Genomic DNA, 230,686 nt, shown 5'->3' with positions numbered 1-230,686 from the left:
GAATCCGTCCGCTGCTGCAGCTCGATATGCGCCTCGGTGAAGGCACCGGTGGTGTGATGGCATTGCATATGATTGATGCAGTCAGTCATCTGATGAACGAGATGGCTACTTTTGCCAGTGCAGGGGTATCCGACAGTTCCGGGACCGTGTCCGGATGAGCGGATACCTTTCCGGTAAAACGCTGGTGACCGGTGGAGCACGAAGCGGGAAAAGCACTTTTGCCGAACGTCTCTGCGCCGCCGAACATAGCGAAGCCTGGTATGTGGCAACAGCACAGGCTGGTGATGATGAGATGCGGGAGCGGATCGAGCGCCATCAGCAGCAGCGGCGGGAGAGCGGTTATGACTGGCAGGTATGCGAGGAGCCGCTCAATCTGGCCGGGCTGCTGCACCAACGGACCGAAAAGGATGGTACAGCACCTGCCCTGTTGATCGATTGTCTGACACTGTGGCTCTCCAATCTATTGTTCAAATACGAGCATGAGGCAGATGTGCAGGCCAGAGTGCTGCAGGCCGTCGAAGAGCTGGCTGCTGCCATTGAAGATTATCCGGGAGCTGTGATTGTAGTGACCAATGAAGTGGGTGATGGGATCGTGCCGTCTTACCCGCTTGGCCGGCTGTACCGCGATCTGGCGGGGATTGCCAACCGCCGAATGGCCAATCTGTGCTCGCGTGTATTTCTGGTGACGGCAGGCATACCGATTGAATTGAAAAGCAGGGAATACCATTTATGAAGAGGGAAATGGAAGCGGCAGCGGCGGCTTTTCAGTTTCTCTCGCGTATCCCTGTGCGGCTGCAGCTGGATTTTGGCAATGAGCTGCTGTGCCGCAGTGTAAAGTATTATCCGCTGGTCGGACTTGTAATCGGAATGTGCACCGCTGCCGGAGCGGTGCTTTTTCAGTGGCTGCTGCCAGCAGGTCCTGCATCGGTGCTCGTCCTCTGCCTGTGGATTGGGCTAACCGGAGCTCTGCATCTGGATGGCTGGATGGACAGCGCAGATGGTCTGCTCAGTCACCGTTCCAGAGAACAGATGCTGGATATTATGAAAGACAGCCGGGTAGGCGCGATGGGAGTTATCGCCTGTGTGCTGCTGCTGGGGCTGAAAGGGTCGCTTCTCTATACGCTGATATCAGCGATGCCTCATTCTACATATGCAATCTGTGCCGTTATGGTACTGCCGATGATCTGGAGCCGCTGGTATATCGTTAAGGCAATGACAGGCTGGCCTCCAGCCAGACAGCAGGAAGGACTGGCTGCCCTGTTCTCGGGTACGGGCCGGCAAGAACTGAAGGGCGCGTCATATACAGCGCTCTGCTCTACAGGACTGATCGTGCTTGTCCTGTGGCTGCTGATCCCGCATGCCGCTGGATGGACCGGAGCCATACCGCTGACTACCTATGATGATCATCTGCGCCGCGCAGCTCTGGCTTCATTGCTCTGCTGCCTGCTCAGTCCATTATGTGCCTGGCTGACAGGCGGCTGGATGGCCGGGCGTGCAGCCAGACGGATCGGTGGATTGACCGGTGATATTTACGGTGCCCTGAATGAAGGGATTGAAATGCTGATTCTGCTGATGATCACCGTCATCTGGCATCAGTTCGGGCTGCTGGGACAATAAGAAACCAAAAGGAGACAGCTGCATGAGAAGGTCGATCATTATGCTGCAGGGAACAGCATCGGATGTGGGAAAAAGTGTGATTACTACAGCGCTCTGCCGTATCTTTACCCAGGACGGATGGGACACGGCGCCTTTCAAATCCCAGAATATGGCCAATAACTCCTATGTAACTGTAAACGGAAGGGAAATCGGTCGGGCCCAGGGCGTGCAGGCCGAAGCTTGCGGCAAACTCGCTACGACCGATATGAACCCAATTCTGATCAAGCCTGTCCGGGATATGCATTCACAGATTGTAGTACATGGACAGCCCTATGCACAGATGAGCGCATGGGATTACCGGCAAGATTTTCTGCCGCAGGCCCGTACGCTGGTGATGGAGGCGCTGAATCGGCTGCGCGATCAGCATGAGATGGTGGTGATGGAGGGGGCAGGCAGTCCGGCAGAGATCAATCTCAAGGACCGGGATATCGTCAATATGAATCTGGCCGGCTGGGCGGATGCGCCGGTGCTGCTGGTCGCGGATATTGACCGGGGCGGTGTATTCGCTGCGATCGTCGGCACGCTGGAGCTGCTGGAACCCCATGAACGCAGCCGGGTCAAAGGCTTCATTATCAACAAATTCCGCGGTGATCTCGCCCTGCTGCAGCCCGGACTCGACTGGCTGGAGCGGCGTACCGGCATTCCGGTCATCGGCGTGCTGCCGTACGAGGAGAATCTGTATCTGGAAGCGGAAGATTCTGTTGTCCTGCAGCGCAAACCGAGCCGTCCGCTGCTCGGCCGTGAATTGGATATTGTTGTTATTCATTATCCGCGCATCTCCAACTTCACAGATATGGACCTTCTGGAAGCCGAGCCGGATGTATCGGTGCGTTATGTAGATCATGAAGACCAGCTCGGCGATCTGGAATTTCTGCAGGAAAGGGGATTGACCCGCACGATCAGCGAACTGCACGCCCGGCGAGCCGTACAGCTGGTCGGCATCTGCGGCGGCTATCAGATGCTGGGACAGACGCTGCACGACCCGGCCGGCTATGATTCGCCGGTTCCAAGAACCGCCAAAGGACTCGGCTTGCTGCCGATATCGACCGTATTTGCTGCATCCAAAACGACCGTGCATGCAGAAGGTCATCTGACCGTTGCAGGTCGGCTGCTCCTGCAAAAGACAGATGAAGAGCAGCTGACTATTCCCGTAAAAGGATACGAGATCCATATGGGCACCACAACCGTAGAATCTGGAGCCAATGTACAGTCCTTGTTCCACCTGCACCGCATAACCGATCACCACCCGACTGCTATTAAAGACGGTTGCATCTTGCCTGATGGGTCGGTCTGGGGAACGTATCTGCATGGCGTATTCAATAATGACCGACTGCGTCGCAGCTGGCTCAATTCCCTGCGACAGGTCAAAGGACTGGAGCCGCTGAACGAGAGCATTCACGGACAAACCCGACGCGAGGAAGCCTTTGACCGCCTGGCCGACACGGTACGCAAGCATCTGGATATGGAGCGTATCTATCATATTGCAGCCGGTCGCTAAGGCCTGTATAATCGCAATTCTATAGTTTACCTGTTTATTTGCTGCGTTAATCTCCAGGCTTAACCGAAGGGCATGCCCTTATTCCTTTCTGAAGCGGATGAAGCGACCCGACCAAATGCAGGCACAACCCAAAAAGCGACCTTCCATTCTGCGAAGGCCGCTTTTTGATATTACATATATGATCCAATCATAAATCGAACTCTACATACAACTAACTCTTTACAGCATGATACATGCTATCTGCACAATGAGACCACCATGCTTATGCTCTAGAGCAATCAGCCCACTTTGAACTTGCTGACCGCTGCCTGCAGGGAGACCGCCTGTTCGTTCAATTCCTGCATCACTGCGGCATAAGCAAACATTTCCGAAGACTGGCGTTCGGTATTTTTAGCGATACCTTTGATATTACTGAGTGCCTTCTGGGTGATTTCGGCTGTCTCATCGACTGAAGCGCTGACCTGCTCGGAGCTGGCGGACATCTCCTGGGTAGCAGCCGAGGTGGATTGTACGGTCATATTCACCTGCTGCATCAGCTCGACCAGCTGGTTAAAGGCTTCGCCGGCCTTGTGCACCAGCTGGCTGCCGGATTGTACTTCCTGGCTGACCCGGTTCATCGACTCGGTGGATTTCAGTGATTCCTCGCGAATCGATTGCAGTGCAGACTCGATCTGGTGGGCAGCGCCACGGGACTGATCAGCGAGATTGCGTACCTCGGCGGCGACGACGGCGAATCCGCGTCCATGCTCACCGGCACGTGCTGCTTCGATCGAAGCATTGAGCGATAGCATCTGAATCTGCTTGGTGATCTCGCCGATCGAGAGCAGGATCTGGCTGATCGCTTCGGAGCTGTCAATCAGCGTCTGCACAGACTGGCGTGTATCGGTAACGACCTGTTCAACAGAACTCATCTGCTGAATTGCGTTCTGGGCCATATCATTACCGGCGACTGCACTATCTGAAGCCTGTCCGATCTGATCCGAAATGTCGGCTGTAGACGATGCGATATGTTGGATACCATTCGTAATTTCTTCCATTGCACGTGCATTTTCGGTGGAGGAGGTGGCAATCATGGTACTTCCGCCTTCAATCGTGCTGATGGACTCGACAGAGCTGTCGACCATTTTATGCATTTTGTTGATTCGTGAAGTCAGTGCTTCGGTACCCATGGATACTTTTTCCGAGCTATTCAGTACATGATTGACCATAGCGCGCAGATTCTCGGTCATCAGGCGGAAGCCGCGTGCCAGCTGGGCGATCTCGTCACTGCCGGTCATTTTAATATCCTGCTGCAGATTGCCTTCGGCGACGAGCCGGGTATGACGCACAAGCCGTGCCAGCGGCAGAGTGATTTTACGGCTGAACTTGTAAGCAATCCAGAGGCAGACGGCTACCGACACGATCGCCATTACGAGCGTCATGAGCACCAGATTACGGGTAATGCTGTCGACAAAGCTGGCGTCCATACTGGCAGCGACGAGGATCGAGCTGCCTGGCACACGATAATAATAAGTAACATGCGAGCCGGCATCGGTGGTATACAGATCAGTCAGCAGTTTGCCATCCTTCATCGCCTGCTGAATATTGTTACTCAGCTCGACCGACTGTTCTTTTTTGAAATTTTTGGAGGCATTGGATAGGGCGGTCACGACTGCTTTGTCCTCGTCGACCCGCAGTATGTACAGATTGTCCAGCTCATACGCTTTGAGCTGGGTATCCAGATAGGTCTCCAGCTTCATCGTTTCTCCGTTGTTGCCCTGGGCAGACTGCATGATCTGCGTATTGTCGAGACCTTTGAGAATACCATCCATCGCAATATTCAGCACCTGACGGAACTGGGGAACCACATTGTTGTTGACCACTCCCCGGGTCATAACATAAAAGAAAATACTCATGACCAGACACACTGCGATAATCAGCAGGGCAAAAGTCACCATAATTTTACGGCTGATCGATTGATTAATTCGAAACATGCTGAATCCCCTCTCTCTACCTAACAAGTCTGCAATTCTCTGCTGAAATTCATAATCCAATGACTTTCGCGACTGAGTTTGTCCCCCGACGTAACAATAACTGACGTGGCTTTTACGATACATACTCTTAAGAAGTATAAAGACAGGCTGTAATACATATGTATGTACTATGAGTACCAGATCCCGGTTTTGCTTGACTCCTTTCGACAATATATTAGGCTTATAAACTTGTTCATTTCCGAAAAAATATGAAAATGAGTATTTATAAGCTGAATGAACCATGATAAAAGGCATAAATAATTTCTTATTCTATATCAATTGACCATTGTTTGAATAGGTATTTTTACTTATGAAGCGATAAAAAATAAAAAAAAGTTAAAATAAACAAAATAAAGACGTAAAATCGGATTTACATATCACACTATTAACACTACTTGTTTACTCGGGATTGTGGTAGAATAATAAACGGAATTATACAGATAACTCACAGATTTGAGGGGGAGAAGTAATGAATGTATTTCTCGTTATACTGAATGTACTGATACTGGCTGTACTGATCGGCGTATTGGTCTGGATGCAGAAGAAGCATATTTCCTTTACGAAACGTGTATTCACCGGTCTGCTGCTCGGTATTCTGTTCGGTGCGGCGCTTCAGTTGATTTATACACCGGATTCCGACGTAGTCTCGGATTCGATGGAGTGGTTCAGCCTGGTCGGTAACGGCTATGTGGGTTTGCTGCAGATGGTCGTTATTCCACTGATTATGGTCTCGATTATTATGGCTATTCTCAAATTGAGCGGCCGTCAGAATCTGGGTAAAATCAGCGGTTCCATTCTAGCTGTACTGCTGCTGACGACAGCGATCGCTTCCGCAGTAGGGATCGCTTCCGCACTCAGCTTCAATCTGACCGCCGAAGGCATGCCGATCGGACAGGTCGAGCAGGAGCGTGGAGCGGCGCTGCAGGAACGTCTTGGCGAGGTGGAAGACAAATCGCTTCCGGCCCAGCTGCTGGAATTTATTCCGACCAATCCGTTTGAAGATATGACCGGAGCGCGTCAATCGTCCACACTGGCTGTTGTTATTTTCTCGGCCTTTGTCGGTGTAGCGGCTCTTGGCTTTATGCGTAAAAACCCTGCCCAGGGAGAAGTATTCCGCAATCTGATGGAATCGATCTATGGAGTCGTTATGCGCATGGTCACATTGATTCTGCGTCTGACGCCATACGGTATCCTGGCGCTGATCACCAAAATGGTCGCCACCACGAGCGGACAGGATATTCTGAATCTGTTCAAATTCGTAGTCGCTTCCTATGTGGCGTTGATCGCGATGTTCGTGATCCATATGATTATTCTGGCTATCGGCGGACTCAATCCGGTACAGTATGTGAAGAAGATTATTCCTACTTTGACGTTTGCCTTTACTTCCCGTTCCAGTGCGGCGACAATTCCACTTAACGTGGAGACACAGACTCGCAAACTGGGCGTTTCCGAAGGAATTGCCAATCTATCCGCCAGCTTTGGCGCGACGATCGGGCAAAATGGCTGCGCAGGGATCTACCCATCCATGCTGGCGATCATGATCGCACCGACCGTGGGTATCAATCCGCTGGATTGGCAGTTTATTCTGACTCTGATCGCTGTCGTAACAATCAGTTCACTTGGTGTTGCAGGTGTCGGCGGTGGTGCTACCTTTGCCGCACTGATCGTTCTGTCGACCATGAATATGCCGGTCGCACTGGCAGGTCTGCTCATTTCCGTCGAACCGCTGATCGATATGGGTCGCACCGCACTCAATGTGAGCGGATCGATGACAGCCGGCCTGGTCAGCAGCCGTGTACTCAAGGAACATGACAAAGATATATACAATAACGAAGACCGGGATCTGGATACAGCCGAAGCTTCCTGATTACGAAGCTGATCCTGCAGTCATCTCTAAAGGAAAAAGGAATACAAAGTGAACAAGCATGCCATACGCATCTGATGATGCAGCAGGCATGCCTGTTTTTTTATGGATATCTGGTCTTTTTTTCCCGGGAACAACTGGAAAAAGGGTGGGTGCGCCGTACGTATAGACTGAGCCTGTTTTCCACAATATGTTGGCAATGCAGTATTCCTGTGATAAAGTAGAACAGGTTTTCAATAATATTCCGCGGTTCGTAACCATCCCGCGTCATCAAAACTAGGGGGAAGAGTAGTGTTTAATATAGAATGGGGTATTTTTTTCGTGATCGTGAATTATGCATTATTTACGATCTGCTACAGAATTTTTGGTATCAAGGGGATGTATGGCTGGATCGCGATCGCTGCTATTCTGGCGAATATTCAGGTGATTAAGACCATTGAGCTGTTCGGTATTACGACAACGCTTGGTAATACGATGTATGTGAGTATGTATCTGGCGAGTGATCTGCTGAATGAACGCTTTGGTTCGCGTGTTGCCCGCAGGGCGGTATGGTTCGGATTTTTCACTTTGGTCGTAACGACGATTGTGATGCAGATGGCTATTCGTTTCCAGGTAGCACCAGGCGGAGGCATTGCCGAGGATGCTCAGAATGCGCTGGAGACCATTTTCGGTCCGCTGTCGATTCTGCTGATCGCCAGCCTGTCCGCCTATCTGGTCAGTCAGTTCCTTGATGTTCGATTGTATAAATGGCTGCGCGGTCTTTTTCCGGCTCCGCATCAGCTGTGGATTCGCAATAATGGCAGTACAATGATCAGTTCGTTTGTGGATACGCTCGTTTTTTGCAGCATCGCCTTTCTCGGCATGTACGAATGGTCGGTCTGGCTGGAGATTTTCCTGACGACCTATATTCTCAAATTTGTGCTTACTGCTGCAGGCACGCCTTTCCTGTATCTGGCACGCAGTTTCAAAGTACATGAGGAAGACCGTCCGCTGCTGATCCAGCCGCAGGCAGCGGTTGGGGAAGAGCCGTCAGCCAAGCCGCTGTCCTGACCATAGCGATTGGTAACTGATGTAACAATCATAAGGTGCAGACACCGCCGGGCAGGATAATGAATTTATAAAACCTGACTCTCCTGCTTGATCCAATGAGTCTGCAACAGCAAAAAGACACGCCTCCTGCGTATATTCCATGCGCAGGAAGCGTGTCTTTATTTGCTTCTGGCCGATAGGGAGATATTAGCCAATAACCGTCAGTTCTTTTGGGAAAGAAGACAGTACATCCACACCATCCGCCGTTACGATTACATCATCCTCGATCCGTACGCCGCAGTGGCCCGGTACATAGATACCCGGTTCAACGGTGAATAGTACGCCTTCTTCCAGTACGTTCTCATTGCCGCCGTGTACGGAAGGATATTCATGCGTATCCATGCCCAGACCATGTCCGAGACGGTGGATGAAGCGAGGACCGTAGCCGGCTTCGGTAATTACATCGCGCGCAGCCTTGTCGATCGAGGCAAAAGTAACGCCCGGACGAGTCGCCCGGATCGCCGCTTCATTGGCTGCCAGCACCGTGTTGTAGATGCGCTTCGCCTCCTCATCGACCTCACCTATAGCAAACGTACGTGTGATATCCGACGCATAACCATTGTAAAACAGTCCAAGGTCGAACATGACCAGCTCACCGGATGCCAGCTTGCGTGATCCCGGTACACCGTGAGGCAAGGCCGTATTCGGACCCGACAATACCATCGTGTCAAAAGCGGGTTTCTCGGCACCGAGCTTTTTCATCTGGTATTCCAGTTCGGCGACCAGTTCGATTTCGGTAATGCCGATCTTCACGCTGGACAGCCCACGGCGCAGCACCTCTTCGATTTTGAGGATGGATTCACGCATCCGCTCCACTTCTTCCGGCGATTTGCGTGAACGCATGCTGTTCAGTATACTGCCTACATCGATATAGGAAGCTGCATTCAGCTCCGCAGACAGCTGTTCAAAGCGGGCAACCGACAGGTGTTCCTTTTCCAGACCCAGATTGCCGACATTGCCGCTGATGCAGTGCTTGAGCCGGATGTACGGGTTGTCTGTATCCGTATGGGTCTCGATTCGTTCCACACTGGATACGCTGCGCGCCTTGTCTTCGTCCAGCGCAGGCACCAGCATAAAAGCTTCTTCTCCATCGGGAATAAACAATCCCAGAAAACGTTCATGCGGATCGCTCGCAAATCCGGTCAGATAGTAGACATGCTTGGGATCGGTGATCAGCAGGCTGTCCATACCAGCCTCTCTCATTAATCCACGCAGGGTGGCAATTCTGTCATCCATAGGTGCAGCTCCTTGTCATTGTAAGATGAATAATGCGGATTCTGTAATACCCTTACCCTTGGCGGGCAATATCACTCTTTCTATTGTAGCGGTTAATCCCGTTCAGGAAAAGCCGCAGGTATAATCGAACGGTTAGGTCAGCAGGGCAGGAGGTGGTATAATCGTTCATGATGATAACCGCCTTTGGCATCGGTAAGGAACGGACAATCCGCGAGACCAGCGGCAAAAGGTATCCAAGTAAACGGACTGCAGCCGACAGCCCGGCACAGACCAGGAATGGAGAAAAGTCATGATCAGTCTAATTCCCGAACAAGTCGATTTTCGCATAACGTCTACCGATCTTGAAGTGACCTATACGGAGTCCGGCGGGGTCAGCGTCCGGATCGATATCCAGCAAAGGGGGGATGTAGAGAAGAACCATTACCGCGAGATGCTCTTGCAATTCCGTACGGTAGCAGAGCTGCGATGTGTAACGATGAACTTTTTCGAAATGAATCACGGCCATATCGAAATGCCGTCAGCTCCTGATAATGTATTGTCCTTCTGGAGCAGACACGGCTATCATCCGGAGCCCGGATTGTACCGCGTCGACAATTCCGCCCTCCTCCGCGATAAAGAAAACCTTTTCGATCCCCATCATCGGCTTGGTCTGCAGCATTATCTGATTATAGGCTACGACAGCCATATCGAGGTTATTTCTTCCGGTTATGAATATCGGATGATCGAATCAACGCTGCACATCTAAATGGCTGATTGCTGCCGGTATCCGAAGGCAAGATGCATATATAGTGAGTGCTGCAAGTCATAGCGGCATTTATGAAAATACAGGCATCTGAAATCCCAAATAGCCCGCTCACCCGTCCACCTCACAAGATACAGGAGGCGAACAGGTAACCGGGCAGCTGTCTCTTTTCTTTGAATACTGAGCGCTGCTGCAGGCCGCTTGGAATGCGCAGCACCTGCAAGCGACCAAAGTCGGTCCGGAGTTATCCGGTACTGCCAAGCGCAGCTTGGATTTCCTTCATCTGCTCCAGATGGCGCTGCTCATGAAGCCCGACAAATTCATGCCATTCTTCCAGGGTCAGTGGACCAAATATCGGATGGTTCATCGTTTTGCCGCGCAGATCTTCGCTGCTGGCTGCGGCGATCGTCTCTTCCAGACGACTGCGGGAACGATCCAATCGGGTGCGCAGTTCAGTCAGTGTCAGATGTTTGTCCGCCGGAACGAGTTCGGGAGGGGCAGGCGTATGACGGGAACGGTCCAGTGTCAGATGAAAAGATGGAGTGGATGTAGCCCCGGAAATGGGAGCCGGTGTAGGCTCATTCTGCTGCAGGGTCTGTATCAGCCGATCGGTGATCGCTGTCTCCATCAGGTACAAATGCTCCATGACCTGGGCAATCGTCCACTGGTCGGGACGGGCATGTTCATTCAGTATCGATTCATCCAGCGAATCAGCAAAATCCCAAATCTGTTCGCGGACTTTAATTGTGTTAGGATGCAGCATAAGTATAACCTCCTTCAATAAATAATGTGATATCAAATCAATTGCCGTGCCTCTATCGCACAGCAGAAATAGAATGGGAAAAAATGTAACTCTTTGTAATGAAGAGGATTATATAACATCTGAAGCGAAAATAATAATTGTTCCTGACTTTACATACTTGTACATGCTGATTTTCCCTGAAACAGGGAAGCTCTACAATGACATAAATCGCGCTCATGCCATTTTTGGGTACAATAATTCAGAACAGCTATCATGCGGGTAATAATAGGCTAGCCATCATAGACAGGCAGATGACAAGAGTGAAAGGGGTAAAATAATGACACCGATCAATTCAAATCAACCAGACCCACAGGAGGAACAACAGCGGCTTGAACAGGATTATGGCTATGCGGCCATCTATGCCGCGAAGCTGCTATATAGGCAAAAACCGGTCATCGACCGTGAAGCGCTGTATGCCAAAGTACAGGAATATACCGGCCCGCTGAATACGGCAGACGATCTCGGAGAACAGAAGGAGACACTGGCCGTCTGGGAAGCCAACACTTCTGCAGATGAGAATGGAGAACCATTGGAGGATCATTACCATTTCTTTCATTTAAATCATAAACTGGAATATCAGGAAGGGCCTATGCCTGTTCAGACAGTGCTGATGCCTTCCAAAAATGCGGTACAGCCCGAAGAATACGAGACGGCGATCCAGCAATCCTGGCACTGGCCGGAAGTTGCCGATACGCTCACAGGCTGTACTTACGAGATGATGCTTACCGACATGATGGCCCGGGGAATGCCCCATCAGCGCAGGCTGCCGCTGTTTAATCATGTACTGCGTGCAATTCTGGAAGTCGCTCCCTGCGATGCGGTCTACTACAAGGAGAGCGACAAGCTGGTCGATCCGCAGGCACTCCTGCAGGCATTCAGCCAGAACAATGAATTGTATGGGGCACTGAATATCCGGCTGTATAATATCCAGTCGGACAATGAACGCCGGGAGATGGTCATGGACAGCCGCGGACTGGCTGCGCTGGGGGTGCCGGATGTGCAGTGTCATTTTTACGATATCGAGCCGGCGGAAGTGGCCCAGTTTCTCATGAATACGGCGGAATACCTGTATCACCAGGGGGATATTATAGCGGACGGAGAGACGATCGGCATGCATGAGGATCAGCGCTGGAGAGTGGAACATCAGTATGCGCTGGTTGGGCCGCGCCGGGTGGTACTCGATGTGGATCCGGGAGAAGCCTACTATGCGGGGATGCAGGAGTCGAATCGTTCTTCCCGCAGTCAGGGATAGGCAGCGTCATGGAATATTACAGATTGCGCTTTGAGGAAAGTGACGAGAATTATTATTTTGAAATTGACGATGATCGTACGGTACTGCGTCAGGTCATTGAAGATGAAGATCGCTGGGTCGTATCCAGTCGACCGGATGAAGAGCTTCATTTCTGTCTGTATGATCAGGAGTTTGACCAGAGCATGGACGGTGCGGAAGGCGAAGACATTTCAAAGGAAGAGTTCGAACAGGTATGGGCAATGGCAATGAAGCCTTATCGGAAAGGATGGGAACGGGTCAAATCTCATTACAAAACCGGCGACAAGGTTACCGGTGTGATCGAGGTCATATACCCGCAGGGAATTATTCTGAGTCTGCCAAACGATGCATTTGGCATCGTGGCTGATGATGAATGCGCCCAGTTCGTTCCGACAGAGCATCGCTATCCCGGACATATGCTCAAAACGGTCGTTATCGGTTTTGACGACGTGAATGACTGGGTGAAGTTGTCTTGCCGACCTGCCTGAGCCATCAAGGGGGATATTTATGGAAGCAACAACTATACAGCAATTGCAATTCAAACTGGCCAACAATTCACTGCTGTCACCGGATATGTGGGAGCAGTTCGATGTCGAACGGTATCTGGAATACCGGGATAGTGCGGATTTTGATACGGCCTGGAGTCAGGCGTATCAGCAACTGCGCCGCGAAGGATTGACTCCGGCAGAGGAGGAGCAGGTACAGGAATGGTGTCGCCAGGCCTTTGACCAGGTGCTCCGGGCATCCGGCAGCAGCGAGCTGGCTGCCTATGTGAGCGATGATATGGATCTGATCTTCTGTGCTCATCTGCTTGGCCTGGATCATGCATTTATTCAGGAGCTTGCCGGGCATTATGAACAGGGAGAGCTGCCGGTCTGATGATCCATCAATGGAGCGGATCAAGCATTCTATCATCTGCAGAACAATGCAGTCCCCTGTATAAATCATTTTAAGTCTAAACGATACACATACGCACATACGCGAGTCCCATAAACCAATGCAGGCCAAATACGCCGTGCAGCCCCTTAGCGGGCGGCACGGCGTATCATTTGGTTAAACACTTCGGATAATACGAGTCCAAGCGCAATGGAGCCGGACAGCATAGCCGCCTGCGCAGCCAGCTGGGTCGCTGCGGCATAGTTATTTTCCACAAAGGAACGCATCGCATTATAAGCGAGTCCACCGGGAACGAGCGGGATTACACCGGCTACACTAAAAATAATGACCGGTGTCTTGTAAATGCGTGCAAACACCTGACTGATCCCCCCTACAATAAATGTAGCGACAAGGGTGGCACCGACAGGATCGATATGCTTGTACAGCATAATATAGACGATCCAGCCAAGCATACCGGCTACGCCGCACTGCAGCAAGGAACGTCGTGGTGCATTGAATATAATGCCGAAGCCGGCGGTAGCGATAAAGCTGGTAATTAACTGAGCCAGCATGGTAGGCATAACTTCCTTTCCCGATCTATCGGTTCATTGTGATTAGACGAATGTCAGAATAATAGCGACGCCTGCACCGATGGCAAAGGCGGTAAGCAGTGCATCTGCACCTTTAGAGATGCCGGATACGAGATGGCCGGCCATCAAGTCACGTATCGCATTGGTAATCAGCAGCCCGGGAACGAGCGGCATGACAGACCCGATAATAATTTTGTCGAGTTCATTACCCCAGCCATAACCGATAAACAGCGAGGCCAGCAGACCGATAATAAAGGCAGCGCACAGCTCTGCGAAAAATTTGACCTGAACCCATTTATGCAAATAGAGCATCGTCGTATAACCGGCAAAGCCTGCAACCATAGACGGGATAAAATCACCCCAGCTGCCCTGGAACATAATCGTAAAGCAGCCGCTGGAAATGGCTGCGGCAATCATCTTCATCCAGGGCGCATACTCTGCAGGACCGGCTTCGATCACCTTGAGCAGTAGAAAAGCTTCGGTCGGTGCCAGCTGGTCGCTGCTGATCTGCCGCGAGATCGCATTAACCTGGGCAATTTTGTGCAGATCGGTTGTACGCTCCTGAATACGCGCAAGCCGTGCACTTTCCGCACCGGTAATCGAAAACATGATCGCGGTGGGAGTCACATAGCTGTGCGCGCCCGGCAGTCCGTAGGAGTTCGCAATACGGGTCATTGTATCTTCCACACGGTACGTTTCTGCACCGCTCTGCAGCATAATCTGACCGGCCAGCATGCAGGTATCCATGATCTCATTGATCGCCCTGCTGAAGGTTGTCGATTCTTCCAAACTCGTTCTCCATCCTCTCTCGTGATGACTCATCTATCACATTATGCGCGATACCGGAAAATCATTCAATAACTGTTATATCCACATCAGGCAAAATCACATTTCAAATCCCTTTGTCGGAAAAAGAAGATTTAACGCAGAAACAAAACATAAAGCATCAGTGGCTGTCAATTTCCAAAAACGGATTGGATATTTTTGTGAATATGTCATAAAAACATGTTCCTTCTACCGTTGAGAAGGGTATAATGATACTTAATCTACTATAAAGCGACTGGCGTCATCCTCAATCATCCATAAGTGCACGACGTTATCATACGCGATAGTTGGCGAGGCATATTATCTTAACTGCTGAGGGAGGAAAGAAAGATGGACAAGGTCATACATGAGAGTAAGGTACTGGAAGAAGTGTTCGGGGAAGGTGTTCGCCTGGAACAGGTCAAATTCTGGAGAGGCCAGAGACGTAATCTTGCTTTTTATACCAAGTCTATCGGGGAGCTCCGTGTGACCACAGGTAAAATTGTGGCCGATGATCCGTACAGCCTCATTGAGTCAACCCCATTTGTGCAAGTATTCCCTAAAGGATCTTTCCCTGTCGAGTTGTCAATTGCCCGCATTACCGATCCGGCCGTGTTCAAGGAAGGCCGGGAAGATCTGGTGGATGAGCGTATTGCTTTTGTACGCGTCATGTTCGGCGACGCTCCGGTAGCCCGCTGGGCAGGAGCCGAGCGGGAATTCAGCCCGGATGCTGATCCGAATAATCTGTATGAACAGGCTCGCTGGGGATATGCGGTCGATTCCGGAACCGGAAGTCTGCTGGATGCCAAGGCATACAAGTGGCTGTCCGAGCAGCAGGAACTGGACAACCCCGAGGTGGCCCAGGAACTGATGGATGCATGGGAATCCGCAGCGATTGAATCATTCCGTCCTTCGCGCAGCTGGCTGGTTACCGAATTGGAGACCGGAGACAATATCGCCTTGTTCTCCAGCGGCTTTGGTAATGGTGTATATCACAGCTATATCGGCTATGCTGAGGATGGCAGCCCGGTGCAGCTTGTAACGGACTTTAACGTATATCCGGACTGAGTGTTCAAAAAGGAATAAGAGGAAAACGAAAAGCTTCATGGCAGTCATGCGATGAAGCTTTTCGTTCTTCGCAGAAGAAACCGGCAGTACCTATTGTCCTGGCTTGAACAGGATATGATCCAGTCAACTGTATACACACGATTAGCCGGATGAGCTGATTCATCCGGCTAATCGTGTGTAATAATTAACATGCAGAGCTTTTCGTCTATTTTAAATCAAAGGATGTGAGTATGAATGAGCAATCTGGAAAGAGCCATTATTCTTGCGACCCGCGCACATTCCGGGCAGAACGACCGTTCAGGTCAGCCGTATATTTTGCACCCGCTGCGCGTCATGCTCAAAATGAGTTCGGAAGAAGCGCGTATTGTTGCTGTCCTGCATGATGTGCTGGAGGATACGGATGTAACCACCCATGATCTGTTAGCCGAAGGCTTCTCCGAAGAAATCGTTGAAGCGATTCAGGCGATGAGCCGCCGGGAAGATGAGTCCTACGAGGACTTCGTTCTCCGGGCCAAGCAGAACTCCCTGGCGCGTACCGTCAAAATGGCAGACATTGAGGATAACATGGATCCTTCGCGTAATGTAGAGCCTTCTGAAAAAGACATGGAGCGCCTCAGCAAGTATGGAAGAGCACTGGATGAACTGATGACCGAAAAGGAAAACGTACACTGACAGAGTCATACTGTTGAAAAAACGCACTGCTAACGCATTTGAATAACTGGACGTTTTTTGTACCATGTGGTTGGATGAGCAACCATTCTATACATTAAAATCAAAAAAAGGAAGGCTACCCTTTGAGGTGTAGTCTTCCTTTTGCATGCTGCGGAGAGAATAAAATATTCCAACCGGTTATTCATTTATGGTCAGCCGGATAGATCAATCCCAGCTGCTTGCGGGCTTCTTCCATAATCTCTGCTGTAATCAGGGAATGCTCCCAAGAGTTGATACTCGATTCCTGACGACCCTCGGCGATCACATCGAGGAATTCACGAATCTCGTAATACATTGGTGGTTCGTACTGGGTCACATGCAGCTCTTCCGTATAACCGCCACGATAGGTCATCACAATCTGGTTCGGCTCGCTGATCTTGTCGATCCGGATGCTGCCCAGTTCGCCCTGGATTTCGGAAGGAAGGGAAGAGTCGGTGATTTTGGAATACATCACAACCGCATCCATATCATCATAGGAGACGACAATGCTGCCTTCACCGTCCACGCCGGATTCCAGCATAACACCGGTTGCTTTTACCGTGTTGGGGCGACCAAACAGAGCCACCAGCGGATAAATGCAATAGACACCCAGATCCATCATCGCACCGTTGGAGAACTCGGGCTTGAAGGCGTTCTGGATATTGCCTTCCTTATAGGCATCATAACGGGAAGAGTACTGACAATAGTTGGCGAAATAGCGACGTACCTGCCCAAGCTTGGGCAGACTGTTGCGCAATGCGGTAAAGTTCGGCATCATCGTCGACTTCATCGCTTCCATCAGCACCACATTGTTCCGTCTGGCTGCATCAATCATGGATTGTGTCTCTGCTACATTCGAAGCCAGCGGCTTCTCGCACAGCACATGCTTGCCATAATTCATACAGAGAACAGCTTGCTCCGCGTGCAGGGAATTGGGACTGGCGATATAGACGGCATCAACCTGTCCGCTGCTCAGCATCTCCTCCAGATCCGTGAACAGATGATTGATTTCATGCTTGCGGCCGAACTGCTGGGCGCGTTCCGGCGTGCGCGAATACAGTGCAGTCAGTTCAAAATCATCATTACGTTTGGCGGCTTCAATGAATCGTTCCGTAATAAAATTAGTACCAATAATACCAAAGCGGACCATACCATCGTCCTTTCTGTAAGTGTGATAAAGACATACGGCTTCCAAATAAGTTCCAGCCATTATCGCGTACCGTCTAATTATACCCGACTTGCAGGGAACCTGACAAAGTGTTCTTGAAGATTGCGTCTGTTTTGCAGATCCGATAGTTCCGGTTGGCTGTCAAAGGGAATGGCTCTCCTTTGGAAATGTGGTCTAAATAAGGAATAAGGCTGGTTTTTTGACAATTTTCCCATTATTATTGGATGTAATCTATACATTAATAACTTAGATGATTTTGGAATAATAGATTGAGTCAAACTATAGGGAGAGAGGCATTTTTGAAACAGAATCATACAGAACTACTTATGCAACTGATTTCAGAAAGTGTTTTACAGGATTCATTATTTACTCAGTCGCCGGATGGTATGCTGATTCTTGATTACTCAGGAATACTGGTCTGTGCGAACCCTGCCATTCAGCATATGACAGGATATGATTTTGAAGAACTGTATCTTCTAATGGAGAGGCCTGCGCAGACCTGTAGTACGATAGAGCCTCTGCAGTCTTCGATTAGCCAGGCATTGGAGGGCGAGGCTTCAACCATGGAACTGGAAGCCTTGCATAAGAACCATTCCAAAATCTGGCTGCAGATTACATTTACCCCCATCTATCACACCGGAGAGATTATAGGAATTTATGGTATCTGTCGGGATATCACCTCGCAAAAAGTGATGGCCAATCAGGTTCGGCAAAGCGAAAAGGAATTCAGGCTTATTTCTGAGCACTCTCTTGATTTTATTTCCAGACATATGGCGGATGAAAAGGCTGTTTATTTGTATGCGTCACCTGCCTGCAAAACCATACTCGGATATAATCCCGAAGAATTGATAGGGAAAAGTGCATACGATTTTTTTCATCCGGATGATGTTGAAGCGGTAACCCGTTATTTGGAAAGGATTCTAAGTATAGAAGGTTCGTACACGGTATCCTACCGTATTCGCGCCAAAGACGGACATTATGTTTGGATCGAAAGTACTGGACGATATAGCTACAATGAAGAGACAGGCGAAATTGAGGAGATCATTGCGGTATCACGTGATATCACTGATCGTAAAAAAGCAGAACGTCAATTGCAGGAAAGTGAGCAGCGTTACAAGTCACTGTTTGAATACAATCCTGCAAGTGTCTACTCTTTTGATCTGGAAGGGAATTATACCTCCAGCAATGCAAATCTGTCACAGCTGCTCGGTTATTCGATGGAAGAGATCAGTCGTATGTCGTTCCGGGATATTATTGTGCCCGATAAAATAGAAGAGACAAATTTCTATTTTGAGGCAGCACGCAATGGAGCTCCCCAGAACTATGAAACAACCATTATTCATAGCAGTGGTAAATTTATTGATATCAGTGTTATTAATGTCCCCATTATAGTGGACTCCGAGATCGTAGGTGTATATGGAATCGCTAATGATGTTACAGAGCGTAAGGAATATATACGTCAGTTGGAGAAGCTGGGATATGAACATGCAATGATCCTCAGTTCCGTATCCGAAGGCATATTCAGATTGAACAAAGATGGAGAAACCCTATTTGCTAATCCGGCAGCACTTCGCATGCTGGAATTCAATCAGGAGGAATTTATTGGTCATCAAGGCCACCATATTATTAATCCGTCTGCACCGGGAGGTGTGCCCTATTCCGTTGAGGAATGCCCGATCTGTTTAACAATTCGTGATGGTATTCCACGCTCCATCAAGGAAGGAATCTTCTGGAAAAAAAGCGGCTCCAGCTGTCTGGTAGAATATAATATAAATCCGGTTATCGACAAAGATGAAATTCAGGGAGCAGTTATTGTATTCCGGGATATCACCAATGAGCGGGAAGTGCTTCGACAAAAAGAACTGGCTGAGCAGGCGGCTTCAGCCAAATCCGATTTTTTGGCGATGATGAGCCATGAGATTCGCACGCCCATGAATGGTGTATTGGGGATGACCAATCTTTTGCTGGACACGGATCTTTCGGAGACCCAGCGGGATTACGCGGAGATTATACGGAACAGCGGAACTTCCCTAATGCGCATTCTGAACGATGTGCTGGATTTCAGTAAAATTGAAGCAGGGAAGTTCTCACTGGAGCCGGAAGAGTTTGAATTACGGGCGCTGGTCGAGAATATTGCAGAATTGTTTGCTCCTGGCGCCATAGAAAAGAAACTGGATCTATCCTGGTATGTATCGCCCGATATCCCATCTAAGGTCATCGCCGATCCTGACCGTTTGAGACAGATTCTGAGCAATCTGGTCGGCAATGCTATTAAGTTTACGGACAAAGGAACGGTAGGTATCATCGTTAATAAGTTATACAAAGATATTGAAAGAAAACGACTGATGCTGGAATTTTTGGTCGAAGATACTGGTGTGGGAGTTGCGGAAGATAAAAAAAGTCTATTGTTCCAGTCGTTCTCTCAATTGCATCCGGCATTGAATCGCAAATATGGAGGCACGGGATTGGGGCTGTCCATCTGCAAAAAACTGATTGAGTTGATGGGCGGGACGATTCAGGTAGAGAGCCGTGAGAATGTGGGTTCCATTTTCCGCTTTATCCTGCCTTGCGGCTGGATAGATACAGAGCGACATGAGGCAGAGTCAGAACAAGCAGCTGATGTCGATTTTGAATCGATCAGTCAAGATCATGTGGATGTATCCGATTTGTCTATTCTGATTGCAGAAGATCATCCCATTAATCAGCAACTGCTGGAAGATATCATACGGAAATTCGGCTGTCACGTTGATACAGTCAGCAATGGAGTGGAAGCCTATGCTGCCATTGTGCGGCATCATTATGATCTGGTGTTCATGGATATTCAGATGCCCATGATGGATGGTATCGCGGTCTCCAATCTGATCCAGCAACTGCTGCCACCTGAATCGCGGCCATCAATTGTGGCAGTTACAGCCAATGTAAGTAGTGATATTCAGGCTGAATGTCTGCAAAGCGGAATGCTGGATTTTATTTCCAAGCCTATTCATCCTGCCGAAATCCGGAGAGTACTGGTTGAGCAGAAAAGTAGGTAGAAAGCTGCATTAAACGATCATCCGCACCAATAAAGCGATCCTCTGCATCAAAGATTGCCTGGTGCTCATAATTATGCCTCTACCACTGGTTTTTGAAAGGTAGATTTTCTATTCCGATAAAACGGGTAAGTAACATACAGAAAGACCAGGCTTTGATTATGGGAGGGATCGGAATGAATACAGTATCATGGGATGAGCCTCTACGCAGAATTATGGAACAGCTTGCCAGATCGGAGCCTACGCCCGGAGGTGGAAGTGTATCCTCGATTGTCGCAGCACTAGGTGCAGCGATGACGTCAATGACAGCTAACTTTTCCCAGGGAGAAGAATATGAGCAGATTGAACAGCATGTAGCCCAGGCGCTGCAGGATATGGAGTATATATCTTCGGCTTGTGAGTGGTTGATGGCCAAGGATATCGAAGCTTTCGGGCAGTATATCGAAGCGTTGCGGATGCCTCACCGAACTCCTGAACAGCAGGAAGAACGCCAGGAGACCGTATATGACATGAAAATCCAGGCGATCGATACACCATTGAAACTGATGGAGTGCTGTCTGTACGGGTTATATAGTGCGGCTCCGTTGATTGATATATGCAATCATACCGTATTGTCCGATATCGGTATCGGCATCATTCTGTTCGAAGCAGCCGCACGGTCCTCGATGCTGACAGTTCAGATTAACCTCGTCACTCTGCAAAATGCAGAGCAGCGGGCAGCCTATGAACGCCAATGTACGGAATTGATGGAAAAGGTCAGTGAGCGGCGCAGCGTACTGCTGGAGCAAGTTCAGGCTCGTATTCTGGCACGTATGGTCTAAGCTATTGGCAAATAAACATTTTGTAGGCTATACTATAGACAATAAAATTAATGATTCGGAACTGGAAGCACCAGACTCCTCACTATGGAGTCTGGTGCTTTTTTGTTGTGAAAGGAGTCGTCTACCATGTATTACCGCTATCCTGTACTTGCGCCTGTGCTGTTATTTGTAGGTGCCGTATTTCTGATTGGTGCTATGCTGCTGTATATGTATTCGGCTGTAATGCAGCCAGAAGATCGTTCTCCAACAGCGGCAGTAGTCTCTGTTCTGGCGGATGGACGTCAGTATAGTGTCCGGACGTACGGCAGTACAGTCAGCGATGTGCTTCGTCAGCAGCATATCGAGCTGGCACCTGATGATCTGCTGCAGCCAGAGGCCGCTGCGCCGCTTCATAACCGGATGACCATCCGCATTACCCGGGTAACCCGTCAGCAGATAGTCACAGTAGAACCTATTCCGTATGAGACGGTCTATTATAATGATCCACAGCTGAAACAGGGAAAGCAGCGGATTATCCAGACCGGTCAGACCGGCCTTGTGAAAATGACCCTGCTGGCTGGAATGAAGGATGGAATAGCCGTATCCGACCAGATCATTTCCAGAGAAACGGTGCAGCCTTACCATCCGCAGGTGGTTGCTGTGGGTACACAAGAACCTGAACCCATCCGGCCGGGTGTATCTGTTCCCGCATCCGCTGGTATGGAGATAGATCATGATCATTCCGGCAGCAGTTCTGATCCATTCGTTCCTTCCCGGCAGCCAGCCGATTCACAGATCATAGCCGATGCGGCGTCATTGCCTGTGAAAGCTTACCGCTATACACTTCAGACTGAGCTGACTGCCTATACGGCGGGGCTGGAGAGTACCGGCAAGCAGCCGGGAGATGCCGGTTATGGAGTGACCGCCTCCGGAGCGATCGTAGCCGAAGGACAGACTGTCTCCGTAGATCCCCGGGTGATCCCTATAGGTTGGTGGATGTATATCGAAGGCGTTGGCTACCGCAAAGCGGAAGATACCGGTAGTGCGATCAAAGGCAATAAAATAGATGTATACATGAACAACCTGGATGCAGCCCGGTCATTTGGACGGAAATCAGGCGTCAGGGTGTACGTCATCGGACCCGACCAACCGGATACGTAACGCAATTGCGGGAGATGAGGTCCTTGTAAGACACCGTCCACACTATACATGGAATCGCCGGCTGCCAGAGTCTTGCTCTCTTTTAAGTAAAGGCTGATATGACCGGGGGATGTCCGGGTGTGAAGATGATCTGGATTCCGCCGCAAAAGGGAAGTACCTCGTCACCAGGCAATGTTTTGTCCACTCTTTCTCTGGGAGAATGATTCACTTGATTCATTATGTCTTGACGTATGTCTCGGCCTCATTCATCGCTGTCCGGATCACGGGGGTGCCCATGTCAATCAGCACAGTATGATCCCCGTCCCAGACAAGCGTGGGATTCAGCTCCTGAGGACCGGCGAAAGATTCAATCTGAAGTTCAAGCATGGTTACTCCATTGGCAATTTTCATGGTTTGTTCTCCTTTTCGGATAGTATAGTTTAGCCAGCAATTAAGAAAACGAATAAGTATAAACAATAGATACGGACTTATCCAAAGTTATGGGATATATGGAGGGCTACGGGACATATTCATGCTGTAAAAGCATAACAAAAAAGACACCGATTGAAGTCGGTGCCTGTCCGAGGGAAGTATTTTCGGATCTTCTAGAGATCGTCATATGTATTCCCAAATACATAATTAAGTGTATAGTCCGCATAATAGGATTCAGGCTGCCATTCCCGCAGCATTTCACGGCTGCCGACATACAGAATCTGCTCATCTCGGATCAGCTATTCCAGCCCGTACTTAGTTTCCCAGTTACAGTCCAGCTCTACATGAATCATCGGTCTGTCTGTACAGTCTCTTCAGCAGAGATTGATGGAATTGATAGAGCGAGCGGCTGGATCAGCGGCAAAATGTCTTCTGGCCGATTGATCTCCAGCGGAGTCTCTGTGTCCATCAGGTGCACAGAGACATTTCGCTGAAATAGGAGAGAGAAAAATTGTGCTTCACGATAACCTTCATGATGCTGCACATCAGTCAGTAGTTCGTGACTCATTCCTACTCGTCCTTATCGTCCATATTTTTGGCGTAATAGATTTCATCCATTTCGCGGGTCAGTCTTTTGGTGATCTGTGCCTGTTCTTCCTCGGAGAGAGACTCCTTGGTATAGCCGAATAGATAGTTGTCCAGATCGAATTTTTTCAGTTTGCATTTGGTGTGGAAAATATTTTCCTGATATACGTTCACATCGATCATATGGTACATATCCTGAACCTCGTCCGGGATAAAGTTCTGAATGGAACTGATATCATGATCGATAAACAGCTTGTGGCCTTCGATATCACGCGTAAAGCCGCGAACCCGGTAATCCATCGTCATAATATCCGTATCAAAGGAATGGATCATAAAGTTCAGCGCCTTGAGCGGGGAGATCTCGCCGCAGGTGGACACGTCAATATCCGCGCGGAACGTACTGATTCCTTCGTCAGGGTGATATTCCGGATACGTATGCACCGTGATATGGCTTTTGTCCAGATGCATCAGTACATGCTCGGGCAGCGGACCTGGTGATTCTTCAAATGAAGCATTCGGCGCCGTCTCTACCGGTCCTTCGGAGATCAGCATCGTTACACTGGCACCCTGTGGTACATAATCCTGCTTGGCCACGTTCAGTACGTGAGCCCCGATAATGTCTGATACATTGGTCAGAATTTTGCTCAGGCGGTCGGCATTGTATTGCTCATCAATATATTCCAGATATGCTTCCCGTTCTTCTTTGGTCCGGGTGTAGCAGATATCATACATATTGAAGCTGAGTGATTTGGTCAGGTTGTTAAAATTGTGCAGCTGGATACGTTCTTGCTTGGTTAACCCCATATTGGTTACCCCCCTGTTATCAATGAGTGTGGGTGTATGGATGTTGTTGATGTCATAGATGAGATACAAGGATTGGATGGACAGCCATCAACTTAGCCAGTCAGCATAATCGCATATGCGCCCCGGTTGAAACACTGTTAATTTACCCAATCTACTCATTCAAAAACAGAAGCCGATCTTGCCGGATCTGATCCGGGATGCTGCTGAATCTGCTCGGGAATCTGTTGATCACATACGCACCCATGATAACAGATGATGTACAGGATATCCAGAGCAGCTTGTTTATCTTGTATGTATACGGCGGATGATGGCAGATGAGTAGACCCGCCGGGAAATCAGTCTTGTCCCTGGAGGAAGGTTTATCCGGGGGCGAATCATTAAATAGCTTCTGCGGTATGGCCATCCTTTTCCAGTCCGGAAGCAGGCAGACGACGCAGCTCAGCCTGCAGCTGGTTACACAACCATCTGCCTGCAGGTCTGGAAGGATGTCATGAAATGACGAGTCACAAATAGCAGGGGAAAGGGACCAGGGATTCAGACACTGCTTAGACTGGTGTTTTCAGACTATGGCTGCCGAATTGGGATTTGTTCATAACAGAGATATACTTGTCGTTCAGTATGAGATACGTATCCGGCGACGTCTGAATGACGATCCGCTTCCGTGTGCCATACGGGCACTTGAGCAGAGCCGGATGGTCATCAGAACTGAATACATCTTGATCAACAGCGACATGGACGGCCTCACCGAGAGGGATTTCAATCTTGGATCGCTGCCAGTCAATGACCAGCTGCTCTTCATCGCGGGCAACTCTGATACCAGACATCGTAATTCCTCCTTTTCCACGTGATCGGGATGTTGGATCTGCATAGAGGCTGTCTAATCAATGGATAGCACACAGCGTCTCAGCAATGATTATACAGCCTCTATACCATTAGATTACCCAATCAGACCATGGTGTCAAGCACCTTTATGAGGATATGGCATGATTGGATCAGGTGAAGATGGGACAGGATGAGTCCGATAGTGAATCAGGGTAAAGCGGGCGCCTCCGATCGGTGACGTGCCGCAGAATAGTTCAGCGTGCAGCCGGGAAGCGATCTGATTGCTGATTGCAAGTCCCAATCCGGTCACTCCATTGATCCCGGCATAATAACGCTGGAAAATATGCTCTTGCTCTTCGGGGGCAATACCTGGTCCATCGTCATCCACATGGATAATCCAGTCAATCTGAGAGTGCTCCGGCTGTTCCAGGGAGAGAATCACCTGCTCTTTCGTATGGCGCACCGCATTTTGCAGCAGATTCAGCAGTACCTGAAACAGTTGTTCCGCCGCTACCTCGACAGACTGTGATTCACCCTGTACACTCAGCTGAATTCCCTGCTGCTGCGCATTGGGGAGCAGCAGATACACCGCTTCTTCAAGCATACTACGCAGATCAACCTGGGTGATCGGCCATTCCTCATCCACGCTCTCGAGGCGGGACAGCTGCAGCAGCTTGCCCACCATATCGATCAGACGCTGTGACTGAGTCGAGATAATATGCAGTCCCTGTTCCGTTGGCAGCACCTGATCCTGTATCGCATATACATATCCCTGAATGGACATCAAGGGTGTCTTGAGTTCATGGGAGACATTTTGCAGAAATTCCAGCTGGTGCCGATGATGAAGCTGCAGCCGGTTGGCCATCAGCTGAAAGGTGCTGATCAGCTCGCCGATCTCGGTGTGATCCGCCTGCAAAAATGGCTCCTTGCTCATACGATGGGGTTCATAGGCGCTGACCGCTTCCTTTAACCGGTTAAGCGGCTGAACCATGCGCCATACGGCAAACAGACCAATCAGCAAAATCACGATAAAGCTGGCCGTAATCGACAGCAGGGTTGTCCGCAGCAGCGGGATATAGAGCGCCCGCAGCGAGGAGAGCGGCGAATACAATATGACCCGGAACGGCTGATGCGTCAGCCTGGCTTCACTGTACAGTACCTTGGTATCATGCAGCTGCATAATGCCTTCCCGATTAGCCGGGAAGCCGTTCATCTGTGTGCCGACTTCAGCGGAATTGCTGGAGGCGACCACTTTATTTTGCATATCCAGCACAAAATAATCTGCATAAAACAGTGTGTCTTTGATAAAAAAGCGGAAGCTGTCGCTGTCCAGACTGTCCATATCATCGGTATTCAGAATATGCACCGCCTTGATCGTCTGCTCATTGAGCTGATGTTTGACCTGATTCAGCAGCAGATCATCGATCAGCCGGATAAACAGCAGTACGGTAATGGCGACCGTCACCAGCATGCCTGCGCATAGCGCCAGCAGCATTTTGCTGCGGATCGTTTTCATGATTCATGGACAGCCGCTTTGTAGCCGAAGCCCCAGACGGTATCAATCGTTAATGTAGAGTGGTATTGCACGAGCTTTTTGCGGATTCGTTTGACCAGATCATCCACGACACGCACTTCACCGAAAAAGTCGTAATTCCAGACCTGCTGGATCAGCTGTTCCCGGCTGAACGGACGCTGCAGATGATTGGCGAGAAACAGCAGCAGTTCGAATTCACGTGCAGTCAGGGACAATTCATGTCCCTGTACCATCACCTGACGGAACTCTTCGGAGATCTGCAGATTGCCGGCGCTGATATAGTCAGCGTTCAGTGGACATGGCGTTTCATCCGTCAGATGCCCGGCTGCATTCACAGCGTCCGCAGATTCCGATGCCGATAGAACGGCGGCTTCAGCGGCCAGTTTGCTGCTGTGGATTAACCGGAGCATACTTTTGACCCTGGCGACCAGCTCGCGTGGATTAAACGGCTTGCTCAGAAAATCGTTACAGCCTAGCTCCAGCCCATTCAGCCGATCGACTTCTTCTCCGCGTGCAGAGATCATAATGATGGGAATCTCGGTAAAGGTCCGCAGCTCGGTCAGCAGCGTCAGCCCATTGATGCCCGGCATCATAATATCGAGAATCAGACAGTCCGGCTGCAGGGCACGTACATGCTCCAGCAGCTCTCGTCCGTGTGCGAACGAAGACACTTCATATTGTTCCTTGATCAAATAGCTGCTGATCAGTTGGAGGATGTAGGGATCGTCATCCACGACAAATATACGGGTCATGCCAAGCCCACCTTTACAGGGAAATAAATAGCACATGTACGATAGCAGACGCTTATGTAAATGTTAATATAACAGATGAATAGAGAACTTTTCAAAGTTGGAAAAGTCTTCCGGATAATCTGAATGATTGCAATCACAACCAGAGCTGGATGATGCCAAAAAGACGGAAACTCTTCAGAAGAGCATTCCGCCTTTTTGCAGCAAGTTTTAGTAACCGTTCAACCTTTTCAATCGGGAATCATACCTGAATGATAAAGCGTTAGCGTGTGAGCATAACGCAGTGTATTTACAATATTCCTCTTGTGTAAGGCAGTGTGTTTACAGTATCACTTTTATTTGTGTGTGGACGGTTGGGTTGTTGTTTGGTGTGCAGTACGTGCTTTATGGGCGGTATGTTTGGCTTTGTGAGCGGCTTTTTTGTGTACTCTTACTTTGTGAGTGGCGGATTTGCCTGCTTTGGTTTTGTGTGTTTTGGCTTTATGAGTCACTTTTTGGGCTGTGGAATGAGCGGCTTTTTTGGCAGCGGGTGTTTTCTTGGTAACCGGCGCTTTTTTGCTCATGGTGCTGGACGTTTTGGAAGTGACAGGTGCTTTGGCGGATTCCACTTTTTGGGCTAGTTGTGCCGGAGTGGTAGTAGGGGTAGCCGCGAATACGCTGCTTGCTCCTCCGAGTACAGTTACGGCTGTTAACAATGCTGCTGCGTTTTTAGACCATTTTTTCATCAGGGTCACCTCATTAGTAGGATATAAGCAATCAGTCAGCCGGAGTGAGGGGCAAAGATACTGTCCGGGTGGGGACGATCTGTATCTGTCCTGTATCCGTCGGTGTCAGGCACTCGCTCTCGAATGACTGACTGCTGATTTAAGTTCATCTTACCAGTCGATTATGTGAGAACCGTGGGAGAGATGTGTGAAAAGTATATGAAAAAGGTCTTCAAAAAATATGCGCTGTTCCACGTTTAGCACGCAGCCACAGAATCAGCAGGAAAACAGCCGCTATTCCAACCGGATACACAATAGCCCAGCCGGAAAAAGGAAAAATCACTGCTGTTGAAGCAAACGAAATCCAGCTGATGACCACGCCTGTCCGGTATCCGCGCAGCAGTCGTATACCGGCTGCACAGCCTGCCAGATAGGTCAGAATAAAAGCGGCATTGGGCAACTTAATCAGCACGGACAGCGAGAGAACATGACTGCCGTACAGCAGCAGTACAATGGCAAAGCATCCGGTCAGAAAAGCCAGACCACCTGCCGGTGTCCTATATCGCTGAGACAGTCTGCTCATCCAGCGCGGTGCAAAGCCCTGCCGGGACAGTGCATAGGCGACCCGGGAAGCGGCGCCGACATAGGCAATAATAGTAGCTGTACAGATGAACAGGCCGGTGAGTCCGGCGAGTACGGCGCCCCACGGACCGAGCGTGAGGCTGATCATCCATACGAGCGATGTATCCGGGCCGCCATGCAGATAGCTCTGTGTACCAACTGCCGCGAGGGCAGTCAGAAAATACAGAATGCCCACTATCACGGCAGCAATCATAATTCCCCGCACTGCTGCCTGCTGCGGATTACGGAATTCTTCGGACATATGGGACACCGCTTCCCAGCCGATAAAGCACCAGAACAGCATCGCGGCAGACTGTCCGACCGGTAGCCATCCATGCGGCAGAAACGGGGTAAAGTGAACCATCTGCATATGCGGCATGGCCGCCACAATGGCAAAGGTCAGTACGGCAATAATGGAGAGCACAACAGCGATCTGAATGCGGCCTGCCAGCTGCATTCCGATCCAGTTGGCGACCAGCCCGGCAGCGAGAATCAGCGCAGCCAGCAGAATGCGAACGGAGTCGCTCCATCCCATCGCTGCTGTCATATAACCGGCACCGGTCAATGCAGCGACCGGTGCACCGATCGGTACAGACATAAGGAAAAACCAGCCTGCCAGTGCTCCGGCACGCGGACCAAAGGCGAGCGTCACAAAATGCGATACACCGCCCGCATTCGGAAAGCGGGCAGAGAGCAGACCCATGGACAGCGCCATCGGCAGAATCAGCAGCGTCATAAAGCCCCAGGCAATCAGTGAAGAAGGGCCGGACATTTCTGCAGCCAGACCGGGAGCGATCAGTATGCCGGAGCCGAGTACAGCACCGATATACAGCGCGACCGCCTGCGACATACCGATCGAATGCCGCAGCTCCGGCTGCTGTGCGGCTGTATGGCCAGTGTAGGGAGGAGTGTGATCAGGTAGAGATGACATATGCTTTCCTGCTTTCTTGTAATTTTCTACAGGTTAGCAGATAATAGTCCCATCGGAAAAACGGAAGTTATGAATGACATCCATCGCTTATGCCGATGGATCATTATAAAACGGATCAGATGAAGGAGTGAAACGGGAATGGAATCGAGACATTTGTTTACTTTTCTAACGGTAGTAGAGACCGGCAGCTTCACCCGGGCAGCGCACAAGCTCGATTATGCACAGTCCAGTATTACCGCGCAGATTCAGGCACTGGAGCAGGAGCTGAATACGCCGCTATTTGACCGGATCAACAAGAAAATACTGTTGACCGATGCCGGACGCCGCTTGCTGCCGTATGCCCAGGAGATTGCCCGGATGCATGATATGGCGCGGGATGTAGTGCGTTCGTCGGATGAGCCGGGAGGAACGCTGAATATTGGTGCGCCGGAATCGCTCGCCGCCTCGCGTCTGCCGGACATTATTCGGGAATTCCGCCATCGCTATCCGAATGTACGCATGATTCTCAGACCGGGCAATTGCACAGAGCTCAAGGAGCAGGTGCGCCGGGGCGAGCTGGATATTGTGTTCACCCTGCTGCCGGAAGAGGGCGATCGGGATCTGCATATGGAGACACTGGTCGAGGAGCGCATGACGCTGATCGCACCGATGGATCATCCGCTCGTGCTACAGCCGCAGGTGCTGCCGGAACATCTGCGGCTGGAGACCATTTTGCATACGGAGACAGGCTGTCTGTACCGCAACCTGTTCGAGCAGCATTTGAACCGGCATGGTATCTTTACAGATCCCAGTCTGGAGTTCTGGAGTATCGAAGCGATCAAGCAGTGTGTGATGTCGGGTCTGGGTCTGAGCTTCCTGCCGATGATGACGGTCCGCAGAGAGCTGGAAGAAGGCAAGCTGGCTGCGCTGGCGTGGAATGACGACAATCAGCGCGTCTGCACCCAGATGGTCTACCATCTCAAAAAATGGCAGTCGCCGTCATTCAATGCCTTTGTGGAGCTGGCTCGCACGCATGCCGTTCGCTGGCGGGATGAAATTGGAGTCGGTATATAGAAAAGTAAAGGTGCCAAATAGCGAAGCTTGTGTGAGATCAGCGGATAAATCCACCTTCCGAATGAATAATCTGACCGGTAATCCACTGCGCCTCTTGACTGGCAAGAAAGGCGATCATTCGAGCTGCATCCTCGGGTGTACCGATACGACCCATTGGCAATTGGGGCAAAAGATATTCTTGTATCTCATCATTCATCCACGTTGAATCGGTCGGTCCGGGATTGACCGCATTTACCGTAATCCCCAGCAGAGCCAGTTCACGGGACAGGGACTTGGTAAATGCCGAAATCGCCCCCTTGGTCGCCGCATACGCCAGCTCTCCCGGCATCCGCATTCCAGTAGGTGAAAAAGATATCCACGCCCTGTGAAGCCAGCTTGCGGCAGATCGCAGTCCCCATATCCTGCGGACTACTTGCCTCTGTAACCAGTGTGATACGTCTATCGGTATGACTCATGCTCATCGTCTAACCCTCCCGGATCATGGGAAGCAGATGGAAGACCAACTAATATTCAGCGATCCAGCATAGGCAATTCTTCCTTTATATTGGGCAGCATTTCCCTATTCTATGATTGTAAGCGTTTACAAAAGTTCGTAGAATAAGCATGTATTCCACCAAAGCTGTCTATACTATCCAAGCAGGAGGATGAGTGTATGAAAAAGATCACCCGTTTATTCCCGTGCAAGCTGCTGCTCACCAGTCTGGGTCTGCTGCTCATACTGACCGGCTGGGGAGCCGGAAGCCAGCATGCTGAAGCAGCCAGTACGACGATCACCAACGGAACAGACTGGAAAGACACCGCAGGAAATCCGATTCAGGCGAACAGCGGCAATATTCTCAAAGTCGGTTCTACATATTACTGGTATGGAGAGCACGCCGTCAGCGGCAAATTCGACAAGGTCAACGTGTACACCTCCACCGATCTGAGAAACTGGACATTCGGCCGCAGCATCCTGACCAAAAGTTCCGCCGCCGAGCTCGCCTCCAGCAAAATTGAACGCCCCAAAGTCATTTATAACAAAGCCACCGGCAAATATGTAATGTGGGCCCACTACGAGAATGGCAGTGACTATTCACTCGCCCGCGTTGCCGTGGCTACCAGTGATAGACCGGATGGAGACTTTACCTATCTGGGCAGCTTCCGCCCGCTCAATTACGAATCCCGGGATATGACGGTATTCGTGGATACGGACAATCAGGCGTATTTGATCACTGCTTCCCGCCAGAATAACGGCGGTGCCAACAATTCCATGGCGATCTTCAAGCTGAACAGTGAGTATACGAATGTGTCTTCCTTTGTCGGCTGGGTATTCGAGGGCGCCTACCGGGAAGCGCCGGCAGTAGTGAAGAAAGGAAGTACCTACTATCTGTTCACTTCCCAGGCATCCGGCTGGTATCCCAATCAGGGCAGCTACGCAACATCTTCGTCGATGACAGGCAGCTGGTCCGCGCTGTCACCATTCGGAGATCCATCCGCCTATGCGACACAGATTCACTCGATTGCGACCATATCGGGCAGCTCGGGCACCAGCTATATTTATATGGGCGACCGCTGGAATCCGCTTAATCTGAGCGATCACAAATTTATCTGGCTGCCCCTGACGCTCAATGACAGCGCCCGTACCGCTTCCCTGAATTGGTACAGCAGCTGGAATATCGATGCCGCTTCCGGACAGGTTACACTTCCGGCACTGACCAATCATGCACAGGGTAAACCGGCGACAGCGATCTCGGCAGCAGGTTCGTCTCCTGCTTCCAATGCCAATGATGGCAATGCCCAGTCTGCCTGGGCGGCAAGCTCCGCTGCATGGCCCGCCTGGTGGCAGGTCGATCTCGGTACATCCCAAAAGATCAGCGAGATCAACATTTCCTGGTTCCTGTACAAGGGATCGGAAGCCTATTACAAATACAAAATTGAATACAGCAATGATGGTGTCAATTACACGACGATTGATCGCACGGGCAATACAGCCTACGGATTCACTTCGGATGCCGTATCATTTACTGCCCGTTATGTACGGATCAATATGGTTAATGCCGTGCTGCACAATAATCCGAACAACTGGTACACACCGACCCTGCATGAAGTGCGGTTGATGGGGAACTGACAGGAGGGATGCATATCTGCATAAGGTAAGCCTTTTATAACAATGGATAAGTAAAAATAAAGCAGCCAGCAAGCCAGGCAATCGGTCGGCGGATTAAATGCGCCGAGTGATTTGTCCGGCTTGACGGCTGCTTTTTATATGGAACCCAATCGGCAATGATTAAAAATGGAAACACAAGAGCATAAACATAGAAGCACAAAAACACGTAAAATAAACAATAAAAAAAGCTTGCAATTGATCAATAGAGGCGTTATATTATAAATATCTTAAGATTAAGATTTATTAAATAGAGATTACGGAGGAAGTACAGATGATTATACTTCAAAAATTTCTGTAGAACAGGGTGAGCGATGATCTACGGAATCATCAATAAAGAAATCGATATCAAGGCACATCAAAGTGCACATTTTTTTTGGAATAATATCTTAATATAAAGATATTAGGAAATAGCCATATATGAAGGAATTAATGCACATTGCCCTTTTATGCAGAACAGACAAACAACAATCTGCTTATCAGTCATCAGCCTGCAATCAAAGGCATCTGCAGATTATTATTCAAAAATAAACTTAAAATCCGGGAGGAAAAGAAAATGTGGAGTACGGGATTATTGTTAATACGTGTTGTGATTGGTGTCATTTTTGCAGCGCATGGGGCGCAGAAGCTGTTTGGATGGTTTGGTGGATTTGGTCCCAAAGGAACCGGCGGCTGGATGGAATCGCTCGGGATCAAGCCTGGTGTAACAGCTGCAGTAGCAGCCGGACTGGTGGAATTGCTGGGTGGTCTGGCATTTGCTGCAGGACTGTTCACTCCAATTGTCGCTGTGCTGCTCTCGCTGACCATGGTGATGGCGATCGTCAAAGTGCATGCTCCCAACGGATTCTGGAACACAGCAGGCGGTTACGAGTTCAACCTGATCCTGATCGTCGTACTGATCGGTGTCGCTCTGACCGGTGCAGGTGCCTACTCGCTGGATGCCCTGATCTAATTTTGTACAATTCAGACTGTAATCTATCTACCCCACCCGATAAATGAGAGGAACGATATCGCATGAGTGAACTGGTATCCATTATCAAACAGAGAAGATCCGCCAATAAATTTCTACCTCAGGTCGATATTTCATCCTATGAGCTGGAGGAGATCTTTGAACTGGTCAAGTATGCACCATCTGCCTTTAATCTGCAGCATGCACACTATGTGGTCGTTCAGGATGAGCAGCGCAAGCAGCAGATGTATGAAGCTTCCGGCAAACAGTATAAAGTCCAGACTGCTTCGGCCGTTGTGATCGTACTCGGTCATATGGATGCCCATCATAATGCCCCGCAGATCAATGAAGGACTGCTTCATCTCGGCATTCTCAATCAGCAGGAATATGATATTCAGGTAGCATCGGTGCAGCAGTTTTATGACGAACGGGGCGAAGTATTCAAAAGGGACGAGGCGATTCGTAATGCGAGCCTGTCTGCGATGACATTCATGCTGGCCGCCAAGGACAAAGGCTGGGATACCTGTCCAATGATCGGTTTTGATCCTGCCGCTGTTCAGCAGATACTGGATATTCCGGAACGGTATGTACCTGCGATGATGATCACCATCGGCAGGGAAGATACGGACAGCCAGCGCATTAGAGGCTATCGCAAGCCTGTAGGCGAATTTGTCAGTTATGATCATTTTTGAGCGACTGCCTGCTGCCATTACAGGATGAAGGATCAGTGCATTTAAAATAAAACAGTATATCGAATAGACCGGACAGCCAGCGATCATGCGGGCTGTCTTTTGTACATATGGTTTACAAATGAACAGGAATCATCTAAAATACGTTCACAATAAGCTGACATATCTGGCAGGATGGACAGACTGCACTTTTTCCGCTGATGGCGGGTCCGGTACAGTTATTTTCTGTCAGGAGGAACTTTTAACAGCATCAACTTTATTGCATGAAAGGGGTAAAGCATGAATCCGATTCAGTCTATATTAGAACAATACCCGGTCATGATCCTGGACGGCGCAATGGCTACCGAACTGGAGCGCAGTGGTGCGGATCTCAATGACAGTCTCTGGTCGGCACGGCTGCTGCTGGATAACCCGGAGGCGATCCGGCAGGTGCATCACCGGTATTTTGAAGCAGGAGCGGACTGTGCGATTACGGCGAGTTATCAGGCTACAATTCCGGGCTTTGTGCAGCGCGGATGGAGTGAGCAGGAGGCGAGAGAACTGATCCGCAGATCGGTACAGATTGCAGTGGAAGCGCGGGATTCGTTCTGGTCCGGCTATCAAGGCTTGAGCAATAGGGACAATTACTCTGCAGCAGATCAGTCCGTCATCAATCAACCGGATATCGAAACCGCTGCAGCCCCACATCGTCCACGTCCGCTTGTCGCCGCCTCTGTCGGTCCGTATGGTGCCTATCTGGCGGATGGCTCCGAATATCGCGGAGACTATGAACTAAATGAACAGCAGCTCGTCCAATTTCACGAGCCGCGTATCCGGGAACTCGTCGCTGCCGGTGTAGATGTGCTGGCCTGCGAGACCATTCCCTGTCTAATCGAAGCAAAAGCCATCATCACCGTGCTGCAGCAGTTCCCCGGTGTGTATGCCTGGTTCAGCTTCAGTGCGAGAGACGAAGAGCATATCAGCAGCGGAGAACGTGCCGCAGATTGCGCAACCTGGCTGGATACGCAGGAGCAGGCAGCAGCTGTAGGCATTAACTGTACTGCTCTCGACTATATTCCATCGCTGATCCGTACCATGCGGTCACAGACGAGCAAGCCGATTCTGGTCTATCCAAACTCCGGTGAACAGTATGATCCCGTGACCAAGACGTGGCATGGATCTGCATGCACACAGGATTATGGACAGCAGGCACGCGATTGGTATGAGCAGGGAGCCCGGCTGATCGGCGGCTGCTGTCGTACGACACCCGCAGATATCAGCAGCGTGCGTGCAGCGCTCAGAGGTGAAGCATAGCGCAGCAAATTGAATAAGCTTCAATAAGGAAAGGTAGGAATGTGATGTCAGCAGAACAGGAACCGGCGGCTAAGGAAGCCGAAGCCGGACAATTTCAACGCAAAATGAAAAGCCGTCATCTGGTCATGCTCTCTCTCGGGGGTGTGATCGGAACCGGCCTCTTTCTCAGTTCGGGCTATACGATTAATCAGGCAGGTCCGCTCGGTACGATTCTGGCCTATCTGGTCGGTGCGGTTATCGTCTATCTGGTGATGCTTTGTCTGGGCGAACTGTCTGTACATATGCCGGTAACGGGTGCCTTTCACGCGTATGCCGCGAAGTTTATTGGTCCGGGTACCGGGTACATGATTGCCTGGATGTACTGGCTCACCTGGGCTGTTGCGCTGGGTTCGGAATTTACGGCAGCCGGTCTATTAATGCAGCGCTGGTTCCCGGATACATCGGTCTGGATGTGGAGCGGCATATTCGCGATACTGGTCTTTTTGTTAAATGCGTTCTCGGTGCGTTCTTTTGCCGAAGCCGAATTCTGGTTTTCCGGTATCAAGGTAGCGGTTATTCTGCTGTTTATCGTATTGGGCGGAGCTGCGGTGTTTGGACTGCTGCCGATGAACGATACGAATGCTGCACCGCTGCTCAGTAATTTTACGAGTGACGGCGGGCTGTTCCCAAATGGCATCTTTCCGATCTTTATGGCGATGCTGTCCGTGAACTTTGCTTTCTCGGGTACCGAGCTGATCGGTATTGCCGCCAGGGAGAGTGTGGAACCGGAGAAGACGATTCCGCGTGCGATCAAGGCGACTGTAGGCCGCCTTATTATTTTCTTTGTCGGTACGATTTTCGTGCTGTCGGCCCTGATCCCCTGGCGGCAGGCGGGTGTGATCGAGAGTCCGTTTGTAGTGGTGTTTGATCGGATCGGTATTCCGTATGCGGCGGATCTGATGAACTTTGTTATCATTACCGCGCTGCTGTCGGCGGCGAACTCCGGTCTCTACGCGTGTTCGCGGATGCTGTGGTCGCTTTCTTCCGAGCGTCTGCTGCCGCCGCTGTTTGCCAGACTGACCCGTGCGGGCATTCCGCTGAATGCGATGATCGTCAGCATGCTCGGCGGGGGACTGGCGCTGCTGTCGAGTGTGCTGGCACCGGATACGGTATATATTTTCCTGGTGTCGGTATCAGGCTTTGCCGTTGTCGTGGTCTGGATGGGCATTACCGCTTCCCAGTTCATGTTCCGCAGACAGTATATTCGTGAAGGCCATGATGTGCGCGATCTGAAATATCGCACGCCGCTGTATCCGTTTGTACCAATTGCCGCTTTTGTGCTCTGTCTGGCGTCGTGTATCGGTATAGCCTTTGATCCGAATCAGAGTCTGGCTTTTTACTGCGGAATTGCTTTTATGGTGCTGTGTTATGTGGTGTATTATATTCAGCGACGTCTGCGCAAAACCTAATATAGCCGATCTATGCTATGGCATCCAGCCATAGAATGATTGCATAAATACAAAACAACGCGGTATCTTTCAGAGGAAAGATACCGCGTTGTTTTGTATTTTATCTGATCCCATAAGAAAAGGACCGATTGTAAAGACTAATTCCTAGTAGAATGAAATTCATCAGAAGTTCTATTTTACCGGCTGCTGTATGCAAAATGATACAGCGTATTGATATCGGCTTGCACAGTATTTGTTCCACTTGCAAAGGCAATATCGATAATATCAAAGTAATGGGTAGATGCCGGGGCAGAGTAGGAATACTGACCTATAGCCGGTCCAATATTCATTGGAATAGCAAAGTATCCCATGCTGTCTGTAGTGCCAACTTCTGTGATGATTTTATTATTCAGCTTTACTTTCACGCCTACGCTTACGAGTCCATTGGCAATTGGATTGCCAGTAGCATCAAAAGCACGGCCTTTAACGGTAATGTTGTAGCCTACCCGCCACTTTTGGCCGTAACCATAGTTTACCATTCCTTGCACGCCACGGTCGGAAACTACCTCACTGATGGCAACACGTGTAATTGCCGCATTCTGGTAATTAACACTGAGTGTATATGGGGTAGTGAGGTCAAAGTTGGATGGTGCCATTACTTGAACATAATAGCTTCCAGCAGGAAGTACAATTTGTCCATCTGTATTTTGGTTTAGTGTACCCAGGCTTTTCAGGTTCGCATCCCAGATTTGCAGAATATAAGTACCATTAGCAGAGGTGTTATTCAAACGAAGATTCACTTTGCTCTGTGCATTCAGTGTGATTTTGCTCCAGTCTTCGTCGAGAGCATTATCGATGTTTTGTTGACTGGTGAAAGGTGCAGTACCACGGTCCTTGGCAAACCAGGGGTTGTCATCCGGCTCACTTTGATCATAACTGTCTGACTGCGTAGTGAACAGAGTAAATGGATTGGTTGTATCAGCGCCCTGATAAGAAGTTACACTGATATAGTAGGTTCCGGGAGTTCCAATATAGCTCAGCAGTTCATATAGTCCGGCACCTTTAGAAGAGAGGGAGACTTGTTCCAGTGTAGACGTAGTCGTGTTCAGGCGATATAGCGCCAGGTCATAATCGGTGTTGGTAGTGCCTGCAGCCATATAAGCAGTTAGCTTCAAATTGGCTTGCATGGATGTTTTATACCAGCGGCTCTCTCCCTGCTGAGTAATGTAGCCATTGATGATAGTATTGCTGTCAATAGGAATAGCTTGATCTGGTGAAGTATTGGCGCCGTATGTATCTTCAGCTGCCGTCAGGCTGCGCAGGTTTTGGTTTTGCAAGCTGATACTTTTAGTAGATATTTTCTTTTGATCAGCGGATTTGGTTACGGATGGTGCAGACTCAATTAGCGGTTTGAAATTTTGAGGTTTGGGAAAGGAAGCTGTAGCAGAACCGGATTGTGCATAAGCAGACGTGCTACTCATACTAATCCCAATCGATAGAGCAAGCGCAGCGACACTCAACATTTTCAATGTTAATTTCAAATTACTATCCCCTTTAAATGTATTAAATTACCATTTTATTATATATTCTAACAATAGATTGTCAACCATAAATATACTTTAGGTCCTAAATAAGCCAATTTTTAAATAGTACTTATTACTTAGTAATGATAAAAAAGCAGTACTAACTTGCTACTAGACCCTATCAGTCGAGAAAATAGGATGATTATACAGTAGTCAGCAGATGCGAATACACTGGGAAAAGAGCGGGGATTACGTTATAATTGAAAGCAGGAAGCAGACCAGGCAGGCTACGTATCCTTACGGGTCTGCTTTTTGCCGTCTGCCGTAAATAGCATACATTCACAGGTCTACTCTGGTAAAATAGAAGAAGAGCATACTGTGTTGTGATCGAGTCAATTGTCACCTGCCGCTGGGCAGATCATACGATAAGCCAATCAATACTACGAGATGTAAAGATACATTTTATGAGATAGGAGTTTTGTACATGAGCGTGCAGGCGCCTGCCATGCAGCAGGCACAGGAGCTGCTGCAGAAATATTTTGGATATGAGGATTTTCGGGAAGGACAGCGCAAGATCGTGTCTAGTCTGCTGGAACGACGTGATACGCTGGGCATTATGCCAACCGGCGGTGGTAAGTCGATCTGTTACCAGATTCCGGCGCTTGTCAACGATGGGGTGACGCTGGTGATTTCACCGCTGATCTCCCTAATGAAGGATCAGGTGGATGCACTGACGGCAGCCGGAGTACCTGCTGCGTATATTAACAGCACATTGTCGGGCAAAGAAGTGAATGATCGTATTCGTGCCGCCCGGCGCGGAGAACTGAAGCTGCTGTATGTTGCACCCGAGCGGCTGGAACTGGACTGGTTCCGTGAAGAGATGAACGGCATGCAGATTACCTGTATCGCTGTCGATGAAGCACACTGTGTCTCCCAGTGGGGACATGATTTCCGGACGAGTTATCTGGAGATTGCCCCATTCGTGGAGCAGATGCCGGAGCGCCCGATGGTGGCAGCTTTTACCGCTACGGCTACACCGGAAGTCCGCAGTGATATTTTGCGGCTGCTGCGTCTGGATCAACCGGAAGTGTTTATTACCGGACTGGGCCGGGACAATCTGTCCATGTCCGTATTGCGGGGGACCCAGCGCAAGGAGTTTGTTATTGATTATGCCCGTTCCCATGAAAATGAGTCGGGAATTGTGTATGCTGCCACGCGCAAGGATGTGGATGATCTATACAGCCGTCTGCTCAGCAGCGGTGTAAGTGCCGGCCGTTATCACGCCGGGATGAGTGATGATGAGCGTGATCAGAGCCAGGAAGCATTCCTGTACGATGATGTGCGTGTGATCGTCGCGACCAATGCATTCGGTATGGGGATCGACAAATCCAACGTGCGTTATGTTATTCATTATAATATGCCCAAAAATATGGAAGCCTATATTCAGGAAGCCGGCCGTGCCGGTCGTGACGGCGATCCGAGTGAATGTATTCTGCTGTTCAGTCCGCAGGATATCATGACCCAGAAGTTTCTGCTGGAACAGAATATGAACGAAGGCGACCGCAAGCATAACGATTATCGCAAAATGCAGCAGATGATCGACTACTGCTATACGACCAAATGTCTACGCAACGCCATGCTGGACTACTTTGGCGAAGAACATTCCGGTGAGTCGTGCGGACAGTGCAGTTCCTGCAGGGACAGCCGCGAACTGGTCGATACGACTATTGAAGCGCAAAAAATCTTCTCCTGCATCTACCGGCTGCGCGAGCGGTTCGGCGTATCCGTCGTTGCCCAGGTGCTCAAGGGATCACGCAACAAAAAAATCATACAATACAAGTTTGACGAGCTGCCTACGCATGGTCTGCTGTCCCATCTGACGGAAAAGGAAATCTCCGAGCGTATCAATGTACTGGCTGCCGAGGGATATCTGCTGCTGACCGAAGGACAATATCCGGTGGTGAAGCTGCAGCCCCTGGCTGGCGAAGTGTTAAAAGGCCAGCATAAAGTGATGCAAAGAGCACCGCTGCCTGCCGCTGCTGCAGCCGGACGGGCAGCGTCTTCACACAGTCGTTCCGGCAGCCGTGGTGAAGAGCTGTCTGCCGTGAACGAGACGATCTTCGAACAGCTGCGCCTGATCCGGCGTGAGCTGGCTTCACGCGAAGGCGTGCCTTCCTATATCATTTTCAACGATGCTACACTGCGTGAGATGAGTGTAGTAGAGCCACAGAGCGAAGGCGAGATGCTGACAATCAAAGGGGTCGGCGAAGTCAAATACCGCAAATACGGCGAGCCATTCCTTGCCTTTTTTCAGAAGAAGACGATGGAAGAGGATAGCGTCTATGGTGATGAGCTGTAGGAAGAGGATAGGTTGAATGATCAATATGTTGAAGCAATACAAAGAGGCGTGGTACCTGTGAAGGTGCCACGCTTTTTTAGTCCGCTGCTGCGCCTCCCGTCAAGTACGGCTTGCTCTGCGACCAATCAGCAGATGATCCAGCGACCAGCGTGTGGGGCCGGCAACAACCAGATAGAGAGCGATAACGATATAGGTCAGATCCAGCTCATAACCAGCCATCTGTCCATTGCCAAGCAGGCCCAAAGACAGCTTGGCTGTAAAGATAGCGCCCAGCAGTACTACAATCAGTACCACCGACACATAGCGGGTCAATAGTCCGACAATCAGCAGAATACCGCCAATAAGTTCAATCGACGCTACGATAGGAGCCATGAACCCGGGAATGCCGATACTCTGGAAATAGCCGGCTACGCCATCCAATCCCATCTGAAATTTACTGATCCCGTGAGCCAGAAACAGAATACCGAGTACCACTCGCATAATCGTTGTCACAACTGCAATCTTCATAACAAAAACTCCCTTTTGGTAAAATAATAAATAACTAACTAAAAGTAATTTATAATATTTTTATCAGCAGGTCAATATAAATATTTTGCCACCTACCTCAATCATGAAGAATATCAGGATGAGCGTCGCCATCATGCGGATCGCGGTGTATACTGAACTAGACTGGAAGTTTGACCCATTCCAAGATGTATTTTTCCAATTATCAATGGTATCCTTTTCAATAAATAACGAAGTGAAGGAAGGTTGATATGCCTTTATTTCAGAAATATATAGGTATAGATTATTCCGGTGCAGAGCGTCCGGATTCGCGTATACGCGGCCTTGCAGTAGCCGAGGCTGATGAGGCAGGCAGTTACCGTCTGCTGTACCCGCCTCCCGACAGGACAAGCCGCAGTATCAATATCCTTCCTGCCAAAGCCGGTTGGTGGTCAAGGCGAAGCCTCTATATCTGGCTGCGTGATCAGCTGCTGAACAGCAGTGAACGAATGATCATTGGAATCGATGCAGGTCTATCCTATCCAATCACACAGCTTGATCGGCTGCAGCTGGCAGACTGGGATCAGTTCCTGCAGTGGAGTAATCGTACGTGGAAAACCACCCGGCTCACCATGAAAGACAGCAAGCAGCAGGCCGATTATATAAATTCGACAGACAAGCGGCTGGTGGAGCGTGAATTCATCCCCAGTACCAAGAGTGTCACCGATCTGGACCGGGTATCCGGTATGCAGGGCGCCGTCTCCTATTCGACCCACACCATATTGCCGTGGATTGGCAGACTGCGCAGATATCAGAAGCACGGAATGAAAGTGCATTTCTGGCCGTATGACGGGCTGGATATTTCGGCAGATCACCATGTGATTGTGGAGGGATATCCGTCACTGTACCGACGGCGGATAGAGGAAGATGGCTGGAGTGCCGCGATAAGTGAACACGAGCGGGATGCCTGCTGTATCGCCCGCTGGATGCAGCAGCGCGATCAGTCCCACACTTTGGAGCCGTATCTGAAGTTGGCTACGCTGAGTGCGGATGAACACCGGCTGATCCGACGCGAAGGCTGGGTACTCGGCTGTCTGTAAAGGAACGTATTATCTCAAGCCGCTATATGAAAAGCAAACAAAGCCTCACCCTGTATTTAATTTCACTGAAGAGAGGAACGATATTTTATGTCATACAGCCATTCAAATGCACGCAAAATCAGATTGTTCGCCTTAGCCTATGCCGGCGGCAGCAGTAATATATTTAACAACTGGAAAAAGCAGTTGCATCCCGATGTCGAATTGATTCCGATAGAGCTGCCTGGTCATGGAAGCCGGATGAGCGAATCGCTGCTGGAGCAGATGGACGCGGTGATTGAGAGTGCTTGGCAGGAGATGAGAGATCATCTGCAGGACGACCGGGAGTTTGCTTTTGTGGGACACAGCATGGGCAGCATGCTGGCTTTTGAGATGATACATAAAGTGCACCGGGAGACCGGTCGCTATCCGATCTGCAGCTTTTTCGCAGGCCGGGTGCCGCCGCATATTAGCCGGGATCACCAATGGGGTTCCCTGCCGGATGATCAGTTTATGGAAAAAGTCCGCACACTCGGCGGACTGCCGGACGCCGTACTGGAGCATGAGGAGCTGCTGCAGCTGTTCCTGCCGATCCTGCGGGCCGATTTCCGTCTGGTGGAAGACTACCGCTACAACGGCCAGTATCCACCACTTCCGCTGCCCATCTTCGTCATGACCGGAGAACAGGATAATATGACCACCGAAGACATCCATAGCTGGAGCGCATACTCTGCAGTTTCCTGCCACTACTTCACCTACCCGGACGGCCACTTCTTCATCAACACCTGCGCCGACCAGGTCATCCAGGACGTCAACAACACATTCACTACCATAATCAACAACCGCAACAGCAGCGTATATTAATGTTCTATACCGGCTCGGACGGTATTACACTCCTTACGTCTGCTGCATCGACAGGCACACGCATGGAGCGGAGAAAAGAGAATTCTGCCATCGCCTATGCACACTGAAAGGAGCGATCCCATGAAAGTCGTACTGTCCACCCTGAATGCCAAATACATTCATACGTCCCTGGCGATCCGCTGTCTCAAAGCCTACAGCGAAAAAGACTTTGACATCGACCTAGCCGAATACACGATCAAGGACCCGGTGATGAACATCGTGTCCGATCTGTACCAGCGTCGTCCGGATGTGATCGGATTTTCCTGTTACATCTGGAATATTGAAGAGACGATCAAGGTCATCGATGTGCTCAAAAAAGTGCTGCCGGAAGTTCGTATCGTTCTCGGCGGACCGGAAGTGTCCTATGATACCGAATACTGGATGAACCGGTTGCATAATGTGGATTTTATCGTGATCGGGGAAGGGGAGGAGACGTTCCATCATCTTCTCCAGGAGATCGAAGGAGCAGGCAAGTACCACTTTATTTATGGAGTCGCCTACCGCAAAGGTGAAGAAGTTATCGTCATGCCGGGTCGTCCGAAGCAAGATCTAAACGCGCTGCCGAGTCCGCACCGGTTTGTGGAGGATATCCCGGATTTGTCAAAGCGGGTCGTGTATTTTGAGACGAGCCGGGGTTGTCCATTCAGCTGTCAGTTCTGTCTGTCGAGTGTTGAGGTGGGAGTACGGTATTTTGATATTGAACGAACCAAGAGCGATATTCTGTACCTGATCGCAAATGGCGCCAAGCTGATCAAATTCGTGGATCGTACTTTTAATATCAAGCGTGACTATGCACTGGAAATGTTCCGGTTTCTGATTGACAATCATAACGGCTGTACGTTCCAGTTTGAGATTACCGCAGATATTATGCGTCCGGAAGTGCTGGATTATCTGGCCGAGCATGCGCCGCCGGGCGTGTTCCGCTTCGAGATTGGCGTGCAGTCGACCAACGATCCGACCAATGAACTGGTCAAGCGCCGGCAGAATTTTACCAAACTGAGCCGTACCGTTACCAAGATTAGAGAGTCCGGCAAAATCGACCAGCATCTCGATCTGATCGCCGGGCTGCCGATGGAAGACTACAATACATTCCGTAAAACGTTCAACGATGTATTTGCGCTTGGACCGGAGGAGCTGCAGCTGGGCTTCCTCAAAATGCTGCGCGGCACCGGTCTGCGAATCGATGCGGACAAGTATGAATATACGTATATGGATCAGGCGCCGTATGAGATTTTGAGCAGTCATATGCTGTCTTTTGACGATATTGTCCGGCTCAAACGGCTGGAAGATGTATTGGAAAAGTACTGGAATGCCCATCGGATGGATTATACGCTGCATTATCTGATGAAAGATGAATTCAGCTCACCGTTCGACTTTTTCCAGGAGTTCGGCAATTACTGGGAAGCGCAGGGCTGGCAAAAGATCGGGCATCAGCTGGAAGATTTGTTTATCCGGCTGCAATCGTTCCTGACAGATCGCGGGACAGCGCGGATGGATGTAATCCTCGGACTGATGAAGCTGGACTACTTTCTCAATCATAAATACAAGCCGCGCAAAATCTGGTGGGAACCGACCGTCGACAAGACCCGGCTTAACCATCATATCCAGCGTGCGGTCAAGCAGCCGGAGACGATCTCGCCGGAATTTGCGGAGCTGGGACTCAGCGACAAGGAAATGCACAAGCATATGGTGATGGAAGAACTGCCGTTTCGCCTCGATCAGCTGCTGGCTGGCGTGCCGATTACCGGCGCGGAAGGACGCAGCCTGTTAATGGTCGCCTATCAGCAAAATGAGCAGCAAAAGCCGGTATTCTTCGTCGCTCCCCTTGCACCGGAAAGTGCCGCAATGTAAGAAGTGTGCATTATTGTCGATGCAGACCGTGGCAGGTATGTCGCGGTCTGTTTACTTTTCTGAAAATGCAGCTATCATGATACTAAACCGCATACGAATAAGCACACCGAGCAGAGCGAAGTGCAGGATTGCGGTTACCGTGTGGTGCGTACGTCGGATAAGGTTAATAATAAAGGAATTCGTTACAGTGATTTTCGCAGATTAGACAAAAAAGGAGGCAGCAGCGATGAGTTACAGCTGGGTAGGCAGCAGGTATATGTTTCTGGATGAGATTTCTGTCTCCGAACAAAAAGGCATACATATTGGACGTTATGGTGGACATACGCTGAGTGGTGCGAACAAGAACGAAGACGGGCTAATGATCATTCAAAGCGAGACCGGGCACTGGAAGCTGGCAGTACTGATGGATGCCCACCAGTCGGCCGACAGTGCGACGCTAATCATTGATTATTTGCTCAGTCAGCAGGAAGAATTGGATCGGGTGCTGAACAGCAGCGATACGTTCCAGCGGCTGGACCATTATTTCAGCGGCCTTTTTACAGGCAGGGACTTTCGGGAGGCTTGCCAGCATGTTGAAGGAGAAACAGCCTGTCTGATCCTGTATCAGCGGGATCAGTATCTGTGGTGGTTCTCGGTAGGGGATTGTGCGGCTTACCTCTTGCATCCACAGCTGGCAGAATGGGATCAGTATATGCTCAATCAGCGGCAGTTTTATGAGTGGATCGGCAGGGTCAATACATTTGATCAGCCAGTGCCGTGCTACAGCTCCGGCCGCAGGGAATTGAGAAGCGGGCGTAATGTGATCGTCATGCTGACCGACGGTGTACTGGATGGTGCCGAAGGATATTACAACTCTCCGGCTCATCTGTATGAAGCGTTGTACAATGACAACAGCATGAGCCATAATCTGCATCATATCCTGAGCAGGCTGCATACCCATCAGGCATATGACAGTGCGACGCTGATCTGCTGGGAAGTCGATAATCCTCACGGAGCAGCGATTCCTTCGGACATGAAATAAATTCGCAGAATGTGGATAGGAAGAATAGCGGTCAGAGAATCTACCGCTGGTGCCGCCAGGAGGGGTAGGCGAACGGAGATTGTGATATGATTTGGCAGACTACTCCTGCTGCAAAAGCAGACACACTCCCCCAAAATACAACAGTAGAAAAGAGGGACTAACGATGAACCAACCGACAGAGCCTGTCAATGACCAGACAGAATCCATTCCTGCACAGGAACCGCTTACGGACAGCCCATTCAAAATTTCTCCGGGAAAACAGCAGATGTTGGATGAGACGGAATCCTTTGTCCGCAGGGAAATGAGCGGGGAGACGAGCGGGCATGACTGGTGGCATATTCATCGGGTCGTCCAGATGACCCGGCGTCTGGCTGCGGCCGAGCAGGCGGATCTGTTCGTCACGACGATGGCTGCGCTGCTGCATGATATTCCCGATGAGAAATTAAACCCGTCCAAGGAAGCGGGCATGCAGCGGCTGAACAACTGGCTGGATAGCCAGCCGCTGGACCAGGGAGATCGCGATCATATTCTCGATATTATTACCAATATGTCCTACAACGGAGGCAGCAATCCGCCGATGCGCACGATCGAAGGAGAGGTGGTACAGGACGCGGATCGTCTGGATGCGATTGGAGCGATTGCGATTGCACGTTGCTTTGTATATGCCGGACATGTGGGAGATCTGATGTATGACCCGGAAGTACCTGTACGGGAGCAGATGACGGCTGAGGAATATCGCAATGGTCAGAGTACCGCGATCAATCATTTTCATGAGAAGCTGCTCAAGCTCAAGGACCGAATCAACACGCCGGCCGCCCGTGAGATCGCCGAGGAGCGTCATCAATATATGCAGGAGTATGTGGACCGTTTTTACCGGGAATGGAATGGCATGTAAAAAAACCAAGCAGCAGGGTGTTCCTTCCCCTGCTGCTTGGTTTGCTGCTGCCCAATGTGACGGCAAGCTATAACCAGCAAATTATAACCAATGCTTGTATACCCGGAGCGTTACGGTGCAGCTGCGATATAGCTGTCATACAGCCGAATATCTCCGCCCCGTGTGTAGATGGAGATACGCTCACAGGCTTTGTCCGGGAAAATGAGGCTGGTAATCGAATACAGTCCATCATTGACGAACACTTCAACCGACGAAGTATCCAGAATAATTCGCAGTCCGAAATGACTGCTCGCCGGGATATGAATCTGTTGCGGACGGTTGAACATAGGCGCATATTCCGTTTCCTCGCTCAGCTGGCGCTTAACGCTCAGCAGCTCGCTGCTGGAATTATAGGACACACTGGTCTGCTGGTCTGGCGTATGATGGATAATGATGCCGAACTCTTCAATACCATCATGCTGCAGATGCAGATTGATATCTGCGATGCTCGCCGGCAGATCCACTTCATACGTCTGGCCGCTCGTGATGGACAGGCTTCGTAGTTTGGTTTTGGAAGTAAAGCTGCTGTCCAGCTCGGCTACCGGACGCTGGCACAGTACCATTTTGTCCTTGATCGAGCGCAGCGAGAGCACACGCGGCAGCGTCATGGACCCACGCCAGCTGCCCGTTGGCAGCTGATGGGCATACCGCCAGTTGTTCATCCAGGCCATATAGATCCGGCGGCCATCCGACTGGGGAATATCCGAGAAGCTGACTCCGGCATAATTATCCCGCCCATAATCGAGCCACTGGATCTTCGAGTGATCCGGCATAAACTGCCGTCCGTCAAAGGAACCGGTAAAATACTGTGTACGGGAGCCGTGATACAGATCCGGGCTGTCCCCGATGCTCACGAGCAGCACCCATTTGCTCGCTTCGGTGCCTTCCACCGGCAGACGGAACAGATCCGGACATTCCCATACGCCTTCGTGACAGCCCATTCCGGCACCAAATTCACTGACCAATTTCCAGTCCAGCAGATTGGACGAAGTATAAAAAGAGATGCTCTGCCCTGTCGCCAGCGCCATTACCCAGTAGCCTTTGGGCCGATACCAGAACACTTTCGGATCGCGAAAGTCCGTTTTGTCGGTACTGCGCAGCACCGGGTTATGCTCGTACTTGGTCCATGTGCGGCCGCGGTCATGGCTGTAGGCGATACACTGGGACTGTACATAGGGAGCATCCACATCCGGGGAATCGGCCGTATCCAGATGACTGGTGTAGATGGCTACCATGCCTGGTTCATCCGGGAACAGACCGGATGTATTATTCCAGTCAATGACAACGCTGCCCGAGAAGATTGTGCCGTGTTCATCCGGATAGAGCGCAATGTCCAGCTCTTCCCAGTGAATCAGATCTGTACTGACAGCATGACCCCAGTGCATCGGACCCCAGATGGTAGAATGCGGATGATGCTGAAAGAACAGATGATATTCACCTTCGAAATAAACAAGTCCATTCGGATCATTAATCCAGTTTTGCTGTGGTGCGAAGTGCAGATGCGGTCTGTAGCTTTTGAGAAATGAGGATTCCATCGAATGACCACCTTTGCAGTAATTTGGCTGGTTCGGATTACTACTTCATTATGATAACGTTTTCAACATCGAGCAGTGAAGGAGGATGACTGCTTCTATTTCCTATTTTATACAATTCAAGCGAGATGTTCTATCCCTTCATATCGTTAAAGGTAGAAAAATTGCAAAAAATGGCCGATCAGTATCACAATATCTTGTGATGCCGAGCGGCGGGCGCTGTGCAGGTAATCGATCAATCGGCCAATAGTTGACCGGTTGGATAATGGTTCCGTACTGCTGATATGAAAATGAGTACAGCAGATACGGCGCAGGAAGGTATGATGCTGCCTGTTATGACTTAGATAATATCGGATACCTTGCGCGCCTGGTTATCCAGCTGTTGGGCAGAGGAAGCGATGGTGGAGAACTCATCCAGAGCAACCTGGATCTGCTGCTGGCTCTGTTCTACATTGCTCTGCACACCTGCAGTTCCATCGGAGATTTTATTGATTTCCACAGTAATGGAATCGACGCTGTTTTTGACTTCGATAATGGACTTTTCGACCATACCGGATAATTTGCGTACTTCTTTGGCGACGACATCGAATCCTCGCCCGAATTCACCGGCATGGGCAGCTTCGATGGCTGCATTCAGCGCCAGCAGATGCGTCTGTGAAGAAATATCACGAATCGTCTGTACGACTCCCTGGATGGAATGCGCCTGCTGATGCAGATTATGGAGGGTAGAGGTATTTTCCAGTGCCACATTGGCAATTTTGTTAATGCTGGATAGCAGGTCATGATTGCGCTGGATGCCGGTTTCAGCGCGCTGGCTCAGTTCATCGGCCATTTTTAGCATATCCTGTACGACATTTGTAATGTTCAGTTGGCGTTTGGTAATGTTGGTTGCAATTTTGGTGACGCTGATCACTTTGTTTCCCGCTTCATTAAATACAGGCATATACGTGGCTTCGAGCCAGATTGCATTGCTGTTCGCGTCCATGCGTTTGATTTTATCCTGGTAGCTTTTCCCTGAAATCAGACTGCTCCACATTATCTCGTAATCGGGACTGTTCACGAATTCCGGAAAACAGAACTGTTTATGATACATACCGATCATGGCAGATGGTGAATAACCCATTACAGCTGCAAAAATGTCATTTACATAAGCCACCTGCCGATTGGTGTCAAAACGGATAATGGCCAGGTTATTCTCAAGGGCCTTGATTACAAGTGCATCAGTTACAGTAAGATCTTGATTGTTGGTTATCATCGTACTTTTGCCTCCACGTCCAAATTCATTCTCAGTAGGTTTCTTCGTCTAAAGTTTATCTAGTTAGTAAGTAATTGAATTACCGGGATACTACATATTATCGTATGTCTCGACTTAATTTATTAGGCAAAAAGTAGTATATGGCCAAAAAGTTTACCCAATTTATATTGACCACAAATTAATTTCACCAACATTAATCATATTCAATCACAAACCGTTATAATTCTTCAAATAACGGAAAATTGATGACAGATAGTGAACGAATTTTGATGAAAAAAAGTATTGATTTTATTATCGTATTCCTCGGTTTATATGCTTTCTTTATTTGAATTCTGATTGGACGCTGATCCTATAGTCATGTTGTTCCCGGCGAAATAGATCGGTATACTTATAAGTAACATATTCTGTAATCAGACAGAAATGAAGGAGAGAGCAGCGATACAAGATGTGAGAGTAACCAAACATATATTTGATACCATTGTTCAGCTAACAATTGGTATAAATTAATGGTACCAGATTGCCCAATAGTGAAACGTTTCAATAATTCTGTCGGAAGGCCTTACTTTATCTGGAAGAAGTAGAATGAATCTGATAAAAAGGAGGGATGCTATGAGCAGGTACGAGGATCGCATGGCAGATTACAACAGAAGAACCCGTCCAGATGCGCTTACATTCCGTCATCTGGCCGAACTGGTCGTGCGAAATGGACAGCTGCACAATGAATGGCTCTATACGAATGTGGGGCGCTGGGATGAAGATCCATTGAATACACCGATATATTATTTTAGCGAAGAATGGTTGTGGGATCAGGAAGAACAGGGACTGGCTGTCCATAACGACCGTGAAGATCTGATCCCTGCCGAGCTCGCAGATGAAGGCATACAGACATGGTATGAACTGGCAACCTTGGAGGATGTTATCGACGTGCTCAAACAGGCGGGTCAACCGGTATCGCTGACGATAATTGTCATGGCACTGAAATATTACCACGCATATGATGCGTTTCTCGATTATGATCAGGCGGTCAGCCGGATCGCAGCCGTACATGCACTCCACCAGGTTGCAGAACAAAAGCAGTCCGAAGACACATAACCCATCACATGCTCCGCATCCGAAAAACATGATATCCCAATTTCAGGTGAGAATGGAGAGTACTTATGAGCAATCCAAACAATTACCGCTTTCAGGTGAATCTGAGCGGCATGATCAATATTTTATCCAATCATTTATACAGCAACCCGCGTGTATTTCTACGTGAAGTGATGCAAAATGCCGTTGACGCAATTACAGCGCGCGGTCAGCTGGAGGCCGGATATGAAGGGAAGGTGCATATCGAGCTGGCTGGCAGCGGGGCAGGTTCAACGCTGATCATTGAGGACAATGGGGTCGGTTTGACCGAAGATGATATTCATGAGTTTCTGGCACAGATCGGTCAGTCTTCCAAGCGCGGTGAGGCTGCCTTTACAGGAGAGACGACATTTATTGGACGCTTTGGTATTGGTCTCTTGTCCTGCTTTATGGTCAGCGATGAGATTGTCATGGTGACCCGTTCGGCCAAAGGCGGACCAACACTGGAGTGGCGGGGACAGCCGGATGGCACCTACAGCATCCGTACCCTGGAGTCGGATCTGTCGGCAGGGACCAAAGTCTACCTGCGCTGCAAGCCGGGCAGTGAAATATATTATGAACCGCAGGAACTCGAGAAGGGGCTGTACTACTATGGAGCACTGCTGCCGTATCCAATTACATTCAATGATGGAACATCGACCCGGCAGATCAATGACTATCGTCCGGTCTGGATTCAGGATCCTGAGCTTGCCCGCAGCAGCCGGGAAGAAGTGCTGCAGTACGGCGAGCGGCTGATGGGCGAGCAGTTCAAGGACTTTATCCCGCTGCGCACCGCTTCCGGGCGTACAGCCGGTATTGCCTATGTGCTGCCGCATGCGGTGAATCTGAATGCCAAGCGTTCCCATCAGGTGTATCTCAAGTACATGCTCGTCTCTGACAAAGCAGAAAATATTTTGCCGGACTGGGCATTCTTTGTAAAATGTCTGATCTGGACCGATGAGCTGCAGCCGACCGCATCGCGGGAACATTTTTATGAAAATGAACGACTGGAAGAAGTGCGTGATGAACTGGGTGAAGCGATCCGCAGTGAATTGATGCGTATGGCAGATTACGATCCGGACCGATTGCAGCATATTATCCAGCTGCATGCTCTGTCGATGAAGGCGCTGGCGACAGAGGATGCCGAGTTCTACCGGATTATCCACCGCTGGCTGCCGTTTGAGACGACCTACGGACGACGCACACTGGGCGAGATGCTCAAGGAGCACGATCATATTTACTATACGCTGACATTGGATGAGTATCGACAGATCACCCATGTAGCCTCGGCCCAATCGCTGCTCGTCGTCAATGGCGGCTATATCTATGATGCCGAGCTGATGGTCCTGCTGCCGGAAGTGAATGCACATGTCGTTACGGAGCGCCTGCTGCCGGAGGATGTATCCCTGTCCTTTGTCGATCTGACCCCGCAGGAGCGCAAGGATTATTACGAAAAGACCCGTCTGGCGGATATGGCTCTGCAGCGATTTCGCTGCCAAATTCAGCTGAAGCGGTTCAAACCGTCAGAGCTGCCGGCCCTGTTCACTCTGTCCAAGGAATCGTCCGACCTGCGTTCCCTGGAAGCGGCCAAGGAAGTAAGTACGGATACATTATCCTCGATCCTCGGTTCACTCGGCTCCTCGATGCAGCAGTCGGCTTATTCGACCTTGTATCTGAATCTGGACAATCCGGTAGTCGAACGTATTTTCCAGCCTGGCAGTGAAGAGATGATGCAGGTGGCTGTCGAGATGCTGTATGTCAATGCGCTGATGATGGGTCACTATCCGATGAACAAGCAGGAGATGGCGGTATTGAACCAGGGCATTCTGCGCTTTATCGAATGGGGATTGTCTGCAGCCGATCTGTTCCGGTGATTGAGCCGGGAGACCGAAGTGCATTATTATATCCGGCTGCCGCAGGAATAGGGTTATACCGGGGAGATTGACGATATGAACGCGCTGGCTGATTATATACTCGGACAGGCAAGGGGATAGCGGCCGGTTTCGGCAAGAGGAACGGAAACGAATAGTATACGAACAGGATTCATTAATATATCGAAGAAGCGGAGGCGGCAACATGAGTATGAATACAGAACAGGATTATGAAGAATTGCTGGAAGAGGCCTATGATCTGCCCAATGGACGTGCCAAGCTCGAACTGCTGGAGGAAGCAGCCCGTATCGCCGACAGTCTGGGTGAAGTGGAGGCTGGTTACGAGATCCGTGGAGAGATTGTTGAGACCGCGACATTCAGCGGTTATCCGCGCAAAGCGCTGGTAGCTTTCTCCTGGCAGCTCGGCCAATTTGATAAAAATCCGCAGGAGTACGATGAATACACTCTGCTCTGGTCATATAAATGGATCGTGGATAATCTGCTGTGCTTCCCGGAGATTGAGCGTGCACAGATCGATAATCTGCTGGAAGATATGCGGCGCCGGTATCAGGAGTACGGCTATAATGATCGTACATACTGGTACTACCGATTTACCCTGGCCCTGCAATCCGGTGAGCTGGAGGAAGCCGGACGTTTCCTGCATCAGCTGACTCCGATGGAGCGGGATGGCATGAGCGACTGTCAGGCCTGTGAGCAGAATGAGTTTGTCGAGTATTATATGCGTCTTGGTGATGATGAGCAGCTGTTGCATACCGCGCAGCCTATTCTGACCGGCAAAATGACCTGTGCGGAGATTCCGCATCTGACCCTGTCCAAGGTACTGCTGCCGCTTTACCGACAGGGACGACAGCAGGAAGCGGAGAAATGCCAGAAACAAGGCTACCGCCTGATCAAGGACAATCATGATTTCCTACGCAGTGTAGGCGAACATATCGGTTATCTGACTGTAACCGATCCGTTCAAGGCGCTGGAACTTTTTGAAAAGCATATCGCATGGACCGCCGAGCATGAAGATCCGCTCGACAATATGCTGTTCCACAGCTATGCAGCAGCCATGTTCCGTCGTCTGGCAGAAGAGCAGGTGAACTTTAATGTGAAGCTACCCTCTTTTTATCCGTATCCGGAGCATGCGACCGATGTGAACAAGCTGGCTGCCCAGTACAGCGAAATGGCACTGGAAACTGCCCGCAAGCTGGATCAACGCAATCATAACCAGTATTATATGGACTATATCCAGGCGTCTTGTGACAAATTGTAGAGGTCTGCAGCGCAGGTATTACCTGCAAGCAAGCTGAATAATCATAATATGAGGACTGAATATTTGTCGTCACAACATAATCAGGTATAATAGTAAAAGTTACTATTTAATTGTAACTAAACAAGATGGAATCGGCAGAGAAGGATGCTTGTTCCGGACATCCGTCCACAATCCGTTTCTACACAGCCAGAGGAGGCGTTATTTATCATGAGTAATTTATTTGAACAGCGTAAAACAGTTCGCAAGTATACATCACAGCCTGTCCCTCACGAGGTATTGCGAAGTGTGCTGGAAGATGCACAGAAGGCACCTTCCTGGGCCAATTCACAGCCGTGGGAAGTATATGTAGCAACAGGTGAGGCGTTGGAGCGGCTGCGTGCAGCCAATTTGAAGGCGTACGATGAGAAGGTTCCGGCCGATGATTCCGATATGCCGAGACCTGCCGTATGGCCGGAGTATCTTCAGGAGCGCATGAATGCAGCCTATGCCAAAGTGTTTGAGCAAAGCGGTATTGCGCGTGACGATCAGCAGGCACGTGAAGACAACTGGCGCAATAACTTTTACTTTTTTAATGCACCGGTGGCGGCATTCATTTGTCTGGATCGGAATCTGACGGAATGGTCCACACTGGATGCAGGCATTTATGCCGGCAATCTGATGCTGGCTGCGGCGCAGCATGGATTGGGCTCCACACCGGCAGCCAGCTCGGTATCCTATCCGCATATTTTACGTGAGGTTCTTGGTATTTCCGAACATCAGCGGGTTGTAGTCGGCATTATGCTGGGCTATGAGGACAAGGAACATCCGTACAACAGACCGACCAGCTCGCGGGTACCGCTTGAAGAAAATATTCATTTCAGCCATTAATTCCGGTGAGCTGCCAATCGTTATAACCGGCAGCAGATGACTCTATCGCTTTCTGTAAAAAGAAGCTGTCCGTGCAGATAGCGGACAGCTTTTTGTTGTGTGCTATAATTTGGTAAAATTAAATTCAGAAGATAAATCCTGTTCACAAATCCCAAACAAGGAGTGCTGCATATGAATTCACTCAGCCACAGATTACAGGAACTGGTTATCCACTTTCAGGGAAAGTTAAATGATGTTCCACCGGACCAATTCAGCGCCAAGCCGCATGCCGGTCAATGGTCGCAAAAGGAGACACTCGGACATCTCTGCGATTCGGCTTCACACAACTATATCCGGTTTGTCAGTGTAGCATTGTCAGAAGAACCGGTTCGGCTGACTGATTATGATCAGGATCGCTGGGTGGAGCTGAATGATTATCAGAACAGCTATGACCAGCAGGATCTGGTCCTGCTCTGGATGACACGCAATCTGCAGATCGCGACACTGCTCAATCAGATTCCGGCTGAGGATTTTGAGAAGACATGCATTACCCGCAGCGGACAGGAGATGACGCTGAAATGGCTGGCGATGGATTATATCGCCCATATGATCCACCATTTCCGGCAGATGCTGGGCAGCGAACAGATGCAGGAGATTTTGCCGGAATAAAAGGCAGATATCCTGCTCTGCTATCAGCAGGATATCTGCCCTATCGGTCGGTATTCGCTATGTGTTCGGCGTTTGCCAGAGATACTGGGATCACGGCGCTAAGGTCAGGACTGGGATTCCTTGTCCTGGTCACGCTGCTCTCCGGCTACCCGCCAGCGGGAAGCATACTTTTCCAGCCGGGGATGAAGATGGGATGGTCGCCTTGTCAGCACGAGACTGACTTTGACAATCCATTCTTCAAAGGTGGAAAAGGAAGCGAACAGATTGGCCATTTCCGGTGTCATCAGGAGAAAGTAGGGAGAGGCATAATGATCGGTCAGCGTGCGCAGGGCAGCTTCGATCGGTGTGTATTTTTTGCGTTTGCCTTCCCAGTTCTCAATAATGATATCTTTGCGCCCCGTGTCGCGTCTCCATTCATGCAGTCGATCTTCACGCTTGTAAAAAGGTGAGACCGGCGCTTTGGACATGCGCTTGACGGTCTGTTCGTGCAGTGGATAGAGCACCAGCCGGTCAAAATGCATCCGGTCGGCAATCGCTGCAGCTTCTGCCAGCTCCTCATCCGTCGTGTTCTCGAACGAGTCGTAGAAGATCAGCGTACCTCTGAATTTCTCGACCGGTGGTTCATATCCATAAGAGACATGCTGTGTATCATGCGGCATCGTAGATTCCTCCTGAACAATGGGTTATGCATCCTATCACCCCATTTTACCGTAATCGTGCGTGCCGTCCTATCCCGCTTAGTTCTGCATCTGAACATTGCTCATAATGAACCGGCTCTCCGGAATTGCTGGCATCCGGGACAGGTCAATCGTCAGATCCTGCTCAGGCACATCATAGCGGATACGGGTGGTCAAGAATTCCAGGCTGACCCGCATCACATCAATCGTCAGCCATTCTCCGGCACAGCGATGATTCCGGTAATGATCGCCGCCGCCCTGCGGAATCAAATCGAACGGACTGCCGCTCCAGTGTTCAAACCGCTCCGGCCGGAACGTATCCGGCTGCTGCCACAACTGCTCGTCATGAGTCGTGCCATACACATCCAGAATCACCATGGTTCCTTCTTCAAACGGATAGTCTTTCCAGGTGAAATCCTTGCGTACCTGGGCGCCGAGAATCGGAGTGAACGGATAGAATCGGCGTACTTCCTGGACAAACCACTGGCTGTAGGTGTGATCACCGGCCTGCAGCGACTGTACCAGTTTCTCCCGGGCTTCCGGATAATGGTGCAGCGCGACAGCACTGAATACAACATAACGACCAATCGCCACAATCGGACGGATGATATTGATCAGTTCGACAGCTGCGACCTTGAGATCCAGCAGATTGCCCTCCAGATCGCGGTGCCAGGACATCGCATGGGCAGCCGTCTGTTCCGGAGCTTCCAGCTTGCCTTGGCGGATCTGCTGTATCAGATTGCCAATCCACTGTTCGGTCCGGCGGCGTGCCTGTCTGCCCCGGCGATGACGCATGCCGACCGCTCCAAATGATTCGACCATATCGCCCAGATCATCTGCGACCCGCTTGACATCACTTTCCTGCAGAGGCACTCCGGCCCACTTACAGGCGGCTCGGCACAAGACCTGCTGGGCTTCATCGAAGAGTACCAACTGCTCGGTACTCTGCCATTTGAGCGCGGCGGCTTCCCATTGTTGCTTCACCAATTCTTGAATTTCATTCAGCCGCTCCGAGGACATGAGCGACATGAACAGCTTTTTGCGATGCATATGAGCCTGACCATCAAGCGTCTGAACCCCTTTTTCACCGAACAGCGATTTCTGGATACGCTTGGGGATGGCACCTCCGCGCTGCAGCAGCTCTTCATTGTAAAATAGTTCTGCGCCTTCTTTGCCGCCGATACAGATCGCTTTTTGCCCCAGCATCCGGGTCTGGAAAATATTCGACTTGAACTCCTGACGGCGGTGCATGGCAAATTCATATCCTTCCGATAGCAGTCCGATACTGCCTTCGATTGTGTGGTCGTGTGGAATAGCTTTGTCTTTGTTATTGGTCATGGTAGGTCGACTCCTTTGTAAAAAAGTGATAGGAACAATCTGCAATCCATTTCGGCAGAACAGCTTGTCTGCGGATGACTCTATTCTTGAAGTTATTACCTCTGATCTACCCACAACTAACAACGGTATGATAAAATTTAGTGACAACTGCCGAATTGGTGAATTATGCATTCTGCAGAATCGATAGGGAAAGAGGGAGAATAATGACAGAGACAGCTGTAGGAGATGTAAGTTTGTGGACTATACTGCCTGTATTATGGCTTATTGTGTGTACGATTTTATTCGTAGTTGTCATCTACATTTTATTTCTGCTAATCAAGGTGCTGCGCCGTGCGATCCGGGCATTGGATATTTACCTGGATGAGAAAAAGAACAGGCTCTAAATATACAGTTACTTAGAAAAAAACTTACATATTAAAGAGGCCAAGGAGGAGAATATGATCACATTTGTGAAGACATCATCCGAGCTGTTGGAAGTCGAGCTGTCGATCATTAATTCCAATCCGTTTTACAATCGTATTATCAAAGGCAGGGAACAGCTCACTGCAGAGGAGATCCGGCAGGAGGTTACAGAGACAGTGGAACTGGGAGCAGAGCGGTATGTGATCTGCAGGAATGATCAGCCGATCGGAATCGTGGAGTACCTGTCGCTGAATCCGAATGAGGGTTATCCGTGGCTTGGTCTGTTCATGATCGGCAGGCAGTATCAGGGACAACGATGGGGACAGCAGGCTTTTCAGGCGTTTGAACAGCGTCTGATCGGTCAGGGAGTGGAGGCATTTCGCCTGGCCGTCAATCTGGAAAATGAGCTTGCCCACGCGTTCTGGAAACGCCAGAATTTCCAATATATCAAGCATTCGATTACTAGGGATAATATGGAAGTTATTATATACGAGAAAGAGCTTAATTAATAATTGGAAGTTATTATTTTCAGCGGTTTTCGCTGTACAGGTTTGTGCTTGCGAGCCCTTATGGAGCAAGCGATTACGGCATCCGGATTACTACGTTTACACACAGTTAATATAACGATAGTTGTCCTAACATATTTTTACAAAAATAGTGATTGACACAAACGGAACCCCCCCGTACAATGTGCTTAAACCGTTAAGGTTTTATTGAATTTACGGGAGGGACTCTCATGCTGCAAACCATTCAAAAGGTATTGGAATGGCTGTTCGTTAGCCGAAGCGGAATCTATCAGTTCGGTGACGTGTATTGTGAAGACAGCGGTTTTGTCGTCTACATCCCCCGAGAAGAAGATTGATAGCTACAGACATATAATAAATGCCGAATCAGCTGCAGATCCGCAGGCTATGCCTGGATTTGCGGCTTTTGTTTGTTCTATAGTATGTTACAATGGCACCACCAGACACATCACACTTACATAACGGATTTTTTCGAACTCTATATGCCAAAGGAGAAGTCTTGGAAATGAACAGATTACGTACAGGAAAGAAGCAGCGGCGGGAACAAAAGCTGCACATCCTGCTGCTGGTCATTGTGGCAGGTGTGCTGATCTGGTCAGCGGTATATCCGCATGACTGGTTCACCTGGATACTGGAAGTGTTCCCGGCGGTTATGGGCGGCGCTGTTCTGCTGATTACCTACCGCCAATTCCAACTGACCGGCCTCGTCTACAGTCTAATCGCACTGCATATGATCATTCTGTTGATCGGTGGGCATTATACCTATGCGGAGATGCCCTTATTTAACTGGCTGCGGGATGCTCTGCATCTGGAGCGCAACTATTATGATCGGCTGGGGCATTTTATCCAGGGATTTGTTCCGGCGATAATTGTCAGGGAGCTGCTGCTGCGCACGTCGCCGCTGCGACCGGGGAAATGGCTCGTTACGATCGTGATCTCCGTCTGCATGGCGATCAGTGCAGCGTATGAATTGATCGAGTTTGCAGTCGCAGGCCTTACCGGCACGGCTGCCGAAGCTTTTCTCGGTACACAGGGTGATGTATGGGATACCCAGTGGGATATGACATTTGCGCTGGGCGGCGCCGTCATCGCCCTGCTGCTGCTCAGCCGCTATCATAATGCAGAGCTGCGCCGACTGGAACATTCGCAGCCGACTCCAAAATGAGACGGGCAATTTCCTGACAACACGTTATAATAGAGAAGATGACAGAGAGCCAGCCTCAATATGCTGCATATGCAGTCCCGTCTGTCCAGAAAAGTTGGAGCAGACAATCCGGCTCAAGGCAGTTATCGCTTGAAGACTACCCAATTTACAGCTGAAAGGATAAATCAATATGGCAGAATTGCAAAAAGCAACATTCGCTGGCGGATGCTTCTGGTGCATGGTTACTCCATTTGAGGAATTGCCCGGCATTCATGGTATCGTATCCGGTTACACCGGCGGACACGTCAAGAACCCAACCTATGAGCAGGTTAAGACCGGCAATACCGGTCATTATGAAGTGGTCGAGATTACATTTGACTCGGAACTGTTTCCTTATGAACGTCTGTTGGAACTGTACTGGCCGCAGATTGATCCGACAGACGATGGCGGACAATTCCACGATCGTGGATCACAATACCGTACAGCGATTTTCTATCATAATGATGAGCAGCAGGAACTGGCACAAAAGACCAAAGCGGAAGTAGGAGCAAGCGGCCGTTTTGGCGACAAGCCGGTCGTGACCGAGATTCTGCCTGCCGATGTCTTTTATCCGGCCGAAGAATATCATCAGGATTACCATAAAAAGAACACCAAGCATTACAAGGAAGACCGCGAGAAGTCCGGCCGCGATGAATTCATCCATGAGCATTGGGAGAATCAGGTCTAACGTATAAGCTCCGTTATTCGATGCAAAAGGTTGCCGAGCATGTACGAGGTAGTCTCTGCAGCATAGGGGAAGCAAGTTGATAAGCAAGTATGGATGACAGCCAAATAACGGTATAAGGATCATTCTGTATGCTCCGGTGGAAGCCGGACAGGGACAGAACCTTGTACCGTTATTTTTTTTCTGTATCCGTTCTGGAAATAATACATATCTATACTGGAGGCAGCAGGCAATACGAGACAACGTTCCGTATTTATCGCTGGCCGGAGATTCTTATGAGACCTTGCTGAATATGTACACCTAGGATGATCGGCAGCTGCTGCAGCTGATTCGTCAGGCTGGTTTGTTATAGCATCATCAGAGCCGGTTAGCAGGAGTTATTCAATTTTCAGACAGAAATGCCGTTAATAATAAAGGATGTAATTTATTCATAATCGAAGAAAAGAGATGATGGTATGGCTTTGAAAAATCCGGTATTTAACAGCAGGACATTCTCGGAAGCGGGAGATTATGATCACAGGGAGTCCATGACGATTGCAGGCGCCGCAGGCAAAGCACTCGTATTGACCGTTCTGCTGATTCTGTCCGCTGCGTACACATGGTACTTATTTAACAAGGGCGAAGACGTCCGTACTTACATGATCGTCGGTATGATCGGCAGCCTCGTGATTGCACTGCCAACCGTATTCTTTCCCAAAATCGCTCCAGTCACTGCGCCGCTGTATGTAATCGTAAATGGTCTTGCACTGGGCGGACTGTCAGCCATGGTCGAGATGGTATATCCCGGTATTGCACTCAATGCGGTACTGATTACAGTAGGTATTCTGTTCTTCATGCTGCTGTTGTATGCGACGCGTATTGTGCGCGTAACGCCAGGATTGGCGATGGGGATTATGCTCTGTACGCTGGCGATTGCTTTTGTGTATCTGATTAATTTCGTACTGAGTTTCTTTGGCATGAGTGTACCTTATATTCATGATACCGGCTGGATCGGTATCGGAATCAGCGTATTTGTCGTCATCGTGGCAGCTGCCAATCTGCTGCTCGATTTCCGGACAATTGAGGATTCCGCTCAGGCCGGTGCGCCCAAGTATATGGAATGGTACGGTGCATTCGGATTGATGGTAACCGTCATCTGGATGTATGTGGAGATTCTAAGACTACTCAGCAAACTGGCCAGCCGGGATTAATTACTGCTCCGGCAGTATACAATGATATAGAGCTAAAGTAATAAAGCGATAAAAACCTGTACTTCCTGTAGAGTGCCTTTCGAAATAAAGGCATGGCTGCCGGGAATACAGGTTTTTTTGTGACCAAATCAATTATGGATAAATGGGACCAAAAATACGGACAACAATCAGGGATTGACGATGTACCTTTTATTCGTCAATATATGATACAAGCATAATCGCCTGGTTGCTGTTATGACAGCGATAGCAGCATTTCTAGGCCAGTTCACTATTTGGATGAAGGGGGTTACACGATGATTCTGGAAGTTGCCATACTGAACGTCAAGTCTGGACATACCGACGCCTTTGAAGCCAGCTTTGGTGAAGCCAGCGCCATCATTGCCGGCATGAAAGGATACCTGTCGCATGAACTGCAGCGCTGTCTGGAGATCGACAATCAATACATACTGCTCGTCCGCTGGGAGACACTGGAAGACCATACCGAAGGATTCCGGGGCTCGGAGCCCTATCAGGAATGGAAAAAGCTGCTCCATCACTACTACGATCCGTTCCCGGTTGTTCATCATTACGAATTGGCTTGATAAGGATAAGAGTTATCACAGAGGAGGAGTATTCATGATTACCATTTCACCCGTAAAATCAGATCATGCGGATCTGCATATACTGGTCGAGGAACTGGATACCTAGCTGTTGGAATGTTATCCATCGGATTTGGTTTCGTGCTTCATACGTGGTATTCTATTTCATTATCAGATGACAATTCCGGAAAGGGTGAAGAAAAATGCCATTTATCACTGTCAAAGTACTCGAAGGCAAGACGACCGAGCAGAAGCGTGAACTGGTACAAAAAATGTCAGAGCTGGTATCCGATGTGTTCGAAGTGGAAAAGGAGAAGATCTTTATCTTTTTTGAAGATCTGGCGCCGCATAATTACGGCAAGCATGGCGAACTGCTGCCTTATCTGAATGCTTCTGCTGAAGAGGAACCGGACGAACAGAAATAGACCGTATCGAATGGACATAGACAGTATTACAATGGATAGGGAGGAAATCGAAAGATGTGGGGCATTGAACATTACTGGTTGTTTGTGTTGTCGAGTATTCTGCTGAATATTACACCGGGCAGCGATACGATCTATATTTTGAGCCGCAGCATGTTCCAGGGCAAACAGGCGGGACTGATGTCCGTCTACGGTATTATTAGCGGCTCACTGGTACATACGCTGCTGGCCGGTCTGGGGTTGTCCCTAATCCTGATGCAGTCGGCACTTGCCTTTAATCTGGTCAAATGGATCGGTGCAGGTTATCTGATCTGGATGGGTATTCGTTCGCTGATGGCACGGCAGGAAGAGGGAACGATGCTCAAGCAGGTGGAGCAGCGTCCGCTTCGCAAAATCTATCTGCAGGGTATGCTGACCAATGTGCTGAATCCCAAGGTGGCGCTGTTCTATCTGGCCTTTATCCCTCAGTTTGTCAGTCCATCACAGGGAATGGGACCCATTCCGTTTCTGCTGCTTGGCCTCACATTCAGCACGACCGGATTGTTATGGTGCATTCTGCTCGTACTGTTCTCCAGCAAAATGTCGAACCGGCTGCAATCGAGTCGGGTATCCCGTTATTTGAACAAAATCACCGGCGGCATTTTCGTTCTGCTCGGATTGAATCTGCTGCGCACCTCACGGCACGTATCTTCCTGATTTCATTTCACAGACAGAGAAATAGTACACATTCAAATAGCCAGCAGACCGGAGTCGAGACGGTCTGCTGGCTATTTGGCTGCCGGATTATGGCGGCTGAGCCAGTCCAGAATATCAGCGGTTACTTCCTCACGGTTTGTATCGTTGAGCGTCTCATGCCGTGCATCCGGATACAGCTTCATTTCCACATCGCGAATCTGCAGATGCTGATACTGCTCATATAATTTGCGCACACCCTTGCCATAGCCACCTACCGGATCACGGTCGCCGCTGAACAGATAGACAGGTTTGTCCTTTGGGATCCGCTGCATATGGGCAGGCTGATGAATTTCGATCAGCAGCTGGAAGAAATGAACATAAAAACGCACGCTGGCGAGCTGTGCACAGTAAGGGTCATTGATGAACAGTGCGACTTCCTCGGGATCACGGGAAAGCCAGTCAAACCGGGTTTTACGTGGACGAGGCAGTCCACGGTTAAATGGACCGAATACGAGTGCATTCAGGAGCATACTGCGATGCATCGGTCCATACAGCCGACTCTGCAGCAGGGCTAGCCTTGCACCAGCCTGCAGCAGACCACGCGGGCCATTGGTGCCGGACAAGATGAATCCGTCATACAATTCGGGATGCTCATACATCAATTGCTGGACGATAAAAGACCCCATGCTGTGCCCAAGAATATACAGCGGCAGTGCAGTGTAGCGCTCATGAATCCAGCGTGACAGCATAGCCAGATCCTCTCCCATCCAGTAAAATCCATCTTCACCGGGATCACCAATATCTTCCGGTGTCGCTGCTGTCAGACCATGCCCGCGGTGATCATTGGCATAGACAGCATATCCGTGAGCGGTGAGAGACTGGGCCAGCCGCTGATAACGTCTTGCCGTCTCCGCCATACCGTGCGAGATTTGTACAATGCCCTGCACCGGCTGCTGCTGCTCATCAGGCAGCCATTCATAAATGTTCACATGAATACCTTCCTCATCTGTCATACGAAAAGTACGTTCCTGCATGATCTTCAGCTCCTTTCCATCCATAAATATAACCTGTACCAGAGCGATTATCACACTAGTACAGGTTAATGAAATTAAAATATAAGTTCAGCGCAATCCATCAGATAGCGATGATTAAGGCAGGTAGGAACGAATGACTGTGCAGCTGCCATCCAGCGTATATTCACCGAGGTTGGCAGGAAGCAGGAAGCATTGTCCGCCTTTGAGCGGTACATTGCCGTCGCTCCATGTGATGGAACCTTCGCCATTGGCTACGACGAGAATGGTGAAGCTCTCCGGTGTGGTGGACAGGTTCCAGGCACCGTCGACAATTCCTTTTTCTACAATAAAGTAAGGAGAGGTTGCCAGCGTGAGCCATTGTCCCGCAGACAGTCCATCGGTCTTCATCGTGGTGGCACCGGCACCTTCGTAAGCAATCACGTTAAGGGAATCCTCAATATGCAGCTCACGCGGCTTGCCATCCAGTCCCGGACGATCGTAGTCATACAGACGGTACGTCGTATCGGAGTTCTGCTGAATCTCTGCGACCAGCACACCGGCGCACAGTGCATGTACCGTACCTGCCGGAATATAGAAGGTGTCGCCGGCTTCCACCGGAACTTCCTGCAGTTCATCCATAATCTGATTGTTACGGATCGCTTCCGCCAGGGATTCACGGGTTACGCCTTCTTTGAGTCCATAGATAATTTTGGCGCCCGGTTTGGCATCCAGTACATACCACATTTCCGTTTTGCCCAGTTCGCCGGCTGGCAGTCCTTCATAATCATCGGTCGGATGAACCTGCACGGACAGATCATCATTGCAGTCGAGCAGTTTGATCAGCAGGGGAAAGCGTCCATTGGTCTCGGATACACCGCGTGTACCGAACCAGTCACGGCCCAGCGTCTCACGCAGCTGATCCAGGCTCTTGCCGTTCAGCTCGCCGCCGATTACCGATGTGGTACCATTCGGATGATCCGCGATCATCCAGCCTTCGCCAATCGCTCCTTCGGGAATCTCCCAGCCAAACTGTTCCAGCGCTCTACCGCCCCATACGCGTTCCTTGAATTCGGGTTGAAATTGCAGTGGGTATGGCTTCGTCATTAATCTCTCTCCTCCACATGGTCATATAGTTAACGTTCACCCCGTATGTATCGTTGTCCTATCCACAGACAATATTAGATGTAAAGCCCGGGGCTCTATCCATCTTAACGTGCAGACTGGAAAAATTCCAGACGCTCCCCATCCGGGCCGCTGAAAAAGAAGTACCGGCTTCCATTTGGCAGGGTCGTAATCTGCTGATCCAGATTGGAGAGATTCAGTCCATGGATGCGTGCATATTCTTCTTCGATATTGTCCACGGTAAAAGCGATATGGTGAACCCGTCCTTCTTCGGTCAATGTACCGGTATAGCCCTGCACCAGTTCCACTTCCGTCTCGCTGTGACCGGGAAAGGCAAGAAATGCCAGTCGGATCGCATCATCCACATGACCATTCGTTTCCAGATGCTGAAGCCCGATGACCTCTTCATAAAAGGTGATCGACTGCTCGATCGAACTCACCATAATACCTACATGCTCCAATTTGCGTACTGCCATAATGGATTCATCTCCTTCAAATAGAATAGTCTGCCTATCATTATATTATCGTGTTATCCTTTTGATTTCTTCTCGATCGCAATCAGATAGGGTGCATCACTGCGCTGCAGCTGGCGGTAGATGATGCACTGTGCCGCAGTGGTAGGCAGGGAAGAGGCCCACTGCTGCACAGCCTCGGCTTCTTCCGCGCCGCCAGCATGGCCGGGATACAATACAATGGTCAGCACACCACGTACATCCAGCAGCTCCAGCGCAGCTGTCAGTGCCGGCAGTGTCGATTCCGGACGGGTGATAACCGAAGTATCGCCTGCCGGCAGATAGCCCAGATTGAACATAACGGCCTGCAGCCGCCCGTGCAGCTCGGCAGGGATATGTTCCTTCATCCGATCATGACTGTCCAGGACCAGTTCGATCCGGGCTAATCTGTCCGGATATTCATACTTGCCGAGCCGCTCCGAGGTGCGGTCCAGCGCCTGCTGCTGAATATCAAAGCTGTACACCTGCCCGCCAGCGCCTGCCGCCTGTGCCAGCATCAGCGTATCTGCACCTGTACCGGCTGTAGCATCGACAGCTATTGCTTGTGGACCACCCTGGCTGCCCAGCCGTTCGGCAGCCAGCTTATGGGCATAACTAAGAACAGACAGAAATCCCATCTTAGCGTCCCCTCCAGTACTTGCCCTGCCACGTATCACGCTGCCGCAGCTCTTTGTCGATCGAGTTCAGCACTTCCCATTTGTTAAGACTCCACATCGGACCGATCAATAGATCGCGCGGTGCATCACCGGTCAGCCGGTGAACGATCATATCCGGCGGCAGGAACTCCAGCGTATCCACAATCAGTTTAATGTATTCGTCCTGATCGAGAAAGCGCAGCAATCCCGCTTCATACTGTTTGACCATTGGCGTCTTGCGCATCAGATGCAGCAGGTGAATTTTGATTCCCTGTACATCCATATTGGCTACAGCCCGCCCGGTGTCCAGCATCATCTCATGCGATTCCTGCGGCAGCCCGTAGATAATATGGGCACACACGCGAATGCCGCGTGCCCGCAGCTTGGCGACCGCCTCTTCATAGCAGGCCGTATCGTGAGCCCGGTTGATGAGCATGGAAGTGGACTCATGGATCGTCTGCAGTCCCATTTCCACCCATAGATAAGTCCGTTCATTCAGTTCAGCCAGATAATCGACCACATCGTCCGGCAGACAGTCGGGACGTGTAGCGATCGCGAGACCGACCACGCCGGGCTGTTCGAGAATGACTTCGTAATATTCGCGCAGCTCTTCTACCGGTGCATACGTATTCGTATATGCCTGGAAATAGCCGATATATTGGGCATTCGGCCATTTCTGGTGCTGCCGGTCACGAATGGTGTTGAACTGGGTGACCAGATCATCCCGGCGTCTGCCGGCAAAGTCACCCGATCCGCGCGCACTGCAAAACGTACAGCCGCCCTTGGCAATCGTGCCATCCCGGTTGGGACAGGTGAATCCTGCATCCAGCATTACTTTGAATACTTTTGTTCCAAATTGCTCGCGCATCTCGGTGTTCCATGTATGGAATCGTTTATCTCCCCAGAGAATCGGTGAGTCGGTCTGTTCTATAATAACCATACTACAAGCTCCTTTATGGTATATCCATATTCTGATTATTCCGTCAATCAACAATCCCTATTGTAACAAAAATAAATGAACAGAGGGGAAGGAATGCGGTCATTCTACTGTAGCTTAGCTTTGGGAGAGGTGCAGTGATTCTGCCCATAGCCAGCCTGTTATATTTCCAGGTTTTTCGATAGGAAATAAAGCTGCTGAAAAAAACAAATAACAGGCGTGTCATAGCGCTTTAAAGTGGTTAATAATAGGTGCACTTAGCTTAATTTTTTAATTGCATCATGGCTGCCGGGGAAATGGATTTGATTTTCCGACAGAAAATGGGTAGACTATGAATGCTTAAATTTGTTGGACCCCAATTCCAAATATAGAAAGAAGGATTTCCACGTGCTGCTTGCAGGATGAGGAAATCCTTCTTTCCTTTTATATACCTTTTAGCAGATAACTCTTTACATTTCCCGTTTTCTTCGTCAAAATAATTCCGTACGAAATAATGATGAGAATTATTCAAATCGGAGGACAAAGATGCGTTTAAGAGGTAGAAAAGGGATTCGTGAGGATCTGGAGCAGCAGCAGGACCTTGTCGTATTGAACCCTGAAGCTTATAAAGGAAAGTGGCGGGAGCGTTTTAACAATGATTATCCGATCCATGTGGAATTCGGAATGGGTAAAGGACGCTTTATCAGCCAGATGAGTGTCAAAAATCAGCAGGTCAATTATATCGGTTTTGATATGTATGATGAACTGGTACGCCGTGCCGCAGAGAAAACGCGTATTGCCTGGAACGAAGCGGAGTTGGGCGATCCAACGACGATTCAGTTGGCACTGGCCAATATCGAGAATATTGAAGATATATTCGCGCCGGGCGAGATCGAACGTGTCTATCTGAATTTCAGCGATCCATGGCCAAAGAAAAAGCACGGACGTCGTCGTCTGACGCATCCGCGTTTTCTGGAGAAATACTGCCGTCTGTTGAACACGCAGGGACAGATTCATTTCAAGACCGATTCGGAGACATTGTTCGAGTTCTCGATCAATTCCTTTGCCGATTACGGACTGCAGATGACCAATATCAGTCTGAATCTGCATCGCGATGGCATTAATGAAGAACATGTCATGACCGAATATGAATCCAAATTTATGGGTAAAGGGATGCGTATCCACCGCTGTGAAGTACTGGTAGGGCAGGAGGCCCTGCAGGAATACCAGAAGTCCCGTCTGGACAAATACTGATCCGGTACCCTGTTCAATAGGAACAAACACAAATAAGGTCTTAACCTGAGTTCAGGTTAAGACCTTATTATGTTCAACCATATCCATGATGCTGCGTGCGCATTCGGTAGGATTATAACGGTCGATCTGCTCCAGCTTGAGCTGGCGCTGCATCACGACAGCCTCATAATCATTGATGAGCAGTTCCATCCACTGGGTGACCACATGGATCGAGGTGATCGGTTCACCCCAGCCCTGTTCAGTAAAGTAACGGGAATTCTGTTCTTCCTGACCAGGCAGCGGATTGTAAAACAGCATCGGAATCGCTTTGGCCAATCCTTCCGTGCATGTCATCCCGCCCGGCTTGGTAATGAGCAGGTCCGACACTTCCATCAGTTTATCAATCTCTTTGGTGTAGCGGATCAGATGGATATTTTCATGACCAAAGTTCAGGTCCCGCTGCGCCCGCTGATAGGCTTTATCGTTGCTGCCGAAGCAGAAAATAAATTGTACTCGGTCTGCGAAGCTGGTCAGATAAGCATTGACAGCATCATCGCTCATCATTCCCCAGCCGCCGCTCATAATCATCACGGTAGGCATATCCTTTAAGCCGAAGCGCATCCGGATATCTGCCTTGCTGGGATGTTCCCAAAAGTTCGGATGTACGGGAATGCCGGTGACTTTGATTTTAGAGAATGGTATTCCGCGCATCATCAGCTTGGAGCGTACTCCATCCGTGGAGACCAGATAGCGATCCACCTCGGGGATAATCCATGTTCCATGAGCATCGTAGTCCGTAATTACCATACATAGTGGGATCGGCATACCGAGACGTTTCAGCCGGGAAATAACCGCACCAGGGATCGGATGGGTACATACGATAATATCAGGTCGCAGCTGCCGGATCACATTCTGGGTATGAGTATAAAAAATACGATGAAGCGCCAGTGTTGCCAAACGGTTGATCGATTTTTTATATTGGCTGCGATACATCATGCGTACAAGCTTTGGCTGCGAGACAACCGTTTTTTTATAGGCGGTGATAATGAGCGGCGCTACTTTGGGATTGAGGAAACTGCCGAGCTCCAGTACTCTGGTTTGTATATTCGGTGAGATTTTACGCAGGCTGCTGGATAGGGCGTAAGCAGCTTGTGTATGTCCTGAACCAAAACCTTCCGACAAGAGCAGCACTCTGTATTTTGACACGTTCATTTCACCTTTTCTGCAAGGTATTCTCAATTAAGTAAATAAGGCCTTCCAGACCGTGTTTGAGCCAGTCTGTAATATAACTGTAACAATGTTACCGTACTGTTACAATAACCCCTTTAGGGCCACAATGCAACTGTACCAAAAGCAACCGACGATCCAATCAGCGCACCTACCAGCACATCAGACGGATAATGAAGTCCCAGATACATACGGGACACCGCTACAATTAATGCCAGCGGCAGAAGGAACGGAATTGTGTGGGCATCAGCCAGCATGAACGGAACTGTTACCGAGAACACAGCTGTCGTATGTCCGGACGGAAAAGAGTGGTCCGTGAGCGGATTACGAAAAGTGATCGTCTCGGGTATAGCGAGATACGGGCGTATACGCGGATACAGTTTTTTGGCGATAGCGACAGGAATATGACTGATTGCCAGTGCAACAGCAGCATGCAGGCCAGCCTGATCCCAGGGAGCTGGCGCCAACAGCCAAATGGCCAATGTAGCAATAATCGTAAAAGTGGCTCCACCCAGATTCGTCAAGTAGTAAAAAAAGATGTTGAGGAACCGGTTATGAAGCCTTGTGTTAAACCATCTGAAAATATACTGCTCCATGGTTTGTAGACGTATAAGGAACTGACGCATGAGAGACCCCCGTATATATTGCCTTTATAGGCTTAGATTAATCATATTTTTATTCTTTAACCATTTCAAGCATTATAACGTTAACCTAGAGTTAAATCATACACAATCTCCCTTATTTACTCTTACCCTCTAATTGGTTTACTCATTCATTCCTGCTGCAGACAGATCACACCGGTCATTTACGCTTATGATTCAAGCGAAATTAATCGGTTTATAGAATGTCAGGCAACCTATTGTCTGGTTCCATTTTCCAAATTAATATGTAAAATTAAGGCTAAAGACGTGAAAAGTGAGAAAAACCAAGATATTATACCATAAAACGCTGATAGACCTCGCCTTGGAACCTTTTCGCTGTGTTTGTCGTCCTAATTATAGAGTTTTTCACAGCATACTGCATTTGATACCTTTGACAAATGGACAAAAAGTGTGCAGAATCTTTATGTCTACATGTAAAAGTTTCATGAGGCTTACATCAGTTACTTGGAATTATGAAATTTGAGTCATTTATAAAACAGATATTCAAAAAATGAAGTGTTAGACAAAAGAGAAAACAGTCGTCAGGGTTTGAAGGGGTTTCATATGAAGGGGGTCATACATTCTCATGGGTAATATCTTGGATACAACATTTATAGTGCTGCAGATTCTGCTGGCACTGATCGCGGTCTATCAGTTCGGGTTCTCCCTGTTCGGGATTATCAAACGCAAAAGAAGACCGGAGCATGCTCCGCAAAAATCTTTTGCAATTCTGGTAGCTGCGCATAACGAGGAAAAAGTTATTGGCGCATTGATGGAAAACCTGAAAGAAATGGATTATCCGGAAGAATTGTACGATGTGTTCGTTATCTGTGATAACTGTACAGATGGCACAGCCGATATTGTACGCAGCCACGGCATGAACGCATGTGTACGCACAAATCCCAATCAGCGTGGTAAAGGGTATGCGATTGAGTGGATGCTGAATGAACTGTGGAGTATGCCTCGCCAGTACGACGGTATCGTGATGTTTGACGCAGACAATCTGGCTGCTTCGAACTTCCTCAAAGAAATGAACAATGACATGTGTGAAGGCGCACGTGTTATCCAGGGTTATATCGACACCAAGAACCCGGAAGATTCATGGATCACTGCAGCTTACGGTGTATCGTACTGGTACATCAACCGTCTGTGGCAGCTGTCCCGTCATAATCTGAATATGGCGAATTTCCTCGGTGGTACCGGTATGTGTTTTGAAAATGAACTGCTCAAGGAAATCGGCTGGGGTGCAACCAGTCTGGTAGAAGATCTGGAGTTCACCATGCGCTGTGCCGAGAAAGGCATCTATCCAAAATTCAGCTATGACGCCAAAGTATTTGACGAGAAGCCGCTGACATTCAAAGCTTCCTCCCGTCAGCGTCTGCGCTGGATGCAGGGTCACTTTACAGTGGCGCGCCGTTATTTCTTCCCGCTGCTGTGGAAAAGTATCAAGGAAGTCAACATTATCAAGTTTGACCTGGCGCTCTACAGCGTCAACGTTTATATTGTACTGATCACTTTCCTGATGACAGCTGCAGTATGGGTGGATACAGCGATTCTGGGCGGACCTCATATCGCATCGGTGTATAACTACATGCCGATGTGGGTAGCAGTTGTAGCAATCTTTGCCAACGTGGTTACTTTCATTCTGGCGATGATTCTGGAGAAGGTCAAATCGTGGAAAGTGTACATGTATCTGCTGCTGTTCCCTATCTACGGATTGTCCTGGTGGCCGATTACGTTCTACGCATTCTTCACACAGAACAACAAACAGTGGAGCCATACCGAACATACACGTGTGGTAAGACTGGAAGAAGTACAGGGTAAACAAAGCACTCTGTAAGCGAGAGTACTTTATGTATAGAGTTCTCAACAGTCTGCATAATTTATTTGTGCAGACTGTTGACTTGTCCGGAATCACATGCTATAATATTCAAGTGTGTTAACGAGAACGTTAATGAAAAGCAGAAGCTTGCCTTCTCACCTGCCCGATCTATTATCGGCTGGTTCATTGATCTGTAATTTATCGACAATGATTTGTCATGAATGTATACTGATCAAGGGATGCGGGTGATGAGACCTGCATCCCTTTTTGTTTTGTAATAGTAGTATCTATTATATCTTGGAGGTGGAAGGTTATTAGTAAAGAACATATGATCAATGACGAAATCCGGACAAAAGAAGTACGTCTGGTAGGTGCTGACGGTGAACAAATCGGAATTAAGCCGACTCGCGAAGCATTGCAAATGGCGATCGATCTGAATCTGGATCTGGTCAACGTTGCTCCGCAAGCGAAGCCTCCGGTATGTCGGATCATGGACTACGGTAAGTTCCGCTACGAACAGCAGAAGAAAGAAAAAGAAGCGCGCAAAAATCAGAAGATTGTTGAACTGAAAGAAGTGCGTTTCCATGCGAATACGGAGGAGCATGATTACCAAACCAAACTCCGTAACGTGAACAAATTCTTGAATAATGGCGACAAGGTGAAATGCTCGGTCCGCTTCCGCGGTCGCGAGATTGCACATGCAAATATTGGACAAAGAGTCTTGGAACGCGTAAGAGATGAAGTTGCAGATATCTGTACTGTAGAGCGCCAGCCCAAACTGGAAGGCCGCAGCATGATTATGATCTTGGCGCCGAAAAATAACTAAGGGGGATATTCAAATGCCTAAAATGAAAACTCATAGCAGTTTAAAAGGACGCTTCAAAGTTACAGGAACTGGTAAAGTGAAACGTCACAAAGCTTTCAAAAACCACTTGCTTTCTCACAAATCCAAACGTCAAAAGCGCGTACTGGGAACTAGCCCACTGATGGCTGCTGGGGACGTTAAACGCTTGAAACAAGGCTTGGCAAATCTTAAATAATTTAATTTTCCGGGAGGGTTATCAATATGGCACGAGTTAAAGGCGGATTCGTCACACGTCGTAAACACAAGAAATATCTGAAACTGGCAAAAGGTTACTTCGGTTCCAAACACCGTATTTTCAAAACAGCAAAAGAACAGGTTAACAAATCCCTGCTCTATGCTTACCGTGACCGTCGTCAAACAAAACGTAACTTCCGCAGACTGTGGATCGTACGTATCAATGCAGCAGCTCGTCTGAACGGACTGTCTTACAACAAAATGATGCACGGCCTGAAACTGGCTGGCGTTAACATCAACCGTAAGATGCTGGCAGAACTGGCAGTTAACGATGTAAATGCGTTCAACTCCCTGGCTACTGTAGCAAAAGAAAAAATCAACGCGTAATTTAATTTATGTCTTAACAAAAGGCTATCTATTTATCTATTCATTGGATAATGGATGGCCTTTTATTATGTACTAAATGATAAACGAAAGGATACAAAGCAAATAATCACTACCTATATACATAGAGAGGACCATTATAATGAAGCGAAAGCGCAATATGCTCATTCTATCTTCAGCCGTAGCCCTGCTGTTCATCACAGTCGCGAGCCTGAACAGTATGAAGCATCCTCTTACACAGCCTGCGCTCCCTGCAGCTGCCCTTTCAGCACAGTCTATTGATCAATCAGAGCATCACGAAAGCAGTAAAACGTCATTACATACAGAACAAATTTTGAACGAGATTAAAGTTATATTCAATGGACAAGTACAGCAGGTGTTCACTGTAAATGCAAAGTCGAGCACAGGAACACAAACCCTCCAAATTCATATGAAGAATACAGGCACAAAATCATTTACATATTATCTGGATGATCCGACAGGAGAGCGATGTGCTGAAGTAACCATCGCTCCAGGCAAAAAGGTTACGACTCAATATACATGGATTGCACAGCAGGCGGGAGACTGGATGATTCGTATTTCCAATGCAGACGGCTCTCAGGGGGCAGCTGCTTATTCTATCGAAAATCAATTCTGACCAGCTGCTTGCCGGAAAGGGGCTTATCAAAAACAGGGATTTGTCCGAAATAACAAGTGAAGGTGATACCGCGAATTTCCTTTTTATTTACAGTATTCCAGAGAGTGGGTTTTGAAACGAAGCAGCAGCAGAAATGTGTTGCTGTCCGCAGGCAAATCACGTAAACTGTCTGAAGGGCATTACGCAGGTACAGGCTTTTGGGTCTTTCCATCTATGTTGTTCATGGATAATCACAGCTGGATAAGAAGGCTGTTATGCACTTAATTAGGTGATTGTTTATTTTGGTTTTGCTGCTGAAAAGGTGATTTCTTATATAAGGAAGCAAACCGTCCATGATGAAATAAAGATGTTAGGAATAATCGTCAATTTTATTCTTTTTACCATGATAAAACGGATTTGTTGTAAAGTGTGTGAAAGTTATATAACGCACATCTGACATCAATTAGTAAAAAATTACAATATAAACCGCTTACATAGTTTAGAGGATAAATTAATTGACCGTTTGTTATTAAAATAGTAGATTTTCCTATCACATGATTGTATAATCGGTTCAGTGACTATTAAATCTGCTCCGAAAGCGAACAAAATAATGTTATTTTCAGAAAATGTTCGTGTTTTTATGAGAGAGACAGAAACATAGTTGATACTTTTAAGGGGGAAAAAGATACATGAAGAAGGTCTATTCACTTTCGCTGATTATGGTACTGGCACTGTCGGTATTTCTGGCAGCATGCGGTAACAAGAGCGACAATGCAAGTGGCGGCAGCACATCTGAAGGCAAAGGTTCCAGCGACGTCAAAGTCGGTATGGTAACTGATGTAGGCGGCGTAAACGATAAATCCTTTAACCAATCTGCCTGGGAAGCTCTTGAAAAAGTACAATCCGCTGGCGGAGCAAGTGTAAAATACCTGCAAAGTAAATCGGACCAGGATTACATTCCTAACCTTAACCAGTTCGTCAAAGACGGCTACAGCCTGACTTGGGGTATTGGATTCAACCTTGCAGATGCAATCAAAACTGTTGCAGGACAAAACCCTGATGCCAAACTGGCAATCATTGATAGTGTAGTAGACGCTCCAAACGTTAAATCTGTAACGTTCTCCGAAAATGAAGGTTCCTTCCTCGTAGGTGTGGTTGCCGGTAAAATGACAAAAACGAATAAAATCGGTTTTGTAGGCGGCGAGAAAAGCCCTCTGATCCAACGCTTCGAAGCTGGCTTCCAGGCTGGTATCAAAGCGGTTAACCCTGATGCTGAATTTATTGCCAACTATGCCGGTGCATTTGACAAGCCGGATGTAGGTAAAGCAGCTGCAGCAACGATGTACAATGAAGGTGTGGACATTATCTTCCACGCAGCCGGTGCAACAGGCACAGGCGTATTTAATGAAGCGGCATCCCGCAAAAAATCCGGACAGCAAGTATGGGTGATCGGTGTAGATAAAGACCAATCCCTGGAGTTCGGTGATGAAGTAACTTTGACTTCCATGATCAAGCGTGTTGATACTGCAGTAGAGAAAGTATCTCAGGAAGTAATCGATGGTACTTTCAAAGGCGGAACAGAAACACTGGGTCTGAAAGATGACGGCGTAGGTATTGCGGATACATCCAGCAAAAACGTACCTGCTGACGTACTGACACTGGTTGATGAATACAAAGCAAAAATCATCGCTGGCGAAGTTAAAGTACCTGATACAGTGAAATAATTGTTTCTGATCATATAGTATGAAAAACAAGGCTGGTTAATAACTAGCCTTGTTGTTACGTCTACAGGTAATTTTGAGGAAAACAGTAAGTGCCGGGTAACACATGAACTATTAATTTGCTTATGAGGGTGATCTAATGGATACAGCAACCCCTGTTGTAGAGTTAAAACAAATAACAAAGCGTTTTCCGGGTATCGTAGCCAATGACTCGATCAGTCTCAAGCTGCATAAAGGCGAGATTCATGCTCTCCTCGGTGAGAATGGTGCCGGTAAATCAACGCTTATGAATATCGTTTTCGGGTTGTATCAGCCGGATGAAGGCAGCATTGAAGTGAATGGCAAGCCGGTTATCATTGATGGCCCCAACAAAGCAATTGAGCTGGGCATCGGCATGGTCCACCAGCATTTTAAGCTCGTTCAGCCATTTACCGTTACGGAGAACATTATTCTGGGTTCCGAACCGAGAAAAGGTGCCCAAATCAATTATAGAAAAGCAACAGAGGAGATCCGCAAGCTGTCTGAACAGTACGGTCTGCGTGTAGATCCGAATGCCAAGATTCATGATATTTCGGTCGGTATGCAGCAGCGTGTAGAGATCCTGAAAACACTGTACCGCGGCGCTGACATTCTGATCTTTGACGAGCCGACAGCTGTACTGACACCACAGGAAATCTCCGAGCTGATGGAGATTATGCAGCGTCTGATTCAGGAAGGCAAATCCATTATCCTGATTACTCATAAACTCAAAGAGATTATGCATATTGCGGATACGGTAACGATCATTCGTCGTGGTAAAGTCATCGATACAGTCAAAAAGACAGAGACCACTCCACAGGAACTGGCCGAGAAAATGGTTGGCCGCAATGTCAGCTTTAAAGTCGACAAAAAACCTGCCGAGCCTGGTGAAGTCGTTATGCAAATGCAAAATATCCTTTCCAAAAACAAGGATGGTATGGCTGTATTAAACGAACTGAATCTGCAGGTGAGAGCCGGAGAGATTCTGGGTATCGCTGGCGTAGACGGCAACGGACAGACTGAGCTGATCGAGGCGCTGACCGGTCTTAGACATGTAGAGGGGGGCAAAGTGACCTTGCATGGCAAAGACATCACCAACCTGACTCCGCGTAAAGTCACCGAATCCGGCGTAGCTCATATTCCGGAAGACCGTCACAAGCATGGTCTCGTACTGGACTTCTCGGTCAGTGAGAATATGGTACTGGAAACGTACTACAAAGCACCGTATAACAAAAACGGATTTTTACAATATGATGAAGTCGACAAAAAGGCTACCCGTCTGGTCGAAGCTTTTGACGTGCGTACGCCGAGCATCCATACAATGGCGCGTTCACTCTCCGGTGGTAACCAGCAGAAGGCGATTATCGCCCGTGAGATCGACAAGAATCCGGAACTGCTCGTAGCGGCACAGCCGACACGCGGTCTGGATGTGGGTGCGATTGAGTTTGTACAGAAGCAGCTGATTGCCCAGCGCGATCAAGGCAAAGCGGTTCTGCTGATTTCCTTTGAACTGGATGAAATTATGAATGTATCTGACCGGATTGCGGTTATCTATGAAGGACAAATTGTGGGTGAAGTGCTGCCGGAACAAACCAATGATCAGGAATTGGGCTTAATGATGGCAGGAAGCACCGTAAAGAGAGGTGCAGCGCATGAGTAAACTAATGAAGATATTTACCGGAGATTCGTTCATTCTGTCTCTGGTGGCCATTATTATGGGTCTTATTCTCGGTGCACTCGTTATGCTGATCGGCGGTTATGATCCGTTTGAAGCATACAGTGCACTCATTACCCGTGTATACGGAGACTCGTATAACTTTGGTGAAGCGATCCGTGAGATGACACCACTCATTATGACAGGTTTGGCATTTGCTTTTGCGGCACGTACCGGTTTGTTCAATATCGGTGGTGAAGGACAGTTCTTGATCGGGATGACGGCAGCTTCCATCGTCGGTATCCATGTGCAAGGCCTGCCTGTATACATCCATGCTCCACTGGCTGTTATTGCGGGTGCGGTATTCGGCGGATTGTGGGCAGCGATTGCCGGCTATCTCAAAGCTGCACGAGGCGTGAACGAGGTTATTTCCTGTATTATGCTGAACTGGATCGGTCTGTACCTGTCCAATATGATTATTAACAACTTTGCACTGCTGGAAGGCGAGAACCGTTCGGTGAATATTCAGCCAACAGCTTCTATCGCGATCGGCTGGTTGTCCGAGATGATGGGCAACGCGCGTGTGCACTGGGGAACCGTGATTGCGCTGCTTGCTGCGGTATTCTTCTATATCTTTATGTGGAAAACCAAGCAGGGTTATGAGCTGCGTGCGGTAGGCTTTAACCAGGATGCTTCCAAATATGCTGGTATGAACGTTAATCGCAATGTGGTCAAAGCAATGTTCATCAGTGGTGCGTTTGCCGGTCTGGGCGGTGCCTTTACAGTACTCGGGGTATTCGGTTACCAGTCGGTTATGGCGAGTTCACCGGGAACCGGGTTTGACGGTATCGCGGTAGCCCTGATTGGAATGAATAATCCGTTTGGTATTATTCTTGGTTCCATTCTGTTCGGTACGCTGACCTACGGTTCGGCAGGTATGAGCTTCAGCGCGGATGTACCGCCTGAGATTGTACGTATCGTTATCGGTGCCATTATATTCTTTATCGCTGCGCAGGGTATTGTGCGCTGGGTGCTGAAGCCGTTCTATGCCAAGCGTAAGAAAGAGAAGGTGTTGTAAATGGACGTATTAACAATTATCGGGCAGCTTATTAATACGACGCTTGTATTTGCTACAGCTCTGATATTCACTTCCCTTGGCGGCATTTTCTCGGAAAAATCCGGTGTGACGAACCTGGGACTGGAAGGTCTGATGGTCTTTGGCGCTTTTGCAGCCGGTGTTGTAGGTCACTATGCACAAGATGCGGGCATGGATGCATTCTCGGCGGCAACGATGGGCCTGCTGGCTGCGATTGTGCTGGGAACGATTGTATCGCTGATTCACGCGCTGGCTTCGATTACATTCAAAGCCGATCAGGTCATCAGCGGTATCGTAATTAACTTCCTGGCAGCAGGAAGTACACTCTATATGGTTAAACTGCTGTTTGAGGGTGCGGGTGAGACGGAACTGATCGCCGGTTACAGCCGTATCGCTATTCCTTATCTGAGCGAGATTCCGCTGCTGGGTGATGCGATCTTTAATGCATATCCAACCACGTATCTGGCGATTATCCTTGTTTTTGTATCTTTCTATGTGTTGTACAAAACGCCGTTTGGTCTGCGCCTGCGTTCCGTCGGGGAACATCCGAGTGCAGCCGATACGGTAGGTATCAAAGTAAACCGGATGCGTTATATCGGCGTTATGCTGAGTGGTGCACTGGCAGGGATTGGCGGCGCGACCATTACGCTGACCACTACCGGTACCTTCTCGCATAATACGATCTCCGGCCAGGGTTATATCGCGATCGCAGCGATGATTTTTGGTAAATGGAATCCGATTGGTGCTTTTGGTGCGGCCGTGTTCTTCGGTCTGGCACAAGCCGTGCGTAACTATGTACAGCTGTTTGCCTGGACACAGAGCATTCCGCCTGAAGTCATCTACATGCTTCCTTATGTACTGACCATTATCGTACTGGTTGCAGCTGTAGGACGCTCCAGCGCACCTTCAGCATTGGGGCAGCCGTATGATCCAAGCAAGCGATAGACAGATAGTGAATTGTACGATCCTGTCTGTCTAAAAGAGCCGGGTATGCCGCCTGTCAGACAGTGCATGCTGCATACTGACTCTTATATACAAAAAGAGCCGGAATTCGATGTATCGGATTCCGGCTTTTTTGTATATAAAATTTGCAGGGCGAAGCAGCAGGAATTTTCCTGAGTAAACATAAAAACAGGTAGTGAGGAATCGTCTGCAAAGCAGTATTCTTTTGTAAAAAGGATTATAAAATGTTAATTTTAAAATTAATGCATGTGTGAATTATATACAAAATGCCATACAGAATCATGGCGAATGATTGTGCACCGAGCACAAATGGAAAAATGGTTATGTAAACGATGGATTAAAATAACACAGTGTAATCCCTTGATATAAAAGGTTTTTTCGACCATTGGATAAATATAGCAGTTTGAGAATGTCAAAATGATTGTTCAAAAAGACAAAAAAATTAGTGTTGACTCTATCTGGAATGAGTCATATAATATTCCTAAATTAGCGGCCGACACAACAACCTAGTTGTTACGGTCCGGATGAGAATACCAATTATCGGCTATGAAGAGGACGAAGTTTTAGGGGCTATTTTGTCCAGAGAGTGAAGCATTCGCTGCAAGCTTCATCAAAACCCTTAGATACGAGCTCACCTCGGAGCCATTTTCCTGAAAGGCATCGATTCTGATGATTATTAGGGAAAATCGTACAGTCTACGTTACAGACTACAGGTAAGATGCACAAGCACATTACCTGGCGAGGTGTACATTGCCGTGAGGCTGTACACGAATATGGGTGGTACCACGGAAGCGATAGCCTTTCGTCCCTCTACAGAACACTTTTCTGTGTGAGGCGACGAAAGGCTTTTTTTCATACTTTGTTCGTCTCAGCTGCCAGCCTGATATGTAATCAGGATGCATCCGGATTAGGATGCAGCGGCTTTGTATATGCTGTTTGTGTGAGATTGATGTAAATTTTGGGAGGAGGAATACTGATGAGCGCGCAAATACCCAATGTGCAATCGACAGATGAATTACGAGAGAAATGGATGAAACCTGAAGTCATTACAGGTTCGGAAATGCTGCTGCGCAGTCTGCTGCTGGAAGGTGTGGAATGTGTATTCGGATATCCGGGTGGAGCGGTGTTGTACATTTACGATGCCATGCACGGATTCGATGATTTCAAGCATTTGTTAACAAGGCACGAGCAGGGAGCGATTCACGCAGCTGACGGTTATGCCCGTGCCAGCGGCAAAGTCGGCGTCTGTATCGCAACATCCGGTCCGGGGGCAACCAACCTGGTCACCGGCATCGCGACAGCTTATATGGATTCTGTACCCCTCGTTGTAATTACAGGTAATGTGGCGACAACGCTGATCGGAACCGATGCTTTCCAGGAAGCGGACATTACCGGGATTACAATGCCAATCACCAAACACAGTTACCTCGTTCGTGATGTGGAAGATCTGCCGAGAATTATTCATGAGGCGTTCCACATTGCCAATACAGGACGCAAAGGCCCGGTGCTGATCGATATTCCCAAGGATGTATCGGCAGCCAAATCGTTGTTCAAACCACATACCGAACCGGTGATGATGCGCGGGTACAACCCGAGAGTGATGCCGAACAAGCTGCAGCTGGACAAATTGCATCAGGCGATTGCCGAAGCCAAGCGTCCGCTGATTCTGGCAGGCGGCGGTGTAGTCTACTCCGGTGGACATGAAGAACTGCTGAAGTTCGTCGAGACGACAGGTATTCCGATTACGACGACACTGCTCGGACTGGGCGGTTTCCCAAGCGGGCACGATCTGTGGATCGGGATGCCGGGAATGCACGGTACCTATGCAGCCAACAATGCGATTCAGCAGTCCGATCTGCTGATCAGCATCGGAGCACGGTTCGATGACCGGGTAACCGGCAAGCTGGACGGATTTGCCCCGCATGCTCGGATCGCCCATATCGATATCGACCCGGCCGAGATCGGCAAAAACGTCAAGACAGACATTCCGATCGTCGGCGATGTGAAGACCGTACTGGAGATGCTCAATATCGAAGCCGGTCATTCCAGCTATGCCGATGAATGGCGTACCCTGATTGCCGGCTGGAAAAAGGAGAAGCCTTTCCGTTATGACGATTCCGACGAAGTACTCAAACCGCAATGGGTGGTGGAAATGCTCAATGATACAACTCGCGGAGAAGCGATTGTAACGACAGACGTGGGGCAGCATCAGATGTGGGCAGCGCAGTATTACCGGTTCAACAAGCCGCGCTCCTGGGTGACCTCAGGTGGGCTTGGTACGATGGGCTTTGGATTCCCATCGGCAATTGGTGCCCAGATGGCCAACCCTGACCGACTCGTTATTTCCATCAACGGAGATGGCGGTATGCAGATGTGTGCACAGGAACTGGCGATCTGCGCTATCAACAACATCCCGGTTAAAGTTGTCGTTATGAACAATCAGGTGCTTGGCATGGTCAGACAGTGGCAGGAACTGATCTATGACAACCGTTACAGTCATATCGATCTCTCCGGCAGCCCGGACTTTGTCAAACTGGCTGAAGCTTATGGAGTCAAGGGACTGCGGGCGACGAACAAGGAAGAAGCGGCCGCCGTATGGCAGGAAGCGATGGATACACCGGGTCCTGTCTTGGTGGAATTCGTAGTCAACAAGCATGAAAATGTGTATCCGATGGTTCCGCAGGGAGCTACCATTGATCAAATGTTAATGGGGGATAAAGAATGATAACGACAACGCTGAAACATACCATCGCCGTATTAGTGAATGACCAGCCCGGCGTGCTGCAAAGAGTCTCCGGACTCTTTGGCCGCCGCGGATTCAATATCGAGAGCATTACCGTCGGTCAATCGGAAGAAGCAGGATTGTCCCGGATGGTCATTGTAACAACCGGGGACGAGAACACGCTGGAGCAGGTCGAAAAGCAGCTTTACAAAATCATCGACGTCATCAAGGTAATTGACCTTAGTTCCCGTCCGATGGTTGCACGTGAACTGGCGCTGATCAAAGTCAAGGCAGAGCCGGCAGAGCGTCCTGAAATTATGGGGGTTATCGAGACATTCCGCGCTGCGGTTGTCGATATTGGACCCAGCAGTCTCATCGTACAGGTCGTTGGCGATACCGAGAAAATTGATGCCATGGTGGAACTGCTCAAGCCTTACGGCATCCGCGAACTTTCCCGCACAGGCGCGACAGCGATGATACGCGGTAACGTATAAAAACATTGTCACGCCCGCTGACAAGAGCGGGGATTTGAGAAGAACATGGAGGACGGAAAAGTTGGCAAGGCTGCAGCAGCAGGCATGACCGACAAAATATCCTCACAAGGCTGTATGGATGAATAGGGCAATGCCGGACCAACAAACGAAGTCTAATCGTTCTTTTGAAATACCCGCTCTTCTCAGAGGGTTGAAATAACCATCGGCAGTGCCGGTACTACGCTTCATACATTAAAGGAGGAAGAAAAAATGGCAGTAACTACTTATTACGAAAACGATGCAGATTTGAACGTATTGAAAGGTAAAACAATTGCAGTAATCGGTTATGGAAGCCAGGGGCATGCACATGCACAAAACCTGCGTGACAGCGGTTTGTCTGTTGTGATCGGTCTGCGTGAAGGCAAATCGTTCGACAAAGCCAAAAACGACGGTTTTGAAGTGTTGTCTGTAGCTGAAGCTACCAAAAAAGCGGATATCGTACAAATCCTGATGCCGGATGAGACACAGGCCAGCGTATACAACAGCGAAATCGCGCCAAACCTCAAAGAAACCGCTGCATTGATGTTCGCTCATGGTTTCAACGTTCATTTCGGTCAAATCGTTGCTCCTAAAAATGATGTACTGCTCGTTGCTCCGAAATCTCCTGGTCACATGGTGCGTCGTACATATGAAGAAGGATTTGGCGTACCCGGCCTGATCGCGATTCATCAGGATGCTACCGGCAATGCCAAAGAGATCGGACTGGCGTATGCCAAAGGGATCGGTTGTACACGTGCCGGGGTTATCGAGACTTCCTTCCGTGAAGAGACCGAAACGGATCTGTTCGGTGAGCAGGCTGTACTTTGCGGTGGTGTAAGTGCGCTGGTTAAAGCAGGCTTTGAGACACTGACCGAAGCTGGTTACGCGCCGGAGATGGCTTACTTTGAATGTCTGCATGAGCTGAAGCTGATCGTTGATCTGATGTATGAAGGTGGTCTGGCGACGATGCGTGATTCTATCAGTAACACTGCGGAGTATGGTGACTATGTAACTGGCCCTCGTATTGTTACCGAAGAGACCAAAAAAGCAATGAAAGAAGTACTGACCGATATCCAGCAGGGCAAATTCGCACGTGACTTTATCCTGGAAAATCAATCGGGTCGTGCCTTCCTGACGGCAACGCGCCGCAACGAAGCTGAGCATCCACTGGAAGTGGTGGGTTCACAGCTGCGTGATATGATGCATTGGATTAAAAAATAAGATTTGAAAGTTTGAATTGGGGGAGGTCGGGTTGAGATACGGGCGCTCCGGGAAAAGATTGTTCGGTCGATCGCTGTTAAGATCTGATTTTTTGAACGACTGCTTCAGCAGTCAAAATCAGATCTTAAAGGCGAACGCTTCGCTTCTTTCGAACAATTCTTTTCCCTCCGCAGGCACGTATCCAACCTGCCTGCCGCAAATCAATTTAAAATCTTGCTTTTAAGGTTAGGGTAAGGAAGTGGAGCGGAAGAAAGTTAGGAGGTAATGTGAGGTATATTCATTACTTGGGGAATATGGAATTATTTTTTTACCTATAAAAACAAGGAGGTGCGATAATGCGTAAAATTTATATTTTTGATACTACGCTGAGAGATGGGGAACAATCGCCAGGGGTTAATTTGAATACCCGTGAGAAAGTGGAGATTGCTCATCAGCTTGAGCGTTTGGGTGTCGATCGTATTGAAGCCGGTTTTCCTGCGGCATCGCCTGGAGACTTGGCAGCGGTTAATGCTGTGGCACGTGCAGTGAAGAATGCGAGTGTTATTGGACTGTCGCGTTCCAGAGAGCAAGATATCGATGCGGTACGCGAGGCGCTGAAGGGGGCGCAAGATCCGTGCCTACATCTGTTCCTGGCGACTTCACCGATTCACCGCCAGTACAAATTACGCATGGAAAAAGAGCAGGTCAAGGATACGGCACGTTCGGCGATCCGTTATGCGCGCAAATATTTTGATAAAGTGGAATTTTCGCTCGAAGATGCGGGTCGCACCGAGCTGGAGTTTGTCGCCGAGATGACGAAGATGGCGATTGAAGAAGGCGCTTACGTGGTCAATCTGCCGGATACGGTCGGTTACCTGTCTCCTTATGAATACGGCAATATTTTCAAATATGTCAAAGAGAATGTACCCGGTGTGGAAAAGGTACAGTTGAGCGCACACTGTCATGATGACCTGGGGATGGCGACAGCCAATGCGCTGGCCGCGATCTTGAACGGGGCGGATCAGATTGAAGGTACGATCAACGGGATCGGCGAACGCGCCGGTAATACAGCGCTGGAAGAAGTGGCTCTGGCTCTGGAAACGAGACAGGACTTTTACCAGGCGAAGACGTCCTTTACCCTGTCCGAGATTGCCCGTACGAGCCGTCTCGTCAGCAAGCTGACCGGTATGGTTGTGCCGGGCAACAAAGCGATTGTCGGTGCAAATGCGTTTGCGCACGAATCCGGCATTCACCAGGATGGTATGCTCAAGGAAAAATCCACGTATGAAATCATGACGCCGGAGACGATCGGGTTCAAAGAGAGCAAGCTGGTCATGGGCAAGCATTCCGGCCGCCATGCGTTCCGGGAGCATCTGATCGAACTGGGCTTCGAACTGGATGAAGATGCGATCAATACCGCTTTTGCCAAGTTCAAAATACTGGCGGACAAAAAGAAAGAAATTACCGAGGATGATCTGTTTGCACTGCTGGAAGAGCGTCTGGCCGATGCGCCGGAATTCTTCCAGCTGGATTCCCTGTTTGTGTCCTTTGACAGTGAATCGGTGCCGGTTGCCAAAGTACGCCTGACGACAGCCGACGGCGAAGTGCGTTACGAAGAGTCCAGCGGCAATGGTGCAGTGGATTCGATCTACAACGCGATCGACAAGGCCTCTCAGGAAGATGTAACACTGGCGGACTACTCGATCAAAGCAGTTACCCAGGGCAAGGATGCACTTGGTGAAGTGCATGTCGCATTAACCCAGGAAGGCATCACTGCCCAGGGACGCGGCGTTAGCACGGATATTCTGGAAGCGAGTGCCCGCGCCTATGTGGATTCGCTGAACCGTCTGGTTGAGAAGCGTAAAACCTATGGCAGACGTGATAATATCAGCATGATCTGATCATGAATCTGTAATATTTGGAATGAAAATATAAAGTGAAGTATGTATACGATCCCCTCAGGTTGGAACAACGGCAAATGATTCTGTTTATGGAATCAGCTGCTGGTTCTCTGAGGGGATTTTTGCGATACTTGGTTGAGGTTGAGGTTGAGGTTGAGGTTGAGGTTGAGGTTGAGGTTGAGGTTGAGGTTGAGGTTGAGGTTGAGGTTGAGGTTGAGGTTGAGGTTGAAGCAGAAGCACAAGCACAAGCTAATTATTTATATGAACTAAATGGAAATCGAAGTTGTGAAAATGCCTGATTTTTTACCTTTATAGATGAACCCTTAAAAAAGCTGGCTGTTTAATCAGGTACCCAGTCAGTCTTTTGAGGGCCACATTGATAAGGGAGGAATTACTAATGAGAGACAGTGGACGTGATTTGACGATTGAAGCAGTGGATACAACAGGTGTAGCGCAGTATGATATCGCTTCGGCGACCCGGGGTGGTACACGCCGACTAATGGTTAGCGACAACCCGGAGACACTGAGCGAGACGACTTTTCCGGTGCGTCAGGGAACACTGTGGCATGATGTGGTGCGCAGCAGCAGTGGCACCATTACCCATCGAGTGTTCGGATGGCATTATAATGTGCTGACAACGCCGGTCAAAGTAGGGATTACCGTGGAGAACCGGGCCAATCATGGCGCGCTTCGTATCGAAGATGTCACTCGCGAGTATCGTATCGGTGGTGACGAAGTCAATTGGATTACGGATATCGGAGGCAGCATTTCCCGGGCGATTCTGGCAGATACGACAGATGACCATACGCCCAACGCCGCACTGATCAAGCAGCAGCAGTCCGGATTGATTGAGGAATTTATTATTCCGCCAGGCAAGCTGCTCGGCTTTACGTATGACTTTACCGTGAAAAGTACAGACAGTGGAGAGATTCTGTATACCGTACGGACAGCCGCTTCCCGTGATACCGCTTATGACCTTACTTTGATCAAAGACGCTCCGCTGCCGCCGGCTCCGCAGGCACATCCGCGTGGCAACTGGACGTTCTCGGAGACCAATGCGGTAACCCCAACCTATACGGTTGGCAGCAGCCGTGTCATCTATCCCACAGCTGCCAAGGTGAAAAAAGACGGCTCGCTGCCAGCGGATCAGCTGTTCACGGCTGCAGCCAGTGAGCTGCCGGAACTGTCGCTGGATAACCGGGCACAGTTCGGCGCCATCTACAATGTCACCGTACCGGTATCCAACCCGGGCACCGAGAAACGAACCGTTCAGATCTCGCTCAATCCGCGCGGCGGAAGCTATGGTGGTGCGGTGCGTATCAATGATACTGTGTATGGAGTACCTCTCATGCGTACCAACAAGCAAAAAGCGCCGGTCTATGTAGCGAGCGTCCCGCCCGGCAACAGCAAATACACGTTCAGCCTGATGATCGCCGGTGCGTCTTCGACGCCGCTTGGTATTCTGGTAGAGACACTGTAATCGGCTTGCCACGCATCATCCGCTGGTGATAAAGAGAAAGCATAAATATAAATTCAAAGCAAAAGCCCCTGTGGATGTGATACATCCGCAGGGGCTTTGCTGATCATATATTCGGATCGGTATCGTGCATTTACCAGGCGTAAGCCTTTGGAGCGGCGCCGCCAGGACCGGGGAAAATCTCATCCAAACGCTTCATGGTGGATTCATCCAGCTTCACATCCAGTATACGCAGTGAACTCTCAAACTGCTCGGATGTACGAGGCCCGATAATCGGTGCAGTTACTGAAGGATTTGCCAGTACCCAGGCCAGAGCGACCACATCCTGAGGCTCACCCAGCTCTTCACAAAGAGAAGCGAACTGTTCCAGCTGCTGTGTATGCTTTTCTACGCGCTCGGCATTGCCGCCGCTGCGGGAACCTTCGATTTTCTTGAGGGCATTGCGTCCGAGCAGTCCGCCATCCAGCGGGCTCCATGGAATGACGCCCAGTCCGAGTTCTTTGGAAGCAGGCAGCACTTCCAGTTCCGGCTCACGGCAGAGCAGGCTGTATTTGTGCTGTTCCGAGACGAGACCGAGGAAATGGCGCTTCTCTGCTTCCTTCTGGGCAATCGCGATATGCCAGGCGGCAAAGTTGCTGGAGCCGACATAGCCGATCTTGCCCTGCTGAACCGCTACTTCAAAAGCACCCCACAGTTCATCCCAGCTGATTCGTGAATCTTCATGGTGCATCTGGTACAATTCCACATGATCCGTCTGCAGGCGCTTGAGCGAGCCTTCCAGATGACGGCGGATTTTATAGGCGGACAGTCCACCTTCATCGTTGGGACCATCGGTTTCATCGTGCATTTTTCCGTATACTTTGGTTGCCAGTACAACTTTCTCCCGGCGGCCTCCACCCTGTTTGAACCAGCGTCCGATAATTTCTTCGGTAGCGCCAACTCCTACTTTGAATCCGTATACATTTGCAGTATCAAAAAAGTTGACACCTGCATCCAGAGCAGCGTCCATAATGCGGAAAGATTCTTTTTCGTCGGTAACCGGTCCGAAGTTCATTGTGCCCAAACAGATCCGGCTGACTTTCAAGCCTGACTTGCCAAGATATGAATATTCCATTATCGTCCACTCCTTTGATTGGTTGGATACGATGATCCAACAAGGTTTCGGTAATATTCTATTCCTCTTGGACAGCAAGTTCAAATCTGGTTAACCAATATATGGTATTAATGACTATAACTATATCGGGCATAACAATAACGAACTTTAAAAGATGTATAACGATACATCTATCTCCACAACGATCACCCGCAGTATATGGATTACGACAATAGTTTGATTCCTGTAATGATCCATATGAAACGGATCACTCTGCGTTTATTCAGGAGTACCATTCACCCTGTGCCAGTTCTTAATCAATCATTCTAAGCATTCCCTGCTCTATAGGTTATGCCTATCAGCGTCATAGTTTGTATATCTTGGCGCATACCTGACATGTGTGTTAAAACTGAATATAAGCAATTCGTGAAGAAGAGAGATTCGTTTTCCAACTATTATGCTGATGCGGATTAACCGCTGAACAAAGGAGAGTTATATACATGGCAGACGTCAAAAAAATCGCAGTCATCGCCGGTGATGGAATCGGACCGGAAGTTGTAGCCGAAGCGGAAAAAGTACTGAGAAAAACCGAAGAGGTATTCGGCTATTCCTTTGAGACCGAGCATGGCCTGTTCGGCGGAATCGCTATTGATGAAAAGGGTACACCACTGCCTGAAGATACACTGCGCATTTGCAAAAGCGCGGATGCCGTACTGCTGGGGGCTGTAGGCGGACCAAAATGGGATAACAATCCCAAAGAGCTGCGTCCCGAGACCGGACTGCTTGGTATTCGCAAGGAACTGGGACTGTTCTCCAATCTTCGCCCGGCAGTTGTATTCGACTGCCTCAAGGAAGCTTCCACGCTCAAGCCGGAAGTGCTGGAAGGCACAGACCTGATGGTGGTACGAGAGCTGACCGGAGGCATTTACTTCGGGGAGAAGCTGAGAAGACAGGGAGCCCATGGAGAAGAAGCGGTAGATACCTGTGTGTATAATGTAACCGAGATCGAACGTATTGCCAGACAGGCATTCGAGATTGCCCAGGGACGCCGTAAAAAACTGGCCTCTGTCGACAAAGCCAACGTACTGGAGACTTCACGTCTGTGGCGTGAGACGGTTAACCGCATTGCACCGGAGTATCCGGATGTGGAGCTGGAGCATGTGCTTGTAGACAACTGCGCGATGCAGCTGCTGCGCCGCCCTTCCAGCTTTGACGTGATCGTCACCGAAAATATGTTTGGGGACATTCTGAGTGACGAAGCGGCAATGCTGACCGGTTCGATCGGCATGCTGGCTTCGGCTTCACTTGGTGAAGGAAGCTTTGGATTGTATGAGCCGGTTCACGGTTCGGCGCCGGATATTGCAGGACGGGGTCTGGCGAATCCGATTGCTACCATTCTGTCGCTGGCGCTGATGTTCCGTACTACTTTTGGATACAGTGAAGCGGCAGATGCGATCGAAGCAGCGGTAGCGGGAGTGCTGGACGAAGGTCATCGTACAGCGGATATCGCTGTCGACAAGAGTAAGGCACTGTCCACCACGCAAATGGGCGACCTGATCGTGGCAGCCATCCGCAAAGCCTGATTGTTGCGCTGCCAGAGCCCTTCGTAGAATGCGAACATTGCAGCCGGACAGCCGGTGCCAGTCAATAATCTGCCAGCACCGGAATACGGTTAACAAGCTAATTTGTACCTGTTTTCACCTGCGTAAATTAACCCCTTTATCTCCGTATTTTACGAATAAAGGGGTTTTGTCTTACCCGGAAAAGGTGTAAAATGGAGATAGGCTGGTTAATAATCTTTCACAAACATGGATTTAACATTGATGCGAAGTCGCTTTTTACGATTATAGAATCATGTCTGGAGGGAGAACTACGATGAGCTTTTGCTGTGGCGGCAGTATGATTGGAACGAAAGGGACCCTCAAACATTTTCGAACCCAGGTTCACAATGTTCCTCTGCTGGTGTGCCCGGTGTGTGAGCGTATCGAAGTGCATTATAAAGTCGAGAATGAGTACGAGATTCTCGCGGAATATGCACATGATGACGGTACACCGGAGATCGATTTTCAGGATTATGTGATGGAAGACGATGACACCATGTTCGAGAACTGCGTGAATGTGGAAGAGGATGACCCTGTAGATATGGTACAACGGCAGATCGACATGAGCCTGGACCTGCTGGCAGTAGCCAAGGAAATTAAGGATGAAAAGTGGGAACGTGATTTGAAAAGACGTCTTGCCGTAATGAGTATGCGTCGTTCGCGTCTTCAGCATAAATAATAGAAGAGAGCCCAATGTACGGCGATATCCACGCTGTGCGTACAACTCTCTACCGAAAAGAGCAGCCGGTCAAAGGCTGCTCTTTTTCATTTGCACCGGTATCGTTGTATGATAGGGAAGTGTGTGATTTACATAAGAAGGGATGAAGCCTCATGATACCGATCAACCAGGTACAACGTATCGCTGAACGTCTGCAGGAAGAGATAGGCAGGAAAATCGTAGGCAAGCAGCATGAAATTCAACTTCTGCTGACCGCCCTGTTCGCATCGGGTCATGTGCTGATGGAGGACGTGCCGGGGACCGGCAAGACGATGCTCGCCAAGACACTGGCTGCATCGATGAACTGCCGCTTTCAACGTGTCCAGTTTACACCCGATCTGCTGCCGTCGGATCTGACCGGCGGGAACTTTTATAATCAAAAAGAATCCGAATTCATGTTCCGTCCGGGGCCTTTATTTGCCCATATCGTACTGGCGGATGAGATTAATCGGGCTACACCCCGTACCCAGTCCAGTCTGTTGGAATGTATGGAAGAGAAGCAGATCAGCATCGACGGTATCAGTATGAAGCTCGAAGATCCATTTATGGTGATCGCTACCCAGAATCCGGTGGATAACCAGGGCACCTTCCCGCTGCCGGAAGCGCAGATGGACCGTTTCATGCTGAAGCTGTCGCTCGGTTATCCATCCTCTGGTGAAGGCGTAGAGATTCTGAGACGGTCGCTGGATAGGGCAGACGCCAAACTGGAATTTGCCCATACTGCCGATCCCAATGTTCAAATCAATACATCCAGCAGTACAGATGCACAGGTAACGAGGGAGCAGATTATCGAGACCCGAAATATATGCCGTCAGGTCAGAGTACATGAAGATCTGCTGGATTACATGGTCCGAATCGCTGAAGCTACGCGTGAACATCCCGAGACGGCTCTCGGTGCCAGCCCGCGCGCCACCCAGGCACTGCTGCACGCAGCGCAGGCTTTTGCAGCCATTCAAGGGCGAGACTACGTGCTGCCGGATGATATCCGTACGCTGGCACCACCAGTGCTCGCTCACCGGCTGGTCTTCCGCAGCAGACATCATAATGGACCAGAGCAGGCCCGGCAGCTCATTCAGTCGATTTTGGAGACGGAGCCGGTGCCGACAGAGAATGGTATAGAAAGCAGTGTGAAATAAATGGAACTGTTCTGGCTCATGTTGGTCGCTGCCGTCATGATTGTGATTCAGGCGCTGTTATTTGGCAGACGTTCCCTCACACCTATTCATTATGAACGCAAGCTTTCCCGTAACCGCTGTCATGTTGGTGAACCGGTTGAGATGATTGAGATACTGGAAAATGGACGCGTGCTGCCGCTGCCCTGGCTGCGTCTGGAAGCGATGCTGCCGATGGCATTTCAATTTGCCGGGACGACCGATACGGTCATCAGCGAAGGGACGGTATATCAGAACCACAACAGCCTGTTCAGTCTGGGACGGCGTACCCGTATTGTGCGTAGCCATCATATGGTCTGCAGGCAGCGCGGCAGCTTCCGCATGGAGAGTGCACTCATGACGACCGGAGATTTGTTTGGACTGGCCCGGGTCAGTCGTCCGGTACAGGTGCGGATGCAGATGATGGTATATCCTGCTTATGTGCCGCTGAATCATATGCCGGAAGCTTACCGGAGCTGGCAGGGAGAAATCGAGACACGGCGCTGGATTAACGAAGATCCTTTCCTGATTACTGGGGTGCGTGAATACCGCAGTGGTGATCCGATGAATCAGGTGCACTGGCGGGCGACTGCACGTACAGGTCAGCTGCAGGTGTTCCAGCATGGTTACAGCGCCGATCCGGAAGTGATGATTCTGCTGAATATTGAGTTGAGCGAGCAGATGTGGAGTATTGTGACCGAGCCGATCGTAGCCGAGTATGCGATCAGCTGTGCCGCAACCGCCGCCGCCGACCTGATCGGCAGAGGGATGAAAGCCGGTTTTGGACATAACGCGATCATGCCTTCCGAAGATGAAGCCGATGCGCGGCTGTGGCCTGCCTATGGCAGCGAGCAGCTCACTGTCATTTTGCAATCAATGGCCGAGCTGCAGCTGCGATTACGCCAGCCATTTCCCCAGTTTCTGCGTACACTGCTGCCCGAAGACAACGAGCAAAGGCTGGATATTCTGATTATCACTCCGCATTATTCGGAAGCGATGCGTACCGAAGTGGAAAGGATCGAACAGGCGGGTTCCAAAGTCAGCATTCTGCCGATTCCCGGTGTGGAGGAATTGAAAAATGCGGCAAGGTAAGCTGCAATTATGCAGGGAGGTGAAGCGATGACGGCACATCCACGAACCACATTGCCGGTAAGGCACCGACTGGTGTGGCATGCCATACATATTATAGCGGGCATGGCAGCAGTCTATCCGCTCATTCTGCTGCTGGATGTATACGGGCTGCGCACCCAGCAGCCTGCCGGCTGGCTATTGATTCTGCTGTCGATGGCAGGGCTCGGAACGCTGCTGCGTACTGCCGGACAAGCAAGAGCATCCGGCTGGAAATGGATCATCAGCCTGGTGATCTATATGATGCTGACTGCAGCAGCCCTAGTGTGGCTCTATAGCGAGTCGGGCGGCATGCCGCTGCTTATCACCGCTGTGGTGCTGGGTGCAGCAGCAATGCTCTATGGTATTGTGCTGGCGGAGGGGCAATGGGATCGGGTATTTCCACTAAAATGGCAAATGATCCTGCTCGGGGTGACCTGGATTGCCTATGTGGCAGCAGGACATGCCGGCGGACTGGATGAGGTGCGCGGATCGATCTATGCCGCAGGTGCCATCAGCATCTTTTCCATTTTGTTCCGTCTCGGTTCCCAGCAGATTGGCAGTATTGCTTTTGAAGAAGGGTTTTCCCTGGCAGCGCTGCGTGCCGTAATCCGTCGCAGCCGCAGTTGGACCTGGCTTGTGGTGATCCTGATTGCGATTATCGGCGGCAGCAGCCAGCTGTCTGCTGCACTGCGATGGCTCTGGCACAGATTGGTACAGCTGCTGTCATCAGATGTAAAGCCTCAGCTGTCACAGCCTACCGAACCGGTGAATCCGCCCATGCTGCCGCCGATGGACCTGCCAGAATCAGACAGCAGCTCACTGAACCCGTTAATTCTGGAGAGAATTGCCCAGATTGTCATGCTGCTGGCGCTGGCTGCTTTTGCCGGCTGGCTGGGTTGGATGCTGTACCGTCTGATTCGCAAATATGCTCCCCGGCTGTCCCGCTGGCTCGCCAGTCTGTGGGGAGGTGTACTCGCAGAAGATGCAGCCGAACCGAAAGGCTACACCGATCATACGGAAAAAATACAAAAGCCGCTGTCCCCGCGCCGGCGCTGGAACCGACGCAGTGAACCAATACCATCCGATCCATCCGGCCGGGTACGTTATCATTACAGACAGTTGCTGAACAATGCCCGCAAAAAAGGCATAACTGTAAATGTCGCAGATACACCAACGGATATTGCCCGCAGGTTGTCCCCATCAGTGGAAAGTTCAGTTTCGGATCAGCATCGCCTGCAGGGCATTCAAACTGAACAGATCCGTACGTCCAATATCCAGACACAGCAGATCCGACTGTCCAGCGTGCAGCGTCTGATCGACTGGTATAATGATGTGCGCTATGGCAATCATTCTGTCAGCGAAGAAGAACTGCAGCAGTGGGAACAGCAGCAGAAACATCCGAAATAGTTGATTTATTCAATTGATGCGTTAAAGCATGTGAGAATTTTCTTTACTTTTCAATTCCGTGTACAGTATTATGGAGAGAATGAAACGGCTGAAAGGAGATTAACAATGAAACTCAACCACTGCAAAATTGTTGACTGCACGATTCGCGATGGAGGTCTGGTGAATAACTGGGATTTCAGCGTTGAATTTGTACAAGATTTGTATAATAACCTGAATGAAGCAGGCATCGATTACATGGAGATCGGCTACAAAAACTCTCCAAAACTGCTTAAAGGTGCAGAATCTGCAGGTCCATGGCGTTTCCTGGATGATGAGTTCCTGCGTACCGTTATTCCTCATAAAGGGCACACCAAGCTGTCTGCACTCGTCGATATCGGTCGTGTGGATGAAGATGATATTTTGCCGCGTGAAGAGAGTATGCTGGATCTGATCCGTGTAGCCTGCTACATCAAGGATGTCGACAAGGCCCTTCAGCTCGTTCAGACGTTTCATGACCGTGGTTACGAGACAACCATCAACATTATGGCATTGTCCAATGTAATGGAAAATGAACTGCTTGAAGCATTTGAACTGATCAAGGAAAGCGTAGTGGACGTGGTCTATATCGTAGACAGTTACGGCAGCCTGGACTACAAGGACTTCATTTACCTGGTAGACAAGTTCAAGACGAATCTGCCAAACAAACGTCTGGGTGTACACACCCATAACAATATGCAGCTGGCATTTTCCAACACGCTGATTGCTGCGGATAACGGTGTCGAACTGCTGGATGCCTCCGTATACGGCATGGGCCGTGCAGCAGGTAACTGTCCGACCGAACTGCTCGTTACCCATCTCAAGAACACCAAGTACACACTTCGTCCGGTTCTGGAAGTTATCGATAAGCATATGATTCCATTGCGTGAAAAAGAAGAGTGGGGCTACCTGATTCCTTACATGATCACCGGCACACTCGATGAGCATCCACGTTCGGCGATGGCGCTTCGCGCTTCCGAAGACAAAGATAACTCCGTTGATTTCTACGACAAGCTGACTACACCGGAAGTAAGCTTCGAGAAGTCTCCCAAAGGCTGATTTCAGCATTGAAGCATAACTTTATCCCGGTAGAGCAAAGAAATGTTTGATACACTGCAGCCGGTCTTTCCTGAAAAGGGCAGGCCGGTTTTTTGCTATGGAAATCAGGAAAGTGAACGGTATATTTATCAATCCGGATCATTTTTCAGGTATGCTCGATGTAAAATCTGCTTGCCAAATAAATGTGAATATGGTATATTAGATCCTGTCGTTAAGAAATAATATTCCTTAACTACTGACTTCGGGATGTAGCTCAGCTTGGTAGAGCACCTGGTTTGGGACCAGGGGGTCGCATGTTCAAATCGTGTCATCCCGATACTGATATTTATGCGGGTGTAGTTCAATGGTAGAACTTCAGCCTTCCAAGCTGATAGCGTGGGTTCGATTCCCATCACCCGCTTCAAAGCAAAGGTCCTTGCTCTGCAAGGGCTTTTTTTTATATCTATACAGTGTTGCAAGTCTTTTATGCAGATTAAATGATTTTGAGTGACGGAGTTGTTTAACATCTCTATGCTGTCGTCCATCCCATATGCTATTGGTACGTTGTTTTAATATAATCTCCTTAGAAATTCAAAGAAAAAAGGTGGACCATGATCCAAAAATTGTTTTTTGATGATGTTGTGGATGCGGCCAGACATATTACAGATATGCTCAGCAGCATGTTGAATGTAAACACGATATTTGTAGCCCATAATGATGGCAAAACCAATCATATATTAAAAGCGTTTAACAGAGATCAGATTCTGGTGGAAGAAGGGCTTGACCTTCCTCTAAAGGATACCTACTGCGGCCTGGTGTCTCGTAAAGCAGTTTATATTTCGCATACACTGACCCATCCTTATACTTGCAAATTGCCGGTAACAGCAAATACAGGCGATCATTCGTTTATAGGATTTCCGGTACTTTTACAAAATGGAGAATCGTTCGGTACAGTATGTGCGCTGCATACGCCAGGTTATGTATTTTCCAAGTCAGAAGTCAAAACAATGCATTCGATGGCGATCTTTCTATCGTACGTTGTGGAACTGGAGAGCCGGCTGGAGCAGCAAATCGAAATCAATGATGATCTGATTCAGGATCATCAGCAAATCACGGTCAAGCTGGACGATTTCAAGCAGCAAAAGGAAGAAGCCGATCTGCGGCTGCAGTACAAATCGGATACGATGGCAATCTTAAGTCACGAGATCCGCAATCCGCTCAATGGTGTGATCAGTATGGTGGAACTACTGGAGCCGACTCCGCTGAACCTGGAGCAGCGTTCCCATCTGGATATTATCCGCAAAAGCAGTCACACACTGATGGAACTGCTCGACAATGTGCTGGACTTCAGTAAAATGGAGGCGGGGGAAATGCAGGTCGATATGGAGCTGTTTGATCTGCCTGCGCTGGTAGAAGAATCGACCTATCTGTTTGCCGCCAAAGCAATGGAGCAAAATATTGAGCTAATTATGGAGATTGAGGAGAATATCCCGATTCTATACGGTGATACACGCAAGATCCGCCAGATACTGATCAATTTGATCAGTAATGCGGTCAAATTCACCCATAAAGGCGATGTGCATATTCAGGCGCAAGTGCTGCCTGAATCCAATAGCGATGAAGTATCTGTGAAGTTCACAGTCACAGATACAGGGATCGGAATTGATGATCAGCAGCTGGATCAACTTTTTGGTCGATATGCACAGCTGCATAATAATCAGGGGCAGTACGGGGGAACCGGGCTTGGACTGCTCATCTGCAGACAGCTTGTGGAACTGATGAACGGCCAGATTATCGTCTCCAGTATCAAAGGACAGGGATCAACGTTTGCATTTATTCTGACCCTGCCGCGTCATGAGTTTTCTGTACCTGCCTTCCGCCAGCCGATTTTGCAGGGCAAGCGGATGTTGGTTGTAGACGATAACAATAAGGCATTACAATGGATGTCACACCTCGCCGGAGACTGGGATATTCAGCTGTCGCAAACGGACAGGATCGAAGAGATGCTGCAGCAGCTGAAGGAAGGACAGATATTTGACATGATTGTGCTGGATCATGATCTGGTAGCGATGGAGAAACGGGCTGCAAAACGCCAGCAGATCGAACAGCTGCAGAAAACATATGGCATCCCGGTCATTCTGCTCACTTCTGTAGGTATGACGATGGACCCTACCCTGCGAATATGGTCCAAAAGTGTAGTCTCCAAGCCGGTACGCAGGTCATATTTGATGAATGCGCTGATCTTTGCATTGACGGATACAAAAAGCAATACCACTTCTTCTTCCTGAATGTGCTGTCCTTAGAGGAAGATCCAGGGCGGAAGAGTCAAGCATAAAGTTGTTCCAGAGCGAATGAGAATATAGAAAAGCCTGTCTATGGGAATAGACAGGCTTTTTTCTGCAATATTATACTACGGTCGAAATACTACATTACTTATCTTGCTGTAGCAGCGCAATGGTGGATCGTACGATAAACTTGAACCAACTATAATGCGGTATGGATATGGATCCTGCCAGAACCTACTCAACCAGCCCCAAAATAATCAGAGAGCTGGTATCTTGACCGGCTTTGTGCAGATTTGCAAATCAAAGATCAGGAAATGCGTGCGGGTGAAGTCATCAACTGCTGGATAGGCACAGCGCCCGTCAAGGCAAGCACCAGAATAAGCGGCCATGGTCCATGACCGGAAACGGTATTGATATGTCCCATATCGGGAAGCATCAGTACCGGAACACCAAGCTGCTGATAGAATAGAGCCTGCGCCGGCGAGCAGTATTCATCATTGGACGACTGGATAATCAGAGCATCCTCTGCAGCCAATGTGATCTGCTCTGATGGAGGCAGCGGAAAAAAGCTGCCGATTTCTTCCAGAGTGGTATCCGCAGCAGGCGGACAGACGAGCACCACCTGGTGAACACGGCGAACCGGTGCATTGGCCGCATAATGAAGCCACAGCAGGCAGCCAAGGCTATGGGTCAGCACGATCAATTCCTCTTCCTGCGGAATTGAGGCCATCAGTTCATTCAATTCGCCAAGCCATACTTCCTTGGATGGCAGATCATGATCGGGAAAGCGCGGATAATACACTCTATGACCGCGTTCGATCAGCTGCTGGCACAGCCAGGTCTGCCAGTGCTCCGGTCCGCTGCCTCCCAGACCATGCAGTAAAAGATAACTTGTACTCAAATCAGTCCACTCCATTTCATCACCAAAATTATCGGTACAGTATAATTGCAATATGGCTCATTATATTCAATTGGAATGCCTCAAGTCTAATTTAGGCAATCGGGTAATTGGCATTGGTTGCTGTATTTGGTAGAATGGTCTTGTCAGCTTCCAAAGATTAACAGCTGAACAACTCCGCAGAAATGAGAGGTAACCAATTGTCTGATGAAGTAATAATACGAACGTCCCTATTAACTGCAGATGGCAAGCGCAGGCAGACAGCTAATGCGGCTGATGCAACGGGGTTCGTATGTCTTTCTTCATATAGCTATAATGACAATTGGATGGCTCCATACGGAGTATATGTGATCGATACCTGTTATCTTTACAGGTATCGGTGGAATGCCGGGTTAACCGGGCATGAGCCGGAAATGGATCATTATAGATATGAATAACAGTACATCTTCTCCTGCATATCAACCGCGAGGCTTCTGCCGTCGCGGTTTTTTATTTGGTTCCGGATGGTTTTCCGGCATATGGAGAGGATGATGACGAATGACGACAATAGCACGCGTACGTAATCTGGCGAAGGATTGGAATGGCAAGATGATTTTTGAACAGGTGAATCTGCAGGTGGAGAGCGAGGAACGTCTCGCTCTGATCGGTCTTAACGGCAGCGGCAAGACGACACTAATTCGCATTCTGATGGGTGAAGAACATCCGACAGAGGGAACGGTGGAACGCATGCTGCCTCTGGAACACTGGGACTGGATGCGTCAGCAGGAAGATGAGGAAGACATGCAGCAGGAGCGGACCGTCTTGGAAGTGGCCCGGCAGGGCAAGCGGGAGCTGTGGTCGCTGCGTACGGTGCTGGATCACTACGAGCAGCAGCTGAATGATCCGGATATTCTGCAATTTCCCGACCGGTATAATGAAGTACTGGAGCAGTACGGCATGCGGATGGAGCAGTATGAACAGCTGCAGGGATTCCAGTGGGAAGTGGAGGTTGAGAAGCAGCTGACACAGATCGGTATCGGTAAGGAACTGTGGTTTATGCCGTACAGCAGCCTGAGCGACGGGCAGAAAACAAGGGTGCGTCTGGCGGCAGTACTGACGCGGGATACCCGGCTGCTGATCCTCGATGAGCCGACCAATCATCTGGATATCGAGACGATGGAATGGCTGGAGCAGCGTCTTCGTGAATATACCGGCGCCTTGCTGTTCGTTTCCCATGACAGGGAGTTTGTCGATCGTCTGGCAACTTCGATCTGTGAACTGACATCTGCCGGGATGACCACTTACAGAGGTGGATACCGTGAATACCGTGCACACAAGGAACAGGAGCTGCGTACCCAGGAAGCCATGTACAAAAAACAGGAACAGCAGCGCAAGGCACTCGAACAATCGATCCGCCGGTACCGTGACTGGTTCAACAAAGCCCATGATGCCGCTGGCGAACAAAGCGAGGCGAAGATTACGGCGAGCTATTACAAAGCCAAAGCCAAGAAAAACATTTCCCGTTATCATGCCAAGGAAAAGGAACTGGAACGGCTGGAAGCGGAGCGGGTGGACAAGCCTCGTGAAGGCGACCGGCTGCATTTTGAACTGGAGGCTGGTGAGTTCAAGGGTCATACATTACTGGAGTTCCATGATGTTCATTTCCGTTATTCTTTATCTGGAGAGACGGGTGGCTCTCCATCCATTTCTACTGGAGAACCTGAATTATTCGAAGAAACCAAAGCCACACAAGCCAATCCGGCAAAGGATGATCTGCCGCTGAATGTGAATTGTCATCAGGCAGCACAGCTATTTGCAGGAATTAGCTTCAGCGTGGAACGCGGTGATCGGCTCGCTGTCACCGGAGCCAATGGCACGGGCAAGACCACGCTGCTGCGGCTGATGCTGGGACAGTTGGAACCGCAGCAGGGAGAGATTCGCCGTCATCCGGCCCTGCAGATCGGCTACTTTTCGCAGGAACTGGAAGATCTGCCGCTAGAGCTGACGCTGCTGGATAGTCTGCTGCTTCTGCCCGGCATGACGCGAACAGAGGCACAGACCATTCTGGGCTGCTTTCTGTTTCGCCGGGAAGATGTACACAAGGTCATCGGCACACTGAGCATGGGCGAACAATGTCGTACCGCTTTGATCCGGCTGTATTTTGGAGGAGCTAATCTGCTGATTCTGGATGAGCCGACCAACTATCTGGATATTGCTGCCCAGGAAGTGATCGAGTCGGTACTTCAGAGCTACAGCGGTACGATTGTACTGGTCTCTCATGACCGTATGCTCGTTCGCAAGTTGGCGAGCCGCCTGCTCCTATTGGATGGAAAAGGGCAAGGCACTCTTTTTCAGGGCAATATGGAGGAGTATGAACAGTCGATCCTGAGCAGACAGCAGGAGCATCATTCCGGCAGCAAGGAGGCCAATGATGAGCGTCTGCTGCTGGAGTTCAAGCTGGCGCAGTTAATCGCTTCGGCAGAACAGGATCATCCGGCGTCAGCGTCTGCGGACAGAGTCTCTACTATACAGTCTGGACCGGAATTGGACATCGTCGCAGCAGATCCATCTGCTGCAGCGCCACAGCGTTCTTCCTCCCCGGAAACAATCACGCCGCTGGAGCAGGAAATCAAGCAGCTTCGCCGTGAACTGGAACGCTTTAACCGTTGACGGGAGAGAGTGAAGTTTGTACAATAATGAGTATCTATTAGCATCTGTACATGTACATGCATGCAACAATGACATCTGCAACGATGGAGACCAGTAGACAGTACTGCCCTACAGGGAGAAAATGCCATGGATTGAGAGCATTTTCCGGGAACAAGGCTGTTGAAATTCACTCCGGAGCAGCTTCCTGAACCGTCTGCCGGTGAACACGATCTCTTTGTCGACTGACAGAGCATATCTCGTGATCATAAGCACAAGGCATAGTAGGGACAGCCGGCCTAACGATCCGTTATCATCGTTTTGAGCGAGAAATGGTAATGATGCCACAGGGGCACAGGAGCAAGCTGACGGTTATTGATGTTCAGCTGTATTCCCGTCTGCTGGCTGCATTATGTATTTCTAACAAGGGTGGTACCACGGTCTTTTCGTCCCTTACGGGAGAGAAGGCCTTTTTTTGTTGGTTACAGAGCAAAAGATGGATACAACGAAAGGGGAAAATGGCAATGAGCGAAACGGTTCAAATGAAAGAGCATTTGCTTGCTTTGCAGAAGGAAGCGCTGGAGGTGCTGGAGCAGGTATCCACACCCAAGGAGCTGGACGAGCTGCGCGTCAAATATTCCGGTAAAAAGGGAGCACTGACCGAGATTTTGCGCGGTATGGGTAAACTGAGTGCGGAAGAGCGTCCGGTTGTCGGACAAATCGCCAACGAAGTACGCGAATCCATTGAGGAAGTGATCAGCCGCAAACAGGCGGAATTTGTCAGAGCAGAGACCAATCAGCGCCTGCAGGCAGAAAAGGTGGACGTTACCCTGCCGGGTCGTCCAATGACACAGGGAAGCATCCATCCGCTGAACAAGGTCATTGAAGAGCTGGAAGATATCTTTATCGGCATGGGCTATCGTGTAGCCGAAGGTCCGCAGGTCGAGACGGATTATTATAACTTTGAAGCATTGAACCTGCCGCAGAACCATCCGGCACGTGATATGCAGGATTCCTTTTATCTGACGGAAGATCTGCTGATGCGTACACAAACTTCACCGATCCAGATCCGCGCCATGGAAGCCGCCAAAGGCCAGGCGCCGCTGAAAGTGATCTGCCCGGGTGCCGTATATCGCCGCGATGATGACGATGCTACGCATTCCTTCCAGTTCCACCAGATCGAAGGACTGGTGATTGATAAAGGTATTCGTATGAGTGACCTCAAGGGAACACTGCTGCAATTCGCCCGCGAGATGTTCGGCGAGCAGACTGAGATTCGCCTGCGTCCAAGCTTCTTCCCATTCACGGAGCCGAGCGTCGAGGTCGATGTAACCTTTACCAAAAAGAATGGCGAACGTATCTGGATTGAGATTCTGGGCTGCGGTATGGTCCATCCGAAAGTACTGGAAATGGGCGGATTTGACCCGGAAGTATACAGTGGATTTGCTTTTGGTATGGGCGTAGAGCGTATCGCTATCCTGAAATACGGTATCGATGATATCCGTCATTTCTACAGCAATGATATGCGTTTCCTGAGCCAGTTCTCCCATCTGTAAGCCTGAAGGTTGAAAGTGCCTGAACAGCAGAGCAGCCGAGTATAATTGCATCGGAGCGCACAATGATTCCATGGATCATGGAAAATTCATGGATGCTGCAAAAAACAGCATGGCGTCGCTAAAAGAATATCAAGCAGCAAACGAATACACATGAAACAAAGCATATAATGTTAAAGGAGTGGACGGACTGTGAAAGTATCAACACAATGGCTGTCTCAGTATGTGTCTCTGGAAGGAGTACACGCAGAGGACCTCGCTGAGCAAATTACCCGTGCCGGGATCGAGATCGACAGTGTGGAACAGCGTAATCAGGGAATTACCGGCGTCGTAGTCGGTTATGTGAAAAGCAAGGAAAAACACCCGGATGCGGATAAACTGAATGTATGTATCGTGGATGCCGGACAGGAAGAAGATCTGCAAATCGTCTGCGGCGCCAAAAACGTCGATGCCGGACAAAAAGTACCTGTAGCGCTGATCGGCGCGAAGCTGCCGGGCGATTTTCATATCAAAAAAGCCAAGCTGCGCGGCGTGCTCTCCCAGGGCATGATCTGTTCTGCTAAAGAACTGGGCATTAACGACAAGCTGCTGCCCAAGGAACAGCAGGAGGGCATTCTCGTACTGCCGGAACAGGCCGAAATCGGTACTCCGGTGGTCGAACTGCTCGGACTGAATGATGAAGTATTGGACTTTGACCTGACACCGAACCGTTCGGACTGTCTGAGCATGATCGGTGCCGCTTATGAAGTGGGAGCAATTCTCGGACGCGAAGTGAAATTGCCCGAAGTCAATAATGTTGAAGGCGGCGACGCAGCTAGTGGTCATATCTCCGTAAGTATCGAAGCCCAGCAGGGATGCAGTCATTTCTCGGCGCGTTATATTAGCGGTATTCAGGTAGCTCCATCTCCGCTGTGGATGCAAAATCGCCTGATCGCTGCCGGTGTTCGCCCGATTAATAACGTGGTCGATATTACCAACTTTGTCATGCTGGAATACGGTCAGCCGCTGCATGCCTACGATGCGGATACATTGAGCGGCGGCGCGATTGAAGTGCGCATGGGTCGTGAAGGCGAAGTGCTCAAGACGCTGGACGACCAGGAGCGTAAGCTGGATGAGCGCATGCTCGTTATCGCAAGCGGCGGCAAAGCGGTAGGCCTGGCTGGCGTAATGGGTGGAGCGGATACCGAAGTTACACCGGGTACTGTGAATATCCTGCTGGAATCGGCCCGCTTCGATGGTGGTACGGTGCGCAAGACTTCCCGTCGTCTGGGACTGCGTTCTGAAGCAAGTCTTCGTTTTGAGAAAGAAGTGGACCCTGCTGCGGTCGTTCCTGCATTGAACCGTGCAGCTGAATTGATCGCCCGTTATGCGCATGGCATGATCCACGAAGGTGTGGTAGAGCAGGTCGTGAAGCAGCCGGAAGAAAAAACGCTGATTCTGTCCCTGAGTAAGGTCAACCGTTACCTCGGTACCGAGCTGTCCATGCTGGAAGTGAAAACGATCTTTGGCCGTCTGCATTTCGCTTGTGGCGATTATGCCCAGGATCAGCTGGAAATCCGTATTCCGACACGCCGCGGCGATATTGAGCGCGATGTGGATCTGATTGAGGAAGTGGCTCGTCTGTACGGCTATGACAATATCCCGACGACAGCGATCGAAGGTGCCACTACACCGGGGGCATTGACCCATCCGCAGCGTCTGCGCCGTACGATTCGCCGTCTGCTCGTGCATGGTGGCTATAATGAAGTGATCAGCTATTCCTTTACCCATCCGGACAAAAATAAGTTGTTCCCTCAGCTGCGTGGCAGCAACCACGATGTAGCGCTGGCGATGCCGATGAGCGAGGAACGCAGCGTACTTCGTACCGGACTCGTATCCAATATGCTGGAGATTGCTTCGTATAACCGCAACCGCAAGCAGGAGAATCTGGCACTGTTCGAACTCGGAATGGCCTTCTTCAGTGATGAAGAGAAGCTGACCCGCCAGCCGCAGGAAGTTCCGCTGCTCGGACTGCTGCTGACCGGACGCCGCCAGCAGGCACAATGGAATACGGCCAATGACCGCGTCGATTTCTTTGATATCAAAGGGGCACTGGATGGACTGTTTGGCTATCTCGGTCTGCAGGCATCCGTCTCCTATCGCGCCGACCAGCCGGAAGGTTATCATCCGGGACGCTCTGCATCCGTCTATCTGCATACCGGCACACAGGAGCTGCGCATCGGAACGATCGGTCAGATTCATCCGGATATCCAGCGTGAAGCGGATCTGGAAGATACCTATGTGGCTGAGATCGAACTGGCAACGCTGTATGACCAGGTGAGTGAGCAGATTACGTACAGTGAACTGCCTCGTTACCCTTCCGTACAGCGTGATATCGCTGTCGTCGTGAACGATGAAGTTCCAGCCGGTGATCTGCTGAATACGATTCGCGAGACAGCCGGCGAACTGCTGGAATCGGTACAGGTATTCGATGTCTTTAAAGGCGAGCGTCTTGGTGAAGGCAAGAAGAGTGTCGCGATTGCACTGGTCTATCGTCACCAGGAGCACACACTGACCGATGAGGAAGTCACCGGTGTTCATGAGCAGGTAATTGCCCGTCTGGCTGAAAAGTTCGAAGCGGAACTTCGCAAATAAGCGGATTCTTCAATAATTGATTTGTAAAATAAAGAATCATTCTTATTGTAGGGCAGCAGGAATAATGGAAAGCCACATCGAATTACAGTCGATGTGGCTTTTTTGTCCATACACCTCTAGAATATACACAGGAGCATTTTGCAAATTCATAGATACTGCTTGTACTCACCGTGCTGCACAGCTAAAATGGATGTGCGCAGTTCATGACAGGCAATGGCTGAATCTGTTCTGCCGCACCGTCCCATTCCCGGCAGGAGGACGCAGGCTGAGTATACAGCTGCAAAATGTTGACGAGAATGCTCCAGTATCGTCAGCCTTTTTGTGCTTATACCGAATATGATGATGAATACATGCAATATATTTTGGTGATAAAATTGGCGTAAATACGTTAAAATAAACGATAATCAACGTGGACGATGAACCGTCCGGCAAGCAAAGGAGGGCACGACTGTGACAACAAACGACCGAATCCGAGTCACCGTTAACATTTATGGGACTTCATATAAATTAGTTGGCAGCAGTGCCGACTACATGAAATCAGTGGCTCAGTATGTGGATGAGCACATGCACAGCATATCCAAGGCGCACAGCCATCTCGATACGACCAAACTGGCGATCCTGTCAGCCGTACATATGGCAGAGGAAGCGATCCAGTCCACAACCGACCGTGCCAAACTGGATACGGCGATTGCGGAGCAGCAGCGTCTGGCCCATGAGGTGGAGCGTCTGCAGGCTGTCCAGCAGCAGCAGGAGGAGATGATCCGCCAGCTGCAGGAAGAAGCCAGCCAGCAGCAGACCGAGCGTGAGCAGCTGACTACCAGTCTAACGACAGCCGAAAAGGAATTATCGAAGGTCCGTGAGCAGCTAAGCGGCATGCAGCAGCAGAACAAGCAGCTGGATGAACAGAATAAGAAGTATCAGCAATCCGGCCAGGAGCTGCGTCAGCAGCTGGAACAGGCGCAAAAAGCTGCGCAGACCGCCGAAGATCAGTACCGTATGATAGAGAAAACCATGCAGGACAAAGTGGAAGAATTGCAAATCGAGATCATGCAGCTGGCCGAAAACGAAGAACAGCTTCGGCTGCGCAGTGGAGAGCTTGAAGAGCAGCTGTTCACGCTGCAGCAGGAACATGATCAGGCGCAGCAGCACAAAATTGCACTGGAGGAAGATAACGACTTTTTACATGCCCAGCTGGAGGAAGTACGCTCCAAACACAGCCAAATGGAAAAAGGAATAGTCGAAGTCCGCGAAGAATCCGAGACCTGGCGTGAACTGTCCCAGCAGCAGGAGGGCGAGCTGAACCTGGTTCGCAGCGAATATGAAGCGCTCCAGCAGCAGCAGGAGGAAGCGGCAAGGCAGCTGACCGAGCTAAACGGACAGCTGGATACCGCACGGGCAGAAGCCGGACAGGTGAAGTCCGAGATCTACTCCTGGCAGCAGCGCTATCAGGAGCTGGAACAGAGCGCCGAACAGATTCGTACCGAATTATCCGGCCAGTACGAGGATCAGCTGGGCGAGCTGCGTATGCAGCTTACCGAAGCCGAGCAGCGCCGTCAGGAACTGGACGATCAGCTAGCAGCTTATATGCAGCAGTTGGAAGAAGCACGCGCTTCACTGACAGAGGCACAGGAAGAAGTATCCACCTGGGAGCAGATGTCCGGTCAGCATGAGCAGGAGATGCAGCAGCTCCAGATAGAGCTGTCTTCTCTTCGCCAGCAGTATGAGGAGCTTCAGGATCAGTTAAATGCACGTGAGCAGCAGCTTCAGCAGCTGAACCTGACCACGGCGGAAGTGCGGGAAGAAGCAGCAGTATGGCAGCGCCTGTCCGAGCAGCATGAGGATCAGTTGACCCAGCTGAAATTGGAACTGGAACTGGCACAGCAGCAGCGGGATGAACAGATCAGCCAGCTGGAGGACCAGCTGGAACAGCTGACATTGCAGCGGGATGACCTTGCCGGACAGATCGAACTGCTGCATCTGCAGGTCGAAGAATTGACCACGTCTGCGACCCAATCGCATGAAGAAGCGGATCAATGGCAGCAGAGCTCGGTGCAGCTGGAAGCGCAGGTCAACCAACTGACCGAACAGGAACAGCAGCTTCAGCAGCAGTTCACCGCTGCAGGAGAGCAGATTCGCGCGTTGGAGGACCAACTGTCCGGATTACAAGCCGAATCGGCACAGTATCAGGAAGAGATGAATACATGGCGCGAACTGTCCACCCGGCAGGAAGAGGAAGTTCGCCATTATCAACGTGAGCTGTCCATGCAGCAGCAGCGGCATACGACATTGTCCGGTCAAATGGCCGAGCAGGAACAGCAGTTGGATCAGCTGCGTCAGGAAACTGCAGATCAGCTGGCGGCCGCACGCCAGGAGAATGAACAGTACAAGCAGGAGCTGGAGACCTGGCGCGAACTGTCCGGACAGCAGGAGCAGCAGACCAAGCAGGTACAATCCGAGCTGGAACAAAGCCGTCAGCAGTCCGAAGAGCATATTGCGGTACTGAATGAACGAATTGCCCGGCTGCAGCAGGACTATCAGCAGCAGGCAGCCCTGCTGGATGAGACCCAGCAGGATGTGGATAGCTGGAACCAGCGATATGCACGTCTGGAAGAAGATTACCGTGCAGCTGTGTTAAATGAGCAGGGCTATATGGAAGAAATCGGACGTCTGGAGCAGCAGAGCCAGCAGCTGCGCATCCAACTGCAGGAATGGCAGTCACGCATGGAGCAGATGGCCGAGCAGCAGCGTCAGCAGGAACAGCAGCTGCATGAATTGGAAGCCAGTGAACAGAGATGGCGCGTCGAGTATGAACAGCTGCAGACCTCCCAGGAGCAGAAGAGTCAGGAGACGCAGGAAATGATGGATCAGTATGAAATAATGACCCATCAGCTGCGGTTGATTCATGTGGAGCGGGATGCCCAGCTGGAAGAGAAGGAGCGGATTCGGCGCGAACTGGATGCCCTGCGCGAGCAGCATCTGCAGCTTCAAGTTGAACATAATGAATGGCTGGAACTGATCGAACAGGATCATAACTAGGATCAGAACGAGCAGCAAAATAAAACCCCTTACCTGATTACCGGTCACAATTGGAATTGTGCTGGGTCAGACAAGGGGTTTTGGTGTATTCTCATCGTATGCGTAGTATCAGAACAATCACTGGCTTTCAATCAGGCTTCGTCCACAATCAGCTTGGCTACCATGCTGCTGTGACCGGAACCGCACATGATGGAGCAGGCCATATCAAATGTGCCGGCTTCCTGTGGAGTTACCGTAATAGAAGAGTCACGGGCATTAAGGTTCACATTCAGTGCAGGAATCATCAGACCGTGATTTCCCTGTACATTATCAAATACGATCGTAACCGGTTCACCTTTTTTGACATGGTATTCCGGCTGGTCAAACTGATAGTTGGTCGCTTTGACGACCAGCTGTGTGCCCTGGGCAGAACCGGATGTATTATCGGATGTAGCAACTCCTGTATCAGTAACACCGCTTTGCTGGTGGTTCGCATGTTCGGATGTCTCGCTTTGGCTGCCGCAGGCAGAGGTTAGCAGCATCATCGCGATGGTCATACTGGCAACGATGTATTTTTTCATAAATAATCCCTCCTCATCCTTTCTATCATAGCGCATTCTTCCATGATTTGTCATGCGATGATTTTGTGAAAATTCAGTCGCGGTGTATAATAGAATGGAAGCGGATTTTTCAGCAGAGGGCTGAAAATAGCGCTTTGAGGAAGAAGATCGATAGACCGATTATGTTTGTTATAGAGGAGTGTCACCACGTTGAATAATAAAATATTCCATACGATGCAGTATGGTCAAGTTTTAGATATGCTGGCCGGTTATGCGGCTACTTCCATCGGCAAGCAGACCGCTCTGTCGCTGGAGCCGGATACCGACCTGGAGTACGTCAAAAAGCTGCTTCAGGCTACCGATGAAGCGGCCACCGTTGATCGGCTCAAAGGAACACCGCCTTTTGGCGGAATTGTAGATATACGTCCGGCAGTCAGCCGTGCCCGGATCGCGGGAACATTAAGCCCGTCCGAGCTGCTCGGCATTGCCAATACGATCATGGGCGGGCGCCGCGCTGCCCGTCATGTGGAAAGTGTCCATGAAGAGAACCCGGTGCCATGGCTGGCAGATCTGATTGAACTGTTATCCGATCAGCGCCCGCTGGAAAAAGCCATTCGTGCCTGTATCGACGACTCGGCTCATGTTATGGATTCAGCGAGTAGCGAGTTGGCGGCGATCCGTCGTGAACTTCGTTCCGGCGAAGTCCGTATCCGGGAGAAACTCGATGGCATGATCCGCTCCCAGACGGTAGCCAAGATGCTGCAGGATCAGCTCGTGACGATCCGTGGCGACCGATTCGTGATTCCCGTCAAAGCCGAGTATCGTTCTTACTTTGGCGGTATCGTACATGACCAATCCGGTTCAGGAGCGACCCTGTTTATTGAGCCCGAAGCAATCGTGGCGATGAACAACAAGCTGCGTGAAGCCCGTCTGCGGGAAGAGCGCGAGATTGAAGTCATTTTGCAGAAGCTTACCGCGCAGGTCGCAGATCAGGCCGAGCTGCTGGGCTATGATGTCGAGACGCTCGCCCAGCTGGATTTTGTTTTTGCCAAAGCAAGACTGGCTCATGCCATGAAATCCAGCCGTCCGATCATGAACGATCGCGGCTTCCTCAAACTGAAAAAGGCGCGCCATCCGCTCATTCCGATCGAGTATGTGGTACCGACTGATCTCGAGCTGGGCAACACCTATTCGAGCATCATCGTTACCGGTCCCAATACCGGCGGTAAGACAGTTACCCTCAAAACGGTAGGCCTGCTCAGCCTGATGGCCATGTCCGGTCTGTTCATCCCTGCGGATGAAGGCAGCCAGCTCTGCGTATTCGATGCGATCTATGCGGACATTGGAGACGAGCAGAGTATTGAGCAGAACCTCAGTACTTTTTCCAGCCATATGACGAATATTATCTCCATCCTGAAGCAAATGACACCGAAAAGTCTGGTGCTGTTCGATGAGCTGGGGGCAGGTACAGACCCGGCAGAGGGGTCTGCACTGGCTATCGCTATTCTGGAGCGTATTCATGCCCAGGGCTGCCGGATGATAGCGACTACGCATTACAGCGAACTCAAGGCCTATGCCTATGATCGCAAAGGTGTCATCAATGCGAGCATGGAATTTGACGTGAATACACTGAGTCCGACTTACCGGCTGCTGATTGGTGTACCGGGACGCAGTAATGCGTTTGCGATTGCCGAGCGTCTGGGACTGCCGGGAGCGATACTCGAGCGTGCCCGCGGTGAAGTCGGAGAAGAAGACCAGCGTGTCGAGCAGATGATCGCTTCCCTCGAAACGAATCGTTTGAGCGCGGAAGCGGACCGCAACGAAGCCGCCAAGCTGCGTCAGCAGATGGAGGAGCTGCGCACACGTTATGAACGCGATCTTGCCCGTCTGGAAGAACAGCGTGACAAGCGTCTCGACAAGGCCGAAGAAGAAGCCCGCCAGATTCTGGCCAAAGCGCGTGCCGAAGCGGATGAAGTGATCAGCTCGCTGCGCAAAATGGCGCAGGAAGAAGGCGCGTCGGTCAAGGAACACCGCCTGATTGCTGCGCGCAGACAGCTCGATGAAGCTGCCCCTGCCCAGCGGATCAAGAAGAAGAGCGCCGCCAAGCCTGATAAGAAAAACAAACCGATCGGTCCGGGTGATGAAGTCATGGTACACAGCTTCAATCAGCGTGGACATGTGGTGGAGCTGTCCGGTTCCAAGGAAGCAACCGTGCAGATGGGCATTATGAAAATGAAGGTGGCGCTGAGCGATCTGGAACTGATCGAATCTGCCAAGCCTGCCGCTCCTCAGCGCAAACAGGTAACTACGGTACAGCGCTCGCGGGATGACAATACACGTTCCGAACTGGATCTGCGCGGTGCCAATGTGGAAGAGGCACTGATCGATGTGGACCGCTTCCTGGATGAAGCATTTCTCGCCAATCTGGGTCAGGTATACATTATTCACGGAAAAGGAACAGGTGTGCTGCGCACTGGGATTCAGGATTACCTGCGTCGTCACAAGCATGTCAAAAGCTTCCGTACCGGTAACTATGGCGAAGGTGGCACTGGTGTCACTGTCGCTGAATTGAAATGATCCGGTCTGAAACCATTATAGATCTCGCACGTATTGACTACGATGATTTGTGGATGATTTCATAACCGGAAGGAGTTACGAAGTGACGTGAAGGATTATATTGATCCCCTGCTGGCACATCCGGTCGGAATGATGATAGGTTATTTTTCTGTCGCCGTGCTGCAGCTAATTGTATTTTTGTGGTGCTTTGAATTAGTGACCCGATATAAATGCTGGGATGAGATCAAGCGCGGCAACATGGCCGCAGCGATGGCAACCGGTGGTAAAATATTCGGTATTTGCAATATTATGCGATTCTCGATAGAAGCGCACAGTACGGTGTACGAAAGCCTGGGATGGTCATTGATCGGTTTCATGCTGCTGCTGGCAGCGTACTTCTTGTTCGAGTTTTTGACACCGGTATTTAATATTGACCGGGAAATTGCCTCTGATAACCGGGCTATTGGTTTTATTTCCATGGTCATCTCGATTTCGTTATCGTATGTTATTGGAGCGGCAATTTTATAATGAATATGGAAATGAACAGGACAGCAGGTACATCCTCTGTTCGAAATGATAACCAAATGCATAGATGAGGGGAATAAAATAATGGATACAACAGTATGCCCATGGTGTCACAGCGAGATCGTATGGGACCCGGAATTCGGACCGGAAGAGTCCTGCCCCCATTGCGGTAATGAATTGAACGGTTACCGCACGCTGAATATTGACCTGGACGAAGGCGAAGAAGAGGAACAACAATACGAAGCAGCTGTTCGTGCAGCCCAGCAAGAGCAGAAGCCCGAGCGCGAAAGTTCTATCGCTTCCCGGGCGACTACCCTGCTGGATGAAGCGGAGCTGTTCCACCAGCCGAATCTCTCTTCCCTGAAAACGATTGAAAAGTACGGAGACGAGAACTTCAACATGGTCGATTACGAAGAAAATGTCGAGCGGCTGCTGGACAAGCAGGAAGAGATTCCGCAATGTCCGCATTGTCAGGAATACATGCTGCTAGCAGGTACGCAGGAGCACGGAGCGAGCGGATTTGTACCCAATCAGTCAGCCGGCAAGGAACTGGCTTTCCTGCAGGCTCCATTCAAGGTAAATATGTACGTATGCCCGAGCTGCTTCCACGTGCATCAGAGTCTGGGCGAAGAAGAGCGTCTGCGCATGATTGACCATCTGACTCGTCACCAGGACAACAAGTAATCATTTATATTGGCAAAAGTATGAATTAGCCAAAAGGTGCCTGCGGCAGCTGATCAGAAGAGATCGGTTGGCCGCAGGCGCCTTTTTATTATAGGTGCAAACAGACCCGTATATCGGTTGATGAAAAGGGTGAAGATCTGGAAGTATGGGTCAGGCTGAAAAGCCCCGGCTCTGGCTGGTGAATACCGACAAGCTCACCAGCTAGCAGCATCGCAGCAATCGTGCTATAGATGGTAGAGCCTCCACAAGTAACAAGGAAGCATCTGGACTCTTTTTACAACATGTAGCTGGCAATATACAGAAACGGCAGCCGGGCTAGGGGGTTGCAGAAGTATACGTTTCGTGTAATATTTAATATTAATCTTTCGCACTTGGAGGCCATACATTTATGAAGGAACTGAGCGAGCTTAAGCTGCAGGTACTTGATCTGTTAAAAGAAGATGCACGGCGCACACCACAGCTGATTTCGACGCTGCTGGGTGTAGAGGAAACCGAGATTAAAAAGGCAATTCAAGAATTGGAAGATGACCATGTTATCGTCAAGTATGCCACTGTCGTCAACTGGAGCAAAGTCGATGAAGAGACCGTTACCGCACTGATCGAAGTACAGATCACACCGGAGCGCGGCCGCGGATTCGAAGGAATTGCAGAGCGTATCTATCTGTATCCGCAGGTAAAATCCGTCTACCTGATGTCCGGTGCCTATGACCTGCTGGTCGAAGTGGAAGGCCAGAACCTCAAAGAGGTTGCCAGCTTTGTATCCGAACGTCTGTCTCCCATTGAGTCCGTACTGTCAACAAAAACCCATTTTATTCTTAAAAAATACAAACAGGATGGCATTATTTTCGAAGAGAATGAAGATGACCAGCGCCTGATTATTTCCCCGTAAAGGAAGAGGACTACTATGATTGTCAACCGTGAACAGCCAGCCGGAGAGCCCAGGTCGATGGATTCGTATCTGTCACCGCTTGTACGTGAAATAAAGCCTTCCGGTATCCGTAAGTTTTTTGATCTGGTAAGTGCCAGCAAGGATATTATCACTCTTGGCGTCGGGGAGCCGGATTTTACCACACCATGGCATGTACGCGAAGCCTGTGTCTATTCACTGGAGCGTGGATATACACGCTATACGTCCAATGCGGGTATGCCGGAGCTGCGTGAAGCGATTGCCGGTTATCTGGAAAATGAATTCAAAACCTCCTACGATCCGAAGGACGAGGTACTTGTCACCGTCGGCGGCAGTGAAGCGATTGATCTGGCTTTACGTGCTCTGATCGCACCGGGAGATGAGATTCTGATTCCGGAACCGTGTTACATCTCCTATTCACCGATCACAGCGATCGGGGGCGGTGTGCCGGTAGGTATCGAGACCTTTGCCAGTGACAACTTCAAGCTGACTGCCGAAGCATTGGAGAAAAGTATCACACCGCGTTCCAAAATTCTGATTCTCTGTTACCCGAGCAATCCGACAGGCGCGATCATGACGTATGAAGACTGGCTGCCGATTGCCAAAGTGGTGGAAAAGCATGATCTGATTGTCATTTCTGATGAGATCTATGCGGAACTGACCTATGGTACCAAGCATGTTAGCTTTGCTTCTATTCCGGGGATGAAAGACCGCACCATTCTGGTGAGCGGCTTCTCCAAAGCGTTTGCCATGACCGGATGGCGCATGGGATATGCCTGCGGACATCAGGATCTGATCTCGGCCATGCTCAAAATTCATCAGTATACCGTCATGTGTGCACCGGTGATGGGTCAGGTCGCTGCACTCGAAGCGCTGACGAACGGACTCGGTGAAAAGGATAAAATGGTGGAATCGTATAACCGGCGCAGACGCCTGATTGTTGAGGGATTTCGTCAGATCGGTCTGGAATGCCATGAGCCGCAGGGAGCCTTTTACGCATTCCCGAGTATTCAATCCACCGGACTTACTTCAGAGGAGTTTGCCCAGCAGCTTCTGGTGGAAGGCCGCGTAGCAGCCGTACCCGGCACTGTATTCGGGCTTGGCGGCGAAGGTTTTATTCGCTGCTCTTATGCGACCTCTGTTGCCCAGCTGAGTGAGGCACTGGAGCGGATCGGTTCCTTTGTTGCCAAGATTAAATAATTTCCATTAATGTAAAATGTCACAAAAAAATATTATTATATCCTTTAGAACAAATTTCTGCTTTCATTTCAGATCACCTATGCTATAATAGGTCTTCGGAAGCAGGAATTTTTTTTAAAAGGAGGTAATTATTTGTATTGTACGGAATATCCGGGTCCGATCTACCGCGGGCTGATGCTCTCGGAAAATCAAGCATCCTGGCCGCAACAGCCGGAGTCAATCAGAGCCAGACAATTACTTTCCCTGGAAAATGAGATTCGTGTACTCCGCAGCCGGATGGAGCAATTATTCATCGAACAGCAGTCTTTCATCGCAGATGATGTACTGGAAGTCAGTATGATGCTGGATCTCAAAATCAACGAATATATGCGACTTACCAATAAGAAACCCCCATTATAGAATCATGTAGAAAGCATAGAAATGGTATAGACCTGGTCATTGCTGATACATACGCAATTATATTCGAACATATGCCGAAGATCCTGATGCAGGGTCTTCTTTTTTTACGCCGGAAAGCTATGGTATGATGAATTGTAGCTAAGTTGAAGGGGGAACACCCGTGAAGGCATGGACAAAAGGAATCACACTGGCAATCTGTCTGCTTATAGTCGGTCTGCTGACTGGCTGTGGAGGCAATCAGCAAAAAGATCCGAATCAGGTTAAAGTGTTCATTATGGGAACAGAAGGATTTCCCCAGGAAATGGCCCAACAGATTCAGCAGAAAATCCAGGAGAAGCTGGGCAGCAGCCTGACGGTAACGGTGAGCACGACGCCGGTCTATTCACCGGAGAAGCTGGTACTGGAATATGTGGACCATATGGATGATATTATTATCCTGCCGGAAAACGATATGAAATCATACGCGGTGAGTGGAGGGCATTTGATACTGGATCAGGATTTTGATGCCAAAACCTATGCCAAGGGAGTCACCAAAGGGGCTGCCAATGAAGAAGACACCGATCCAGCCAAGCAAAAAGAGCATCTGTTTGCCATTCCGGTGAATCAGATGGCGGTATTCAAGGAGATCGGTTATACCAAAGATGATCTGTATGCGACAATACCGCTTTTTGCCAATCATGACAATGCAGTCAAAGTACTGAAGGCAATGATTGAATAAGAATAATGATGATACCCTGACGCTGGGATCGTATCGGTTATCATGGACTTTACCTGGAGAATAAATTTCCCGGGAGGAGTATGTTAAATAATGGAACAGGGAGGAACGCTGATGGGGATCTATACGCGAACAGGTGATAAAGGGCAGACTTCCGTTATTGGCGGAAGAGTGAGCAAGGATGATATCCGTGTCGAGGCCTATGGTACGATCGACGAATTAAACAGCTTTGTCGGACAGGCGGCTGCGCTGGCAGAGGGCGAGATATTCGCGGATCTGCGCGAGGATTTGCTGCTGATTCAGCAGGAACTGTTTGATTGCGGATCGGATCTGGCTTTTGTCAAACTGAGTGAGAACAAATATAAAGTCCATGAAGAGATAGCGGTACGTCTGGAAAAATGGATCGACCGGTACGAAGCGGAGAATCCGCAGCTGGAGCGCTTTATTTTGCCGGGTGGTCATGCGCTGGCTGCAGCGCTGCATGTATGTCGTACCGTCTGCCGACGTGCGGAACGGCGTACCGTTACGCTTGGTGCAGCCGAGGAGATTAATCCGGCTGTTCGCCAGTACCTGAACAGGCTGTCCGATTATTTCTTTGTCGTAGCCCGTACAGCCAATGTGCGTACCGGTGTAGCCGATATCGAATATGTACGCAGTCAAAAAGTATTTCGCCGCAGCTGAGAGGAACGTGTCACAGGAATGAACAGTGAACAGGAAATACAGAAAATTTATTATGATCCGATCATCTACCGGGTTGAACCGCAGGATGAAGGCATGCTGCTGAAGACTATACTGAATCGGCGCATGGGCGTCTCCCGCAAGTTGACGTCCCGGATTAAGCTGACCGAGCATGGCGTCAAGCTGAATGGAGAGCGTGTCTATGTCGATCATAAGGTCATGGCCGGTGATACGGTCGAGGTACGCATGGAGCGGGAATCCTCGGATGATATCCTGCCTCAGCCGATGGATTTTGACATTATTTATGAAGATGAGCATCTGCTGATCGTAAATAAAAAGGCGGGTACTATCGTTCATCCGACACATGGTCATTATACGGATACACTCGCCAATGGAGTCGTCCATTACTGGCAGCAAAAGGGCGAGCAGTTCCGCTTCCGTCCGGTGCATCGCCTTGATCAGGATACGTCGGGTGTGCTGGCAATCGCCAAAAATCCGTACGTACACCAGCATATCTCCGAGCAGATGATCAATGATCAGGTTTTCAAATCGTATCTGGCCTATGTGCATCATCTGCCGCAGCCTGCCGAAGGCCGGATTGAAGGGGCAATTGATCGCGATCCGGATCAGCCGCATGTGCGGATTGTGACGCCGGATGGCTATTACGCGGCTACCCGTTACCGCGTAGTGGAAGCATTCGCGGGGCATGATGCCGCACTTGTCTCTCTGCAGCTGGAGACCGGCCGCACCCATCAGATCCGTGTGCATATGAAGTATATCGGCTGTCCGCTGATTGGCGACCGGATGTACGGGTATGCACCGCCTTTGCCTGCTGCCGAATCAACGACAGCCGCAAATAATGAACAATCGATTCCGCTGGAAATAGCAGTCGATGCCTCTGCCAATATGGAAGCCGAGCAGGTCGTACCCTCTCAAGCTATACGCAAGCTGGATCAGCTCGCAGGTCGTCAGGCACTGCACGCGTATGAGCTGGGCTTTATTCACCCGGCAAATGGGGAGTATATGACTTTTCAGGCACCACTGCCAGAGGATCTGGCTCTGCTGGATGCCGCTCTGCGCCAATTGGGCTAACCATTTATGAATAGGGTGACCATTTCGTAAAATAAAGATCAGTCCTGCAGATATCAAGTTTACGATCAAAGGAGAATTCGTTGTTATGAGTAAATTAACCGTATATCAATACCCACAGTGCAGCACCTGCCGTAATGCCATCAAATGGCTGCGTGAACAGGGGCATGAACTGAATCTGGTGCATATCGTGAAATCCCCGCCGAGTGCAGAGCATCTGCGCGAACTGGTCGAGCATAGTGAACTGGAACTGAAAAAGTTCTTCAATACCAGCGGTGAAGTGTACAAATCGATGAACCTCAAGGACAAATTGCCTGACATGAGTCCCGAGGAACAGCTGGAACTGCTGTCCCAGAACGGCAAGCTGATCAAGCGTCCGATCGTTACGGATGGCGACCGGGTTACTGTCGGCTTCAAAACAGACATGTATGAATCCGCCTGGAAGGCGTAATTTGAATAAATATAGGGGAAGTCTCATACCAGTGATCTGTAAAAAGATTGCGCATGAGATTTTTCATTTACATGGTTTTCCCAATCAAAAGCTCCTTTCTTTTCTGGAAAGGAGCTTTTGGCTATGTTCGTATTTTAATCATGAAAACAGCTAATTGACTGTCCATACCAGCCGAGTGTCCATCAGACATGAGAATCCGGAAATTGGTCCGATCAATTGGTTGCTGTGAACAGTTGTACAGTCAGCTGGTTATTCGGTATGATATAGTCAAACTGGTTTCATATGTATAGGAGAGAAGACACAATTGACAGAACTTAAAGAACGTAAAATGATGTTAGTCGACGGTATGGCTCTGCTGTTCCGCGCGTATTATGCTACTGCCCAGACGGGATATATCCGCCGCACCAAATCCGGCATTCCGACCAATGCGGTCTATGGATTTGTACGTTATCTGTGGGATGCGGTTCGTCTGTATGAACCGACCCATATCGCCTGCTGCTGGGATCTGGGTACGCAGACTTTTCGCCGTGAGGAATTCGCTGCTTACAAGGGCAACCGGACAGCTGCGCCGGATGATCTGATTCCCCAGTTTGACCTGATTCTGGAAGTGACCGAGAGCATGGGCATTCCGAATCTGAGTGCCCCGGGGTATGAAGCGGATGATTGCATCGGCACCATTTCCCGCGAGTTGGAACAGGATATGGAAGTGCTCATCCTGACCGGAGATCATGATATGCTGCAGCTGGTTGATCACCGTACCAGCGTTATTATTATGAAAAAAGGCTATGGCAACTACAAAGTCTACACCCCCGAATCACTGCTGGAAGAAAAGGAACTCACGCCCGCACAGATTATCGATATGAAAGCCTTGATGGGCGATGCGAGCGATAACTATCCAGGTGTCAAAGGCATCGGGGAGAAAACGGCCGTGAAGCTCGTCAAGGAATATGGAACAATTGAGGGCATTCTGGAGAATCTGGAGCACCTGACCCCTTCGGTTCGCAAAAAGATCGAAGCGGATCTGGACATGCTGCATCTTTCCCGCCGACTCGCCACGATTCATCGTCATGTCCCGGTCGTTTGTACGCTGGACGAGTGTCTGCTGCTGCTGGATGATGCTGCGATTACGACCAAATTCGAAGAGCTGGAGATCAAGAGCCTCTGTTCGATGCTGGGAGTGGGTGTATTTTAAATGAAAAAGACGCCCGTACTTCTTCCATTCACTCGCAGTACTGTGATGCTGCTCTGTATGGCGCTCATCCTGTCGGTACTGCCATCCTTCTCAACGACTGCCGTCGCTGCCGGATCGTCAACATTTAAAACAGCCGTGCAAAAAGTAACGGCAGCCGGCCGTACATTTACCGTGCAGACTGTACGTATTCCCAAAGGCACGGCTACAGCCGTCGGACTGGCGGACCGGCAGGTTGGTCATACCGCTTCGCTGGCTTCAATAGCCCGCTCCTATGGAGCCGGTGCTGCGATCAACGGTGCCTTTTTCGAAGCGTACGGAGGTCCGCCGGACCCTTATGGCACGCTGATCTCCGGCGGCCGTCTGATCCATCTGGGCCGCTACGGAACAACGATCGGATTTACCAAAGACGGTACTGCGATGATGGACAGTCTGCGCCTCTCGGTCACCGGTACGGTCACTCCGGCACAGGGCAGAGGCTCCAGCTGGTATGCGACCTGGTTTAACCGTACGCCGGGAGCTTCGGCCAGTACGTCGATCGTCTATACGCCGGATCGCGGAGCAACAACCGGATTTAGCGGAGGGGTAGCCGTTACTGTCGTGCAGGGGAAAGTCACCCGTAAAGCGAATAATAAAAATACAGCTATTCCCACAAATGGATATGTCATCGTCTATACCGGCAGTGAGAAGTCCACAGCAGACCGCTTTCAACCGGGAGCCCGTGTAGAGATGAATATCGAATATCAGAATATGCAGGGCAAGAATATTCCATGGCAGGATGTAGTAACTGCTGTAGGCGCAGGTCCTCGTCTCGTGGATAACGGCAAGATTGCGCTTAATGCTGCAGCTGAAGGATTTCAGGACCCCAAAATTCTAAATGCCTCCGGTGCACGCAGCGGGATCGCCATTATGGCAGACGGTTCCGTAATGATCGCTACGGTGCCGGGAGCAACGATGAAGCAGTGGGCTGCTGTCATGCAGAAGCTCGGTGCCCGGGATGCGATGAATCTTGATGGCGGCGCTTCCTCCGGCATGTATGCCAATGGTCGCACGATCACTGCTACCGGACGACTGCTCAGCAATACGCTTGTATTTGGCGGCAGCCGCTCGTAACCCATACGGTCCATTATTGGAATAGTTATTCATGGAAATAGTTATCGATCCAGTCGTGGAACCTACATTCATGACAAGGCTGCCTATCAACCCTGAATATGTAACCTCCAAAAGGTAAAGAAGTAAAGCTCTGCACCGTCTCTGGTTCATACAGTTCCACATGGGTCTGACATCTGTCCGACACAAAAAAGGCGTATGATCAGAGACACGCAGGCTCATCACAGATAATCCCAAGGGATAAGCAAAGGAGACGCATGAATTTATGAGAAAACTCGGAGCAATCGAAGCAGGCGGTACCAAATTTGTATGCGGTATTGGAACAGAGGATGGACAGATTCTCGAACGTGCCAGCTTTCCTACAGAGACACCGGAAATCACCATGAAAAATGTGGTTTCGTTTTTTGAAGGCAAAGGTATTGAAGCACTGGGTATTGGATCATTCGGTCCGATCGACCCGATTCCGGGCAGCCCGACTTACGGATACATAACAACCACTCCCAAGCCGCACTGGGGACAATTTGATATTGTGGGACATATGAAGCAGCATTTCCCGGTTCCGATGAGCTTTGATACCGATGTGAATGGTGCAGCGCTCGGGGAATACACCTGGGGAGCAGCCAGAGGACTGAACAGCTGCATGTACATTACCGTCGGTACAGGTATCGGCGCAGGCGCAGTAGTGGACGGTAACATGCTGCACGGACTGTCTCATCCGGAAATGGGTCATATTCTCGTCCGCCGTCATCCGGAAGATACATTTGAAGGCTTCTGTCCGTACCATGGCGATTGCCTGGAAGGCATGGCTGCAGGCCCGGCAATTGAGAAACGCTGGCAAGTCAAAGGTTCCGAATTGACACCTGATCATCCGGCATGGGAAATGGAAGCCGATTATCTGGCACAGGCGCTGATGAGCTATGTACTAATCCTGTCCCCGCAGAAAATCATTATGGGCGGCGGTGTGATGAAGCAGGAGCAGCTGTTCCCGCTGATCCGCCAGAAGCTACAGAAGCTGCTGAACGGTTATGTACAGCATCCAAGTCTGCAGGAGAATCTGGATCAATATATCGTCTCTCCAGGGCTTGGAGATAATGCCGGACTGTGCGGTGCGATAGCGCTGGCGAAGCTGGCTCTTGCAGGAGAGGAAGGTGCAGCCATTGTCTAACTCCAAACCTGGCAAGAAAAAGATGAATCCGGAAATCAAGCGCCAGAAAAATCAGGAGCGTCTGGAAAAAGAACGTGTACGGCAGCGGAAAACGATGCGGAATCTGATTATCGGTACAGTCGCCGTAATCGCGGTTGTGGTGCTGCTGATCGTTCTGATTCCCAATAACAAAGACACTGCCGGTACGAATGGCAAAGCTCCGACGACATTTGATTATGCCCAGCTTCCGGTCAAAGGCAAAGCCGATGCTCCGGTCAAAATTGTGGAATTTGGCGATTTCAAATGCCCGATCTGCAAGCAGTATAACGAGCAGATTATTCCCCAGATCGAAAAAGATTACATTAATACCGGTACAGCAGCACTGTACTTCTCGAACTTCCCGTTTCTGGGCGAAGATTCCAAGACAGCGGCTCTGGCGGTAGAATCGGTCCATCAGCAGAAAAACGAAGCATTCTGGCCTTACCTGGATGCAGTCTATGCGAATCAAAAAGACGAGAATACCGAATGGGCAACGACCGATTATCTGGTCGAACTGGCGGAAAAGGCGAATCTTGGTATCGATACGGCCAAGCTGCGTGAAGATATCGAGAAAGAGACTTATGCCAAGCAGGTTCAGGCCCAGTATGACAAGGGAGAGGCGCTGCAGATTCCCGGTACGCCATCGATCTTTATCAATGGGGTGCAGTACACCGGCGATCTGGGCGACTACAATGCACTCAAGCAGGCGATTGAGCAGGCGAAGACCGCTGCCGGATCGGAGGGATAATTCTGATGCAGACAAGTGGCTTTAAGCCATTTCTGGCAAAGTATTATCTCTTTCTCGCCTGGATTATAGCAATTATGGCGACCGGTGGCAGTCTCTATCTGAGCGATGTACTGAAGTTTGAACCGTGCAAATTATGCTGGTTCCAGCGGATTTTCATGTATCCACAGGTTATTCTGCTGGGGATTGCCGCTTATCGCAGTGATCGCCGCATTGTAAGCTATGCCATGCCGCTGAGTATTATAGGTGGCCTGATTGCGCTGTATCATTATGCAGAGGAGCATATTCCGTCGTTGGCCCGCGTAACACCGTGTACGACAGGAGTTCCGTGCAACCAGTCCTATTTTGAACTGCTCGGCTTTATCACAATTCCATTTATGGCGCTGGTCGGCTTTGTACTGATCACGCTGCTGCTTTGGCGCGGTGGCCGTGCTTATGATGAAGTGACTAATGAGGAGCTGGACTACGAGGAAGAATAATCACAGGGCTGTATAATTCTGTGGATTCCGATCATTGGATGCAACAGCTTTGAGATCAAATATGTTATTTTCACGCAAGTTGTAAACAGGCAGGTCCCTTTCGATAATCAATAAGTAGAAAGGGACTTTTTTATATGTGCAAAAGTGTATGACGGGATAGCGGGGGATTGCAGTATAGCGGGCTGACAGAATTTTATTTTAGTTTAAATTCTTTGTAAGAGCTTTCATGGTTGAAATATGGTTAATGATTTCAAAGGGTATGTTTATGCAATTTGATTCTGCATGAATATGGGAAGTTATGGCATCATCATCAGAAGCAGCACAATCTGAAGCAGCAGTTCAAATCAGAAAGGAGCCAACGGAATGAGAGAAGGAACAACGATCTACGAAGTAGAACCCTGGACGATTCGCGAGACTTCATATAATCCGCAGTATAACCGCAGAAGCGAAACGGTTTTCACCGTGGCTAACGGATATATCGGCATGAGAGGCCATTTTGAGGAAGGTATGGATGTACCGGAAGTGGATGCACTGAATGGTACATATCTGAATGGATTTTACGATTCGGCGGATATTACTTATGGTGAGGAAGCTTATGGTTACGCACGAAAACGGCAGACGATGCTGAATGTAACCGACAGCAAGATTATCGAGCTGTGGATCGAAGGAGAGCGCTTCAATCTGCTGGCAGGTCGTCTGATCGATTATGAGCGCACTCTGGATATGCAGACCGGCATACTGACTCGACAGATTACATGGGAGAGCGGGACCGGTAAATGTATTTCCATCCGGATTGAGCGTTTGGTATCCTTTGCCAACAAGCATGTGGCGATGATTCGTTACACCGTCAAACCGCTGAATTTCTCCGGGGAGATCACACTGGTATCCGCTCTGAATGGAGAAGTGCATAATGAAATCTCTGAAGGCGATCCGCGTGCCGGAGCAGCCTTTACCGGCCAGGTGCTCCAAACGATTGGCAAGCATGAAGAAGGTACCCATATGGCGCTGGAGCAGCGTACATCGGAGACCGAATTCCGTCTCTGGTGTGCAGCCGATCACCGGGCCAATCGCAAATACAAGCTTAAAAGTCAAGAGCAGGAACAACGTCTGGAGAAACATTTCACCTTTACCCTGAAGCAGGATACGGAAGCGGTGCTGGAGAAAGGCATTGTCTATTACACCTCCAAGGATTATGAGGTGGAATATCTGCCAATCCTGGCAGAGTCTACGCTCAAGGATCTGATGAAAGACGGATTCAAGGCGTTGGCCGAGCTGCAGCGTCAGCGTCTGGATGAATTTTGGGAGACGGCGGACATTCAGGTAGAAGGCGATGAGAAGCTGCAGCAGGGACTGCGATTCAATGCTTTTCATCTGTTCCAGTCTGTCGGTCGTGATGGACATACGAATATCGGTGCCAAAGGGATTACAGGCGAAGGATATGAAGGTCACTATTTCTGGGATACTGAGACGTATATTATGCCATTCTTCCTGTATACCCAGCCGGATCTGGCGCATCAGCTGCTGGAATTCCGCTATCACACCCTGCCCAAGGCGAGAGAGCGGGCCACCGAAATGGCTGGCTCGGGTGCACTCTATCCGTGGCGTACGATCGGTGGGGAAGAAGTGTCTGCTTATTATCCGGGTGGAACCGCACAATATCATATCAATGCGGATGTAGCCCATGCAGTCATTCAGTACACTGAAGCGCTGGACGATCAGGAATTCCTGCGTACCAAAGGGTTGGAGATACTCGTGGAGACCTGTCGGTTCTTTATGTCTGCCGGTGATTGGATTCCAGGAAAAGGATTCTGCATTAACGGAGTAACCGGTCCCGATGAGTACACAGCGATGGTGAACAACAATACCTATACGAACATCATGGTCAAGGACCAGCTGGAGTTTACAGCTCGGGAATTGAAGAAATGGTGTGACACTGATCCTGATACCTATGAAGCGATGATCTGCAGTCCGATGGGTCTGACCAATGAAGAGATCGATGTATGGGAACGTGCGGCAGAGTCCATGTACATTCACCGTCAGAGTGGTCTGATTGGACAGGACGATTCTTTCCTGGACAAGGGGATATGGGACTTTGAAAATACGCCGCCAGAGAAATATCCATTGCTGCTGCATTTCCATCCGCTGGTTATTTACCGCCATCAGGTGCTCAAGCAGGCTGACCTGATTCTGGCGATGTATCTGCTGGGACACCGGTTTACCAAAATGGAAAAGGTACGCAACTACGCCTATTATGAGCCGCTGACTACGCATGATTCCTCGCTGTCTGCTGCGATCCATGCGATCATGGCTGCAGAGATGGGCACGATGGACCCGGCGTATGACTTCTTTATCCAGTCTGCACGGATGGATCTGGATGATTTCCATAACAATGTCAAAGACGGGATTCACGCCGCTTCCATGGCAGGCAGCTGGCTGACGATTGTCGGCGGTTTTGCCGGGATGCGCCAGTATGCCGGACGGCTTCATTTTGAACCAAAACTGCCGCCGGGCTGGACACGCTACAGCTTCCGCGTACAGTTCCAGAAACGCCTGCTGGAGATTACCATAGAAGGTAATCTGACGACCTATCGGTTGATTCGCGGCGAGCCGCTCATTATTGAGCATTACGGACATGAGCGGCTCGTGGCCCTGACCCAGCCCCTTGTGATCAAAAACCGTGCCCTTCAGGCAGTTATTTTCGGTTTGGAAGGTGTGCTGATGCCGATGCCGGAGAAGCAGGATATTTATTTTGGCGGTACACCTGCCAATTCCCTGGAATATATACCAGAACCGCTGCCGACGGTAGAACACGAGGAGAATGGGGTGCTGGGCAGTGCCGGTAGTCCATCTTCAGAAGGTAACGGCAAACCGGAGTCCGAGGCAGTAGAGGGGGACTCCCAGTCGACATCCGACAACGAAGCGGACACCAGTACGGGTACGGAAGCCGCGGGTACTTCTGCTGCGACTTCAGAGGAACAGGCATCCGTCAATATGGATGCCGAACCATCAGACAAGCAGGACAAACAGCCTGCTGTGCAGAACGAATCTGCGCACAAACCATCTGCCGAAACGGCAGATATACAAGGTGATGATGGTGAGGACAGCGCCATGGATGCCAAGCCGCAGGCAGAATGGGATCCAAGCGTGCTGAGCAACCCGCTGTCGCATGAATATATTTATCGTGAATACCTGATGCCTGGGGTGGTGGAACTGCTGCAGCAGCTCAAGGAACAGAATGTGACGATCCTGCTTGCAACGGATCGTCCGGATGCGCGGGAGATTATGGAGCGTCTTGGTATTGATGGTTTCTTTGCTTCCATCATTCAGGCACAGGATATCGAACATCCAAAGCCTGATCCGGAAGTATTCGTACTCGCTGCCGAGTCCGTCAATATCCATCCATATCATTGCATGGTAATCGAGGATTCGGCTGACTGTCTGCGCTCGGTTCGGGAAGTGGGCATGAAGACGATTGGTGTCAGTATCCAGCACGTCATTGACCATGCGCATTTCACCGTCGCCAGCCTGACTCACCTGAATGCCGAGACGATGGAGAGATGGATGGAGATTCCATAATCGGTCATGCCGCATTCGTTTTTGCGAATGCATCGTGCGACGCTGGCTATAGCTGCAATGTAATCATAATGTAACGACAAAAAAGCTGTCCTGCTTTCCGTTAACCGACGGAGCAGGACAGCTTTATTCATTTCAGATCCAGTCTTTTTTGCGGAAAGTGAAGAACATGGTCAGACCGAGAATGATCATGATGCCGATCACCATCGGATAACCGAAGTGCCATTTCAGCTCCGGCATGTATTCAAAGTTCATTCCGTATATACCGGTAATCACCGTCAGCGGCATGAATATGGTCGTAATCGCTGTAAACACACGCATAATTTCATTCGCCCGATTGGCGATACTGGACTGATAGGCTTCTCGCAAGTTGCCCATCAGATCGCGGAAGGTGTCAAACATCTCGGATACTTTGACCGCATTCTCGTAGACGTCACTGAAGTATTTTTGCAGCTGATCGTCGATCAGACGCAGGTCTTTTTTGTTAAGCGTGTTAATGACCTCACGCTGTGGACCCAATACACGCTTAAGCCAGAGAATCTCGCCGCGCAGACCGATAATTTCATTCAGATGCGATTTTTTGGTGTTCATCAGGATATGTTCTTCCAGACGATCGATCTGATCCTCGATCCGGTCACCGACGGTAAAGTAGTTATCCACCACCAGATCGACCAGCAGATACATAAACTTATCCGGACGGCTGACTTCCTCTTCCCACAAAATCGGTTTGAGTGTCCGCAGTTCACTGATTTTCTGCCGGGTCACCGTAATAATAAAATGACGTCCCAGGAAGATGTTCAAAGCGCGCAGGAAAATCTCTTCATCATCGAAACGGATGCTGTTAACCACGATAAAGTAATGACTCTCGTAGATTTCAATTTTTGGACGCTGCTCTTCATCGCCCATCATGTCCTCGACCGCCAGATCATGCAGCATAAACAGCGGTTGAAGCAGGATTAGGTCATCAAGACCGGCGTCAATCCAGTAAAATCCTTCGTCAGGAGCCACCAGCGCTTCGTTAATATCTTCAATGAGTGTAAAGTTACCAGCATTCACGTGCCGAATTTTCATATTCCTCTACTCCTTTTTTGGTTAAAGTGAGCAGGAAAATACACGGCAATCATACATACTTATTTAAAGCTTCGCTGTATATGAAAAAATGCATTTTCAAAAATGGCGCGCTCCTCCGGTATCGTATTGTCGTTCATTTCCTGCAGTTGTGACTTCCTGTACTGCCAGCTCGGCCTCGGGTCGCCTTCCATCTTGAAATTCACCTCTTTGGATTCAAATACTTTTATGAAAAACATGAAAATACGTCAAATACTTGTTAAGTATACCGTGGGGACAGCAGGCTTTCAAGCTTTAAAAACAATCGAGCCTGATAACTTATTTATCGGACCAATTCACCCTTGACGATAGATACAAAATTAGTATAAATTATGATATAAGTAATTCGGCTTAACACAATTGAATAAAGCGAATCTTATCAAGAGCAGGTGGAGGGACTAGCCCTATGAAGCCCGGCAACCGGCGGTCATATACCGTACGGTGCTAATTCTAGCAGAGATACAGGTACATCCTACGATGAAGTATCTGGTATCTGCTGACAGATGAGAGAGGCGCTTATAGACGTGAACTCTACGGATATGACCTTTCTCAGTGTGCAAGACAGAGAAAGGTCTTTTTGCGTATATGGCGCTGATTTCTCAATCCTGCACCTACCCCCATACTACTTACACTGATCCCAAGGAGTGAATCAACATGCCGATCAAAATCCCTGACAGCCTGCCCGCCAAGGAAGTACTGGCTGGAGAAAATATTTTTGTGATGGATGAATCCCATGCGTACCATCAGGATATTCGTCCGCTTAAAATAGCGCTGCTCAATCTGATGCCGACCAAGGAGACGACCGAGACCCAGCTGCTGCGTCTGCTCGGGAACAGTCCGCTGCAGGTAGACATCTATCTGCTGCATACCGAATCCCATACTTCCAAAAATACATCTGCCGAGTACCTGAACACCTTTTACAAAACGTTCCAGGAAGTGAAGCATCTGCGCTTTGACGGATTGATCGTTACCGGTGCACCGGTAGAGACACTGGACTTTGAAGATGTGAATTACTGGGAAGAGATTCAGGAGATCTTCGATTGGAGCAAGACCAACGTCACTTCGACGATGCATATCTGTTGGGCCTCGCAGGCAGGATTGTATCACCATTTCGGTATTCCCAAAGTGGATTTGCCGGAGAAATGTTTTGGCGTATTCCCGCATACGCTCAACAAGACTAATGTCAAACTGCTGCGCGGATTCGACGAGTTATACTATGCGCCGCATTCCCGTCATACCGAAGTGCGGCATGAAGATATCGCCAAAGTCGAAGAGCTGGAGATTCTGTCCGAATCCGAAGAGGCCGGTGTATACATCGTAGCGACGCGCGACGGCAAGCAGATCTTTGTCACCGGTCATTCCGAATACGATCCGCTGTCCCTGAAATGGGAATATGACCGTGATATCGCCAGAGGCATGGATATCGCCGTTCCGAAAAATTATTATCCGAATGATGATCCAACCCGTACTCCGCCGTCCACCTGGCGTGCACATGCCAATCTGCTGTTTGCCAACTGGCTGAATTATTATGTGTACCAGGAGACTCCATATGATCTGGGCAACGAGAAGGCGCAAGTAGGACAGTATTCCATTTAACGCTGACCTGTTTCTACGAATGAAAGATATAACCTTTTGGAAATGTTAACTCAATTGGACTTTCCGCATCATATACATTCCTGGGAACTCCAATAACCAATCGCAGTACAGTTATTCATGGCTCATATACCCCAGAGGAGGAAATTACGAATGACGGACCATAATGCAAAGGATTCATCCCTTAATATTGAAAGCCGATTGGCACAGATCGGCTCTGTACAGGAGCCGGTAACCGGAGCGATCAACTTCCCCATTTATCAATCTACCGCTTTCCGTCATCCGGCACTCGGCAAGAGTACAGGCTTTGACTATATCCGTACGACCAATCCGACGCGGGCGGTACTGGAACAGGCAGCTGCCGAGCTGGAGTCAGGTGATGCCGGATTTGCCTGTAGTTCCGGTATGGCCGCCTTGCAGACTATTTTCTCCCTGTTCGGACAGGGCGATCATCTGATTGTCTCGCTGGATCTGTATGGCGGAACGTATCGTCTGCTGGAGCGCATTCTGTCCAAGTTCGGCATTACCGCCTCTTACGTGGATACCAATGATCTGGAAGCCATGGACAAAATCCGTCAGGACAATACCCGGGCTGTATTTATCGAGACACCGACCAATCCACTCATGATGATTACCGATATTGCCGCGGTAACCGGCTGGGCCAAGCAGCATAATCTGCTGACTGTAGTGGATAATACGCTGCTGTCACCGTTTTTCCAGCGTCCGATTGAACTGGGAGCGGATATCGTAATCCATAGTGCAACCAAGTATCTGGGCGGACACAACGATGTACTGGCCGGTCTGATCATTACCAAAGGCAAGGAATTGTCCGAAGAGATGGCTTTCCTGCACAATTCCATCGGCGCGGTGCTGTCACCGACAGACTCCTACCAGCTGATGCGCGGAATGAAGACGCTGGCTCTGCGTATGGAGCGTCATGAATACAATGCCACAGCGATCGCGACTCATCTGCAGCAGCATCCGCAGATTGCCCAGGTATACTATCCTGCGCTGCCGGACCACCCGGGCCATGATGTACAGAATCGACAATCGAGCGGCAATACCGGCATTTTCTCCTTTAAAGTGACCGATGCACGTTATGTCGAGCCGCTGCTGCGTCATATCCGGCTGATTGCCTTTGCCGAAAGTCTGGGCGGTGTAGAGTCGCTGATGACCTATCCGGCGATCCAGACGCATGCGGATATTCCGCTGGAAATTCGTGATGCGATTGGTGTGGATGATCGGTTGCTTCGCTTCTCGGTCGGCATCGAGCATGTGGATGATCTGATCGCGGATCTGGATCAGGCGCTGGAAGCTGCACGTCTTGAAGTGGAAGGAGCATGAGCGGATGAGTGGAAATGGACAGCATAACCATAACCAGACTGTGTCCGCCGGTCATCCTGCTGCTGGATCGCAGCAGGCACGCGGATTCGATACGAAGCTGATTCATTTTGGCGGAGAGATTGACCGGGCGACAGGGGCGTCGAGTGTGCCGATCTACCAGGCATCCACTTTTCACCAGGAAGATATTCTGAACCCGCCGCAGCATGATTACAGTCGTTCCGGCAATCCGACACGTCAGGCGCTGGAAGATTATATCGCCCTGCTGGAAGGAGGAACGAACGGATTTGCCTTTGCATCGGGAATGGCAGCAATATCGACCGCATTTTTCCTGCTGTCTGCGGGTGAGCATGTCATCGTCACCGAGGATGTGTACGGAGGAACGTATCGTCTGCTGACGACGATTCTCAACCGGATGAATATCGAGATTTCCTTTGTCGATATGACCAATCTGGAACAGGTCAAAGGAGCGCTGCGTCCGAATACGCGCGCCGTCTATATGGAGACCCCTTCCAACCCGACGCTGAAAATTACCGATATTCATGCGGTAACCGAATGGGCGAGAGAGCATCATCTGCTGACGCTGCTGGATAATACGTTTATGACTCCGTATTACCAGCGGCCGATCGAGCTGGGGGTAGATATTGTCCTGCACAGTGCGACCAAGTTCCTCGGCGGTCACAGTGATGTGCTGGCCGGCCTGGCGGTAACGCGTACCGAGCAGCTGGGCAAGCAGCTTAAGCAGCTGCAGAACAGCTTTGGCAGTGTGCTCGGACCGCAGGACTGTTGGCTGCTGATGCGCGGGATGAAGACGCTGGGTGCGAGAATGACCCATTCGGAGAAAAGCACAGCTAGACTGGCCGAGTGGCTGAGCCGCCGTAGCGATATTTCCCGTATCTATTATCCGGGACTGCCGGATCATCCTGGTCATGAAGTGCATGTGAGCCAATCGACAGGCTTCGGCTCGGTCATTTCCTTTGATGTCGGTTCCGGCGAGCGTGCCAAGCAGGTGCTGGACCGGGTGCAGCTGCCGCTCGTAGCAGTGAGTCTGGGGGCCGTTGAAAGCATTCTCTCCTATCCGCCAACGATGTCCCACGCCGCCATGGGTGCAGGTGTCCGGGCAGAACGAGGGATTACCGACGGACTGCTGCGTTTCTCGGTGGGGCTGGAGGATGTGGAAGATTTGATCGCCGATCTGGAGCAGGCGCTGGCGTAGGAGCAGGATGATTCGCAGAACCTTTCTTTAGTGCTACACAGCTTTTTACAGATAAAGAAAGCAGGTATAGGTTGAATAGCTAGATGAATAGATGAGTGAATAGATGGATGGGTTACGACAACTCCTGTTGCATACGGGAGTTTTTTCTTTATTGTAGAAACATTTCCGGAAAATTATGATGGTGTTTATATCAGATGGCAAAGTGCTTACGTATACTTGTATTGTAAGCTTACACAATCGCAGTAAGCCTGCTTGCTCTGATGAGCGGAATCCATATCCAGAGAGCAAGTCAATACGAACATACCGACTTTTAATGTGACAGTCGGTTTCTAGCCTGTACATTCATTTCTCTCATGTATACGCTACCATCGTTTATATTCTATTTCAGCGGGTAATGACCATACGTGAGAACGTTGAATTTGATTAGTAAATACGGAGGGAACTGCATATGACACAGAACAAATATCCTTTTGACGGCTCGATTGTATTGATTACCGGCGCAAGCACAGGGATTGGACGTGCCGTAGCTGTTGCATTTCTGGAGAATGGCGCGAATGTGGTACTCGCTGCGCGCAGTGAAGATAAAATGAAAGAAATCGTGGAAGGTTACAGCGATGACCGATACCTGATCGTACCGACCGATGTACGCAAGCGTACCGAAGTCGATGCGCTTGTACAGCAAACGGTGGATCATTTCGGTAAGCTGGATGTCGTGATCAGCAACGCCGGTGTATCGGTAGCCGGTCCGATCGAAGAATTGACTGACGAAGACTGGGAAAATATGCGTACGACGAATGTGGATTCACAGGTATATCTGGCACGGGCAGTCGTACCGCATCTGGAAAAATCCCAAGGATCCATTATTGCAACGTCTTCCGTCTCCGGTCTGGCTGGTGATTGGCCGCACCCGGCATACAATGCGACCAAGGGTGCAATCAGCCTGTTTGTACAATCGCTGGCACTGCAGCTCGGTGAGAAAGGCATACGCGTCAATGCGATTGCTCCAGCCTTTACCGTAACTGAAATGACCAAGCCGATGATGGAAGAGGGCGGACAGGAGCTGGTCGAGAAATTCAAGTCCCGTGTGCCGCTGCAGCGAATCGCCGATGCCGAAGATGTGGCACCTGCCTATCTGTTCCTGGCCAGCCCGGATGCACAGTACATTACCGGTGTGATTCTGCCGGTCGATGGCGGTACCATTGCTTCGAACGGCCAGGGCAACTCGCCGCGTGAATTTGGCAATTGATCGGTTGGTGAGCCAAAGAGATTCGGTCCTTTTAATAGCAGATCATACGGTTTGAATGAAGCAGGCTGCGATATAATGATCCAATAGCAGATGCAGCTGCGTATAGCAGGAAGACGCCTTTATTGTGCAGGCGTCTTCCTTTTTATATAAGTGGCAAGTATATGGTAATCGAAGGCAGCTGAGTGGATATGTAAAGGATGCCGATGAGTCGGAATCAGGCAGGTCCGATGTTGGTCCGGTTGAGAGTAGGAAGAAAGCTTCTGTAACATAGTGCGAAAATTGTATTTTTATCGCAAAAATCACCGGACTGTCATTTCCATCCCTGTTTTTCAAATGTGAAATATGTTACGATAAGACATGTCGCTATCAAAATTATTTTAATTTTTAGATATAGCGGGTATATGAAATTACTGGAATATGAACAGAACAACATCCAATTTACTTTTCGACATCATACCTTGATGCCTGAAATAGGTTATAGGGAGGCTATAATATGAATACAGTAGATCATATCCTGGAAAAAGCCCTGCAAGGTGGACGTCTGGACCTGGAAGATACTATTGCACTATATGAATCCGATCAGATCGAGAAAATGGGCCATACCGCGAACCAGTTGATGATTCGCAAAAACCCTGATCCGATCACCACTTTTGTTATCGGACGTAACGTCAATTACACCAATGTATGCGACGTATTTTGCCGTTTCTGCGCCTTTTACCGTCGTCCCGGTTCTGCCGAAGGGTATGTACTGTCTGACGAAGTGATCCTGCAAAAGATTCAGGAAACCGAAGATGTAGGCGGCACAGAGATTCTGATGCAGGGCGGCGTAAACCCTGAACTGCCTTTCGAATACTACCTGAATATCCTGCGCAAAATCAAAGAACATTTCCCGAATATCACGATGCATTCGTTCTCCCCGGCAGAGATTATGAAAATGCAGCAGCTGTCCGGCATGTCGATGGAAGATACGATCCGCGCGATTCACGAAGCGGGACTTGATTCCCTGCCAGGTGGCGGCGGCGAGATTCTGGATGACCGTACACGCCGCAAAATCAGTCGGCTCAAAGGCTCATGGCGCGACTGGATGGACGTGATGCAGACAGCACACAAAGTCGGCATGAACACGACTGCAACGATGGTTATCGGCTTTGGTGAATCCATGGAAGAGCGTGCGCTGCATCTGCTGCGTGTTCGCGAAGCCCAGGATGAATGCATTCAGAACGGCTACGATTCTGAAGGATTCCTGGCATTTATCTCCTGGACATTCCAGCCGGATAATACCAACATGAAGGCAGAGAAGCAGACGCCGGAGCAGTATCTCAAAAATGTGGCGATCAGCCGCATCGTGCTCGACAACATCAAGCACTTCCAGTCTTCCTGGGTAACGATGGGACCGGAAGTCGGCAAATTGTCGCTGAGCTATGGCTGCGACGACTTTGGCAGCACGATGATGGAAGAAAACGTCGTATCCGCTGCAGGTACAACGCATAAGGTCAATATTGAGCAGACATTGGACATCATTCGTGCAGCAGGCAAAATTCCTGCACAGCGCGATACCAAGTACAATATTCTTAGAGTATTTGACGATGAGAGCCAAAAAATCCAGCGTGACTTTATCATGCAGAACTAATCAGGGAGCAGCTTAATTCCCCTTTTATACAGACAAGACAAAAGCTCTGTAATCCATAATCGGGTTACAGAGCCTTTTAATATGATCCTTAGTTCATTTCAGGACATTATGCTACATTATATATGAAGAATCATCTACTATATAACAGCTGCTCGAAAAGTCTATATGCACTTCTGAATTCATCTATACTAAGGAGGTATAGTAATGAAAATCATGTTCATCTCCGACATCCATGGTTCCCTGCACTGGCTGAACCGTGCGATTGAGAAAGTGGAGCAGGAAAAGCCCGGACAGATCGTTCTGCTCGGCGATTATATGTACCACGGTCCCCGCAATCCGCTGCCTGATGAGTACAACCCGGCTGAAGTGGCCAATACGCTCAATCGCTACCGACATCAGGTAATTGCTGTGCGAGGCAACTGTGACGCTGAGGTTGATCAGATGCTGCTGCAGTTCCCGATGATGGGCGATTATGTTATCCTTTATCATGAATCCCGCAAAATCTATGTCACTCACGGACATGGTTACAGCATGGAACATCTGCCGCAGTTGAAGCCGGTAGATGTGTTTATCCAGGGCCATACGCATATCCCGGTAGCCGAGCAGCGGGATGGCATCTATTTGCTTAATCCGGGTTCGATCGCTCTGCCCAAAGAAGACTATCCGCATTCCTACGGCATCCTGGAAGGCAGCACATTTACCGTCCGCAGCTTTGAGGACAAGGTAGTCAAGCAGATTACTTTTGAATAGGACTATCCATTATTCTGCATCCAGACACATCTATTCACATTCTCTTATCCCTGTATAAAGTAACAATTCGTGCAGAATGCTTGACGCGTATGGATCACACTTTTATAATGATTGAAGCACAGCAATCAAATGAATACATGAGCAATGACGAAGACACGAGACATGGAACCGTCCGGTTAGAGAGAGGGAAATCAACATGCTGCAATTTCCTCCCGTGACAGCTATGACCTTACCACTTCCGAGCTATGATGTTGAACCCGGCAATTTATGTTACATAAGTCCGGCAGTAAGCTCCATCGGTTCATCGCCGTTACCCGATGCAATGAAGGATTCTGTCCAGCAGCCGCTGCGTTGTTCCTCCTGTTATCCCTTGCATTTTAAGGGAACCGGAGCCGATCAGACGCATACAGCACTGTCACCAGAATCAAATCAGGGTGGAACCACGGGCATATATACTACAGCGCTCGTCCCTTTACCGGGACGGGCGTTTTTTGTTGTTTTAATGAATCAAAGAAGTAACTTTCACAAGGAGGAACACTTACCATGGCTATTGAAATCAAATTGCCCGACGGCTCGGTCCGTCAGTATGAAGAAGGAAACAATATCGGAGATGTCGCATCTTCCATCAGCAAAAGTCTGTTCAAAAACGCGGTGGCAGGTAAGCTCGACGGTATCGTCGTTGACCTGAACACTCCTCTGCACAACGGTGCACTGGTCGAGATCGTAACGGCGGACAGCCCGGACGGCCTGGAAGTGATCCGTCACAGTACGGCCCACCTGACAGCACAGGCGGTTAAGCGTCTGTTCGGTGCCAAAGAAGTGAAGCTGGGCGTAGGCCCGGTTATCGAAGATGGCTTCTACTACGATATGGATCTGGAGCATTCCCTGAACCCGGAAGATCTGCAAAAGATCGAGAAGGAAATGGAACGCATCGTAAACGAGAATCTGCCGGTCACACGCCGTGAAGTGAGCCGTGCGGAAGCGCTGGAGATTTTCCGTGGACTCGAAGATCCTTACAAAATCGAACTGATCGAGGCACTGCCGGAAGACAGCATCATTACCCTGTATGACCAGGGCGAATTCTTCGACCTGTGCCGTGGACCGCATGTACCTTCCACAGGCAAGCTGAAAGTATTCAAACTGCTGAGCGTAGCCGGTGCTTACTGGCGCGGTGACAGCAAAAACAAAATGCTGCAGCGTATCTACGGAACAGCTTTTAACAAAAAGCCGGAACTGGAACAGCATCTGCATTTCCTGGAAGAAGCCAAGAAACGCGATCACCGCAAACTTGGTAAAGAGCTGGAGATGTTCACATTCTCCTCACTCGTAGGTCAGGGTCTGCCGATCTGGCTGCCAAACGGTGCCAAGCTGCGTCGTACACTCGAACGTTACATCGTCGATCTGGAAGAAAAACTGGGCTATAGCCACGTCTATACGCCGGTACTCGGTAATGTCGAGTTATACAAAACTTCCGGTCACTGGGAGCATTACCAGGAAGATATGTTCCCGGTCATGTCCATGGATAACGAAGAACTCGTACTGCGCCCGATGAACTGCCCGCATCATATGATGGTGTATAAGAGCGATCTGCGCAGCTACCGTGATCTGCCGATCCGTATCGCCGAGCTGGGCATGATGCACCGCTACGAAATGTCCGGCGCCCTGACAGGACTTCATCGTGTACGTGCGATGACACTGAATGATGCGCATCTGTTCGTTCGTCCGGATCAGATCAAGGACGAATTCGCCCGTGTTATCCAGCTGATCCAGCAGGTATACAAAGACTTCGGTATCGAAGAATACCGCTTCCGTCTGTCCTACCGTGATCCGCAGGATACCGAGAAATATTTCCCGAACGACGAAATGTGGGAAATGTCTCAGCGTATGCTGCGCGAAGTTGTGGAAGAACTGGAACTGCCGTTCTTCGAAGCCGAAGGCGAAGCGGCATTCTACGGTCCGAAGCTGGACGTGCAGATCCGTACCGCACTGGGCAAAGAAGAGACACTGTCCACTGTACAGCTTGACTTCCTGCTGCCGGAGCGCTTTGAACTGGAATATATCGGAGATGATGGACAGAAGCACCGTCCGGTCGTTATCCACCGTGGTGTAATCAGTACAATGGAGCGCTTTACAGCCTTCCTGCTGGAGAACTTTATCGGTGCGCTGCCGCTGTGGCTGTCCCCGGTACAGGCCAAAGTCATTCCGGTATCGACTGCATTTGACGATTATGCACGCAAAGTCGAAGATCAGCTGCGTCTGAGCGGCATTACGGTTGAAGCCGATCTGCGCAACGAGAAGCTTGGCTATAAGATCCGTGAAGCCCAGCTAGAGAAAATCCCTTATATGTTCGTTATTGGCGAGAACGAGATGAACGCAAACAGCGTCTCGGTCCGCAAACGCGGCGAAGGCGATATCGGTACCATGCCACTGGAAGAAGCAGCCAAGCTGCTGAGCCAGCAGATCGCAGACCGTACCATTTTCTAAAATTATTCCTTCCCGGTAGTTATCGGTTCGGTTGTGCATGGATGGCCAACAGAGCGGATATACAGTAGGTAGAGAGTCTACGAAACCCTGATCCTGTTATACAGGATCAGGGTTTTTGCTATGCCGTATCCCCGGTTGTCCTGCAGCAAATTTATCGCACAGCTGTATAATCCATCAGCTATTGCCAAGCGCCTCGGTCTGCAGACCGAGTACACTTTCATCCTGCTGCCGCTATGATGAAGATGAATTTGCAGGTACACTACGTATAAGACATACAGATTGAGCTGGAATACAGGAAAGTGAGGAACGGATATGAACAGATATATGTTTCGTAAAACCTTTTGGGGATTGTCCCTGATCGGGGTCGGCATTGTTTTCCTCCTGAACCGGATGAATATGATCGAATGGGGTCTCAGTGATGTACTTTTCCTGCTATGGCCATTGATTCTGCTGGAGATTGGCCTGAATGAGCTGCTGTTCAAATGCAAAAAAGATATCGGCGGCTGGATTATGACCATTCTGGGTGGATATTTCCTCGGACGCAATCTTGGATTTTACGATTACTCGATAGGCGAGATGATCCGCTTCCTATTGCCGGTATTCCTCGTAGCTGCCGGTTTGAAAATACTGTTCAGCAAAAAGGAAAAACGCCGTCGCCATCAGGATCAGCATCAGCCGCCGGAGACCCCGGAGCCTTCTTACAGTGCCCCGCCGCCTCCGCCTGCATCTTCTCCGCTGGACGATTTGTTTAATGAGAAAATGGGCACACAGACACCGCCGAACGAAGAGCCGCGGCAGGGATTCGGACAGCAGTATCAGGAGCCATCCGAGCGGGCATACCGGCACGATCCGGCTTTTCAGGAAAAGGGTCCCTATGAACAGAGCACGCCTCCGCCTGCATCTTACTATGATTATCCATCTACAGGTGACTGGAAGAAGGATAAGCGTCAGTTCAAGCGGCAATTCAAACAGAAAATTAGACAACAAATGAATGGAGACCACCAAAATAAGCAGTGGCATCATGAGCAGTGGAAGCAGTATCATAAAGGAAGAAGCTGCAGGTCCAGACGCGGTCATGCAGAACATCGGTCAGGATTTATCGGAGATGTGCATATCGGCAAAGAGTACTTTGAACTCAAACCGTTGAATATTTCGCATTTTATTGGGGATACGATGCTGGATCTGACAAGAGCACAGATTCCTTATGGCGTGACACCGGTGACCATTTCTGCTTTTATCGGGGATGTTAAAGTATTTATTCCGAGCGGCGTAGAAGTGGCTTTCAAAGCAGAAGGTAATTCCTTTATCGGAGACATGAATATTCTCAGCGATATGACCGAAGGATTCATGAACCATATTAATAGTAAAACAATTGATTTTGAGTCGGTCGGCAAGCGTGTGGAGATTACAGTTAGCGTATTTATTGGAGATATTGTAATCAGTCGGGTGGGATGATAAGCGATGAGAACAAAATGGTTCAACAACCTGAAATGGGAATTGATCGGATTTTTCGGAATGTTCGGTATTCTGATGTCCAGCATGATCTATCTGGCGCTGAGCCGGAGTTCCAATCTGCAGTATCTGCCTGATAATTCCTTCTATTATTTTGGCGGACTGATCGTGGTCTCGCTTGTCGCCGGATATGTGGCCGGTCAGCGGGTACAGCGGCGAATCGATTATATGCATCTTAAGATGACCCAGGTTGCCAAAGGCAACTTTAACACCCGTATGGGACCGAGTGAAGATGCGTCATTTAACCGTGTACATCAGGAGTTCAATGAAATGATGAGTACGGTCGAACGCAAAATGCATATTTTACAGCAGCTCGGTGAGCAGGATGTAATGGAGCGTACACGAGAGACCGAGACTGCTGTATTGGAAGAAAGACGACGTATGGCACGCGATCTGCATGACTCGGTCAGCCAGCAGTTGTTTGCTATTCATATGTCTGCGTCTTCGCTGCCCAAAGTGTTGGAGCGCAATGAGCAGCAGGCCCGGGCTGTAATGGAGCAGTTGATCCAGATGTCCCAGCTGGCCCAAAAGCAGATGCGCGCACTGATTACCCAGCTGCGTCCAATGGAACTGGAAGGACGTTCCCTGCCCGAAGCGCTGGATGTGTGGTTTCCGGATTACTGCCGTCACAACGGGCTCAAAGGCATGCAGGATATTGAACTGAGCGGGGAATTGAATGAGGCGAAGGAGCGTCAGCTTTTTCTGATTATTCAGGAGGGGCTGGCCAACATTGTCAAACATGCGGATGCTACCATTGTCAGCCTGTCGCTGCAGGAGGAGCCTCATCATATCGCCCTTCATATTAGTGATGATGGCAAAGGATTTGATCTGAGCATACACAAGCAGGGTTCTTATGGACTGACGATTATGTCGGAGCGTGCGGAGAAGCTGGGTGGGCAGGCGGAGATTATCAGTACACCTGGAGCGGGAACGACCATCCGTATCCATATTCCCAAGTTTGATACCAATTCCAGGGGAGTGAATGAGCGTGAACAAGATCAAAATATTGTTGGCTGACGATCATGATATGGTGCGGATGGGACTAAAAACATATCTAATGCTGGAAGAACAATTTGAAGTAATCGCCGAAGCGGCCAACGGTCAGCAGGTGATCGATCTGCTGGATCAGTATGCAGATACAGAGATGCCGGATCTGATTTTGATGGATATGATGATGCCGGTAATGAACGGTGTAGAAGCGACCCGGTGTGTGCTCAAAAGTTATCCGTATCTGAAAATCGTCATTTTAACGAGTTTTTTGGAAGACGATATGGTCGTGGAGGCGATTGAAGCGGGAGCAGTCAGTTACATTCTGAAAACGGTCTCTGCCGAAGAGCTAATCTATGCTCTGCAGGGAGCAAGCCGCGGAATGCCGGTCATGACAGGAGACATTTCCCAGGCGCTCACCCGTGGTATTCGCCAGCGAAGCTCTGTGCAGGAAGAAGCTTCTGACCTGACCGGACGTGAACGTGAAGTGCTCATGCTGATCGCCGAAGGACTCAGCAATAAGGAAATCGGGGAAGAATTACATATCAGCATTAAAACGGTCAAAACGCATGTCAGCAACCTGCTGATGAAGTGCGAACTGGAAGATCGTACCCAGCTGGCCATCTATGCCCATCGCAAAGGATGGGTGACCCAGTATTAATAATGCGCCCGAATAATGAAGCATAACAGTCTCTGATCGCGCGAATTGCAGGTATACCCTCTTTTCCATGAAATTTTAATTATTGACCTTGGATTTATTATCTTTTTAATTGTTTTTAATGTGTAATTAAGGTTAATAAGCGAATATAAGAATGTACCAAGTGAGATATACACACGGCATTCATATCATGGGAATTTGGGAGGTTATCTTCATGGAAGACAAGAACAGAAATGAATTGAATAACGGCTCGGAATCTGGCAGCCAAAACCAAAATACAGCAAATTCGAACGAAGCGGGCACCAACAATGGACAATCACACTATTATTCCTATGGTCCGTTTCAATCCTTTAACAAAGACAAAGAACAGCCGACAGAATCCTATCAGGAGTCGGTGCCGGCAGCAAGAGATGTAGAGGTGACTCCTCCTCAGCCTGTACAGCCGGTCTACAGCTCCGCCTCCGGAAGCAATTATTCAGATCCACTAAATAATATCCATAACAACTATAATGGCAGCGGCGGAGATGCCGGCGGCCGCAAGCCAGCCCAGTTCCAATACCACAAACCGAAAAGCCCCGTAAAAACAGTAGTGGCTTCCGTGCTGGCAGGCATGATCGTCATGACAGCGGGAATGTATGGTGCAGATCGTGCGAATCTGTTCACCCCGGATGCTCCGGCCGCAACAAGCGCCGCGGCAACAACCACCACTCCACCCAGTAGCGGAATTACACAGGCTGCTCTTCCTGCAGGCTCTGCGGATGTCGCAGATGTAGCCAAAACAGCGAGTCCGGCAGTCGTCAAAATCGAGACTTACTCCAATTCCCGCTCCAGCAGTGGCGGCAGCGGAAGCAACCCGTACAGTGATCCAATGTTCCGTTTCTTCTTCGGTGATCAGGGAGAGGGCCGCGGTGGCAATGGTGGAGGCTACGGCGGTAGCGGAAATGGTAGCGGCAGTGGTAACGGCTCATCCAGTTCATTAACACCGCTCGGTATCGGTTCCGGGTTTATTTTCGATAAAACCGGTTATATTCTGACCAATGCCCACGTTGTAGGTGAAGCGAATGTTATTCAGGTAACGCTGGAAAATAACAAAACACCTTATGAAGCCAAACTGATGGGTAAAAGCGATGACCTTGATCTGGCTGTCCTGAAAATTGAACCGACCGAAGGAGAGACTGATTTCCCTTATATCTCGCTCGGCAACTCGGACGATATGACGATCGGCAGCTGGGTAGTGGCAATTGGTAACCCGCAGGGATTCGATCATACGGTGACCGCAGGTGTACTGAGTGCAAGAGAGCGTGAAATCACCGCTTCCGATGCATCCAATGGTCAGTCGACAAACTATCAGCATCTGCTGCAAACCGATGCTTCCATTAACCCAGGTAACTCCGGTGGACCGCTGCTCAATATGAACGGTCAGGTTATCGGTATCAATACGGCGGTGAGTGAGGGAGCACAGGGTATCGGGTTTGCGATCCCATCCAATGTAGTATCTCAGGTAGTGGACAAACTCAAAAACGGTAAAGAAATTCCGGCTACACCAGTTCCATTTATCGGGGCTTCCCTGATGACGCTGACACCGGAGATTTCCCAACAGCTGGGCATTGATACAACCAGCGGGTCTGTCGTGACCGAAGTACTGTACAGATCTCCTGCCTATCAGGCTGATCTGCGCTCCTACGATGTCATCACCGGAATCAACGGCACCAATTACTCCAACAGCCAGGATCTGATTGCAGCGATCCAAAAGCTGTCGGTAGGAGATAACGTGACCTTGAATATTATTCGTGATGGCAAATCATCACAGGTCAAAGTGAAAATCGGTGACCGCAATAATTATGAGAATACCATGAACGGTTCCGGTTCTGGCAGCGGACAATAAGAGCAGGACTTTGCATCAAGCGAACAGGCATATGAACATGCATTTTGCAGTATCTTATATTTCATACTCCGGATCAATGAGTGTATCCGGTAACTATAGATTGGAGGCGGAAGGGATATTCCTTTCCGCCTTTTGTGCGGCTATAGTGTATTTATCCATTCATTGATACAATGGAACTAACTATCGAATAACACAGGATATGCTGCTGTAGCCCATAAACCTGTCTGAAGGAGAACGAGCCATGAGACCGACCATTCTAATTATTGATGATGACGAGAAAATTATTTCCATGCTCCGCCGGGGCCTGGCTTTTGAAGGGTACGAAGTGCTGACCGCATCCAATGGTGCGGAAGGATTAAATCAAATGCTGGAAAATGATCCGGCGCTGATGGTTTTGGATGTGATGATGCCGCAGGTGGATGGCTTTGAAGTGTGCCGCCGGGTAAGGGAAGCCGGCAGCTCGGTGCCAATCCTGATGCTGACCGCCAAGGATGAAGTGGAGAACCGGGTTAAAGGACTGGATGCCGGGGCCGATGATTATCTGGTCAAACCGTTCGCACTGGAGGAACTGCTGGCACGGGTGCGCGCTTTGCTGCGCCGCAAACCGGATACGAACAATTCGAGCAGCAGTCGTCTGACGTTTGAAGATCTGAGCCTCGATCCGGAGGCACGCGAAGTAATGCGTGATGGACAGCGGTTGGAGCTGACCGCCAAGGAATTTGAACTGCTGCATTTATTTATGCAGAATCCGAAGCGGGTACTGTCACGCGATCTGATTATGGATAAAATATGGGGTTATGACTACAGCGGAGAGTCCAATGTGCTGGAAGTCTATATTGCCATGCTCCGCCAGAAAACGGAAGAGTACGGCGGCAAGCGGTTGATTCAGACGATTCGAGGCGCCGGTTATATTTTGAGAAGCAACAGCTGAAGAAAGGACTAACAGTATGTCAATACGCTTAAGACTGACAGTATGGTACTCCGGCATATTAGCGGTGACATTAATGCTGTTCAGTGTTGCTATATACACTTTTGTTTACTTCAATACGTATCAGGAGCTGCGCAATCGGCTGAATGATCAGATCAGCCGCATACAAGTGGCAGTGAGTATGCCGGATAGTGAGGGACATGTCGATATGGCCCCTTCGCGCAAGGATTATAACCGCCTGCTGGAGTCCGGTTTCCGGATCAAGCTCGGAAATTATACGGACAGCAGCAAGGATATTTCATATAACGGGGGTTTCCTGGAGATTCCGGCAGCCAACAAAATTCCGGATGATCTCAGACAAATCGATTATAACGGGCGCTCTTATCTGGTAGCCTATGCAGGTATTCCCGGTGCGATCGACGATGATGGAACAGCGCAGCTGCTCGGTGTATTGATCATTGCTGCAGACATGACGGATGCCCATCAGCTGTTTGACGATCTGCGGGTGACTCTAATCGTCGGATCTCTGGCGACATTATTTATTGCCTTTACGCTCGGTCTGTTCCTCGCCCGCAAATCGATGGCTCCGATCGGCAAAGTGATCAAGGCAGCTAATCAGATCCAGAATGGCAGAGACCTCAGTGTCCGTATTGATTATGATGGTCCCAACGATGAGATCGGTCAGCTGATCAGCACGGTCAACGGTATGCTTAGCCGGACAGAGACCTTTTACAAAGACCTGGCCGAAGCGTATACTGCGCAGCGACGATTTGTATCGGATGCGTCGCACGAACTGCGTACGCCGCTGACGACGATCCGGGGCAATGTCGATCTGCTGCAAAAAGCATGGAACAAAAAGCCGCATGAAGCGCCTCATCTGGATGAAGAGAGTCTCAAACAGATGTCTATGGAAGCGATCAATGATATCGCAGACGAATCCAAGCGCATGAGCCGGCTCGTAAACGATATGCTGTCCCTGGCGAGAGCCGATGCCGGTCAGATGATTGCCAAGGAAAGCCTGCCTGCAGCGGAATTAGTAGAAGAAGTCGTGCGGCGTGCACAGTTTATTCCCCACCGTGCCGACTGGCAGCCAGTCGATACGTCGAGCCTGCAGGAATACTTTATTTATGGCAACAAGGATTATTTGCAGCAGATGCTGTTTATCTTTATTGAAAATGCGTTTAAATACACACCTGAGGGTATCGTATCGCTGGATACCGTGTTATACGAAGATCAGATTGGCATCCGTATTACCGACTCCGGGATCGGGATGGATCAAGAAGAAGTACCGCATATTTTTGAACGCTTCTACCGGGCGGATGAGTCACGCGGCGTAACACCGGGAACCGGTCTGGGATTATCGATTGCCAAATGGATTATCGATGAGCATGAAGGTTCAGTGGAGGTGATCACCGCCAAAGGCAAAGGGACCACATTTGTCATCTGGCTTCCGCTTGCGGCGGTACCGGTGGACGGATCGAATCTCCCTGGCACGCTGGTACCGGAAGATGAAATTCTGGAACTTCCGGAAATAAACAAGGAAGAAAAGAAATCTTCCAAAAGGGAATTCAGACGCAAGCCGTCGAAGCCTGCCAAACCGGAAAAACCGGAGTAGACATCCTTATCAACTGCAGGGAAGATGCCGATCGGAAGAGGGTTCACCTTTCCTGCACACCTATTTATGGAGTATAATGGTGGTATTGCTTGAAGTGAAGCAAACCCCAGAAAGCAGGTGTTAAGCTTATATGGAAATTGTGAAAATTGCGCCACGTGGATACTGTTATGGTGTCGTTGACGCTATGGTGATTGCACAGCAGGCCGCACAGAACCTTGATCTGCCGCGACCGATTTATATACTGGGCATGATTGTGCATAACAGTCATGTGACCAAAGCATTTGAAGATCAGGGCATTATTACACTGGATGGACCCAACCGGGTAGAGATTCTGGAGCAGGTGGATACCGGTACGGTGATCTTTACCGCCCATGGTGTATCTCCCGAAGTACGCCGCCTGGCTCGTGAGAAAGGCCTGACTACGGTCGATGCTACCTGTCCGGACGTAACACGTACCCATGATCTGATTCGTGACAAGACAGCTGAAGGCTATCAGGTTATCTATATCGGCAAAAAGGATCACCCCGAACCGGAAGGTGCGATTGGTGTCGCACCGAATGATGTTTTCCTGATCGAAAAGGAAGAAGAGATTGAACAGCTGAATATTTCCGGCGAGCGTATTCTGATTACCAATCAGACAACGATGAGCCAGTGGGATATTCGCATTATTATGAAAAAATTGCTGGAGAAGTTCCCGGGAGCCGAAGTTCATAATGAAATCTGTCTGGCGACCCAGGTCCGTCAGGAAGCGGTCGCCGAGCAGGCAGGACAGGCAGAACTGGTCATCGTCGTCGGTGACCCACGCAGTAATAACTCCAACCGTCTGGCTCAGGTATCCGAGCAGATCGCCGGTGTAACCGCGTACCGCATCTCCGATATTACCGAGCTCAATCTGGAATGGCTCAAAGGCAAGTCCCGTGTAGCGGTAACGGCAGGAGCTTCCACCCCGACGCCGATCACCAAAGAAGTGATCAATTATCTGGAGCAATACGATAATAATGATCCGTCGACCTGGGAGATTGTGCGCACGGTGAATCCGAACCGTCTGCTTCCGCCGGTACGCGAGAAAAAAGGCAGAACAACCAATCAGCCGGTACGTCATTAATCGTGCATTATCCGTTATGAAGTTCATTGATTTGTAAGAAAGAAGTGTCTGTTCTGCAAAAGAACAGACACTTTTCTTTTATTTTTTGGGCAATTATGTTTAGATAATACGTATAAGTTTTTGCATTATGTAACAGCGTTACTTCTATTAGACAGGTAAATATACCGACTTGACATGAAGAGGAATCTCTTGTATATTTGCTTTAGTAATTAAAAGCGTAAAAGCGTACAAGTGTTAAAGTCGGAAGAATAGACTGTCATTAAAGTTATGACAGCCCGCCGGCAGAGTGCTTTAGGTTGAATCTACGACCTGTTTACAAGTTAAGGGATTCCACGATGAGCTGTACTTTAGAAGTATTCAGATCATTCAAGTTAGCAGAGAGTCGAAGACATCCGGCTGACTGTCCTGCCGGATCATAGAGCTTGGCCCATCATTCATTTAAACCGAGAAAGGAAGAATATATATGATCGCTATCGTATCCAACCAGGCTGCCCGTGAGCAGCTGAATCGCATTATCGAAGTTATTGAGCAGGAGGGTGTACAGGCGCATGTGTCCCATGCATCTGATCATACGGTGGTCGGCATGATCGGCACGGTCAAGCCTGCATTAGTAGAGCATCTGCAGCAGCTGCCGGGTGTAGACAAGGTAGAGAAAGTATCAAAATCCTACAAGCTGGCCAGCCGTGAATTTCATCCGGAAAATACAGTGATCCAGATTGGAGATGTCAAAATCGGTGGCGGTGAGCTGGTCGTTATGGGCGGACCATGTGCCGTAGAATCGGCGGAACAGATCGATGAAATTGCCCGTCTTGTCAAGGCGGCAGGCGGACAGGTACTGCGCGGCGGTGCATTCAAGCCGCGTACCGGACCATACAGCTTCCAGGGAGTCGGAGTCGAAGGATTGATCATGATGGCTGAAGCAGGCAAAAAGCACGGTCTGCTGACCATTACGGAAGTGATGACACCGGAATATGTGGATATCTGCGCCGAATACGCCGATATTCTGCAGGTGGGCACACGCAATATGCAGAATTTCGATCTGCTGCGTAAGCTGGGGGAAGTCCGCAAACCGGTACTGCTCAAGCGCGGGTTTAGTGCGACCTATGACGAACTGCTGAATGCGGCCGAATACATTCTTGCCGGCGGCAATCCTGATGTAATGCTGTGCGAGCGCGGAATACGTACATTTGAGTCCTACACACGTAATACGCTGGATCTGTCGGCTATTCCTGTCCTGCAGCATCTGAGCCATCTGCCGGTTATCTCCGATCCGAGCCATGGTACTGGACGGCGTGAGCTGGTAGAGCCGATGACTCGTGCTTCCGTAGCCGCTGGTGCAGACGGTCTGATTATCGAGATGCATACCGATCCGGATAATTCCATGACCGGTGACGGTGTACAGTCCCTCTTCCCGGATCAGTTTGCCCGTCTGCTGCGTGAGCTGGAGCAGTTGTCTCCGATCATCGGCAAGAGCTTTGCCACGGCCAAAGAACCGATAGAATCGTTTGTTCCACAACTGCAGAGTTAATTGTTGCCTTCATTCCTTTGTGAAAGGTGAATTGTATAAATCAGGTCGCTTTTCAAAAGGCCGGTATCCATCAGGAACCGGTCTTTTTGACATGGATTTCTTTAGGGTGCAGCAGGTGAATAACACGCCAATCTACCTGTGGCAGAGCGAAATAAAGTATTTTTGAAAATCCGGTTAAGCCTGACTGCTGCTGGCGGCAGCGCCGATTGAACCTGAAATCTTAAAAAGCGGTACTTGTAGTTTCCTTGCAGATGAAGTATGATGCCTTTTAAACATTGGTTCGACGCGTTAAAGCATAGTGGTAATACAGTATTTCTGGAGCAGAATTGACGAGCCGAATTCTTTTTTGGTAAGCTACAATGTGTAAGTATATCTTACATTGAATCCAGAAATATCTAACATGGCTATTGACGATGTCAGGTTTTACGTTTTATAATGACGAAAGAAAAAAAACGAGAAAATGAACATTGTACATCAGAAAAAGTTGTAATGTTCGGAAATTTGGGGAGGAAAGTACAAATGCCGGTAGAAAATGTATTGAAACTCGCACAGGAAAACAATATTGAGTGGTTCGATTTCCGTTTTGTGGATTTGTCTGGACGTGCACACCATATCTCTTTGCCAGCTACTGAAGTGGATGAGGAGACTTTTGTAAATGGTGTAGCTTTTGATGGTTCTTCCATTCCTGGTTTCCGCGGAATCGAAGAATCGGATATGGTCATGATGCCAGATCCCGAATCTGTATTCGTTGATCCGTTTACCGCTCACCCAACACTGAACGTGATGTGCAACATCTACACACCGGACGGAGATCGCTATGAGCGTGACCCTCGCGGCATTGCTGAGAAAGCAGAAGAGTATCTGCAATCCAGCGGTGTAGGTACGGCGGCGTTCTTTGCCCCTGAATCCGAATTTTTCATCTTCGACGATGTTCGTTATCATAGCGGCATGAATCAATCTACATACTCTGTAGATTCCAACGAAGCTTTCTGGAACAGCAACCGTGCTGAAGAAGGCGGCAACATGGGCTTCAAAATCCGCAAAAAAGGCGGATATGTACCTGTAGCTCCGGTAGACTCCCAGCAGGATATCCGCAGTGAAATGTGCCGTCTGCTTGAAGAAGCGGGCCTCAAAATCGAGCGTCATCACCACGAAGTGGCGACTGCCGGCCAGGCGGAGATCAACTTCCGCTTTGACACACTGCGCTGCACAGCAGACAACCTGCTGAAATACAAATACATCGTGCATAACACAGCACAACAATACGGCAAAACAGCAACTTTCATGCCGAAGCCGCTGTTTGGCGACAACGGTAGCGGAATGCACGTTCACCAATCGATCTTTGACGGTGACAAGCCGCTGTTCTTCGAAAAAGGCGGCTATGCCAACCTGAGCGAAATGGCACTGCATTACCTGGGCGGTATCCTGTACCATGCTTCGGCCTTGATCGCACTGACCAACCCGAGCACCAACTCGTTCAAACGTCTCGTTCCTGGTTACGAAGCACCGGTTAACCTCGTATTCTCCAAAGGTAACCGTTCTGCAGCGGTACGTATCCCTATCGCTTCCGTTACACCAAAAGGCTGTCGTATCGAATTCCGTACACCGGATTCCACGGCTAACCCTTACCTAGCCTTCTCCGCGATGCTGATGGCAGGTCTGGATGGCATCAAGAAAAAAATGGACCCTCGCGAACTGGGCTACGGTCCTTTTGACAAAAACATCTACGAGCTGTCTGATGAAGACAAAGCAGGCATTCGCAGTGTACCGGCTTCCCTGGAGGAAGCACTGGACGAACTCGAGAAAAATCATGAATTCCTGACAGAAGGCGGCGTATTCACCAAAGACTTTATCGCCAATTACATTGCCTTCAAACGCGCTGAAGCCAAAGATGTAGCGATTCGTGTACATCCGCACGAATTCAGCCTGTATTACGATTGCTAATTCGCTGATTGCCGGCGAAAGGGTAACCCATTTCAACTAAACCTTCTGGTTTTAGAATCCTCCGGAACTGTTGCTCCGGAGGATTTTTTAAATGAAATAAATATAGGGACCTACTAAATGGTATAGTGACAAAAAGCACTTGCTCGTCCCGGCAATTGCTGATATCATATCGATAATTATCACAAACCTGACATCATTCAATTAACGGGTTAAAGGTGCAATGCTGAATTGAAAGGGTGGAGAAAAGAGATGACCAAGAGAGCTTATAATTTTAATGCCGGACCAGCGGCGCTGCCGCTGGAAGTATTGGAACGCGCACAGAAAGAGTTTGTAGACTATCAGGGTACCGGAATGTCCATCATGGAGATGTCGCATCGTGGTGCTGTCTACGAGTCCGTACATAATGAAGCTCAGCAGCGCCTGTTATCGCTGCTGGGAAATCCGGAAGGGTTCAAAGTATTGTTTCTGCAGGGCGGCGCAAGCACGCAGTTTGCGATGCTGCCGATGAACCTGCTAGGTGAAGGCCAGACGGCCAGCTACGTCGCTACAGGCAGCTGGGCCGACAAAGCGATCAGTGAAGCCAAGCTGATCGGTGAGACGCATGTGGCGGCGTCCTCGGAGGCACAGAACTATATGCAGATCCCGGCATTGGAAGATATTCAGATTCCCGATAATGCAGCCTATCTGCACCTCACTTCCAATGAAACGATCGGTGGTATCCAATACCAGCAGTTCCCTGATACCGGTAAGGTGCCCCTGATCGTGGACATGTCCAGCGATATCCTGAGCCGACCGCTTGATATGAGTCAGTTCGGAATGATCTATGCCGGTGCACAGAAGAATCTGGGTCCTTCCGGTGTGACTGTCGTAGTAGCGAGAGAAGAACTTCTTTCCGATTCACCGAAAAGTATCCCGACTATTATGCGCTACAGCACACATCTCAAAAATAACTCCCTCTATAATACACCGCCTTCCTTTGCCATCTATATGGTTAATGAAGTGCTCAAGTGGATCGAAGAGCAGGGAGGACTGGAAGGCGTAGCCCGTAATAACGAGCGTAAAGCTTCTTTGATCTATGATACAATTGATCAGAGCGGAGGCTTCTATAAGGGAGCTGCAGACATCGCCAGTCGCTCCAATATGAATGTTACGTTCCGTCTGCCTAGTGAAGAGCTCGACAAAGCATTCGCCAAAGCTTCGGAGCAGGCTGGATTTGTCGGTCTCAAAGGCCATCGTAGTGTCGGCGGCTTGCGTGCATCGATCTACAATGCAGTTCCGTACGCGAGCTGTGAAGCACTGGTGGAATTCATGAAAGATTTCCAGGCGAAAAACAGTTAAGCGGAGCAACTTTTACCTCTATATTTGCGTAAATAAGTAAAGCCTTCCCATAAGGGGAGGCTTTTTTAAAAAAAATTCAACTATTTTTTGTCAAAAGCTGTCGCAATTTACCGAGATAGGTTATAATCAAAAAGTACTATGAAATAAGGTGGAAACAGAACTATGGCACTACACATTGTATTGGTGGAACCAGAGATACCAGCTAACACCGGAAATATTGCCAGAACATGCGCAGCTACAGGAATTTACCTGCATCTTGTACGTCCTTTAGGCTTCAGAACAGACGATGCTACACTAAAAAGAGCAGGACTCGATTACTGGCATGCCGTCAATATTGAGTATCATGACTCATTTGAAGAAGTACAAAAGTCCTATGCGGGACATCGCTTTTTCTATGCAACTACAAAAGCTAAAAACAGATACTCTGATTTTAAGTTTCAAGATGGTGACTTTTTTGTATTTGGCAAAGAAACCAAAGGATTACCGCCCGAGCTGATCGCAGCTAATCCGGATACTGCCATGAAAATGCCGATGACCGATAGTGTGCGCTCGCTGAATCTTTCGAATTCGGCAGCCATTATCGTGTATGAAGCACTCCGTCAACTGGATTTTCCGGGGATGGGTTAATCATAGCTTTCCGGTGAGAAAAGCATGGTTTCTAAAAGAAGTAATAGAAATTAGTAAAAGTTAGCAGGATTCTAGAAGTAAGTGGAGAATATTAAGAAAAGCGAAATTTAGTGAATATATAGCTGATATTCCAAATTTTGTATTCTTTTATTTTCCCGTTACTTCTGCAACCGGCATTAGCAATGATGCTACAGAATGAATAACAGAGAGGTGTATACTAGTATGAAACCGGCAGGCGTTGTACGTAAAGTAGATCAGTTGGGAAGAATCGTGTTACCAAAATCGCTGCGTAAGAGATATCAGATGAACGAGGGAGATCCAGTTGAGATTCTGGTGCAGGGCGACCATATTATTTTGGAGAGATACCGTCCAAAATGCGTATTCTGCGGATCCATGGAAGAAGTCAGTGAATTTAAAGAACGCTATATCTGTGCACAGTGCGTGACAGAGATGAATTTGATTCCCAAAAATGCCTAATTCATTTAATGAGTAACATTAATTGTCAGAGAGATCCGCTAAAAGGGTCAGACAGTATGTGCTGACAGTCAATGAATAATCATACGGAACCATACAAAAGCCCCTGACTTCCTTGATCTGCTGGTACGCAACCAGCGAAGAGGAAGCAGGGGCTTTTGTAATCAATATTCCTTATTTAAAAAATAAAAAGTTGGTCGCTACCGGACGCAGACTGCCATCGGAAGGGCGGTTAACGACTCGCCCGTTCATTATAAGTGAAGTGGAGCCTCCGCCATCCAGGTTGTAGGCATCGGTGACGCCCATTTTGTACATCTTGTCCTGCAGTTCCTTAAGGGTAGCGCCGGAACTGCCGTTTTCGTTATAACCATCTGCAGCGATGATAATAATCTGATCATCCTTGTATCTGCCAATCACTGTACGCGGGGCACGCAGCGGTGTTTTTTGCCATTTGGCGGGAATAGGAATTTTCTTGCCGTCTTGAATCAGCACGGGCACGAACGATGCGCCAAAGGAAGGGCTGAGTGCATCAAGTTTGGCTTTGCTTGTAAATTTGCCGCCAATCAGCTTGCCTGAATCGTTCAGTCCGACAAAAAACAGATCCTTGAAAGTCGCTTCAAATCCATTGAGGTACCTGCCGTTCAATACGGTCGTACTGAGCGGGTAGCGCTTGCCACCTGCATCTGCGAATCCTCCAGCATTAACGCCGGCGATTGCACCATACCGCTGTACGGCTGTCAGCGTCGTCTCGGCGCCGCCATACGCATCTTTGCCGAGCGTCATTTTCATCGCATGCGGGTCCTTGAGCTTGATTTTCATTGCGTATGCTTTGTAGGTGCCGGGATTGAGGCGGTACAGTTCAATATTGATTCTATCGCTGTTCACCCGTTCACTTGCAGCTCCCAGGTTGGACGTGATGCGTCGATTATAAATTTTCTCCGGTTGTGAGGCTTGTCTGGAAGCGGACTGCACGATGGAGGACATTACTGTGGTCGTCTTGTTATACAGCCGTGTCGTTTTCTCTATGGAAGCAGAAGTCTGAACAGCGACCTTTTCCGCCTGATCGAGTGTATTTAGAATGTGACCGGATTGTTCACTGAGACCGGCCGAAGGTTGGTAGGGCTTCAGGTCCAGAGGAATGGTGACCGATTTGGACTGCAGCAGCATCACGATCAGCATTCCGATAAAGGGAGCAGCTGCCAGCATGAAGAAACGGTTGATGATTTTAACGTTCCGGTTCATTTGAGCAACTCCATTTTCTTTTGCAGGGTGTTCAGCTGCTTTTGCACTTCATTGAGCTGGGTGTATAGTTTATTGCTGTTGTCCGTCTTGCTGCTGGCATTATCCTTGGTAAAGGTCAGCAGCTCGTTAAAGGACTCCACTTTGCTCTGCAGGGCGTTCATGTCTTTGGACATGTCTTTGAACCGGGCATCATAGTCTTGATGAAGAGCAGCGATCTGGCGCTCGGTATCCGCTTTGATGGCCGTAATCATCTGCTGCTTCATATGATTGCTGTATAGGTAGGCTGCGGTGGCACCGAGCACGATAATCAATATCCAGAACAACAAGAACCATTTGGCAGAGGACCCTTTTGGCGGCTGGAAACGCGATGAGGCACGTGGTCTGCTCTCTGCTTTGGTATCCATTTAAAATCACCTCAATAGTACGATTATTTTCAGAACAGAATACATTCTAACATGTACGTTACGACCCGTCTATTTTGCAAAAGAACATTATACTTGCGTCCTTTTGTAGAACTTATCGGCGATATATACAGCTTTTTTATACTTTAAAAGGAAATAATAAAATATAACTTTATTTGGACATTTCTACTATGGAATGACTGAATAAATGCAAAATATGGCATAAAAAATTATCATCCTCCAACCGATATGTAACTATACGGTAATAAAAGAAACAAGCATGATGAACAGGAAGGAAGTGTGCAAGTGGAGAGCATTTGGAAGGTTATCATCATCGATAATCATCCGGCATTAATGCTGGGTACCAAACTAATACTGGAAGAAACGGCTGATCTGAGCGTTGTGGCAACCGCCAGTTCCGTTCAGGAGGGTGTGAAGCTTACCGCCCGCATCAAGCCGGATCTGATCCTGCTCGATGATTCGCTGCCCGAGGGCAATGCCGAGCAATATTTGCGTCAGGTCAAGCGCAGCAGTACAGAGAGTCATGTCATCGTACTGACAGGCGATAACAACTTATCCTTATTTGCCGGCCTGATGAGTATGGGCGCAAGCGGTGTACTATCCAAGGAATCTTCACCTGCCCAGCTGCTTCATCTGATTAACGGGCTGAGACAGGGACTGACGGTTATCCCTTTATCCTGGCTGCATCAGGGCGTTGTACCGGTGCCGGCCGAAATTCCAACAGACGGTTACTTTGAGCTGTCTCAGATTGAGCATTCCATTATGATTCAAATTACACAGGGGTTTACATACGACAAGATCGCAGATGTGATCCGTGTAAGCCGGCGTTCTGTCGACAATTATTTGCGTAAAATCTACGATAAACTCGGCGTGAACAGCCGTGCACAGGCAATTGAGAAGTATACACTGTATTCCCATACGGCTTCATTCAAGGGGGCGCTGGAGTCCCATCCGAGTATTGTGGCTGTCGAATCCACCATAACTGTCGAACCGGTGATCAAAGTCGAACGTCCGGGTCCGGTAAAAAAGGTTGCTCTGGATTGAAGTTCGGGTGTATGATCTTGAAAAAGCATCGTACAGGAGGCTGGAACGGTGAAATTCTTATTTGCATCAAGGGTCAGCAATATGCCTTCATTCTCGGTTCGTTCAGAGGACAGTCGGCAGCGGCGTGAATCATGGATTTCGCTCGCCGAAGAACTGCCGGCCGAAGAACTGTTCCCGCTCTCCCAGTTGGGAGAAGCCGCAGGTACGGTATTTTCGGCCGGACCACGTGTATTACAGTATGGAGAGGTTGCAGGCTCGCTTGCGCTGCGGGAGTGGCTGCATGCCCGTTGGAAGCATGATCAGCGGTTGACCGTTGATCCGGCCAATATTTTGTTAACGTCAGGAAGTCAGCAGACAATTGATTTGCTGGTACGCATCTATGTGAATAGTGGAGAGACCGTACTGGTGGAATCTCCGGCGCCGCCCGGCTGTCTGCAGGTACTTCATTTGCAGGGAGCGCGGGTTATTCATGTTGCCTGTGATGAGCGGGGGATGATTCCCGAGAGTCTCGATGAGATGATCCGTATGCACCGTCCCAAGCTGCTGTTCGTCTCGCCGAACTTTGGCAACCCGACAGGCCGGGTATGGAGCCTGGAGCGCAGACAGGCCGTGCTGGCGCTCTGTATGCAACATGAACTGCTGATCGCCGAGGATGATGCGTATGGCGATCTGCATTTTGGTTCGGAGCCGGTGAGTTCCTTTCGCCAGCGGTATCCGACCCTGTTCAAGCTGGACCGCGATCAGGGAGGCAACCATGTACTCTATATCGGTTCCTTCAGCAAAACGATTGTGCCGGCTCTGCGGATCGGCTGGGCTGCCGGTGATGAGCATCTGATCCAGGTCATGTCTGCGGCCAAGCAGACGGCCGACTGGCAATCCAGTACGATGAATCAGGCAATCCTGCTGCGTCTGCTGCAGTCCCAGCGGTTTGACTGGGGCAGTCATATTACGATGCTCAACCGGGAATACGATATCCGGCTCAAGCTGATGCTGGAGTTGCTCAAGCGTCCCAACTGGCGCGGAACCGAAGTGGAGGTTCCGATCGGAGGCATGTTCCTTTGGGCGCAGCTGCCGGATCATCTGGATGGTGAGGCGCTGCTGAGCAGGGCACTTGAGAAAGGAGTTTCCTTTCTACCGGGTGCACGCTGTTATGCGAGCGGCGAAGGCAGCAATGCGATTCGGCTGAATTTTACCCATCCCGGACGTGATGAGCTGCTGCTCGGCATGAATCTGATCTCCGAAGTAATCGCGGAGATGCGGCAGGAGAAGGGATGATGGCGCTGTAACCGTCTTGTACAAAAAACTTCCTGCCTACTTCTCTATAGAGAAGGTTGGATCAGCAGATGCTGCGGTGCCGGATGACCGCAGTACATGAGCATAATCGAGGAGCGCCTGCCGGCCTGCAGCGGTCAGCCGGTATTGTCCGCGGGAGACACGTTCGAACCAACGGTAATGGTTGTCTTGCAGAATCGCCGCTGCTGTACCGATGCCTGTTGCATCACGCAGTTGGCGCGGCGATAGGGTCTCCTGCTCCCCAAAGGCATATGCTACGCGTAATGCCTTTTCGCGGTAGGCGGTAATCAGCGGTACGCCGGTACTGCCGCCGAGGTTATAATCCCCGCTGCGTTCGGACAATTCCTTGAGCAGCCGCTGTTTCCGGCTGCCTTTGCGAGGTGTACGAGCCGTTACTGTTGTGCGTGCAGGTTCACATAGAATTTCGATAAATGGAGATTTGGTTTTATACAACGTTACGGTCAGCAGTCCCAGCCCCAGGCGGCGGCAAAGATCGGTCAGATCGCCCCAACGCTGATTATACGCTCCTTTTTTGGCGCGGTTGCGCTCGACAGCTACATATACATTGCTACTAAGCTTAAGACGTTCAATTCCCTGCAGCAGCAGCGGAAGGTTGAACGTTTTTTTGATTTCGATAATGAGGGGTTCGGTATCGCCTTTCCGCAGACCGACGAGGTCACAGTGGCGGACTTCACTCTTGATATCATACCCCTGACGGGCAAAAAAATCTTTGATCGGTAAATACAATTCGGTCTCGTGCCGTACAGCCATGGTTCCAGTTCTCCTTCAATTATGCTGCTGAAAGTATACCATATTTAACATACTTTAAACTAAGCAGGTCCATTATCCGATGTAAATGACATGTTATCTGTTAATAATAGAAGATAAAGAAATATTTACACTCAAATCCACTATCATTGTATACAGCCCGGGGAATAAATAATGATTTAGGTCTCATCCCGGCGCCGAGAGCAGCCCGATCAGTGGATGCCTGTATTGAATGCGCTGACCCGGATGAGCAGCATGATCATGCGTTTGAATGAAAGTGCCCGGAATATCTCCGATTCCGCTGGGCATATTGTCTCGTCAACAGGCAGGAAGTTCGCAGGAACTGGCTACTTTTGTCCAGATGATTAAATAGGTGGCCGGTGAGCTGGAAGAGCTTAAGCAGACAGAATGCGACGCCTGATTATCCGGTAATTCCTGCCTAAATAAGGGGCAAAAAAAAGTTTGAGAAAAAAACAGAAGTTCTTTGACTTTTTAAGGTATGAGTGTATAATAAGAAGAGCGTGATTAATTTTATGAACGAAGGTGATTACTCATGAAAAAAGAAGGACATCCTAAATTCCAACAGGCTATTTTCTTGGATCCAAGCTGCGGATATAAGTTCCTGAGTGGAACAACTAAAACTTCCGGCGAAACAATGGAATGGGAAGACGGCAACACTTATCAAGTAATTCGTGTTGATACCAGCTCTGCTTCTCATCCGTTCTACACTGGTAAACAAAGAAACGCAGACGTTGGTGGCCGCGTAGACAAGTTCAACAAAAAATACGGCTTGAAAAACTAAGACGTATTCATTGTGAGCTTATCTTCACAACCATTTGCGTTGTGAACCGTCATAAAAAGCGTACCGATTGCATAATCATTATGCATATCGGTACGCTTTTTTTGTGCTTTTCTTTTATAAATCGTAAACCGGGTGTATATAATTGTCTGCGTATAATTAAAACGAACATCGGCGTATCGCAGAAAAGTTTATACTGCGTTTACATTAACCATATACTGTATACAAATTAGACAGATATACTGATCAAGAAACCATTGTATCGTCTCATTCAGAGGAAAAGTAAATACGGTTTGAAGCCGCTTCTGCTGAAAAATGGTCAAAACAGGTGGAGTGAATATCATGATGGAACTTACTATTCTCGGTGGAGCAGGTGAGCAGAGCCGTTCCAGTTATCTGCTCCGGCAGGAAGATCAGTATTTATTGCTGGATTGCGGAATGGATATAGCAGAGGAGAGCGTTAATTCACCAGACAGACTGATGCATATTATGTCCCGGCTGCAGGCTGTCTTTTTGTCGCATGCGCATGAGGATCACAGCATCGGATTACCGCTGCTGGAGCGTTATGGGTATGCCGGTGAGGTGTGGACAACGCGAGCGACAGTGAAGCAGCTGCCGGTCTGTCTTAAGGCGCTGGAGGAGCATCAGTATGCCGTTGTCGATGGCGGGCCGGTATCTCCGTCAGGAGGACAGGAGACCATTGGCAATATCCGTTTCCGCTATCTCGAAGATATCGCGCCCAGAGGCGAATGGACATGGGTGCATCCGAATATGGAAGTGTGCTGGGGAAGAGCCGGACACCTGCCCGGTTCCATCTGGATCGCAGTCAGCTGGCATGGGAAAATGATTCTCTATACCGGTGACTACAGTGCTGAATCCAGACTGCTGGAAGCTGATCGGCCGCTGCATCATTCCCGTATTCTATCGCGTGCCTACCCGGCTCCGGGGAAAATACCCGATCTGGATCTGGCAATTGTCGATGCGGCATATGGGGTGGATACAGACCGTCAGGGCAACAAGCTGTCCCAGCTGAATCGCTATATGAAAGAAACACTCAAGCAGGGTGGCGCTATTCTGCTGCCGGTACCTGTGTATGGCAGAGGGCAGGAGCTGATGCTCTGGGCGAGTGAACAGTTTGCAGATATCCCGATTCTGGTCGAATCGGATCTGCTGGATGCGCTGGAGCTATTCGCAGCCGAGCCGCACTGGCTGAGAGCCGATGGAACAGCACGGATCGAGCGGCTGCTGCGTCATCCGCGCATTTACCGGATGCATGATGATCCTTCCAGGGAAGAGCTGTTTTTGCGCTATCCCCGATCCATTTTATTTACCGATGATGGCATGATGCAGTCCGTCAAAGCCCAGCAGCATTACACCCGCATTGCCGCAGGACGGGAGAATCGGGTTATTTTCACCGGTGATCTGGCATATGGATCATTCGGTCGGTCCCTGCTCATGGATATGGAGCGCAGAGGCTGCCAGATTCATCATGTGCGGTACAAGGTGCATCAGGGACTGCCGGATGTGCGTCAGATGCTGCTGGATCTCAAAAGCCCGCGTACCTTGCTTGTACATGCGACCCGGCCCCGTACGGACGGTCTGGCCCTGCGACTGCAGCAGGAAGGGTTCCAGCAGGTGCATGCGCTGCAGCCGGAAGACCAGCTTTACTTTTAAACCGGATTTATTAGAGGATGATCATTCTTGTCCAACTGACGAATCGTACCAACAAAACAAAAGCGTACTGCCCGGATGAAGATTCCTGCAGTACGCTTTTGTTTTGTACAGCGATAATGCCTGTGTCATTCACTGCCGGTCAGGCAGGCGGCAAAGCGATGGATCAGTCCGGAGTAATGACGCTCTTTGTTGTAGGCATAATACAGATACCTGCGCTGCTCAAGTCCCGGCAGAGTCCGCATCTGCAGACGCTTCTGGCGCACTTCCTCCTCGACGGCCATACGGGAGAGGAAGGCGGCGTAACCGCCGAGCATAACCGAGCGCTTGATCGCTTCGGCCGAATCCAGCTCCAGATACTGGCGGGGCTGCAGGCCGATATCATTCATCCAGCGATCGCTCAGCTGGCGTGTGCTGGACTCGCCGCTATGCAATACGAGCCGGCTCTGCTGCAGTGCCGGCAGATTCAATTCTTCTTCGCGTGCCAGCGGGTGGTCTGGAGAAAAGATGGCGACCAGCTGGTCTTCCCCGATCAGTCCCTTGACGAGAGCCGGATGTTCAAAAGGCTCTGTCAGCATAATGCCCAGATCAATCTCGTGATTGATCAGCATCTCGCGGGTGACCGGTGACGTCTGCACTGCAATTGAGACATTCACGCCCGGATGCTGCTGGCTGAACCGGTGGATGACTTCGGGCAGCAGATAAGTAGCCGGTACATAGCTGGCTCCGATCCGCAGCTGTCCCCGTTCAAGCGTGCCGAATTCCTGTACGACTCTTCTGGATTCGGCGGCGAGTGCATTGATTTTGATCGCGTAATGCAGCAGGGCTTTTCCGGGTTCACGCAGCAGTACCTTGCCGCCGCGCGATTCGAAGAGACTCACGCCGAGCTCCTTCTCCAGACTCTTCATATGAAAAGTTACTGTCGGCTGCTTGAGACCCAGCTCATCCGCGACAGCCGTGATTTTCTGGTGTCTGTTCAGCAGTTCCACGATTTGCAGCTTGATCAGATTCATCTTCGTTATCCTCCACTACCCGCCAATCGATTGGACGGGACGCTATTTTCGGTTCTGTCTCCAATCTAGCATAGATTTATTCGATGACTGTCAAAACGCAGCATAGTTAAAATTGATACTTCGTTTACATTATCCGCATATAATGAGTAAACTACATGGCTATACTAGATTCAGAGAGCAGTTGTCTGACCATACCGACGGGCTTTATGTAAGGTCAAGAATACCGTGGATAATGATTCAGAAGGGGAATACATCAATGACAGAAATTACGCTCCAGGGAGTAAGCAAGAGTTATGGCAATGTACAGGCGCTGCAGCCAGTAGATTTGACGATTCCTTCCGGGAAATTTACAACGCTGCTCGGACCGTCCGGCTGCGGCAAAACGACATTGCTGCGTCTGATAGCCGGATTGGAGACACCGGATACCGGCGAGGTGCTGGTAGATGGCAAACCGGTCTTCTCGCAGCAAAAACGGATTAACATGCCTTCTCATCGCCGGGAGTTTGGCATGGTATTTCAGGAGTTTGCCTTGTGGCCGCATATGACAGTCTATGAAAATGTAGCCTTCAGCCTCAAAGCTTCCGGCCGCAAAAAGCAGATCCGTGAATCGGTAGAACGGGCGCTGGAGCAGGTCCGACTGACGGGAATGGAACAGCGGCAGCCTCATCAGCTGTCCGGCGGACAGCAGCAGCGGGTCGCCTTTGCCAGAGCGATTGTGATGCAGCCCGGACTGATCCTGTTCGACGAGCCGCTCAGTGCACTGGATGCCCTGCTGAGGGAAGAGATGCGTCATGAGCTGATGGGTCTGGTGCGCGAGCTGGGCATTACGGCTCTGTATGTCACCCATGACCAGACCGAAGCGATGTCAATGTCAGATGAAATTATCGTTATGCAGGGCGGCACCATCCTGCAGCGGGGTACACCGGAAGACATTTACCGGCAGCCTGCCGACCCGTTCGTCGCCCGCTTTATCGGACGATCAAACTGGATCGAGCCCGGACAGTCACTGTTCCGGCCGGAACACGGATGCTGGGAATCGACCCGGGAGGCGGGCGAACATACATACAGCGCCATCATCCGCAGGGTCAGTTATATGGGAGACCGGTACGAGATAGAGATGGATGCCGGACAGGAGCGGATCTGGACGGGCTATCATACACAGCGTATGCAGCCCGGCGACGAAGTGCAGATCCATATCGCTCCTCATTACGTATGCAGGGTGAACCATGCAGGGGACGATATCAAGCTGCACAGCGGCCGGCAGCATATTTCCTGAGATGAATATACATTGCTGGTGGTGTTCATACACCGATTCATACAGTGGATGCATGAAATAAAAGTAAGAACAAACGGATCATCACTATTTATCATTCGGGAGGAATATTCAGATGAAATGGAATCAAACGTGGAAAAAAGCAGGTCTGCTCGCTATCACGGCAGTTATGGGTACAACGCTGGCAGGCTGCGGCGCAGCAGGCAACAGTGTCAGTCAGGCTGCTGACGGCAAAGCAAAAGATAGCGGTACGCTGGTCGTGTACAGCGCCGGACCGGAAGGACTCGCCAAAAAGATCGAAGAAGGATTTGAAGCGAAGACCGGTATTCAGGTAGAGATGTTCCAGGGAACAACAGGCAAGATTTTATCCAGAATGGAAGCGGAGAAATCCAATCCGGTTGTTGACGTGGTTGTACTAGCTTCCCTGCCGTCCATGCAGTCGATGGCCAAGGATGGACTCACTCTTCCTTATGCTGATGCTCCGAACAGCGACAAGCTGGTAAAAGACTGGTCTGATCCAAACGGCAATTATTTCAGCTACAGCGCTTCTGCGCTCGGTATCGTATACAACACCAGCCAGGTGAAAACTCCGCCAACTTCCTGGGCAGATCTCACCAAGCCGGAATGGAAAGACAAAGTCAATATTCCCGATCCATCGCTGTCCGGCTCTGCACTGGACTTTATTACCGGTTATCTGAGTGCCAAAGGGGATAGCGGCTGGTCGCTGTTCGAGCAGTACAAACAAAATGGCGTTGCCATGGCAGGAGCCAACCAGGAAGCACTTGATCCGGTAATTACCGGAGCCAAAGATGTAGTGGCCGCAGGCGTCGACTATATGGCGTACAAAGCCAAAGCGGACGGTGAACCGGTCGATATTGTCTATCCGGCGGAAGGCACGGTAATCAGCCCGCGTCCGGCAGCCATTATCAAGACGACCCAGCATGAGCAGCAGGCCAAGCAGTTTATCGATTATCTGCTGTCCGATGATGCCCAGAAGCTGGTAGCCGGTGCCTATCTGCTGCCTGGACGAACCGATATTCAGGCGGAAAATCGTACGAATCTGGCAGACATTCCAGCCTATCCGGTGAAATGGGACTGGATGGATGAGCATGGTGAGGAAGTCGCGAGCCGTTTTACCGGACTGTATCAATAACACTTATTAATTAATCAACCTGAGGGTGAATAGAATGATCCATTATCGCAAATGGAGTACGGCTGCAGCATTTCTGCTGCTCGCCGTACTCATTGTTTTTCCACTGCTGCTGATTTTCTATACGGCAGTAGAGCGGGACGGGCATATTGATCCCGCTGCTCCGCTGCAGATGTTCGCCAGCAGTAATCTGGCTTCTGTCCTGTTCAACTCGCTCTGGCTTGGCGTGCTCGTTATTATCGTTACGACGATACTAGCTCTGCCGCTCGCCTGGATCATGGCACGTTCACCGCTCGGCCGGCAGCGCTGGCTGGATGTGGTGCTGCTCATTCCATTTATGACACCGCCTTACATCGGCTCGATGGGCTGGATGCTGTTTATGCAGAAAAATGGGTATATGGAACAGCTGCTGCCTGCATCTGCTGCCTGGACGCCTGCCTTTTTCAGCCTGGGTGGTATGGTCATGATTATGAGTCTGCATCTGTTTCCGTTCCTGTATCTGATTCTGCGCAATACGCTGCTGCAGATCAGCGGCAGTATGGAAGAAGCGGCTACCGTGCATGGAGGTTCGCCGGGTTACCGGTTCCGCCGCATCATTTTGCCGCTGCTGTTGTCCAGCTATGCCATGGGCGTGCTGCTGATTTTTGTCAAAACGATTGCCGAATTCGGTACACCCGCTACATTCGGACGCCGGATCGGTTACTATGTCATGACTTCGGAGATTCACAAATACATTTCCAGCTGGCCGATCGATTTTGGTAAAGCGACTGCACTGGCTTCCCTGCTGCTGAGTGCCTGTCTGGTCATGTGGTACATACAGAGCATACTGAGCAGCCGGTATTCCTACCGGTTAACCGGAGGCAAAGGCTCCCGCCAAAAAGGCTATACCCTGACCGGATGGAGAGGATGGCTGAGCGGGTTGTATATTGCCCTGCTGCTGATCGTCTCGATCGGTATTCCCTATTTTTCGGTGATTACCGCTTCGCTGCTGAAGCTGCGCGGTGCAGGCATCGCCGCCGGCAACTGGACGTTCAAGCATTACGCCGAGCTGCTGCAGCCGGGTTCGGACAGCATGGAAGCACTGCTGAACAGCTTCACCCTTTCGCTGGCCGCTTCGACGATTGCTGTCGTACTCGGTACCTTCTTTGCCTTAAAGGTAGACCGAGGACAGCGGGTATCACAGAAATGGATCGATCTGTTCAGCCTGATGCCCAATACGGTGCCGGGTATCGTGATTGTGGTCGGTCTGATCCTATTCTGGAATTCACCCTGGATGCCGGTACCGCTGTACAATTCCTATGGCATGGTCGTGCTGACGTATGTGATTCTGTTCCTTCCATATACGGTTCAGTATGTCAAAGCCAACTACGGACAGATTGATTCGATTCTGCTGCAGGCAGGAGCGATGTCCGGAGGCAGACCATTATATGTATTCCGGCGGATTCTGCTGCCGCTGCTGATCCCCGGCATTATCGCCGGCTGGATGATGACATTTACCATTTCCAATCGTGAGCTGGTCGCTTCCCTATTGATTCTCCCGCCGTCGATGCAGACGTCAGCCACGTATATTTTCGCCCAGTTTGAACAAGGGGCGGTATCCATGGGGATGGCGATGGCTGTCGTCTCTGTCGGCATTACTACCGTACTGCTGCTCATTCTGAATGTCCTGTCTTCGACACGCGGAGGGCGGCAGGCCTGATGGAACTGACAGTACTCGGCGGTGCGGGAGAACATGGCAGATCGAGTTATCTGCTGACACACGAGCAGCAGCATCTGCTGCTGGATTATGGTGTCAAAAAGGAAGGCGGCGGTATCTATCCGCTGATGGATCATATGGAGGAGTGGATTGGTGGACTGCAGGCCGTATTTCTGTCCCATGCGCATGAAGATCACTGTATTGCGCTGCCTGTGCTGTATCGACATGGCTACAAGGGAGACGTATGGACGACCAGAGCGACGGTCAACCAGCTGCCGGTTTATTTTGAAGCCTGGAAAAGATACACCGATAAATGTGCGGCTCCGCGTCCCTATGATGATCAGGACGAGCAGCGTATCCGGTATCGCTATCTGGAGGATATTATTCCGGCCGGACGCTGGGGTACGCTGCTGCCCGGTCTCGACGTATGCTGGGGACGATCCGGACACCTGCCGGGTTCCATCTGGATTGCCCTGTCGTGGAAAGGAAAGCGGATCTTTTTCTCCGGCGATTATACGAGTGAATCGCAGCTGCTGGATGCCGATCGTCCCATGCATCAGGCTCGCAGATTATCCGGAACTCCGTCTGTTCAGGGCATTTTACCGGATCTGGATCTGGCGATTATGGATGCGGCGTATGGAGCCGATCCTGAGCTGCAGCTGAACAAGCTCGCTCAATTAAAAGCGCATATGGATGCAGCCTTAAGCCAGGGAGGTTCGGTATTGCTGCCTGTTCCTCTCTATGGAAGAGGACAGGAGCTGATGCTGTGGGCAAGCGAGCAGTATCCGGATATACCGGTGCTGGTGGAATCGGTCCTGCTGAAAGGCATTGAGCTGTTCGCAGATTACAGCGGCTGGCTGCATCAGGATGCACTGGCCCGGATGGAGCGGGCACTCCATTATCCGAATCTGCACCGGATCGGCAGCGATGAATCGCCCGCTGATCTGTATGAGCATTACGGTCGGGCCATTGTGCTTGTCACGGACGGGATGATGCAGTCATCGATCGCCCGGCAGCATTATGACTGGCTCGCGGATGAGGAGCGCAACACCGTTATTCTGACCGGCCATCTGGCTGCAGGTTCCTTTGGCCGTCGGATGCTGGAGCAGTACAGGATGAACCAGAGCGGCTGCGCTGTACATTATGTACGGTACAAAGTCCATCAGGGACTGCCGGATGTACGCCAGATGCTGAGTGATCTGAATGATCCGCCCACCGTGCTTGTCCATGCGCCCAAGCCGAAAACGGACAGTCTGGCGCTGCGACTGCAGCAGGAAGGATTCCGGCATATCCATTCGCTGACCCCATCGGCCAAGCTAAGCATTTGAATACAGATGCAGTGCAAAGAGAAGAGAAAAGAGAGAGAACCGGAATGGTGCATCAGCGCCGTTTCGGTATTTTTTTGATCTCGTGTTGCTACCTGCAGCTATAAGGATATTCGCCGTAGAATGATAGACCGGTATTGAATAATTGATGGCTGGCATATAGAGATTATGTGGATAATTAATCATTTGGCATAGAAATAATGAATTCCCTTTAATCTGCAACCGCTACAATGAATTTGCAGGGCATGTGCTGCACCAATCCATGGACAAGGGGAGAAGAACAACGTGAACAATAATGGGGTACAGGGCTGGAAAAAGACGGTTGCAATATGGGTAAGCAGTACGGTAATGGCAGGCTCATTCATGATGGTACAGCCTTCAGCTCCGGTTGAAGCGGCAGCCAATATGACACCGGGTTATGAAGTGAAATTTGTATTGAATCAGAACGTACTGGACCCTGATTCCACACCGGACGCGGAACTGAGCAGTGCATTTGGACTGCCGGGCAGCGGCCAAAAGATCGCAGTGGAATACTTTGATACGGATGGACAGAACCTGAATGAACAGGGCTGGAATGTACGCCTCCGCAAAAAAGAAGACAAAAAGAATTATGAAATCACATACAAAAAGCGCTATGCCGTTACCAACGGAGACATTAACGCTGCGCTGACTCTTGCCAATAAGGAAGGCTTTGACGCTGGTGATACCAATTATGAAGCCGAGATCGATTGGAGTTATGGCAAGCAGACGCTGAGCCTGTCCAATGACAAGGATGTCAAAACATCCGACACCAAAGCGACACTGCCTTCGGAATCCAAAGCACTGGATATGATCTTGGACAAACTGCCCGGCAAACTGGATGACTGGAACGGTCAGTCTCACTGGGGCAAGCATCAGCTGGAAGATTCCCGCGCTTATGGCCCGGTAATGGCCAGCAAATATAAAGGCACCTGGAATGGCATCGAAGTTGATGTGGAAGTATGGCCGATCCGCACTGCAGATGGTTCCAGCACAGAGCCAATCGTTGAAATCTCCTTCAAAGCGGATGAGTATGCTGATGCAGCAGCCAACCGCCAGAAACTGATGGCTTACCTGAATCAGGAAGGCTGGCTCGTACCGCAGGATTCACTCAAGACTCAGCTTGTCCTGGAGCGTTACTGATCAATAGCAATTACTCGTAGTCGATGATTACTGACATTACAGCAATCTGTACTACTGCTAATAGGCTTCAACCGGTCCATAATGGATTCATATCTAATTGGACATGGATAGATGTGGAAAAGCAGGCAAGAATCCCTGAACAGGGGATCCTGCCTGCTTTTTTGTTCATATAATCGCATATTTTCCTACTGCTCGGTATACAGTTCCCGGGAACCGATAGATTGCACCGGCCGATGATTGTCCGGGAAGATGGTGGCAAAACGCTGAATCTGTTCGGCAGACAGCTCAATCGGCTGCTCCAGCACGGTCCAGCTCACATGCTCGGTGCAGGGAGGCGTGGTCAGTGAGCCGGTGTAATGAACGGCATGACGATCCTCTGGCAGCAGCTTGGACAGCTGAATCGGGTCAGCCAAAGCAACTTCCTGCTCGCTCTCATGATCCGGCAGATGACTCCACAGCTGGTCAAAGGCATGGTTATCGCTGCCCGGATGAATGAGGATGCCGAGTACGGCACTTTGTCCGTCTGCGCTTTTATGAACAAGATGCAGTTCCATTTCGGCGTTTTTGCCATCGATCTGATGCTCGCTCGGATGATGGAAATGGAATTGGGCCAACGTATATTTCCGGCCTTCAATCATAATATAGTTATCCTTGTTCTGCACATTGACCTGAATCGTATGTCCGTTATTAATGACGGTCACCGGGGTGGTGCTGTAGTGGATATCGACCGGATGCACGGTGGCGGAAGGCACCAGCCGGGCGTGTTCGATATCAATCGGGGACTGCTCTTGACCGGTACGGCAGGCGGAGAATCCGGTCTCCAGTTCAGCCCAGTGAGCAGGTCCATGCTCCTGATCATACGACCAGTGGGCTGCCGGTGCTGCTGTGGTGGAATCAGCCGTCTGACCAGCAGACTTGGCAGGTATGGATGCAGGAGCATGATTGGCCTGTCCACAGCCTGCAAGCAGCAGCATAGCAGCGGATAAAGCAGTAAATTGCCATGTTCGGTTCATTGTAATCCTTCTTTCAGTTAAAATAGTGACTATTACATTGTAAAATAATACATATTATGTATCAAATGAGAACGATCACATTTTAGCTTACAGATGTAAGTGATACCAATGTATTCAGTACACAAGGAGGAATTTGGTTGTGAAAATAGTATTACGTTCAGCAGAGATATATGACTATCCGCAGCTACTGGAGCTGATGATTCAGCTTCACCAACTGCATTCAACTGCACGCCCGGATATTTAACGAGCAAGCACTGGCTTTTTATGAGCGGCTGGAGATGAAGCCGTGCAGTATGCGGATGGAATATGAAATAAAATAGATAGAATTACCGGATAGAACCGGAATATGGCATAAAAAAGAAGCTCCTCTGCGAAAGGAGCTTCTTTTTGGTGCTTACGGATTAGTAACCGGAGCCTGTAGATGAATTGATCGCACTCATGAATGCTGCACCAAAAATGACAATGAGCAGTACATACAGCACGATAAAGATACCGATCCATACCAGCGTAGCTTTGGCATAGTTGGCTTTGGATGGGTTGGTGCTACCGCTGAAGCCCCATACAAACAGCATAACGATGTTTACAATTGGAATAGCCATCAGCAGAATAGTGATCATCCAGTCTTTGAAACTTACTACTCCCGTGTTATATCCTGGTTGACCCTGTGGATAGTTGTCTTGTTGCAAATTACTCATGATAAATACCCCTCTCAAATATGTATGTTTTGAAATAAATAATGGAACGTTTTCCATTATACAAGTTGTTACCTGAATCTGACAAGTAAGTAACATTAAAATTTCGATATTTATTTCACAAATTTATGAAATTAATCAGAAAAAAATGGGTGATTTATCATAAAAAATGATCTATTCTTGTTGGTTATCCTATTTTGCTTCATCGTGTTCTCTCTCTCATTGCCTAACGATTCTTTACAAAATGAAAAGGGTAAGCGATACTATAACTAAGTTTGTGGATCGGAATTAAAAGAAAAAAACTGTCAGCTGCACAACCTGTATAAAAACTATTGCAAGTTACTAAAAGTATCTTTATAATGAGACATATTGAGAGAATAATTCATGGAAATTTCAAAGTGAGTTTTCATGGTTAATAAGAGTAATCATAATTACTAATCGAATAGAGATCTTCGGGGTAAGGTGAAATTCCTGACCGGCGGTGAATGCTGACTTTAGTCAGCAGCAGCCCGCGACTCACTGCTGTGTTACACAGCAGCTGACTGATCTGGTGTAAATCCAGAGCCGACGGTAAAGTCCGGATGGGAGAAGATCAATGAATAGGCTTATGCCGGTTTATTTACTCATGCCGCATACGTTTATTTGATCAAGCCCCCGACTGTCGAATTCTCGATATCGGGGCTTTCCGCATTAAGATCTCCTATTCAAATTCTAATCATACGAGGAGTTTGAATTATGGAAAATGCCAACGCACGTATTCAATCTGCATCAACTGCCAAACAACGTCATATTAAAAGCGGGTTCTGGCTTGTCTTTATTGGAGCAGCCCTGTGGGGCATTGATCCCCTGTTCCGTATTATTTTACTGGATTCCTTTACATCTACCCAGATCGTGCTGCTGGAGCATCTGGTGGCGCTGCTGTTCGCCGCACCCATCCTGTGGATCAATCGACATGAGCTGCGCGGCCTGAAATGGCAGCATGTCGGTGCACTGCTGTTCCTGTCATGGGGCGGCTCGGCGCTGGCGACGGTTCTGTTCACGATGGGACTGGCACATGGGGATCTCAACGCCGTACTGCTGCTGCAAAAGCTGCAGCCGATCTTTGCCATCGTATTGGCCCGTCTGCTGCTCAAGGAAATGCTGCCGCGAGGATTTGGCTGGCTGTTCGTGCTGGCGCTGGGCGGTACGTATCTGCTTACCTTCGGCTTTACGATCCCGATTGGCCATATGGGTGACTTTGCCCAGGTCGGTTCCTTGCTGGCATTGGGCGCGGCTGCACTATGGGGCGGTTCCACCGTTATGGGACGTCTGATGGTCGGTAAAATGAAATACGAAACCGTTACTTCGCTGCGGTTCATTCTGGCGATCCCGCTGCTGCTGTTCATGACGCTGAACGAAAATGCTGCCTGGAGCCTGCCGGCCGGTGCGATTCCGGTGACACTGGTCGTCGTTAATCTGCTTGGTCAGGCGCTGCTGCCCGGTCTGCTCAGTCTGCTCATGTATTACAAAGGGCTGTCCACCACTAAAGCTTCGGTCGCTACACTGGCCGAGCTGAGCTTCCCGATGGTGGGTGTATTGATCAACTGGATCGTCTATCAGCAGCTTGTCACCTGGTCCCAGCTGCTCGGATTCCTGCTCATCTGGGGTGTACTGTTCGTCATCTCCAGACAGCAGCAGCCTTCGGAAGCGAAAAATTCCGTGCCTATGGCTTCTTGATTGGAAAGCTGCCCCATACGAATACTCTGATTTTTAGATGAAGTACGAATAATTGTGATCACCATGCAAAAAGCTCCTGCCTATTCACTGATCCGCATAACGGATAGTGGATGGCCAGGAGCTTTTTTTGTTACACAGATCGCTTATTTGCGGCTGTCGACCGGTACGATATCAAAGAAATCGATCTCGCCGTAGCCGTCTCCTTTGGAGAAGCGGATCGTATGCTTGCCGCGATCCAGTTCCAGCAGCTGGGTGGAGAGTCCCCAGTTTTCCCAGCCTTTATTGGTAATATAAAAAGGCGTCGGTGCAGCGCCATCCACGGACAGCATCAGTGTGGACCAGTCCATTCCTGTCGTACCGTTGGCGGTACGGGCAGAGAGAATATATTTACCGTCTGCCGGAATTTTGATCGTGTATTCGGCGTAGCTGTCCGGAAGATCGATATGTCCGGCTTTGAAGCCTTTAGAGCCATTTTCACTGGAAGAAGCATACGCACCGCCGCCGAAGACAGCATTCTCCGCTTCATAGCGAGTATGCTTCGGTTCACCGGAAGGCAGGCTGACCTGGCGGTTGGCGGCTGCAGGATCGTCCAGATCAAGAGTGCCGTCTCTGTTCCAGTCGAATTCCTGTGCACGGATCTCCCGGTTCCAGCCGGAGCCGTCGAATTTGGCGGCGTGATAGATTATCCAGTCTTCACGGCCATCCGGGGAAGTGGTGAGGGAAGCGTGTCCCGGTCCATAGATGCCGTTCGCGGAAGTGAATACGGGCTTTTCCTGTTTGATCCAGGAAGCGGGATTCATCAGATCCTTGCGGGTATCGGCTGTGATGAGACCGAGGGAATAATCATTGGTCCAGCTGCCGCTGGCCGAGTAGAGCAGGTTGATCGTACGCCCTTTGATATACACCTGTGGGCCTTCATTGACATTGGGCTGATGATTGGTCTCCCAGTCGTATGTGGGCCTGGCAATCTCTACCCGTTCCGAGCTGATCGTCCATGGATTACTCATACGGGCGATGTACAGATGCTGGCTGACATTTTCGGTGCCTTCCCAGCCGGACCAGATATAATATAGCTGATCGCCAATTGCGAATGGAGTGCCGTCAATGCCCCAGCGGTTGGTCGAATCGGTGATCTGGCCTTTGTCTGTCCAGGTACCCTGCATCGGATCGGCTGCTGTATTTTCCATAACATACATCCGGTGGTTGGCATTGTCGCCGTCATCCTTGGCGTAATACACGTACCAGGCGCCATTCAGATAATGGATCTCCGGTGCCCATACATTCTGTCCACCGGTCGTAATCTCATGCTTCTCGGCAGCATCCACACCGGTGATGGTGGAGGACTTCCAGATGGTCACGTTATTGCCGGTTGTTTTGGTAAAATAGTAAAATCCGTCAGTGTGCTTGTACATCCATGGATCCGCGCCATCCTGCATAATAACAGAGTAGAATTTCTTGGTGGAACTGGATTTGCTGGTATGTTCTCTATCAGCGGATGCGATTCCGGCGGAACTGCTGCTAAGTATCAATACAGCCATAATAAATAGGAATCCCCCTTTAATAATAAGTCGATACGGTTTCATTCAACAGACCCCTCTCTTTAATTATTAAAACGCTTACATTTAGAACTCTACAGCAGACATTCCTCCTGGAACAGGACAATATTTTGGAAGGATGGACATTCCATTGGAGATTCATATCCGCTGGATTCCCAAAGCCAGCGGAAGCGGTTATACTTCCTTGCCAGCAGGTAGATATGATGTAAGGGGAAGGCCGGTAATGCACCTGGTGTTATCAGGCAGCAATCCACATATTGCAGTAGAGGGAGGGAGCCTATGCGGCAGCAATGGAAAAATTACAAAAATCCCGGTCGCAAGCTGTGGGTACTGGCGGTGGCGGGCGTTGTGCTTCTGCTGCTGGCTTACAGTGTGTATGCCCTGGAGTCCAACCGCAGGCAGGACGCGGTCAGCCAGCTGGAGCTGAAAGGGAATGCTGGAGAGGCCGATGATACGATCCAGATTCATTTCTGGACACCATTTAGCGGCGGGGATATCTCGTTCATGCAGGAGCTGGTTCGGCAGTATAACGAGCAGAATACCGATCATATCCAGGTCACGATGAAAAATAACAAGCTGGACGATTATTACACCAAGCTGTCGACAGCGATTGTAACCGAGGAAGCACCGGATGTGGCTGTGGTCCATGCCTCGATGCATGCACAATACATTCCAGCCCGATTCATTACGGATATCAGCGCTGTATCCGCGCAGACCGGAGTACAGTGGGACCATTTTAATCCGGCCATACTGAAGCGAACGGTATCGGATGGCAGGCATTACGGCCTTCCGCTGGATACTCATTTCAGCGTACTGTATTACAACAAGAAATGGCTGAAGCAGGCGGGACTATACAAGGATGGTCAGGTTATCATCAAGCCGGGAGAGGAGGGATTTATGGAATTTCTGCAGATGATTCAGCGCAAAGTGCCGGGGGATGTCGCACCGCTGGCCGTGCCCAATGTACGCATCGATTCGCTGTGGCTGTGGTGGTCGCTCTATGCGCAGATGGAAGGTGGCGGAATGCTGTATACCCCGGATGGCAGCAGGGCTTCGCTGAATATGCCGGCTGCGCGGCAGTCGCTGGAGCTGGTCGCTTCCCTGTACGATCAGCAGCTGATTCCGCCGGATATCAACAATGCGACGATTCAGTTTGCCCAGGGTAAGGCGGCGCTGCTGTTTCTAGGAGTATGGTCGATAGGTTCCTTTGAGCAGGTGGAAGGACTGGACTTTGGCGTGATGCCGTTTCCGCAAATTTATGACAAACCGGGTTCCTGGGGAGATGCGCATACGCTCGCTTTTCCGGTGCATAGCGATCAGGACCCCCATCGTCTCGCCGCAGCGGTCAAATTTGCCGAATGGCTGACCCATCATGGAGCAGTCTGGGGCAAGGCGGGACATGTACCCGCTGTGCGTGATCAGGCGGCATCGGAGTCCTATCTCTCGCTGCCGTATCGCCGGGAATATGCCGGAGCGGCGGATGATGTGGAGTATTTCCCGGAGCATCCCAAGCAGAGTGAAGTGAACGATGCCCTGGTCAATGAACTGGAGAAGCTCTGGTACGGCAAGCAGACGGTCGATCAGATGCTGGATCGTCTGGAGCCTCTGATCAATGGCATTTTAAAGGAGTAAGCGATGAAAAAGTGGCTGGAACGATGGAAAAATATGCGACTCGTCAATCGCCTCATTCTGATGAACACGGTTCTAATCTCGATCCCGCTCATTATCTCTTCCTGGATCAGCAGTATCGGGTATTCCAATTCGATTCAGGCGAATGTGGGCAGATATCAGGCCGATGTGGTACGGGAATTTACAGCGAATACGGATGCCTTTATGAATGAGCTGGTGCTGCTGTCCGTGACACCCTATCAGTCGCCGGAGCTGCTGAATTATCTGGAACAGAGTGGATCGCACAGCCGGGAGATGGATATCTATGAGCAGCGTCTGCTGCTGGAAAGCTTTGTCCGGCGGATTCTGGTCAATGGACGGGTAGATGTGACCGGGGTATCGCTGTTATCCGATCATGCCCGTTCCTATGTGGAGCTGCCGGACAGTCCCGGACGTTTTGCGGAAGCAGCCGACGAGGAGCGTGTGCTGCCTACCGGAACGAAGCTGTCGGGCAAAGGATACTTTGCCGCACCGCATGCACTGCTGTCGGACAATGGTTCGACATATGAAGTATTCTCGATTATTCGCCAGATCCGCAGTCTGGAAAATGGCCGTCCCCTCGGTACGCTGGTCATCGATGTACCGGAGGAAGCGCTGATTCAGCGGATTCGCAATCTGGAGAGTTCGCAGACCTCCGCATTTGCGATGGTGGATCAGCAGGGGAACTACATTTATCGAAGCAACGCTTTTGTACTGACGGATCAGGTGCTTACCGGCTACCGGGGAGAAGGGACGCTGACACTGGACAATGACGGCCAGCCTGTACTGCTGACCTATCAGACCTCTCCGGTAACCGGCTGGACAGTGCTGCAAGCGGTACCGCTGTCCGTACTGCTGCAGGATGCGAGCCGGATCAATCAGCAGATGATCTGGCTGGGCGGTCTCTGCCTGCTGCTGTCGGTGCTGCTGTCGGTGATTCACTCGATGCGGATTACCCGTCCGCTCAGCCGGCTGCGTGATTCGATGAAGCTGGTGGAGCGGGGGCAGTTCGATATCGAGCTGCCAGCCCGAAATATGGACGAGATCGGTCATCTGAGCCGGGCTTTTAATATGATGGTCTCTCGTCTCGGCCGTCTGACCTACCGGCTGTACGAGACGGAGATCAGGGAAAAGAATGCACAGATTGCTTCGCTGCAGAGCCAGATCAATCCGCATTTTCTGTATAATACGCTCGGTTCGATCAGCATGTATGCCGAGCTGGAGGACAATCGGGAGATTGTACAGATGACTGGTCATCTGAGCGCCCTGCTGCGCTACAGCATCGGCGGTGAGCATACCGACGTGACGATCGCTCAGGAGCTGGAGCATGTACGTGGCTATCTGGCGATCCAGCAGATCCGCTATGGAGAGCGGCTGTCCTATGAAGTGGATGCCCCCGAACAGTGGCTGAACTGTCCTATGATCCGTCTGGCCCTGCAGCCGGTAGTGGAAAATGCGATCGTGCATGGACTGGAGCGCGGGCGCGGAGATGTGCACATTGTGATCCGTGTATGCCAGGAAGCGGGCAGTGTCAAGATGATGGTACAGGACAACGGACCGGGCATGGAAGAGCATGAGCTTGCCGAGCAGAATGACAAAATGAACAAAGGAGTGCTCCCCGAAGGGCCCGGCGGGCATGGACTGGTCAATGTGCATCGCCGCATCGTACTCAAATACGGACAGGCCTATGGCCTGCGTCTGCATAATCTGGAGGAAGGCGGTCTGCAAGTGAGTATTATTGTGCCTGCTGCCCTGCAGATACCGGATGCCAGACAGGCATGAAATCAGTTTCGAATCATAATCAAACCAAAATCGAACAAAATAATTCCATCCTAATTCCATACACGAGGACATGATCATCAAAGAAAGAAAGGGGTACAAAACATGCATAAAGTGCTGGTCGTGGACGACGAGATGATTTTCCGTAAAGGACTTCGCCATCTGATTCAGGGGTTCGATCTAAACTGGGAAGTATGCGGCGAAGCGAGGGATGGCATGGAGGCGCTGGAGATGATCCGGGAGCAGAGACCTGATCTGGTCATTACCGATATTCGAATGCCTCGCATGGACGGTATACAGCTGCAGGCAGCGGTAGCCGAGCAATATCCGGATATCCGCTGTGTGGTGCTCAGCGGATATAATGATTTCGAATATGCGCGCAGCTCCATTCGCAGTGGAGCCCGTGATTATTTATTGAAGCCGGTGCAAAAGGATGAACTGTACGCGGCGCTGAACCGGATCGAGGGGGAGCTGGATACCCGTGAAGCGGTCCGCCCGATCAGCAGGCCGTCCGAACAGCTGATGAGGCAGCAGCTGCTGTCCGGTATCGTACACGGACGAATCGCCTATGATGCGGCAGAACTGCTGGAAGAAGCCGGATTATCCTTTGACGGGAAAAAGGTATACTGTCTAATCGCCCAGCTGGACCGTAGCTCTGTTGCCGAACAACGGTATCATCAGACCGACCCGGAGCTGTTCCTGCTGTATATTCAGCAGTTTGTACGCGAGGTCATTCTGACCGACTGGCACGGTTATACCTTTATGGAACAGCAGCGGGTTGTAACATTGATCCAGACCGAGCACGATGAAGATGCCGAAGTCCGCATCCGTCAGCAGGCCGGTCAGCTGGTCCGTACGATCAAGCGGATGTCCCAGCTGACCATTACGGTCGGTATCGGGCGGGGTGCGGTCGATCTGGAGTCTGTCCCCCGTTCCTATCGGGAAGCGGAGGTGGCGCTGCTGTACCGCCTGACGACCGGAGGAGATCGGGTGCTGATCTATCCCTCCCAGCCGATAGCCGGGCAGTCGGATCATCCGGTACGTCTGCCTGCAGCGGATAGACATTTTCTGGAGCAGCTGCTGTCCCAGGCGGATGGCGGTCAACTGAACCGGCAGGTACAGGAATTTATCGATCGGCTCTGCCGCCAGATCAGTCAGCCCCAGATCGTACAGCAGCAGGTCAGCCGGATCATGATGGAATGTTACGAGATTGCACTCGACTACGGTATTGTGGACAGCTGGCTGCAGGGCCGGGACATCGGACAGACGCTGCAGGAAGTATGGATGATCAATGACCGGCAGGAGCTGGCGGATTACTGCAGCAGTCAGCTGCAGGCGCTGTATGAGCTGATCCGGCACCGGGAAGGTCATGTGACCCATGCGGTGGATCAGGTGGTGCAGTATATGGAGGAGCACTATGCCGAGCCGATTACACTGGGCCTGATGGCTGAAAAGGTCTATCTGAATGCCTCTTATTTAAGCAGCCTGTTCAAAGCCCGGCTGGGCAAATCCTTTATCGAGGTACTGACGGAAATACGAATTCGCGAAGCGATCCGCAGACTGGTGCATACGGATGAAAAAATATCCGGAATTGCCGTCGAGACGGGCTTTGTGAATATCCGGCATTTTAACCGTGTATTCAAAGCGGAGACACAGATGACACCCAAGCAGTACCGCGAGCACAGGCGCAGTCTGTCGAATCCGGTATAACGAGCTGTAGCTGGACAGAGATGCGGCGCGCTATATTGTTTCTTCAGAACAGCGGATGTATGGATCTGCTGCCCTGAAGGAACATACCCAAATATATGTCCATACTATCGAAAAAAGCGTCATGGTTCAGGAACTCCCTGTATTTTAAGATAGGTAATGTAAGCGCTAGCAATTAGAGGGCGGCGCATCACCCATCTTAAAATATACAGGGAGGTCTTGTAATGAGAAGAAATAAATTCATATCGACCGGCATGCTGCTGCTGGCGATTATGCTGGTATTATCCGCCTGTGCAGGAGGCAGTCAGCCTTCGCAGAGCGCAGAGGGCGGAGAGACCGCCGGCAAAACAAAGATTACGTTCTGGACACCATTCAGCGGTGGCGATGGTGAGTTCATGACGGCCATGATTGACAGGTTCAATCAGGAAAATAAAGAGATTCAGGTCGAACAGCTGAGCAACCGCTCGGAAGATTATTATACCAAGCTGCAGACTTCCTTGGCGTCGGATCAGGCTCCTGATCTGGCTGTAATGCACTCCTCCCGGATGCCGCAGTTTGTGCCATCCGGCTATGTGACACCGCTGGACGATCTGGCTTCATCTGCCGGCGTCAACTGGGATGAATTTAACCCGACGATTCTGGAATCAACCATTTATGATAACCAGCATTATTCGATTCCACTCGATACGCATGCGATCGTTATGTATTACAACAAGAAATATCTGGAGCAGGCCGGTGTACTCAAGGACGGCAAGCCTGTATTTGAACAGTCTCCGGAAGGATTCACCGAGTTTCTGACCAAAATCAAAAATGCCGTTCCGGCAGACGTGGCACCGCTCGCCCAGCCAAGTGTACGGATTGACGCCTACTGGATGTTCTGGGGCTTCTACAACCAGCTGACCGGTGGAGGCAAGTTCTACGATGCCAATGGCAAGGCTGAGCTGAATAACCCGCAGGCGCTGGAAGCATTGGAATACGTGAACAGCCTGTATACGTCCAATCTGATTCCACCCAATGTCAATGATGCCGTCAAACTGTTCCAGGATCAGAAAGCCGCAATAGTCATTACCGGTGTATGGAGTACCGGTGCATTTGAGAATATCAAAGGTCTGGACTTTGGCGTCGTGCCGATGCCGCAAATCTACGATCAGCCGGCAACATGGGGCGATTCCCATACTCTGGCACTGCCGAAGCATAGCAAGGAAGACCCTGCCAAGCAGCAGGCTGCACTGACTTTCGCCAACTGGCTCGCCCAGCATGGAGACATGTGGGCCAAAGCCGGTCATATTCCGAGCGTAACCAAAGTGCTCGATTCGCAGGAATTCAAGGATCTGCCATACCGCAGTGACTATGCGAAGTCCGCTGATTTCGTCAAATACTGGCCTCGTAACGAGAAGCAGGGTCAGGTCAACGATAATGTAATCAAGGAATTCGAGAAAATGATGGCAGGCAAACAGGACCCGGCGACCACGCTGGAAAAATCCAATGCCGTGATCGATAAAACGACAGGTCAGTAAGGATGCAAAAGGCATGGAGCGGAAAAGGCAGTCGCCGATTCCGCTCTCTCCGCCTGTGCAGCCGTCTCCCTGGCACATAAATCGGATTGGCCCTGACTTGTCATGTCATGGCTGCACCGGATGAACGACAACAGAAAGGGGAATTATAATGGCTGTCAAATCCATTGCACATAAAAAAAGCATAACGAGGGGCAGCAGAGGACTGGCCCGTCAGGGCTGGGTAACCGGTGTGATGATGGTACTGCCGTATACGATATTTTTTCTGCTGTTCTCGTTGTTCCCGATCCTGTACGGGCTGCGGGTCAGCTTTTACGACTGGTCGCTGCTGGGAGACAAGGAGTTTATCGGCTTCCTCAACTATACGACCCTGCTTCAGGATGAAGAGTTTCGCAATAATCTGCTGCACACGGTGCTGTTCACTGTTGTCAGTGTACCGCTGATTTGCGGGATTGGGCTGCTGCTGGCTGTGCTGATCCATGGTATCCGGCGGGGACAGGCTTTTTTTCGGGCTGCGGTATTTATGCCGTATGTATTGTCCGTCTCCGTTATTTCCAGCATATGGGTGATTTTCCTTCAGCCGTACAGCGGATTGTTCAACCAGATTCTGCGTACACTCGGCCTGATCAACAGTGAAATATTCTGGCTGTCCGAGCCGCTGCTGGCCTGGGCTTCGATTATTATGTCTACAATCTGGTGGACAGTCGGTTTTGTATTTGTACTGTTTCTGGCGGGACTGCAGGATATTCCGGCGTCCTTTTATGAAGCTGGACAGATCGAAGGGGCGAACCGCTGGCAGACCTTCTGGCATATTACGTTCCCGTCATTATCGCGTATTACTATTCTGGTCGTGGTGCTGCAGACGATTGCTTCCTTCAAAATATTCGGGCAATCCAAACTGATCACCGGCGGCGGACCGGCAGGCGCGACCAAAACCGTCGTGTTTTCCATTTATGAAAACGGATTCCAGACATTCCAGATGGGTTATGCATCAGCGATTGCCTTTGTGCTGATGATTGTCATTCTGGTCATCTCTGTACTGCAGACACTGGTGCTGCGCAAATTTGAATCATAAGGAGGGAACAGGCAGATGACAACAATGGACCGGGCATATATGTATGTGAGCCGGATTGTAGCTGTACTGCTGGCAATCTTTTTCCTGATCCCGATTGTATGGATGCTGCTGCTGTCATTTACACCCGAAGGTCAGCCGATCTTTGGTGATGGATTTCATTTTTCGTTTACCAACTATGCCAAGGTGCTTAGTCAGGCACCCATCTTTGGCTGGATGGGCAACAGTCTGATCGTCTCGGTCGTTACGACCGCACTCGTGCTGCTGCTGTCTTCCATGGCTGCCTATGCATTCTCACGGATTCGCTTTCCGGGCAGTAAAGTACTGTTTTTCCTATTCCTGTCTGCGATGATGATCCCGGCGGAAGCGACGCTGATTCCGCTGTACCTGTTCATGAGAGACATCGGTCTGCTCGGTACACGTACTTCGCTGATTCTGCCGGCTGTTGCCGGACCGATGGGGATCTTTATTATGAAGCAGTTTTTCGACGGACTGCCCAAGGATCTGGAAGAAGCCGCCCGTATCGATGGCGCCGGTTTCTTCAAAATCTGGTACCGCATCTTCCTGCCGCTGTCCCGTCCGGCTCTGGCCGCACTCGGCATTTTTACTTTTATCGGGGCATGGAATGATTATGTATGGCCGCTGATCTCGATCTCGGACAAGGCATTCATGACCATTACGCTCGGTCTGCCGATGTTCCAGAGCTCCTATGTGCAGCAGTATGCACTGCCAATGACAGCCAATGCACTGGCTGCCATTCCGGTGCTGCTCATATTCCTGCTGTTCCAGAAGCAGATCATCAAGGGGATCGCTTTTACAGGCGGCAAAGAAATGTAACAGGGGGCGTGCGGGGGTGCAGACTTGGAGCTTATTTGGGCGGCGGCGGTTGTGCTATTTTGGTGAGCCGCTGCCGCTGTTTAGAAGTTCGGGATCGTCTGCATCCTCGCAGATATGAGGGGAGGCAATATGAGATTGTCTGGATCTTGCAGGTTTGGAGAAAGAAATGAAGGCTGGTCTGTATTTTGCTTTTGCGAAGGTGGAAAAGGGATTAGATAGTGGTCTGGAATCTACAGATGCAGAGGATAAAGGAGATGGTCTGCGTTTGTCAAAAGGTACAGGTAAGCGGGCTGCTGTTGGAGCTTCAATATTTTGCATAGCTTCAATATTTGCATACAAAGTGAAAAGTATCTGTATTTCTCCATATGACTGCACAAATCTAAAAAGGTTTTGTCTGTAAATAACGATGTAGTCCATCCATATTCGGAGCGGAGGAAAGAGAATTCTGCCGATGACCGACCTTTAACAATGGAGATCGACCGCTGCAAGCGGTTGTTCAGGATCTCCATTGTTAACCGGAGGGAATGGCAGAATCTCTTTCCGCAGCAGATGAACTCAGCAAGAGATTCAGCAAGAGACTACCAACTATCCAATTTATAAGGAGGCTGTATGTAATGAACGTATCTGCCGAACAATCCACTGGAAATAACCACTCTGCACCTGCCATGCCGAGGCCGGAGTATCCAAGGCCGCAGCTGGTGCGCGAGCAGTGGCTCAATCTGAACGGAGCCTGGGAATTTGCGTTTGATGATCAGCGCAGAGGAGATCGGGAGCGCTGGTATATGTCCGGTCAGGGAGCGTTTGATCGGGAGATTCAGGTGCCGTTTACGTTTCAGAGTGAGCTGAGCGGGATCGGAGAGACCGGTTTTCATGATCTGGTATGGTACCGCAGACAGCTGGATATTCCTACAGACTGGATGGGGAAAAGAGTGCTGCTGCATTTTGGTGCTGTCGATTACAAGGCGACCGTGTGGGTCAACGGGAAATGGGCAGTATCGCATGAAGGCGGACATACGCCTTTTCAGGCGGATATTACCGATCTGCTGGACGCGCACAATGAAGTGGTCGTGCGAGTGGAGGATTACAGCAAGGACGTTACCCTGCCGAGAGGCAAGCAGTACTGGAAAGAAGACTCTGCCAGCATTTTCTACACCCGGACAACCGGGATCTGGCAGACGGTATGGCTGGAGCCGGTGGAGGAGTGTCATTTGCATCAGGTAAAGTTCACGCCGAATATCGACCGCAATGAGATCGGCATCCGCCTGTTTTACCCGGAAGCTTCGCTGCAGCAGATGATTGCTGCCGGCACTTCCCTCACTGCGCGTCTAACGGTATCTTTTGCAGGGGAGACGGTGACGCAGGATGAGTTCCTGGTGACTCATCCCGAGCAGATCCGCTCGATCGGACTGAATGATTTTAACGATCATGGATTGGGACGCTGGTGGACGCCCGAATCGCCGAATCTGTACGATATTCGTCTGGAGCTGCTGCGGGATCAGGTCATGGTGGACCGGGTGGACAGTTATTTTGGCATGCGCAAGATCTCGATCGAGAATGGCAAGCTGAATCTGAACAATCGTCCGTATTTCCTGCGTCTCGTACTGGATCAGGGATATTTCCCAGATGGTATCCTGACGGCGCCAACCGACGAGGCGCTGCTGCGGGATATCGAGCTGACCCAGGCGATGGGATTCAACGGCGTGCGCAAGCATCAGAAGATGGAGGACCCGCGCTTCCTGTACTGGTGTGATCGCAAAGGTCTGCTCGTCTGGGGCGAGGCGGCGAATGCTTACAGCTATTCCGAGCAGTACGTCCGCCGCTTCCTCCACGAATGGCAGGAAATTATCGAGCGGGATTACAATCATCCGTCCATTATCGTGTGGGTGCCGATGAATGAGAGCTGGGGCATTCCGAATGTGCAGGTCGATCAGCGTCAGCAGCAGCATGGACTAACGCTGTATCATCTGACCCGTTCCCTCGATCCGACTCGTCCGGTCATTTATAATGACGGCTGGGAGATGATGGACACCGATCTGGTCGCGATCCATGATTATGAATGGCGCGAAGAGGTACTGACCGAGCGGTATGGGGATGTAAATACAGCCGTAAATGCCATGCCGGGCAGCCGCCGCATCTTCGTGGGCGGTGCCGGGTATAAGGGACAGCCTGTGCTGGTGACCGAATTTGGCGGTATTGCCTACAAGAAGAGCGAATGGGAAGGCTGGGGTTACTCCGGCGCGGATAATGATGAGGATTATCTCAGCCGGCTGCAGGCAGTGATCCGTCCGATGCATCTGTCACCGATTGTGCAGGGATTCTGCTACACCCAGCTGACCGATGTGGAGCAGGAGATCAATGGTCTGCTGACCTATGATCGTGAACCGAAGGTCCCGCTGGAACAGATCCGGGCGATTGTGATGAATAAGCCCATCGAACAATAATACCGGGAAATGGAAAGACCTGCAGCACCTGTATGATCAGGTGGCTGCAGGTCTTTTACCTTTTCGGTTCGGCAAGGTAGAGCGATGACGAACGATTGCGGGAGCATGGATACCGGTAAAATGAATCTGCGCAACTTTTATTCTCCCGGCAGAGTATACACTACCGAAAGCGAATTTATAACAAAGAAGGGATAAGATTGAAAAATCTTATCGCTGCCTCCATTGCAGCAGGACTGCTGCTCAGCTCCACACCTACATACGCGTCACCCGTTAGCATTACCACGCCCGATCAGCAGACGATAAAAGGGTCAGATGTACAAACCCGTCAGGGAAGAACACTGATACCGATCCGCGATCTTGCCAGAGCGATTGATGCTACCCTTGTTGTAGACTCGGCGCATCACAAGGTTACTCTGAAAAAGTGGGGAGAAGTATATACTTTTACAATTGGCAAAGCCAGATATCGCGTAAATAGAGGTAACGATCCAACCTCGGAGCTTACTGTACCGGTTCAGCAGATCAAGGGACGTACGTATATCCCTGTCATTACATGGCAGGCTCATCTTCCTCAAAATTCCTCCGATGTATTAAAAGATTTTCTGAACTTTAAATTGAAGGATAAATGGGGAAGTGTACCTGTGAAAAATACAGATTATTTGTACAATATGCATAGTTATCTTGGTGACAGCAGTACGTCCATCACCGGAATTGTGCATGCCAATGGAGGTTACAACCAGACGGGATACGAATATGAGGTAGGTGGGGACATGACAGATGCGGGTGGAAAACTCTCTTTTGTTATGCCGGGAGAGCAGCGTACGGATTAAGTACCGGATGCACAGACGAAAGTGTGAGCAGCTTACAGTTCAGACAACCGAACACATCCGTCGATTTGACAAGATACCCAGGAACATAGTAGATACAAGCCTGAATATCCTGACAACCGTTATCTATCGGTGGATCTTCAGGCTTTATTTTTATTGTAATTATTAAATGATTGAGCCAGCTCAATTCAGCTCCAAAAATGTGGAAGCCATCAGCTATTCTGAATAAATCGCATAAATAAAGTACATATTTACATAATTGGTAGAAAAAGAGTGAAAAAGGAACGGTTTGTTTCCGTTATTCGTCCTAACAGATGAGCTCAGTATATAAAGAGAGGGAAGGGGATACGTTGGACGATCGTCAACTGTTTGAACAGTATAAAGAACATGTATACCGCTACTGCCTGTATATGACAGCGAGCAGGGCAGATGCAGAAGATTTGTGCCAGGAAGTGTTTGTCAAAGCACTGCTGGCCAAACGAAGTGAAATAACAAACGAAAAAGCTTGGCTGATGCGCATCGCAGCGAATGAATGTTATTCGATGCTTCGCCGCCGCAGCAAAGGCAGGGATAAAGAGAGCAGAGCTTTCTGGCTGAACTGGCCGCTGCGATCCAGTACTTCAGTGGAGAAAAAATATGAACAACAGGAGACGGCTGGCGAATTTGCGGTGCTGCTGGAACATCTGCCTGATAAATTAAGACAGGTGCTGCTGCTGCATTATATAGGCGAGTTAAGTCATACCGAAATCGCCGATGTTCTAAAAATACCTACTGGAACCGTCAAATCCAGATTAAGCCGGGCAATAGCCAAGTCAAAAAAGCTAATTAACCTAAAGCTGGAAAAAGGAAGTGATATACATGCGACCTGAGGAGAGGGAGAAGGACCATTCCATGATCCGAAATCAAATGGAAAAGCTCCATGACCATCCCCCGGATTATGAATCCATCTGGCAAAAAATTGAATTGGAAACGAAAAGAAGACAGTCCGGCTGGAATCCGCAGGAAAAGACCGCGCCATATTACGGACGTAGATGGAAAATAGCAGCGCTTGGACTGATTGGTGCAGTGGGGATGGGCTTTGCCACGGTTCAAATGAATGAAATGTATTCGGATACAGATACAGGATTGTCGTCAGTGCCTGTTGTACAGCAGATTGGGGAACAAGCGGAAGATGGAGGAGTCCAGTATACCATTGATACCGCAGCAGTAGAGAAGACGAAAAATGACATGGGCTATATTCACCTGAATTTTAATTTGAGCGGAATCCAAAGATCGGATTTTGACTATGCCAATTTCAACAAAAGCATACTTACTAATCTGGACAGCGGCAAAAAGTCCAGTATTATCGCCAACGAGTTCTCGGCAGACAAGGGACTTAAAGCTTCGGCAAGTGTCCCACTGGATAGCCTGCAGCCCGGAGAACATCATTTTCGCCTGCAGTTAAGAGACCTTTATCTGATCCGTAAGGATGAATTCCCCATAGAAGGAAAAGTGAAATCAGGCAACAAATATACCTTGCCGGTCGAGCCGCCGCTGCGTATTCAAGTGAAAAAGTGGGACTGGTCCGATTCTAATCGGAAGCTGATTTTTAAATACACCATGTTGCCTAATACACCCGATAATAACATGATCAAACTGCAGAGCGGTACGATGGATGAGGCCAGTTATGTAACCGTAAAATGGAAAGAAATTAAACCGGATCTGCGAGGAATGGAAGCAAGATCCGATGGAATTACACAGGAGTTCCGCTTTGCTCCCATGACAGACCAGCAGCGTGAGCAGGTGAGACTCTCGTATGTTCAAGGAAGCATTGTACAAAAAATGGAAGGACATTGGTCCATAGACTTTACGATCAAAGTTCCACCGTTCTAACCAAATAAAATCTCTCCAAAAGCCCGGATTACATGCTCCTACAGCATCCGGGCTTTTCCCTGTTACCCAAAAATTATTTTGATTAAAAAAGGAAATTATAGGGTTATTTTGGTAAAATATAAGTAGCCCAGCTATCCCTTTTCGGAGCAAATCATGGGCTGACTACAAACTCAATGTTCACACGGCATACCCGGCAACCAACTCATTCAAAGGAATGGTGAACACATGAATATTAACGCACCGGATCATCCGGTATACCGCCTGGCTGCCATGGAGACGACCGCCGAAGCACTGGAGCAGATGGGTCTGTCCTTTTTTACCGTACGCAAGCAAAAAGAGGCAGATCACTACTATCGTGCCCGGGAAAGTGCCATATCGGCTGATGTGCAAAACTGGCTAAAAAAGCAAGTTGTATACGCTTTCCGTTCATTTCGGCAGGAAAACAGCCGGGAGGAGAGCGAATTTATGGTAAGCGATTATAATTTTGAAGTTCAGAAAAATGATACGCTGGCGATGCTGGAGCTGGATTCTTCCGAAGGAACGGTGGCTGAACGCAAGGAAGGGCTGATCTTTGCGCTGGAGCACCCGGATAGCGGGCTGGAAGATTCCAGCACTCATTTCCAGATGATTCAGATCCAGCTGGAAGACGAGAACATATACTGCTGCTTCTATCGCAAGCCCAAGCGTAGTATCGGTAAAAAGAAATTCGCTTTCAAAAACTCCGGAGAGTTGCAGTTTGCGGACAGTGAGCTGCTGGAGATCGGTGGTCCGATCGACTTTTTTATCGTTGAAGATACGATTTTTATATCCAACCTGCGTCCGTTCGAGTATGCTTTTGATTATCAGGATCATATTAACGAGCTGCGGGATGAAAATCTGGAGCGGATCACGGCGCTGCCTTTCTTTGATGGAGAGGAATCTAACCGGGAAGAGTTCGAGGACAGCTGCCGCCAGTACTTCTATTCACGTACCCTGGCGCAGATTCAGCCGGAGACAATTGAAGTGCTGCAGCGCAATTTTGAAGACCGGTGTGAAGAGCTCAGGCTGATCCGGCGCAAAATGCCGCGTCAGCCCGAACGGGCGGAGGCTTATCGGCGAAAGTACCGTGCATTGTGGGAACTGTATGACTTTATCGATCTGGACAAGCGCAAAATCCGGTTCCATAAGGATCAGGAGCCCAAGACGCTGATCCAGTTCTTTTCCGATAAGATTGTCCAGTCTTTCCTGACCGGAGAATATGGAGTGGCTGTGAGTTACGAGAATTCGGCAGATGAGCCGACTGCATGAGTGATGAGAAGGGGGTCGTATGATGTGGACCAAAAGAGAGCAGGTACTGATGTGGATCACCGCGTATATACCGCTCCTGATCGTCATGTTCAGCGGATTTATTTACCATAACGACCTGCTGCCTGCCGGACTGACCAAGGACAAGCTCGAAGACATGTTCACCCGCTGGTGGATTGTGGAACTGGTCTTTCTCGTGACCGTCCTGCTCATCTCGCTGGGGTTGTACCGACTGGTCATCTGGTGGCTGCTGCGTGGATTGGAGGAACGGCTCGCCACCCGCACCATCGGTCGGGAAGTATCGATCCGCCAGTATGAGAAGATCAGCGTCAATGACTATACCTTTTTCCTGCTGACCTTGCTGCTGCCGCAGATTGTTGTCGACTACTCCTCGGTGGTCAATCTGACAGTGTCGATGTTTATCGTTATTTTCATTATTACGGTGTATGTAAAGACAGACAGCATCGCGACCTGCCCGCTGTTCTTCGTATCCGGGAGGCAGGTGTATCAGGGAATCATCTCCAACCGGACCCGGGATGAGGAAGAGATCAATCCGGATGTACGCCGCAGCGCCGTGCTGATCGTCCGCGAGAAAGACATGAATCTGGATGTCAAATACCGCGCCCAGGTGCTGGTCAGTAATGTCTACATGATCCAACCGTCTGAAAAAGAGCAGGAAGACGTATAGTCTCCTGCTCTTTTTAGTTTTAGGTTTAGATCGGCATAGTCAACGTACCTCAATGGCGAATACAGCAGATGTGTCGCCAAGTGAGTACTGGGTGTTTTCTTGTATCCAGTATGCACCAAGTAAATAATAATAGGTTCCTTTGGTCGATGGAGCAGTGAATTTGCCATTTTGCAGAGGGACCAATACCGGCTTCTTTTGATTCATCTGCCGACTATCTTCACCAAGCTGCTCAAGAACAATGACTGTTGGAGCGGGATCATAATTATAATCTGCCTGGATGCGGGCACCAGCAGGTACTATAGTCGGCTTTTTTTCATTCATCATTTGTTTGCCAACTATGTACTCACCACATCCTCTCCAGCAATAGCTGGCCTGTACCCATGGAATTGCTGTCTTGCCGAATGCAATCATGGGTGCAGGGGGCATTTTGCTTTTGGTATTCAGATCAAGAGGAACAGGAGAGGGGGCCAGAAACCGAGGTAAAGCAAGTAACGATAAAATAAGAAGGACTCCTATAGTTGAAGAAAACAAAACCTCTCTTTTTCTCATTTCTATCACCTCAAAGCAATAGACGATACAAATGGAAAAAAGTTACATACATTCGTTCCAACCACATAATGCCATACGCACAGAACGAAGGTCGTCTACCTGTCATCACTGCACCATGCCTGACTTGACGTGCATAATCAGGCTTTCTGCCCCACCTGCTCCAGATACCGCTCAAAGTCAGGCAGCTGATGCTCAATCATCTCTTCCAGAATCTCCACCTGAACCGCCTGATAATCATGCATCGCAATATTGCGGAATCCGACCATTGCCTTGAGATTGCGATTCAGCTCCCGGTCGATCCAGCCGCTGCGATGCAGCAGGTCAAAGGCATCCCGGCTGCTCTGGGGTACGCCCAGCTGCTGTTCTGCGATAATGTGCATCGCCAGATCCAGACAGGCTTCACAGGCACGCTGCAGGTTCAGAATAATCGAATCCTGCCGGGTAAAGTTATACAGATTCTCCGCGTTTCCTGCATACTCCTCATGAATACGCTGGATACAGCGCCGGATGGTGGCGCTTTTATTCAAATAAATATCCTGGTTCACAGTCATTCCTCCAGATGTATAGTATTGGATCACCGGCTGCCGCTGATCGTTCAGCAGGGCATATTCCGTATAGGCTCTCATCCAGGCCAGCTGCCGTGGCAGCGGCTGTTCTTCATATATCATTTTGCCGGTCGAAGCGATCTGCAGTTGGAACACCGTACTCGCTTCCCGGAAATCGATCAGATCCACATCCCGTCCCAGTTCATCCGCCAGTTCCTGAGCGAGCATGAACCGCTGATAGACAGACAGAGCTGTCCCGGACAGATAGGCGATATCCACATCGCTGTCCGGCCGCATCTGGCTGCGTGCAGCAGAGCCGAGCAGAATAATGGTATCCGCTGCGCACTGCTGCCGGAGGAAGCCAACAATCGATTGCTGCTGGTCATCTGTCAGTCCGGTGGTCATCATGCTTGCTCCTTTGCTGTTGGGCTAATTATCGCAGCAGCCAGGCTGATCCATCTCATTGCAGTACGAAGTCATTCGGCCCGGCAAAAGGTAGATCCGCCACCTGCATATTCTGTGACAATATACCATGAAGCCAGCTTTTATCACAAATGAATCCCATACCGGCCATCTACCGTTCTCTATTCACGTGCATTGTCAGAAGCGGCAATCTGTCCTATACTACAGAGTTGTTACTTTGTAAATTCTATGAAATTTTCAGAATATACCGGAATTGCTGTATTTTTCAAATAATAACCCATATTATCGTTTCGGACTATCATTCTCGATCGAGACCGATAAAGGAGGAATAGAGTTGCCCGATGAAGTAAGCCCGGCCTCTTCCGGCAGAAGGCGTGACAAAGGAAATCAGGCCCGGGAGCTCGCCCAGCGTCTGGTAGAATTGTCCGGTGGTGCCGATAATGTGCTCGAAGTGATGCACTGCACTACCCGTATCCGGTTTAAATTAAAAAATCATGATGCCATCCATGAATCTGAGCTTCATCAATTGAAAGAAGTGCAAAATATCAACCGGCAGGCCGGACAGCTGCAAATTATTGTTGGACCGGAGCTTGTCTACAAAGTACACCGGCAGATCACCCGGCTGCTTCAGGAGCACGAACAGAACCTATCGGAACAGCCAGTCGCCGAAGTACAGCCAATATCGGAAATCTCTGAACCGCCTGTAATGCCTGCATCGCCGGGTTCGCAGAAGGCACATCCGGTTACCAGTCGTCTGATGCAGGCAGCATCTGTCTTTTCGGATATTCTGCTGCCCATTCTGCCGCTGTTTATCGCAGCAGGGATTCTGCTGGGACTGGTGAGCATGTTGCAGTCTTCCGGCTCGGTGGCACCGGATGCGGTCTGGTTTAGACTGCTGCAGCTGCTGACCAGCTCCGCTTTTCAGGTGATCAGTGTACTGTTTGGCTATCATGCAGCCAAGAGATTCGGCGGTACTCCGGCAATCGGCGCGGTAATTGGTATTGCCATGTCCCGCCCCGATCTGGCGCTGCTGGTCAGTTCCTATGGAACAATAATGCAGACGGCCGGTACACCGGCGGATCCGCAGTTCAGCTATCAGGGATCGATGATCCCGATTATTCTGGCCGCACTGGTCATGTCCTGGATCGAGAAAGGGCTGCGCCGGATACTACCAGCATCGGCAGCTACCCTGCTGGCACCGGGTATCAGCCTGGTTGCCGGTGGTGCGCTGGCGCTTCTCGCGATCGGTCCGGCTGCGGTCTGGCTTGGCGAGTGGGTCGGCCAGCTGCTGGAATACCTGTTTATCTATGGAGGAACATTCTTCGGACTGATCCTGGGCGGCATCTACAGTACAATTGTATTGACCGGTCTGCATCAGGGGATACAGGCAATAGAGGTCGGATTGATCTCCGATCCGCATGTAGGCGTGAACTTCCTGCTGCCGATCTGGTCGATGGCCAATATGGCCCAGGGTGGTGCAGGACTGGCCGTCTACCTGGTCACCCGCAGCAGTGAGCTGCGCAAGATAGCCCTATCCGGTTCGATCACGGCTTTTCTCGGGATTACCGAACCGATTGCGCTGGGCGTTAATCTCAAGCTGGGTCGGCCTTTCCTCGGAGCGGCGATCGGGGGAGCGGTAGGCGGCGCCTATGTAGGCTTCCACCACGTCGTGGCCAATTCTTTTGGGCTGACCGGTATTCCGATGCTGGCGTATATTATTCCTTTTGGCGAAGCCAACTTTGTTCATTATATGATCGGTTTTCTGCTGGCCGCAGGGACAGCCTGTGTGGCTGCTCTGCTGCTGGGCGTAGAGAAACCGGCTTTTCGGTACAATATTTCACACTTCATTCGTAAAGTCACAGGAGGACCTTATGAAAATCAAAAAGATTCTCAACAATAATGCCGTGGTCGTCGATGATCACGGCCAGGAAAAGATCGTAATGGGCGGCGGTATCTCTTTTGAAAAAGGGAAAAACGATATCGTGGACACCCAGCGGATCGAGAAAGTATTTATTCTGGAAGATCAGGAGCGCTATGGTTATCTGCAGGAAATGCTGCAGAAGCTGCCTGAAGAGGAGATTGCCGTCTCCGAAAGTATTATTTCCCATGCCGAGCATGAACTGCAGGTTACCTTTAACGAGCATATTCATATTGCGCTCACCGACCATCTGTCCTTTGCATTGGAGCGGCTGCGCAGCGGTATGGTCATTCACAATACCCTGCTGGAAGAGATCCGGCTGCTGTATCCGGCAGAATTCCGGATTGGCCTGCATGCGAGGGAGCTGATCTCCCGCCGCCTGCAGGTTGATATCCCCGAAGATGAAGTCGGCTATATCGCGATGCATATTCATACGGCCCGTATGAACGCCGGTGCGCAGGCGACGGCAGCAGGCATGGCGGCGATCATGAAGGATATTGTGGAAGAGATCGAGTATATCGTGAATCAGCCACTTGACCGTAAGTCAGCTGCCTATGAACGATTGATGAGCCAGTTGAAAAGTATCCTGCAGGAACATCAGCAGGATCTGGACCCCGAGATTATCCGGATTGCGATCGAGCGGTATGGTACTGTCTACGAGCAGGTGGAGGAGATGTCCGAGCAGATTGATGAGGAATACGGCTATACATTTACAGAGAGTCAGCGTGTATTGATCGCTATTGAAGTGAATCGTCTGCTGGAGAGACTGGGTCATATCACCCGCTAACCCAACCGGATCGGATGAGAGATACCTTTTATCAGCGTCATTGGATGATTTTATCTGATATTAGAAGGTGAAAAGCGAAAGACACAGGTCTATTGACCCGTGCGAATAGTGCAGTGCATTGTCCTGGTTTCAACCATAATATGGATAAATAGTAGCTGGCGACCAGCCTTGATTACAAAAATGTAAACTTTGAAACAGTGAAAATAAGACCAAAAATCACAGAAAACAATGAAAATTTACAGAAATACCCTTTTGTGTCGGTTTGTAAATTGGTTAATTCAGTCTATAGTGTTCCAATGATCTGCCCTATAGAATAAATGTCAGCAACAGCATATCCGGGTGTGTTACTGGTAAAGCAGGCAAGACCTAAAAACTCCGTGAGGAATCCGTGCGGCAATCGCCGTCCGTTCCTTATAGGGATTTTTAGGTCTTTTTTGTGCGCCGACGCAGCCATATTCTCGAATTCAGAAAGGGAGAAGGAACATGAAAATCAAGAATTTTTCCAGAAAAGCAGCTGCCGCTACGATCGCAGCCGCCATGCTTACAGGGGGAACATCCGCTTTTGCGAGCGGGTCAGAACAGGATTACAATGGAGGCGTACAGCCGGCTCCGTCGACACCTGTGATCGAACCGGCATCCCCTGTATTTGAAGATACGTACGGCTTCACTCACCTTACACGCTTTGATGCACTGAAAATCGCCAGCCAGCAAGGTCAAGCCCAATTTGAGGTACCTGGCTTTGACGTTACCAAGATTCGCAATATCCCTTCCGCCAAAGGTAAGGATGCAAATGGCAATACGATTGATCTGGACGTATGGGACACCTGGCCGCTGCAAAATGCGGACGGTACGGTAGCCAACTATAACGGTTATGAAGTGGTCTTCGGACTGGCGGGCGATCCGAAAGTATCTTCCGACACCTTTATTTACCTGTTCTACAAAAAAGCAGGCGACCAATCCCTGGATGCCTGGAAAAATGCAGGCCGTGTCTTCAAGGATAACGACAAAATGGTACCGAATGACCCGATCCTGAATAACCAGTCCGAAGAATGGTCTGGTTCGGCGACACTGACCAAGGAAGGCAAAGTCCGTCTGTTCTACACAAACCGTCAGCCATGGGATGTGGACAAAGGATTCTTCGGTAAGCAGACCCTGACCACCGCTCAGGTTAATGTATCCGAACCTTCCAATGGAACGCTGCAGGTAAATGGCGTCGAAGATTTCAAATCGATCTTTGATGGCGACGGCAAAATGTATCAAACCGTGGATCAGGCATTCCGTGCAGGAGATTACTCCGATAACCATACTCTCAGAGATCCGCACTATGTAGAAGATAACGGTCATAAATATCTGGTGTTTGAAGCCAATACCGGCTCCGAGACTGGCTACCAGGGCCAATCCATGCTGTCCAACAAAGCCTACTATGGCGGAGATGACAAATTCTTTGAAAGCGAACGGGAGAAGCTCCTGAACAGCCCGGACCGCAACTATATTACAATCGCGAACGGTGCTCTTGGCATCATCGAGCTGAATGACGATTATTCCCTCAAAAAAGTTATGAAGCCGCTCATCGCGTCCAACACGGTTACCGATGAGATCGAACGTGCCAACATTTTCAAAATGAAAGGCAAATGGTACCTGTTCACCGATACACGCGGTGCCAAAATGTTCGTCGATGGCGTGGATGACGAAGACATCTACATGCTCGGTTATGTAGCGGACTCCATCGATGGTCCTTACAAGCCGCTCAACGGCAGCGGACTGGTACTGCACCAGGATCTGAACAAGCGTGATATTACGTGGAACTATGCCCACTTTGCGATTCCACAGGTCAAAGGCAACAAAGTAGTGATTACCAGCTACATGACCAACAGAGGATTCTATGCCGATCATCATTCTACGTTTGCACCAAGCTTTGAAGTGATGATCAACGGCAGCCGCACCAAAGTAATGCCAAACAGTACTCTGGAACAGGGTCAGATCACATCCAAATAGGATATGGATTTCATAACCTGACAGAATAATAAGGTTGTAAAGTAAGGCAGAGAAGTAAGGTAGAAAAGTCAGCAAACAAAGTTAGATAGGAAAAGAAAATGTCCGGGTAGGAGCGGCATTTTCTTTTCCTTTATTCATTTTGTTGGAAGCAAGTTAGCCAGCATATTACGGAACAACAGGGGGAAGATAACCAACACAAGGAGGTGCCGATTTGAACAACAGCAGATCAACATCCAGACGTCACCGAACACTGGTCATTCTCGGTATGGTTGGGCTCATTATAGTAGGTGCGTTACTCTATTATTTCACACAAAACCGTGCCGCAGGCAGCAGACAGGACAATCCGCCCGGTACTACACAGCTGACGAATCAGCGGGCCAATTATCATTTTACCGTTCCGGACAAATGGAAGAATGATCCGCAGCGTCCCGTTTATTTCAAGGGAAAATATCATTACTATTATCTCTATAACAAAGACTATCCGAATGGCAATGGCACCGAGTGGCGCCATGCAACCTCTACCGATCTGATCCACTGGAAAGATCAAGGGGTAGCTATTCCCAAATATACGAATAAAAATGGTGATCCATGGTCAGGCTCTGTCGTAGTGGACACCCATAACACAGCCGGCTTTGGCAAAAATGCATTTATCGCGATTCTGACCCAGCCGTCTGCCAATGGCGGAGCACAGGAACAGTATCTGTGGTACAGCAAAAACGGAGGCAGGACATTTACCTCCTACAGCAAAAAGCCGGTTCTCGCGAACCCCGGCAACGCCGACTTCCGCGATCCGAAGATCATCTGGGATTCCGAGTCGAGGCATTGGGTTATGCTGATGGCAGAAGGCGATAAAATCGGTTTTTACACGTCCACCAATCTGAAGAAGTGGAAGTATACGAGCGGATTCCTCACTGAAAATGTCGGTACGCTCGAATGCCCTGATCTGTACCGGATGCAGGCTGCGAACGGAGCATACAAATGGGTACTCGGTGCCAGCGCCAATGGCCGCGGAGCAGGGAATCCGAATACGTATGCCTACTGGACCGGAAGTTTTAACGGCAAGAAATTTATTGCCGACCGGCAGGAGCCGAAATGGCTGGATCATGGGTTTGACTGGTATGCGGCAGTGACCTTTGATATCGCCGGTGCTTCCAATCCGTATGAGCAGCGTTATGCACTTGGTTGGATGAACAACTGGGATTATGCCAATAATACGCCTACCCTGAAAGAAGGATTCAACGGCATGGATTCGATCGTCCGCAAAATACGGCTTCGTTTCAACGGTCAGTCGTATGATCTGTCCTCCCAGCCGATCGGGGCGATCAGCCAGCTGCCTGCCTCTACCCAGACGTTTCAGCGGATGGAGGTTGAAGGTTCCCACACGCTGAATGCCAGCGGAGCTTCGTATCAGCTGGATGCAGACATCTCCTGGTCCCAGTTGAAGAATGCAGGCCTGCGTCTGCGGGAGTCCGGAGACAAGAGTCGTCATGTCGATGTAGGGGTATTTGTGGAAGGTGCCTATACGTACGTTAACAGAACGTACACCGGCCACCCGGATACGAACGGTACAAGTCTGGAGAGCAGAGCACCGTTCAATACCGACAAGAAAAAAGTCCATCTGAAAGTGCTCGTCGACAAGAACAGTATCGAAGTATTTGTGGATGATGGCACGGTCGCCTACTCCAGCCTTATTTTCCCGAACAAAGATGATCAGGGAATTACCCTGTTCGCAGATGGTGGCAGGGCGATGTTCGAAAATGTAGTAATTCGTCATTTTGATAAGTAATAATGGAAAAGGATGGCCCACACCAGTGAATACATGGTAAGGGTCATCCTTTTTACTGTTTTATCTGCCGGTAAGAATTGTACAGTCCAATCGCCAGCCTGCTATTTCAGTTCTCTGACCATACGCAGATGAGGAATACCGTCTTCCATAAATTCCTCTGAATCGGCTATGTACCCGAGTCGTTCATAGAATCCGCGTGCCTGGGTCTGTCCATGTAGCTTGGCTCGGGTTAATCCGTGGCTCAAAGCGATACTTTCCAGCTCGCGGACGAGCTTTTGACCGATGCCGTATTTGCGGTGGGTATCGATGATGCAGATCCGCTCGAGCTTGGCAATGCCATCCACCTCGCGCAGGCGGGCAGTGCCTACCGGCTGCTCTCCGTCATAGGCAATAATATGCGGAATCCCCGCATGGTAGTTATCCCATTCATCGTATTCGTCTGCCAGCGGTACACCCTGTTCATTTACAAATACCATTTTACGGATAAACAGGCAGTGGTCCAGCTCATATTCATTTTCTACCTGCTTGATTTGTATATCGGGCATCGTATTCACCTGTCCTTGTTCATTTAAAATAAAATGATGATTCATATTCAATGTTACCATTATATCTAACCGGTACGCACAATTTCTAACCTGTACACGCATATCCAAACCGAAGAACAGCAAAGGGCCTGGATCAGGAAGCGATTCCCAATGGTCCCTACCGTTCAAAATGCGGATTCTTTTTTTGCTTGTTTTGGCTTATATTGAGTATAGTGATACATACGCAGTTCAGTCGATTGATGAATACAGGAAGGTGTGAGACGATGGAAATTATGCTTCGGGAAGCGACGATTCGCCAGCTGCAGCAGGCGATGGAATGGGGAGAACAGACTTCCGTATCGCTGACAGAATGGTATATGCAGCGCATAGCGGAGATTGATCAGGACGGGCCCATGCTGCGCTCCGTGATCGAGTTAAATCCGGATGCAATCTATATTGCGATGCAGATGGATCGGGAACGGGCGCAGGGACAGGTACGCAGTGAACTGCACGGAATCCCGGTTCTAATCAAGGATAATATCAATACGGGAGACCATATGCATACAACCGCCGGCTCGCTGGCATTGTCGGATTCCTTTGCACCGGAAGATGCTTTTCTGGTGAAAAAGCTGCGCGCCGCCGGAGCGGTTATTCTCGGAAAGACCAATCTGACCGAGATGGCCAACTTTATGGCGATCAATATGAAGAACGGTTACAGCTCACGTGGAGGACAAACATTGAATCCCTACGGTCCGGGTCAGCTTGATGTAGGCGGCTCCAGTTCGGGTTCGGGGGCAGCGGTAGCAGCCAATCTGTGTGCAGTTGCTGTCGGTACGGAGACATCTGGCTCGATTATGAGTCCGTCTGCAAATAACAGTCTGGTCGGAATCAAGCCGACTCTCGGATTGATCAGCCGTACCGGTATTATTCCGATTACCTATACCCAGGACACTGCGGGGCCCATGGCTCGTACAGTAACTGATGCGGCTATCCTGCTCGGGATTCTGGCAGGACAGGATGAAAAGGATGCGGCGACCCGTACATCACCTGCGGAAGTGGCAGATTATACAGCCAGTCTGGACCCGGAGGGTCTGCGTGGCGCAAGAATCGGGATTAACCGGTTCTATGTGAAAGACCTCACCGAAGAAGAACGTACCATTATGGATGCTTCAATTGAAGCGATGCGCCATGCCGGGGCAGTCATTATAGAGGATACGAATCTTCCCGAGAGTGCTGAAGAACCGACCGTGCTGCTGTATGAGTTCAAGTCGGCGCTGAACCGCTATCTGTCGACACTGGGTCCCGGCGCCCCGATCCGTACGCTCAAGGAAATGATCGATTACAATCACCTGCATCACCGGGAGACACTGAAATACGGACAGCAGATTCTGTTATCCGCGGAATACGAGACATCCGGGAGAATGACCGAACCCAAGTATATCCAGCACCGTCTGCAGTACCTGCAAAATGCCCGTGAAAATGGAATCGACCGACTGCTGCGCGAACATCGGCTGGACGCCATTTTCAGTCCGGGATTTACCGATACGCCTGCGGTGGCTGGCTATCCGTGTATTATTGTGCCTGCCGGTTACCGCCGCGACGGTATGCCATTTGGTGTCAGTTTTATGGGTACCGCCTACAGTGAATCGGTACTGCTGCGCATCGCTTATGGTTTTGAGCAGGTCGTACCTGCCCGGCGCAGTCCTGTTTTGTAAATGAATAAATGATCTTTATTGTGCATGCTGGCCTGCATAATTTATAACAAACTTACGGCAGTATGATATTCCATAACAGTCCTATTCAATCTGTAGCAACAGGCGCCATTTTAGTATGAAGTGCATACAATTATATATCCCACTATGTAAAGACTGGCCTTTCGCAGGTCAGTCTTTTTTGTGCTGTAATTCAAACCGGGATTCATTTTGGGAGTTACACTGGAAATGGGCAAGCGGGAGAGGTGGAAAATAATTAATCGGCTTATAAAAAACTTCATTATTAAATACATTTTTACCAATAAACACAAAATATTCTTATGCTTCTGTCCGATATGTTAGTTAGGACGGGAGACTCTGGCGATCATTACAGACTGATTACATTTTCATTAATATTGGCGCATAACTATACAAATTATCGCAGCTATAACCATTTTTGTTGGCTTTGCCGAAAAAGTAATATAGTTATTTAGCTAAATTTCAAAAGAATAGATATCAAGGAGGCACTATGAATTCATCCACAGACACAACCGCAAAAATCCATGCTGATCCCTATGAGAAGCTGGCATCCAAGCTCCTTTTGTATACATTACTCGGTATTTTAATATCGTGTGTTCCGATCTTTATCGGCATCTACGTGACCGGACTGGCGTCATTAGGCATTCTGGTCGGCTTGCTGGCGATTGTTGCCGTAATGTGTCCGACGCTTGTATTGCTGTATCGGAAACTTCATCATTTATCAGTTGGGAAATATTGGATTTCCGGTTTTTCATTTATTGTTATTTTCAGTATTCTATGGGTTATTCCATCGGAAGTAGGCTGGGCAGCGATCTATATCTATATTGCGCTATCTCTGCTGTATCTGGATCGCAAGACGAGTATATTGAGCATTATTTATGCGATTGTAATCGAGATTATTCATGTCATTTTTAATCCGTTTATCAGTTCTTCTTTGCCGATGGATCTGGTTGTTATGTTCGCTGTTACTCTCATGGTGGGTGCAGTAGTGGTATCGATCTGCATCGTCGGGGAGAAAATGACCAACCATCTGGAAGAACAGCGTGGTCAACTCGATGAGCTGCTGCAGGAGATCGAGCAGTCTGCCGAGAAGTTGACCGCATTTGGTACCCAGCTGCAGCGCAATGTGCAAGATACGGATCGGATCGGCCGCGAGCTGACGTCCGGATTTGGCGAGATTGCCAGCGGTATCGAGTCTCAGGCAGGCAGCATTGGAGAGATCAACACCTCCATTCAGCAGTCGGAGAGCTTTATTGACCGGATTGGGCAGACAGCTGGAGATATGACCGAGCTGGCGGAACGTGCGGCTTCCCTGACCCGTACCGGTAGTGATCAGGTGGAGAATCTGCGCGGCAGTGTAGCTGAAGTCGGCAGCGTGATCGACAACACGTACAGTGCAATGGGCACACTGCGGACGTATGCGGAAGAGATCTCCAATGTACTGCAATCGATTGAGAATATCGCCAGACAGACCAATATGCTGTCCTTTAACGCTGGTATCGAAGCCGCCCGCGCCGGTGAACATGGCAGAGGATTCGCTGTGGTCGCCGAAGAGATTCGCAAGCTGGCGAGTGACTCGCAGCAGGCGACTGTAGACATTACCGATATTCTAACCCGGATTCATCAGCAGACCGAGATTGTATCCGGCGGTATCGGCCAGGGCAAAGACGCCATCGGCAGCATTCGTGTAGCTGCCGAACAGACCGAGAAGCTGTTCAGCAGCATTCTCGATGAGACTATTGTGGTCTCCAGACGTTCCGTGGATATCGGCTCATCGATCAAGGAACTGATCGAAGCTACCCGCCATTCCGTGATGGAAATGGGTACAATCTCGGCTGTGACCGAGCAGTCCAGTGCAGCGGCAAGACAGATTTCGTCCAGCCTGGAGCAGCAAACCGGACGTGTCACCACGATTGCGAGCAGCTTCAGTGAGCTGCAGCGCCTGATTGATGCGCTCAATGCTTCACTGGAAAGAACGGTACAGATGGAACAGCATATGACGATTGTGGCAGACGAAGAATAATTGCCGACGGATTGGGTATCCATTCTTATAATCACCAGTCTCTTACGCATATCTGCCATCTTGTAAAACAGAGAAGTATGGAAAAAGGAAAATATTCGACAGATTTAGATGAATTTTGGATCTCTATCTGCAAAGTGAAGAAATAACAGAAGCACAAATCTCTCATAAAAAGGCAAAGATCATTGGATTTCCAGATGATTTTTGCCTTTTACTTTTTTGGAATTTTATTTTCCAATTTTGGGCCTTTTGTCCAGTTTCTTAACTGGAGGATTGACTAAATATCAATCATGGATGAAGATGAATATACATCCACTCAATACCATTATATGGTTATTATTTACATATGATGGTTCCTCGATATGATGGTTTTGCCAAAGTAGAACGCTTGTCTGAACTGATTCTCTGCCGTATGGTCAACCAATCCAAAGGAGGAATTAGCATGCAGCAATCCGGTGTTTCTGTAGAGCAAATCATTGCCATGATCAGCGAAGTAAAGGAAGATCCTGCCTGTCTGACCCGTCTCAACAGCGATTCCGATATTATTCATGATGCCGGTCTCGACTCTCTCCAGCTTATCCATTTCATCTTGCGTGTAGAAGAGAATTTTGATGTCGAAATTGATTTTGAAGAATTTGATATGGACCATCTCGGTTCCATCGCCATGTTCTGTGATTTTGTAAATAAGGCCCAGTCGGATGAAACGGTCCATCCGATGGAAGCGTAACCCTACATAGCTGTAGGGATGGGGATACAGCAACAGCTGATATCATAAGCAAAAGTTAAACCGCTATTACTTTAAGGCGAATGTCCGAATTCAAGACGAGCGTCCGAAATTTATTTTGTATACGCTATCTTCTGTAGAATTTGACCTGTGTACGTTAAAGAAGAATAAAACTGTCTCTTGGCATCTGGCACCTGGTAACAACGAATCCCGTGGAAGAGGTGTTTTCCGTGCAACCAAGAAGTGAAGTGACGATTGACCGCGAAGCCTTTAAGCTAATCAAGCGAACCGTTCGTAATGCTGCCGTATCCTACCGTAACAAGGCCAAGGACCCTACCTACAAGATGCCTATTCCCCAGTCACTCGGCATCAAGCTGACCAACCGCTGCAACCTTCGATGTACGCACTGTTTCCAGTGGAATGAAGATGGCTACCATCACAATATGGAGAAAGCCGAGCAGAATATGGATCTTGATCCGGCGATTTTCAAGCAGCTGCTCGATGATACGAAAAGTGTCAAATCACGCCTTTACTTATGGGGCGGGGAGCCGATGTTCCACCGCCAATTCAGCGAGATTCTCGGACATATACAAAATGATCGGCGTGAAATGACCATCTGTACCAACGGTTTGCTCATCAGCAAGCATCTGGATCAGATTCTCGATCTGTCCGAGAATCTGGAACTGCTGATTGCGGTCGAAGGATTCGAGCGGGAGCATGATTTGATCCGCGGCAAGGGAACGTTCCAGAAGACGATGAAGGAAATCGACCAGCTGGTGGAACTGCGCGACCAGGGCATCTACAAAGGCCGTATCTCGGTCCACGCCGTAATCAACGATAATATGATCGGCCGTATGGCAGAGCTGCTGGAATTTTTTGAATCGAAAAAGCTGGATCTCGTGATGCTTTGCTTCCCTTGGTACATTTCCCGCGAAACGTCTGTCAAAATGGATCATTACTTTGCCGAGAACTTCAGCTGGCTGCGTCAGCTCGATGAACGTCATATCAGCAGCTGGCATGCGTTTAAATACAAAATCAATCCGGACAAAATGGAAGCGCTGATGGATGATCTGCATCAGATCAATGAACGCGTCTGGAAAATCCGTGTTCGCTACCAGCCCGGACTGGATTATGATGAGATCGACAAGTTTATCCATGGTGAAGAGATGACCAGTCGTTGTTCCAACAACTGTCTGGCGCTTACTTCCCGGACCGATATTATTCCGGATGGCAGCGTGATGCCTTGCAAATTTTTCGCCGAATTTACCGCCGGCAATCTCAAGGAGAAGAGCCTCAAGGAAATATGGGATTCCGAAGAATATGAACAGATCCGCAAAACGATCAACGAAGGCGGTCTGACGCCGGCCTGCTCCAAATGCAGTGTGCTCTACCTTCATGGTGCGGGTGCCTTGCAGTCGCTCAATTATATCTGACCGGACAGGAGGCAAGAACATGAGCGTAAGTGATAAAACGATTCTGCCCCTGCTCAGCGAAGTGCATAATATGCAGCCGGAGCATCTGAAGCTGATGCTCGGCTCCGAACCGTCTGAGGCAGGAGCAGCGACTACAGCCGGCATACTGACACGAGCAGATGATCATTTTGTAATCAATCACTGTTATTATGGCGCCAAACAGGCGATGCTCAAACAGCGTAATATCCATATGGACGAGACGGATATATATTTTCTCAGTAACGGCATTTCCTTTCGCTATAAAGGGGATATTCATACCTTCGGTCTGCGTCCGATCCGTGAAATGCTGACGGAATGGATCTCGCATACCGGGATTGAACTGATCTGTATCAATACGGAGTCGGCGCAGCAGGATCAGGCGGATATCCTGCAGGAATGGCACCGTGTATTAAGCCTTGGCAATACCGTGCTGCTGCATGTGAAGACCGAGAATCTGGTCTATAACCCGCTGTATACCGATAATCCGGGCAAAACGCATATGGTGCAGCTGTATGGACTGCATCCACAGGAGAATCTCGCTTATGTAGGTGATCATTTCCTGCTCGATTCATCCGGCGCGGTACTGGGCTACAGCGGTTCGACGAGTCTGTCGAAATTGCTGGAAGGTACCGTCGAATATGCCTATATGAGTAATGAAAAAAAAATAACGATGGAGGAGCAGCAGATTCTATCGATCTGTGCGGCTCATCTGGCGGAATTCCTGAACGGTCAGAATGATGGATCGCAGGGAGCATGGGGAATCGCTGCCTACCGGAGACTGATTGTGGATATGGAAGAGGTCGCTTTGCTGCAGGGTGAAGCGTTTACCGAAGCCTGTGATACGATCTATTATCACCTGCGAATCGAGAGTCTGAGTCATATGATGCGCTATACGGATCAATTTATCGGCAAATATCAGCATCTGCTGGGCGATCAAGGACCACTGCTGCAACAGGAGATTACTGCACTCAATCAGGATACCAAGCGTCATCTGCTGCAATTGTACAAAATGGGTCTGCAAAACAGTTCGCACCGGATGGCCGCCTATATTCAGCGCAGTACGGAGCTGATGGACCGGATCGCTCTGCATCTTTCCAGGCTGCAGCAGGCCGCATTCAGCGTTACCGTCTGATTACTGTCCAATATCATTATCATGTTATTCATACAGCCTGCTCCCGTAATTACACCTTCTGCCGCATTCAGCGTCACCGGTGGCCGGAAGCAGGCTGTCTATTCCAAGTGACCGGAAAGGAAGGGATAAGGATGCCGGAACAGAGATCAGCTGCCTCGGGATCACCTGTACTGCATATGGGCACCTTCGAAGCGGAGCTGCACTGGCGGGAGCATAATCTGGCAATTTTGCCGGCGCTGCCCGACAGGGAAGCGGAGAAAATTGTCACAGCGATGGATGAGCTGCTCTTCAGCTTTTGCAAGCTGGGAGATCTGCTGTTGACCCGTTATGCAATGGACTCGGCCCAGCGTGATTATACACGCCGGCTTGGCTTTGATTTTCAGAGCAATACGACGAATCTGCAGCCTGATGAGACGGTAATACGTACGCCGATTGCTGCCGCTGCGGGTGCTGCGCAGACGATCCGTCCGCAGCAAAGTGCCAGGGAGATATCCCACCCGGTATCGGTCTTCCAGCTGCTCTACGAACATGGCAGTGAACTGGCAGATCAGCTGCCGCTGAATGACGCACAACTCTCACCATTTGCCTGGGTGCCGTATATCCGGGAAGCCAGCCGCCGGTTTGGCATTGACAGCCAGCATCCGCCGCTGGAAATTGTCCGTAAAGTCAATACCAAACGCTATTCCGCCGAAGTCAAACAGCGGCTCGGTCTGGCGAATCCGGGCATTTACGTGACGAGTACCGATCAGCTGGAAGCAGTCGGACGGGAGCTGCTGGAACAGGGTACCTTTATGATCAAGGACAATTATGGCGTATCGGGCAAAGGCAATATTCATATCGAGTCTCCGGCAATGCTGGCACGTATCGCAGGCAGCATCCGCAAGCAGGAAGGCAAGGGGCGTAATGTGGAGTTTGTACTGGAGCGCTATCTGGCGAAGGAGCGCGATTTCTCCTGCCAGTTTCATATTACCGAGCAGGGGGATATCGAGATTCTGTCGGTGCAGTGGCTGGCCAATTCACAGTTTGCCTACCGGGAATCGCTGTCGCCGGATGCGGATTTTATGGATCTGCTGGAACGGCATCAGTACTTTGAGACGATGGAACAGATCAGCCGGGAACTGTATCAGGACGGCTACTACGGACATGTATGTATCGACTCCATGCTGCTGCAGGATGGCTCTCTCGAGCCGATGGTAGAGATCAATGCCCGCAAGTCCATGAGTCTGATCAAAAATAGTGTCGACCAGTATTTGCGCCAGCATGGACTGCAGGGCAATATGACCAACTACACCGTCTCTCATGACGGATCATTGTCCCATGAGCAGCTGCTGGACGAGCTGCAGCGCAGTCATCTGCTGTTCTACCCGGAAAAGGGACAGGGCATCCTGCCGCTGACCTCGGCCGCTCTATCGGTCAACCAGCCACCGGAACCTGATGGCAAAAAGCACAAAGGCCGTCTCTATCTGTCTGTCGTCACCGCTCAGCAGGACACCAAGCAGCAGCTGCTGCATGATCTGGAACAGCTGCTGACCGAGAAAGGTCTGCAGATTCTGAATTAGATCGCCGGCAGTACGAGTACTGCGGTGCTTCCGATATAAATTTTGGGATCGGCAAAAGATCTTGTCAATTACTTCATTTTATTTAAATATTTCATCGAACAGCCTGACCGTATAGATGTGATCGGAATTTCAATGCAAAGGATGATTCCTATGACAGTAACCATTTTATGCTCGGGCTTCGGGCTGGGCTTCTATACTCCCGGATTGCTTGTGGAGGCAGGATTCAGACGCCGGGGCATTCCGGCAGAAGTGCTTGTTTTTGAAAATGTAATGAACAGCGATCAGCGGGACAAGGTCGACAACAGCCGCAGAGCCTATCATGAGGACTTCTCGGTGGCTCTGATGTCACAGCGAATTCCTCAGGATATACGCAAAAGTATGGATGAACAGCAGATGGAGCATCTGCTGCACAGCTGGGAGGCGGAGGGGAGGCAGCATTTTATATGCCTGTCCGGACACTGGATCTACCTGCTGGATATGTACAGGGAACGTGTCGGAGCAGATCGGTTGCAGGTCGATCTGCTGTATCTGGACGTATCCGACTCGCCCTCATGGCGAAATGTCAAAAAGCGCCTCGGCCAGCTGCATGACAGCTACCGGAAAGTCTGGCTGTTCGGCGAACCACAGCAGCCGATGCAGACGTATATCGATATTACAGACTCCGATCCGGTCGTGCCGTATGAACAGCGGGAACGCAGGCTGCTCGTACATGGCGGAGGTTGGGGAATGGGTACATACCGGGAGCATCTGGATCATCTGGAACAGACGGGATATGCGCTCGATATCGTGCTGTACGAAGGCGATGAACCTGGCAATAGTGACCGGGGGCAACGGTATTACCGGATGGACCCGCAGTGGCGCACCTGGAACCGGGATAAGCAGGGCAGACATACCTTTCCGCCTTTTGCCGAGTGTACGTCCGGTGAACCGGTAACGTACCGGATTCATGACGATTATCATCTGCTCTGTGAAGTGGAGCGCCGCGTGCTGGCGATTGTGAGCAAGCCGGGCGGCGGGACGCTCGCGGATTCATTTGCTTCCGGGACACCGGTTATCTTTTTGGACCCGTTCGGAGAGCATGAACGTCATAATGCGGAACAGTGGGAGCAGTATGGCTACGGGATGACCTACCAGCGCTGGATGAGTGAATATGGCGGCGATCATCGGATTCTGGAGCAGCTGCATCAGCGCCTGCGGCGTGACCGCAGTCGGCTGCCTGGTTATGTGGATCAATATATCGAATGCTGTACACTCGAGCCCGCCGGGATAAGGGGGACATTATGATCGACAATCATAATGTGATTCAGCTGCCGGTACGTACCGATGAGTATCTGATGTCCCTTTATTCCCGGCAACAGCAGGAATCATCGGTTCGTCTGGGCATTCTGGGCTGTTCGGGCATCGTCCCGCGCGCAGTGCTGGAGCCGGCTGCCCATGTCTCTGCCATCGAGATCGCCGGAGCCGCCAACCGCACCTATGACAAGGCCCGGCAGATGGCAGATCAGTATGGCATCCCGGCTGTGTACGACAGCCTTGACGAACTGCTGGAGGATGAGCAGCTGGATGCGGTCTATATCGGTCTCAGCAACCGGCTGCACGCCCCCTGGATCAAGCGTGCGCTTGCTGCCGGCAAGCATGTGCTGGTAGAGAAGCCGCTCTGTTTGGACCCCAGTGAACTGGATAATCTGGAAGAAACATCCGTCCGGTATGGCGTTCATCTGACCGAGGGAGTCATGACCGCCCATCATCCATGGCAGACAGAGCTGCGTCACTTGATACAATCCGGCGCCTATGGAGCGCTGCAGCGTATCCGGACACGCATTACCATTCCTGCCCGGGATGGCCATGCCGGTAATTACCGCAGCCAGCCGGAGCAGGGAGGTGGCTGCTTCTGGGATCTGGGCTGCTACTGGCTGCAATTTCTGCAGGCGATCACCGGTACCGGGGGAGCATCGTTCGATGGAAGATCGGATTTTCAGGGTCCCCATGGCTGTGACTGGACGTTTGAAGCCGAGGCAAAGCTGCCGACTGGTGTTATCGCCGAGGCTTTATTTTCCTTTGAACAGCCTTATGCATCCAGACATATTTTATACTTTGAACATGCCATCCTGACGATCAATGATTTCTTCCGCTGCAATCTGGGATTCTACCGATTGAAGTTTAAGGTGGCCATGCTCGAGAACGGCGTCGAGACAGGGGAAGTGCGTCAGCATGTATTTGAACCTGTCAATTATTACGTCAATCAGCTGCGCTTTTTCAGTGATGTGGTTCGTGGTCATCAGCCCAATCTTCCATTCACCGACTCCGCAGAACGGATCAGACTGCTGTCGAGCATCTATTCCTCTGCCCGCAGCCGGATCATGATGCCAAAGTTGTAGCCGTTCGATATTTTTTCACAAAAACCGCCTGCCGGCTTTCCAAATAGGAAGCCGGCAGGCGGTTTTGCAAATGAAAAGGCAAATATCAGTTATAGGGTCCAAGCTCCTGCCAGTTCAGCATAACGAGGGGCTTTGGTCCGAGCGCTTCGGCCGCACAGATCGCCAGCTGGTAGTTGGCATCGATCATGATTTTGCGGAAATAACAGATCTGACCGGCATGATCTTCCCAGCTGCCGGAGGAATCCTCTTCCGGCCGTGGGGGACATAATTTTGCCGTTCCATTGTCGGCAATCGTGATCGCAAATGAATCGAGCGGTACAGATAGCCCTTTGCCTATATATTTAATGTAGCTTTCTTTCAATGTCCACAACGTGTAAAATAGTTGGAGCTGTTGCTGTGGGGGAGCCTTCATCAGCTGTGTGTACTCGGATGCGGTAAAAAAGCGCTCGGCGATCGCAAAATCAATCGGACGCACCTGTTCAATATCGATGCCGACCGGGACGGTACCATCCGCACATACAATCCAGTCGCCGGCATGTGAAATATTAAAATAAATATCCGGATATTCTTCCAGATAAGGCTTACCATAAGCATTTTTGGCAATAGATACGGATCCGGCGGACAGATGGTAACGTTCGCGCAAAATATGCAGCAGCAGGGCTTCGCCAATCAGGCTGCGCTGGGCATCCTGCTGTCTGTGGAACTTGAGGGAAGCTTGCTTTCTCTCCTCGGATACGGCTTCACGCAGACGTTCCATGCCATCTTCTGGAATTAAGTCGGGCACATATACACCAGTAACAGTAATCAATAGGAGATCCTCGCTTTCGGTCAAGCTATTACATATTTCGGTCTGCAGGCCCAATGGAGCTTCATCATGATGGAATACCCTGCTGTAGAATACGCATAACCATATATTGACGAATAATCCAGTCAGCGTCAATATACGCAAAATACACCCTGGAGGCCAGCAAGCCCAAAGCAGTGCTTACATACATCTATTTTAATTAAAAATTAAATGTATTAAGATGAGAATGATTGCGATAAAGTAACCTGCCCGTTTAGGAAAAAGCAGCGAAAGCGATTATGATAGAAACAGTTGATATGCATAGATGATTCAGGAATAAGGAGGAAATACCTTGTCAGAGATCAAACATTTACCTTATCAGAGTGAAGAAAATTATTTTGTACAGTTGATTCCCGATGTGCAGTTCACCCGATTCCCGAATGGTTCATCCCTCAAAATGAACATTCTGCGGCCGGTATCCCATATCCCTCTGCCGCTGATCGTATGGGTAGTAGGAGGTTCATGGGTAGACGTAGACAATTACAAGCATGTGCCTGTATTATCCGAACTGGCTGCACAGGGTTATGTTATTGCCTGCATACAGTACCGGACAGTCAACCGGGCACCTTTCCCGGCACAGCTGGAAGATGTAAAAACCGCAATCCGCTTCCTGCGCACTCATGCGGAAGAGTATGGTATTGACGCAGAGCACATTGGCATATGGGGGCACTCGGCCGGCGGTCATCTGGCCGCACTGGCCGGCGTTACCGGCAGCCAGCCGGAATGGGATAAAAATGGAGACTGGCAGGGCGTATCCAGTCAGGTGACTGCTGTGGTTGACTTTTGCGGACCAATCGATGTGCAGGCGGATTTCCAGACCGAGTATGAACTGCCGGTCATTTCTCTGCTGATGGGGGGACCGATCCGGCATAAGGCCGATAATGCGGCACAATCCAATCCCGTGACCCATATTCAGGCGGGAGATGCCGCAGGACTGCCGCCATTTCTGATCATGCACGGCGATCAGGACGAGATGGTCCCGCTGCGGCAGAGTCGTTTCCTGTATGATGCTTTGCTGGAAGCGGGTGCAGAGGCGGACATGTATGTACTGGAAGGTGCACGTCATTCCTCGACGGTTCTGATGGCGCGTCAGGATGTTATGGAGGCGGTCAGCCGATTTTTTGCGGTGCATCTCCGAGGCTCTTGAGTAAGATTACACAAACATGTTCCAAATGACGATATAAGACCATGACATATGAAAGATTGAGAGGGATCATTAATTGGATAATCACGAATATGACGTTCTCCAAAATTTAATTGAAGAAAATGGAGTCTACCGTCCTCTGTTTGAACATCATCCCGATGCTATCTATGTAATGGATCTGGACGGTAATTATATCTATACTAATCCTGCAGTTTTGCGCATAAGCGGATATTCTCTGGAAGAGCTGCGCTATATTGATAAAAGGCTGATTTTCGGAGAAGCGAGGCTTCATTTTCGTTCACCGTATTTTCAACAGGTACTAAAAGGCGGGTCTGTTCAGTATGAGACCGAAATTTATCATAAAGAAGGACATGTGATTATCCTGGATATTACCTATGCCCCGGTATTCAAAGAAGATCGGGTCATCGGCATATTTGGTGCTGCCAAAGATATTACGTCCCGCAAGCAGGCTGCCGAGCAGCTCAAGGCGAGTGAAGAACGTCTCGCGTTGGCTCAGGATATTGCAGGCTTCGGCTGCTGGGATTGGAATCTGGATACACAGCAGCTTACCTGTACGGACAAGTTTTTTGAAATTCTGCGTTTGAATCATCATTCGCCGCAGCTGATGTATCGGCGCTTTCTGGCCAATGTGCATGCGGAAGACCGCAGCCAAGTGAGTAAAGCTTTTCGGCAGGCGATGGAGGAAGGGCAGATTCATATGGAATGCCGACTGACGGGGCAGCACCATGAAGTCCGGAATGTGTCAATTCGCGGTCGCCGGGTACCTTCGATATCCGGCGATTCGCAGCGTATGCTTGGCACCATTCAGGATATTACCGAACAGCGTCTGATGGAAAATCTAATCCGCGAGAGCGAACGGCAGTACCGGATGTTGTCCGATACGACGATGGATCTGATCTCCACCCATACGGCAGATGAGCAGCTAAACTTTTTGTTCGCTTCCCCTTCCCTGAAAAAATTGCTCGGGTACGAGGTGGAGGAGTTGCTCGGCACAAGTGCCAGTAGCTATTATCATCCGGAAGATTACGAAGTGGTGCAGATCTACCTGCAGGCCATTCTGTATTCACAGGAGCAGCATACGGTAACGTTCCGTTTCCGTCACAAAGAGGGACACTATGTGTGGCTGGAGACAAGCGGTACCTACACCCCTAGCAGAATGGACGGGATCAGCGGCACAGTGGTAGCCGTCTCCAGAGATGTATCGGACCGCAAGTTTGCAGAGCAGCAATTGCTGGAGAGTGAACAGCGGTATAAATCACTGGTGGAGTATAATCCATCCGGTGTCTACTCCTTTGATCTGGAAGGACAGTTGTTCAATCTGAATCCGGTTGCCGAGATTCAGAGCGGTTATACGGCAGCCAGGCTGCCACATATCCATTTTACCGAGCTGATCGATGGAAACAATCAGGCTGCAGCACGGGAACATTTTAACAAGGCGCGTATGGGCATGCCGCAAAATTATGACACGACCCTCGTGCATTTCTCCGGCAACCGGATGGAAGTGAACTTTACCAATGTACCGATTATTGTCGGCGGTGAAGTGACTGGTGTATTCGGCATTGCGACCGATGTAACGGAGAACAAGCGGTATCTGGAACAGATCCAGAATATTAGTAAGGAATATAATCTGATCCTGAGCTCTGTATCAGAAGGTATCTTTGGTGTCGATACACAGGGAAGAGGAATTTTTATCAATGCTGCAGCAGCGAGAATGCTGCAGCTTCCAAGAGAACAATTTATCGGTGTGCCGGTACAGCAATCGCTCGTACAGGCCCGTGCAGACGGCGAAGCTTACGCCTCTGACCGGAATCCGGTAGGGATGACGATGAGTGATGGGATCTCCCGCCGTGTCACAGAAGATGTCTTTTTCCGGCGGGACGGTTCGAGTTTCTTTGTCTCCTATCAGACCAATGCGCTGTATGACCGTGAGCAGATTATTGGGGTAGTTGTTGTATTCAGTGACCGTACGAATGAAAAAGCTATTATGGAAGCCAAGGAGTCCGCTGAACGGGCAGCTTATGCCAAATCGCAGTTTATCTCCATGATCAGCCATGAGCTGCGCACACCGATGAATGCCATTATTGGTATGTCCGAGCTGGTACAGGATTCGCCGCTGAGTGAAGAGCAGCGGTTCTATATGGATATTATTCGCCAGAACAGCGAAGAACTGATGAGAATGATGGATGACGTGACCGATGTGCACCGTTTGGAGAACGGCAATATCAGGCTGGAAGAGCGAACTTTCAATCTGCATGAACTGGTGGAATCGGTTTATGACTTCTTTTTGCCGGTAGCGCAGGAGAAGCATCTGGTACTGGAGAAGCATATCGATCAGGAAGTACCGCGTCAGGCCCGTGGAGATATGGTCCGCATCAAACAGGTACTTGTGAATATTATCGGCAATGCGCTCAAATTTACTGATCGGGGAACGGTGGAGATTGTGGTCGGAGTTTCCCATATTTCCAGAGAGCATGGCATGCTGATCAATTTCCGGATTATTGATACCGGTATTGGCATTCCGGCAGACCGTCTGGGCGATCTGTTCCAGTCCTTCTCCCAGGTACATCAGGTAATGAATCGGCAGTATGGCGGTACAGGACTCGGCTTGTTTATCAGCAAAAATCTGATTGAACTGATGAATGGCTCTATCGGGGTGGAGAGCAGGGAGCATGTCGGCTCTACATTCTACTTTACTCTTCCGCTCAAACTGGTCGAAGACGGAGAATAACCGGATAGGAAGCTACAATGACAGCTGGGCTTCTGACAGCTGGGCTAAATGAAACGGATCTGCGTAAAAGCATAATCACTGCCCACCGCCGAGAGATACAGTGATGAAGCTGCCGATACGATATACAACAGAAGCAGACAATACCAAAAGGCGCTTATGCAGATCATCTGTGATCTGCATAAGCGCCTTTTGGCATATAATCTGCTGCCAATAGCAGCAGATAGATTATCATCGACCTCACTACTGGCGAGAATACAGGTTCAAACAGCGATCAGGCCCGCGTAGCGTACATGATGGCGATCGTCTGGGGCCCGCAGTGACTGGAAATGACACAGCCTGCTTCGGTAATCATGACCTGACGTGCATTGGTCTGTTCCTGCAGTACCGCCTGCATGGTCTTGGCTTCTTCCTCAGCAAAGGAATGAACGACAAAAATCACTTCTTCATCCAGCCGGTCTGCATTGGCTAGCGTATTACGCAGCAGCTGTTCGACCGCCTTTTCCCGCTTGCCGCGCACTTTGTATGCCGGCACCAGCGTTCCCTGCGGTGTCACTTCGATCACCGGCCGGATTTTGAGCAGGCTGCCAATGAGGTTCTGCATACCGGAGCAGCGTCCGCCCTTGTATAGATATTCCAGCGAATCGATAGCAAACTCGGTCTCGATGCGTCCCCGTACCTCGGTCAATAACGTGATGATTTCGTACACGGATGCACCCGATGCAGCAGCGTGAACACCTTTCATAACGAGCAGGCCGATCGAACTCGACAGATTCAGTGAATCCAGCACAGTGACCCGGCCTTCGTCAAATTCGTCAGCAGCAATACACGCATTGGCATACGTCGACGATAGGGCAGAAGAGAGGCTGATATAGATAATATCCTGTCCCGTTTCGATGACAGGTGTAAAAGCATGTATAAAATCAGCTGGTGAAGGAGCGGACGTCTTTGGCAGCTGTCCCTGCTGCTGAACGCGTTGATACAACTCAGCAGGCTTGATATCCACGCCATCACGGTACACCTGATCACCGAAAGTGACATAGAGCGGCACAATGACCACCTGATGTTCCTCCAGCCAGGAGGCTGGCAGATCGCAGGTACTGTCTGTAAAAATACGAATGGAATTCATAACATTCTCCTGTCTTCACGGTTCATAGGCATATTAAAATGCACTGTGAGTTATCACAGCTCGGGCTATTATACCATGACTTGCAGTTTGTCAACATATGCAGCATGATTCGGGCAGACCACTGTTGGAACAGGCATTCATGATTTCTTCACAAAATAATGATCTGTGATAGGCTATAATAACACAGATTGTGTTTATTACAGGATAAAATCGGAAATGATCTGACAGGAGGCTTAATATGCAGCGTACGTATATTATTACAGGTTCTATTCTGGGCATGATTGGTGTAGGAATTGGCGCTTTTGGTTCTCACATCCTGGAGCCCATTATCGGAGCGAGAATAGAGACATTCCGTACCGGAGTCGAATATCATTTTGTCCATGCGATTGCAATATTGATTACCGCACTGCTCGCCGGATCATTCGGTGAGTCGGCGCTGCTGCGCTGGGCGGCGCGACTGTTCACTGCCGGCGTGATTTTGTTCTCGGGCAGTCTCTATGTACTGTGTATCACTGGTGTCAAAGTACTCGGAGCCGTTACACCGCTGGGCGGTTTGTGCTTTATCGCAGGCTGGATTCTACTTGCTGTCGCCGGTGCCAGATACGGCAAAAAAGCAGCCTGATTTCTGTCGGCTGCCGATAGCAGCAGCCAAGGTACAGTTGAACACAGCAGCAAGACGTACAGCATGTTGCACATTTGTACAGCTATACGGGTTTTTGCTCCGGGCACGTCCATTCTTTCACAAATATGCAATGCCTCTTAGGAAAACCAAAAAGCGCCTGACGGCTCTCTGCCGCAGGCGCTTTTTGGTTTTTCATCCGTTCACTTTGCCGGTCTATACATGCTGGAAATCATCAATTTCATTAAGCTTGAAAGTGTATACCTGCTTCTCATCCACATGGTATACGCTGATAGTCTGATCTTCATTATCAAACTTCAGGATGCGGCAGGGGATGGAGAAGCGTTCTCCCCGGCGGTTAATCGTCAGCCGGATCAGCTGATTACCCTGAATATATAGAGACAGCCAGCTGGTCATGTCATTCTCAATTTTTTGCTGAAGAGCGGCAGCTGATTCGGCGTCGGAGCGTTGGACTGGTTTGGCAGGAGCTTCCTGCTTCCGCAAAGCTGTTCTCGCCTGTGCTTTTTGTGCTATGGCAACATTAACAGGAGTGCTCTGTCTGCCCGGGATTTGCGCAGCGGCTTCAATTTTTTGTCCCAATTTGATGCCGGAGACAATTCGGAAGTCTGCCAGTTCCTCCTGATTATTAAGGATTTCCAGCAGCTTTTGAAGAGCAACCGCATTGCTTGGTCCGGTAATCATGAGGTCGACATTAAATATAAACTCGGTGTCATCATTAGTCTGCTGTTTCGTCATATTTCTCCCATCTCGCTTACTTTATCAGATTGGTATCGTCATTCCAGAATAAACTATATCATTTTAAATGAAACATTAATAGGTCTTTAGAGTTAGTTCTTAGGACTGGATGTGTTCAGTTATCATTCTGGATATGCGATCAGTTGTCTGTCATCTACTCACTGTATTTATCGGTTAAGTGTCGAAAAATGTTAGATAAATCACAGGTGTGACAACAAAAATGCCGAGGTCCGACGGACCCCGGCAATAACGCATGGAATGATAAAGTTTTTCCTTGATTCAATTCATAAAGTTCGTTTAACAACTTGTTTTAGTCTTGAAAAAGCTTCGGCAAGTTTTCAGTATAGGAAGGGTATACCAGACCTTTTTCTGTAATAATGGCAGTGACATATTCACTTGGCGTTACATCAAATGCAGGATTGAATACTTTGATATCTTCCGGAGCGGTACGTTTGCCGAATCCTTGGGTAACTTCTTCGGCCGAACGTTCTTCAATCGGAATCTCGGCTCCTGTGGATGTAGACAGATCAATTGTCGACAGCGGGCAGGCTACATAAAAAGGAATATTATGCGCTTTGGCGAGTACCGCCACGCTGTAAGTACCGATTTTGTTGGCAACATCACCGTTGGCTGCAACACGGTCTGCGCCGACGATAACCGCCTGAATCCAGCCTTTGGACATGACCATGCCTGCCATATTGTCGCACAGCAGCGTCACGTCAATACCTGCCTGCTGAAGCTCAAATGCCGTCAACCTTGCACCCTGCAGTACAGGACGGGTCTCATCGGCATACACTTTCAGCTGAATGCCCTGTTCATGAGCCAGATACATCGGCGCCAGTGCGGTACCGTATTTGGCAGTCGCCAGTCCACCGGCGTTGCAGTGGGTCAGTACACCCATGCCATCCTCGAACAGCGGCAGGGCATGCACTCCGATCATACGGCAGACTTCTTCGTCTTCTTCATGAATGGCGATGGCTTCGGCGAGCAGTCCGGCATGGCGGGACTCGGTTGTTCCTTCCTGCTCGGCGAGCTGGTGGGCACGCTTGTTCATGCGATCCAATGCCCAGAACAGATTGACGGCGGTTGGACGGGACTCTGCCAGATAAGCCGCAGTTTTGAGTACATGCTTGAGCCAGGCATCCGCGTCTTCACCTTTGTATTCCCAGGCGCCCAGTACAACCCCATAAGCGGCGGAAATGCCGATCGCCGGTGCTCCGCGTACTTTCATGGAACGAATCCCTTCAAACACCTGCTCCGCAGTGAACAGCTCCAGCATCACAATCTCGTCCGGAAGCAGACGCTGATCCAGCATCAGCAGTTTGTCATCCGCCCAGCGAAGGGACAGCAGCGGTTCAAATGGAGCTTTGACCGGAACATCATTGGATAGAATCTGATTATTCATAATAGAGAATCACTCCCTTGGATAATTAAAAACATTAGAATATAGGATATCGGAAAAGTAGGCTTTTGCACAGTCTTTTTTCTGCTATATTCCATTATAAAACAGAAGCTGCGCCTGCGTTTAAACGATCTTCATCAGTACCCTGTTTCCGGTACCGATTGTTTCGTCCAATGCTCGCACGGGTAAGATGTATGCAGATGAGCCTGACATGTTTATCGATTTCACCAAATTCATAAAAGTGAGGGATAATGATTATGTCTAACATTACAAACGAAAACTCTACTCAAACCAAACGCATTGAAGAACTGTTGAATCTGCAGGTGGCTAACCTGAATGTACTATATGTGAAAATCCACAACTTCCACTGGTATGTCAAAGGCGAGAACTTCTACACGCTGCATATCAAGTTCGAAGAATTGTATAACGAAGTGACCCTGAAAATGGACGAAATCGCTGAGCGTCTGCTGACACTCAAAGGTTCCCCGGCTGCTACAATGAAAGAGTATCTGGAACTGTCCAGTATCCAGGAAGCGAACGGCAGCGAAGATGCACGCACGATGGTACAAACAATCATTGAAGACTTTGCTACTGTATGTGAGCAGTTCCAGGAAACAATCGAACTGGCTGACGAGTCCGGTGACCAACCGACAGCAGATATGCTGATCGCGTTCAAAGCGGATCTGGAGAAACACATGTGGATGCTGCGCTCTTTCTTGGGCTGAGTTCTCTTATAACTAATCATTCAATCAAGATGATTGAAACAAACCGTAATCTGTCCTATGACAGGTTGCGGTTTTATTTATGGAAATTGTATACATCGTTATTATATAATAAATAAATATTATTAAATACATAAAAGTAAAAATATGGTATTATTTAATAGGGAAAGCTTTTGTATCAAAGAAAGGAGGTAAATAAGGACCAAAGGATAAAGTCAAAAGAAAAATGTAAGCGTAATCATTTGGCGGAAGATTTTTTTTGTCTGACAATAGTACAAAGGAGAAATGAAAATGAGAGTAAAGGGCTGGTTAAAAAGCATGTCGTTTATACTCCTCTTACCTTTGTTCTTCAGTGTTATGTTACCTTTTGGAGCTGCAAGCGTCAAAGCCTCGATCTCCCCTCAGACCGAACCACCACCGGAAGATTTGCACCATAACTGGGTTGAATACCTTAATCTCAGAGGTGGCGAACAGGATACATCTGCACAATGGTCAACGAATAACCAGGCAGATGTATCTTTCTCGTTTGTCATGCAAGGGCAGGGTGAATTGACTGTTTCTTATGAAGTTTATGGTTACTATAAACAATGGGTTCCCATGCATTCTGTAACCTTTACAAAATCCGGTAAGTATGATTATAAGATGGGCTATTATCCCAGGTTTCCGGAAGATGTGAGCGACTATCGTGTTACCTACCGACTCAAGGAAACGGATGGACCGGTTAGAGTGTATGGTAATACGACGTTTGATTATTATGACCGTTGGATTCCAACAGGCGGTGGCTGGTAATCGATATTGCCTGTTTGGAATTCCCCGGTCTGCACATGAATTGCTGCTGATCTTTGGGCTGGGGTCAGATCATTGGCTGCCGGAACATACTATACTGTAGATAGGCTGTAAATTATTCTCCAGTGCATACTACATCCAAGCCACTGTTTGCATAAACTGCAAATAGTGGCTTTCATTTGTAACGGAATACAGTCATTTGCCTTTATTTCTTTTATAATAAAGAAAGATAGGGTGATGGAAAGCTATAGGTGACAGGAGGCTTGCAAAAGATGTATCTGGATAAAGGACGTTTTGTTGTAGAGGACCAAGACATTTCTGCAATCTATTGTTACCGGGATCGGGATGGTATTTCTTTTGAAGATGGATTTCGATTCGAAATGCAGATGCAGGATATTGTTATCTATCCAGGCAGCATACATGCTGTCGAACTTCCTGTCGCATTGATTTTCTCTGCGGATGAAAGAATCGAAGAACTGATTCGGGCTGCCATTTACCAAAGTATTGGATTTATAGAGGAGGAGACTATTTGATGAACAAAAAGGTGATTGCCCTCAAGGAATGGGCATCCGCTATTCGAGCACTGGAGGAAGGCAGACAGATTCTATTGATGCGTAAAGGCGGCATTGTGGAAGAAACACGCCATTTTGAGTTGAAAGAAAATGCTTTTTATCTGTATCCGACCTATGAGCATCAGCGTCGTGAACTGCTCAAACCGGAATATCAGCATCTGGTCGACGAGTCAATGGCAGACTGGTCGCCGGAGCAGAATACTGCGACCATACGCCTGTATGCCGAAGTGACGGATGATCTGGAAATCTATGATCAGGAGCAGTTAAACCGGCTGCGGGACACGCATATCTGGACCGATACTTTTGCCGAAGAACGCCTGCGCTGGAAAAAGAAAAACCCGCTTCATCTGCTAATCCTGCGGGTATATATAATTGAACGACCGGTGGACATCCCAATAGAGGAGCAGTATAACGGCTGCAAATCGTGGATATCCATACCAAGTGGTTCGGTGACGAGCGAATTGACGCCGGTGCTGGACGCTGCGGAGTTTGAGAGAATGCGATCTGTTGTATTGCAATCGCTGCAGGAACAGAACATTCCAACACATAAAGCTTGACTGAGGCGATCGGTCAGGCTTTTTATTATGGGTTGGGGTGGTGCGGGGGAAAGAAGGGTTGAGGGGGCAGGGGCGGCTGCGGGAAGGGATCGTCCGGCTGTCCTCCGGTTAAGAATGGATATTCTGAAATGGGTACAGCGGGAATATCCATTCTTAAATGTCGGCCTGCCGGACAATTCCCTTCCCTCCGCTCCGTGCTCCCTCAAACAACTTTCCCCCGCACAGGGGATGGGGCAATTTGGAAGGGCTTAAAGATTTAAAGGCTTGTAAAGAATAATTGGTTTGAAAGATTTAATCATTTTAATTGTTATGTGATGAAGAGAAGCGTTGTGAATGATCATAAGGAAAGATTTTTTATTTAAATGAATGTTTCTGAATCACAGTGTCACCTTCAAATGATCGGAACGATGAAGGGAAGACTGTGCTCAATAAATATGAATACTTGAGAGCTTGTCTTGCAGATTTGCAAATTTTTTTACTATAAAAAAGTAAAATGACCAATCTGCACCTAGCGGAGCAATTGGAATCGGACTTCAGCAGCGGAGCGGCCTCATTTAAGAATTGGATATCTTCCGCGGTAGCGGAAATTCAGGATATCCGATTCTTAACGGAGGGCAGAAGACCGATCCAATTGTGCAGCGAGGTTCCCCGGGAGCGTTGTAGTTTTTCCAACACATGCAGCAACAAGTCATCGCACACTTTTCCCCATATAATACCTCATGCTGCTCTGGCATGTTCCTGATATTCACGTTAAGATAAGGTGAAAGATATCTGTAGTTCATTGCGGCTATATTGAAATTATTATAAAATACTTGAGAATCGTTGAGAATCAGTTTAGAATAGTTCTAAGAAAGATTTATTCTTAGACTTTATCTAAAATGGATGAAATGCTGGGCATTTGATATGCGTGGTTCTGTAGAAAAGGATTTTTGCACAGCAAAAGATCTGGCTATCGAACAATGAGGGGTTTTTCCCTGTTATGATAAATGTGTGCAGATCGGGTTGCAAATCAGCCTGATGTCCGCAGGAAAAGTCAATCATATGCAGCTTGTTGACCATCATGCCGGGAAGAGGAGAGCCGCTGGAGAAGAAGGCAACTTACAATGTTGTTGCTTATATTTTTTTGCGGTCAACATCGCTTTACTGGTATGATTTAACAAGTGAACATGGTATTACGATCATTTTATGAAGCATGCCGATAGACGATACATCAAAATTGATCTATTTGGCTGCTTACTTACTTATTTGGAGGGACGACTATTATGGCAACAAATTTCGTCATTGAAGGTCTGAAAGCAACAATCGAGAACAAGGAAATCCTTAAAGGTGTTAACCTGTCGATGAAAGGCGGAGAAATCCACGCGATCATGGGACCTAACGGTACCGGTAAAAGTACGCTGGCTTCCGCACTGATGGGACATCCCAAATATGAAGTGACCGAAGGTACTGTAACACTTGACGGTGAAGATGTACTGGAGATGGAAGTGGACGAGCGCGCACGCGCAGGTCTGTTCCTGGCTATGCAATATCCAAGTGAAATTACGGGTGTAACTAACTCCGACTTCCTGCGCAGTGCAATCAACGCACGCCGTGAAGAAGGTAAAGAAATTTCCCTGATCAAATTCATCCGCCAGATGGAAGGCAGCATGAAAGAGCTGGAAATGAACCCTGAGTTTGCTCACCGTTACCTGAACGAAGGTTTCTCCGGTGGTGAGAAAAAACGTAACGAAATTCTGCAAATGATGATGCTTGATCCAAAACTCGTTATTCTTGATGAAATTGACTCCGGTCTGGATATCGATGCTCTGCGCATCGTAGCAGACGGTGTAAATAAAATGCGCAATGAAGATCGTGGTTTCCTGATCATTACTCACTACCAGCGTCTCCTGAACTACATCACGCCTGACTATGTACACGTTATGATGCAGGGCCGTATTGTGAAATCCGGCGGTCCGGAACTGGCAGCCCGTCTGGAAGCAGAAGGCTATGACTGGGTGAAAGAAGAACTCGGCATCACTGACGAAACTGTAGGTCAAGAAGCGTAAATTACTGTACGGAAGGAGGAGCTACACAATGACATTGCAGACGATACTTCCGCTTAACACGGAAGCTCTCAAATCACTATCCCAACAAAAAAACGAACCGGCCTGGCTGACGGACAGCCGCCTGGGCGCTCTGGAACTCGCTTCCCGGCTCGAACTGCCCAAACCGGAAAAAACGAAAATCGATAAATGGAATCTTGCAGACTATGGTACGTATCAGCCTGTAAGTCCGGTTGCTTCTCTGCAGGAACTGCCTGTAGTGGTAAGCCAGCTGGTCAATGAAGAAGAATCGGCGAACCTGCTCGTTCAAAAGGATTCCGGCGTGATCTACTCCAGCCTGTCGGATGAGATGAAAGCCCAGGGTATCATTTTCACCGATCTGGAGACAGCAGCACGTGAGCATGGCGACCTGGTACAGGCGCATCTGTCCACAGTTGTCAAAAACGATGAAAACCAGCTGACTGCACTGAGTGCAGCACTGTGGAATGGTGGAGCATTCCTCTACGTTCCCAAAAACGTAGAAGTATCCATCCCGCTGCAAGCTGTATTTGTAACGGAAAATGCAGAAGCAACATTTGCACCGCGCGTACTCGTTATTGCCGACACCAACAGTTCCGTAACCTACGTGGACAACTATGTATCCACTGGCGAGGCAAGCCGTGTGCATAACGGTATCGTCGAAATTGTAGCCAAAGACGGAGCTAAAGTTCGTTATGCGACGGTTCACCAGCTCGGTCTGAACGTAACGGATATGAGCTACCGTCGTGCGGTAACCGGCAACGATGCATCCATCGAATGGATTATCGGTGAAATGAACGATGGCAACACCGTAACCGATACCGCGACGATTCTCAAAGGCAACGGCTCCACTTCAGATGCAAAAGTTATTGCTGTAGGCTCTGGCGCACAGCGTCTGAACTATACGACCAAAGCGGTTCACTTTGGCAAAGACTCCACCAGCCAGATGACGACCCGCGCGGTTATGCGTGAAGAAGCCAATGCAATCATTAACGGAATTACCAAGATCGAGAAAGGCGCTACCCGTTCCAACGGTGAGCAGGCAGAGAAAGTGCTGATGCTCAGCCCGAAAGCACGTGGTGATGCCAACCCGATCCTGCTGATCGATGAAGATGATGTTATGGCAGGGCACGCGGCATCCGTAGGACAGGTTAACCCTGAACAGGTGCATTACCTGATGTCACGCGGTATCTCCCGTGCACAGGCAGAACGACTGATTATTTATGGCTTCCTGGCTCCGGTCGTATCTGATATTCCACTGGAACAGCTGCGTGTTCGTCTGCAGGAACTGGTGGAAAGGAAAGTCGGACAGTGAACGAGCTCATCCGCGAGCAGTTTCCGATTTTACACCAGGAAGTAAACGGACATCCGCTTGTGTATCTGGATAATGCGGCAACTTCACAGAAACCGCGTGTTGTTCTGGATGCATTGCGTCACTATTATGAATGGGACAATTCCAATGTACACCGTGGTGTGCATACACTGGGAACACGTGCGACCGACGCTTATGAAGGTGCACGCGAGAAGATTGCCCGTTTCATCAATGCTGAACGCAGTGAAGAGATTGTGTTTACCCGTGGTACAACAACAGCGCTCAACCTGGTCGCTTCCTCGTATGGCGGTCCGCGTCTCCAGCCCGGAGACGAGATCGTCGTCACCCCGATGGAGCACCACAGCAACCTGATTCCGTGGCAGCAGCTCGCGCTGCGGACAGGAGCGACGCTGAAATATATCCCACTGCAGCCGGATGGCAATATCGATCTGGCCGATGTGGAAAAAGTAATCAATGAAAATACCAAAATCGTCTCGGTCGTCTATGTATCCAACGTACTCGGTGTCGTCAATCCGGTGAAGGAAATTGCCGAGATTGCCCACCGTCACGGTGCGATTATGGTCGTGGACGGCGCACAGAGTACACCGCATATGAAGGTGGATATGCAGGACCTGGACTGTGACTTTTACGCCCTGTCCAGCCACAAAATGTGCGGACCGACCGGATTCGGTGCACTGTACGGCAAGCGCAAGCTGCTGGCACAGATGGAACCTATCGAATTCGGCGGCGAGATGATCAATGACGTAGGACTGTATGAATCCGACTGGAAAGATGCTCCCTGGAAATTTGAAGGCGGTACGCCGATCATTTCCGGTGCGGTAGGTCTGGGCGCAGCGATCGATTTCCTGTCCGAGATCGGTATGGACAAGATTGAAGAGCATGAAGCCCATCTGGCCAACTATGCAATGGAGCGTATGTCCAAGATTGAGGGTATTAAAATATATGGTCCGGCCAAGCGCAAAGTGGGTATTGTTACTTTCAACCTTGAAGGTGTACATCCTCATGATCTGGCGACCGTGCTGGACACTTACGGGGTAGCTATTCGTGCCGGACATCACTGCTGTCAGCCATTAATGAGATGGCTGGAAGCAAGTTCTACGGCACGCGCAAGCTTTTACCTGTATAATAATGAACAAGACGTGGATAGACTCATTGAAGCGTTGGTTCAGACAAAGGAGTATTTTGGCGATGCAACTTGATGATCTTTACCGCCGCGTGATTATGGATCATTACAAAAATCAACGCAACCGCGGTACATTTGAAGATGGAGCGATGACGGTTGAACTGAATAACCCGACCTGTGGTGACCGCATAACCCTGCAGCTTCAGGTGGAAGACAACAAGGTAGTGGACGCCAAATTCTCGGGAGATGGCTGTTCAATCAGTATGTCATCCGCCTCCATGATGACGGAAGCGATTAAAGGCAAGACGTATGAACAAGCACTTGAGCTGGCAGACCGTTTCTCCGCCCTTATGAAAGGCGAAGAAGTGGAATTTGCAGAATACGAAGAGATCGAAGCCCTATCCGGAGTCAATAAATTTCCTGCTCGCATTAAGTGTGCCACTCTGGCCTGGAATGCCCTGCGCAAAGGAATCGGCGAAGACAGCTTGAACAATTAAGATAGGGAGGCTACAACAATGGCTAAAAAAGCACCAGAAATGGAAGACTATAAATATGGTTTCCGTGATGAGCACAAATCCATTTTCCAGTCCGGTAAAGGTCTGAACAAGGAAATCGTAATGGAGATTTCTCGTATGAAGAACGAGCCGCAATGGATGCTGGATTTCCGTCTCAAATCACTGGAACAATTCGAAAAAATGCCTATGCCTGAATGGGGCGGCGATCTGAGTGGACTGGACTTCAACGATATCCAGTACTATGTAAAGCCATCCGAAGGACAAGGTAAAACATGGGAAGAAGTACCGACAGAGATCAAGGAAACCTTTGACAAACTCGGTATCCCGGAAGCAGAACAAAAATTCCTGGCTGGTGTATCCGCTCAGTATGAATCTGAAGTTGTATACCACAGCATGCAAAAAGAACTGGAAGACCAGGGCGTAATCTTCATGGATACGGATACTGCACTGCGTGAGCATCCGGAGATCCTGAGAGAATACTTCTCCACGGTTATTCCACCCACAGACAACAAATTCGCAGCACTGAACAGTGCCGTATGGTCCGGCGGAAGCTTCATCTATGTGCCGCCAGGCGTACAATGCGACGTGCCTCTGCAGGCGTACTTCCGCATTAACTCCGAGAACATGGGTCAGTTCGAGCGTACGCTGATCATCGCGGACGAAGGCAGCTTTGTACACTATGTAGAAGGCTGTACAGCACCGATTTACAGCACCAACTCCCTGCACAGTGCGGTAGTTGAGATCATCTGTAAGAAGGATGCTCGTGTGCGTTATACAACGATCCAGAACTGGGCGCCAAACATCTACAACCTCGTTACCAAACGTGCGGTTGCAGAAGAGAACGCGACTATGGAATGGGTTGATGGTAACATCGGTTCCAAGCTGACTATGAAATACCCTGCAGTAGTACTGAAAGGCCGCGGCGCCAAAGGCTCCGTACTGTCGATCGCTGTAGCCGGTAAAGGTCAGCTGCAGGATGCCGGTGCGAAAATGATCCACCTGGCTCCGGATACCACGTCTACAATCGTATCCAAATCGATCAGTAAACATGGCGGTAAAGTAACGTACCGTGGTCTAGCATCATTCGGACGCAACTCCGAAGGTTCCAAGTCCAACATCAAATGCGATACGCTGATTCTGGACAACGAGTCCACTTCCGATACTATTCCGTACAACGAGATCAAGAATGATAACATCACGCTTGAGCACGAAGCAACGGTATCCAAAGTATCCGAAGATCAGCTGTTCTACCTGATGAGCCGTGGTCTGACTGAAGACGAAGCGACTCAGATGATCGTAATGGGCTTTATCGAGCCATTTACGAAAGAACTGCCGATGGAGTATGCGGTTGAAATGAACCGTCTGATCAAGTTCGAGATGGAAGGTTCTATCGGTTAAAACTTTTAGGCCTTGCCGTTAAAAGGGATTTGTGACTTTTAGGTTAAGGATGAGGAAAGTCGTACCGAATTTATGCCAATTTAGTATTGTTGATTTATGTAGAAGGCGAACTTTTAAGTTCGTCTTCTTTTTTTATTGTAATAAAAGGTAATGACCGGCAAAGTCCTATTCCAAGAATTCAAGTTGAATAATGAATAATTCTTTTCCATCTGGATCATCAGTATTTGATACATAAACTCCAATATAATTCTCTGGATATGTAATGAGAAATACATTATATGAAAAATTCGAATAAAATTGACTATAAACTTAAAACAAAAATGCCTATAATCCTATTTAGCTCTATGAAGCAAAATAAAAGCTGACTGATCGAAATCAGCCAGCCGAGTTATTACCAAGGTAGCGCGCAACCTTGATTGTATGGGGGACACTTAGGCGGTGTTGCGGCAGAAGTAACAGCAGAGACGGATAATGCCAAGATAGCGGTCAGACCTAAAACGGCTAAATACTTTTTCATATGTAACACCTCTTTCGTTAGATTAAAAATACTATATCAAATAAATATATTTAATGGAAGTATATGTAACTTATGTGTAAGAGAAAATTTCAGCTATATTATATTAAGAAAATATACAGGCATACGTACTGAATATAAGACTCACGAAGCATAGCCATTTCCTCTTCTTTCTTAAGTTGTCAGCTTAGGCAGCACCTATAGGTAAGTACATGTACTTCAAATGCTGTTTGAGCTGACCCAAATGTTCATTTTTTCCGAATTGCAACAGACAGAGTATATAGGCTGATACATAGAGTAATTAAAGTTATTCCCAAAGTTATGTACTGAAGCACAGAGGACACCTCCTAACAAACTAAATATATCATAAGCATATTTATAGAGAAATAGTTGATTTACGTTTTTACGATTTTAATAACGTTAAAACGAATGTATTGAGTTTTATTTTTTCCTTACCATCCTCATAAAACCCGATCCAATACCTTCCCTACCACAGGCATAAAATACTGTAAAACCACTCCTCCCAAAGCTACCGTCAGCACCGTCCCTACACCAATCGGACCACCCAGCATCAATGCCATTATCAGAAACACCATATACACCACCGTCCTCGTCACCAGCATATTTGTCCGAAGCAGCTGCTGCAGCACCAGTGTCAACCGGTCAATCGGGATCGCTGCAAAGTTGGTATACAAATACGCAGCCGTTCCCAACCCGGTAATAACCAGCCCGATACCAAAACAGAGCCAACGGCTGTACCATAATTCAGGCGTCAGTCCGTGCTGCAGGATCATCAGCCACATATCTATGCCTGCACCGGTCAGCAGTGCAGTGATCATGCCCAGCCACTCGGGTTTTTGTCTCTGAACGATGGCATTCAGGCCAACCAGCATCAGCGCGATGATGATCTCCCAGCTGCCTACCGTTAGTCCCACACGTACAGACAATCCTACCAGCAGCGCATCAAATGGCGATGTGCCAAGTTTCGACTGGATCATCAGGGAGATGCCCAGCGCGAGTATCCCTATTCCGAGTACATAAAATATATATTTCAAAGCAATCTGCTCCTTTATCATTAATCCGGTTTATCATTCATCAATTTATATTGCAAATGCAATATAAATGAGTTAGATTTAAACTATCTTATTTTTGTTGTATTTGCAATAAAATATTCTATAAACGATGGATAAAGGAGCACATGATGAAAGAGATTCTGCGGGAAATCGGCATGATCGCGCGAGCGCTGGATTCGATCAGCAATATCGAATTCAAAGAATACGATTTGACCAAAGGGCAATATCTGTATCTCGTGCGGATCTGCGAGCAGCCAGGCATTATTCAGGAAAAGCTGGCCGAGATGATCAAGGTGGATCGGACGACCGCTTCGCGCGCAATCCAGAAGCTGGAGACAAGCGGCTTTATCGAGAAAAGGGAAGATCTGCATAATAAAAAGGTTAAAAAGCTGTTTCCCACCGCCAAAGGAGAGCAGGTCTATCCTGTTATCAAGCGGGAAAATGATTATTCCAATTCTGTAGCTCTGGAGGGTTTGTCCGAAGAGGAAACCGAGATGATTCATGAACTTCTCCGAAAAGTCAGACACAACGTGGAGAAAGACTGGGAGTCTGTCAAAAAAGGTCATAAACGAAACTATTAATGTGTCAGTTATTCAACAAGCCAGAGGAGTGTAAAAGGTAACATGAATATCAGTATCAGAAAATGTACAGTGGAAGACGCACAGCAGCTGCAGCAGATCGGTTATGAGACATTTGAAGAGACATTCCGGGATCAGAATTCACCTGGGGATGAGGCACTGGAGATCGAGCGAATCTATGTACGAAGTTCTTTTCAAAAGCAGGGAATTGGCAAGCATCTGTTCGATAAAGCGATAGATATCGCAGTACAGAATGGTAAAGCTGCAGTCTGGTTGGGCGTATGGGAGAAAAATGAAAATGCAATTGCCTTTTACCAGCGGCAGGGATTTGTGCAGACAGGGGCACATTCCTTTTATATGGGAGATGAGGAACAGACCGATTTTATTATGGTCAAAGATTTGTCTGCAGTTGACCGGTAAACAGCTGACAGAACAAATAACTAACCTAAGAATAGGACAAAACACCCCCGTACTTTGCTGCCATAATGGGCAAGTACGGGGGTGCTGTGTTTGGATTCGCTAATTGGTGCTACGAATGCAGGGAAGAACGTTCTAATCCCATTTTTCTAATCAGATTTTGAATTTGGCAATTAATTCATTTAATTCTTCTGCCATAATCCGCAGGTCTTCGGAAGAAGCCGATATGCCGCCGAGGGCTTCACGTTGCCGATGCGATGTCTCGGTCACTTCCGCAGCACCTTTTCTTGAAACGCCCGCAATCTCGGCCAGTTCGGATACAGAAGAAGATACTTCTTCGGAGCTGGCAGACATTTGCTCGGTGACGGCGGACATATCTTCGGTCTGGGAAGATACATCACTGATCGCTGTCTCGATTTGATGGAAAGCTTCCCCCGTCTGCTGTGACAGCTTGATACCGGCTTCCACTTCACGGATACCAGCCTCCATCAAGGATACGGCTTCATCCGTATCCTTTCTCATCAGCCCCAGCGTTCCGGAGATTTGACCAGCTGACTGGGCCGACTGATCGGCCAGCTTGCGTACTTCTTCAGCCACAACTGCAAATCCTCTGCCTTGTTCACCAGCGCGTGCAGCTTCAATGGCGGCATTCAATGCGAGCAGGTTGGTCTGTGAAGCAATACCTGAAATCAGTTCGGCCATGCCTTCCACTTCACGAGAACGCTGCTGCAGCTGTCGAATACATGTTGCCGAGCGATCTACCGCAGCACTGATGGCTGTCATCTGAGTGGCAATCTGATTGATAGTGGTTCCGCCACCACCTGCTTTATTTTTCATTTCTGCAGCGGCTTCGGATACTTGATAAGCGGTTTGGGCAATTTCCTGAATAGCTCTGGACATCTCTTCCATTACTCTTGCTGTTTCGCCGGCTGCTTGTTCCTGGCTCTCGGCACCACGATTAACCTGTTCAGCAGTGTGCAGTACTTCTTTTTGCATATGAACATTTTGTTCAACGTTATTGGTGAGCGAAGAAGAAGCTTCGGCTGCCTGTTGGGCTTTGCGCTGCACCCCGGCAATGACATTTTTGAGTTCGCCAGCCATCTCGGCAAAATTGCGGTTCAATTCACCAAAGTCATCTTTACGGTCTGCGCGCAGCTGCACATTCAGATCCCCTGTACTCATCTGTTTGATTGCGACAAACAGATCCCGGACTGGCTGCATCATGCGCCGCATAACAAAATATTGAATAAGAAGGACAACAACAACACAACAGATCAAAATAAGCAGGGAGTTGCGCAGTAGGGTAGCCGTATTATTTTCAATATCAGCGGCACTGATATCCATGCCCAGTACGGCAATGACTTTACCGGAGCTATCCTTGACCGGCTGCAGGACGCTGGACCAGCTTCCATATATATCGGTGTACACATCGGTACCTATCGGTTCGCCGCTGTCTGCGACCTGCTGCATGGCGGCATACATAATCGGAGGGTTCTCGTACAGGGTCCCCGTCCCCATACCTGCTTCGATCAAATGAGTAGGAGAAGCGATAACGGTTTGTTGGTTATTTACGATAGCGGTACTAAATACATAAGCCTGTGCTATATTCGGATTCGTGTTTGATATTTCATTAAGCAAGGCAGTCAGTTCTTTATCAATAGCGCTGCCTGCCACAGGATTTTCGGCAGCCTTCAGAATGAGCGATGTTCCGATCTGTTCTCTCATGTAAGCTGACACACCCGTATACTGTTTGTGCAGATCATTTAAAGCCATCCGTTCCTGCGCAATCACATTGAAGATAGTAAGCATAACACCGACCAACAAGATACCAATCGACATTAGAATGATATTTTTAGCAAAAAAGGTAAGTCTCATTTTCTTTTTCATTGGTTTCTCCCTTAGCCTGAATATAGGATTGAATTATTCGTATATAATTCTTTCGGTAAAATAAACCAATATGTAAATAGAAAATTGAAAATGAATGGATAACATGGAAAAGAAAAAGACCCGCTCCTTTCGCGAGTCGATGTGTGAATATAATAAAAAAGAAGGTTTAATGGATAAAGAGGAAACGAGTCAGTCTCTTAATTGTAATACTGTTCGGTGGCTTATTCAGCTGTAACGGCCCAAGCTGCTTTTTTTCCAGCTGCCTGGCTTTTTCGTTTTGGAAGCGGCTGCGGAGAAAGCGGTATATCCGCCTGAATAAAGGGTGCCAGGCTTATAGCCAAAAGCGGCGGACAGTTCAGCCGGGGTGAACTGCTGCTTGCGTTCCATCAGCTGGAGCAATACAAGGGCAGCGGCACGGGCATCTTCCAGTGCATCGTGATGGTTCAGCTCAATGCCAAAA

At 49.5% G+C, this 230,686-nt stretch carries 201 protein-coding genes, 2 tRNA genes, 3 pseudogenes and 2 riboswitches (2 of these 208 only partly in view); of the genes and pseudogenes, 155 read left to right on the top strand and 51 right to left on the bottom strand.

Annotation, left to right across the window (positions count from 1 at the left end):
- The 4 genes in view from cobT to M1D61_RS16245 are tightly spaced (at most 22 nt apart) and all read left to right on the top strand, a layout consistent with a single transcriptional unit that may run on beyond the window.
- Nucleotides 1–158, top strand: partial view of a nicotinate-nucleotide--dimethylbenzimidazole phosphoribosyltransferase gene (cobT, locus tag M1D61_RS16260; RefSeq protein WP_458119689.1) — the 3' end only. The gene continues 913 nt to the left of window position 1, outside the view; only the last 158 of its 1,071 coding nucleotides appear in the window; the start codon falls outside the window, past its left edge; the stop codon is at nt 156–158.
- A complete protein-coding gene (gene cobU / locus M1D61_RS16255; protein WP_458119688.1) occupies nt 155–733 on the top strand; it encodes a bifunctional adenosylcobinamide kinase/adenosylcobinamide-phosphate guanylyltransferase in 579 nt (192 codons plus the stop codon). The genes cobT and cobU overlap by 4 nt, the downstream gene beginning before the upstream one ends.
- On the top strand, nt 730–1,617 hold the full coding sequence (locus M1D61_RS16250) for an adenosylcobinamide-GDP ribazoletransferase (protein WP_458119687.1): 888 nt from the start codon (nt 730–732) through the stop codon (nt 1,615–1,617). Before cobU ends, M1D61_RS16250 begins: the two co-directional genes overlap by 4 nt.
- Before the next feature lie 22 nt (nt 1,618–1,639).
- Nucleotides 1,640–3,154: a cobyric acid synthase gene (locus M1D61_RS16245; RefSeq protein ID WP_458119686.1), complete on the top strand. Its 1,515-nt coding sequence runs from the start codon at nt 1,640–1,642 to the stop codon at nt 3,152–3,154.
- Between the two features lie 278 nt (nt 3,155–3,432).
- Here the strand turns inward: M1D61_RS16245 and M1D61_RS16240 are convergent, their stop codons facing one another.
- Nucleotides 3,433–5,127 (bottom strand): methyl-accepting chemotaxis protein, encoded by a 1,695-nt coding sequence (locus M1D61_RS16240; protein ID WP_458119685.1) that lies wholly within the window; start codon nt 5,125–5,127, stop codon nt 3,433–3,435.
- Between the two features lie 508 nt (nt 5,128–5,635).
- Between M1D61_RS16240 and M1D61_RS16235 the strand changes: the two genes are divergently transcribed.
- Together M1D61_RS16235 and M1D61_RS16230 are read left to right on the top strand one after the other, a co-directional pair.
- On the top strand, nt 5,636–7,033 hold the full coding sequence (locus M1D61_RS16235; protein ID WP_458119684.1) for an L-cystine transporter: 1,398 nt from the start codon (nt 5,636–5,638) through the stop codon (nt 7,031–7,033).
- A 288-nt stretch (nt 7,034–7,321) separates the two neighbouring features.
- Nucleotides 7,322–8,080, top strand: a complete 759-nt coding sequence (locus M1D61_RS16230; protein ID WP_458119683.1) for a queuosine precursor transporter — start codon at nt 7,322–7,324, stop codon at nt 8,078–8,080.
- 186 nt (nt 8,081–8,266) lie between these two features.
- Here M1D61_RS16230 and M1D61_RS16225 read toward each other — a convergent pair whose 3' ends face one another.
- Entirely contained in the window at nt 8,267–9,355 is a 1,089-nt protein-coding gene (locus tag M1D61_RS16225) for a M24 family metallopeptidase (RefSeq protein ID WP_458119682.1), read from the bottom strand.
- Nucleotides 9,356–9,522: 167 nt separating this feature from the next.
- Here M1D61_RS16225 and M1D61_RS16220 point away from each other — a divergent pair, with 167 nt between their 5' ends.
- Both M1D61_RS16220 and M1D61_RS16215 read left to right on the top strand, forming a co-directional pair.
- Entirely contained in the window at nt 9,523–9,648 is a 126-nt protein-coding gene (locus M1D61_RS16220; RefSeq protein ID WP_458119681.1) for a hypothetical protein, read from the top strand.
- The gene (locus tag M1D61_RS16215; RefSeq protein ID WP_458119680.1) at nt 9,645–10,100 is read left to right on the top strand and encodes a hypothetical protein; all 456 of its coding nucleotides are present in this window, start codon (nt 9,645–9,647) and stop codon (nt 10,098–10,100) included. Before M1D61_RS16220 ends, M1D61_RS16215 begins: the two co-directional genes overlap by 4 nt.
- 241 nt (nt 10,101–10,341) lie before the next feature.
- Here M1D61_RS16215 and M1D61_RS16210 read toward each other — a convergent pair whose 3' ends face one another.
- Entirely contained in the window at nt 10,342–10,860 is a 519-nt protein-coding gene (locus M1D61_RS16210; protein WP_458119679.1) for a DinB family protein, read from the bottom strand.
- A gap of 316 nt (nt 10,861–11,176) precedes the next feature.
- Between M1D61_RS16210 and M1D61_RS16205 the strand changes: the two genes are divergently transcribed.
- From M1D61_RS16205 to M1D61_RS16195, 3 genes are read left to right on the top strand one after another with little or no spacing between them, the layout of a single operon-like run.
- The gene (locus M1D61_RS16205; protein WP_458119678.1) at nt 11,177–12,151 is read left to right on the top strand and encodes a DUF4261 domain-containing protein; all 975 of its coding nucleotides are present in this window, start codon (nt 11,177–11,179) and stop codon (nt 12,149–12,151) included.
- An 8-nt stretch (nt 12,152–12,159) separates the two neighbouring features.
- Nucleotides 12,160–12,657, top strand: coding sequence for a hypothetical protein (locus tag M1D61_RS16200; RefSeq protein WP_458119677.1), 498 nt, complete (start codon nt 12,160–12,162; stop codon nt 12,655–12,657).
- A 19-nt stretch (nt 12,658–12,676) separates the two neighbouring features.
- Nucleotides 12,677–13,048: a hypothetical protein gene (locus M1D61_RS16195; protein WP_458119676.1), complete on the top strand. Its 372-nt coding sequence runs from the start codon at nt 12,677–12,679 to the stop codon at nt 13,046–13,048.
- A gap of 146 nt (nt 13,049–13,194) precedes the next feature.
- Here M1D61_RS16195 and M1D61_RS16190 read toward each other — a convergent pair whose 3' ends face one another.
- Entirely contained in the window at nt 13,195–13,617 is a 423-nt protein-coding gene (locus M1D61_RS16190) for a threonine/serine exporter family protein (protein ID WP_458119675.1), read from the bottom strand.
- A 42-nt stretch (nt 13,618–13,659) separates the two neighbouring features.
- Nucleotides 13,660–14,382 (bottom strand): threonine/serine exporter family protein, encoded by a 723-nt coding sequence (locus tag M1D61_RS16185; RefSeq protein WP_458122533.1) that lies wholly within the window; start codon nt 14,380–14,382, stop codon nt 13,660–13,662.
- A gap of 408 nt (nt 14,383–14,790) precedes the next feature.
- Here M1D61_RS16185 and M1D61_RS16180 point away from each other — a divergent pair, with 408 nt between their 5' ends.
- A complete protein-coding gene (locus M1D61_RS16180) occupies nt 14,791–15,507 on the top strand; it encodes a DUF4241 domain-containing protein (protein WP_458119674.1) in 717 nt (238 codons plus the stop codon).
- A 234-nt stretch (nt 15,508–15,741) separates the two neighbouring features.
- The gene (locus tag M1D61_RS16175; protein WP_458119673.1) at nt 15,742–16,179 is read left to right on the top strand and encodes an HD domain-containing protein; all 438 of its coding nucleotides are present in this window, start codon (nt 15,742–15,744) and stop codon (nt 16,177–16,179) included.
- 181 nt (nt 16,180–16,360) lie between these two features.
- Here the strand turns inward: M1D61_RS16175 and M1D61_RS16170 are convergent, their stop codons facing one another.
- Nucleotides 16,361–17,347, bottom strand: coding sequence for a Gfo/Idh/MocA family protein (locus tag M1D61_RS16170; RefSeq protein WP_458119672.1), 987 nt, complete (start codon nt 17,345–17,347; stop codon nt 16,361–16,363).
- 344 nt (nt 17,348–17,691) lie between these two features.
- Between M1D61_RS16170 and M1D61_RS16165 the strand changes: the two genes are divergently transcribed.
- The 3 genes from M1D61_RS16165 (at nt 17,692) to M1D61_RS16155 (ending at nt 22,355) form a co-directional block, all read left to right on the top strand.
- The gene (locus M1D61_RS16165; protein WP_458122532.1) at nt 17,692–20,397 is read left to right on the top strand and encodes a PAS domain S-box protein; all 2,706 of its coding nucleotides are present in this window, start codon (nt 17,692–17,694) and stop codon (nt 20,395–20,397) included.
- Nucleotides 20,398–20,570: 173 nt separating this feature from the next.
- Nucleotides 20,571–21,215, top strand: coding sequence for a cyclodeaminase/cyclohydrolase family protein (locus M1D61_RS16160; protein ID WP_458119671.1), 645 nt, complete (start codon nt 20,571–20,573; stop codon nt 21,213–21,215).
- 126 nt (nt 21,216–21,341) lie between these two features.
- A complete protein-coding gene (locus tag M1D61_RS16155) occupies nt 21,342–22,355 on the top strand; it encodes a G5 domain-containing protein (RefSeq protein WP_458119670.1) in 1,014 nt (337 codons plus the stop codon).
- An 8-nt stretch (nt 22,356–22,363) separates the two neighbouring features.
- Here M1D61_RS16155 and M1D61_RS16150 read toward each other — a convergent pair.
- From M1D61_RS16150 to M1D61_RS16110, 9 genes and pseudogenes are all read right to left on the bottom strand, one after another.
- Nucleotides 22,364–22,509: pseudogene (locus M1D61_RS16150) on the bottom strand (MBL fold metallo-hydrolase); the annotation flags it as partial.
- Between the two features lie 62 nt (nt 22,510–22,571).
- A complete protein-coding gene (locus tag M1D61_RS16145) occupies nt 22,572–22,745 on the bottom strand; it encodes a hypothetical protein (protein WP_458119669.1) in 174 nt (57 codons plus the stop codon).
- 370 nt (nt 22,746–23,115) lie between these two features.
- Nucleotides 23,116–23,334 (bottom strand): hypothetical protein, encoded by a 219-nt coding sequence (locus tag M1D61_RS16140; RefSeq protein WP_458119668.1) that lies wholly within the window; start codon nt 23,332–23,334, stop codon nt 23,116–23,118.
- A gap of 2 nt (nt 23,335–23,336) precedes the next feature.
- A complete protein-coding gene (speD, locus tag M1D61_RS16135; RefSeq protein WP_046213004.1) occupies nt 23,337–24,155 on the bottom strand; it encodes an adenosylmethionine decarboxylase in 819 nt (272 codons plus the stop codon).
- Between the two features lie 545 nt (nt 24,156–24,700).
- Entirely contained in the window at nt 24,701–24,979 is a 279-nt protein-coding gene (locus M1D61_RS16130) for a SunI/YnzG family protein (RefSeq protein WP_458119667.1), read from the bottom strand.
- Nucleotides 24,980–25,113: 134 nt separating this feature from the next.
- Complete coding sequence (locus tag M1D61_RS16125) at nt 25,114–26,493, bottom strand: sensor histidine kinase (RefSeq protein WP_458119666.1); 1,380 nt, start codon at nt 26,491–26,493, stop codon at nt 25,114–25,116.
- Entirely contained in the window at nt 26,490–27,263 is a 774-nt protein-coding gene (locus tag M1D61_RS16120) for a response regulator transcription factor (RefSeq protein ID WP_458119665.1), read from the bottom strand. Before M1D61_RS16120 ends, M1D61_RS16125 begins: the two co-directional genes overlap by 4 nt.
- Nucleotides 27,264–27,595: 332 nt before the next feature.
- Entirely contained in the window at nt 27,596–27,985 is a 390-nt protein-coding gene (locus M1D61_RS16115) for a hypothetical protein (protein ID WP_458119664.1), read from the bottom strand.
- A gap of 211 nt (nt 27,986–28,196) precedes the next feature.
- Nucleotides 28,197–29,516, bottom strand: a complete 1,320-nt coding sequence (locus M1D61_RS16110; RefSeq protein ID WP_458119663.1) for an amino acid permease — start codon at nt 29,514–29,516, stop codon at nt 28,197–28,199.
- 138 nt (nt 29,517–29,654) lie between these two features.
- On the opposite strand from M1D61_RS16110, the gene M1D61_RS16105 reads away from it, so the two are divergent.
- The gene (locus tag M1D61_RS16105) at nt 29,655–30,569 is read left to right on the top strand and encodes a LysR family transcriptional regulator (RefSeq protein ID WP_458119662.1); all 915 of its coding nucleotides are present in this window, start codon (nt 29,655–29,657) and stop codon (nt 30,567–30,569) included.
- A 37-nt stretch (nt 30,570–30,606) separates the two neighbouring features.
- On the opposite strand, the pseudogene M1D61_RS16100 reads toward M1D61_RS16105, so the two are convergent.
- Nucleotides 30,607–31,024, bottom strand: a pseudogene (locus M1D61_RS16100) (SDR family oxidoreductase).
- 197 nt (nt 31,025–31,221) lie between these two features.
- Here M1D61_RS16100 and M1D61_RS16095 point away from each other — a divergent pair.
- The 5 genes from M1D61_RS16095 (at nt 31,222) to M1D61_RS16075 (ending at nt 37,091) form a co-directional block, all read left to right on the top strand.
- A complete protein-coding gene (locus tag M1D61_RS16095) occupies nt 31,222–32,676 on the top strand; it encodes a family 43 glycosylhydrolase (protein ID WP_458119661.1) in 1,455 nt (484 codons plus the stop codon).
- Between the two features lie 592 nt (nt 32,677–33,268).
- A complete protein-coding gene (locus M1D61_RS16090; protein ID WP_458119660.1) occupies nt 33,269–33,664 on the top strand; it encodes a DoxX family protein in 396 nt (131 codons plus the stop codon).
- 62 nt (nt 33,665–33,726) lie between these two features.
- Complete coding sequence (locus tag M1D61_RS16085; RefSeq protein ID WP_458119659.1) at nt 33,727–34,353, top strand: nitroreductase family protein; 627 nt, start codon at nt 33,727–33,729, stop codon at nt 34,351–34,353.
- 276 nt (nt 34,354–34,629) lie between these two features.
- The gene (mmuM, locus tag M1D61_RS16080) at nt 34,630–35,643 is read left to right on the top strand and encodes a homocysteine S-methyltransferase (RefSeq protein ID WP_458119658.1); all 1,014 of its coding nucleotides are present in this window, start codon (nt 34,630–34,632) and stop codon (nt 35,641–35,643) included.
- Nucleotides 35,644–35,687: 44 nt separating this feature from the next.
- Complete coding sequence (locus M1D61_RS16075; RefSeq protein WP_458119657.1) at nt 35,688–37,091, top strand: amino acid permease; 1,404 nt, start codon at nt 35,688–35,690, stop codon at nt 37,089–37,091.
- Between the two features lie 176 nt (nt 37,092–37,267).
- On the opposite strand, the gene M1D61_RS16070 is transcribed toward M1D61_RS16075, so the two are convergent.
- Nucleotides 37,268–38,611, bottom strand: coding sequence for a carboxypeptidase regulatory-like domain-containing protein (locus M1D61_RS16070; RefSeq protein WP_458119656.1), 1,344 nt, complete (start codon nt 38,609–38,611; stop codon nt 37,268–37,270).
- A 466-nt stretch (nt 38,612–39,077) separates the two neighbouring features.
- Here M1D61_RS16070 and recQ point away from each other — a divergent pair, with 466 nt between their 5' ends.
- Complete coding sequence (recQ, locus tag M1D61_RS16065; protein WP_458119655.1) at nt 39,078–40,952, top strand: DNA helicase RecQ; 1,875 nt, start codon at nt 39,078–39,080, stop codon at nt 40,950–40,952.
- Between the two features lie 99 nt (nt 40,953–41,051).
- Here the strand turns inward: recQ and M1D61_RS16060 are convergent, their stop codons facing one another.
- Nucleotides 41,052–41,459 (bottom strand): DoxX family protein, encoded by a 408-nt coding sequence (locus M1D61_RS16060; RefSeq protein ID WP_458119654.1) that lies wholly within the window; start codon nt 41,457–41,459, stop codon nt 41,052–41,054.
- Between the two features lie 248 nt (nt 41,460–41,707).
- On the opposite strand from M1D61_RS16060, the gene M1D61_RS16055 reads away from it, so the two are divergent.
- The 5 genes from M1D61_RS16055 (at nt 41,708) to M1D61_RS16035 (ending at nt 47,181) form a co-directional block, all read left to right on the top strand.
- Nucleotides 41,708–42,535: a hypothetical protein gene (locus tag M1D61_RS16055; RefSeq protein ID WP_458119653.1), complete on the top strand. Its 828-nt coding sequence runs from the start codon at nt 41,708–41,710 to the stop codon at nt 42,533–42,535.
- Nucleotides 42,536–42,622: 87 nt separating this feature from the next.
- Nucleotides 42,623–43,375: a thioesterase II family protein gene (locus M1D61_RS16050; RefSeq protein ID WP_458119652.1), complete on the top strand. Its 753-nt coding sequence runs from the start codon at nt 42,623–42,625 to the stop codon at nt 43,373–43,375.
- Nucleotides 43,376–43,495: 120 nt separating this feature from the next.
- Nucleotides 43,496–45,265, top strand: coding sequence for a B12-binding domain-containing radical SAM protein (locus M1D61_RS16045; RefSeq protein WP_458119651.1), 1,770 nt, complete (start codon nt 43,496–43,498; stop codon nt 45,263–45,265).
- A gap of 226 nt (nt 45,266–45,491) precedes the next feature.
- Nucleotides 45,492–46,286, top strand: coding sequence for a protein phosphatase 2C domain-containing protein (locus M1D61_RS16040; protein ID WP_458119650.1), 795 nt, complete (start codon nt 45,492–45,494; stop codon nt 46,284–46,286).
- A 163-nt stretch (nt 46,287–46,449) separates the two neighbouring features.
- The gene (locus tag M1D61_RS16035; RefSeq protein WP_458119649.1) at nt 46,450–47,181 is read left to right on the top strand and encodes an HD domain-containing protein; all 732 of its coding nucleotides are present in this window, start codon (nt 46,450–46,452) and stop codon (nt 47,179–47,181) included.
- Between the two features lie 110 nt (nt 47,182–47,291).
- On the opposite strand, the gene M1D61_RS16030 is transcribed toward M1D61_RS16035, so the two are convergent.
- Nucleotides 47,292–48,755, bottom strand: coding sequence for a glycoside hydrolase family 32 protein (locus tag M1D61_RS16030; protein WP_458119648.1), 1,464 nt, complete (start codon nt 48,753–48,755; stop codon nt 47,292–47,294).
- A gap of 337 nt (nt 48,756–49,092) precedes the next feature.
- Entirely contained in the window at nt 49,093–50,007 is a 915-nt protein-coding gene (locus M1D61_RS16025; RefSeq protein ID WP_458119647.1) for a methyl-accepting chemotaxis protein, read from the bottom strand.
- A 609-nt stretch (nt 50,008–50,616) separates the two neighbouring features.
- Here M1D61_RS16025 and M1D61_RS16020 point away from each other — a divergent pair.
- The 5 genes from M1D61_RS16020 (at nt 50,617) to M1D61_RS16000 (ending at nt 55,779) form a co-directional block, all read left to right on the top strand.
- On the top strand, nt 50,617–51,099 hold the full coding sequence (locus tag M1D61_RS16020) for a DUF7716 domain-containing protein (protein ID WP_458119646.1): 483 nt from the start codon (nt 50,617–50,619) through the stop codon (nt 51,097–51,099).
- A 65-nt stretch (nt 51,100–51,164) separates the two neighbouring features.
- Nucleotides 51,165–52,988 (top strand): HSP90 family protein, encoded by a 1,824-nt coding sequence (locus M1D61_RS16015; protein ID WP_458119645.1) that lies wholly within the window; start codon nt 51,165–51,167, stop codon nt 52,986–52,988.
- Nucleotides 52,989–53,190: 202 nt separating this feature from the next.
- Nucleotides 53,191–54,264 carry a hypothetical protein gene (locus M1D61_RS16010; RefSeq protein WP_458119644.1) on the top strand — a complete coding sequence of 358 codons (1,074 nt, stop codon included), beginning with the start codon at nt 53,191–53,193 and terminating at the stop codon, nt 54,262–54,264.
- Nucleotides 54,265–54,471: 207 nt separating this feature from the next.
- Complete coding sequence (locus M1D61_RS16005; protein ID WP_458119643.1) at nt 54,472–55,131, top strand: nitroreductase family protein; 660 nt, start codon at nt 54,472–54,474, stop codon at nt 55,129–55,131.
- Nucleotides 55,132–55,302: 171 nt separating this feature from the next.
- The gene (locus tag M1D61_RS16000) at nt 55,303–55,779 is read left to right on the top strand and encodes a DinB family protein (RefSeq protein WP_052723598.1); all 477 of its coding nucleotides are present in this window, start codon (nt 55,303–55,305) and stop codon (nt 55,777–55,779) included.
- A 104-nt stretch (nt 55,780–55,883) separates the two neighbouring features.
- On the opposite strand, the gene M1D61_RS15995 is transcribed toward M1D61_RS16000, so the two are convergent.
- The gene (locus M1D61_RS15995) at nt 55,884–56,438 is read right to left on the bottom strand and encodes a hypothetical protein (RefSeq protein ID WP_458119642.1); all 555 of its coding nucleotides are present in this window, start codon (nt 56,436–56,438) and stop codon (nt 55,884–55,886) included.
- A 78-nt stretch (nt 56,439–56,516) separates the two neighbouring features.
- Nucleotides 56,517–57,794, bottom strand: a complete 1,278-nt coding sequence (locus M1D61_RS15990) for a cytochrome P450 (protein WP_458119641.1) — start codon at nt 57,792–57,794, stop codon at nt 56,517–56,519.
- A 203-nt stretch (nt 57,795–57,997) separates the two neighbouring features.
- On the opposite strand from M1D61_RS15990, the gene M1D61_RS15985 reads away from it, so the two are divergent.
- The 9 genes from M1D61_RS15985 to M1D61_RS15945 all read left to right on the top strand — a co-directional run bounded on the left by M1D61_RS15985 (nt 57,998) and on the right by M1D61_RS15945 (nt 63,474).
- A complete protein-coding gene (locus M1D61_RS15985) occupies nt 57,998–58,177 on the top strand; it encodes a hypothetical protein (RefSeq protein WP_458119640.1) in 180 nt (59 codons plus the stop codon).
- Nucleotides 58,178–58,231: 54 nt separating this feature from the next.
- Nucleotides 58,232–58,705: an N-acetyltransferase family protein gene (locus tag M1D61_RS15980; protein ID WP_458119639.1), complete on the top strand. Its 474-nt coding sequence runs from the start codon at nt 58,232–58,234 to the stop codon at nt 58,703–58,705.
- Between the two features lie 227 nt (nt 58,706–58,932).
- Nucleotides 58,933–59,058 carry a hypothetical protein gene (locus M1D61_RS15975; RefSeq protein WP_257790511.1) on the top strand — a complete coding sequence of 42 codons (126 nt, stop codon included), beginning with the start codon at nt 58,933–58,935 and terminating at the stop codon, nt 59,056–59,058.
- 167 nt (nt 59,059–59,225) lie between these two features.
- Nucleotides 59,226–59,885, top strand: coding sequence for a DUF2238 domain-containing protein (locus M1D61_RS15970; protein WP_458119638.1), 660 nt, complete (start codon nt 59,226–59,228; stop codon nt 59,883–59,885).
- A 178-nt stretch (nt 59,886–60,063) separates the two neighbouring features.
- Nucleotides 60,064–60,591 carry a peptide-methionine (S)-S-oxide reductase MsrA gene (gene msrA, locus M1D61_RS15965; protein ID WP_458122531.1) on the top strand — a complete coding sequence of 176 codons (528 nt, stop codon included), beginning with the start codon at nt 60,064–60,066 and terminating at the stop codon, nt 60,589–60,591.
- A 452-nt stretch (nt 60,592–61,043) separates the two neighbouring features.
- Nucleotides 61,044–61,778: a Bax inhibitor-1/YccA family protein gene (locus M1D61_RS15960; RefSeq protein WP_458119637.1), complete on the top strand. Its 735-nt coding sequence runs from the start codon at nt 61,044–61,046 to the stop codon at nt 61,776–61,778.
- A gap of 293 nt (nt 61,779–62,071) precedes the next feature.
- The gene (locus M1D61_RS15955; RefSeq protein WP_046212980.1) at nt 62,072–62,359 is read left to right on the top strand and encodes an antibiotic biosynthesis monooxygenase family protein; all 288 of its coding nucleotides are present in this window, start codon (nt 62,072–62,074) and stop codon (nt 62,357–62,359) included.
- A 200-nt stretch (nt 62,360–62,559) separates the two neighbouring features.
- Nucleotides 62,560–62,781: a tautomerase family protein gene (locus tag M1D61_RS15950; RefSeq protein WP_458119636.1), complete on the top strand. Its 222-nt coding sequence runs from the start codon at nt 62,560–62,562 to the stop codon at nt 62,779–62,781.
- 54 nt (nt 62,782–62,835) lie between these two features.
- Nucleotides 62,836–63,474 (top strand): LysE family translocator, encoded by a 639-nt coding sequence (locus tag M1D61_RS15945; RefSeq protein ID WP_458119635.1) that lies wholly within the window; start codon nt 62,836–62,838, stop codon nt 63,472–63,474.
- Nucleotides 63,475–63,545: 71 nt separating this feature from the next.
- Here the strand turns inward: M1D61_RS15945 and M1D61_RS15940 are convergent, their stop codons facing one another.
- The 5 genes from M1D61_RS15940 to M1D61_RS15920 form a co-directional block, all read right to left on the bottom strand.
- A complete protein-coding gene (locus tag M1D61_RS15940) occupies nt 63,546–64,487 on the bottom strand; it encodes an alpha/beta hydrolase (RefSeq protein WP_458119634.1) in 942 nt (313 codons plus the stop codon).
- A gap of 114 nt (nt 64,488–64,601) precedes the next feature.
- Complete coding sequence (locus M1D61_RS15935; protein WP_458119633.1) at nt 64,602–65,570, bottom strand: type I phosphomannose isomerase catalytic subunit; 969 nt, start codon at nt 65,568–65,570, stop codon at nt 64,602–64,604.
- Nucleotides 65,571–65,674: 104 nt separating this feature from the next.
- Entirely contained in the window at nt 65,675–66,064 is a 390-nt protein-coding gene (locus M1D61_RS15930; RefSeq protein ID WP_458119632.1) for a VOC family protein, read from the bottom strand.
- Nucleotides 66,065–66,117: 53 nt separating this feature from the next.
- Complete coding sequence (locus tag M1D61_RS15925) at nt 66,118–66,717, bottom strand: class I SAM-dependent methyltransferase (protein WP_458119631.1); 600 nt, start codon at nt 66,715–66,717, stop codon at nt 66,118–66,120.
- Nucleotide 66,718: 1 nt separating this feature from the next.
- Complete coding sequence (locus tag M1D61_RS15920) at nt 66,719–67,675, bottom strand: TIGR01212 family radical SAM protein (RefSeq protein ID WP_458119630.1); 957 nt, start codon at nt 67,673–67,675, stop codon at nt 66,719–66,721.
- A gap of 522 nt (nt 67,676–68,197) precedes the next feature.
- Here M1D61_RS15920 and trmB point away from each other — a divergent pair.
- Nucleotides 68,198–68,905 (top strand): tRNA (guanosine(46)-N7)-methyltransferase TrmB, encoded by a 708-nt coding sequence (gene trmB, locus M1D61_RS15915; protein ID WP_458119629.1) that lies wholly within the window; start codon nt 68,198–68,200, stop codon nt 68,903–68,905.
- Nucleotides 68,906–68,956: 51 nt separating this feature from the next.
- Here the strand turns inward: trmB and M1D61_RS15910 are convergent, their stop codons facing one another.
- Nucleotides 68,957–70,090, bottom strand: a complete 1,134-nt coding sequence (locus tag M1D61_RS15910; RefSeq protein ID WP_458119628.1) for an MGDG synthase family glycosyltransferase — start codon at nt 70,088–70,090, stop codon at nt 68,957–68,959.
- A gap of 119 nt (nt 70,091–70,209) precedes the next feature.
- A complete protein-coding gene (locus tag M1D61_RS15905; RefSeq protein ID WP_458119627.1) occupies nt 70,210–70,737 on the bottom strand; it encodes a phosphatase PAP2 family protein in 528 nt (175 codons plus the stop codon).
- A 610-nt stretch (nt 70,738–71,347) separates the two neighbouring features.
- On the opposite strand from M1D61_RS15905, the gene M1D61_RS15900 reads away from it, so the two are divergent.
- The 15 genes from M1D61_RS15900 (at nt 71,348) to M1D61_RS15830 (ending at nt 87,880) form a co-directional block, all read left to right on the top strand.
- Nucleotides 71,348–72,592, top strand: a complete 1,245-nt coding sequence (locus M1D61_RS15900; RefSeq protein WP_458122530.1) for a glycosyltransferase family 2 protein — start codon at nt 71,348–71,350, stop codon at nt 72,590–72,592.
- A 310-nt stretch (nt 72,593–72,902) separates the two neighbouring features.
- The gene (gene infC / locus M1D61_RS15895) at nt 72,903–73,400 is read left to right on the top strand and encodes a translation initiation factor IF-3 (protein WP_046212968.1); all 498 of its coding nucleotides are present in this window, start codon (nt 72,903–72,905) and stop codon (nt 73,398–73,400) included.
- Nucleotides 73,401–73,413: 13 nt separating this feature from the next.
- Complete coding sequence (gene rpmI / locus M1D61_RS15890) at nt 73,414–73,614, top strand: 50S ribosomal protein L35 (RefSeq protein WP_017811385.1); 201 nt, start codon at nt 73,414–73,416, stop codon at nt 73,612–73,614.
- A gap of 26 nt (nt 73,615–73,640) precedes the next feature.
- Nucleotides 73,641–74,000 carry a 50S ribosomal protein L20 gene (gene rplT, locus M1D61_RS15885; protein ID WP_458119626.1) on the top strand — a complete coding sequence of 120 codons (360 nt, stop codon included), beginning with the start codon at nt 73,641–73,643 and terminating at the stop codon, nt 73,998–74,000.
- A 139-nt stretch (nt 74,001–74,139) separates the two neighbouring features.
- Nucleotides 74,140–74,634, top strand: coding sequence for a hypothetical protein (locus M1D61_RS15880; protein WP_458119625.1), 495 nt, complete (start codon nt 74,140–74,142; stop codon nt 74,632–74,634).
- A 668-nt stretch (nt 74,635–75,302) separates the two neighbouring features.
- Entirely contained in the window at nt 75,303–76,337 is a 1,035-nt protein-coding gene (locus M1D61_RS15875; RefSeq protein WP_458119624.1) for a BMP family ABC transporter substrate-binding protein, read from the top strand.
- A gap of 136 nt (nt 76,338–76,473) precedes the next feature.
- Nucleotides 76,474–78,012, top strand: a complete 1,539-nt coding sequence (locus tag M1D61_RS15870; protein ID WP_458119623.1) for an ABC transporter ATP-binding protein — start codon at nt 76,474–76,476, stop codon at nt 78,010–78,012.
- Nucleotides 78,005–79,084: an ABC transporter permease gene (locus M1D61_RS15865; RefSeq protein WP_046212963.1), complete on the top strand. Its 1,080-nt coding sequence runs from the start codon at nt 78,005–78,007 to the stop codon at nt 79,082–79,084. The genes M1D61_RS15870 and M1D61_RS15865 overlap by 8 nt, the downstream gene beginning before the upstream one ends.
- The gene (locus M1D61_RS15860; RefSeq protein ID WP_458119622.1) at nt 79,085–80,047 is read left to right on the top strand and encodes an ABC transporter permease; all 963 of its coding nucleotides are present in this window, start codon (nt 79,085–79,087) and stop codon (nt 80,045–80,047) included. It abuts the gene before it with no gap.
- A 994-nt stretch (nt 80,048–81,041) separates the two neighbouring features.
- Nucleotides 81,042–82,790, top strand: a complete 1,749-nt coding sequence (ilvB, locus tag M1D61_RS15855) for a biosynthetic-type acetolactate synthase large subunit (protein ID WP_458119621.1) — start codon at nt 81,042–81,044, stop codon at nt 82,788–82,790.
- Nucleotides 82,787–83,281: an acetolactate synthase small subunit gene (gene ilvN / locus M1D61_RS15850; RefSeq protein ID WP_458119620.1), complete on the top strand. Its 495-nt coding sequence runs from the start codon at nt 82,787–82,789 to the stop codon at nt 83,279–83,281. The genes ilvB and ilvN overlap by 4 nt, the downstream gene beginning before the upstream one ends.
- A 249-nt stretch (nt 83,282–83,530) precedes the next feature.
- Nucleotides 83,531–84,520 carry a ketol-acid reductoisomerase gene (ilvC, locus tag M1D61_RS15845; protein ID WP_046212959.1) on the top strand — a complete coding sequence of 330 codons (990 nt, stop codon included), beginning with the start codon at nt 83,531–83,533 and terminating at the stop codon, nt 84,518–84,520.
- Between the two features lie 335 nt (nt 84,521–84,855).
- On the top strand, nt 84,856–86,400 hold the full coding sequence (locus M1D61_RS15840) for a 2-isopropylmalate synthase (RefSeq protein ID WP_458119619.1): 1,545 nt from the start codon (nt 84,856–84,858) through the stop codon (nt 86,398–86,400).
- A gap of 77 nt (nt 86,401–86,477) precedes the next feature.
- Complete coding sequence (locus M1D61_RS15835; protein WP_458119618.1) at nt 86,478–86,699, top strand: hypothetical protein; 222 nt, start codon at nt 86,478–86,480, stop codon at nt 86,697–86,699.
- A 98-nt stretch (nt 86,700–86,797) separates the two neighbouring features.
- On the top strand, nt 86,798–87,880 hold the full coding sequence (locus M1D61_RS15830) for a hypothetical protein (protein ID WP_458119617.1): 1,083 nt from the start codon (nt 86,798–86,800) through the stop codon (nt 87,878–87,880).
- A gap of 130 nt (nt 87,881–88,010) precedes the next feature.
- Here M1D61_RS15830 and M1D61_RS15825 read toward each other — a convergent pair whose 3' ends face one another.
- Complete coding sequence (locus tag M1D61_RS15825; protein ID WP_458119616.1) at nt 88,011–88,991, bottom strand: aldo/keto reductase; 981 nt, start codon at nt 88,989–88,991, stop codon at nt 88,011–88,013.
- 479 nt (nt 88,992–89,470) lie between these two features.
- On the opposite strand from M1D61_RS15825, the gene leuB reads away from it, so the two are divergent.
- From leuB to M1D61_RS15780, 9 genes are all read left to right on the top strand, one after another.
- Nucleotides 89,471–90,553, top strand: coding sequence for a 3-isopropylmalate dehydrogenase (leuB, locus tag M1D61_RS15820; RefSeq protein WP_458119615.1), 1,083 nt, complete (start codon nt 89,471–89,473; stop codon nt 90,551–90,553).
- Between the two features lie 292 nt (nt 90,554–90,845).
- A complete protein-coding gene (locus tag M1D61_RS15815) occupies nt 90,846–91,250 on the top strand; it encodes a hypothetical protein (protein WP_046212954.1) in 405 nt (134 codons plus the stop codon).
- Between the two features lie 152 nt (nt 91,251–91,402).
- Nucleotides 91,403–92,425 carry an AAA family ATPase gene (locus M1D61_RS15810; RefSeq protein WP_458119614.1) on the top strand — a complete coding sequence of 341 codons (1,023 nt, stop codon included), beginning with the start codon at nt 91,403–91,405 and terminating at the stop codon, nt 92,423–92,425.
- Nucleotides 92,426–93,532 (top strand): DUF58 domain-containing protein, encoded by a 1,107-nt coding sequence (locus tag M1D61_RS15805; protein ID WP_458119613.1) that lies wholly within the window; start codon nt 92,426–92,428, stop codon nt 93,530–93,532.
- Nucleotides 93,533–93,559: 27 nt separating this feature from the next.
- Complete coding sequence (locus M1D61_RS15800; RefSeq protein WP_458119612.1) at nt 93,560–94,957, top strand: DUF4129 domain-containing protein; 1,398 nt, start codon at nt 93,560–93,562, stop codon at nt 94,955–94,957.
- A gap of 105 nt (nt 94,958–95,062) precedes the next feature.
- The gene (locus tag M1D61_RS15795; protein ID WP_046212950.1) at nt 95,063–96,031 is read left to right on the top strand and encodes an aldolase catalytic domain-containing protein; all 969 of its coding nucleotides are present in this window, start codon (nt 95,063–95,065) and stop codon (nt 96,029–96,031) included.
- Nucleotides 96,032–96,273: 242 nt separating this feature from the next.
- Nucleotides 96,274–96,347, top strand: a tRNA-Pro gene (locus tag M1D61_RS15790).
- A gap of 13 nt (nt 96,348–96,360) precedes the next feature.
- Nucleotides 96,361–96,431, top strand: a tRNA-Gly gene (locus tag M1D61_RS15785).
- 190 nt (nt 96,432–96,621) lie between these two features.
- Nucleotides 96,622–98,298, top strand: coding sequence for an ATP-binding protein (locus tag M1D61_RS15780; RefSeq protein ID WP_458119611.1), 1,677 nt, complete (start codon nt 96,622–96,624; stop codon nt 98,296–98,298).
- A 304-nt stretch (nt 98,299–98,602) separates the two neighbouring features.
- Here M1D61_RS15780 and M1D61_RS15775 read toward each other — a convergent pair whose 3' ends face one another.
- Nucleotides 98,603–99,196, bottom strand: coding sequence for an RBBP9/YdeN family alpha/beta hydrolase (locus tag M1D61_RS15775; RefSeq protein WP_458119610.1), 594 nt, complete (start codon nt 99,194–99,196; stop codon nt 98,603–98,605).
- Nucleotides 99,197–99,730: 534 nt separating this feature from the next.
- Here M1D61_RS15775 and M1D61_RS15770 point away from each other — a divergent pair.
- The 4 genes from M1D61_RS15770 (at nt 99,731) to zapA (ending at nt 109,041) form a co-directional block, all read left to right on the top strand.
- On the top strand, nt 99,731–101,842 hold the full coding sequence (locus tag M1D61_RS15770; RefSeq protein WP_458119609.1) for an ABC-F family ATP-binding cassette domain-containing protein: 2,112 nt from the start codon (nt 99,731–99,733) through the stop codon (nt 101,840–101,842).
- A gap of 518 nt (nt 101,843–102,360) precedes the next feature.
- On the top strand, nt 102,361–103,374 hold the full coding sequence (gene pheS, locus M1D61_RS15765; RefSeq protein ID WP_458122529.1) for a phenylalanine--tRNA ligase subunit alpha: 1,014 nt from the start codon (nt 102,361–102,363) through the stop codon (nt 103,372–103,374).
- A gap of 189 nt (nt 103,375–103,563) precedes the next feature.
- Nucleotides 103,564–106,005 (top strand): phenylalanine--tRNA ligase subunit beta, encoded by a 2,442-nt coding sequence (gene pheT / locus M1D61_RS15760; protein ID WP_458119608.1) that lies wholly within the window; start codon nt 103,564–103,566, stop codon nt 106,003–106,005.
- Nucleotides 106,006–106,455: 450 nt separating this feature from the next.
- Complete coding sequence (zapA, locus tag M1D61_RS15755) at nt 106,456–109,041, top strand: cell division protein ZapA (RefSeq protein ID WP_458119607.1); 2,586 nt, start codon at nt 106,456–106,458, stop codon at nt 109,039–109,041.
- Nucleotides 109,042–109,172: 131 nt separating this feature from the next.
- Here zapA and M1D61_RS15750 read toward each other — a convergent pair whose 3' ends face one another.
- A complete protein-coding gene (locus M1D61_RS15750; RefSeq protein WP_458119606.1) occupies nt 109,173–109,601 on the bottom strand; it encodes a cytochrome C oxidase subunit II in 429 nt (142 codons plus the stop codon).
- Nucleotides 109,602–109,790: 189 nt separating this feature from the next.
- Here M1D61_RS15750 and M1D61_RS15745 point away from each other — a divergent pair, with 189 nt between their 5' ends.
- The 16 genes from M1D61_RS15745 (at nt 109,791) to M1D61_RS15670 (ending at nt 127,066) form a co-directional block, all read left to right on the top strand.
- The gene (locus M1D61_RS15745; protein ID WP_458119605.1) at nt 109,791–112,157 is read left to right on the top strand and encodes an endonuclease MutS2; all 2,367 of its coding nucleotides are present in this window, start codon (nt 109,791–109,793) and stop codon (nt 112,155–112,157) included.
- Nucleotides 112,158–112,286: 129 nt separating this feature from the next.
- Entirely contained in the window at nt 112,287–112,664 is a 378-nt protein-coding gene (locus tag M1D61_RS15740) for a DUF350 domain-containing protein (protein WP_458122528.1), read from the top strand.
- An 81-nt stretch (nt 112,665–112,745) separates the two neighbouring features.
- Nucleotides 112,746–113,345, top strand: a complete 600-nt coding sequence (locus M1D61_RS15735; RefSeq protein ID WP_458119604.1) for a hypothetical protein — start codon at nt 112,746–112,748, stop codon at nt 113,343–113,345.
- Nucleotides 113,346–113,733: 388 nt separating this feature from the next.
- Nucleotides 113,734–114,234: an Lrp/AsnC family transcriptional regulator gene (locus M1D61_RS15730; protein WP_458119603.1), complete on the top strand. Its 501-nt coding sequence runs from the start codon at nt 113,734–113,736 to the stop codon at nt 114,232–114,234.
- A gap of 15 nt (nt 114,235–114,249) precedes the next feature.
- Nucleotides 114,250–115,452, top strand: a complete 1,203-nt coding sequence (locus M1D61_RS15725; protein WP_458119602.1) for an aminotransferase class I/II-fold pyridoxal phosphate-dependent enzyme — start codon at nt 114,250–114,252, stop codon at nt 115,450–115,452.
- Between the two features lie 132 nt (nt 115,453–115,584).
- Nucleotides 115,585–115,851, top strand: a complete 267-nt coding sequence (locus M1D61_RS15720; protein ID WP_458119601.1) for an aspartyl-phosphate phosphatase Spo0E family protein — start codon at nt 115,585–115,587, stop codon at nt 115,849–115,851.
- 160 nt (nt 115,852–116,011) lie between these two features.
- Nucleotides 116,012–116,569, top strand: coding sequence for a hypothetical protein (locus M1D61_RS15715; RefSeq protein ID WP_458119600.1), 558 nt, complete (start codon nt 116,012–116,014; stop codon nt 116,567–116,569).
- A 111-nt stretch (nt 116,570–116,680) separates the two neighbouring features.
- Nucleotides 116,681–117,247, top strand: a complete 567-nt coding sequence (locus M1D61_RS15710; protein ID WP_458122527.1) for a cob(I)yrinic acid a,c-diamide adenosyltransferase — start codon at nt 116,681–116,683, stop codon at nt 117,245–117,247.
- A gap of 18 nt (nt 117,248–117,265) precedes the next feature.
- Nucleotides 117,266–118,336 carry an RluA family pseudouridine synthase gene (locus M1D61_RS15705; protein ID WP_458119599.1) on the top strand — a complete coding sequence of 357 codons (1,071 nt, stop codon included), beginning with the start codon at nt 117,266–117,268 and terminating at the stop codon, nt 118,334–118,336.
- A gap of 85 nt (nt 118,337–118,421) precedes the next feature.
- Nucleotides 118,422–118,784 (top strand): arsenate reductase family protein, encoded by a 363-nt coding sequence (locus M1D61_RS15700; protein WP_458119598.1) that lies wholly within the window; start codon nt 118,422–118,424, stop codon nt 118,782–118,784.
- 328 nt (nt 118,785–119,112) lie between these two features.
- Complete coding sequence (locus M1D61_RS15695) at nt 119,113–119,976, top strand: 5'-3' exonuclease (protein ID WP_458122526.1); 864 nt, start codon at nt 119,113–119,115, stop codon at nt 119,974–119,976.
- Nucleotides 119,977–121,086, top strand: coding sequence for a phosphodiester glycosidase family protein (locus tag M1D61_RS15690; protein WP_458119597.1), 1,110 nt, complete (start codon nt 119,977–119,979; stop codon nt 121,084–121,086).
- A 262-nt stretch (nt 121,087–121,348) separates the two neighbouring features.
- Nucleotides 121,349–122,248, top strand: a complete 900-nt coding sequence (locus M1D61_RS15685) for an ROK family protein (RefSeq protein WP_458119596.1) — start codon at nt 121,349–121,351, stop codon at nt 122,246–122,248.
- Nucleotides 122,232–123,014, top strand: coding sequence for a DsbA family protein (locus tag M1D61_RS15680; RefSeq protein WP_458119595.1), 783 nt, complete (start codon nt 122,232–122,234; stop codon nt 123,012–123,014). Before M1D61_RS15685 ends, M1D61_RS15680 begins: the two co-directional genes overlap by 17 nt.
- A gap of 5 nt (nt 123,015–123,019) precedes the next feature.
- On the top strand, nt 123,020–123,490 hold the full coding sequence (locus M1D61_RS15675) for a disulfide oxidoreductase (protein ID WP_458119594.1): 471 nt from the start codon (nt 123,020–123,022) through the stop codon (nt 123,488–123,490).
- A gap of 363 nt (nt 123,491–123,853) precedes the next feature.
- On the top strand, nt 123,854–127,066 hold the full coding sequence (locus M1D61_RS15670) for an HAD-IA family hydrolase (protein WP_458119593.1): 3,213 nt from the start codon (nt 123,854–123,856) through the stop codon (nt 127,064–127,066).
- Between the two features lie 132 nt (nt 127,067–127,198).
- Here M1D61_RS15670 and corA read toward each other — a convergent pair whose 3' ends face one another.
- Nucleotides 127,199–128,134, bottom strand: coding sequence for a magnesium/cobalt transporter CorA (gene corA / locus M1D61_RS15665; RefSeq protein WP_458119592.1), 936 nt, complete (start codon nt 128,132–128,134; stop codon nt 127,199–127,201).
- 409 nt (nt 128,135–128,543) lie between these two features.
- Nucleotides 128,544–128,680: riboswitch (SAM riboswitch) on the top strand.
- Nucleotides 128,681–128,824: 144 nt separating this feature from the next.
- Here corA and metA point away from each other — a divergent pair.
- The 19 genes from metA (at nt 128,825) to M1D61_RS15570 (ending at nt 153,034) form a co-directional block, all read left to right on the top strand.
- Nucleotides 128,825–129,766 (top strand): homoserine O-acetyltransferase MetA, encoded by a 942-nt coding sequence (gene metA / locus M1D61_RS15660; protein WP_046215491.1) that lies wholly within the window; start codon nt 128,825–128,827, stop codon nt 129,764–129,766.
- Nucleotides 129,767–129,916: 150 nt separating this feature from the next.
- Nucleotides 129,917–131,107, top strand: coding sequence for a PLP-dependent transferase (locus tag M1D61_RS15655; protein ID WP_458119591.1), 1,191 nt, complete (start codon nt 129,917–129,919; stop codon nt 131,105–131,107).
- A gap of 4 nt (nt 131,108–131,111) precedes the next feature.
- Nucleotides 131,112–132,320 (top strand): aminotransferase class I/II-fold pyridoxal phosphate-dependent enzyme, encoded by a 1,209-nt coding sequence (locus tag M1D61_RS15650; protein WP_458119590.1) that lies wholly within the window; start codon nt 131,112–131,114, stop codon nt 132,318–132,320.
- 448 nt (nt 132,321–132,768) lie between these two features.
- Nucleotides 132,769–133,566 (top strand): SDR family NAD(P)-dependent oxidoreductase, encoded by a 798-nt coding sequence (locus tag M1D61_RS15645; RefSeq protein ID WP_458119589.1) that lies wholly within the window; start codon nt 132,769–132,771, stop codon nt 133,564–133,566.
- A 493-nt stretch (nt 133,567–134,059) separates the two neighbouring features.
- On the top strand, nt 134,060–135,196 hold the full coding sequence (gene mqnC, locus M1D61_RS15640; protein WP_458119588.1) for a cyclic dehypoxanthinyl futalosine synthase: 1,137 nt from the start codon (nt 134,060–134,062) through the stop codon (nt 135,194–135,196).
- Between the two features lie 204 nt (nt 135,197–135,400).
- A complete protein-coding gene (yfcE, locus tag M1D61_RS15635) occupies nt 135,401–135,946 on the top strand; it encodes a phosphodiesterase (protein WP_458119587.1) in 546 nt (181 codons plus the stop codon).
- Between the two features lie 543 nt (nt 135,947–136,489).
- Nucleotides 136,490–138,430, top strand: a complete 1,941-nt coding sequence (gene thrS / locus M1D61_RS15630) for a threonine--tRNA ligase (protein WP_458119586.1) — start codon at nt 136,490–136,492, stop codon at nt 138,428–138,430.
- A gap of 312 nt (nt 138,431–138,742) precedes the next feature.
- Nucleotides 138,743–139,885, top strand: a complete 1,143-nt coding sequence (gene liaF / locus M1D61_RS15625; RefSeq protein ID WP_458119585.1) for a cell wall-active antibiotics response protein LiaF — start codon at nt 138,743–138,745, stop codon at nt 139,883–139,885.
- A gap of 6 nt (nt 139,886–139,891) precedes the next feature.
- Nucleotides 139,892–140,959 (top strand): histidine kinase, encoded by a 1,068-nt coding sequence (locus M1D61_RS15620; protein ID WP_458119584.1) that lies wholly within the window; start codon nt 139,892–139,894, stop codon nt 140,957–140,959.
- Nucleotides 140,931–141,590 carry a response regulator gene (locus M1D61_RS15615; RefSeq protein ID WP_458119583.1) on the top strand — a complete coding sequence of 220 codons (660 nt, stop codon included), beginning with the start codon at nt 140,931–140,933 and terminating at the stop codon, nt 141,588–141,590. Before M1D61_RS15620 ends, M1D61_RS15615 begins: the two co-directional genes overlap by 29 nt.
- 211 nt (nt 141,591–141,801) lie before the next feature.
- Nucleotides 141,802–143,472 (top strand): S1C family serine protease, encoded by a 1,671-nt coding sequence (locus tag M1D61_RS15610; protein ID WP_458119582.1) that lies wholly within the window; start codon nt 141,802–141,804, stop codon nt 143,470–143,472.
- A 241-nt stretch (nt 143,473–143,713) separates the two neighbouring features.
- The gene (locus M1D61_RS15605; protein ID WP_458119581.1) at nt 143,714–144,403 is read left to right on the top strand and encodes a response regulator transcription factor; all 690 of its coding nucleotides are present in this window, start codon (nt 143,714–143,716) and stop codon (nt 144,401–144,403) included.
- A gap of 73 nt (nt 144,404–144,476) precedes the next feature.
- Complete coding sequence (locus M1D61_RS15600; RefSeq protein ID WP_458119580.1) at nt 144,477–146,015, top strand: sensor histidine kinase; 1,539 nt, start codon at nt 144,477–144,479, stop codon at nt 146,013–146,015.
- Nucleotides 146,016–146,145: 130 nt separating this feature from the next.
- The gene (locus M1D61_RS15595; RefSeq protein WP_458119579.1) at nt 146,146–147,120 is read left to right on the top strand and encodes a 4-hydroxy-3-methylbut-2-enyl diphosphate reductase; all 975 of its coding nucleotides are present in this window, start codon (nt 146,146–146,148) and stop codon (nt 147,118–147,120) included.
- Between the two features lie 463 nt (nt 147,121–147,583).
- A complete protein-coding gene (aroF, locus tag M1D61_RS15590) occupies nt 147,584–148,648 on the top strand; it encodes a 3-deoxy-7-phosphoheptulonate synthase (RefSeq protein ID WP_458119578.1) in 1,065 nt (354 codons plus the stop codon).
- 519 nt (nt 148,649–149,167) lie between these two features.
- Nucleotides 149,168–150,592, top strand: coding sequence for a type I glutamate--ammonia ligase (glnA, locus tag M1D61_RS15585; protein ID WP_458119577.1), 1,425 nt, complete (start codon nt 149,168–149,170; stop codon nt 150,590–150,592).
- A 249-nt stretch (nt 150,593–150,841) separates the two neighbouring features.
- Nucleotides 150,842–151,930: a 3-phosphoserine/phosphohydroxythreonine transaminase gene (gene serC / locus M1D61_RS15580; protein ID WP_458119576.1), complete on the top strand. Its 1,089-nt coding sequence runs from the start codon at nt 150,842–150,844 to the stop codon at nt 151,928–151,930.
- A gap of 162 nt (nt 151,931–152,092) precedes the next feature.
- A complete protein-coding gene (gene trmL, locus M1D61_RS15575; protein WP_458119575.1) occupies nt 152,093–152,557 on the top strand; it encodes a tRNA (uridine(34)/cytosine(34)/5-carboxymethylaminomethyluridine(34)-2'-O)-methyltransferase TrmL in 465 nt (154 codons plus the stop codon).
- A gap of 222 nt (nt 152,558–152,779) precedes the next feature.
- Nucleotides 152,780–153,034, top strand: coding sequence for an AbrB/MazE/SpoVT family DNA-binding domain-containing protein (locus tag M1D61_RS15570; protein ID WP_046215508.1), 255 nt, complete (start codon nt 152,780–152,782; stop codon nt 153,032–153,034).
- Nucleotides 153,035–153,205: 171 nt separating this feature from the next.
- On the opposite strand, the gene M1D61_RS15565 is transcribed toward M1D61_RS15570, so the two are convergent.
- Together M1D61_RS15565 and M1D61_RS15560 are read right to left on the bottom strand one after the other, a co-directional pair.
- The gene (locus M1D61_RS15565) at nt 153,206–154,273 is read right to left on the bottom strand and encodes a phosphodiester glycosidase family protein (protein ID WP_458119574.1); all 1,068 of its coding nucleotides are present in this window, start codon (nt 154,271–154,273) and stop codon (nt 153,206–153,208) included.
- Complete coding sequence (locus tag M1D61_RS15560; protein ID WP_046215510.1) at nt 154,270–154,677, bottom strand: hypothetical protein; 408 nt, start codon at nt 154,675–154,677, stop codon at nt 154,270–154,272. Before M1D61_RS15560 ends, M1D61_RS15565 begins: the two co-directional genes overlap by 4 nt.
- Nucleotides 154,678–154,980: 303 nt before the next feature.
- Between M1D61_RS15560 and M1D61_RS15555 the strand changes: the two genes are divergently transcribed.
- On the top strand, nt 154,981–155,739 hold the full coding sequence (locus tag M1D61_RS15555; RefSeq protein WP_458119573.1) for a response regulator: 759 nt from the start codon (nt 154,981–154,983) through the stop codon (nt 155,737–155,739).
- A 48-nt stretch (nt 155,740–155,787) separates the two neighbouring features.
- Complete coding sequence (locus M1D61_RS15550; protein WP_458119572.1) at nt 155,788–157,014, top strand: aminotransferase-like domain-containing protein; 1,227 nt, start codon at nt 155,788–155,790, stop codon at nt 157,012–157,014.
- Nucleotides 157,015–157,050: 36 nt separating this feature from the next.
- Here M1D61_RS15550 and M1D61_RS15545 read toward each other — a convergent pair whose 3' ends face one another.
- Nucleotides 157,051–157,803, bottom strand: a complete 753-nt coding sequence (locus tag M1D61_RS15545) for a DUF2161 family putative PD-(D/E)XK-type phosphodiesterase (RefSeq protein WP_458119571.1) — start codon at nt 157,801–157,803, stop codon at nt 157,051–157,053.
- A gap of 550 nt (nt 157,804–158,353) precedes the next feature.
- Here M1D61_RS15545 and M1D61_RS15540 point away from each other — a divergent pair.
- Together M1D61_RS15540 and M1D61_RS15535 are read left to right on the top strand one after the other, a co-directional pair.
- Entirely contained in the window at nt 158,354–158,602 is a 249-nt protein-coding gene (locus M1D61_RS15540; RefSeq protein ID WP_017811312.1) for a type B 50S ribosomal protein L31, read from the top strand.
- A gap of 339 nt (nt 158,603–158,941) precedes the next feature.
- A complete protein-coding gene (locus M1D61_RS15535; RefSeq protein ID WP_458119570.1) occupies nt 158,942–160,273 on the top strand; it encodes an MBL fold metallo-hydrolase in 1,332 nt (443 codons plus the stop codon).
- A gap of 125 nt (nt 160,274–160,398) precedes the next feature.
- On the opposite strand, the gene M1D61_RS15530 is transcribed toward M1D61_RS15535, so the two are convergent.
- Nucleotides 160,399–161,283 carry a LysR substrate-binding domain-containing protein gene (locus M1D61_RS15530; RefSeq protein ID WP_458119569.1) on the bottom strand — a complete coding sequence of 295 codons (885 nt, stop codon included), beginning with the start codon at nt 161,281–161,283 and terminating at the stop codon, nt 160,399–160,401.
- A gap of 256 nt (nt 161,284–161,539) precedes the next feature.
- On the opposite strand from M1D61_RS15530, the gene M1D61_RS15525 reads away from it, so the two are divergent.
- The 5 genes from M1D61_RS15525 (at nt 161,540) to M1D61_RS15505 (ending at nt 167,888) form a co-directional block, all read left to right on the top strand.
- Nucleotides 161,540–162,559, top strand: a complete 1,020-nt coding sequence (locus M1D61_RS15525) for an ABC transporter ATP-binding protein (protein WP_458119568.1) — start codon at nt 161,540–161,542, stop codon at nt 162,557–162,559.
- Between the two features lie 112 nt (nt 162,560–162,671).
- Nucleotides 162,672–163,709, top strand: coding sequence for an ABC transporter substrate-binding protein (locus M1D61_RS15520; protein ID WP_458119567.1), 1,038 nt, complete (start codon nt 162,672–162,674; stop codon nt 163,707–163,709).
- A gap of 34 nt (nt 163,710–163,743) precedes the next feature.
- Nucleotides 163,744–165,405 (top strand): ABC transporter permease, encoded by a 1,662-nt coding sequence (locus M1D61_RS15515; RefSeq protein ID WP_458119566.1) that lies wholly within the window; start codon nt 163,744–163,746, stop codon nt 165,403–165,405.
- On the top strand, nt 165,405–166,730 hold the full coding sequence (locus M1D61_RS15510) for an MBL fold metallo-hydrolase (protein ID WP_458119565.1): 1,326 nt from the start codon (nt 165,405–165,407) through the stop codon (nt 166,728–166,730). Before M1D61_RS15515 ends, M1D61_RS15510 begins: the two co-directional genes overlap by 1 nt.
- A 345-nt stretch (nt 166,731–167,075) precedes the next feature.
- Nucleotides 167,076–167,888, top strand: a complete 813-nt coding sequence (locus tag M1D61_RS15505; RefSeq protein ID WP_458122525.1) for a hypothetical protein — start codon at nt 167,076–167,078, stop codon at nt 167,886–167,888.
- A gap of 185 nt (nt 167,889–168,073) precedes the next feature.
- Here M1D61_RS15505 and M1D61_RS15500 read toward each other — a convergent pair whose 3' ends face one another.
- Entirely contained in the window at nt 168,074–168,901 is an 828-nt protein-coding gene (locus tag M1D61_RS15500; RefSeq protein ID WP_458119564.1) for a carbonic anhydrase, read from the bottom strand.
- A gap of 401 nt (nt 168,902–169,302) precedes the next feature.
- Nucleotides 169,303–169,596 carry a hypothetical protein gene (locus M1D61_RS15495; RefSeq protein ID WP_458119563.1) on the bottom strand — a complete coding sequence of 98 codons (294 nt, stop codon included), beginning with the start codon at nt 169,594–169,596 and terminating at the stop codon, nt 169,303–169,305.
- A gap of 441 nt (nt 169,597–170,037) precedes the next feature.
- A riboswitch (FMN riboswitch) is annotated at nt 170,038–170,190 on the top strand.
- 138 nt (nt 170,191–170,328) lie between these two features.
- Between M1D61_RS15495 and M1D61_RS15490 the strand changes: the two genes are divergently transcribed.
- Entirely contained in the window at nt 170,329–171,309 is a 981-nt protein-coding gene (locus M1D61_RS15490; RefSeq protein ID WP_458119562.1) for a DMT family transporter, read from the top strand.
- A gap of 143 nt (nt 171,310–171,452) precedes the next feature.
- Here M1D61_RS15490 and M1D61_RS15485 read toward each other — a convergent pair whose 3' ends face one another.
- Nucleotides 171,453–172,847 carry a family 43 glycosylhydrolase gene (locus tag M1D61_RS15485; RefSeq protein WP_458119561.1) on the bottom strand — a complete coding sequence of 465 codons (1,395 nt, stop codon included), beginning with the start codon at nt 172,845–172,847 and terminating at the stop codon, nt 171,453–171,455.
- Between the two features lie 297 nt (nt 172,848–173,144).
- Between M1D61_RS15485 and M1D61_RS15480 the strand changes: the two genes are divergently transcribed.
- The 13 genes from M1D61_RS15480 to M1D61_RS15420 all read left to right on the top strand — a co-directional run bounded on the left by M1D61_RS15480 (nt 173,145) and on the right by M1D61_RS15420 (nt 188,530).
- On the top strand, nt 173,145–174,497 hold the full coding sequence (locus tag M1D61_RS15480) for an extracellular solute-binding protein (protein ID WP_458119560.1): 1,353 nt from the start codon (nt 173,145–173,147) through the stop codon (nt 174,495–174,497).
- Between the two features lie 3 nt (nt 174,498–174,500).
- Nucleotides 174,501–176,294, top strand: coding sequence for a cache domain-containing sensor histidine kinase (locus tag M1D61_RS15475; RefSeq protein ID WP_458119559.1), 1,794 nt, complete (start codon nt 174,501–174,503; stop codon nt 176,292–176,294).
- 102 nt (nt 176,295–176,396) lie between these two features.
- Complete coding sequence (locus tag M1D61_RS15470; RefSeq protein WP_458119558.1) at nt 176,397–178,001, top strand: response regulator; 1,605 nt, start codon at nt 176,397–176,399, stop codon at nt 177,999–178,001.
- Nucleotides 178,002–178,222: 221 nt separating this feature from the next.
- On the top strand, nt 178,223–179,515 hold the full coding sequence (locus M1D61_RS15465) for an ABC transporter substrate-binding protein (protein WP_458119557.1): 1,293 nt from the start codon (nt 178,223–178,225) through the stop codon (nt 179,513–179,515).
- A gap of 148 nt (nt 179,516–179,663) precedes the next feature.
- Nucleotides 179,664–180,587, top strand: coding sequence for a carbohydrate ABC transporter permease (locus tag M1D61_RS15460; protein WP_458119556.1), 924 nt, complete (start codon nt 179,664–179,666; stop codon nt 180,585–180,587).
- 15 nt (nt 180,588–180,602) lie between these two features.
- Nucleotides 180,603–181,421, top strand: a complete 819-nt coding sequence (locus tag M1D61_RS15455) for a carbohydrate ABC transporter permease (protein ID WP_458119555.1) — start codon at nt 180,603–180,605, stop codon at nt 181,419–181,421.
- Nucleotides 181,422–181,587: 166 nt separating this feature from the next.
- The gene (locus tag M1D61_RS15450; protein ID WP_458119554.1) at nt 181,588–181,821 is read left to right on the top strand and encodes a hypothetical protein; all 234 of its coding nucleotides are present in this window, start codon (nt 181,588–181,590) and stop codon (nt 181,819–181,821) included.
- 214 nt (nt 181,822–182,035) lie between these two features.
- On the top strand, nt 182,036–183,862 hold the full coding sequence (locus M1D61_RS15445) for a glycoside hydrolase family 2 protein (RefSeq protein WP_458119553.1): 1,827 nt from the start codon (nt 182,036–182,038) through the stop codon (nt 183,860–183,862).
- Nucleotides 183,863–184,059: 197 nt separating this feature from the next.
- Entirely contained in the window at nt 184,060–184,689 is a 630-nt protein-coding gene (locus M1D61_RS15440; protein ID WP_458119552.1) for a copper amine oxidase N-terminal domain-containing protein, read from the top strand.
- Nucleotides 184,690–185,036: 347 nt separating this feature from the next.
- Nucleotides 185,037–185,555, top strand: a complete 519-nt coding sequence (locus M1D61_RS15435; protein ID WP_458119551.1) for an RNA polymerase sigma factor — start codon at nt 185,037–185,039, stop codon at nt 185,553–185,555.
- A 22-nt stretch (nt 185,556–185,577) separates the two neighbouring features.
- The gene (locus M1D61_RS15430) at nt 185,578–186,558 is read left to right on the top strand and encodes a hypothetical protein (RefSeq protein WP_458119550.1); all 981 of its coding nucleotides are present in this window, start codon (nt 185,578–185,580) and stop codon (nt 186,556–186,558) included.
- A 225-nt stretch (nt 186,559–186,783) separates the two neighbouring features.
- A complete protein-coding gene (locus M1D61_RS15425; protein WP_458119549.1) occupies nt 186,784–187,845 on the top strand; it encodes a Kiwa anti-phage protein KwaB-like domain-containing protein in 1,062 nt (353 codons plus the stop codon).
- A gap of 19 nt (nt 187,846–187,864) precedes the next feature.
- Nucleotides 187,865–188,530 carry a hypothetical protein gene (locus M1D61_RS15420; RefSeq protein WP_458119548.1) on the top strand — a complete coding sequence of 222 codons (666 nt, stop codon included), beginning with the start codon at nt 187,865–187,867 and terminating at the stop codon, nt 188,528–188,530.
- A 39-nt stretch (nt 188,531–188,569) separates the two neighbouring features.
- Here the strand turns inward: M1D61_RS15420 and M1D61_RS15415 are convergent, their stop codons facing one another.
- The 3 genes and pseudogenes from M1D61_RS15415 to mntA all read right to left on the bottom strand — a co-directional run.
- A complete protein-coding gene (locus M1D61_RS15415) occupies nt 188,570–189,079 on the bottom strand; it encodes a hypothetical protein (RefSeq protein ID WP_458119547.1) in 510 nt (169 codons plus the stop codon).
- Between the two features lie 137 nt (nt 189,080–189,216).
- Nucleotides 189,217–189,624: a type VII toxin-antitoxin system HepT family RNase toxin gene (gene hepT / locus M1D61_RS15410; RefSeq protein WP_458122524.1), complete on the bottom strand. Its 408-nt coding sequence runs from the start codon at nt 189,622–189,624 to the stop codon at nt 189,217–189,219.
- A gap of 99 nt (nt 189,625–189,723) precedes the next feature.
- Nucleotides 189,724–190,029, bottom strand: a pseudogene (gene mntA, locus M1D61_RS15405) (type VII toxin-antitoxin system MntA family adenylyltransferase antitoxin); the annotation flags it as partial.
- 352 nt (nt 190,030–190,381) lie between these two features.
- Between mntA and M1D61_RS15400 the strand changes: the two are divergent.
- The 4 genes from M1D61_RS15400 to M1D61_RS15385 all read left to right on the top strand — a co-directional run bounded on the left by M1D61_RS15400 (nt 190,382) and on the right by M1D61_RS15385 (nt 196,533).
- A complete protein-coding gene (locus tag M1D61_RS15400) occupies nt 190,382–191,947 on the top strand; it encodes a PTS transporter subunit EIIC (protein ID WP_458119546.1) in 1,566 nt (521 codons plus the stop codon).
- Complete coding sequence (locus M1D61_RS15395) at nt 191,919–192,752, top strand: PRD domain-containing protein (protein WP_458119545.1); 834 nt, start codon at nt 191,919–191,921, stop codon at nt 192,750–192,752. Before M1D61_RS15400 ends, M1D61_RS15395 begins: the two co-directional genes overlap by 29 nt.
- A 483-nt stretch (nt 192,753–193,235) precedes the next feature.
- Nucleotides 193,236–194,747, top strand: coding sequence for a glycoside hydrolase family 68 protein (locus M1D61_RS15390; RefSeq protein ID WP_458119544.1), 1,512 nt, complete (start codon nt 193,236–193,238; stop codon nt 194,745–194,747).
- A 265-nt stretch (nt 194,748–195,012) separates the two neighbouring features.
- Nucleotides 195,013–196,533, top strand: a complete 1,521-nt coding sequence (locus tag M1D61_RS15385) for a glycoside hydrolase family 32 protein (protein ID WP_458122523.1) — start codon at nt 195,013–195,015, stop codon at nt 196,531–196,533.
- Nucleotides 196,534–196,634: 101 nt separating this feature from the next.
- Here the strand turns inward: M1D61_RS15385 and M1D61_RS15380 are convergent, their stop codons facing one another.
- A complete protein-coding gene (locus tag M1D61_RS15380) occupies nt 196,635–197,078 on the bottom strand; it encodes a GNAT family N-acetyltransferase (RefSeq protein WP_458119543.1) in 444 nt (147 codons plus the stop codon).
- Nucleotides 197,079–197,341: 263 nt separating this feature from the next.
- Here M1D61_RS15380 and M1D61_RS15375 point away from each other — a divergent pair, with 263 nt between their 5' ends.
- From M1D61_RS15375 to M1D61_RS15340, 8 genes are all read left to right on the top strand, one after another.
- A complete protein-coding gene (locus M1D61_RS15375; RefSeq protein WP_458119541.1) occupies nt 197,342–198,772 on the top strand; it encodes an amidase in 1,431 nt (476 codons plus the stop codon).
- A gap of 505 nt (nt 198,773–199,277) precedes the next feature.
- On the top strand, nt 199,278–200,810 hold the full coding sequence (locus tag M1D61_RS15370; protein ID WP_458119539.1) for a methyl-accepting chemotaxis protein: 1,533 nt from the start codon (nt 199,278–199,280) through the stop codon (nt 200,808–200,810).
- A 439-nt stretch (nt 200,811–201,249) separates the two neighbouring features.
- On the top strand, nt 201,250–201,534 hold the full coding sequence (locus M1D61_RS15365; RefSeq protein WP_046215677.1) for an acyl carrier protein: 285 nt from the start codon (nt 201,250–201,252) through the stop codon (nt 201,532–201,534).
- A gap of 227 nt (nt 201,535–201,761) precedes the next feature.
- Nucleotides 201,762–202,964, top strand: a complete 1,203-nt coding sequence (locus tag M1D61_RS15360; RefSeq protein WP_458119538.1) for a radical SAM protein — start codon at nt 201,762–201,764, stop codon at nt 202,962–202,964.
- 19 nt (nt 202,965–202,983) lie between these two features.
- On the top strand, nt 202,984–204,114 hold the full coding sequence (locus tag M1D61_RS15355; protein WP_458119537.1) for a BtrH N-terminal domain-containing protein: 1,131 nt from the start codon (nt 202,984–202,986) through the stop codon (nt 204,112–204,114).
- Between the two features lie 131 nt (nt 204,115–204,245).
- A complete protein-coding gene (locus M1D61_RS15350; RefSeq protein WP_458119536.1) occupies nt 204,246–205,673 on the top strand; it encodes a hypothetical protein in 1,428 nt (475 codons plus the stop codon).
- A gap of 150 nt (nt 205,674–205,823) precedes the next feature.
- On the top strand, nt 205,824–206,957 hold the full coding sequence (locus M1D61_RS15345) for a UDP-glucuronosyltransferase (RefSeq protein WP_458119534.1): 1,134 nt from the start codon (nt 205,824–205,826) through the stop codon (nt 206,955–206,957).
- Nucleotides 206,954–208,051, top strand: a complete 1,098-nt coding sequence (locus M1D61_RS15340; RefSeq protein ID WP_458119532.1) for a Gfo/Idh/MocA family protein — start codon at nt 206,954–206,956, stop codon at nt 208,049–208,051. Before M1D61_RS15345 ends, M1D61_RS15340 begins: the two co-directional genes overlap by 4 nt.
- A gap of 85 nt (nt 208,052–208,136) precedes the next feature.
- Here the strand turns inward: M1D61_RS15340 and M1D61_RS15335 are convergent, their stop codons facing one another.
- Complete coding sequence (locus M1D61_RS15335; protein WP_458119531.1) at nt 208,137–208,859, bottom strand: 4'-phosphopantetheinyl transferase family protein; 723 nt, start codon at nt 208,857–208,859, stop codon at nt 208,137–208,139.
- 328 nt (nt 208,860–209,187) lie between these two features.
- On the opposite strand from M1D61_RS15335, the gene M1D61_RS15330 reads away from it, so the two are divergent.
- Nucleotides 209,188–210,042: an alpha/beta hydrolase fold domain-containing protein gene (locus tag M1D61_RS15330; protein WP_458119530.1), complete on the top strand. Its 855-nt coding sequence runs from the start codon at nt 209,188–209,190 to the stop codon at nt 210,040–210,042.
- Between the two features lie 73 nt (nt 210,043–210,115).
- The gene (locus M1D61_RS15325; protein WP_458119529.1) at nt 210,116–212,788 is read left to right on the top strand and encodes a PAS domain S-box protein; all 2,673 of its coding nucleotides are present in this window, start codon (nt 210,116–210,118) and stop codon (nt 212,786–212,788) included.
- A gap of 271 nt (nt 212,789–213,059) precedes the next feature.
- Here the strand turns inward: M1D61_RS15325 and M1D61_RS15320 are convergent, their stop codons facing one another.
- A complete protein-coding gene (locus M1D61_RS15320) occupies nt 213,060–213,914 on the bottom strand; it encodes a DegV family protein (RefSeq protein WP_458119528.1) in 855 nt (284 codons plus the stop codon).
- A gap of 238 nt (nt 213,915–214,152) precedes the next feature.
- Between M1D61_RS15320 and M1D61_RS15315 the strand changes: the two genes are divergently transcribed.
- A complete protein-coding gene (locus M1D61_RS15315; protein WP_458119527.1) occupies nt 214,153–214,536 on the top strand; it encodes a DUF423 domain-containing protein in 384 nt (127 codons plus the stop codon).
- 213 nt (nt 214,537–214,749) lie between these two features.
- Here the strand turns inward: M1D61_RS15315 and M1D61_RS15310 are convergent, their stop codons facing one another.
- Both M1D61_RS15310 and mtnA read right to left on the bottom strand, forming a co-directional pair.
- Nucleotides 214,750–215,289, bottom strand: a complete 540-nt coding sequence (locus tag M1D61_RS15310; RefSeq protein WP_458119525.1) for a hypothetical protein — start codon at nt 215,287–215,289, stop codon at nt 214,750–214,752.
- 310 nt (nt 215,290–215,599) lie between these two features.
- Nucleotides 215,600–216,694 (bottom strand): S-methyl-5-thioribose-1-phosphate isomerase, encoded by a 1,095-nt coding sequence (mtnA, locus tag M1D61_RS15305; protein ID WP_458119524.1) that lies wholly within the window; start codon nt 216,692–216,694, stop codon nt 215,600–215,602.
- Nucleotides 216,695–216,948: 254 nt separating this feature from the next.
- Here mtnA and M1D61_RS15300 point away from each other — a divergent pair, with 254 nt between their 5' ends.
- The 9 genes from M1D61_RS15300 to sufB all read left to right on the top strand — a co-directional run bounded on the left by M1D61_RS15300 (nt 216,949) and on the right by sufB (nt 225,757).
- On the top strand, nt 216,949–217,416 hold the full coding sequence (locus M1D61_RS15300) for a Dps family protein (protein WP_046215541.1): 468 nt from the start codon (nt 216,949–216,951) through the stop codon (nt 217,414–217,416).
- Between the two features lie 288 nt (nt 217,417–217,704).
- Nucleotides 217,705–218,202 (top strand): hypothetical protein, encoded by a 498-nt coding sequence (locus tag M1D61_RS15295; protein ID WP_458119522.1) that lies wholly within the window; start codon nt 217,705–217,707, stop codon nt 218,200–218,202.
- A gap of 269 nt (nt 218,203–218,471) precedes the next feature.
- Nucleotides 218,472–218,732 (top strand): hypothetical protein, encoded by a 261-nt coding sequence (locus tag M1D61_RS15290; protein ID WP_458119520.1) that lies wholly within the window; start codon nt 218,472–218,474, stop codon nt 218,730–218,732.
- Entirely contained in the window at nt 218,732–219,328 is a 597-nt protein-coding gene (locus M1D61_RS15285) for a DUF1802 family protein (RefSeq protein ID WP_458122522.1), read from the top strand. The genes M1D61_RS15290 and M1D61_RS15285 overlap by 1 nt, the downstream gene beginning before the upstream one ends.
- Nucleotides 219,329–220,590: 1,262 nt before the next feature.
- A complete protein-coding gene (gene sufC, locus M1D61_RS15280; protein ID WP_458119519.1) occupies nt 220,591–221,373 on the top strand; it encodes a Fe-S cluster assembly ATPase SufC in 783 nt (260 codons plus the stop codon).
- 28 nt (nt 221,374–221,401) lie between these two features.
- Nucleotides 221,402–222,703: a Fe-S cluster assembly protein SufD gene (gene sufD, locus M1D61_RS15275; RefSeq protein WP_458119517.1), complete on the top strand. Its 1,302-nt coding sequence runs from the start codon at nt 221,402–221,404 to the stop codon at nt 222,701–222,703.
- A complete protein-coding gene (locus M1D61_RS15270; protein ID WP_458119516.1) occupies nt 222,700–223,920 on the top strand; it encodes a cysteine desulfurase in 1,221 nt (406 codons plus the stop codon). The genes sufD and M1D61_RS15270 overlap by 4 nt, the downstream gene beginning before the upstream one ends.
- The gene (gene sufU / locus M1D61_RS15265) at nt 223,910–224,341 is read left to right on the top strand and encodes a Fe-S cluster assembly sulfur transfer protein SufU (protein ID WP_458119514.1); all 432 of its coding nucleotides are present in this window, start codon (nt 223,910–223,912) and stop codon (nt 224,339–224,341) included. The genes M1D61_RS15270 and sufU overlap by 11 nt, the downstream gene beginning before the upstream one ends.
- An 18-nt stretch (nt 224,342–224,359) precedes the next feature.
- Entirely contained in the window at nt 224,360–225,757 is a 1,398-nt protein-coding gene (gene sufB, locus M1D61_RS15260) for a Fe-S cluster assembly protein SufB (RefSeq protein ID WP_458119513.1), read from the top strand.
- Between the two features lie 975 nt (nt 225,758–226,732).
- Here sufB and M1D61_RS15255 read toward each other — a convergent pair.
- On the bottom strand, nt 226,733–227,326 hold the full coding sequence (locus tag M1D61_RS15255; RefSeq protein ID WP_458119511.1) for a YczE/YyaS/YitT family protein: 594 nt from the start codon (nt 227,324–227,326) through the stop codon (nt 226,733–226,735).
- Between the two features lie 146 nt (nt 227,327–227,472).
- On the opposite strand from M1D61_RS15255, the gene M1D61_RS15250 reads away from it, so the two are divergent.
- Together M1D61_RS15250 and M1D61_RS15245 are read left to right on the top strand one after the other, a co-directional pair.
- Nucleotides 227,473–227,925 (top strand): MarR family winged helix-turn-helix transcriptional regulator, encoded by a 453-nt coding sequence (locus M1D61_RS15250; protein ID WP_458122521.1) that lies wholly within the window; start codon nt 227,473–227,475, stop codon nt 227,923–227,925.
- 42 nt (nt 227,926–227,967) lie between these two features.
- Nucleotides 227,968–228,342 carry a GNAT family N-acetyltransferase gene (locus M1D61_RS15245; protein ID WP_458119510.1) on the top strand — a complete coding sequence of 125 codons (375 nt, stop codon included), beginning with the start codon at nt 227,968–227,970 and terminating at the stop codon, nt 228,340–228,342.
- A 150-nt stretch (nt 228,343–228,492) separates the two neighbouring features.
- Here the strand turns inward: M1D61_RS15245 and M1D61_RS15240 are convergent, their stop codons facing one another.
- Together M1D61_RS15240 and M1D61_RS15235 are read right to left on the bottom strand one after the other, a co-directional pair.
- On the bottom strand, nt 228,493–230,226 hold the full coding sequence (locus M1D61_RS15240) for a methyl-accepting chemotaxis protein (RefSeq protein ID WP_458119508.1): 1,734 nt from the start codon (nt 230,224–230,226) through the stop codon (nt 228,493–228,495).
- 225 nt (nt 230,227–230,451) lie between these two features.
- Nucleotides 230,452–230,686, bottom strand: the final stretch of a protein-coding gene (locus M1D61_RS15235; protein ID WP_458119507.1) for a 3'-5' exonuclease. Its footprint extends 404 nt past the window's final position; the window shows 235 of its 639 coding nt (coding positions 405–639); its start codon lies off the right edge, out of view; the stop codon is at nt 230,452–230,454.

The organism is Paenibacillus sp. Z6-24, assembly GCF_054161335.1.
Note: the sequence above shows the minus strand (reverse complement) of the source record. Positions and strands in the feature narration are given on the sequence as shown.

Excerpts from the sequence above, each read along its gene's own strand:
- liaF (WP_458119585.1), top strand. The coding sequence starts at position 138,743 with ATGAACAGATATATGTTTCGTAAAACCTTTTGGGGATTGTCCCTGATC.
- M1D61_RS15595 (WP_458119579.1), top strand. The coding sequence starts at position 146,146 with ATGGAAATTGTGAAAATTGCGCCACGTGGATACTGTTATGGTGTCGTT.
- M1D61_RS15250 (WP_458122521.1), top strand. The coding sequence starts at position 227,473 with ATGAAAGAGATTCTGCGGGAAATCGGCATGATCGCGCGAGCGCTGGAT.
- M1D61_RS15535 (WP_458119570.1), top strand. The coding sequence starts at position 158,942 with ATGATGGAACTTACTATTCTCGGTGGAGCAGGTGAGCAGAGCCGTTCC.
- M1D61_RS15455 (WP_458119555.1), top strand. The coding sequence starts at position 180,603 with ATGACAACAATGGACCGGGCATATATGTATGTGAGCCGGATTGTAGCT.
- M1D61_RS15380 (WP_458119543.1), bottom strand. The coding sequence starts at position 197,078 with ATGCCCGATATACAAATCAAGCAGGTAGAAAATGAATATGAGCTGGAC.
- M1D61_RS15350 (WP_458119536.1), top strand. The coding sequence starts at position 204,246 with ATGCCGGAACAGAGATCAGCTGCCTCGGGATCACCTGTACTGCATATG.
- M1D61_RS15385 (WP_458122523.1), top strand. The coding sequence starts at position 195,013 with ATGGTTGGGCTCATTATAGTAGGTGCGTTACTCTATTATTTCACACAA.
- M1D61_RS15770 (WP_458119609.1), top strand. The coding sequence starts at position 99,731 with ATGACGACAATAGCACGCGTACGTAATCTGGCGAAGGATTGGAATGGC.
- M1D61_RS16110 (WP_458119663.1), bottom strand. The coding sequence starts at position 29,516 with ATGTCATCTCTACCTGATCACACTCCTCCCTACACTGGCCATACAGCC.
- M1D61_RS15450 (WP_458119554.1), top strand. The coding sequence starts at position 181,588 with ATGAAGGCTGGTCTGTATTTTGCTTTTGCGAAGGTGGAAAAGGGATTA.
- M1D61_RS15650 (WP_458119590.1), top strand. The coding sequence starts at position 131,112 with ATGAGTGGAAATGGACAGCATAACCATAACCAGACTGTGTCCGCCGGT.
- M1D61_RS15365 (WP_046215677.1), top strand. The coding sequence starts at position 201,250 with ATGCAGCAATCCGGTGTTTCTGTAGAGCAAATCATTGCCATGATCAGC.
- M1D61_RS15685 (WP_458119596.1), top strand. The coding sequence starts at position 121,349 with ATGAGAAAACTCGGAGCAATCGAAGCAGGCGGTACCAAATTTGTATGC.
- M1D61_RS15840 (WP_458119619.1), top strand. The coding sequence starts at position 84,856 with ATGCGTAAAATTTATATTTTTGATACTACGCTGAGAGATGGGGAACAA.
- M1D61_RS15700 (WP_458119598.1), top strand. The coding sequence starts at position 118,422 with ATGAGTAAATTAACCGTATATCAATACCCACAGTGCAGCACCTGCCGT.
- M1D61_RS15805 (WP_458119613.1), top strand. The coding sequence starts at position 92,426 with ATGGAACTGTTCTGGCTCATGTTGGTCGCTGCCGTCATGATTGTGATT.
- M1D61_RS15695 (WP_458122526.1), top strand. The coding sequence starts at position 119,113 with ATGATGTTAGTCGACGGTATGGCTCTGCTGTTCCGCGCGTATTATGCT.
- M1D61_RS15505 (WP_458122525.1), top strand. The coding sequence starts at position 167,076 with ATGGCAGGCTCATTCATGATGGTACAGCCTTCAGCTCCGGTTGAAGCG.
- M1D61_RS16020 (WP_458119646.1), top strand. The coding sequence starts at position 50,617 with ATGAGCAGGTACGAGGATCGCATGGCAGATTACAACAGAAGAACCCGT.
- M1D61_RS16220 (WP_458119681.1), top strand. The coding sequence starts at position 9,523 with ATGATGATAACCGCCTTTGGCATCGGTAAGGAACGGACAATCCGCGAG.
- M1D61_RS15810 (WP_458119614.1), top strand. The coding sequence starts at position 91,403 with ATGATACCGATCAACCAGGTACAACGTATCGCTGAACGTCTGCAGGAA.
- M1D61_RS15940 (WP_458119634.1), bottom strand. The coding sequence starts at position 64,487 with ATGCAGGAACGTACTTTTCGTATGACAGATGAGGAAGGTATTCATGTG.
- trmB (WP_458119629.1), top strand. The coding sequence starts at position 68,198 with ATGCGTTTAAGAGGTAGAAAAGGGATTCGTGAGGATCTGGAGCAGCAG.
- M1D61_RS15990 (WP_458119641.1), bottom strand. The coding sequence starts at position 57,794 with ATGACCAATAACAAAGACAAAGCTATTCCACACGACCACACAATCGAA.
- sufB (WP_458119513.1), top strand. The coding sequence starts at position 224,360 with ATGGCTAAAAAAGCACCAGAAATGGAAGACTATAAATATGGTTTCCGT.
- M1D61_RS15290 (WP_458119520.1), top strand. The coding sequence starts at position 218,472 with ATGTATCTGGATAAAGGACGTTTTGTTGTAGAGGACCAAGACATTTCT.
- M1D61_RS16240 (WP_458119685.1), bottom strand. The coding sequence starts at position 5,127 with ATGTTTCGAATTAATCAATCGATCAGCCGTAAAATTATGGTGACTTTT.
- M1D61_RS15710 (WP_458122527.1), top strand. The coding sequence starts at position 116,681 with ATGGGGATCTATACGCGAACAGGTGATAAAGGGCAGACTTCCGTTATT.
- aroF (WP_458119578.1), top strand. The coding sequence starts at position 147,584 with ATGATCGCTATCGTATCCAACCAGGCTGCCCGTGAGCAGCTGAATCGC.
- M1D61_RS15705 (WP_458119599.1), top strand. The coding sequence starts at position 117,266 with ATGAACAGTGAACAGGAAATACAGAAAATTTATTATGATCCGATCATC.
- M1D61_RS15500 (WP_458119564.1), bottom strand. The coding sequence starts at position 168,901 with ATGAACCGAACATGGCAATTTACTGCTTTATCCGCTGCTATGCTGCTG.
- M1D61_RS15750 (WP_458119606.1), bottom strand. The coding sequence starts at position 109,601 with ATGAAAAAATACATCGTTGCCAGTATGACCATCGCGATGATGCTGCTA.
- M1D61_RS15825 (WP_458119616.1), bottom strand. The coding sequence starts at position 88,991 with ATGGAATATTCATATCTTGGCAAGTCAGGCTTGAAAGTCAGCCGGATC.
- M1D61_RS15830 (WP_458119617.1), top strand. The coding sequence starts at position 86,798 with ATGAGAGACAGTGGACGTGATTTGACGATTGAAGCAGTGGATACAACA.
- M1D61_RS16030 (WP_458119648.1), bottom strand. The coding sequence starts at position 48,755 with ATGGAATCCTCATTTCTCAAAAGCTACAGACCGCATCTGCACTTCGCA.
- M1D61_RS16160 (WP_458119671.1), top strand. The coding sequence starts at position 20,571 with ATGAATACAGTATCATGGGATGAGCCTCTACGCAGAATTATGGAACAG.
- M1D61_RS15475 (WP_458119559.1), top strand. The coding sequence starts at position 174,501 with ATGAAAAAGTGGCTGGAACGATGGAAAAATATGCGACTCGTCAATCGC.
- M1D61_RS15605 (WP_458119581.1), top strand. The coding sequence starts at position 143,714 with ATGAGACCGACCATTCTAATTATTGATGATGACGAGAAAATTATTTCC.
- M1D61_RS15470 (WP_458119558.1), top strand. The coding sequence starts at position 176,397 with ATGCATAAAGTGCTGGTCGTGGACGACGAGATGATTTTCCGTAAAGGA.
- trmL (WP_458119575.1), top strand. The coding sequence starts at position 152,093 with ATGGCACTACACATTGTATTGGTGGAACCAGAGATACCAGCTAACACC.
- M1D61_RS15545 (WP_458119571.1), bottom strand. The coding sequence starts at position 157,803 with ATGGCTGTACGGCACGAGACCGAATTGTATTTACCGATCAAAGATTTT.
- M1D61_RS15645 (WP_458119589.1), top strand. The coding sequence starts at position 132,769 with ATGACACAGAACAAATATCCTTTTGACGGCTCGATTGTATTGATTACC.
- M1D61_RS15675 (WP_458119594.1), top strand. The coding sequence starts at position 123,020 with ATGCAGACAAGTGGCTTTAAGCCATTTCTGGCAAAGTATTATCTCTTT.
- M1D61_RS15945 (WP_458119635.1), top strand. The coding sequence starts at position 62,836 with ATGTGGGGCATTGAACATTACTGGTTGTTTGTGTTGTCGAGTATTCTG.
- M1D61_RS15920 (WP_458119630.1), bottom strand. The coding sequence starts at position 67,675 with ATGGTTATTATAGAACAGACCGACTCACCGATTCTCTGGGGAGATAAA.
- M1D61_RS15525 (WP_458119568.1), top strand. The coding sequence starts at position 161,540 with ATGACAGAAATTACGCTCCAGGGAGTAAGCAAGAGTTATGGCAATGTA.
- M1D61_RS16245 (WP_458119686.1), top strand. The coding sequence starts at position 1,640 with ATGAGAAGGTCGATCATTATGCTGCAGGGAACAGCATCGGATGTGGGA.
- M1D61_RS15560 (WP_046215510.1), bottom strand. The coding sequence starts at position 154,677 with ATGGATACCAAAGCAGAGAGCAGACCACGTGCCTCATCGCGTTTCCAG.
- sufU (WP_458119514.1), top strand. The coding sequence starts at position 223,910 with ATGCAACTTGATGATCTTTACCGCCGCGTGATTATGGATCATTACAAA.
- M1D61_RS16060 (WP_458119654.1), bottom strand. The coding sequence starts at position 41,459 with ATGAAGATTGCAGTTGTGACAACGATTATGCGAGTGGTACTCGGTATT.
- M1D61_RS15740 (WP_458122528.1), top strand. The coding sequence starts at position 112,287 with ATGATGATAGGTTATTTTTCTGTCGCCGTGCTGCAGCTAATTGTATTT.
- M1D61_RS16045 (WP_458119651.1), top strand. The coding sequence starts at position 43,496 with ATGAAAGTCGTACTGTCCACCCTGAATGCCAAATACATTCATACGTCC.
- M1D61_RS15730 (WP_458119603.1), top strand. The coding sequence starts at position 113,734 with ATGAAGGAACTGAGCGAGCTTAAGCTGCAGGTACTTGATCTGTTAAAA.
- M1D61_RS15955 (WP_046212980.1), top strand. The coding sequence starts at position 62,072 with ATGATTCTGGAAGTTGCCATACTGAACGTCAAGTCTGGACATACCGAC.
- glnA (WP_458119577.1), top strand. The coding sequence starts at position 149,168 with ATGCCGGTAGAAAATGTATTGAAACTCGCACAGGAAAACAATATTGAG.
- M1D61_RS15975 (WP_257790511.1), top strand. The coding sequence starts at position 58,933 with ATGCTGCAAACCATTCAAAAGGTATTGGAATGGCTGTTCGTTAGCCGA.
- M1D61_RS15445 (WP_458119553.1), top strand. The coding sequence starts at position 182,036 with ATGAACGTATCTGCCGAACAATCCACTGGAAATAACCACTCTGCACCT.
- M1D61_RS16140 (WP_458119668.1), bottom strand. The coding sequence starts at position 23,334 with ATGAGTCACGAACTACTGACTGATGTGCAGCATCATGAAGGTTATCGT.
- M1D61_RS15515 (WP_458119566.1), top strand. The coding sequence starts at position 163,744 with ATGATCCATTATCGCAAATGGAGTACGGCTGCAGCATTTCTGCTGCTC.
- M1D61_RS15430 (WP_458119550.1), top strand. The coding sequence starts at position 185,578 with ATGATCCGAAATCAAATGGAAAAGCTCCATGACCATCCCCCGGATTAT.
- M1D61_RS15865 (WP_046212963.1), top strand. The coding sequence starts at position 78,005 with ATGAGTAAACTAATGAAGATATTTACCGGAGATTCGTTCATTCTGTCT.
- M1D61_RS15795 (WP_046212950.1), top strand. The coding sequence starts at position 95,063 with ATGAAACTCAACCACTGCAAAATTGTTGACTGCACGATTCGCGATGGA.
- M1D61_RS15485 (WP_458119561.1), bottom strand. The coding sequence starts at position 172,847 with ATGGCTGTATTGATACTTAGCAGCAGTTCCGCCGGAATCGCATCCGCT.
- M1D61_RS15610 (WP_458119582.1), top strand. The coding sequence starts at position 141,802 with ATGGAAGACAAGAACAGAAATGAATTGAATAACGGCTCGGAATCTGGC.
- M1D61_RS15985 (WP_458119640.1), top strand. The coding sequence starts at position 57,998 with ATGACAGAGACAGCTGTAGGAGATGTAAGTTTGTGGACTATACTGCCT.
- M1D61_RS15570 (WP_046215508.1), top strand. The coding sequence starts at position 152,780 with ATGAAACCGGCAGGCGTTGTACGTAAAGTAGATCAGTTGGGAAGAATC.
- M1D61_RS15565 (WP_458119574.1), bottom strand. The coding sequence starts at position 154,273 with ATGAACCGGAACGTTAAAATCATCAACCGTTTCTTCATGCTGGCAGCT.
- M1D61_RS15835 (WP_458119618.1), top strand. The coding sequence starts at position 86,478 with ATGATTCTGTTTATGGAATCAGCTGCTGGTTCTCTGAGGGGATTTTTG.
- corA (WP_458119592.1), bottom strand. The coding sequence starts at position 128,134 with ATGAAAATTCGGCACGTGAATGCTGGTAACTTTACACTCATTGAAGAT.
- M1D61_RS16000 (WP_052723598.1), top strand. The coding sequence starts at position 55,303 with ATGAATTCACTCAGCCACAGATTACAGGAACTGGTTATCCACTTTCAG.
- M1D61_RS16005 (WP_458119643.1), top strand. The coding sequence starts at position 54,472 with ATGAGTAATTTATTTGAACAGCGTAAAACAGTTCGCAAGTATACATCA.
- M1D61_RS15905 (WP_458119627.1), bottom strand. The coding sequence starts at position 70,737 with ATGCGTCAGTTCCTTATACGTCTACAAACCATGGAGCAGTATATTTTC.
- M1D61_RS15510 (WP_458119565.1), top strand. The coding sequence starts at position 165,405 with ATGGAACTGACAGTACTCGGCGGTGCGGGAGAACATGGCAGATCGAGT.
- M1D61_RS15370 (WP_458119539.1), top strand. The coding sequence starts at position 199,278 with ATGAATTCATCCACAGACACAACCGCAAAAATCCATGCTGATCCCTAT.
- ilvN (WP_458119620.1), top strand. The coding sequence starts at position 82,787 with ATGATAACGACAACGCTGAAACATACCATCGCCGTATTAGTGAATGAC.
- M1D61_RS15425 (WP_458119549.1), top strand. The coding sequence starts at position 186,784 with ATGAATATTAACGCACCGGATCATCCGGTATACCGCCTGGCTGCCATG.
- M1D61_RS15950 (WP_458119636.1), top strand. The coding sequence starts at position 62,560 with ATGCCATTTATCACTGTCAAAGTACTCGAAGGCAAGACGACCGAGCAG.
- ilvB (WP_458119621.1), top strand. The coding sequence starts at position 81,042 with ATGAGCGCGCAAATACCCAATGTGCAATCGACAGATGAATTACGAGAG.
- M1D61_RS16175 (WP_458119673.1), top strand. The coding sequence starts at position 15,742 with ATGAGCAATCTGGAAAGAGCCATTATTCTTGCGACCCGCGCACATTCC.
- metA (WP_046215491.1), top strand. The coding sequence starts at position 128,825 with ATGCCGATCAAAATCCCTGACAGCCTGCCCGCCAAGGAAGTACTGGCT.
- M1D61_RS15375 (WP_458119541.1), top strand. The coding sequence starts at position 197,342 with ATGGAAATTATGCTTCGGGAAGCGACGATTCGCCAGCTGCAGCAGGCG.
- M1D61_RS16075 (WP_458119657.1), top strand. The coding sequence starts at position 35,688 with ATGTCAGCAGAACAGGAACCGGCGGCTAAGGAAGCCGAAGCCGGACAA.
- M1D61_RS16085 (WP_458119659.1), top strand. The coding sequence starts at position 33,727 with ATGAGTGAACTGGTATCCATTATCAAACAGAGAAGATCCGCCAATAAA.
- M1D61_RS15970 (WP_458119638.1), top strand. The coding sequence starts at position 59,226 with ATGAACAGATTACGTACAGGAAAGAAGCAGCGGCGGGAACAAAAGCTG.
- mqnC (WP_458119588.1), top strand. The coding sequence starts at position 134,060 with ATGAATACAGTAGATCATATCCTGGAAAAAGCCCTGCAAGGTGGACGT.
- M1D61_RS15320 (WP_458119528.1), bottom strand. The coding sequence starts at position 213,914 with ATGAATTCCATTCGTATTTTTACAGACAGTACCTGCGATCTGCCAGCC.
- M1D61_RS15870 (WP_458119623.1), top strand. The coding sequence starts at position 76,474 with ATGGATACAGCAACCCCTGTTGTAGAGTTAAAACAAATAACAAAGCGT.
- M1D61_RS15240 (WP_458119508.1), bottom strand. The coding sequence starts at position 230,226 with ATGAAAAAGAAAATGAGACTTACCTTTTTTGCTAAAAATATCATTCTA.
- M1D61_RS15490 (WP_458119562.1), top strand. The coding sequence starts at position 170,329 with ATGGAAAATGCCAACGCACGTATTCAATCTGCATCAACTGCCAAACAA.
- M1D61_RS15655 (WP_458119591.1), top strand. The coding sequence starts at position 129,917 with ATGACGGACCATAATGCAAAGGATTCATCCCTTAATATTGAAAGCCGA.
- mtnA (WP_458119524.1), bottom strand. The coding sequence starts at position 216,694 with ATGAATAATCAGATTCTATCCAATGATGTTCCGGTCAAAGCTCCATTT.
- M1D61_RS15815 (WP_046212954.1), top strand. The coding sequence starts at position 90,846 with ATGAGCTTTTGCTGTGGCGGCAGTATGATTGGAACGAAAGGGACCCTC.
- M1D61_RS16015 (WP_458119645.1), top strand. The coding sequence starts at position 51,165 with ATGAGCAATCCAAACAATTACCGCTTTCAGGTGAATCTGAGCGGCATG.
- M1D61_RS15690 (WP_458119597.1), top strand. The coding sequence starts at position 119,977 with ATGAAAAAGACGCCCGTACTTCTTCCATTCACTCGCAGTACTGTGATG.
- M1D61_RS15800 (WP_458119612.1), top strand. The coding sequence starts at position 93,560 with ATGACGGCACATCCACGAACCACATTGCCGGTAAGGCACCGACTGGTG.
- M1D61_RS15600 (WP_458119580.1), top strand. The coding sequence starts at position 144,477 with ATGCTGTTCAGTGTTGCTATATACACTTTTGTTTACTTCAATACGTAT.
- M1D61_RS15465 (WP_458119557.1), top strand. The coding sequence starts at position 178,223 with ATGAGAAGAAATAAATTCATATCGACCGGCATGCTGCTGCTGGCGATT.
- infC (WP_046212968.1), top strand. The coding sequence starts at position 72,903 with ATGATCAATGACGAAATCCGGACAAAAGAAGTACGTCTGGTAGGTGCT.
- M1D61_RS16170 (WP_458119672.1), bottom strand. The coding sequence starts at position 17,347 with ATGGTCCGCTTTGGTATTATTGGTACTAATTTTATTACGGAACGATTC.
- M1D61_RS15480 (WP_458119560.1), top strand. The coding sequence starts at position 173,145 with ATGCGGCAGCAATGGAAAAATTACAAAAATCCCGGTCGCAAGCTGTGG.
- M1D61_RS15960 (WP_458119637.1), top strand. The coding sequence starts at position 61,044 with ATGGCTTTGAAAAATCCGGTATTTAACAGCAGGACATTCTCGGAAGCG.
- M1D61_RS15540 (WP_017811312.1), top strand. The coding sequence starts at position 158,354 with ATGAAAAAAGAAGGACATCCTAAATTCCAACAGGCTATTTTCTTGGAT.
- M1D61_RS16145 (WP_458119669.1), bottom strand. The coding sequence starts at position 22,745 with ATGAAAATTGCCAATGGAGTAACCATGCTTGAACTTCAGATTGAATCT.
- pheS (WP_458122529.1), top strand. The coding sequence starts at position 102,361 with ATGAAAGAGCATTTGCTTGCTTTGCAGAAGGAAGCGCTGGAGGTGCTG.
- M1D61_RS15530 (WP_458119569.1), bottom strand. The coding sequence starts at position 161,283 with ATGAATCTGATCAAGCTGCAAATCGTGGAACTGCTGAACAGACACCAG.
- M1D61_RS15520 (WP_458119567.1), top strand. The coding sequence starts at position 162,672 with ATGAAATGGAATCAAACGTGGAAAAAAGCAGGTCTGCTCGCTATCACG.
- M1D61_RS16130 (WP_458119667.1), bottom strand. The coding sequence starts at position 24,979 with ATGTCTGGTATCAGAGTTGCCCGCGATGAAGAGCAGCTGGTCATTGAC.
- M1D61_RS15420 (WP_458119548.1), top strand. The coding sequence starts at position 187,865 with ATGATGTGGACCAAAAGAGAGCAGGTACTGATGTGGATCACCGCGTAT.
- M1D61_RS15735 (WP_458119604.1), top strand. The coding sequence starts at position 112,746 with ATGGATACAACAGTATGCCCATGGTGTCACAGCGAGATCGTATGGGAC.
- M1D61_RS15780 (WP_458119611.1), top strand. The coding sequence starts at position 96,622 with ATGATCCAAAAATTGTTTTTTGATGATGTTGTGGATGCGGCCAGACAT.
- M1D61_RS16040 (WP_458119650.1), top strand. The coding sequence starts at position 45,492 with ATGAGTTACAGCTGGGTAGGCAGCAGGTATATGTTTCTGGATGAGATT.
- rplT (WP_458119626.1), top strand. The coding sequence starts at position 73,641 with ATGGCACGAGTTAAAGGCGGATTCGTCACACGTCGTAAACACAAGAAA.
- M1D61_RS16205 (WP_458119678.1), top strand. The coding sequence starts at position 11,177 with ATGACACCGATCAATTCAAATCAACCAGACCCACAGGAGGAACAACAG.
- M1D61_RS15880 (WP_458119625.1), top strand. The coding sequence starts at position 74,140 with ATGAAGCGAAAGCGCAATATGCTCATTCTATCTTCAGCCGTAGCCCTG.
- M1D61_RS15345 (WP_458119534.1), top strand. The coding sequence starts at position 205,824 with ATGACAGTAACCATTTTATGCTCGGGCTTCGGGCTGGGCTTCTATACT.
- M1D61_RS16215 (WP_458119680.1), top strand. The coding sequence starts at position 9,645 with ATGATCAGTCTAATTCCCGAACAAGTCGATTTTCGCATAACGTCTACC.
- recQ (WP_458119655.1), top strand. The coding sequence starts at position 39,078 with ATGAGCGTGCAGGCGCCTGCCATGCAGCAGGCACAGGAGCTGCTGCAG.
- sufD (WP_458119517.1), top strand. The coding sequence starts at position 221,402 with ATGACATTGCAGACGATACTTCCGCTTAACACGGAAGCTCTCAAATCA.
- M1D61_RS15245 (WP_458119510.1), top strand. The coding sequence starts at position 227,968 with ATGAATATCAGTATCAGAAAATGTACAGTGGAAGACGCACAGCAGCTG.
- M1D61_RS16200 (WP_458119677.1), top strand. The coding sequence starts at position 12,160 with ATGGAATATTACAGATTGCGCTTTGAGGAAAGTGACGAGAATTATTAT.
- M1D61_RS16010 (WP_458119644.1), top strand. The coding sequence starts at position 53,191 with ATGAGTATGAATACAGAACAGGATTATGAAGAATTGCTGGAAGAGGCC.
- M1D61_RS16125 (WP_458119666.1), bottom strand. The coding sequence starts at position 26,493 with ATGAAAACGATCCGCAGCAAAATGCTGCTGGCGCTATGCGCAGGCATG.
- M1D61_RS15310 (WP_458119525.1), bottom strand. The coding sequence starts at position 215,289 with ATGACGAAACAGCAGACTAATGATGACACCGAGTTTATATTTAATGTC.
- M1D61_RS15315 (WP_458119527.1), top strand. The coding sequence starts at position 214,153 with ATGCAGCGTACGTATATTATTACAGGTTCTATTCTGGGCATGATTGGT.
- sufC (WP_458119519.1), top strand. The coding sequence starts at position 220,591 with ATGGCAACAAATTTCGTCATTGAAGGTCTGAAAGCAACAATCGAGAAC.
- M1D61_RS15620 (WP_458119584.1), top strand. The coding sequence starts at position 139,892 with ATGAGAACAAAATGGTTCAACAACCTGAAATGGGAATTGATCGGATTT.
- M1D61_RS16250 (WP_458119687.1), top strand. The coding sequence starts at position 730 with ATGAAGAGGGAAATGGAAGCGGCAGCGGCGGCTTTTCAGTTTCTCTCG.
- M1D61_RS16105 (WP_458119662.1), top strand. The coding sequence starts at position 29,655 with ATGGAATCGAGACATTTGTTTACTTTTCTAACGGTAGTAGAGACCGGC.
- M1D61_RS15995 (WP_458119642.1), bottom strand. The coding sequence starts at position 56,438 with ATGCCGCATGATACACAGCATGTCTCTTATGGATATGAACCACCGGTC.
- M1D61_RS15875 (WP_458119624.1), top strand. The coding sequence starts at position 75,303 with ATGAAGAAGGTCTATTCACTTTCGCTGATTATGGTACTGGCACTGTCG.
- leuB (WP_458119615.1), top strand. The coding sequence starts at position 89,471 with ATGGCAGACGTCAAAAAAATCGCAGTCATCGCCGGTGATGGAATCGGA.
- M1D61_RS15390 (WP_458119544.1), top strand. The coding sequence starts at position 193,236 with ATGAAAATCAAGAATTTTTCCAGAAAAGCAGCTGCCGCTACGATCGCA.
- M1D61_RS15925 (WP_458119631.1), bottom strand. The coding sequence starts at position 66,717 with ATGGGATTTCTGTCTGTTCTTAGTTATGCCCATAAGCTGGCTGCCGAA.
- M1D61_RS15285 (WP_458122522.1), top strand. The coding sequence starts at position 218,732 with ATGAACAAAAAGGTGATTGCCCTCAAGGAATGGGCATCCGCTATTCGA.
- M1D61_RS16210 (WP_458119679.1), bottom strand. The coding sequence starts at position 10,860 with ATGCTGCATCCTAACACAATTAAAGTCCGCGAACAGATTTGGGATTTT.
- M1D61_RS16185 (WP_458122533.1), bottom strand. The coding sequence starts at position 14,382 with ATGGATACCTGCATGCTGGCCGGTCAGATTATGCTGCAGAGCGGTGCA.
- M1D61_RS16090 (WP_458119660.1), top strand. The coding sequence starts at position 33,269 with ATGTGGAGTACGGGATTATTGTTAATACGTGTTGTGATTGGTGTCATT.
- M1D61_RS16165 (WP_458122532.1), top strand. The coding sequence starts at position 17,692 with ATGCAACTGATTTCAGAAAGTGTTTTACAGGATTCATTATTTACTCAG.
- thrS (WP_458119586.1), top strand. The coding sequence starts at position 136,490 with ATGGCTATTGAAATCAAATTGCCCGACGGCTCGGTCCGTCAGTATGAA.
- M1D61_RS15300 (WP_046215541.1), top strand. The coding sequence starts at position 216,949 with ATGTCTAACATTACAAACGAAAACTCTACTCAAACCAAACGCATTGAA.
- serC (WP_458119576.1), top strand. The coding sequence starts at position 150,842 with ATGACCAAGAGAGCTTATAATTTTAATGCCGGACCAGCGGCGCTGCCG.
- M1D61_RS16155 (WP_458119670.1), top strand. The coding sequence starts at position 21,342 with ATGTATTACCGCTATCCTGTACTTGCGCCTGTGCTGTTATTTGTAGGT.
- M1D61_RS16035 (WP_458119649.1), top strand. The coding sequence starts at position 46,450 with ATGAACCAACCGACAGAGCCTGTCAATGACCAGACAGAATCCATTCCT.
- M1D61_RS15460 (WP_458119556.1), top strand. The coding sequence starts at position 179,664 with ATGGCTGTCAAATCCATTGCACATAAAAAAAGCATAACGAGGGGCAGC.
- M1D61_RS15935 (WP_458119633.1), bottom strand. The coding sequence starts at position 65,570 with ATGACGAAGCCATACCCACTGCAATTTCAACCCGAATTCAAGGAACGC.
- M1D61_RS16025 (WP_458119647.1), bottom strand. The coding sequence starts at position 50,007 with ATGATAACCAACAATCAAGATCTTACTGTAACTGATGCACTTGTAATC.
- cobU (WP_458119688.1), top strand. The coding sequence starts at position 155 with ATGAGCGGATACCTTTCCGGTAAAACGCTGGTGACCGGTGGAGCACGA.
- ilvC (WP_046212959.1), top strand. The coding sequence starts at position 83,531 with ATGGCAGTAACTACTTATTACGAAAACGATGCAGATTTGAACGTATTG.
- M1D61_RS15725 (WP_458119602.1), top strand. The coding sequence starts at position 114,250 with ATGATTGTCAACCGTGAACAGCCAGCCGGAGAGCCCAGGTCGATGGAT.
- M1D61_RS15340 (WP_458119532.1), top strand. The coding sequence starts at position 206,954 with ATGATCGACAATCATAATGTGATTCAGCTGCCGGTACGTACCGATGAG.
- speD (WP_046213004.1), bottom strand. The coding sequence starts at position 24,155 with ATGGGGTTAACCAAGCAAGAACGTATCCAGCTGCACAATTTTAACAAC.
- M1D61_RS16095 (WP_458119661.1), top strand. The coding sequence starts at position 31,222 with ATGAAAAAGATCACCCGTTTATTCCCGTGCAAGCTGCTGCTCACCAGT.
- M1D61_RS16180 (WP_458119674.1), top strand. The coding sequence starts at position 14,791 with ATGGACAAGGTCATACATGAGAGTAAGGTACTGGAAGAAGTGTTCGGG.
- rpmI (WP_017811385.1), top strand. The coding sequence starts at position 73,414 with ATGCCTAAAATGAAAACTCATAGCAGTTTAAAAGGACGCTTCAAAGTT.
- mmuM (WP_458119658.1), top strand. The coding sequence starts at position 34,630 with ATGAATCCGATTCAGTCTATATTAGAACAATACCCGGTCATGATCCTG.
- M1D61_RS15295 (WP_458119522.1), top strand. The coding sequence starts at position 217,705 with ATGAGAGTAAAGGGCTGGTTAAAAAGCATGTCGTTTATACTCCTCTTA.
- M1D61_RS16235 (WP_458119684.1), top strand. The coding sequence starts at position 5,636 with ATGAATGTATTTCTCGTTATACTGAATGTACTGATACTGGCTGTACTG.
- yfcE (WP_458119587.1), top strand. The coding sequence starts at position 135,401 with ATGAAAATCATGTTCATCTCCGACATCCATGGTTCCCTGCACTGGCTG.
- M1D61_RS16055 (WP_458119653.1), top strand. The coding sequence starts at position 41,708 with ATGCCTTTATTTCAGAAATATATAGGTATAGATTATTCCGGTGCAGAG.
- M1D61_RS15980 (WP_458119639.1), top strand. The coding sequence starts at position 58,232 with ATGATCACATTTGTGAAGACATCATCCGAGCTGTTGGAAGTCGAGCTG.
- M1D61_RS15495 (WP_458119563.1), bottom strand. The coding sequence starts at position 169,596 with ATGAGTAATTTGCAACAAGACAACTATCCACAGGGTCAACCAGGATAT.
- M1D61_RS16195 (WP_458119676.1), top strand. The coding sequence starts at position 12,677 with ATGGAAGCAACAACTATACAGCAATTGCAATTCAAACTGGCCAACAAT.
- M1D61_RS16225 (WP_458119682.1), bottom strand. The coding sequence starts at position 9,355 with ATGGATGACAGAATTGCCACCCTGCGTGGATTAATGAGAGAGGCTGGT.
- M1D61_RS15860 (WP_458119622.1), top strand. The coding sequence starts at position 79,085 with ATGGACGTATTAACAATTATCGGGCAGCTTATTAATACGACGCTTGTA.
- M1D61_RS15670 (WP_458119593.1), top strand. The coding sequence starts at position 123,854 with ATGAGAGAAGGAACAACGATCTACGAAGTAGAACCCTGGACGATTCGC.
- M1D61_RS15930 (WP_458119632.1), bottom strand. The coding sequence starts at position 66,064 with ATGGCAGTACGCAAATTGGAGCATGTAGGTATTATGGTGAGTTCGATC.
- M1D61_RS16120 (WP_458119665.1), bottom strand. The coding sequence starts at position 27,263 with ATGACCCGTATATTTGTCGTGGATGACGATCCCTACATCCTCCAACTG.
- M1D61_RS15395 (WP_458119545.1), top strand. The coding sequence starts at position 191,919 with ATGAAAATCAAAAAGATTCTCAACAATAATGCCGTGGTCGTCGATGAT.
- M1D61_RS16115 (WP_458119664.1), bottom strand. The coding sequence starts at position 27,985 with ATGAAAAAATGGTCTAAAAACGCAGCAGCATTGTTAACAGCCGTAACT.
- M1D61_RS16190 (WP_458119675.1), bottom strand. The coding sequence starts at position 13,617 with ATGCTGGCTCAGTTAATTACCAGCTTTATCGCTACCGCCGGCTTCGGC.
- M1D61_RS15355 (WP_458119537.1), top strand. The coding sequence starts at position 202,984 with ATGAGCGTAAGTGATAAAACGATTCTGCCCCTGCTCAGCGAAGTGCAT.
- M1D61_RS15415 (WP_458119547.1), bottom strand. The coding sequence starts at position 189,079 with ATGAGAAAAAGAGAGGTTTTGTTTTCTTCAACTATAGGAGTCCTTCTT.
- M1D61_RS16050 (WP_458119652.1), top strand. The coding sequence starts at position 42,623 with ATGTCATACAGCCATTCAAATGCACGCAAAATCAGATTGTTCGCCTTA.